216 protein-coding genes, 3 tRNA genes and 1 pseudogene (1 of these 220 cut by a window edge) are annotated in these 227,129 nt (G+C 63.8%); 108 read left to right on the forward strand and 112 right to left on the reverse strand.

Features of this window, described 5'->3' with window-relative positions; genetic code table 11:
- Positions 1–219 precede the first annotated feature (219 nt).
- The 8 genes from ACIP21_RS04900 to ACIP21_RS04935 form a co-directional block, all read right to left on the reverse strand.
- Positions 220–1,878: an ABC transporter ATP-binding protein/permease gene (locus ACIP21_RS04900; RefSeq protein WP_400684630.1), complete on the reverse strand. Its 1,659-nt coding sequence runs from the start codon at positions 1,876–1,878 to the stop codon at positions 220–222.
- Complete coding sequence (locus tag ACIP21_RS04905; protein WP_400684633.1) at positions 1,875–4,658, reverse strand: insulinase family protein; 2,784 nt, start codon at positions 4,656–4,658, stop codon at positions 1,875–1,877. The genes ACIP21_RS04900 and ACIP21_RS04905 overlap by 4 nt, the downstream gene beginning before the upstream one ends.
- Before the next feature lie 27 nt (positions 4,659–4,685).
- Complete coding sequence (locus tag ACIP21_RS04910; protein ID WP_400684636.1) at positions 4,686–7,466, reverse strand: secretin and TonB N-terminal domain-containing protein; 2,781 nt, start codon at positions 7,464–7,466, stop codon at positions 4,686–4,688.
- A 231-nt stretch (positions 7,467–7,697) separates the two neighbouring features.
- Positions 7,698–8,651: a FecR family protein gene (locus ACIP21_RS04915; RefSeq protein ID WP_400684638.1), complete on the reverse strand. Its 954-nt coding sequence runs from the start codon at positions 8,649–8,651 to the stop codon at positions 7,698–7,700.
- 97 nt (positions 8,652–8,748) lie between these two features.
- Positions 8,749–9,249: a sigma-70 family RNA polymerase sigma factor gene (locus ACIP21_RS04920; protein WP_400684641.1), complete on the reverse strand. Its 501-nt coding sequence runs from the start codon at positions 9,247–9,249 to the stop codon at positions 8,749–8,751.
- Between the two features lie 188 nt (positions 9,250–9,437).
- Positions 9,438–10,544 (reverse strand): GlxA family transcriptional regulator, encoded by a 1,107-nt coding sequence (locus tag ACIP21_RS04925; RefSeq protein WP_167067489.1) that lies wholly within the window; start codon positions 10,542–10,544, stop codon positions 9,438–9,440.
- Positions 10,545–11,058: 514 nt separating this feature from the next.
- A complete protein-coding gene (locus tag ACIP21_RS04930; protein ID WP_400684644.1) occupies positions 11,059–12,435 on the reverse strand; it encodes an L-serine ammonia-lyase in 1,377 nt (458 codons plus the stop codon).
- A gap of 36 nt (positions 12,436–12,471) precedes the next feature.
- A complete protein-coding gene (locus ACIP21_RS04935) occupies positions 12,472–12,786 on the reverse strand; it encodes a hypothetical protein (protein ID WP_400684646.1) in 315 nt (104 codons plus the stop codon).
- 91 nt (positions 12,787–12,877) lie between these two features.
- Here ACIP21_RS04935 and ACIP21_RS04940 point away from each other — a divergent pair, with 91 nt between their 5' ends.
- The 3 genes from ACIP21_RS04940 to choV all read left to right on the forward strand — a co-directional run bounded on the left by ACIP21_RS04940 (position 12,878) and on the right by choV (position 15,930).
- The gene (locus tag ACIP21_RS04940) at positions 12,878–13,825 is read left to right on the forward strand and encodes a choline ABC transporter substrate-binding protein (protein ID WP_400684649.1); all 948 of its coding nucleotides are present in this window, start codon (positions 12,878–12,880) and stop codon (positions 13,823–13,825) included.
- An 81-nt stretch (positions 13,826–13,906) separates the two neighbouring features.
- Positions 13,907–14,755 carry a choline ABC transporter permease subunit gene (gene choW, locus ACIP21_RS04945; RefSeq protein WP_400685859.1) on the forward strand — a complete coding sequence of 283 codons (849 nt, stop codon included), beginning with the start codon at positions 13,907–13,909 and terminating at the stop codon, positions 14,753–14,755.
- Complete coding sequence (gene choV, locus ACIP21_RS04950; RefSeq protein WP_400684652.1) at positions 14,752–15,930, forward strand: choline ABC transporter ATP-binding protein; 1,179 nt, start codon at positions 14,752–14,754, stop codon at positions 15,928–15,930. Before choW ends, choV begins: the two co-directional genes overlap by 4 nt.
- 118 nt (positions 15,931–16,048) lie before the next feature.
- On the opposite strand, the gene hisF is transcribed toward choV, so the two are convergent.
- The 6 genes from hisF to ACIP21_RS04980 form a co-directional block, all read right to left on the reverse strand.
- Positions 16,049–16,819, reverse strand: a complete 771-nt coding sequence (gene hisF / locus ACIP21_RS04955; protein ID WP_176509087.1) for an imidazole glycerol phosphate synthase subunit HisF — start codon at positions 16,817–16,819, stop codon at positions 16,049–16,051.
- A 10-nt stretch (positions 16,820–16,829) separates the two neighbouring features.
- Positions 16,830–17,567: a 1-(5-phosphoribosyl)-5-[(5-phosphoribosylamino)methylideneamino]imidazole-4-carboxamide isomerase gene (hisA, locus tag ACIP21_RS04960; RefSeq protein WP_060494680.1), complete on the reverse strand. Its 738-nt coding sequence runs from the start codon at positions 17,565–17,567 to the stop codon at positions 16,830–16,832.
- Positions 17,568–17,594: 27 nt separating this feature from the next.
- On the reverse strand, positions 17,595–17,855 hold the full coding sequence (locus ACIP21_RS04965) for a DUF2164 domain-containing protein (protein WP_400684654.1): 261 nt from the start codon (positions 17,853–17,855) through the stop codon (positions 17,595–17,597).
- The gene (hisH, locus tag ACIP21_RS04970) at positions 17,856–18,494 is read right to left on the reverse strand and encodes an imidazole glycerol phosphate synthase subunit HisH (protein ID WP_400684656.1); all 639 of its coding nucleotides are present in this window, start codon (positions 18,492–18,494) and stop codon (positions 17,856–17,858) included.
- Positions 18,495–19,088, reverse strand: coding sequence for an imidazoleglycerol-phosphate dehydratase HisB (hisB, locus tag ACIP21_RS04975; protein WP_023532883.1), 594 nt, complete (start codon positions 19,086–19,088; stop codon positions 18,495–18,497). It abuts the gene before it with no gap.
- 198 nt (positions 19,089–19,286) lie between these two features.
- Positions 19,287–20,948: an OFA family MFS transporter gene (locus ACIP21_RS04980; protein WP_400684659.1), complete on the reverse strand. Its 1,662-nt coding sequence runs from the start codon at positions 20,946–20,948 to the stop codon at positions 19,287–19,289.
- A gap of 465 nt (positions 20,949–21,413) precedes the next feature.
- Between ACIP21_RS04980 and ACIP21_RS04985 the strand changes: the two genes are divergently transcribed.
- The 4 genes from ACIP21_RS04985 to ACIP21_RS05000 all read left to right on the forward strand — a co-directional run bounded on the left by ACIP21_RS04985 (position 21,414) and on the right by ACIP21_RS05000 (position 25,162).
- Positions 21,414–23,663 (forward strand): AsmA family protein, encoded by a 2,250-nt coding sequence (locus ACIP21_RS04985; RefSeq protein ID WP_400684662.1) that lies wholly within the window; start codon positions 21,414–21,416, stop codon positions 23,661–23,663.
- A complete protein-coding gene (mutY, locus tag ACIP21_RS04990) occupies positions 23,660–24,727 on the forward strand; it encodes an A/G-specific adenine glycosylase (RefSeq protein ID WP_400684665.1) in 1,068 nt (355 codons plus the stop codon). The genes ACIP21_RS04985 and mutY overlap by 4 nt, the downstream gene beginning before the upstream one ends.
- A complete protein-coding gene (locus tag ACIP21_RS04995; RefSeq protein WP_400684668.1) occupies positions 24,724–24,996 on the forward strand; it encodes an oxidative damage protection protein in 273 nt (90 codons plus the stop codon). Before mutY ends, ACIP21_RS04995 begins: the two co-directional genes overlap by 4 nt.
- Before the next feature lie 90 nt (positions 24,997–25,086).
- Positions 25,087–25,162, forward strand: a tRNA-Phe gene (locus ACIP21_RS05000).
- 130 nt (positions 25,163–25,292) lie between these two features.
- Here the strand turns inward: ACIP21_RS05000 and ACIP21_RS05005 are convergent.
- On the reverse strand, positions 25,293–25,598 hold the full coding sequence (locus ACIP21_RS05005) for an addiction module antidote protein (RefSeq protein ID WP_400684670.1): 306 nt from the start codon (positions 25,596–25,598) through the stop codon (positions 25,293–25,295).
- 9 nt (positions 25,599–25,607) lie between these two features.
- Positions 25,608–25,898, reverse strand: coding sequence for a type II toxin-antitoxin system RelE/ParE family toxin (locus ACIP21_RS05010; protein ID WP_400684673.1), 291 nt, complete (start codon positions 25,896–25,898; stop codon positions 25,608–25,610).
- Positions 25,899–26,072: 174 nt separating this feature from the next.
- On the opposite strand from ACIP21_RS05010, the gene ACIP21_RS05015 reads away from it, so the two are divergent.
- Positions 26,073–26,516 (forward strand): hypothetical protein, encoded by a 444-nt coding sequence (locus tag ACIP21_RS05015; protein WP_110639159.1) that lies wholly within the window; start codon positions 26,073–26,075, stop codon positions 26,514–26,516.
- Between the two features lie 197 nt (positions 26,517–26,713).
- On the opposite strand, the gene gabP is transcribed toward ACIP21_RS05015, so the two are convergent.
- Positions 26,714–28,099, reverse strand: coding sequence for a GABA permease (gene gabP / locus ACIP21_RS05020; RefSeq protein WP_400654371.1), 1,386 nt, complete (start codon positions 28,097–28,099; stop codon positions 26,714–26,716).
- Between the two features lie 631 nt (positions 28,100–28,730).
- On the opposite strand from gabP, the gene ACIP21_RS05025 reads away from it, so the two are divergent.
- From ACIP21_RS05025 to ACIP21_RS05045, 5 genes are all read left to right on the forward strand, one after another.
- Positions 28,731–29,504: an ABC transporter ATP-binding protein gene (locus ACIP21_RS05025; protein ID WP_400684676.1), complete on the forward strand. Its 774-nt coding sequence runs from the start codon at positions 28,731–28,733 to the stop codon at positions 29,502–29,504.
- 11 nt (positions 29,505–29,515) lie between these two features.
- Positions 29,516–30,277, forward strand: a complete 762-nt coding sequence (locus tag ACIP21_RS05030) for an ABC transporter substrate-binding protein (RefSeq protein ID WP_400684679.1) — start codon at positions 29,516–29,518, stop codon at positions 30,275–30,277.
- Between the two features lie 57 nt (positions 30,278–30,334).
- Positions 30,335–31,027 carry an ABC transporter permease gene (locus tag ACIP21_RS05035; RefSeq protein WP_400684682.1) on the forward strand — a complete coding sequence of 231 codons (693 nt, stop codon included), beginning with the start codon at positions 30,335–30,337 and terminating at the stop codon, positions 31,025–31,027.
- Positions 31,028–31,717, forward strand: a complete 690-nt coding sequence (locus ACIP21_RS05040) for an ABC transporter permease (protein ID WP_400684685.1) — start codon at positions 31,028–31,030, stop codon at positions 31,715–31,717.
- A 133-nt stretch (positions 31,718–31,850) separates the two neighbouring features.
- Positions 31,851–33,056 (forward strand): methyltransferase, encoded by a 1,206-nt coding sequence (locus ACIP21_RS05045; protein ID WP_400684688.1) that lies wholly within the window; start codon positions 31,851–31,853, stop codon positions 33,054–33,056.
- A 291-nt stretch (positions 33,057–33,347) separates the two neighbouring features.
- On the opposite strand, the gene ACIP21_RS05050 is transcribed toward ACIP21_RS05045, so the two are convergent.
- Positions 33,348–33,626, reverse strand: coding sequence for a DUF3077 domain-containing protein (locus ACIP21_RS05050; RefSeq protein WP_400684691.1), 279 nt, complete (start codon positions 33,624–33,626; stop codon positions 33,348–33,350).
- A 457-nt stretch (positions 33,627–34,083) separates the two neighbouring features.
- Here ACIP21_RS05050 and ACIP21_RS05055 point away from each other — a divergent pair, with 457 nt between their 5' ends.
- From ACIP21_RS05055 to ACIP21_RS05085, 7 genes are all read left to right on the forward strand, one after another.
- Positions 34,084–34,332 carry a hypothetical protein gene (locus ACIP21_RS05055; RefSeq protein WP_400684694.1) on the forward strand — a complete coding sequence of 83 codons (249 nt, stop codon included), beginning with the start codon at positions 34,084–34,086 and terminating at the stop codon, positions 34,330–34,332.
- A gap of 98 nt (positions 34,333–34,430) precedes the next feature.
- Positions 34,431–34,506 (forward strand) — tRNA-Thr (locus ACIP21_RS05060).
- A gap of 163 nt (positions 34,507–34,669) precedes the next feature.
- The gene (locus ACIP21_RS05065; RefSeq protein WP_400684697.1) at positions 34,670–35,989 is read left to right on the forward strand and encodes a tyrosine-type recombinase/integrase; all 1,320 of its coding nucleotides are present in this window, start codon (positions 34,670–34,672) and stop codon (positions 35,987–35,989) included.
- Between the two features lie 929 nt (positions 35,990–36,918).
- Positions 36,919–37,899: an integrase domain-containing protein gene (locus ACIP21_RS05070; protein ID WP_400685862.1), complete on the forward strand. Its 981-nt coding sequence runs from the start codon at positions 36,919–36,921 to the stop codon at positions 37,897–37,899.
- Positions 37,896–38,171, forward strand: coding sequence for a hypothetical protein (locus tag ACIP21_RS05075; RefSeq protein ID WP_223717803.1), 276 nt, complete (start codon positions 37,896–37,898; stop codon positions 38,169–38,171). Before ACIP21_RS05070 ends, ACIP21_RS05075 begins: the two co-directional genes overlap by 4 nt.
- Before the next feature lie 124 nt (positions 38,172–38,295).
- A complete protein-coding gene (locus ACIP21_RS05080; protein WP_223717804.1) occupies positions 38,296–39,231 on the forward strand; it encodes a hypothetical protein in 936 nt (311 codons plus the stop codon).
- Between the two features lie 193 nt (positions 39,232–39,424).
- Positions 39,425–41,947 (forward strand): hypothetical protein, encoded by a 2,523-nt coding sequence (locus ACIP21_RS05085; protein ID WP_400684699.1) that lies wholly within the window; start codon positions 39,425–39,427, stop codon positions 41,945–41,947.
- Positions 41,948–42,148: 201 nt separating this feature from the next.
- Here the strand turns inward: ACIP21_RS05085 and ACIP21_RS05090 are convergent, their stop codons facing one another.
- Positions 42,149–42,835 carry an FRG domain-containing protein gene (locus ACIP21_RS05090; protein ID WP_400684701.1) on the reverse strand — a complete coding sequence of 229 codons (687 nt, stop codon included), beginning with the start codon at positions 42,833–42,835 and terminating at the stop codon, positions 42,149–42,151.
- A 710-nt stretch (positions 42,836–43,545) separates the two neighbouring features.
- Here ACIP21_RS05090 and ACIP21_RS05095 point away from each other — a divergent pair.
- Positions 43,546–44,681 (forward strand): IS3 family transposase gene (locus tag ACIP21_RS05095; protein ID WP_400684703.1). Its coding sequence is split into 2 segments (ribosomal slippage): positions 43,546–43,795 and positions 43,795–44,681, totalling 1,137 coding nucleotides; the frame shifts between segments, so codons are not numbered across the junction.
- 235 nt (positions 44,682–44,916) lie between these two features.
- Positions 44,917–45,240 carry a helix-turn-helix domain-containing protein gene (locus ACIP21_RS05100; RefSeq protein ID WP_400684706.1) on the forward strand — a complete coding sequence of 108 codons (324 nt, stop codon included), beginning with the start codon at positions 44,917–44,919 and terminating at the stop codon, positions 45,238–45,240.
- On the opposite strand, the gene ACIP21_RS05105 is transcribed toward ACIP21_RS05100, so the two are convergent.
- The 4 genes from ACIP21_RS05105 to narJ form a co-directional block, all read right to left on the reverse strand.
- Entirely contained in the window at positions 45,237–45,587 is a 351-nt protein-coding gene (locus ACIP21_RS05105) for a type II toxin-antitoxin system RelE/ParE family toxin (protein WP_400685865.1), read from the reverse strand. The two genes, ACIP21_RS05100 and ACIP21_RS05105, sit on opposite strands and share 4 nt — an antisense overlap.
- Before the next feature lie 312 nt (positions 45,588–45,899).
- A complete protein-coding gene (locus ACIP21_RS05110) occupies positions 45,900–46,373 on the reverse strand; it encodes a type II toxin-antitoxin system HigA family antitoxin (RefSeq protein ID WP_400684708.1) in 474 nt (157 codons plus the stop codon).
- Positions 46,374–46,425: 52 nt separating this feature from the next.
- Positions 46,426–46,779, reverse strand: coding sequence for a type II toxin-antitoxin system HigB family toxin (locus ACIP21_RS05115; RefSeq protein ID WP_400684711.1), 354 nt, complete (start codon positions 46,777–46,779; stop codon positions 46,426–46,428).
- A 309-nt stretch (positions 46,780–47,088) separates the two neighbouring features.
- Positions 47,089–47,679: a nitrate reductase molybdenum cofactor assembly chaperone gene (narJ, locus tag ACIP21_RS05120; RefSeq protein WP_400684714.1), complete on the reverse strand. Its 591-nt coding sequence runs from the start codon at positions 47,677–47,679 to the stop codon at positions 47,089–47,091.
- Positions 47,680–48,066: 387 nt separating this feature from the next.
- Between narJ and narL the strand changes: the two genes are divergently transcribed.
- The 3 genes from narL (at position 48,067) to ACIP21_RS05135 (ending at position 49,394) form a co-directional block, all read left to right on the forward strand.
- The gene (gene narL, locus ACIP21_RS05125) at positions 48,067–48,705 is read left to right on the forward strand and encodes a two-component system response regulator NarL (protein ID WP_400684716.1); all 639 of its coding nucleotides are present in this window, start codon (positions 48,067–48,069) and stop codon (positions 48,703–48,705) included.
- A gap of 82 nt (positions 48,706–48,787) precedes the next feature.
- A complete protein-coding gene (locus ACIP21_RS05130) occupies positions 48,788–49,036 on the forward strand; it encodes a type II toxin-antitoxin system Phd/YefM family antitoxin (protein ID WP_400684719.1) in 249 nt (82 codons plus the stop codon).
- A 10-nt stretch (positions 49,037–49,046) separates the two neighbouring features.
- Positions 49,047–49,394, forward strand: a complete 348-nt coding sequence (locus ACIP21_RS05135; protein ID WP_400684722.1) for a type II toxin-antitoxin system RelE/ParE family toxin — start codon at positions 49,047–49,049, stop codon at positions 49,392–49,394.
- A 63-nt stretch (positions 49,395–49,457) separates the two neighbouring features.
- Here the strand turns inward: ACIP21_RS05135 and ACIP21_RS05140 are convergent, their stop codons facing one another.
- On the reverse strand, positions 49,458–51,755 hold the full coding sequence (locus tag ACIP21_RS05140; protein ID WP_400684725.1) for a TonB-dependent siderophore receptor: 2,298 nt from the start codon (positions 51,753–51,755) through the stop codon (positions 49,458–49,460).
- A gap of 139 nt (positions 51,756–51,894) precedes the next feature.
- Between ACIP21_RS05140 and ACIP21_RS05145 the strand changes: the two genes are divergently transcribed.
- The 3 genes from ACIP21_RS05145 to ACIP21_RS05155 all read left to right on the forward strand — a co-directional run bounded on the left by ACIP21_RS05145 (position 51,895) and on the right by ACIP21_RS05155 (position 55,761).
- Positions 51,895–52,611, forward strand: a complete 717-nt coding sequence (locus tag ACIP21_RS05145; protein WP_400684728.1) for a response regulator — start codon at positions 51,895–51,897, stop codon at positions 52,609–52,611.
- Between the two features lies 1 nt (position 52,612).
- Positions 52,613–54,001, forward strand: coding sequence for an ATP-binding protein (locus ACIP21_RS05150; RefSeq protein ID WP_400684731.1), 1,389 nt, complete (start codon positions 52,613–52,615; stop codon positions 53,999–54,001).
- Positions 54,002–54,090: 89 nt separating this feature from the next.
- Complete coding sequence (locus tag ACIP21_RS05155; RefSeq protein WP_400684734.1) at positions 54,091–55,761, forward strand: FMN-binding glutamate synthase family protein; 1,671 nt, start codon at positions 54,091–54,093, stop codon at positions 55,759–55,761.
- Positions 55,762–55,791: 30 nt separating this feature from the next.
- On the opposite strand, the gene ACIP21_RS05160 is transcribed toward ACIP21_RS05155, so the two are convergent.
- On the reverse strand, positions 55,792–57,081 hold the full coding sequence (locus ACIP21_RS05160; protein WP_400684736.1) for an OprD family porin: 1,290 nt from the start codon (positions 57,079–57,081) through the stop codon (positions 55,792–55,794).
- 468 nt (positions 57,082–57,549) lie between these two features.
- Between ACIP21_RS05160 and ACIP21_RS05165 the strand changes: the two genes are divergently transcribed.
- On the forward strand, positions 57,550–59,652 hold the full coding sequence (locus ACIP21_RS05165; RefSeq protein WP_400684739.1) for a TonB-dependent receptor: 2,103 nt from the start codon (positions 57,550–57,552) through the stop codon (positions 59,650–59,652).
- Between the two features lie 169 nt (positions 59,653–59,821).
- Here the strand turns inward: ACIP21_RS05165 and ACIP21_RS05170 are convergent, their stop codons facing one another.
- Positions 59,822–60,019, reverse strand: a complete 198-nt coding sequence (locus ACIP21_RS05170; protein ID WP_400684742.1) for a hypothetical protein — start codon at positions 60,017–60,019, stop codon at positions 59,822–59,824.
- A 184-nt stretch (positions 60,020–60,203) separates the two neighbouring features.
- On the reverse strand, positions 60,204–61,310 hold the full coding sequence (aguA, locus tag ACIP21_RS05175; RefSeq protein WP_400684745.1) for an agmatine deiminase: 1,107 nt from the start codon (positions 61,308–61,310) through the stop codon (positions 60,204–60,206).
- A 452-nt stretch (positions 61,311–61,762) separates the two neighbouring features.
- Here aguA and rfbC point away from each other — a divergent pair, with 452 nt between their 5' ends.
- The 5 genes from rfbC to ACIP21_RS05200 are packed head-to-tail and all read left to right on the forward strand — an operon-like array spanning position 61,763 to position 66,872.
- Positions 61,763–62,305 (forward strand): dTDP-4-dehydrorhamnose 3,5-epimerase, encoded by a 543-nt coding sequence (gene rfbC, locus ACIP21_RS05180; RefSeq protein ID WP_400684748.1) that lies wholly within the window; start codon positions 61,763–61,765, stop codon positions 62,303–62,305.
- Complete coding sequence (gene rfbD / locus ACIP21_RS05185) at positions 62,302–63,162, forward strand: dTDP-4-dehydrorhamnose reductase (protein WP_400684751.1); 861 nt, start codon at positions 62,302–62,304, stop codon at positions 63,160–63,162. The genes rfbC and rfbD overlap by 4 nt, the downstream gene beginning before the upstream one ends.
- A 37-nt stretch (positions 63,163–63,199) precedes the next feature.
- Positions 63,200–65,014: an ATP-binding protein gene (locus tag ACIP21_RS05190; RefSeq protein WP_400684754.1), complete on the forward strand. Its 1,815-nt coding sequence runs from the start codon at positions 63,200–63,202 to the stop codon at positions 65,012–65,014.
- Positions 65,011–66,420: a sigma-54-dependent transcriptional regulator gene (locus ACIP21_RS05195; RefSeq protein ID WP_400684757.1), complete on the forward strand. Its 1,410-nt coding sequence runs from the start codon at positions 65,011–65,013 to the stop codon at positions 66,418–66,420. Before ACIP21_RS05190 ends, ACIP21_RS05195 begins: the two co-directional genes overlap by 4 nt.
- A complete protein-coding gene (locus ACIP21_RS05200) occupies positions 66,417–66,872 on the forward strand; it encodes a YiiD C-terminal domain-containing protein (protein ID WP_400684760.1) in 456 nt (151 codons plus the stop codon). Before ACIP21_RS05195 ends, ACIP21_RS05200 begins: the two co-directional genes overlap by 4 nt.
- A 126-nt stretch (positions 66,873–66,998) precedes the next feature.
- Here the strand turns inward: ACIP21_RS05200 and cysQ are convergent, their stop codons facing one another.
- Positions 66,999–67,817: a 3'(2'),5'-bisphosphate nucleotidase CysQ gene (gene cysQ, locus ACIP21_RS05205; RefSeq protein ID WP_400684763.1), complete on the reverse strand. Its 819-nt coding sequence runs from the start codon at positions 67,815–67,817 to the stop codon at positions 66,999–67,001.
- A complete protein-coding gene (nudE, locus tag ACIP21_RS05210; RefSeq protein ID WP_060478273.1) occupies positions 67,814–68,380 on the reverse strand; it encodes an ADP compounds hydrolase NudE in 567 nt (188 codons plus the stop codon). Before nudE ends, cysQ begins: the two co-directional genes overlap by 4 nt.
- Before the next feature lie 64 nt (positions 68,381–68,444).
- Here nudE and yrfG point away from each other — a divergent pair, with 64 nt between their 5' ends.
- A complete protein-coding gene (gene yrfG / locus ACIP21_RS05215; RefSeq protein ID WP_400684767.1) occupies positions 68,445–69,107 on the forward strand; it encodes a GMP/IMP nucleotidase in 663 nt (220 codons plus the stop codon).
- A gap of 95 nt (positions 69,108–69,202) precedes the next feature.
- Here the strand turns inward: yrfG and lysM are convergent, their stop codons facing one another.
- The gene (lysM, locus tag ACIP21_RS05220; RefSeq protein ID WP_217840815.1) at positions 69,203–69,643 is read right to left on the reverse strand and encodes a peptidoglycan-binding protein LysM; all 441 of its coding nucleotides are present in this window, start codon (positions 69,641–69,643) and stop codon (positions 69,203–69,205) included.
- Positions 69,644–69,818: 175 nt separating this feature from the next.
- Between lysM and fdhD the strand changes: the two genes are divergently transcribed.
- The 3 genes from fdhD (at position 69,819) to ACIP21_RS05235 (ending at position 73,691) form a co-directional block, all read left to right on the forward strand.
- Positions 69,819–70,649, forward strand: coding sequence for a formate dehydrogenase accessory sulfurtransferase FdhD (fdhD, locus tag ACIP21_RS05225; RefSeq protein WP_400684771.1), 831 nt, complete (start codon positions 69,819–69,821; stop codon positions 70,647–70,649).
- A 5-nt stretch (positions 70,650–70,654) separates the two neighbouring features.
- Positions 70,655–73,000 carry an FdhF/YdeP family oxidoreductase gene (locus tag ACIP21_RS05230; RefSeq protein ID WP_400684774.1) on the forward strand — a complete coding sequence of 782 codons (2,346 nt, stop codon included), beginning with the start codon at positions 70,655–70,657 and terminating at the stop codon, positions 72,998–73,000.
- A 214-nt stretch (positions 73,001–73,214) separates the two neighbouring features.
- The gene (locus ACIP21_RS05235; RefSeq protein WP_400684777.1) at positions 73,215–73,691 is read left to right on the forward strand and encodes a glycine zipper domain-containing protein; all 477 of its coding nucleotides are present in this window, start codon (positions 73,215–73,217) and stop codon (positions 73,689–73,691) included.
- A 55-nt stretch (positions 73,692–73,746) separates the two neighbouring features.
- Here the strand turns inward: ACIP21_RS05235 and ACIP21_RS05240 are convergent, their stop codons facing one another.
- The 3 genes from ACIP21_RS05240 to hslO all read right to left on the reverse strand — a co-directional run bounded on the left by ACIP21_RS05240 (position 73,747) and on the right by hslO (position 77,069).
- Complete coding sequence (locus ACIP21_RS05240) at positions 73,747–74,187, reverse strand: acyl-CoA thioesterase (protein ID WP_400684780.1); 441 nt, start codon at positions 74,185–74,187, stop codon at positions 73,747–73,749.
- A gap of 261 nt (positions 74,188–74,448) precedes the next feature.
- Positions 74,449–75,990 carry a phosphoenolpyruvate carboxykinase gene (locus tag ACIP21_RS05245; protein ID WP_400684783.1) on the reverse strand — a complete coding sequence of 514 codons (1,542 nt, stop codon included), beginning with the start codon at positions 75,988–75,990 and terminating at the stop codon, positions 74,449–74,451.
- Between the two features lie 179 nt (positions 75,991–76,169).
- Positions 76,170–77,069, reverse strand: coding sequence for an Hsp33 family molecular chaperone HslO (gene hslO, locus ACIP21_RS05250; protein WP_400684786.1), 900 nt, complete (start codon positions 77,067–77,069; stop codon positions 76,170–76,172).
- Between the two features lie 117 nt (positions 77,070–77,186).
- Here hslO and ACIP21_RS05255 point away from each other — a divergent pair, with 117 nt between their 5' ends.
- A complete protein-coding gene (locus tag ACIP21_RS05255; RefSeq protein WP_400684789.1) occupies positions 77,187–77,981 on the forward strand; it encodes a phosphatase PAP2 family protein in 795 nt (264 codons plus the stop codon).
- A 133-nt stretch (positions 77,982–78,114) separates the two neighbouring features.
- On the opposite strand, the gene ACIP21_RS05260 is transcribed toward ACIP21_RS05255, so the two are convergent.
- A complete protein-coding gene (locus ACIP21_RS05260; protein WP_400684792.1) occupies positions 78,115–78,516 on the reverse strand; it encodes an RNA-binding S4 domain-containing protein in 402 nt (133 codons plus the stop codon).
- A 109-nt stretch (positions 78,517–78,625) separates the two neighbouring features.
- Here ACIP21_RS05260 and ACIP21_RS05265 point away from each other — a divergent pair, with 109 nt between their 5' ends.
- The gene (locus tag ACIP21_RS05265; RefSeq protein WP_400684795.1) at positions 78,626–79,108 is read left to right on the forward strand and encodes an ATP-dependent zinc protease; all 483 of its coding nucleotides are present in this window, start codon (positions 78,626–78,628) and stop codon (positions 79,106–79,108) included.
- Positions 79,105–80,010 carry a 30S ribosomal protein S6--L-glutamate ligase gene (gene rimK / locus ACIP21_RS05270; RefSeq protein ID WP_400684798.1) on the forward strand — a complete coding sequence of 302 codons (906 nt, stop codon included), beginning with the start codon at positions 79,105–79,107 and terminating at the stop codon, positions 80,008–80,010. Before ACIP21_RS05265 ends, rimK begins: the two co-directional genes overlap by 4 nt.
- A 99-nt stretch (positions 80,011–80,109) precedes the next feature.
- Here the strand turns inward: rimK and ACIP21_RS05275 are convergent, their stop codons facing one another.
- Together ACIP21_RS05275 and ompR are read right to left on the reverse strand one after the other, a co-directional pair.
- A complete protein-coding gene (locus ACIP21_RS05275) occupies positions 80,110–81,423 on the reverse strand; it encodes an ATP-binding protein (RefSeq protein ID WP_400684801.1) in 1,314 nt (437 codons plus the stop codon).
- A gap of 13 nt (positions 81,424–81,436) precedes the next feature.
- On the reverse strand, positions 81,437–82,177 hold the full coding sequence (gene ompR, locus ACIP21_RS05280) for a two-component system response regulator OmpR (protein WP_400684804.1): 741 nt from the start codon (positions 82,175–82,177) through the stop codon (positions 81,437–81,439).
- A gap of 216 nt (positions 82,178–82,393) precedes the next feature.
- Between ompR and ACIP21_RS05285 the strand changes: the two genes are divergently transcribed.
- From ACIP21_RS05285 to ACIP21_RS05300, 4 genes are all read left to right on the forward strand, one after another.
- Positions 82,394–84,718, forward strand: coding sequence for a Tex family protein (locus ACIP21_RS05285; RefSeq protein ID WP_400684807.1), 2,325 nt, complete (start codon positions 82,394–82,396; stop codon positions 84,716–84,718).
- A complete protein-coding gene (locus tag ACIP21_RS05290; RefSeq protein WP_400684810.1) occupies positions 84,718–85,101 on the forward strand; it encodes a PaaI family thioesterase in 384 nt (127 codons plus the stop codon). Before ACIP21_RS05285 ends, ACIP21_RS05290 begins: the two co-directional genes overlap by 1 nt.
- 154 nt (positions 85,102–85,255) lie before the next feature.
- Complete coding sequence (gene gshA / locus ACIP21_RS05295) at positions 85,256–86,833, forward strand: glutamate--cysteine ligase (RefSeq protein WP_400684813.1); 1,578 nt, start codon at positions 85,256–85,258, stop codon at positions 86,831–86,833.
- The gene (locus tag ACIP21_RS05300) at positions 86,833–87,462 is read left to right on the forward strand and encodes a TetR/AcrR family transcriptional regulator (protein ID WP_400684815.1); all 630 of its coding nucleotides are present in this window, start codon (positions 86,833–86,835) and stop codon (positions 87,460–87,462) included. Before gshA ends, ACIP21_RS05300 begins: the two co-directional genes overlap by 1 nt.
- Positions 87,463–87,589: 127 nt before the next feature.
- Here ACIP21_RS05300 and ACIP21_RS05305 read toward each other — a convergent pair whose 3' ends face one another.
- The 7 genes from ACIP21_RS05305 to ACIP21_RS05335 form a co-directional block, all read right to left on the reverse strand.
- Positions 87,590–87,805, reverse strand: a complete 216-nt coding sequence (locus tag ACIP21_RS05305; protein ID WP_008095172.1) for a molybdopterin-binding protein — start codon at positions 87,803–87,805, stop codon at positions 87,590–87,592.
- Positions 87,806–87,828: 23 nt separating this feature from the next.
- Positions 87,829–88,641, reverse strand: coding sequence for an aliphatic sulfonates ABC transporter ATP-binding protein (ssuB, locus tag ACIP21_RS05310; protein ID WP_400684818.1), 813 nt, complete (start codon positions 88,639–88,641; stop codon positions 87,829–87,831).
- A complete protein-coding gene (gene ssuC / locus ACIP21_RS05315; protein WP_400684821.1) occupies positions 88,641–89,438 on the reverse strand; it encodes an aliphatic sulfonate ABC transporter permease SsuC in 798 nt (265 codons plus the stop codon). Before ssuC ends, ssuB begins: the two co-directional genes overlap by 1 nt.
- A 10-nt stretch (positions 89,439–89,448) precedes the next feature.
- Positions 89,449–90,597: an FMNH2-dependent alkanesulfonate monooxygenase gene (ssuD, locus tag ACIP21_RS05320; RefSeq protein ID WP_400684824.1), complete on the reverse strand. Its 1,149-nt coding sequence runs from the start codon at positions 90,595–90,597 to the stop codon at positions 89,449–89,451.
- Positions 90,598–90,657: 60 nt separating this feature from the next.
- Positions 90,658–91,623: a sulfonate ABC transporter substrate-binding protein gene (locus tag ACIP21_RS05325; protein ID WP_400684826.1), complete on the reverse strand. Its 966-nt coding sequence runs from the start codon at positions 91,621–91,623 to the stop codon at positions 90,658–90,660.
- A gap of 381 nt (positions 91,624–92,004) precedes the next feature.
- Positions 92,005–92,643, reverse strand: coding sequence for a peroxiredoxin (locus tag ACIP21_RS05330; RefSeq protein ID WP_400684829.1), 639 nt, complete (start codon positions 92,641–92,643; stop codon positions 92,005–92,007).
- Between the two features lie 164 nt (positions 92,644–92,807).
- The gene (locus tag ACIP21_RS05335; protein ID WP_400684832.1) at positions 92,808–94,136 is read right to left on the reverse strand and encodes an OprD family porin; all 1,329 of its coding nucleotides are present in this window, start codon (positions 94,134–94,136) and stop codon (positions 92,808–92,810) included.
- Positions 94,137–94,641: 505 nt separating this feature from the next.
- On the opposite strand from ACIP21_RS05335, the gene tauA reads away from it, so the two are divergent.
- From tauA to tauD, 4 genes are read left to right on the forward strand one after another with little or no spacing between them, the layout of a single operon-like run.
- On the forward strand, positions 94,642–95,613 hold the full coding sequence (gene tauA, locus ACIP21_RS05340; RefSeq protein ID WP_400684835.1) for a taurine ABC transporter substrate-binding protein: 972 nt from the start codon (positions 94,642–94,644) through the stop codon (positions 95,611–95,613).
- Positions 95,614–95,630: 17 nt separating this feature from the next.
- Complete coding sequence (gene tauB, locus ACIP21_RS05345; protein ID WP_400684837.1) at positions 95,631–96,419, forward strand: taurine ABC transporter ATP-binding subunit; 789 nt, start codon at positions 95,631–95,633, stop codon at positions 96,417–96,419.
- Positions 96,419–97,258 (forward strand): taurine ABC transporter permease TauC, encoded by an 840-nt coding sequence (gene tauC, locus ACIP21_RS05350; protein WP_400684840.1) that lies wholly within the window; start codon positions 96,419–96,421, stop codon positions 97,256–97,258. Before tauB ends, tauC begins: the two co-directional genes overlap by 1 nt.
- 47 nt (positions 97,259–97,305) lie before the next feature.
- The gene (gene tauD / locus ACIP21_RS05355; RefSeq protein WP_400684843.1) at positions 97,306–98,139 is read left to right on the forward strand and encodes a taurine dioxygenase; all 834 of its coding nucleotides are present in this window, start codon (positions 97,306–97,308) and stop codon (positions 98,137–98,139) included.
- Positions 98,140–98,272: 133 nt separating this feature from the next.
- Here the strand turns inward: tauD and betT are convergent, their stop codons facing one another.
- The 3 genes from betT to epsC all read right to left on the reverse strand — a co-directional run bounded on the left by betT (position 98,273) and on the right by epsC (position 101,493).
- The gene (gene betT, locus ACIP21_RS05360) at positions 98,273–100,234 is read right to left on the reverse strand and encodes a choline transporter BetT (RefSeq protein WP_400685868.1); all 1,962 of its coding nucleotides are present in this window, start codon (positions 100,232–100,234) and stop codon (positions 98,273–98,275) included.
- A gap of 38 nt (positions 100,235–100,272) precedes the next feature.
- Positions 100,273–100,434 (reverse strand): hypothetical protein, encoded by a 162-nt coding sequence (locus tag ACIP21_RS05365; RefSeq protein ID WP_400684846.1) that lies wholly within the window; start codon positions 100,432–100,434, stop codon positions 100,273–100,275.
- 126 nt (positions 100,435–100,560) lie between these two features.
- Positions 100,561–101,493: a serine O-acetyltransferase EpsC gene (epsC, locus tag ACIP21_RS05370; protein ID WP_400684849.1), complete on the reverse strand. Its 933-nt coding sequence runs from the start codon at positions 101,491–101,493 to the stop codon at positions 100,561–100,563.
- 388 nt (positions 101,494–101,881) lie between these two features.
- On the opposite strand from epsC, the gene tcyJ reads away from it, so the two are divergent.
- The 9 genes from tcyJ to ACIP21_RS05415 all read left to right on the forward strand — a co-directional run bounded on the left by tcyJ (position 101,882) and on the right by ACIP21_RS05415 (position 110,834).
- Positions 101,882–102,676, forward strand: coding sequence for a cystine ABC transporter substrate-binding protein (tcyJ, locus tag ACIP21_RS05375; RefSeq protein ID WP_400684852.1), 795 nt, complete (start codon positions 101,882–101,884; stop codon positions 102,674–102,676).
- Positions 102,673–103,341 carry a cystine ABC transporter permease gene (tcyL, locus tag ACIP21_RS05380; RefSeq protein WP_400684855.1) on the forward strand — a complete coding sequence of 223 codons (669 nt, stop codon included), beginning with the start codon at positions 102,673–102,675 and terminating at the stop codon, positions 103,339–103,341. The genes tcyJ and tcyL overlap by 4 nt, the downstream gene beginning before the upstream one ends.
- Before the next feature lies 1 nt (position 103,342).
- Positions 103,343–104,101, forward strand: coding sequence for an L-cystine ABC transporter ATP-binding protein TcyN (gene tcyN, locus ACIP21_RS05385; protein WP_400684858.1), 759 nt, complete (start codon positions 103,343–103,345; stop codon positions 104,099–104,101).
- Between the two features lie 251 nt (positions 104,102–104,352).
- Complete coding sequence (locus ACIP21_RS05390; protein WP_400684861.1) at positions 104,353–105,594, forward strand: SfnB family sulfur acquisition oxidoreductase; 1,242 nt, start codon at positions 104,353–104,355, stop codon at positions 105,592–105,594.
- Positions 105,595–105,729: 135 nt separating this feature from the next.
- On the forward strand, positions 105,730–106,911 hold the full coding sequence (locus ACIP21_RS05395; protein ID WP_400684864.1) for an SfnB family sulfur acquisition oxidoreductase: 1,182 nt from the start codon (positions 105,730–105,732) through the stop codon (positions 106,909–106,911).
- Entirely contained in the window at positions 106,911–108,296 is a 1,386-nt protein-coding gene (locus ACIP21_RS05400; RefSeq protein WP_400684867.1) for an LLM class flavin-dependent oxidoreductase, read from the forward strand. The genes ACIP21_RS05395 and ACIP21_RS05400 overlap by 1 nt, the downstream gene beginning before the upstream one ends.
- The gene (locus ACIP21_RS05405; RefSeq protein ID WP_400684870.1) at positions 108,289–109,089 is read left to right on the forward strand and encodes a MetQ/NlpA family ABC transporter substrate-binding protein; all 801 of its coding nucleotides are present in this window, start codon (positions 108,289–108,291) and stop codon (positions 109,087–109,089) included. Before ACIP21_RS05400 ends, ACIP21_RS05405 begins: the two co-directional genes overlap by 8 nt.
- A gap of 1 nt (position 109,090) precedes the next feature.
- Positions 109,091–110,200, forward strand: coding sequence for a methionine ABC transporter ATP-binding protein (locus ACIP21_RS05410; RefSeq protein WP_400684873.1), 1,110 nt, complete (start codon positions 109,091–109,093; stop codon positions 110,198–110,200).
- A complete protein-coding gene (locus ACIP21_RS05415; RefSeq protein WP_400684876.1) occupies positions 110,190–110,834 on the forward strand; it encodes a methionine ABC transporter permease in 645 nt (214 codons plus the stop codon). The genes ACIP21_RS05410 and ACIP21_RS05415 overlap by 11 nt, the downstream gene beginning before the upstream one ends.
- A gap of 117 nt (positions 110,835–110,951) precedes the next feature.
- Here the strand turns inward: ACIP21_RS05415 and dibA are convergent, their stop codons facing one another.
- Positions 110,952–112,847: a phosphodiesterase DibA gene (gene dibA, locus ACIP21_RS05420; RefSeq protein ID WP_400684879.1), complete on the reverse strand. Its 1,896-nt coding sequence runs from the start codon at positions 112,845–112,847 to the stop codon at positions 110,952–110,954.
- A gap of 148 nt (positions 112,848–112,995) precedes the next feature.
- Here dibA and desA point away from each other — a divergent pair, with 148 nt between their 5' ends.
- Together desA and ACIP21_RS05430 are read left to right on the forward strand one after the other, a co-directional pair.
- Positions 112,996–114,180, forward strand: a complete 1,185-nt coding sequence (gene desA, locus ACIP21_RS05425) for a delta-9 fatty acid desaturase DesA (protein ID WP_400684882.1) — start codon at positions 112,996–112,998, stop codon at positions 114,178–114,180.
- A gap of 142 nt (positions 114,181–114,322) precedes the next feature.
- Positions 114,323–115,309, forward strand: coding sequence for a GGDEF domain-containing protein (locus tag ACIP21_RS05430; protein WP_400685871.1), 987 nt, complete (start codon positions 114,323–114,325; stop codon positions 115,307–115,309).
- 146 nt (positions 115,310–115,455) lie between these two features.
- Here the strand turns inward: ACIP21_RS05430 and ACIP21_RS05435 are convergent, their stop codons facing one another.
- The 5 genes from ACIP21_RS05435 to ACIP21_RS05455 all read right to left on the reverse strand — a co-directional run bounded on the left by ACIP21_RS05435 (position 115,456) and on the right by ACIP21_RS05455 (position 124,033).
- Positions 115,456–116,718 (reverse strand): HDOD domain-containing protein, encoded by a 1,263-nt coding sequence (locus ACIP21_RS05435; RefSeq protein ID WP_400684885.1) that lies wholly within the window; start codon positions 116,716–116,718, stop codon positions 115,456–115,458.
- Positions 116,719–116,855: 137 nt separating this feature from the next.
- Positions 116,856–118,133: a 4-aminobutyrate--2-oxoglutarate transaminase gene (gabT, locus tag ACIP21_RS05440; RefSeq protein WP_400684888.1), complete on the reverse strand. Its 1,278-nt coding sequence runs from the start codon at positions 118,131–118,133 to the stop codon at positions 116,856–116,858.
- A 179-nt stretch (positions 118,134–118,312) separates the two neighbouring features.
- Positions 118,313–119,755 carry an NADP-dependent succinate-semialdehyde dehydrogenase gene (gabD, locus tag ACIP21_RS05445; RefSeq protein WP_400684891.1) on the reverse strand — a complete coding sequence of 481 codons (1,443 nt, stop codon included), beginning with the start codon at positions 119,753–119,755 and terminating at the stop codon, positions 118,313–118,315.
- Positions 119,756–120,001: 246 nt separating this feature from the next.
- Positions 120,002–121,678, reverse strand: a complete 1,677-nt coding sequence (locus tag ACIP21_RS05450) for an aryl-sulfate sulfotransferase (RefSeq protein WP_400684894.1) — start codon at positions 121,676–121,678, stop codon at positions 120,002–120,004.
- A gap of 18 nt (positions 121,679–121,696) precedes the next feature.
- Positions 121,697–124,033: a TonB-dependent receptor gene (locus ACIP21_RS05455; RefSeq protein ID WP_400684897.1), complete on the reverse strand. Its 2,337-nt coding sequence runs from the start codon at positions 124,031–124,033 to the stop codon at positions 121,697–121,699.
- Between the two features lie 193 nt (positions 124,034–124,226).
- Between ACIP21_RS05455 and ACIP21_RS05460 the strand changes: the two genes are divergently transcribed.
- The gene (locus tag ACIP21_RS05460) at positions 124,227–125,141 is read left to right on the forward strand and encodes a LysR family transcriptional regulator (RefSeq protein ID WP_400684899.1); all 915 of its coding nucleotides are present in this window, start codon (positions 124,227–124,229) and stop codon (positions 125,139–125,141) included.
- 118 nt (positions 125,142–125,259) lie between these two features.
- Here ACIP21_RS05460 and ACIP21_RS05465 read toward each other — a convergent pair whose 3' ends face one another.
- Together ACIP21_RS05465 and ACIP21_RS05470 are read right to left on the reverse strand one after the other, a co-directional pair.
- Positions 125,260–126,165: a TauD/TfdA dioxygenase family protein gene (locus ACIP21_RS05465; protein WP_400684902.1), complete on the reverse strand. Its 906-nt coding sequence runs from the start codon at positions 126,163–126,165 to the stop codon at positions 125,260–125,262.
- Positions 126,166–126,202: 37 nt separating this feature from the next.
- Complete coding sequence (locus ACIP21_RS05470; protein ID WP_400684905.1) at positions 126,203–127,240, reverse strand: ABC transporter substrate-binding protein; 1,038 nt, start codon at positions 127,238–127,240, stop codon at positions 126,203–126,205.
- A 296-nt stretch (positions 127,241–127,536) separates the two neighbouring features.
- Between ACIP21_RS05470 and ACIP21_RS05475 the strand changes: the two genes are divergently transcribed.
- Entirely contained in the window at positions 127,537–129,132 is a 1,596-nt protein-coding gene (locus ACIP21_RS05475) for an ABC transporter permease (protein ID WP_400684908.1), read from the forward strand.
- Positions 129,129–129,992, forward strand: a complete 864-nt coding sequence (locus tag ACIP21_RS05480; RefSeq protein WP_400684911.1) for an ABC transporter ATP-binding protein — start codon at positions 129,129–129,131, stop codon at positions 129,990–129,992. Before ACIP21_RS05475 ends, ACIP21_RS05480 begins: the two co-directional genes overlap by 4 nt.
- A 296-nt stretch (positions 129,993–130,288) precedes the next feature.
- Here the strand turns inward: ACIP21_RS05480 and ACIP21_RS05485 are convergent, their stop codons facing one another.
- The 5 genes from ACIP21_RS05485 to ACIP21_RS05505 all read right to left on the reverse strand — a co-directional run bounded on the left by ACIP21_RS05485 (position 130,289) and on the right by ACIP21_RS05505 (position 134,346).
- Positions 130,289–130,564 (reverse strand): DUF971 domain-containing protein, encoded by a 276-nt coding sequence (locus ACIP21_RS05485; RefSeq protein ID WP_400684914.1) that lies wholly within the window; start codon positions 130,562–130,564, stop codon positions 130,289–130,291.
- Positions 130,564–131,529: a HEAT repeat domain-containing protein gene (locus ACIP21_RS05490; protein WP_400684917.1), complete on the reverse strand. Its 966-nt coding sequence runs from the start codon at positions 131,527–131,529 to the stop codon at positions 130,564–130,566. The genes ACIP21_RS05485 and ACIP21_RS05490 overlap by 1 nt, the downstream gene beginning before the upstream one ends.
- 27 nt (positions 131,530–131,556) lie before the next feature.
- Complete coding sequence (locus ACIP21_RS05495) at positions 131,557–131,802, reverse strand: ferredoxin family protein (RefSeq protein WP_008096634.1); 246 nt, start codon at positions 131,800–131,802, stop codon at positions 131,557–131,559.
- Between the two features lie 73 nt (positions 131,803–131,875).
- On the reverse strand, positions 131,876–133,600 hold the full coding sequence (locus tag ACIP21_RS05500) for a fumarate reductase/succinate dehydrogenase flavoprotein subunit (protein ID WP_400684920.1): 1,725 nt from the start codon (positions 133,598–133,600) through the stop codon (positions 131,876–131,878).
- Positions 133,597–134,346 (reverse strand): GntR family transcriptional regulator, encoded by a 750-nt coding sequence (locus tag ACIP21_RS05505; RefSeq protein ID WP_400684923.1) that lies wholly within the window; start codon positions 134,344–134,346, stop codon positions 133,597–133,599. The genes ACIP21_RS05500 and ACIP21_RS05505 overlap by 4 nt, the downstream gene beginning before the upstream one ends.
- Positions 134,347–134,587: 241 nt before the next feature.
- Between ACIP21_RS05505 and ACIP21_RS05510 the strand changes: the two genes are divergently transcribed.
- The 8 genes from ACIP21_RS05510 (at position 134,588) to ACIP21_RS05545 (ending at position 139,835) form a co-directional block, all read left to right on the forward strand.
- A tRNA-Arg gene (locus ACIP21_RS05510) sits at positions 134,588–134,664 on the forward strand.
- A gap of 211 nt (positions 134,665–134,875) precedes the next feature.
- Positions 134,876–135,379, forward strand: coding sequence for a hypothetical protein (locus ACIP21_RS05515; protein ID WP_400684926.1), 504 nt, complete (start codon positions 134,876–134,878; stop codon positions 135,377–135,379).
- Between the two features lie 11 nt (positions 135,380–135,390).
- A complete protein-coding gene (locus ACIP21_RS05520) occupies positions 135,391–135,921 on the forward strand; it encodes a DUF5384 family protein (RefSeq protein ID WP_400684929.1) in 531 nt (176 codons plus the stop codon).
- 57 nt (positions 135,922–135,978) lie between these two features.
- The gene (locus tag ACIP21_RS05525; protein WP_400684932.1) at positions 135,979–136,302 is read left to right on the forward strand and encodes a hypothetical protein; all 324 of its coding nucleotides are present in this window, start codon (positions 135,979–135,981) and stop codon (positions 136,300–136,302) included.
- 150 nt (positions 136,303–136,452) lie between these two features.
- The gene (locus tag ACIP21_RS05530; protein WP_400684935.1) at positions 136,453–138,183 is read left to right on the forward strand and encodes a dipeptidase; all 1,731 of its coding nucleotides are present in this window, start codon (positions 136,453–136,455) and stop codon (positions 138,181–138,183) included.
- 187 nt (positions 138,184–138,370) lie between these two features.
- Positions 138,371–138,727, forward strand: a complete 357-nt coding sequence (locus tag ACIP21_RS05535) for a DUF4190 domain-containing protein (protein ID WP_400685873.1) — start codon at positions 138,371–138,373, stop codon at positions 138,725–138,727.
- Between the two features lie 21 nt (positions 138,728–138,748).
- A complete protein-coding gene (locus tag ACIP21_RS05540) occupies positions 138,749–139,219 on the forward strand; it encodes a DUF805 domain-containing protein (RefSeq protein WP_400684938.1) in 471 nt (156 codons plus the stop codon).
- Between the two features lie 178 nt (positions 139,220–139,397).
- Complete coding sequence (locus tag ACIP21_RS05545) at positions 139,398–139,835, forward strand: CBS domain-containing protein (RefSeq protein ID WP_400684941.1); 438 nt, start codon at positions 139,398–139,400, stop codon at positions 139,833–139,835.
- A 7-nt stretch (positions 139,836–139,842) separates the two neighbouring features.
- Here ACIP21_RS05545 and ACIP21_RS05550 read toward each other — a convergent pair whose 3' ends face one another.
- The 5 genes from ACIP21_RS05550 to ACIP21_RS05570 form a co-directional block, all read right to left on the reverse strand.
- Positions 139,843–140,481 carry an NADH:ubiquinone oxidoreductase subunit N gene (locus ACIP21_RS05550; protein ID WP_400684943.1) on the reverse strand — a complete coding sequence of 213 codons (639 nt, stop codon included), beginning with the start codon at positions 140,479–140,481 and terminating at the stop codon, positions 139,843–139,845.
- A 70-nt stretch (positions 140,482–140,551) separates the two neighbouring features.
- Positions 140,552–140,794 carry a DUF2789 domain-containing protein gene (locus ACIP21_RS05555; protein WP_400684945.1) on the reverse strand — a complete coding sequence of 81 codons (243 nt, stop codon included), beginning with the start codon at positions 140,792–140,794 and terminating at the stop codon, positions 140,552–140,554.
- A 61-nt stretch (positions 140,795–140,855) separates the two neighbouring features.
- Positions 140,856–141,314 carry an aminoacyl-tRNA deacylase gene (locus tag ACIP21_RS05560; RefSeq protein WP_400684947.1) on the reverse strand — a complete coding sequence of 153 codons (459 nt, stop codon included), beginning with the start codon at positions 141,312–141,314 and terminating at the stop codon, positions 140,856–140,858.
- A gap of 110 nt (positions 141,315–141,424) precedes the next feature.
- Positions 141,425–142,057, reverse strand: coding sequence for a LysE family transporter (locus tag ACIP21_RS05565; protein WP_400684950.1), 633 nt, complete (start codon positions 142,055–142,057; stop codon positions 141,425–141,427).
- Between the two features lie 211 nt (positions 142,058–142,268).
- Positions 142,269–144,179, reverse strand: a complete 1,911-nt coding sequence (locus ACIP21_RS05570) for an ATP-binding cassette domain-containing protein (RefSeq protein ID WP_400684952.1) — start codon at positions 144,177–144,179, stop codon at positions 142,269–142,271.
- A gap of 50 nt (positions 144,180–144,229) precedes the next feature.
- Here ACIP21_RS05570 and ACIP21_RS05575 point away from each other — a divergent pair, with 50 nt between their 5' ends.
- Positions 144,230–144,712 carry a TIGR02444 family protein gene (locus ACIP21_RS05575; RefSeq protein ID WP_400684954.1) on the forward strand — a complete coding sequence of 161 codons (483 nt, stop codon included), beginning with the start codon at positions 144,230–144,232 and terminating at the stop codon, positions 144,710–144,712.
- Here the strand turns inward: ACIP21_RS05575 and ACIP21_RS05580 are convergent.
- Positions 144,688–145,698 carry an AlgP family protein gene (locus tag ACIP21_RS05580; protein ID WP_400684956.1) on the reverse strand — a complete coding sequence of 337 codons (1,011 nt, stop codon included), beginning with the start codon at positions 145,696–145,698 and terminating at the stop codon, positions 144,688–144,690. The two genes, ACIP21_RS05575 and ACIP21_RS05580, sit on opposite strands and share 25 nt — an antisense overlap.
- A 224-nt stretch (positions 145,699–145,922) precedes the next feature.
- Between ACIP21_RS05580 and ACIP21_RS05585 the strand changes: the two genes are divergently transcribed.
- Entirely contained in the window at positions 145,923–146,588 is a 666-nt protein-coding gene (locus tag ACIP21_RS05585) for an FKBP-type peptidyl-prolyl cis-trans isomerase (protein ID WP_400684959.1), read from the forward strand.
- Between the two features lie 9 nt (positions 146,589–146,597).
- On the opposite strand, the gene rsd is transcribed toward ACIP21_RS05585, so the two are convergent.
- The 7 genes from rsd to ACIP21_RS05620 form a co-directional block, all read right to left on the reverse strand.
- Positions 146,598–147,068 (reverse strand): sigma D regulator, encoded by a 471-nt coding sequence (rsd, locus tag ACIP21_RS05590; protein ID WP_400684961.1) that lies wholly within the window; start codon positions 147,066–147,068, stop codon positions 146,598–146,600.
- Between the two features lie 231 nt (positions 147,069–147,299).
- Positions 147,300–147,806: a disulfide bond formation protein B gene (locus ACIP21_RS05595; RefSeq protein WP_400684963.1), complete on the reverse strand. Its 507-nt coding sequence runs from the start codon at positions 147,804–147,806 to the stop codon at positions 147,300–147,302.
- Positions 147,807–148,023: 217 nt separating this feature from the next.
- Entirely contained in the window at positions 148,024–149,262 is a 1,239-nt protein-coding gene (locus tag ACIP21_RS05600; protein ID WP_400684965.1) for a heme biosynthesis protein HemY, read from the reverse strand.
- Positions 149,259–150,359, reverse strand: coding sequence for a uroporphyrinogen-III C-methyltransferase (locus ACIP21_RS05605; RefSeq protein WP_400684967.1), 1,101 nt, complete (start codon positions 150,357–150,359; stop codon positions 149,259–149,261). The genes ACIP21_RS05600 and ACIP21_RS05605 overlap by 4 nt, the downstream gene beginning before the upstream one ends.
- A 45-nt stretch (positions 150,360–150,404) precedes the next feature.
- Positions 150,405–151,172 (reverse strand): uroporphyrinogen-III synthase, encoded by a 768-nt coding sequence (locus tag ACIP21_RS05610; RefSeq protein WP_400684969.1) that lies wholly within the window; start codon positions 151,170–151,172, stop codon positions 150,405–150,407.
- Positions 151,169–152,110, reverse strand: a complete 942-nt coding sequence (gene hemC / locus ACIP21_RS05615) for a hydroxymethylbilane synthase (protein ID WP_400684972.1) — start codon at positions 152,108–152,110, stop codon at positions 151,169–151,171. Before hemC ends, ACIP21_RS05610 begins: the two co-directional genes overlap by 4 nt.
- A gap of 188 nt (positions 152,111–152,298) precedes the next feature.
- Positions 152,299–153,042: a LytR/AlgR family response regulator transcription factor gene (locus ACIP21_RS05620; protein WP_400684974.1), complete on the reverse strand. Its 744-nt coding sequence runs from the start codon at positions 153,040–153,042 to the stop codon at positions 152,299–152,301.
- 309 nt (positions 153,043–153,351) lie between these two features.
- On the opposite strand from ACIP21_RS05620, the gene argH reads away from it, so the two are divergent.
- Positions 153,352–154,746: an argininosuccinate lyase gene (gene argH, locus ACIP21_RS05625; protein WP_400684976.1), complete on the forward strand. Its 1,395-nt coding sequence runs from the start codon at positions 153,352–153,354 to the stop codon at positions 154,744–154,746.
- A 124-nt stretch (positions 154,747–154,870) separates the two neighbouring features.
- Here argH and ACIP21_RS05630 read toward each other — a convergent pair whose 3' ends face one another.
- Positions 154,871–155,533 (reverse strand): glutathione S-transferase, encoded by a 663-nt coding sequence (locus ACIP21_RS05630; protein WP_400684979.1) that lies wholly within the window; start codon positions 155,531–155,533, stop codon positions 154,871–154,873.
- 147 nt (positions 155,534–155,680) lie between these two features.
- Here ACIP21_RS05630 and ACIP21_RS05635 point away from each other — a divergent pair, with 147 nt between their 5' ends.
- The 3 genes from ACIP21_RS05635 to ACIP21_RS05645 all read left to right on the forward strand — a co-directional run bounded on the left by ACIP21_RS05635 (position 155,681) and on the right by ACIP21_RS05645 (position 159,352).
- Complete coding sequence (locus ACIP21_RS05635; protein ID WP_400684982.1) at positions 155,681–155,980, forward strand: hypothetical protein; 300 nt, start codon at positions 155,681–155,683, stop codon at positions 155,978–155,980.
- Between the two features lie 69 nt (positions 155,981–156,049).
- Positions 156,050–156,295, forward strand: a complete 246-nt coding sequence (locus tag ACIP21_RS05640; RefSeq protein WP_400684984.1) for a TIGR02647 family protein — start codon at positions 156,050–156,052, stop codon at positions 156,293–156,295.
- Between the two features lie 192 nt (positions 156,296–156,487).
- Entirely contained in the window at positions 156,488–159,352 is a 2,865-nt protein-coding gene (locus tag ACIP21_RS05645) for a class I adenylate cyclase (protein WP_400684986.1), read from the forward strand.
- Between the two features lie 117 nt (positions 159,353–159,469).
- On the opposite strand, the gene rnk is transcribed toward ACIP21_RS05645, so the two are convergent.
- The 3 genes from rnk to cyaY all read right to left on the reverse strand — a co-directional run bounded on the left by rnk (position 159,470) and on the right by cyaY (position 160,561).
- Complete coding sequence (gene rnk, locus ACIP21_RS05650; protein WP_400684988.1) at positions 159,470–159,880, reverse strand: nucleoside diphosphate kinase regulator; 411 nt, start codon at positions 159,878–159,880, stop codon at positions 159,470–159,472.
- 134 nt (positions 159,881–160,014) lie between these two features.
- On the reverse strand, positions 160,015–160,227 hold the full coding sequence (locus ACIP21_RS05655) for a DUF1289 domain-containing protein (protein WP_400684990.1): 213 nt from the start codon (positions 160,225–160,227) through the stop codon (positions 160,015–160,017).
- Between the two features lies 1 nt (position 160,228).
- Positions 160,229–160,561 (reverse strand): iron donor protein CyaY, encoded by a 333-nt coding sequence (gene cyaY / locus ACIP21_RS05660; RefSeq protein ID WP_054886458.1) that lies wholly within the window; start codon positions 160,559–160,561, stop codon positions 160,229–160,231.
- A gap of 247 nt (positions 160,562–160,808) precedes the next feature.
- Here cyaY and ACIP21_RS05665 point away from each other — a divergent pair, with 247 nt between their 5' ends.
- The 6 genes from ACIP21_RS05665 to ACIP21_RS05690 are packed head-to-tail and all read left to right on the forward strand — an operon-like array spanning position 160,809 to position 165,419.
- Positions 160,809–161,018, forward strand: coding sequence for a lipoprotein (locus ACIP21_RS05665; RefSeq protein WP_400684992.1), 210 nt, complete (start codon positions 160,809–160,811; stop codon positions 161,016–161,018).
- 9 nt (positions 161,019–161,027) lie between these two features.
- Positions 161,028–162,275 carry a diaminopimelate decarboxylase gene (lysA, locus tag ACIP21_RS05670; RefSeq protein WP_400684994.1) on the forward strand — a complete coding sequence of 416 codons (1,248 nt, stop codon included), beginning with the start codon at positions 161,028–161,030 and terminating at the stop codon, positions 162,273–162,275.
- A gap of 4 nt (positions 162,276–162,279) precedes the next feature.
- On the forward strand, positions 162,280–163,110 hold the full coding sequence (gene dapF / locus ACIP21_RS05675; protein WP_400684996.1) for a diaminopimelate epimerase: 831 nt from the start codon (positions 162,280–162,282) through the stop codon (positions 163,108–163,110).
- Between the two features lie 13 nt (positions 163,111–163,123).
- The gene (locus ACIP21_RS05680) at positions 163,124–163,828 is read left to right on the forward strand and encodes a DUF484 family protein (RefSeq protein ID WP_400684998.1); all 705 of its coding nucleotides are present in this window, start codon (positions 163,124–163,126) and stop codon (positions 163,826–163,828) included.
- On the forward strand, positions 163,828–164,727 hold the full coding sequence (gene xerC / locus ACIP21_RS05685) for a tyrosine recombinase XerC (protein ID WP_400685000.1): 900 nt from the start codon (positions 163,828–163,830) through the stop codon (positions 164,725–164,727). The genes ACIP21_RS05680 and xerC overlap by 1 nt, the downstream gene beginning before the upstream one ends.
- A complete protein-coding gene (locus tag ACIP21_RS05690; protein WP_400685002.1) occupies positions 164,724–165,419 on the forward strand; it encodes an HAD family hydrolase in 696 nt (231 codons plus the stop codon). Before xerC ends, ACIP21_RS05690 begins: the two co-directional genes overlap by 4 nt.
- Positions 165,420–165,585: 166 nt before the next feature.
- On the opposite strand, the gene sutA is transcribed toward ACIP21_RS05690, so the two are convergent.
- The 3 genes from sutA to glnK all read right to left on the reverse strand — a co-directional run bounded on the left by sutA (position 165,586) and on the right by glnK (position 168,065).
- Positions 165,586–165,915 carry a transcriptional regulator SutA gene (gene sutA, locus ACIP21_RS05695; RefSeq protein ID WP_110743369.1) on the reverse strand — a complete coding sequence of 110 codons (330 nt, stop codon included), beginning with the start codon at positions 165,913–165,915 and terminating at the stop codon, positions 165,586–165,588.
- A 429-nt stretch (positions 165,916–166,344) separates the two neighbouring features.
- Positions 166,345–167,679 (reverse strand): ammonium transporter, encoded by a 1,335-nt coding sequence (locus ACIP21_RS05700; protein WP_400685005.1) that lies wholly within the window; start codon positions 167,677–167,679, stop codon positions 166,345–166,347.
- A gap of 47 nt (positions 167,680–167,726) precedes the next feature.
- On the reverse strand, positions 167,727–168,065 hold the full coding sequence (gene glnK / locus ACIP21_RS05705) for a P-II family nitrogen regulator (protein WP_002555808.1): 339 nt from the start codon (positions 168,063–168,065) through the stop codon (positions 167,727–167,729).
- Positions 168,066–168,442: 377 nt separating this feature from the next.
- Here glnK and ACIP21_RS05710 point away from each other — a divergent pair, with 377 nt between their 5' ends.
- Complete coding sequence (locus ACIP21_RS05710) at positions 168,443–168,706, forward strand: accessory factor UbiK family protein (RefSeq protein WP_400685007.1); 264 nt, start codon at positions 168,443–168,445, stop codon at positions 168,704–168,706.
- A gap of 23 nt (positions 168,707–168,729) precedes the next feature.
- Positions 168,730–169,158, forward strand: a complete 429-nt coding sequence (locus ACIP21_RS05715) for a molybdopterin-binding protein (protein WP_400685010.1) — start codon at positions 168,730–168,732, stop codon at positions 169,156–169,158.
- Positions 169,159–169,191: 33 nt separating this feature from the next.
- Here the strand turns inward: ACIP21_RS05715 and ACIP21_RS05720 are convergent, their stop codons facing one another.
- The 4 genes from ACIP21_RS05720 to flgA form a co-directional block, all read right to left on the reverse strand.
- Positions 169,192–171,210, reverse strand: a complete 2,019-nt coding sequence (locus tag ACIP21_RS05720) for a DUF4034 domain-containing protein (RefSeq protein WP_400685012.1) — start codon at positions 171,208–171,210, stop codon at positions 169,192–169,194.
- A 207-nt stretch (positions 171,211–171,417) separates the two neighbouring features.
- Positions 171,418–171,846, reverse strand: coding sequence for a flagellar export chaperone FlgN (gene flgN, locus ACIP21_RS05725; protein WP_400685014.1), 429 nt, complete (start codon positions 171,844–171,846; stop codon positions 171,418–171,420).
- Positions 171,847–171,885: 39 nt separating this feature from the next.
- Positions 171,886–172,182 carry a flagellar biosynthesis anti-sigma factor FlgM gene (locus ACIP21_RS05730; protein ID WP_400685016.1) on the reverse strand — a complete coding sequence of 99 codons (297 nt, stop codon included), beginning with the start codon at positions 172,180–172,182 and terminating at the stop codon, positions 171,886–171,888.
- An 88-nt stretch (positions 172,183–172,270) separates the two neighbouring features.
- Positions 172,271–172,960, reverse strand: a complete 690-nt coding sequence (flgA, locus tag ACIP21_RS05735; RefSeq protein WP_400685018.1) for a flagellar basal body P-ring formation chaperone FlgA — start codon at positions 172,958–172,960, stop codon at positions 172,271–172,273.
- Between the two features lie 161 nt (positions 172,961–173,121).
- Between flgA and flgB the strand changes: the two genes are divergently transcribed.
- The 11 genes from flgB to flgL all read left to right on the forward strand — a co-directional run bounded on the left by flgB (position 173,122) and on the right by flgL (position 183,119).
- Entirely contained in the window at positions 173,122–173,535 is a 414-nt protein-coding gene (gene flgB / locus ACIP21_RS05740) for a flagellar basal body rod protein FlgB (protein WP_400685020.1), read from the forward strand.
- 15 nt (positions 173,536–173,550) lie between these two features.
- Positions 173,551–173,958: a flagellar basal body rod protein FlgC gene (gene flgC / locus ACIP21_RS05745; protein WP_400685022.1), complete on the forward strand. Its 408-nt coding sequence runs from the start codon at positions 173,551–173,553 to the stop codon at positions 173,956–173,958.
- 2 nt (positions 173,959–173,960) lie between these two features.
- Positions 173,961–174,632, forward strand: coding sequence for a flagellar hook assembly protein FlgD (locus ACIP21_RS05750; protein ID WP_400685023.1), 672 nt, complete (start codon positions 173,961–173,963; stop codon positions 174,630–174,632).
- 22 nt (positions 174,633–174,654) lie between these two features.
- A complete protein-coding gene (gene flgE, locus ACIP21_RS05755; RefSeq protein WP_400685025.1) occupies positions 174,655–175,803 on the forward strand; it encodes a flagellar hook protein FlgE in 1,149 nt (382 codons plus the stop codon).
- A 4-nt stretch (positions 175,804–175,807) separates the two neighbouring features.
- A complete protein-coding gene (locus ACIP21_RS05760; protein WP_400685027.1) occupies positions 175,808–176,563 on the forward strand; it encodes a flagellar basal body rod protein FlgF in 756 nt (251 codons plus the stop codon).
- Positions 176,564–176,593: 30 nt separating this feature from the next.
- Positions 176,594–177,376: a flagellar basal-body rod protein FlgG gene (flgG, locus tag ACIP21_RS05765; RefSeq protein ID WP_400685029.1), complete on the forward strand. Its 783-nt coding sequence runs from the start codon at positions 176,594–176,596 to the stop codon at positions 177,374–177,376.
- Positions 177,376–178,059, forward strand: a complete 684-nt coding sequence (locus ACIP21_RS05770) for a flagellar basal body L-ring protein FlgH (RefSeq protein WP_400685032.1) — start codon at positions 177,376–177,378, stop codon at positions 178,057–178,059. The genes flgG and ACIP21_RS05770 overlap by 1 nt, the downstream gene beginning before the upstream one ends.
- A gap of 10 nt (positions 178,060–178,069) precedes the next feature.
- Complete coding sequence (locus ACIP21_RS05775; protein WP_400685035.1) at positions 178,070–179,191, forward strand: flagellar basal body P-ring protein FlgI; 1,122 nt, start codon at positions 178,070–178,072, stop codon at positions 179,189–179,191.
- Positions 179,191–180,105 carry a flagellar assembly peptidoglycan hydrolase FlgJ gene (gene flgJ, locus ACIP21_RS05780; RefSeq protein ID WP_400685038.1) on the forward strand — a complete coding sequence of 305 codons (915 nt, stop codon included), beginning with the start codon at positions 179,191–179,193 and terminating at the stop codon, positions 180,103–180,105. The genes ACIP21_RS05775 and flgJ overlap by 1 nt, the downstream gene beginning before the upstream one ends.
- A gap of 183 nt (positions 180,106–180,288) precedes the next feature.
- Positions 180,289–181,899 carry a flagellar hook-associated protein FlgK gene (gene flgK / locus ACIP21_RS05785; protein WP_400685040.1) on the forward strand — a complete coding sequence of 537 codons (1,611 nt, stop codon included), beginning with the start codon at positions 180,289–180,291 and terminating at the stop codon, positions 181,897–181,899.
- Positions 181,900–181,922: 23 nt separating this feature from the next.
- Entirely contained in the window at positions 181,923–183,119 is a 1,197-nt protein-coding gene (flgL, locus tag ACIP21_RS05790) for a flagellar hook-associated protein FlgL (protein WP_400685042.1), read from the forward strand.
- Between the two features lie 172 nt (positions 183,120–183,291).
- On the opposite strand, the gene fliR is transcribed toward flgL, so the two are convergent.
- The 27 genes and pseudogenes from fliR to fliF form a co-directional block, all read right to left on the reverse strand.
- Positions 183,292–184,080: a flagellar biosynthetic protein FliR gene (gene fliR / locus ACIP21_RS05795; RefSeq protein WP_400685044.1), complete on the reverse strand. Its 789-nt coding sequence runs from the start codon at positions 184,078–184,080 to the stop codon at positions 183,292–183,294.
- Positions 184,081–184,085: 5 nt separating this feature from the next.
- Positions 184,086–184,355 carry a flagellar biosynthesis protein FliQ gene (gene fliQ / locus ACIP21_RS05800; RefSeq protein WP_400685046.1) on the reverse strand — a complete coding sequence of 90 codons (270 nt, stop codon included), beginning with the start codon at positions 184,353–184,355 and terminating at the stop codon, positions 184,086–184,088.
- A gap of 19 nt (positions 184,356–184,374) precedes the next feature.
- Positions 184,375–185,124, reverse strand: a complete 750-nt coding sequence (fliP, locus tag ACIP21_RS05805) for a flagellar type III secretion system pore protein FliP (protein WP_400685049.1) — start codon at positions 185,122–185,124, stop codon at positions 184,375–184,377.
- The gene (gene fliO, locus ACIP21_RS05810; RefSeq protein WP_400685051.1) at positions 185,121–185,528 is read right to left on the reverse strand and encodes a flagellar biosynthetic protein FliO; all 408 of its coding nucleotides are present in this window, start codon (positions 185,526–185,528) and stop codon (positions 185,121–185,123) included. The genes fliP and fliO overlap by 4 nt, the downstream gene beginning before the upstream one ends.
- A complete protein-coding gene (gene fliN / locus ACIP21_RS05815; protein ID WP_400685054.1) occupies positions 185,525–185,989 on the reverse strand; it encodes a flagellar motor switch protein FliN in 465 nt (154 codons plus the stop codon). Before fliN ends, fliO begins: the two co-directional genes overlap by 4 nt.
- Positions 185,982–187,058 carry a flagellar motor switch protein FliM gene (gene fliM / locus ACIP21_RS05820; RefSeq protein ID WP_400685057.1) on the reverse strand — a complete coding sequence of 359 codons (1,077 nt, stop codon included), beginning with the start codon at positions 187,056–187,058 and terminating at the stop codon, positions 185,982–185,984. Before fliM ends, fliN begins: the two co-directional genes overlap by 8 nt.
- A 4-nt stretch (positions 187,059–187,062) precedes the next feature.
- A complete protein-coding gene (locus tag ACIP21_RS05825; protein WP_400685060.1) occupies positions 187,063–187,524 on the reverse strand; it encodes a flagellar basal body-associated FliL family protein in 462 nt (153 codons plus the stop codon).
- Positions 187,525–187,880: 356 nt separating this feature from the next.
- Positions 187,881–188,201, reverse strand: a complete 321-nt coding sequence (locus ACIP21_RS05830; RefSeq protein ID WP_400685062.1) for a hypothetical protein — start codon at positions 188,199–188,201, stop codon at positions 187,881–187,883.
- A 27-nt stretch (positions 188,202–188,228) separates the two neighbouring features.
- Positions 188,229–188,843 (reverse strand): hypothetical protein, encoded by a 615-nt coding sequence (locus tag ACIP21_RS05835; protein ID WP_400685065.1) that lies wholly within the window; start codon positions 188,841–188,843, stop codon positions 188,229–188,231.
- Between the two features lie 54 nt (positions 188,844–188,897).
- Positions 188,898–189,488, reverse strand: coding sequence for a hypothetical protein (locus ACIP21_RS05840; protein WP_400685068.1), 591 nt, complete (start codon positions 189,486–189,488; stop codon positions 188,898–188,900).
- A 119-nt stretch (positions 189,489–189,607) separates the two neighbouring features.
- Entirely contained in the window at positions 189,608–190,021 is a 414-nt protein-coding gene (locus ACIP21_RS05845) for a DUF4265 domain-containing protein (RefSeq protein ID WP_400685071.1), read from the reverse strand.
- 454 nt (positions 190,022–190,475) lie between these two features.
- Complete coding sequence (locus tag ACIP21_RS05850; protein ID WP_400685074.1) at positions 190,476–190,964, reverse strand: hypothetical protein; 489 nt, start codon at positions 190,962–190,964, stop codon at positions 190,476–190,478.
- Between the two features lie 241 nt (positions 190,965–191,205).
- Positions 191,206–191,793: a hypothetical protein gene (locus ACIP21_RS05855; protein WP_400685076.1), complete on the reverse strand. Its 588-nt coding sequence runs from the start codon at positions 191,791–191,793 to the stop codon at positions 191,206–191,208.
- 384 nt (positions 191,794–192,177) lie between these two features.
- Positions 192,178–192,507 (reverse strand): hypothetical protein, encoded by a 330-nt coding sequence (locus tag ACIP21_RS05860; protein ID WP_400685079.1) that lies wholly within the window; start codon positions 192,505–192,507, stop codon positions 192,178–192,180.
- Between the two features lie 382 nt (positions 192,508–192,889).
- Positions 192,890–194,341, reverse strand: a pseudogene (locus tag ACIP21_RS05865) (RHS repeat-associated core domain-containing protein); the annotation flags it as partial.
- Positions 194,342–194,533: 192 nt separating this feature from the next.
- The gene (locus ACIP21_RS05870) at positions 194,534–194,956 is read right to left on the reverse strand and encodes a hypothetical protein (protein ID WP_400685081.1); all 423 of its coding nucleotides are present in this window, start codon (positions 194,954–194,956) and stop codon (positions 194,534–194,536) included.
- A 220-nt stretch (positions 194,957–195,176) separates the two neighbouring features.
- On the reverse strand, positions 195,177–195,803 hold the full coding sequence (locus ACIP21_RS05875) for a hypothetical protein (protein ID WP_400685083.1): 627 nt from the start codon (positions 195,801–195,803) through the stop codon (positions 195,177–195,179).
- 103 nt (positions 195,804–195,906) lie between these two features.
- The gene (locus tag ACIP21_RS05880) at positions 195,907–196,308 is read right to left on the reverse strand and encodes an Imm50 family immunity protein (protein WP_400685086.1); all 402 of its coding nucleotides are present in this window, start codon (positions 196,306–196,308) and stop codon (positions 195,907–195,909) included.
- Between the two features lie 9 nt (positions 196,309–196,317).
- Positions 196,318–200,997 carry an RHS repeat-associated core domain-containing protein gene (locus ACIP21_RS05885; protein ID WP_400685089.1) on the reverse strand — a complete coding sequence of 1,560 codons (4,680 nt, stop codon included), beginning with the start codon at positions 200,995–200,997 and terminating at the stop codon, positions 196,318–196,320.
- A complete protein-coding gene (locus ACIP21_RS05890) occupies positions 200,994–203,927 on the reverse strand; it encodes a type VI secretion system tip protein VgrG (protein ID WP_400685092.1) in 2,934 nt (977 codons plus the stop codon). The genes ACIP21_RS05885 and ACIP21_RS05890 overlap by 4 nt, the downstream gene beginning before the upstream one ends.
- A gap of 73 nt (positions 203,928–204,000) precedes the next feature.
- The gene (locus tag ACIP21_RS05895) at positions 204,001–204,519 is read right to left on the reverse strand and encodes an Hcp family type VI secretion system effector (RefSeq protein WP_400685093.1); all 519 of its coding nucleotides are present in this window, start codon (positions 204,517–204,519) and stop codon (positions 204,001–204,003) included.
- A 702-nt stretch (positions 204,520–205,221) separates the two neighbouring features.
- Positions 205,222–206,430, reverse strand: coding sequence for a flagellar hook-length control protein FliK (locus ACIP21_RS05900; protein ID WP_400685095.1), 1,209 nt, complete (start codon positions 206,428–206,430; stop codon positions 205,222–205,224).
- Positions 206,431–206,438: 8 nt separating this feature from the next.
- On the reverse strand, positions 206,439–206,888 hold the full coding sequence (fliJ, locus tag ACIP21_RS05905; protein ID WP_400685097.1) for a flagellar export protein FliJ: 450 nt from the start codon (positions 206,886–206,888) through the stop codon (positions 206,439–206,441).
- A 12-nt stretch (positions 206,889–206,900) separates the two neighbouring features.
- The gene (gene fliI / locus ACIP21_RS05910; RefSeq protein WP_400685099.1) at positions 206,901–208,283 is read right to left on the reverse strand and encodes a flagellar protein export ATPase FliI; all 1,383 of its coding nucleotides are present in this window, start codon (positions 208,281–208,283) and stop codon (positions 206,901–206,903) included.
- A complete protein-coding gene (locus ACIP21_RS05915; protein WP_400685102.1) occupies positions 208,283–208,993 on the reverse strand; it encodes a flagellar assembly protein FliH in 711 nt (236 codons plus the stop codon). The genes fliI and ACIP21_RS05915 overlap by 1 nt, the downstream gene beginning before the upstream one ends.
- Positions 208,986–209,984 (reverse strand): flagellar motor switch protein FliG, encoded by a 999-nt coding sequence (gene fliG, locus ACIP21_RS05920; RefSeq protein WP_400685105.1) that lies wholly within the window; start codon positions 209,982–209,984, stop codon positions 208,986–208,988. The genes ACIP21_RS05915 and fliG overlap by 8 nt, the downstream gene beginning before the upstream one ends.
- Positions 209,977–211,692, reverse strand: coding sequence for a flagellar basal-body MS-ring/collar protein FliF (gene fliF, locus ACIP21_RS05925; protein WP_400685108.1), 1,716 nt, complete (start codon positions 211,690–211,692; stop codon positions 209,977–209,979). The genes fliG and fliF overlap by 8 nt, the downstream gene beginning before the upstream one ends.
- A 248-nt stretch (positions 211,693–211,940) precedes the next feature.
- Between fliF and fliE the strand changes: the two genes are divergently transcribed.
- The 12 genes from fliE (at position 211,941) to ACIP21_RS05985 (ending at position 223,078) form a co-directional block, all read left to right on the forward strand.
- Positions 211,941–212,258, forward strand: a complete 318-nt coding sequence (gene fliE / locus ACIP21_RS05930; RefSeq protein WP_400685110.1) for a flagellar hook-basal body complex protein FliE — start codon at positions 211,941–211,943, stop codon at positions 212,256–212,258.
- Positions 212,259–212,390: 132 nt separating this feature from the next.
- Entirely contained in the window at positions 212,391–213,788 is a 1,398-nt protein-coding gene (gene fliD, locus ACIP21_RS05935) for a flagellar filament capping protein FliD (RefSeq protein ID WP_400685112.1), read from the forward strand.
- Between the two features lie 24 nt (positions 213,789–213,812).
- A complete protein-coding gene (fliS, locus tag ACIP21_RS05940) occupies positions 213,813–214,214 on the forward strand; it encodes a flagellar export chaperone FliS (RefSeq protein WP_400685114.1) in 402 nt (133 codons plus the stop codon).
- Between the two features lie 2 nt (positions 214,215–214,216).
- Positions 214,217–214,582 (forward strand): flagellar protein FliT, encoded by a 366-nt coding sequence (locus tag ACIP21_RS05945; protein ID WP_400685117.1) that lies wholly within the window; start codon positions 214,217–214,219, stop codon positions 214,580–214,582.
- A 226-nt stretch (positions 214,583–214,808) separates the two neighbouring features.
- The gene (flhD, locus tag ACIP21_RS05950; RefSeq protein WP_400685119.1) at positions 214,809–215,144 is read left to right on the forward strand and encodes a flagellar transcriptional regulator FlhD; all 336 of its coding nucleotides are present in this window, start codon (positions 214,809–214,811) and stop codon (positions 215,142–215,144) included.
- A 3-nt stretch (positions 215,145–215,147) separates the two neighbouring features.
- Positions 215,148–215,714, forward strand: coding sequence for a flagellar transcriptional regulator FlhC (gene flhC / locus ACIP21_RS05955; RefSeq protein WP_400685121.1), 567 nt, complete (start codon positions 215,148–215,150; stop codon positions 215,712–215,714).
- Between the two features lie 87 nt (positions 215,715–215,801).
- Positions 215,802–216,680 (forward strand): flagellar motor stator protein MotA, encoded by an 879-nt coding sequence (gene motA / locus ACIP21_RS05960; protein ID WP_400685123.1) that lies wholly within the window; start codon positions 215,802–215,804, stop codon positions 216,678–216,680.
- Positions 216,677–217,513, forward strand: a complete 837-nt coding sequence (gene motB, locus ACIP21_RS05965; RefSeq protein WP_400685125.1) for a flagellar motor protein MotB — start codon at positions 216,677–216,679, stop codon at positions 217,511–217,513. Before motA ends, motB begins: the two co-directional genes overlap by 4 nt.
- Before the next feature lie 156 nt (positions 217,514–217,669).
- Positions 217,670–218,839, forward strand: coding sequence for a flagellar biosynthesis protein FlhB (flhB, locus tag ACIP21_RS05970; RefSeq protein WP_400685128.1), 1,170 nt, complete (start codon positions 217,670–217,672; stop codon positions 218,837–218,839).
- Positions 218,836–220,929, forward strand: a complete 2,094-nt coding sequence (flhA, locus tag ACIP21_RS05975) for a flagellar biosynthesis protein FlhA (RefSeq protein WP_400685131.1) — start codon at positions 218,836–218,838, stop codon at positions 220,927–220,929. Before flhB ends, flhA begins: the two co-directional genes overlap by 4 nt.
- Positions 220,930–221,043: 114 nt before the next feature.
- Positions 221,044–221,736 carry an RNA polymerase sigma factor FliA gene (locus tag ACIP21_RS05980; RefSeq protein WP_400685134.1) on the forward strand — a complete coding sequence of 231 codons (693 nt, stop codon included), beginning with the start codon at positions 221,044–221,046 and terminating at the stop codon, positions 221,734–221,736.
- Positions 221,737–221,749: 13 nt separating this feature from the next.
- Positions 221,750–223,078 (forward strand): UDP-glucose dehydrogenase family protein, encoded by a 1,329-nt coding sequence (locus ACIP21_RS05985; protein ID WP_400685137.1) that lies wholly within the window; start codon positions 221,750–221,752, stop codon positions 223,076–223,078.
- Between the two features lie 171 nt (positions 223,079–223,249).
- On the opposite strand, the gene ACIP21_RS05990 is transcribed toward ACIP21_RS05985, so the two are convergent.
- Together ACIP21_RS05990 and ACIP21_RS05995 are read right to left on the reverse strand one after the other, a co-directional pair.
- Positions 223,250–225,967: a tetratricopeptide repeat protein gene (locus ACIP21_RS05990; protein ID WP_400685140.1), complete on the reverse strand. Its 2,718-nt coding sequence runs from the start codon at positions 225,965–225,967 to the stop codon at positions 223,250–223,252.
- Between the two features lie 227 nt (positions 225,968–226,194).
- Positions 226,195–227,129, reverse strand: the 3' portion of a protein-coding gene (locus ACIP21_RS05995; RefSeq protein ID WP_400685143.1) for a FliC/FljB family flagellin. 118 nt of this gene lie beyond the right edge of the window; only the last 935 of its 1,053 coding nucleotides appear in the window; the start codon falls outside the window, past its right edge; the stop codon is at positions 226,195–226,197.

Genomic DNA, 227,129 nt, shown 5'->3' on the forward strand with positions numbered 1-227,129 from the left:
GGAGCCACAGGAAAATCACCAGCCCCAAGGTGATGAGTAGCTTGTGGGAGCCACAGGAAAATCACCAGCCTCAGGGCGATGAGTAACTTGTGGGAGCCACAGGAAAATCACCAGCCCCAAGGTGATGAGTAGCTTGTGGGAGCCACAGGAAAATCACCAGCCTCAGGGCGATGAGTAACTTGTGGGAGCGGGTTTACCCGCGAAGAGGCCGGCACTGGCTTATGCAGGCTCTGCCAGTTTTTCCAGTTCCAGGGTCCGGTCAAACAGAACAGCCAGCCCCTCCTGGTGAGTTACCCCCACCACCGTGCACCCCGGCAATTCTTGCCTGAGCATCTCCAGCAACCCCCGCGCACTTTCCATGTCCAGCTGGCTGGTCGCCTCGTCCAGGTACAAGGTATCCGGCCGGTACACCAGCGCCCGTGCCAGGCTCAGCCGCTGCTGCTCACCCCCTGAATACACCCGGTCCCACTCCTGCTCGTCATCCAGCTGCCCGGCCAGCCCGACTTTCGCCAGTGCCTCCAGCAACAGCCGATCATCCACCACCTCGACCTGTGGATAAGCCAGCAGGCCACGCAAGCTCATGCGTGGCAGATAAGGCTTCTGCGGCAACAGCAAGCTGCGCCCGGGCGGCAACTGCCACTCGCCCCGGCAGTAGGGCCACAGCCCCTGCAAGGTGCGCAGCAAGGTCGACTTGCCAAGCCCGCTGCGTCCGCCCAGGCGCACCCATTCACCCTGGGCCACGCGCAGGTCGAGCGCCTCCAGCAGCACGCCACCATCGGGCTTGCACAGGGTCAGCCCCTGGGCACACAGGCAGTGCCCCTGCGGCGCCGCGAGCACCTGCTGGCGGCTCGCGGCGATCGCCTGCTCGAACTGCTCCAGTCGCTGCAATGCCGCGCTCCAGCGCACCAGCTTGTGATAGAGCTTGATGAACCAGCTGAGCGAGCCGTGCACCGCATTGAACGCACTGCGAATCTGCATCAGCCCGCCCAAGGTGATGGTCTTGGCCATGAACGCCGGCAAGGCGGCGAACACCGGGATGATCAAGCTCAAGCGCTCGTAGGAAACGGTGAACAAGCTCAGGTTGCGCTCGCGCCCCATCAGTTGCCGCCAGTTGTCGGCGATGGCGCGAAAGCGCTGCGCCAGGTGCTCGCGCTCCACCGCCTCACCGCGGTACAGGGCGATCTGCTCGGCGTGGTCGCGCTTGCGCAGCAGGCTGGCGCGAAAATCCGCCTCGCGGTGTTCGCGTTCATAGTTGAGCGCATGCAGCGGCTTGCCGATCAGGTGCGTCAGCAGGCTGCCGAGCAGGGTGTAGACCAGCACGATCCACACCAGGTAGCCATGCACCGTGAAGGTTTCGCCGAACAGGCTGAAGGTCTGCACCCCCGACAGGTTCCACAGGATCATCACGAACGCACCGACCTGCGCCAGGTTGATCACCAGCGAGGCCACCAGCTCGATGCTCAGGCCGACCATCAGGTCGATGTCCTGGGCGATGCGCTGGTCGGGGTTGTCCGGTTCGCCGTTCAGGCCCAGGCGGTAGAACGCCTGGTCGCCCAGCCAGGCGTCGGTCAGGCGCCCGGTCATCGCCTGGCGCCAGCGCAGTTCCAGGGCTTTGCGCAGGTAGTCCATGACCACGACGATCAGCACATAGCCGCCCAGGTACAGCGCGTACTCGCCGACCAGGCCGTACAGCCCCGTGGTGTCGAACGCCGCCAGGGTGTCGTAGAAGGTCTTGCTCCAACTGTTGATCAGCACATTGATCTGCACCACCAGCAGGCCCAGGCCGATCACCGCCGCCAGCATCAGCCAGGCCGGCCCCTGCTGGCGGCTGGCCCAGAACGGGCGGCTGAGCCGGTAGAAGGTTCGCAGCGTGTTCACAGGCCCTGCTCCAGTGCCAGCGGCGACGGCAGCAGGCGCAGCTGCACCTGGTTGGCGCGTGGGAACAACTGCCTGGCCTGGCGTTGCAGTTCAGGCAAGGTCAAGGCTTCAGGCAGCTGCGCCTGGGTGCTCAGGTAGCGCGGGTCGTGCCAGTGGCGATCGCTGAGGATCAGCCGCTTGAACTGGGTTTGCGGGTCGTCGCGGCGCTTGTTCTCCTGGCGCTGGAACTCGGCACGCTCGCTTGCCAACCATTGCGCATCCGGTTGCAGGCTGGCCAGGGTCTTTTGCGCCATGGCCCAGAGTTCATCGACCCGCGCCGGGTCGCAAGTGAAGCTCAGGCTACTCTCCACACGTTGGGTGTCGGCATTGAGCTCGCTGTCGAAACGCAGGCGGTAGACACCGGAGGCCTCGCCGCGCAGCTGCGCCTTCAGGCGCTGGTTGGCCAGGTCGCGCAGCAGTGCGACACGCGCCGCGGCTTCCGGGCTCCAGGCCTGCGGCTGGAAGCTGCTGGCTTGCAGCACGGCACGCGGCTCAAGGGCGATGGCCAGGTCCTCACGGCGTTGCCCAGGTTGCTGCAAGGCCGGCTGGCCAGGTACCACCTGCCGGCGAGGAATGGTCGCCAGCACCTCGCGCACCAGCGGTTCGAGCTGTTTCTGGTCGATGTCGGCCATCAGGTAGTAGGTCACCGGAGCGCTGGCCAGACGCAACCAGTCGGCGCTCAGCTGCTTTACCGTCAGCCCTTCGAGGCTGGCGACATCCGGGGATTGCCAGTGATCGACACCATACTTCAGCGTGCGCTGGGCGCTTTCCTGGCGCCCACGCACATCGTCGGGGCGGCTGCGCAGGCGCGCCAGCAGTTCATCGCGGGCCTCGTCGAAGATGGCCGGATCGACGCTGACCATCTGGCTCATGCGGTAGCTTTGCAACAGGAACAGGAACTGCTCGGGCGCGGCACCAAGGTTGATCTGCAGGCGTTGCGGCAGATGCTCGAGGCTGAGCGTGGCACGCTGCTGCTGGCGCCAGTCGGCCAGCGCCTGCGGGTCCATGCCCGGTAAAGGGCTGCGCAGCGCCAACTGTGCAGCCATCTGCAGGCGCCAGACCGGCACGCCGGCCTGCTGGTAGCCGGCGGACGATTCAGCCTGCAGCACCCATTTGCCCTCGGGACCGTTGCGTTTGAGCCAGACCAGGCGATCACCATTGCTCAACTGCCAGTGCTCGACCTGCTGCGCCGGGAAAGCCTTGCGCGCGACGATGTCGGCCGCAGGCGCCAGGGCCGGCATCACCACCTTGGGCCGCGTGGCGGCCACGGGTGCCTGCTGTACCGGCGCGCCGAGCACACGGCCAGCCAGTTCGGCCTGCTGTGCCTCAACCTGGGCAACACTGGGCAGCGCCACCTGGGAAGCGCCCGCCGCGCTGACCTGCAACACCCGGTCCGGGCTGGCCAGCCAGCGCCGCAGGCGGGCGTCCAGATCCTTGCGGTCGATGCTGTCCAGCACGTCCAGATAACGTTCGGCGGTGGCCTGGCGCTCGGTGACTGCATTGCCCTGCACGGCAGCGTTGTTGAGCTGCTCGACCCACTGCTCGAAGGTGCGCGGTGCCTGATTGGCCACGGTCTTGGCGCCCAACTTGCGAATATGTTCCCGTTGCCGTTGCAGGTCCGCCTCACTGAACCCGTGCTGACGCAGCCGCTCGATCTCGGTCAGCAACTGCGCCAGCGCCTGGTCGTGGGCCTGGCCTTCGACACCGGCAGCAATGCCCAGCACGGTGGAGTGCTCGCCGATCAGGGTTTTCTGCACGATCAGGCTGCGTACCCCCGGTTGCAACGGCTGGCGGCGCAGGCTGTCGAGCATGGCGGCCAGGGTCATGCGGTCGATCAGCCGCTCGCGCAGAGCGGCGTGGGTGGTGCCGCGGCTGTCCGGTTCGTGGGCACGGAACAGCATCGCCACCTGGTTGCTGCCCGATTGCGGGTCTTGCAGGCGGAACACCTTGAGCTTGTCGTCGAGCGGCAGCTCACGCTGCTCGCGGCTGGCGAGCTGGCCGGGCTTGGCCTGGCCGAAAGCCTGCTCGATCTGCGCCTGCATCACCTTCGGGTCGAAGTCACCCACCGCCGACAGCACCATGTTGTTCGGCAGGTACCAGCGGTTCTGGAAGGCCTTGAGGCTGGCCAGGCTGGCCGAGCGGATCGCCGCCTCGTTGCCGATGGTGCGGTGTTCGGGGTAGCGCGAGCCGGTGCGCTGGGAGGCGGTGCGCTGTTCGTTCATGCGCTGGGCCACGCCCAGGCCGCCGCGCCACTCTTCGATCACGATCGGCCGCTCGCGCTCCAGGTCCTGGGCGTTGTAGTCGCGGGCGAAGGCCAGGTCGGCCAGCGCCTGCAGGGCTTGTGGCGCCTGGCGCACGCCAGCGGGTGGGCCGATCAGGTACTGGGTGCGCTCGTAGTTGGTCACCGCATTGAAGTGACGGCCCTGGACCCAGCCGAAGTCGCTCATGCGCTGGCGCAGGTTCTGCTCGCCACCGGCGCGGCTGTGGAAGGCCAGGTGTTCGACCATGTGGGCCACGCCGACCTGGTCGTCGGTTTCGTCCACAGAGCCGGCCTTGACGGTCAGGCGCAGGTCCAGTCGCCCGGGTTGCGAGGTTTCCCGCACCAGCCGGTAGGCCAGGCCGTTGGCCAGTTGGCCTTGCACCACCTGGCCATCCCAGGGCAGCGGCGCGTCGGGTTCGGGCAGCGCCGAGCAGGCGCCGAGCAGCAGCGGGCCGAGCAGGCCCGCGATGAGCTTGTTCATCAGGTTATCCACGGTTTTTTTATGGGGTCAGAAGCGGTAGCCGACTTCCAGCCAGTACTGGCGGCCGACTTCATAGGTGGTGCGGGCGCTGCTGCTGTTGCTGACAATGGGGTTGACCTTGTCGGTGACGTTGGTCACGTCCACTGCCACGAACAGCGCCTGCTCGCGGGCCGTGGGGATCTCCCACTTAACGCGCATGTCCCAGGTCGGCGCGGCGGCCACCGAGGCGGTGTCATAGACCTGCAAGGTTTCGCCATCCACCTCTTGGGTGCGGCCGGTGTCGATGATCTGCTCGTAGGGGCCGCGGTAGCGGAAGAAGTTGCTGATGCTCAGGTGCCAGCTGGGGATCTCGGTGATGGTGGTCAGGCGTGCAGTCCACGGGCGGTTGAAGTCGCTGGCCGGCAATTCGCTGTAGGCCAGGCGCTTGCCGTCGTAGAGCACGTCGCCATCGGCGTATTCGGTTTCGTTGAAACCCGCTTCGTAGGTGCTGTAGGCGTTCTTGCTGCGCGACCAGTCCAGCGCCATCTGCAGGCTGGTGACGCTGCCCAGCACGCGGAACGACTGGTTGGGGGTGATCGTCAGGGTGACGTTGTCGCTCTCGCTGGAGCCGGCATTGACGTAGTTGTAGTAGATGGCCTGGTAGCCCTCTGCCGGGTCGAGGCCGAGCACCCGCGACGAGGCGCGCACCACCTGGTCGTTACCTTTGCGGTGCACGTACTTGAGGCGGAAGTCGGTGTCCAGCCAGCGCTGTTCCAGGCCCAGCATCAGTTCGTCGTCGTAGGGGATGTTCATGTCCGCGAGACGGTTGGTGTCGAGCTGCCGGCGCCCCACCCATGCGCTGGTCTGGGTGGCACGGGTATAGGTGGTGTTCAGGGCCTGGCGGCCATCGGCGAGGCGGTACTTGAACAGGTTGCGCCCGTAGTAGCGGTTGGCGCCGAACACCAGCACGGTGCTGCGGTCGCCGAAGAAATCGTAGTCACCGGCAAAGCGCGGCGACACGGTCTTCTGCTTCATGTAGTCGTCGCCCTCGAAGCGCAGGCCCGGGCGCAGGCTGAGCTTGCCGATCTGCATCTGGTCGTCGATGAAGAAGGCGTAGGCGTTTTCGGTGAGGTCGATCTTGCCGGCGTTGTACTGGGTGCGGGTTTTGCCCCACTGGCGAGTGTTGCCATCGAGCAACGGGCTGACCGAACACCAGGGGTCGCTGCCCGAGCAGCTGGTACCCTTGTCGCGGGTGAAGGTGGTGACGCCCTGCCCGGTTTCTTCGCGCTCCCACACGGCGCGTTGCTGGGACAGTTCCAGACCCGTGGTGAACGCGTGGCTGATGCCTGCGAAGTCGAAGGTCTGCCACTCGCCCTTGAGGGTGTAGTCGATACCACGCTGGGTCTGGTCGAGGTTGCCGAATGCGCCTTCGCCGCTTTTGGCGGTGTTGCTGCTGGGGTTGCCCCAGTTCTTCTCGTCGGAGTAGAACCAGATCACGGTGTCGGTCTCGTCGGACTTGCGCGAGCTGTACAGGTTGGTCAACGCCAGCGTGTGGGTCCAGCGTGCCTGGTCACCTTCCCAGATCGCCTTCAGCGAGCCCTGCCAGCCGCCGTTGGTGTTGGTGAACCCGGAGTTGATGTAGTTCTCGCGAAAGAACACGTTCTCCTGCGGCGCCTGGATGAACGAACCTTCCAGGGTCAGGCGGTCGCTGACGTCCCAGTAGGTCTTGAGCATGTAGTTGTCGAGCTGGCGGGTCTGGTCTTCGCTGCTGTCGGCGTTGGGGCTGCTGTAGCCGTTTGCGTAACGGTTGAGCGGGATCACCGAGCGGCGCTGGGAAAAGCTCAGGATTGCGCCGAAGTTGTCGGTCAGGTGGCCTTCGAGCATGCCGCGCAGGGTGGTTTTCTCGAACTCGGGCTGGTACTGCTCGTTGGACGAGTTGTCGAAGCTTTCCTGGTCGTGCTGGGTGATGTGGTAGCGCGTCCACTCCGAACGGCTGATGCCGTAGGAGAACTTGCCGTGCAAGCCCTGGCTCGGGCGCCGGGTGATGGCATCGATCACGCCGCCGTTGAAGCCGCCGTACTCGACCGGCACGTTGCTGTCGTAGACCTTCACTTCCTGCAGCAGGTCGGCGTCCAGGGCGATGCCGTGGGGGTTGCTGGGCGCGGAATCGAACTGGCGGTTCTCGCTGTAGCCGTGGGCGCCGGGGTCGAGGTCGTTGTTGATCGAGATGCCATCGATCATGAAGTTGTTCTGGTAGAACTTGGCGCCGTTGATGCTGATGTCGGCAGGGTCGATCTCGCCCGGGGTGTTGGAGCTTTTCTGCGAGCCGGAGAACTGCACGCTGGGGTGCATCTGCAGCAATGTGGTGATGTCGCCGTTGGCGCCGGGGAAGGCGCGGATGGCCTTGCCGCTGATGACCGTCGCGCCCAGGTAGCCATTGCCTGCGGTATCGCCCAGCACCAGGGTGTCGTGCAGCTCCAGCGCGCCGGCGTCGGCCTGGCTGTGCAGCAGGCGCAGGCTGATCACGTCGCCCTCCGCGTCCCAGGTCAGGCCGCTGCCGGAAAGCAGGCGCGACAGTGCCGCCTCGCTGCTGAAGTGACCCTGCACCGGGTTGCTCTGGGCGCCTTCGAGCAATTGCGCATCGGCGCTGACTTGCAAGCCACTCTGCTGGCCGAAGGCGATCAGTGCGGCGGCCAGGCCCTGCGCCGGAATGGCGAAGGCGTGCACCTGGGCCAGTTGCGCGGGGGCCTCGGCGGCCCACAGCAGCGGCGCCGGCGACAGGCAGCCCAGGCCCAGCAGGCCACTGCCCAGCACGCGTTTCAGGCGCAACGACCAACCCCGCACACTGTGCGGCTTCCGGCTTGTTGTTTGAGTCATGCCACATCCCCGCCCCGGGCAGTCGCCGGGAAGCAAAATTGAATACGAATCGATATCAGTTGTTGCGCGCGGGGGAGAAGACGAGGCAGTCCGGGGAATTTTCAGAAAATTGTGAAATTATTTTTTCAGCGGGGTTTTGGGGCTGCTGCGCAGCCCTTCGCGGGCAAGGCGGCCCCAGCAATGTCAGGGCTTGCCAAGCACCAGCAACCAAGGCCCATAACTGCGCACCTCGCCACCATGTGGCCGGATCACCGCGCGCAAGGCCGCCTCCGGCTTGCGCAGGTCATAAACGCCAGTTACACGCTTGTCACCCAGCGCCTCATCACGCAGCACCACCTTGCCCGGCAGATACCGCGCCAACTGCTGCACCAGCTCGGCGACACGCTGGTCATCGGCAATCAACTGCCCCTGACGCCAGGCGGCGGTCTGCGAAGGCACGAAGGTCTTCACCTGGACGATGCCATCGATATAGCGCAGCCGCTCCCCGGCCGTGAGGGCATCCGAGAGCATGTGCCCATCGGCGCTGTCCTCGACCCGCACCGAACCATGCTGCACGTCCACCCCTACCCTGCCGGGCCGCAGCTCGACGTTGAAGGCCGTGCCGGTGACGGTCACCTTGAGCGCCTCGGCGCGCACGTGAAATGGCTTGGTCTTGTCGGGCTTGACCTCGAAGAACGCCTGCCCGGCGAGCAGCTTCACGTCCCGGTGGTTGCCGGAGTAGTCGACGGCGATGGCGCTGTCGCTGTCCATCTGCACCACGCTGCCGTCGGCCAGCGTGACGTCGCGGGTCTCGCCCTGGGCCGTGCGGTAGTCGGCCTGCAGGCGCAGGCTCAGGGAAGGCGCCACGGCCACCAGCAGGCAGGCCGCTACAGCCGCCCCCAACCACCAGCGTCGGCGGCGCACAGGCAATTGCACCACCGCTGCCTTGGGCCAATGTTCGGTGGTGGTCGGCCTCAACTGGCCGCTGAGCTGCCAGAGCTTCTCGGCCTTGCGATAGGCCTCGGCATTGGCCGCGTCGCTCGCGCACCACTGTTCGAACTCGCCGCGCAGTTGCGCGTCGTGCGTGGCCTGCTGCAGGCGCAGGAGCCAGTCCAGGGCCTGCTCGCGGCGACTGGCGGTGAGGTCTGCTGACGTCATGTCGGGCATGGCTCCTGGTGCTCTGGGGGGCGGATGGCCGCGAAGGGTCGCACAGAGTCGACCCGTTGGGCAAAAGACGCGGCAGCATGCGTTTTTTTCACAGGTCATCCTCCAGGCAGGCCATGCAGTGGCTGAGGGCTTCGCGCACCAGCTGGTGCACCAGGCTCACCGAGACGTTCAGGTGCGTCGCTACTTCCTGCAGGGTATGCCCGCCCAGGCGATGCATCTCGAACGCCACGCGGGTGCGCAGGGGCAATTGCTCGAGGGCGCGGCTGATGGCGCCGAGTTCGCTCTGCTGGGTGACGGCCTGTTCCGGCGAGGCGCTGCTGGAGGGCAGCTCGGCAAGAATCTCGTCGCCACCGGGCTGGGCCTTTTCGGTGGCGCTGCGGCGGGTCTGGTCGAGGGCCAGGTTGCGCACGATGCGGTACAGGTAGCTGGCCGGGTGGCGGATTTCGGCATCGTCCTGCTGGCGGCTGAAGCGCAGCCAGGCTTCCTGCACCACATCCTCGGCGCGCGCGCGGCAGCCGACGATCGGCGCGGCATAGTCGAGCAACGCCGCCCGGTGGGCCAGGTAGAGCTGGAGTTTTTCGTCCGCCACGGGGGTATGCCAGAGGGTTTCGGGGGCGGCGATGTTACCCGTAGTCGAGAATCATTATCAACCGTTGGATTTGTGTTGCAGGGCTGGCCTCTTCGCGGCTAAAGCCGCTCCCACAGGGATCGCGCAGATGCTGAATACTGTGCAGTACCTGTGGGAGCGGGTTCACCCGCGAAGCAGGCGGCGCCGAATCAGAGCCTTACGCTGGCGAAGGTAGATTCGTTGCGCGCCTGGCTCAGGGCCGCCATCGGCCCGCTGTGCGGCGACAGGGTCATGGCCTGCGGGATCGGCATCATCGCCACCTGCTGGGTGGTATTGGAACCGACGCGCTCGTCACGCGGTGGAATGCCGAAGTATTCGCGGTAGCACTTGGAGAAGTGCGGCGTCGACACGAAGCCGCACACCGAAGCCACCTCGATGATCGACATCGGCGTCTGCTTGAGCAGCTGCCGCGCGCGGATCAGCCGCAGCTTGAGGTAGTAGCGCGAAGGCGAACAATGCAGGTACTTCTGGAACAAGCGCTCGAGCTGGCGACGCGACACCGACACGTACACCGCCAGTTCGTCGAGGTCGATCGGCTCTTCGAGGTTGGCCTCCATCAGCGCGACGATCTCCTGCAGCTTCGGCTGGTTGGTGCCGAGCATGTGCTTGAGCGGCACGCGCTGGTGATCCTGCTCGTTGCGGATGCGCTCGTAGACGAACATCTCCGAGATCGCCGCCGACAGCTCGCGGCCGTGATCGCGGCTGATCAGGTGCAGCATCATGTCCAGCGGCGCGGTGCCGCCGGAGCTGGTGAAGCGGTTGCGGTCGAGGGTGAACAGGCGAGTGCTCATGTTGACCCGCGGGAAGGCTTCCTGCATCGCTGCCAGGCATTCCCAGTGCACGCTGCAGTCGAAGCCGTCGAGCAGGCCGGCGCAGGCCAGTGCCCAGCTGCCGGTGCACACCGCGCCAAGCCTGCGCGACTGGCGGGCCTGGGCCTGCAGCCAGGTGACGTGCTCGCGGGTGACGGTACGCTGGATGCCGACACCACCGCAGACGATCACGGTGTCGATCGGCGGCGCGCTGTGCATGGCGGCATCGGGGGTGATCTGCAGGCCGTCGCTGGCCCACACCTGGCCGCCGTCGACGGTCAGCGTGTGCCAGCGGTACAGCTCGCGGCCGGACAGCTGGTTGGCCATGCGCAGCGGCTCGACGGCCGATGCCAGGGAGATCAGGGTGAAGTTGTCCAAAAGAAGAAACCCGATGGACTGGGGGGCTGTGCGGTTCTGGGTTGGATTCCCGGAGGTGTACGACGTCATCGCGATTTCTCCTCACACAAATGCAGGGTGTGCCTCAGGCAGGCACTGATTTCTTGTTATGGCCCCGGTTTGGTGTGCTGGGGCTTGTTGCCAATCTCAACGCAAACGCCGTGCCTGAAATTGAACGGCTATCCAAAAAAACCTGAAAACGACGCGTTCATTCGGCAAATCAGGAACTTCGGTCGAGTTGGCCAGGCTACGCAAACCAGCGTGCTAGCGCCTTTCGTGTAACCGCTGAGCAATTTGGTGACACGCGCAGTGTAGGTTGCCCAGAAACGACTCTCTTGAGTGTCACCGACAACGCCCATACTGATTGCGACAGCCGACGACTGGCATGCACCAAACAAGCGCAGGAGAAGTGCAACGCGATCCGTGTAGGAGCGGCCTTGTGTCGCGAAAGGGCCGCAACGCGGCCCCAGGATTTATGCCGTGATGCACAAATCGCCGGGGCCGCGTTGCGGCCCTTTCGCGACACAAGGCCGCTCCTACAAAAATTTGCGTGAGGCAAAAACCGTCAGCATTCGATGGCGCTGACCGCCAGGCCACCGCGCGAGGTTTCCTTGTACTTGTCGTGCATGTCGGCACCGGTGTCGCGCATGGTGCGGATCACCTGGTCGAGGGAGATGAAATGCTCGCCGTCGCCACGCAGGGCCATCTGCACCGCGTTGATGGCCTTCACCGCGGCAATCGCGTTGCGCTCGATGCACGGCACCTGCACCAGCCCGCCGACCGGGTCGCAGGTCAGGCCGAGGTTGTGCTCCAGGGCGATTTCGGCGGCGTTCTCCACCTGCGCCGGGGTCGCCCCCAGCACTTCGGCGAGGCCCGCCGCGGCCATGGCGCAGGCCGAACCGACCTCCCCCTGGCAACCGACCTCGGCACCGGAAATCGACGCGTTCTTCTTGCACAGGATGCCCACGGCCGCCGCGGCCAGGAAGTAGTCGACCACGTTGGACTCGTCCACCGCATCACTGAAGCGCATGTAGTAGTGCAACACCGCCGGGATGATGCCGGCTGCGCCATTGGTCGGCGCGGTGACCATGCGCCCGCCGGCGGCGTTCTCTTCGTTGACCGCCAGGGCGAACAGGTTGACCCACTCCATGGCGCTCATGGTCGAGCCGATCACGTTGGGCTTGCCGATCTCCTGCAGGCTGCGGTGCAGCTTGGCGGCGCGGCGGCGCACGTTGAGCCCGCCGGGCAGCGTGCCTTCGTACTTGAGGCCGTTGTTGACGCACTCCTGCATGGCTTCCCAGAGCTTGTACAGGCCAGCGCGGATCTCGTCCTCGCTGCGCCAGACCTTCTCGTTGGCCATCATCAATTGCGACACGCTGAGGTCGTTTTGCTTGCACAGGCGCAGCAGCTCGGCGGCGCTGTCGAAATCGTACGGCAGCACCGTCTGGTCGGCATCCAGCACCCCGCTGGCGGCCTGGGCGGCGTCGACCACGAAGCCACCACCCACCGAGTAATAGGTGTCGCGGTGCAGCTCGTCCTCGGCGCCTTCGGCGATCAGGGTCATGGCGTTGGGGTGGTACGGCAGGTTCTCGTCCAGCAGCAGCATGTCGCGGGCCCAGACGAATTCGATGGGCAGGCGGTTGTCCAGCTGCAGGGTGTTGGTTTCGCGCAGGTCGGCGATACGCGGGACGATCTGGGTCGGGTCGATGGCGTCCGGCCATTCGCCCATCAGGCCCATGATGGTGGCGTTGTCGGTGCCGTGGCCGACGCCGGTGGCCGACAACGAGCCGTACAGGCGCACTTCGACCCTTTGCACGTGCTCCAGCTCGCCGCGTTCACGCAGTCCCTGGACGAACAGGGCGCCAGCGCGCATGGGGCCGACGGTGTGGGAGCTGGAGGGCCCGACACCGATCTTGAACAGGTCGAACACACTGATGGCCATCGTCGAATCACCTCTTGCTGGGCTTGTCTCTGCGCGTCATGCGCAGGGCGGGGCAACTGCTAGGCTGAAGCTGCGAGCCGCCAGGAATGCACGCATCATCGGGCTTTTGCCTACCCCCTCGCCGTCTGCAACCGACGTACTTTTGTCCGCCAGCGCCGCTGCCATTTCGGCCAGCCGCGCGCCGCTTTCGAGCGCTCTGGTGACGCAAAAACGCGGCGCCAGGGTGGGAAAAATCCATAAACGACATCGCCCGTACTGGAAGCGACCCGTTCCGTACTGGTTACGACCCCACCAGTAGGCGATTGCCCAGCGCTGGAGGATTATCGAAAGCGACTCGTAAAGCACGGCCACGCAACCTGCCCTCTGCAGGCCTGGTCGACCGGACCCTGAGAACACCCGGCGACCCATGCGAACCCGAAGACAAAATCACAGGAGTCCATCCATGAAAGGTTCACCCTCGCTGTTGCTGGTCGCGATGCTGTCCGCACCGTTGCTGGCCCAGGCCGCCGAACCCGAGCAGTGCCAGACGGTACGCTTCTCCGATGTCGGCTGGACCGACATCACCGTCACCACGGCGACCACCAGCGTTGTGCTCGAGGCACTGGGTTACAAGACCCACACCACCATGATCTCGGTACCGGTGACCTACAAGTCGCTGGCCGCCGGCAAGGACCTGGACGTGTTTCTCGGCAACTGGATGCCGACCATGGAGAACGACATCAAGCAGTACCGCGATGCCGGCACGGTGGAGACAGTACGCGCCAACCTGGAGAACGCCAAGTACACCCTGGCCGTGCCCCAGGCCCTGTATGACAAGGGCCTGAAGGATTTCAGCGACATTCCCAAGTTCAAGAAGGAACTGGAGGGCAAGATCTACGGCATCGAACCGGGCAACGATGGCAACCGCACCATCCAGAGCATGATCGACAAGAACGCCTTCGGCCTGAAGGACGCCGGTTTCAAGATCGTCCAGTCGAGCGAGGCCGGCATGCTGTCGCAGGTCGACCGCGCGCAGAAGCGTGGCGAGGCGGTGGTGTTCCTGGGCTGGGAACCGCACCCGATGAACACCCGCTTCAAGATGCAGTACCTCACCGGCGGGGATGACTACTTTGGCCCCGAGTTCGGCAAGGCCACCGTGCTGACCAACACCCGCAAGGGCTATGCGCAGGAATGCAGCAACGTCGGCCAGCTGCTGAAGAACCTGCAGTTCGAGCTCAAGGACGAGAGCACCATGATGGGCTATGTCCTGGACGACAAGATGAAGCCCGAAGCGGCCGCCAAGAAGTGGCTCAAGGACAACCCCGGCAAGCTGGACACCTGGCTGGCGGGCGTCACCACAGTCGATGGCAAACCCGGCCTTGAGGCGGCCAAGGCCAAGCTCGCTCAATAACGCAGTACGTCGTAGCGCTACCTCGGGGCGGGACCGTGCCCGCCCCGGACTGATTTCAATCTTTGCAGGTGGAAGCTCGCTATCATGCTTATCGATCAGAAAATACCCCTGGGCCAGTACATCGCGTCGTTCGTGGAATGGCTGACCCAGAACGGCGCGAACTACTTCGACGCCATCGCCCGAGGCCTGGAGTTCATGATCCATGGCGTCACCAGTACCCTGACCTTCTTCAACCCGTTCGTCCTGATTGCCCTGTTCGCCGGGCTGGCGCACCTGATCCAGCGCAAGTGGGCGCTGACCGCGTTTGTCGCCCTGTCCTTCCTGCTGATCCTCAACCTGGGGTACTGGCAGGAAACCATGGAGACCCTGGCGCAGGTGACCTTCGCCACCGTGGTCTGCGTGGCCATCGGCGTGCCGCTGGGCATCCTCGCCGCGCACAAGCCGATGTTCTACACCGCCATGCGCCCGGTGCTCGACCTGATGCAGACGGTGCCGACCTTCGTCTACCTGATCCCCACCCTGACCCTGTTCGGCCTGGGCGTGGTGCCGGGGCTGATCTCGACGGTGGTGTTCGCCATCGCCGCGCCGATCCGCCTCACCTACCTGGGCATCTGCGACGTCCCGCAAGAACTGCTGGACGCCGGCAAGGCGTTTGGCTGCTCACGCCGCCAGCTGCTCACCCGCATCGAACTGCCGCATGCGATGCCGAGCATCGCCGCCGGCGTCACCCAGTGCATCATGCTGTCGCTGTCGATGGTGGTGATCGCCGCCCTGGTGGGCGCCGACGGCCTGGGCAAACCCGTGGTCAACGCACTGAACACCGCCGATATCTCCCTGGGCTTCGAAGCGGGCCTGGCGATCGTGCTGCTGGCGATCATGCTCGACCGTATCTGCAAGCAACCGGAACTGCCGGTAAGGGGTGAGGCATGAGCATCATTCGTTTCGAAGACGTCGACGTGATCTTCTCCAACAAGCCGCGCGAGGCGCTGGCGCTGCTGGACAAGGGCCAGACCCGCGAGCAGATCCTCAAGCAGACCGGCCTGGTGGTCGGCGTGGAAAAGGCCAACCTGGACATCAACAAGGGCGAGATCTGCGTGCTGATGGGCCTGTCCGGCTCGGGCAAGTCGAGCCTGCTGCGCTGCATCAACGGCCTCAATACGGTGAGCCGCGGCAAGCTGTTCGTCGAGCACGAAGGCAAGCACATCGACATCGCCCACTGCACCCCGGCGGAGCTGAAGATGATGCGCACCAAGCGCATCGCCATGGTGTTCCAGAAGTTTGCCCTGATGCCCTGGCTGACGGTGCGCGAGAACATCAGCTTCGGCCTGGAAATGCAGGGCCGCCCGGAGAAGGAACGGCGCAAGCTGGTCGACGAGAAGCTCGAGCTGGTGGGCCTGACCCAGTGGCGCAACAAGAAGCCGGACGAACTCTCCGGCGGCATGCAGCAGCGCGTGGGCCTGGCCCGGGCGCTGGCGATGGATGCCGACATCCTGCTGATGGACGAACCGTTCTCGGCCCTCGACCCGTTGATCCGCCAGGGGCTGCAGGACGAACTGCTGGGCCTGCAGGCCAAGCTGAGCAAGACCATCGTGTTCGTCAGCCATGACCTCGACGAGGCGCTGAAGCTGGGCAGCCGCATCGCCATCATGAAGGACGGGCGGATCATCCAGTACAGCAAGCCGGAAGAGATCGTGCTGAACCCGGCCGACGAGTACGTGCGTACCTTCGTCGCCCACACCAACCCGTTGAACGTGCTGTGCGGGCGCAGCCTGATGCGCAGCCTGGACAACTGCAAGCGGGTCAATGGCTCGATCTGCCTGGATCCGGGTGGCGATTCGTGGATCGACCTGGGCGAAGGCAATTCGATCAAGCGCGCGCGCCAGGGGCAGAATGGGCTGGACATGCAGAACTGGGCGCCGGGGCAGGCCGTGGAAGGGCTTGGGCGCAAACCGACGCTGGTGCATGCCGACATTGGCATGCGTGAGGCGCTGCAGATTCGTTACCAGACGGGGAACAAGCTGGTGCTGCAGGAGAATGACAAGGTGGTGGGGATTCTTGGGGATACCGAGCTCTATCACGCGTTGCTTGGCAAGAATCACGGGTGACGCCATGGGGCCGCTGTGCGGCCCATTCGCGGCTAAAGCCGCTCCCACAGGGGACCGCGTATCCCTGTGGGAGCGGCTTTAGCCGCGAATGGGCTGCAAAGCAGCCCCAATCAATTCATCAGCGAACGACAATCCCGCGCGAAGCCATGTAGGCCTTGGCCTCCGGCACCGTGTACTCGCCAAAGTGGAAGATACTGGCCGCCAGCACCGCGCTGGCATGCCCTTCCAGAATCCCGTCAGCCAGGTGCTGCAGGTTACCCACGCCACCAGACGCGATCACCGGAATCCCCAACGCATCGCTGATGGCCCGGGTCACACCCAGGTCGAAGCCGTTCTTCATGCCGTCCTGGTCCATGCTGGTCAGCAGGATCTCCCCCGCCCCCAGGCCTTCCATCTTCTTCGCCCACTCCACGGCATCCAGCCCGGTCGGCTTGCGCCCGCCATGGGTGAAGATCTCCCAGCGCGGTGCTTCACCCGGCGCGGAGACCTTCTTGGCGTCGATCGCGACGACGATGCACTGCGAACCGAAACGGTCCGCGGCCTCGCCGACGAATTCCGGGTTGAACACCGCGGCCGTGTTGATCGAAACCTTGTCGGCACCGGCGTTGAGCAGGTTGCGGATGTCCTGCACGGTACGCACGCCACCGCCCACGGTCAGCGGGATGAACACCTGGCTGGCCATGCGCTCGACGGTATGCAGGGTGGTGTCGCGGCCATCGACGCTGGCGGTGATGTCGAGGAAGGTGATTTCGTCGGCACCCTGCTCGTTGTAGCGACGGGCGATTTCCACCGGGTCGCCGGCATCACGGATGTTCTCGAACTTGACGCCCTTGACCACCCGGCCGTTGTCCACGTCCAGGCAAGGGATGATGCGCTTGGCCAGTGCCATGGTTCAGTCCTCAGCCTTGGTAGTTGTCGCAGAAGGCCTGGGCCTCGGCGACATCGAGGGTGCCTTCGTAGATGGCACGGCCGGTGATGGCGCCGACGATGCCCGGGGCCTTGGCATCCAGCAGGGCCTTGATGTCGCCCAGGTTGTGGATGCCACCCGAGGCGATCACCGGGATGCGCGTGGCTTCGGCCAGGGCTTTGGTGAAGGGCACGTTGCAGCCCTGCATCATGCCGTCCTTGGCGATGTCGGTGTAGACGATCGCCGAGACGCCATCTGCCTCGAAACGCTTGGCCAGGTCGATGACCTGCACCGAGCTCACCTCGGCCCAGCCGTCGGTGGCGACGAAGCCGTCCTTGGCGTCCAGGCCGACGATGACCTTGCCCGGGAAGGCCTTGCACGCTTCGGCGACGAACTCAGGCTGCTTGACCGCCTTGGTGCCGATGATCACGTAGCTGACGCCGGCCTTGACGTAGTGCTCGATGGTTTCCAGCGAGCGGATGCCGCCGCCGATCTGGATCGGCAGGGTCGGGTAGCGCTTGGCGATGGCGGTGACCACCTCACCATTGACCGGCTGGCCCTCGAAGGCGCCGTTGAGGTCGACCAGGTGCAGGCGGCGGCAGCCACCCTCGACCCACTTGGCGGCCATGCTCACCGGGTCGTCGGAAAATACCGTGGAGTCTTCCATGCGGCCCTGGCGCAGGCGCACGCAGGCACCGTCCTTCAGATCGATAGCGGGGATAATCAGCATCTTGGGAACCTGTCTGTTCTTGGGGGTTCAGGGCTTTTCGAGCGCCCACAGATCGCTTTCGATGCTCTCGAACCGCTCCTTGAGGTGCAGCTGAACATCGGCGATCGCCCTGTTGTAGTAAAGGGGTGCAATTTCTTTGCTGAACAGCTCGAGGACCTCGGCCACCTCGAACGAGCCAAGCTCCAGCTCGAAGCGGTCTTCAAGGAAGCGCTGCAAGGTATCGAGCGCGGCGCGCTCCTGCTCGGGGGCCAGGGTCATCACCGGGGCCTTGGTCTTCGAACGGCTCATTTACCAGCGCCCGTCCCAGGCGACGAAGTTCTGCAGCAGCTGCAGGCCATGGGTATGGCTCTTCTCCGGGTGGAACTGCACGGCAAAGCGCGAGCCGTCGGCCAGTGCGGCGGCGAAGTCGACACCGTAGTGGCCGCGGCCGACCACCTGGCCCGGCTTGCCGGCATTGATGTAGTAGCTGTGCACGAAGTAGAAACGCGCCAAGTCCGGGATGTCGTGCCACAGCGGGTGGTCGACGGCCTGGCTGACTTCGTTCCAGCCCATGTGCGGCACCTTCAGGTGCTCGCCGTCTTCTTTCAGGTCTTTGCCGAAGAAGCGCACCTGGCCGGGGAACAGGCCGATGCAATCGACGCCGTCGTTTTCTTCGCTGTGCTCGAGCAGGGCCTGCATGCCGACGCAGATGCCGAGGAACGGGCGGTCCTGGCTCACTTCACGGACCAGGCTGTCGAAGCCCAGGCGGCGGATTTCAGCCATGCAGTCGCGGATCGCGCCTACACCCGGGAACACCACGCGGTCCGCCTCGCGGATCACTGCGGCGTCGCTGGTGACCAGCACCTTGCCGGCGCCGACGTGCTCGAGCGCCTTGGCCACCGAGTGCAGGTTGCCCATGCCATAGTCGATTACGGCTACCGTCTGCATTTACAGGCACCCTTTGGTCGACGGCATCTGCCCGGCCATGCGCTCGTCGAGGGTCACGGCCATGCGCAGGGCGCGGCCGAAAGCCTTGAACACGGTTTCGATCTGGTGGTGGGTGTTGTGGCCACGCAGGTTGTCGATGTGCAGGGTCACCAGGGCGTGGTTGACGAAGCCCTGGAAGAACTCCTGGAACAGGTCGACATCGAAGCCGCCCACCGAGGCGCGGGTGTAGGGCACGTGCATCTGCAGGCCTGGGCGGCCGGAGAAGTCGATGACCACCCGTGACAGCGCTTCGTCCAGCGGCACGTAGGCGTGGCCGTAGCGGAAGATGCCTTTCTTGTCGCCGATGGCCTGGGCGAATGCCATGCCCAGGGTGATACCGACGTCCTCGACGGTATGGTGATCGTCGATATGCAGGTCACCCTTGCACTCGATATCCAGATCGATCAGCCCGTGACGGGCGATCTGGTCCAGCATGTGTTCAAGGAAAGGCACACCGATATCGAATCGGGCCTTGCCACTGCCATCGAGGTTGATCGAGCACTTGACCTGGGTTTCCAGGGTATTGCGCTCGACGGAAGCCTTACGTTCGACCATCACCAGCTCCGCAAAATCATTGGGCGAAAAGGGCTCCATTATAGGCCCAGAACGCGCCGGCTTGAAACGCGGATGACATATGGCACAAAGCATTCGCGGGCAAGCCCGCTCCCACAGGGGCTTGTGCAGTCCTTGTGGGAGCGGGCTTGCCCGCGAAAGGGCCCTCTCAGGCCCAGCAATTGCTGGCTATTTCAGCAATCAGTGAAACAGCACTGCGGTCTTCTGCAGGGTAATCCACACCCCCCAGGCCAGCGGAATCACCACCACCGCCCAGGCAATCAGCACCAGCGGCAGGCTACCCGGCGCGGCATGCCACTCCAGCGAACGCGCGCCATCGGCGCCCTTGTCATGGCTCAGCGCCCGCTCGGCGGCAAGCTCGGCATCGCTCATGAAGTACTTGTCGGCCACCGGGCGGATCAGCAGGTTGCAGATAAAGCCCAGCACCAACAGGCCGGCGAGGATGTACAGGGTCATGTCGTACGCTGCCGCACGCTCGACGCCCGCCGCCAGCTGGTACTCGCGCAGGTAGGTGATCAGCACCGGGCCAAGCACGCCGGCTGCGGCCCAGGCGGTCAACAGGCGACCGTGGATGGCGCCGACCATCTGCGTGCCGAACAGGTCGGCCAGGTACGCCGGTACGGTGGAGAAGCCACCGCCGTACATCGACAGGATGATGCAGAACGCCGCCACGAACAGCGCCACGTTGCCCAGGTGGCCCATGTTCGGCACCAGGCTGTAGAGGCCCACGCCCAGGGCGAAGAAGGCGAAGTAGGTGTTCTTGCGGCCGATGTAGTCGGAGAACGACGCCCAGAAGAAGCGACCACCGATGTTGAACAGGCTCAGCAGGCCGGTGAAGCCGGCGGCGATGGCGGCGATCTGTGCCAGTTGCGCGGCGTTCAGCTCGCTGAAGCTCAGACCGTTGCCCAGCAGCTTGCCGGCGAATACCTCCTGCAGCAGCGGCGAAGCCATGCCGAGAATGCCGATGCCGGCCGAAACGTTCAGGCACAGCACCAGCCACACCAGGGCGAACTGCGGGGTTTTCCAGGCGACGCTGACGTGCACGTGGCGGTCGGTGACCATGCCGTTGCCGGCTTTCTTCGCCGGGGCGGTCCAGCCTTCAGGCTTCCAGCCGGTCGGCGGAATGCGGTAGGCCAGGGCGCCAGCGACCATGAACACGAAGTAGATCGCGGCCATGGCGACAAAGCTCTGCCACACGCCCACTTCATGTTCGTTGCCGAAATGCCCCATCAACGCGGTGGCCAGCGGTGCGCCGACCATGGCGCCGCCGCCGAAGCCCATGATGGCCATGCCGGTGGCCATGCCGCGCTTGTCCGGGAACCACTTGATCAGGGTCGACACCGGCGAGATGTAGCCCAGGCCCAGGCCGATACCGCCGATCACGCCCGAACCGAGCCACATCAGCCACAGCTGGTGGGTCTTCACGCCGATCGCCGAGATCACCATGCCACCGCACCAGCACAGCGCGGAAACCAGGCCGGCCTTGCGCGGGCCGGCGTGTTCCAGCCAGCCGCCAAGCACCGCGGCCGAGCAGCCGAGGAAGACGAAGAACAGGGTGTAGATCCAGCTCAGCATCGAAATCGGCCAGTCACACTCGGCGCTGAACAGGCGGGCAATGAAGCCCATGTCCGCCGAACAGGCGACCGGCGCGGTGATGCCGATGGCCTGCGACAGTGGCAGCCAGAACACCGAGAAGCCGTAGGCCATGCCGATGCACAGGTGGATGGCGAGGGCTGCCGGTGGAACCAGCCAGCGGTTGAAGCCCGGGCGGGCGATGATGCGCTCCTTCGACAGGAACCCTGGCGCGCTGGCCTGGCCCCCTGCCGTGATGGTACTGCTCATGGATTCGATCCTTTTGTAGGTAGACGGTGCTGGCGGAAGGAGTCCCGGGCTCTTGTGCTCGCACGCAGGGCGAACTGGCCTTTTCCCTGGGCAACGGCCGCGACAATGGGTCGCGGGCGCTCCGCAAAGCGGCACAAGGGTACCAGCTCGAAGATGACATGAAAGCAATTTGATATCGTTATTTTTTGCGTGGCTGAATCGGTATTTCGGTGCTTTCTGTGCCGGCCTCTTCGCGGGTGAACCCGCTCCCACAGGACCTTCACAGCCCTTCAGGGTGGTGGTGTCCCTGTGGGAGCGGGTTCACCCGCGAAGAATCCAACACCGAAGGAACTGCCGAAACCACAACTGTCGAATCCCACAAATGTAGGAAATGCCCCGTATCTCTTGTCGTATACGCAGGGCCCACCCCCGCGGCGCTATACTCTGCCGTTCGAAATTCACTCTACGAACTACAAGGACTCGCCCATGAAAGCGTTCGGCAAAATCCTGGGACTAGGGCTTCTCGGGTTGCTGCTGATCATCGTGGCGCTGGGCTTCGCCCTGACCCACCTCTTCGATCCCAACGACTACAAAGACGAGATCCGCCAGCTGGCGCGCGACAAGGCCCACGTCGAGCTGACCCTCAACGGCGACATCGGCTGGAGCCTGTTCCCGTGGCTGGGCCTCGAGCTGCACGAGGCCAGCATCGCCACCCTGGCCAAACCCAAGGAGCCGTTCGCCGACTTGCAGATGCTCGGCCTCTCCGTGCGCGTGCTGCCCTTGCTGCGCCGCGAAGTGCAGATGAGCGACGTGCGCGTCGAAGGGCTGAACCTGACCCTGGCCCGCGACGAAAACGGCCACGGCAACTGGGAAGACATCGGCAAGCCGCTGCCGGCCGCCACGGACGGCACGGCCAGCGCACCGGCCCAGGCGCCTGCCGGGCAGCCGGACAAACCCGCCGAAAGCAGCAGCGAACGCGCGGTCAAGCTGGACATCGACAGCCTGACCGTGAACAACGCCAGCGTGCAGTTCAGCGACGCCAAGAGTGGCCAGAGCTACAGCGCCGAAAGCATCCAGCTGAGCACCGGCCCGGTCCACGAAGGCGCCAACATCGCCCTCAAGGCCAGTGCCTTCCTCAGCGCCAGCCAGCCAGCCATCAAGGCCCGCACCGAGCTTGCCGGCGAGCTGCGCTTCGACCGCAAGCTCAAGCGCTACAACTTCGAGGACATGCGCCTGAGCGGCGAAACCTCGGGCGAGCCCACCGGCGGCAAGACCGTCGCCTTCGGCGCCCAGGGCCAGTTGCTGGTCGACATGGCGGCCAACGTGGCGTCGTGGAGCGGCCTGAAAGTCTCGGCCAACCAACTGCGCGCCCTCGGCGAGCTGAACGTGCGCGACCTGGACAAGACCCCGCAGGTCAGCGGCGGCCTGTCCATCGCCCAGTTCAACCCACGGGTGTTCCTCGACGGCATCGGCCACCCGCTGCCGGCCAGCAACGACCCGGCCGTGTTCGGCAAGCTGGAGCTGGTGACCCGCCTGCAAGGCACGCCGACCAGCCTGACCCTGGACGACCTCGCCGTGAAGCTGGACGACAGCACCTTCACTGGCCGGGTGGCCATCGAGGACTTCGCCAGACAGGCCTTGCGCCTGCAACTCAAGGGCGACAGGTTCGACGCCGACCGCTACCTGCCGGCCAAGAGCGAGGAGGCCAAGGGCGCCACTGCGGCGCGCCAGGCCGAGGTCCAGCAACAGGAAGCCAGCGCCGTGGCCGGTGCCGGCAGCACGCCGCTGCCTAACGCCCCGACCCAGGTGGCCTGGAGCGACGACAAGTTGCTGCCGGTCGACCGCCTGCGCGCACTCGACCTGCAGGCCGACCTGAGCTTCGGCGCCCTGACCCTGGACAAGCTGCCGATCAGCGATGCCCAACTGCAAGCCACCGGCCAAGGCGGCCTGCTGACCCTGAAGACCCTGCGTGGCGGCCTCTACAACGGCACTTTCGAGGCAAAGGGCAGCGTCGACGTGCGCCCTGCCGTGCCGCAGCTCGGTATCGACACCAGGATCAACCGCGTGCCGGTGGAGCACTTCATCAAGGCCGAAGGCAAGGAACAGACCCCGCCGGTCAAGGGCCTGCTGACCCTGACCAGTGATCTGACCGCCAGCGGAAACAGCCAGAAGGCACTGGTCGACACCCTCAATGGCAGCGCAAACTTCACCATCAACGACGGCGTGCTGGTCAACGCCAACCTCGAGCAGCAACTCTGCCAGGCCATCGCCACCCTCAACCGCAAGGCCCTGAGCGGCGAACCACGCAGCAAGGACACCCCGTTCCAGGAACTGCGCGGCAGCCTGGTGATCCGCAACGGCGTGGCCAGCAACCCCGACCTCAAGGCACGCATCCCGGGCCTGACCGTCAACGGCCATGGCGACCTCGACCTGCGCGTGCTGGGCATGGACTACAACGTCGGCGTGATCGTCGAGGGCGACCAGCGCGCCATGCCCGACCCGGCCTGCCAGGTGGGCGAACGCTTCGTCGGCATCGAAGTGCCGCTGCGCTGCCGCGGCCCGCTGGAACTCGGCGCCAAGGCCTGCCGCCTGGACCAGGACGGCCTGGGCAAGGTCGCCGCCAAACTGGCCGGCAACCGTTTGAAAGACAAGATCGACGAAAAGCTCGATGAAAAACTCGGAGACAAAGTGAGCCCAGAATTGAAAGACGCGCTCAAGGGGCTGTTCAAGCGATGACCCCCACGCAGTTCTCCAGCGCCGTGCTGGATTGGTACGACCAGCACGGTCGCCACGACCTGCCCTGGCAACAGGGCATCAACCCATACCGCGTGTGGGTGTCGGAAATCATGTTGCAGCAGACCCAGGTCAGCACCGTGCTCAACTACTTCGACCGCTTCATGCAGGCCCTGCCGACCGTTCAGGCCCTGGCCGAGGCGCCGGAGGACGAAGTGCTGCACCTGTGGACGGGCCTGGGCTACTACACCCGCGCACGCAACCTGCAGAAGGCAGCGAAGATCGTCGTCGCGCAGCATGGCGGCGAATTCCCGCGCAGCGTCGAGCAGCTTACCGAGCTGCCCGGCATCGGCCGCTCCACTGCCGGCGCCATCGCCAGCATCAGCATGGGCATCCGCGCGCCGATCCTCGATGGCAACGTCAAGCGCGTGCTGGCCCGCTACACCGCCCAGGCCGGCTACCCCGGCGAGCCGAAGGTGGCCAACCAGCTGTGGGCCACGGCCGAGCGCTTCACCCCGCAGCAGCGCGCCAACCACTACACCCAGGCGATGATGGACATGGGCGCCACGCTGTGCACGCGCAGCAAGCCCAGTTGCCTGATCTGCCCGCTGCAGCGCGGCTGCGAGGCGCACCTGCACGGTGAAGAAACCCGCTACCCCGAGCCCAAGCCACGCAAGGCGCTGCCCCAGCGGCGCACGCTGATGCCGCTGCTGGCCAACCACGAAGGCGCCATCCTGCTTTACCGCCGGCCGTCCTCTGGCCTGTGGGGCGGGCTGTGGAGCCTGCCGGAGCTGGAAGACATCGCCCAGCTCGACGACCTCGCCTACCAGCACGGCCTGCGCCTGGCCGACAGCCGCGCGCTGGACGGCCTGACCCACACCTTCAGCCACTTCCAGCTGGCGATCGAGCCCTGGCTGGTGCGCGTCGACCCGGTCGGCCAGCACGTGGCCGAGGCCGACTGGCTCTGGTATAACCTCGCCACCCCGCCGCGCCTGGGCCTCGCCGCCCCGGTCAAGAAGCTGCTCAAACGCGCGGCCGACGAACTGATTGCAGGAGAAGCCCGATGACCCGCACCGTGATGTGCCGCAAGTACAAAGAAGAACTCCCAGGCCTGGAGCGCCCGCCCTACCCAGGCGCCAAGGGCCAGGACATCTTCGACCACATCTCGGAGAAAGCCTGGGAAGACTGGAAGAAACACCAGACCATGCTGATCAACGAAAAGCGCCTGAACATGATGAACGGCGAGGACCGCAAATTCCTCCAGGCCGAGATGGACAAGTTTTTCGCCGGTGAGGAATACGCCCAGGCGGAAGGCTACGTTCCACCCTCGGAATGACCCCACGAATCGTAAGCGACGGAATTAATTTAAAATTTTTTCAAAAAGTCGTTGACGGGCCGTCAGAAAATCTATTTAATTCACCTCGTCGCCCAGATAGCTCAGTCGGTAGAGCAGAGGATTGAAAATCCTCGTGTCGGCGGTTCGACTCCGTCTCTGGGCACCACCTTCAAGCTTCTGGTGGTTGCAAAGTTACCCGAAGCGACAACAAGAAACCCGCCCAGTGCGGGTTTTTTGTTGTCTGTGTTTTTTGCTTTCCGGATGGCAGCACCTATGGCTGCCCCCATCTCAACGCCCTACCCCGCAGTTCGCGGAGCCACCACCTCGGCATGCAGCCTCAGCCCGAGCGCCGCCATTACTTTCATGATGGTTGCCAGGCTAGGGTTACCCTCTGCCGACAAAGCCTTATAAAGACCTTCGCGCGTCAGGCCCGTATCACGCGCCAGCTGTGCCATGCCCCGGGCGCGAGCGATATCGCCCAAGGCAGCGGCAAGCAGCACCGGGTCGTTTTCTTCAAGGCAGGCCTCGAGGTACAGGGCCATGTCTTCCTCGGTCTTGAGGTGGTCTGCGGCATCCCACTTGGTCAGTTTGGTATCAGTCATGGCGGCCTCCTAGAGCTCGCGTGCCAGCCTGAGGGCTGATCTGATGTCCTTGGCCTGGCTGGACTTGTCGCCACCCGCCAGAAGGATGATCACCTCATAGCCTCGCTGAACGAAATACACCCGATAGCCCGGACCATAGTCGATCCGCAGTTCGGACACTCCTTCACCTACCGGCCTACAGTCGCCCATCGCGCCAAGCTCGACTCGCCGCAAGCGCACATTGATTCGAGCCTGTGCACGAGCATCCCGCAACGCAGCGAACCACCTTTTGTAGCTGTCGGTTTGTAATAGTGTGTGCATGGGAAAAATGTAAACCGTAGTTCACACTACATCAATTCGGGCGTGTTTCAAACTGTTTGTAGCCCGGAGGCAGCCTGCATCAAAGCGATGGGTATCCCAGCGCCAGCACTTGGGTTTCTCGGGCAACTACGCTTCAATACGCCCACTTTTCAGCCACACCCTCCAAGGATTCCCATGGCCACCCCTACCAAGCAACAGAAACGCGCCAAGCGCGCCGCCAGCAAGGCCAAGCAGAACCGCATGGTGCGCAGCGGCCAGGCGGTCAAGGCCAGCGCCGGTGACAGCGCCAGCATCGAGCAGGTGTTCAACAAGGCCATGGAGACCGACAGCTACAAAGAGCTGTTCGACAAGATGAAGGCCGCCCAGGAAACCGGCCTGGTGGCGATGATCTCGGTGTTCCTGGTCGACCCGCTACTGGCACTGGTGCTCAAAGGCCACAAGGAAGAGCACGCCACCGACTACATCGTGCTGGTGTTCAACGCCTACCGCACCTGGCTCGACGGCGCCGACGAAGACACCACCATGGCCTGGCTGGAGAGCGATGAGTTCCAGGAAGCCTACATCGCGGCATCCGAGCTGGTGGCCAAGCAGCAACAGCAGCAGAAGCAGTTTGGCTGATCGGGCCATGTAACCTGCTCCGGCCTCTTCGCGGCGGTTCGACGCCTCGATAAACCCGCTCCCACAGGGCTAGCCACAGGCCTGAGGCCAGCGTAAACCCTGTGGGAGCGGGTTCACTCGCGAAAGGGCCCGCACCGGCAACAAAAAAGGCCGCGTCCTGCAGAGGACGCGGCCTTCTTCATTTCAGCCAGCGCGGATCAGTTATCCAGCGCCACCCGCGCGTTAGCCTCGCGCTTGCGATGCACCAGCAAGCCCGCCGCCACCACACCGATGCTAAGCAGCGCCGTCGCGATGATCTCGGCCCGGTGGTCCTCACGCAGCGCCATCACCACCAGCACGGCGACGATGAAGGCAATGGTGGCCCAGGTCAGCCCCGGGAACAGCCACATCTTGAAGGCGATCTTCTCGCCACGGGCCTCACGCTGGCTGCGCATGCGCAGCTGCGACACGGCGATCACCAGGTACACCAGCAAGGCGATGGCGCCGGAGCTGGCCAGCAGGAACTCGAACACCTGGGCCGGGGCCACGTAGTTGGCGAACACGCAGAGGAACGCGGCAGCGGTCGACAGCAGCACGGCCACATGCGGGGTCGCCGCCTTGGTGGTGCGCTGGGCGATGGCCGGGGCGTCGCCACGCTTGCTCAGCGAGAACAGCATGCGCGACGAGGTGTACAGCGCCGAGTTCAGGCAGCTGGTCACTGCCACCAGCACGACGATGTCGACGATCAGCTTGGCGTTCGGTACGCCGATGCGGCTGAGCACGGTCTGGTAGGAGCCGACTTCGGCCAGCGCCGGGTCGTTCCACGGCACCAGGGCCACGACCAGGAAGATCGACACCAGGTAGAACAGGCAGATACGCCAGATCACCGAGTTGGTGGCGCGGCTGATCTGCTTGCCCGGGTCTTTCGATTCGGCAGCGGCGATGGTGACGATTTCGGTACCCATGAACGAGAACATGGTGGTCAGCATGGCTGCCAGCACCGCGCCCAGGCCATTGGGCATGAAGCCCTGGGTGTCGAACAGGTGCGACGCGCCGCTCACCTGGCTGCTAGGCACGAAGCCGAACATGGCGATGCAGCCGACGACGATGAAGCCGATGATCGCCAGCACCTTGAGCAAGGCGAACCAGAACTCGAACTCACCGTAGTTCTTGACGCTGCACAGGTTGGTCAGGGTCAGCGCCAGGGTAATAAGGAGGGAGAAGGCCCACAGGTCCACGGACGGGAACCAGGCGTGCAGGATCGCTGCAGCGGCGTTGGCTTCCAGCGGGATCACCAGCACCCAGAACCACCAGTACAACCAGCCGATGGTGAAACCGGCCCAGCGCCCGATGGCGCGGTCGGCGTAGGTGGAGAACGAACCGGTGTCGGGCGAGGCGATCGCCATTTCACCGAGCATGCGCATCACCAGCACCACCAGGGTACCGGCGGCCGCATAGGCCAGCAGCACGGCCGGGCCGGCAGCCGCGATGGCATGGCCGGAACCGACGAACAGGCCGGCGCCGATCACGCCAGCAATGGACAGCATGGTCACATGCCGTTGTTTGAGCCCCTGAGCGAGGTCATTGGAATTGTTACCGCTCATAAAACTACCTTTGTAAGGAGTGGACTACTCGATTGCGAAAGCCGAGCGTGCCGAGGGTCGATTCGGGCGACGCTGCAATCGGTGACTTCCAGATGGCAATAAGTGGGCCATGTGCTGAATGCATTCGTCAGAAAGGTCCGACTGCCCATAAACGGCGCGGCTTGCCGGGCATTAGGCCATGGTCTGACCGAATGATCGCCAAATCCCCATGCCAAATCCGGATTACGGAAATACCCACTTACAAACGCACCAAAGGTGCTCCTCGGTAACACCTATGCACCAGCGCAAGGCAAAAAGTGCAACCCAAAGGTACAACCCGAATATCGCCAAAACCGGGGCTGAAGTATCACCCCGTGGCAGCGGGCTTGCCCCGCGAATGGTCCGAAAGCGCTTCCATGAACTGCCCAAAACTGGCACCATCGCGCCTTTTTTCATCGAGGCGATGGAGCAGGGGCCAACCCTTTGCGGACATCTGCGCGACGTTGCACTGCAGCGATGCGACAAACTGCCCCGGCACAGCCTCGAGCCCCCTGCGACCCTGTTGGCCGCCCTGATGACGCTATGCTAGCTTGGCGCTCGCCAGGAAGGCCGCCAACAGCTGGGAACGCACCCGAACACATGAGGACCGCACATGGCCCAGGCCACGCCCGCGCTGGAAATCCGCAATCTGCACAAACGCTACGGCGACCAGGAAATTCTCAAGGGCATTTCGCTGACCGCGCGCGACGGTGACGTGATCTCCATCCTGGGGTCGTCCGGCTCCGGCAAGTCCACCCTGCTGCGCTGCATCAACCTGCTGGAAAACCCCCACCAGGGCGAAATCCTCGTCGCCGGCGAGACCCTCAAGCTCAAGGCCGCCAAGAACGGCGACCTGGTCGCCGCCGACAACCGCCAGATCAACCGCCTGCGCAGCGAAATCGGCTTCGTCTTCCAGAATTTCAACCTGTGGCCGCACATGTCGATCCTCGACAACATCATCGAGGCGCCACGCCGCGTGCTCGGCCAGAGCAAGGCCGAGGCCATCGAAGCCGCCGAAGCCTTGCTGAACAAGGTCGGCATCTATGCCAAGCGCCACAGCTACCCCGCCCAGCTTTCCGGTGGCCAGCAGCAGCGTGCCGCCATCGCCCGTACCTTGGCCATGAAGCCCAAGGTCATCCTGTTCGACGAGCCGACCTCGGCGCTCGATCCGGAAATGGTCCAGGAAGTGCTTAACGTCATCCGCGCACTGGCCGAAGAAGGCCGTACCATGCTGCTGGTGACGCACGAGATGAACTTTGCCCGCCAGGTGTCCAGTGAAGTGGTCTTCCTGCACCAGGGCCTGGTTGAAGAGCAGGGATCGCCGCAGCAGGTCTTCGAGAACCCGACCTCGGCGCGTTGCAAGCAATTCATGTCCAGCCACCGCTAACGGAGCAATACATGCACACTTACAAGAAGTTTCTCCTGGCAGCCGCTGCCACCCTGGTGATGTCGGCCAATGCCATGGCCGCGGAAAAACTGCGCATGGGTATCGAAGCCGCCTACCCACCGTTCAACAACAAGGATGCCAGCGGCCAGGTCGTCGGCTTCGACAAGGACATCGGCGACGCCCTGTGCGCCAAGATGAAGGTCGAGTGCGAAGTGGTCACCTCCGACTGGGACGGCATCATCCCGGCCCTGAACGCCAAGAAGTTCGACTTCATCGTCTCCTCGCTGTCGATCACCGACGAGCGCAAGCAGGCGGTGGACTTCACCGACCCGTACTACTCCAACAAGCAGCAGTTCATCGCGCCGAAGAACGTCGACTTCAAGACCGACCGCGCCTCGCTCAAGGGCAAGACCCTCGGCACCCAACGCGCCACCCAGGCCGCGACCTGGCTGGACGACAACGGCGGCATGGACGGCGACTTCAAGGTCAACCTGTACGACACCCAGGAAAACGCCTACCTGGACCTGACCTCCGGCCGTGTCGACGCCCTGCTGGCGGACAAGTACGCCAACTACGACTGGCTGAAGTCCGAGGCTGGCAAGAACTACGAGTTCAAGGGCGAGCCGGTCAACGACAGCGACAAGGTCGGCATTGCCATTCGCAAGGGCGACACCGAGCTGCGTAACAAGCTCAATGCCGCGCTGAAGGAAATTGTCGCCGACGGCACCTACAAGAAGATCAACGACAAGTACTTCCCGTTCAGCATCTATTGATTCGCCCCGACAGGCATCGCCGCTGGCGCGGTGCCTGTCCCTTGAACACAGTTGCCCATGAATATCGACCTGCACGGATTCGGTCCGGCCATGATGGCCGGCACCCTGATGACCGTAAAACTGGCGCTCTGCGCCTTGCTGCTGGGCCTGGTCCTGGGCCTGCTCGGCGCCTTGGCCAAGACTTCCTCGGTCAAGCCACTGCAATGGCTTGGCGGTTTCTACTCGACCCTGGTGCGCGGCGTGCCCGAGCTGCTCTGGGTGTTGCTCATCTACTTCGGCACCGTCGGGCTGATGAACAGCCTCGGCAACGCCCTGAACATGCCGGGCCTGGAGCTCAGCGCGTTCGCCGCCGGCGTCATTGCCCTGGGCCTGTGCTTCGGCGCCTACGCAACCGAAGTGTTCCGCGGCGCGATCCTGGCGATCCCCAAGGGCCACCGTGAGGCCGGCCTGGCGCTGGGCATGTCCAAGGGCCGCATCCTGTCGCGGATCATCCTGCCGCAGATGTGGCGCATCGCCCTGCCCGGCCTCGGCAACCTGTTCATGATCCTGATGAAGGACACTGCACTGGTGTCGGTGATCGGCCTGGAAGAGATCATGCGCCACGCGCAGATCGGCGTGACCGTGACCAAACAGCCGTTCACCTTCTACATGGTCGCCGCCTGCATCTACCTGAGCCTGACCGTGGTCGCCATGACCGGCATGCACTTCATGGAAAAACGCGCCGCTCGCGGCTTTGCGAGGGCCGAATAAATGAATTGGGAAGTCATCCTCAAATGGCTGCCGCGCCTGGCCCAGGGCGCGACCCTGACCCTGGAGCTGCTGGCCATCGCGGTGATCGCCGGGTTGATCCTGGCCATCCCGCTGGGCATCGCCCGCTCCTCGCGCCACTGGTACGTGCGCGCGGTGCCGTTCAGCTACATCTTCTTCTTCCGCGGCACGCCGCTGCTGGTACAGCTGTTCCTGGTCTACTACGGGCTGGCGCAGTTCGACGCGGTGCGCTCCAGTTCGCTGTGGCCGTACCTGCGCGACCCGTTCTGGTGCACGGTGCTGACCATGACCCTGCACACCGCCGCCTACATCGCCGAGATCCTGCGCGGCGCGCTGCAGTCGATCCCCAAGGGTGAGATCGAGGCGGCGCGGGCGTTGGGCATGTCGCGCGGCAAGACGCTGTGGTACATCATGCTGCCGCGCGCCGCGCGCATCGGCCTGCCGGCCTACAGCAACGAAGTGATCCTGATGCTCAAGGCCAGCGCCCTGGCCAGCACCGTGACCCTGCTGGACCTGACCGGCATGGCCCGCACGATCATCGCCCGGACCTACCTGCCGGTGGAGATCTTCTTCGCCGCCGGGGTGTTCTACCTGGTGATCTCGTTCGTGCTGGTGCAAGGCTTCAAGCTGCTCGAGCGCTGGTTGCGCGTCGACGCCTCCCAGGGCCGCTGATCCCCACTGGCCTCTTCGCGGGTAAACCCGCTCCCACAAGTACCGCGCCATTCTTGAAGTTGGCGCTATACCTGTGGGAGCGGGTTTACCCGCGAAGAGGCCCCGAAAACCAACACCCCCCTCAAACCTACCCATGCCCTCCTACCTCCACAGCCCTCAGCTGCATGACCGCTTCCAGGCCCTCGACCAGTTCCTGACCGAGCACCAACCGCTGTGGAAACCCAGGCCCTTCACCACCCTGCGCCTGGACTGGGAAAGCACCTACCCCGAACTCGCCGCCCACCTGCGCCAATGCCCCCTGGCCGACGCCGAAGCCGACATCGCCCCACAGCACCTGCCTGCCCCGTTCCCACAACTCGCCTCACAGGCCGAGCACCTGTCCGCCGTGGGCGAATTGCCGGACGCCGGCCTGCCCCCCGCCGGCCATCGCCTCGACGTCGCCGTCCCCGGCCGCAAATGGCAGCAGATCGAAGCCTTCAGCCGCCACCTGGGTTTCCGCGAGCAGACCCGCCACTGGCTCGACTGGTGTTCCGGCAAAGGCCACCTTGGCCGCCGCCTGCTGCAACCCGGCCAGCAGCTGACCTGCCTGGAATACGACCCGGAACTGGTGGCCGACGGCCAGGCCCTGAGCAATCACCACCACCTGCCCGCCAGCCATATCCGCCAGGACGTGATGGCCGCCGGCAGCGCCCAGCACCTGGGCCCCGACAAAAGCGTGGTGGCCCTGCACGCCTGCGGCGAACTGCACGTGCACCTGCTGCGCCAGGCCAGCGCCCAGGGCTGCCGCCACCTGGCCGTGGCGCCCTGCTGCTACAACCGCATCCCCGGCGAGCACTACCAGCCGTTATCCACAGCCGCGCAGCAGTCGCCCCTGCGTCTGGACATCATCGACCTCGGCCTGCCGCTGAGCGAAGCCGTCACCGCCAGCGCCCGCGTGCGCCAGCAACGCGACAGCTCCATGGCCCGGCGCCTGGCCTTCGACTTGCTGCAGCGCGAGCAGCGCCAATGCGACCAATACCTGCCCACCCCCTCCCTGCCGACCGCCTGGCTGCACAAGCCCTTCGAGCAGTACTGCCGGGAGCTGGCGCAGTTGCGCAACGTCGAACTGCACGGCAAACCGGACTGGGCTGCGCTGGAGGCCGCCGGCTGGCAACGCCTGGCCGAAGTGCGCAACCTCGAGCGCCTGCGCAAGCTGTTCCGCCGCCCGCTGGAGCTATGGCTGGTGCTCGATCGCGCCCTGTTCCTCGAAGAACAGGGTTACCAAGTCCGCCTGGGCACCTTCTGCGACTATCCACTCACCCCGCGCAACCTGCTGCTGCTGGCTGAACGCGGCGTTTAAGCGCTTCAAAACCTGTGGATAAGTCTGTGAACAAGCTTGTGATGAATGGTTGGATCCAAGCGCTATTTCAAACGCTTGGCTTATTCCGACCCTCGCCTGAAGGCCAGTAAAAACAGGCGTTTGCGCAAAGACCGGCGGCTGTGCGAAACGGCATGCCTTTCGCGCAAGGCGATAATGCCTCTTGTGCATAAACAAAAATTCGATTAGGCGGGCGTCCTCGATACCAGCAGAAATACGAGCTGGATTACCGTGGCCTGTGGGAACGGGCTTGCCCGCGAAAGCGGCCTTGAATCAGTGCGCCTTGTTCCTGGCAATCTCGATGTCGTTCATCAGCGCCTTGGCCAGTGCGAGCAGATAGTCGGAAGCGCCCAACAACTTGTGGTCGTCCTCCATATCTCCCTCGCGCACAAGATGCTTGATGTAGCCCAGCAGCACAGATACGTGCTCGTAGGCATCGTCGATGGGAATGCCGGGCTGTACGCGCAAGAGATCTGCGGGCGGATTGCCTGCTTCGAGAAAGGTTTCGACCCCTGCCGTGGTGATAGGGGCGTCGGGAACACGCTTGTTCATTGGCCAATCCTCATTCCATAAAGATGAAAACCATCCGAATCTTTCTCAGGGATTGGGGTGGCTGCCGTACGAGGGGTGAGAAACCGAGGGAATAAGGAAGCTCGGCCAGACCGAAATCTGCCCGCGTACGGCCGCCATGAAACGCTACCGCTTATTCACCTCGGGTTCTCACACCCGGTCGCCGAAACGACACGAGAACGTTATCCCCAGAGCACTTGCCCGCCAATGGCGACAGTGCGGCAGCGGTCGTAGGGTAATTCCCAAATACCTTGAACCTGAAGCACGATGTTTCAAGTTCAGGAACTTCCTACAGATACACTGGGCACCCACGAAGACTTCGGACGGTGTATCATCCGCCGCCCAAATCATTAAAAAGCTACGTCGCGCGCTGCCCGCCAGCCCCGCGACCGTCTGGCGTTGCGCCAGAATCGACAATGGACTAACGGACTACACCATCGTGACCTACGCCAAATCCCTTGCCCTGCTGGCCATGACCCTGACCCTCGGCGCCTGCGCCAACCACCCGACCCCGCAGCCTGCCAGCAGCTTGGACTGGAACACCCCCGGCATGCAGCTGGGCGGCGACAACGGCCTGCCCCTGCGCACAGAAAGCCCTTGCCGCAAGCGTGGTTGCGACAACGACAAGCTGTTCTTCAACCCAGGCAAGACCGAGCCGAGCGTCAATACCATCCACCGCGGCTGGTAGGAAAAATCTCCTTCTGGGCCGGTGACTTAGGGTATTTGAGCGCTTTCGCAAGGAAGTGGTTTACAGACGCCAACCGATCGCTATAATGACGCCCCATTGCCGGTATAGCTCAGATGGTAGAGCAACTGACTTGTAATCAGTAGGTCCCGGGTTCGATTCCTGGTGCCGGCACCATTCAAGGTTCCATAGAAAGCTTTCAAAATCTCTGGAACCCCCGAAAAACCCGCCTTCTGGCGGGTTTTTTCGTTTTGGCGTTCCGTCGGATTCCGAGGGTAGCCAGCGCTAATAAGGGTAGTTTTAAGGATAGAGGTCCGTTTCGATATCGGAGACTACCCTTATGGCCCGCACCACTGCCCCGCTTACAGACACCGCCTGTCGCACGGCGAAGCCCAGAGAGCGCGAGTACAAGCTCTTCGACGGCGACGGTCTTTACCTGCTTGTGCAACCCAACGGCCGCAAAGGCTGGCGGCTCAGGTACGTGAAACCGGATGGCCGCGAAGGCCTGACCGCCCTCGGCAGCTATCCGGTGGTCGGGCTAGGCGACGCACGCCGCAAGCGCTTCGAGATCAAGCAGCAGCTCGCCAACGGCATAGATCCCATCCAGTACAAGCAGCAAACAAAGACCCAAGCCGTGATCAATGGCCGCACCTTCGAAAGCGTTGCGCTCGACTGGCATGCGAGCATGGTGCCGAAGTGGGCGCCCAGCCACGCCAAGACAGTGCTCAGCCGATTGAAGACCCACGTGTTCCCTTTAATCGGTGCCAGAGCAATCGTTGAGCTGGACACCCACGACCTCATGCAACCACTGGAAGCCGTGACGAAGCGCGGCACCATCGACGTGGCGCTCAGGATCAAGAACTACCTGCAAAGCATCATGCGCGAAGCCAAACGGCTGCGGCTGATCACGGCGAACCCGGCTCACGACCTCGATGGATCGATCAAGACACCGCGAGTAACTCACCGGCCCGCACTACCCCTATCGCGGCTTCCAGAGCTATTGGCATGCATTGAGGACTACAGAGGTCGCCCGCTCACGCGCCTCACGGTGATGCTGTCGTTGCATGTATTCGTACGCTCCAGTGAACTGCGCTTCGCCCGCTGGAACGAATTCGACCTCAATCGCGGCATCTGGGAGATCCCCGACACCCGCCCGGCGCTGGACGGCGTGCCGTTTTCCACAAGGGGTACGAAGATGGCCGGGGACATTCACGTTGTACCGTTATCGCAGCAGGCAGTGACCTTGCTTGAGCAGATCCACGCGATCACCGGCAAGTTCGACTTGGTGTTCGCGGGAGATGCCAAACCGTGGAAGCCGATGTCCGAGAACACGGTGAATGCCGCGCTCAGGACGATGGGCTACGACACCAAGGTGGATATTTGCGGCCACGGGTTCCGAGCCATGGCGTGCAGTGCGCTGGTCGAGTCCGGGCTGTGGTCAGAGATAGCGATCGAGCGCCAGATGAGCCACAAGGAGCGCAACAACGTCCGGGCCGCTTATACCCACAAGGCCGAGTTCCTCGAAGAACGCCGGATGATCATGACCTGGTGGAGCCGGTTTCTGGAGGCGAACCGCGAGGACCATGTGACGCCGCATGAGTTTGCCAAGCAGACGGGCGAGAACGTCACGCGGCTTCGCAGTGCCAAGAGGACCGAGTAACCCGCCGCACCACCACCTCAACTCGCTGTGAAGTTACCCACAGCACCGCATGAAGCTCCTCCGCGCAGGTCCTTTCAAACGGGGCTGCAAAGCCGCCCCGTTTGAAAGGACCATACCTAAGAAAAAAACTGCTGGCACAGCTTACGTCTGTGGAAAACCACTGATGTCCACCGGGGGATAGTTTTATCCACAGGCGCTAAATCCCTGATATCCCGCTGCTTGACGAATATTGTCCACAAGCGTAGACCGGGAGTCGCAAGAGCTGTCGATGACAGCACCCCAGGTGACCCGAACCTTAAAGGTCACGCCGCTCCCGCGGTGGTTCACCCGCAAGTACGATTCGCGTCCGGCAGCTCGTACGGTCACTACCCGTGTGATGGATGCCAACTCAATATCGTTGCCCCTGCGGCAACCACCCTACCCATCTGCTCAGCAGCAACCTATCCGCTTGGCCATTTCGCGTGCGCCAACCTGCCCCCGTCTCTTTCACCGGAAAGAGACGGGCGCTCCTGACACTGCTGCAGCCCTCATCGCACTTGGCTTTGCGGCGACTTCACTCGTGACAATCGGCGTGACAAACGCCGATGTCATCAGCAACAGCGCTGCAGATGATGGTGCCGCAGACCAGGGAATGGACTGCACCTGACTGACAGTCAGGCATGCCCCGGTCATCGCACCGCTGTGTTCACCCGGCTCAGGATCTTCAGGCACTGGTCTCGTCAGCCAATGCAGCCTCTACCCGCCCACCGGTAACGGTGCTCAGGAGGCCAGATCATGAGATGTCCTTGCTCTTGGACGTAAAGAGCCGCCAGTCCCGCGTTAGAGGGCATCCCCACAGGTCGCAGGGGCCTTGATCCCTGATAACACTCAGCATTCTTGGCGGGATGACGTGGGGCGAGGACTGGAGAGCAAGAGATGAGGTGACCGACATGGCATTGGTGGGTAGACGCGATGGTCGTAATTTCGGTTACGGCAGGCAATTGAGTTACGCGGGGCCGCAGGCGCTGAAAGACATGTTCGGCGGAGGCCACTATGGCACGGTCAAAGCGCACTGTGATCGGTGGCAGGCATTCGTAAAGTGGTGCCGCTCCGAACAGGGGCCCGGCCTTAATGATGCGCGGCAGATTGATCGAAAGGTGTTGGCCGACTATGCGGCGCATCTGCGTGACCTGGTTGGGCGCGGTAACCTCGCCGTCAGCACCGCACAAAACCGCTTATCCAGTGTTAACAGGGCCATGGCAGCGCTTCGCGGTGATCAGTGCGTGAAATTGCCCAGCCCAAGCAAGGCGTTGGGTATGCAGCGTACCGGGGTCCGTCACTCAGTGCCGCAGGGCCAACACCGCGAACAGGTTCAGCAGATCGTCGATGCGCTTTGCCGCCACCATCAGCTACGCGCCGCCGCTGTCGTCCTAGTGGCGCGAGCCACCGGCATGCGCTTACGTGAGGCCATCTTGGCTGACCTGCCACGGTTGAGCCATGAGGCTAATGTCCTAGGCAGGATCAACATTCAGGATGGCACCAAAGGTGGTCGCGCCGGCGCCTCGGCACCACGTTGGATTGCGGTAGACGACCATGTCCAAAATGCTCTTGAGTTTGCACGTCGAGTGTCGCCTGCGGGTAGCCGCAACCTTATTGCGCCACACAAAAGCTACCTGAGTTTTCTGCAAGAGATCATCCGCCCTGCGCGGGACATACTGCATGCACAGAACCTAAAAGGCTTTCATGAGCTACGGGCGGCGTTTGCGTGTGAACGCTATGAACAAATCACCCAGCACCGCGCACCTATTAACTGCGGTGAATGTTGCCAGGGAGATCTGTGCCTTGATCGTGAAGCCCGCAGGATCATCAGCTATGAGCTGGGGCACGGTCGGCTCGATGTGGTCGCTGCCTACATTGGAGGGCGGACATGAGTAAGCCATTCGACATGGAACTCTTCCTCAGCGGGATACTCACGGGGTCACGCGTGACCCAGCAGCGTCATATGCGGCAGGCCAAGGTCATCCAGGCTGAAATCGCGCAGCGGTGGCAACGAGATACACCTTGGGCTTGGCAAAGAAAACATGTTGCTTGGTTTCTCGAACATCGCATAAGCCAGCACGGTCAGGCGACTCGCTATTACTACATATTGACAATCCGGTTGCTCGCTCGACGCCTAGAAAAATCATGGATTTTCAATCTCTGAGTGAGATCTGATCCTGACAATAACGACCGACAGCAATCGGCCCAAAGCGCACTGTCGACATCCCAGTGGCATTATGGTATTGCAGGAGGTAGCAATTCTTACTTTTTTACGCTAGGAGCGTTCAGTGGAACAAAGTAGATCAGAGCATATTTTAGCCTTAGCCAAAGAGCTACTGGACGACATCGAACTCAGCAGACTGCCTGCTGAGTCCTTGCTTTTGAAAGCTTCAAGATTGGCCCGATGGGTGGGATCCGACGAAATCAAATACTGGATCAACTTGGAGATGCAAGGATACAACAGTACAAACGAAATATCGCTTAAATATATGGGGCTTACAGGTAGATGGACAAATATAGATGAAATGAAAGGCTACTGGGGACCTCTTGCACAACAGGAGGCCGCACTGGCAGCTCAAAATATAAAGTTAAAATCTCTAACTACTCCCGACACTAGCGGAGACTGGGCGCTCCGCGTGATGGACATGTATCAGAAACAGCTAGGGAATACGACAAGCTATATATCCACCCTAAGCGGAATTAAAAGTCGCGTTCTTTCTATTCTCCATAATTTTGTTTCTGCAATTTATTACGAAAAAGAATTTGACAATCTGTCCGAATCCATTTTCGAAAAATATAAAAGTGACGTTGACAGTTTAATATCCGCCAATTGTGGCGACGTTTTAGAACAGATACCATCAGTAATGTCTAGATTGGCAGAGGGCAATGCGGAATCTATCAGCCAAGCATTGACCACAGTTCGCAGAATAATTGATTCTTTTGCAGACTCTATTTACCCTGCAAGAGAAACGACGATTAATATTGGCGGAAATGAAATTACACTGGGCGCCAATAAGCATCAGAACAGGATCAATGCATTCGTTCATGAGAGAATCGAAAGCAAGTCACGAAAAGTTAAAATTCGTCAAAATCTCGCAAACCTTTATGACCGAGTATCGACAGGCGTTCATAACGATGTATCTGCCGAAGAAGCTAGATCGCTATTTCTCAATTGTTATCTATTGCTAGGCGAAATTCTGCATATCGCCGACTGGAAAAAATAAGTAGCACCCTTGCCTAGCCTATGTGCTGGAGTCAAAAGTTGTTAAACGTTTTCGTCATGTCGATTGCATTCTATCTCGATGGACTACAATCGACCAAAAACGCGGTCCTACCGAGGACTGTTTAGGACAAGATATCCCAACGGTAAGTCTCTCGAAAAATCTGAAACTTCAACTATCAAACGAGACATGCGAAATGGACCTCTCAGGACTTACAAATTATATATTTCAATTTAGCACCGAGACTTATCAAGCGTTCAACAGTTTTAAAGGGCCGATACTATCTGCCGCACAAGCAGCAATCTCGGACGAAAAGAGTGCGATCTGGGCAACATTAGTAACCGATATAATCACTATTGCCGCAGCCCTTGGCGCACTTGCACTTCCTATATCCTTGAACGTCATCGAGACAACCAGAACGCGTTACAGAAGCCCCTCTCTATTAAAAATAACATCCTCGCTTTCAGGAGTAGACGCCAAAAGATTAAACCAGCGTCTGTTTATAATTTTAGGAGCTTCTCTCGCAGCCAAGCTTCTTATTTCAATTCGAGTATTTGACTTGATTTCCTTGGTGCCATATTTGTGTGGCTTAACGGTCGGATTCAGCATTGTGGTACGCCAGGTATACCGACACCTAAAATTTACTTACACATTCATGTCTAACATAGAATCAATTCATGAGAGAATTTATCGAGACATAAAAAAATACGCCAATCACAGTTTTTTGCTATATGACGATGGGCGTGGGATCGTTGCTAGGAGCCTGCTAAGAGTATGTAGCCTGTTCTCTAGCCGAATAAAAATACAGGACAATATCGCTGCACTTATGGAGCTGGAGTCATATCTACTCTGCACAGACCCTATCAGAACTAATTTAGATAGCCGAATCAGAGCTATTTCTTATAAAGCATTCAACAACCTAGAGAACCACGATGCAAATGAATTCGCACGTCATTTGCTAGCTTCCCTTCCGTCTGTCTTAGCGACAGTTGAAGTCTCTAGAGAGGTAGACGTTTATCAGTCCATCGCCGGCTTTTATTTGAATTTAGCCATGGGGGCAATTCTCGCCAAAGAAGAATACAGATCACAGCTTGGGGTGATTGAAAGAATCGCTAGATTCAGAGAGGAGAGGCTTCCTTCATACGGGCGCTTCTGCCGAAACGGCCGGTTATTTCTTAGCTTTGCTAATAAAAGTAAGTCTGGCAGTGAGGCCTACACATACCTTCAAGCACACTTTAACTTACTTATCGAAACATCCGCTCGCGAGCAGCCGGAAAACATCCCGGAACTACTGAGAAATATTCGTCAAGTAATACAATTCAAGGACAACTACAACAAAGGTGCTTGGGACCTTCCTGAGAGAGTTGTTGAGCTGTGGGAATATTCATCCATGGCAGAGCTCGATAAAGATGTTGGCGACGCATATACTGGAAGATTAGCAGTAGACGAACTTGATGATAAAATAGAGACAAAATACAAGCCCGAGATGCGGGCATATATCACAGAAAAGGTTGCAGACAAGGTAGTCGTTAGAGAGAAATTTAAAGAAATAGATGCCGCCTTAGAAGAGTGCTGGCATGGCATAGCTCTTAATAGATTTTCTAACGAAATAGAAACAGAAACCCTTCGAATTCTAGCTACTTTATTATCCACGCACCCAGAGATATTCGTAGAATGTAGAGAGTTACGCAATCCTGCAGGATCGCATTCATTCAATGTGGGGCATTCACCAGTTCCAACCTCTTTGAGTGAGTGCGTCGCAGCATTTCTATCTGCGAAAAATTTCTCTGACTTCCATACAGCTCGCAATGAACTCCAAGAATATAAAATAGTAGATGCAATAGGAGCACTTATAGCCTATGAACTTTGGAACACTTTTATATTGCGTGCAAGCGGTGCGACAATTAAACCTGAGATATCTATACCAACGATACCAAACTGCCAACTTAGCGAATTAAAAGCTGCAACACAACGGGTCTCTTTACTTAAGACGTCCCTGTTAAAATCACTCGCCAATACTAGATTTACAGACCGATTGGGAATTTTGTCGGAGCAGGCGTTAACATTACGCGAATATGCTTGCGAATTTTGCGACCGACTGAGTATGGTGCTCACAGAAAATACAAAATCAAAGATTGCAAATCAAAAGCTGGACACTGCGTCTCTAGAACGATTTAAGCGTGAAGTTACTGAGGCGCTTGGGTCGTCCATAAAGAGATTTGACTTATTCAAAAGACTCACGCTGGGTGAAGTATCTCCAATAGTTTCAAATATTAGTCTCCCGCGCGAAGCATTTCTTTCGGGGAACGACACCTATTATGTGTTCGACACATATGGCTTCAATCTGGCTCAAGAAGTTCACAACTGGTTGAATGCTCAAATACTATTCCACAATCAACAGACTGAAAACTCAGAAATCACGCTACCTACTCGCAAGGCTGAATGGATGATTTGCTCCTCTAACGCGCTGAAAAGATTTCAAGCTGCCGGATTTACAACTTCTGGTAAAAACATTACTTGGCCTGACGGGAGAGGGAATATGAAATACATTGAAATCAACTGCGATGGATGTGGGTATTACTTGGTTTTTCCTGGTGAGAGCCTGATTAAAGTTAACTATGCCCATCAAGAAAACAAACTTCCAATAAGCATTAGCTTTACCGATAATGGTGAGTGCGTCGACTTTAAAATTGAATATTATGTTAGTACTCGGCAGTGAGGCGTAGTGAATCGTACCATTTATTTAATTCCCCATTGACTACTTCTGGACGTTTGTCTGCCTTCAACAAAAGGCAAATAATGATTGATTGCAGCCCTTTACGAAGGGCAGCAATCCACCCTTTGCGGACAGACATAACGCCTAGTTAATAGTATGCCCTCGCCAGCCCCAGTATCCCAAGCGAACGATTCGATAGCATAGTTATAATTTCTCAGGAGCAAGGTTGTATATATTATTCTCAACAATCCAGTTCATATGAGCTGAGAGCCCGTCTAGATCTGGGTATATTGATGATATATTAATCCCATAGAAATTTAGATCTTGAAGTAGCGCTTTTCTATATTCTTTTGATATGGTAATCACCTCAAGATCTTCATTTTCCCGCATAAGCTCATCGATCCCTTTTTTTGGATCTGAACTCACTGTAAAAACCCCACCCTGCCTAATTATTCTCGGCACAACGCCGGTTGGCTTAAATTTTCCTGCACCTCTTAGATCGAATGGACTTTTGGTTTTTTTGCTATCAAACTCCCATAGGCATTTATAGCAAAAAATTTTTGCGTCTCGGTCCGAAAACTCTTCTGACACCGCGAAAAATGCAGCAACCAGGGGATTATAACTCCAGTCCAACAATCTAGTTGCTAGGCCATGATGTTGAGCAATTGCAAGCCACTCCCACTCACTATCAGGCCTTTCCTTTATGAATTCATTGGCACGACGCACCCACGCTTTGAAAATCGTTTGTTCATTTGATTTTGAGTACGGTAAGCGCCCAGATTTTGGCTTTAATTCCCACGAAGGATCGGCGTGCCCCCTGAATATCCAAGCACTGTTATTCTTATATTTTTCAAAAGCCTTATGAAGCTCAATAAAGTTGGTAATTATCATAATAACTCAGCATAAAAATTATTAGGTGTTATGCCACGTCGTTTTACTTGTTGTGATGACGCGTCGAAAATCCCCCTACTGCCCTGCAAACCATTATCTACTCTTGGAATAGTCGCAGCTATCGCAACATCGTCCAGAGAAACACGATAACGGTGATGTAGGCCCTGCCGCCTTCTAGATTAGAACGCAGCACCGGTGACGCTACCTAATTGTCCCCTCGGTGTCCACGGTCCACTCCTAGCCGATTTCGGCCCGCTCCCAACAGCAGCTATGGATACAGTCTGTGTAAAAACGTTTGGCGCGACCCGACTGGTTAGAGAACGATCAGAATTTTGCGCTCCTGCGCTAAATCTGGGTTAGCTGAGTAGCAAAACTATTACAGATTTCACTTACGTTCGCGCTTCTCAGAGATCCGCTTGGGTTTTCGACCCTTATATGGCTTTCGTGCCTGTAAGAGGTCAAAGGATAGATTTAGAGATAGCAGACCGTTTCCCTAAAAATAAAAGCTAAACAAATTATATAGTTAAGGACATCTTCGACTCCTGGTGCCACCATACGCAGTACCAACAAAGGCTCACCGAAAGGTGGGCCTTTTTTGTTTCCCCCACCTCAACAACGCCCCCCCCGTAGGAGCGAGCATGAACTGGCCTAATGATTCTGGACACCTCAATCGGGCGCTATGATGGCGCCCAAATCTGAGGTGTTTGGACATGCGTAAATCTTACTCGAACGAGTTCAAGCTGAAGGCCGCTGGCATGGTGCTGGACGAAGGCCTGCCGGTTCCCGAGGTGTGTGCCAGCCTAGACATCGGCCCTACAGCACTGCGTCGCTGGGTCGACCAATTGCGCCAGGAACGCCAGGGTGTAACCCCGGCGGGGACCAAGGCAATTACTGCTGACCAGCAAGAGATCCAGCGGCTCAGAGCCCTGCTCAAACAGAAAGACCGGGATATCGAAATCCTAAAAAAGGCCAGTGCTCTCCTGCTGTTGGACGCCAAAGATCACTCGCGTTGATCGATGAGCTGGGTGAGCAGTACGGCGTCAATGAGTGCTGTCGCGTACTTGGGATCAGCCGTAGTAGTTTCTATTGCTGGCGTCAGCGCCAGGGCCAGAGCGACCCTGAGCGAGAAAGGCTCAAGACTCAGCTAGTCAGGCACCATCGGGCGTCTAGAGAGTCGGCAGGTGCTCGCACCTTGGCGAAGTTGCTGCAAGCCGACGGGCATCGAGTAGGCCGATTCAAGGCGCGCAGCCTGATGAGGGAGGCTGGAGTTGCAAGCCGTCAGCGCAGGCGCCACAAGTACAAGTCTTCGGGTGTCGAGGCCCTGACAGCGCCGCATGAGCTCAAGCGGCAATTTGATGTGAAGGCGATTAACGAGGTCTGGTGCGGGGATGTCACGTACATCAAAGTGGGTAAACGGTGGCTGTACTTTGCCGCTGTGCTGGATTTGTACGCACGCCGAATTGTGGGCTGGTCATTCTCACTGATCTCGGATGCCACATTGACCTGTGAAGCCTTGCGCATGGCGACCGAGCTACGGGGGCGTCCCAAAGGCGTGCTGTTTCACTCTGATCAGGGCTGCCAGTACACCAGCCACAAGTTCAGGAACGAGCTACGTGAACATGGGCATCGCCAGAGCATGAGTCGTAAAGGTGAATGCTCGGATAACGCACCGATGGAGCGATTTTTTGGCAGTTTGAAATCGGAATGGGTGCCCAAGGATGGATATGCCTCGGAGCATGAGGCCCGGGCGGATGTGCAGCGTTACGTTACGCGCTACAACATCACCCGGCCTCACAGCTACAACGATTACCGATCACCCGTCGAAGCGGAGAAGCTGGCGGCGTAAACCTTAATCGGTGTCCAGGATTGCTTGACCAGTTCAGCATTGCTCGCGATGCGCCACAAGCGGCCCCCTATCCAGCAATCACCGAATCCGCCCCCCCCCCCCAACCACCTCACATGCCCGTTCCCTAATTCCCCACCCCAAAACGCAGGCACCCCAAGAAAATCGCTTTGACTTACCAGCTACCGACCGCTAGGTTTTTATCTTAAATTTTAGATATTCCTGAAGAGGCCGGACAATGGCACTCCAATTCCACGAAAGCCCTTTCCACGCCACACACGACGCTGACACAGCCAGCAAGATGGCCTTGAAAATGGACCTGTCCATCTTCATCACGGACTGCATCAAGAAAATGGGTCTCAAGCAGCACGACGCTGCCGTCAGGTTGAACGTAACCCAATCCCGCATCTCCGAACTGGCAAATGGCAAGATCGAGAAGTTCACGCTGGACGCCATGATGGACATGCTCGACAAGCTCGGCTTCCGCACGAGCTTGACCCTGCCCTCCAACGACGCCGGCACACCTCCTCAGATCGTCATCACCCAAGCCCCAGGCCGCTAAACGCTGTAGCCCATCTTCCGAAGCTCGCGCTTGAGCTCTTTCATCCGTTCCTCGGCGACCTGCATCGCATGCCGATCTGTCCTGTTAGTCGTTTTTACGAATGAATGCAGTACAACGACCATGTCCGCAAAATTGGCCACGTACACGCAGCGGAACGCAGGGCTGCCGTTGATGATGAGCTCAATGGCACCCGCCCCCACCGATTCCGTCAATGACTTGATCGGCTGCTCTGGATCCTGGCCATACTGGATGCGTCGCAGGTCTTTGCCGAAGTCGTCCTGAACGTCCTGTGGGAGGTCTTTGTATTCACGCTCAGCGGCCGCACTCACAAAAGCAAACTTTCTCAGCAGGCTACTCGCAACAAAAAATAGAAGGACTGCGGGTGACAGGAATGCCGGGGAGTGGGGAATCTAGCGTAGTTGCTTGCAGTTGATGCGGTCAGAAATGTTTCGTGGTTGATGCCTGGACCCGGCATCAATGATGCGCGGCAGATTACCTTGCTCACGCTGTAAATCAAACTTTACTTAACCATTAAAAAGCCCCAAACCGCATTTAGTGCGGAGGGGCTTTGGGTACACTGTTTTAAGTATTTCAAATTAAGCTATTTTGGGGCTACCAGAGAATATCGTTTCTTATGTACAGAAAAATCAAACCTTTCTTTAGACTGCACCGTGCATAAAAAACTCAACCGGAACCTTAAAGAAATCAGCAAAGCCTTTTATTTGAGCAACAGTCATTTTTCTTTTGTTGTTTAGTATTTCAGAAACAGCACTTTGGGTTGCAATACCAGACAAATCTTTTTGTTTAACCCCCCTGTCCGAAATCAGAAACGCGAGCGCTTCCGACTGGGAGGATTGAGGTATCAACACCGTTGCAGCTTCGTACTCATACACTCGATCAGCAACCAGCTCCGCAAAACGTGCTGCTACGTGATCTTCACTATCCGCATGAGAGTAGAGTTCATCAATTAACGCCATCCGTCCCTGCAAGTCACCATCATCTTCAATAGGATCATGACATGCAGATAGCAACTTGGACATTGTGGCTATCTGATCACTCAGACCATCAAGCATTGGTGAAATATTAGCTATGAAGGAATCTAGTCCAGTGGCTTCGATCTTATCACGCTTCATCTTGTCACCTATAATTGCATTATACATAAATAGAGCCGATCTTCCTGATCAGCTACTTAACATCACTTCTGCACCACTTGTCATATCCGGCGTGGGGCAGAATGTCCTTCATGTAAATGGTGCCGGTTCGCGTATTGATCCACGCGATGATTCGACACTCATTTTTCTTGATATCAAAGACATAGATATCAAGGGGTCCTTTTTTGCTCGTGTGCCTCAGCTTTGAGTGAGGGATGCGATCAACGTTCCATCCTGAGACGGTGACCCAAACGTCACGAATCTGCTCAAAGGACTCAAACCGAAGGGGCGGCCTGTCAAAGGTAGTCAGCCACAGGTTGAGCGGCTCTTTCCACTGACTGAACGTTTCAATGGCTTGTGCAACCGCCGTCTTTGTTACCACTCGCATATTTTTGGTCTCCGGCGTCCTTACATACAGCGAACGTTATCGCAAATCCAGATATCTGTCAAACAGATATCTGTGCGGCAGATAAACTGTTCTAGCGAGCTTCGGCGGGGTCAACAGCAGCACCGTGCCTAGGCCATATGGGCGATCACCGGGATGTTTTCTTGCGGAACTCGACCGGTTAGCAGGCGTACGAGGACCTTGAGGTATTTTAGAGGTAGAGCCGCATGGGTCTTTACGTAAGCTAATTCAATAGCTTATGAAATCGTTCGACTCCTGGTGCCGCTCACCAATCAGTGAGCCCTCCTCACGTCATACCCCCAACGCCACCCCCACCACTTCATCCTGCCGTGCCTCCCCCACCACCCTCTCCCGCGCCACCTCCATTACCTCTCCCAAATCCACCCCAGCAATCTGCAACAACGCCCTCAAACACCCCGCATACCGACTACCCCATACCTCCAACCGCGCCGCCAGCAGCGCCAGCAGATGCGCCACATCAGCCAGCCCATCCCGAGCCTCCCGCTCTTCACACGTGGCCAGAAACTCCAGGTACAACGGTATGTAGTCAGGCTCCCTGTAAAGGGCAAAGGCAAACCCCGCCGCCTCATACCGCCCCAGCAATCCAAACATCGCCCACACCTGATCACACGGCGCTCCCTGCATCTGTTCGAACAAACGTAGCGACAGTGCCCCGCCCTGATCGAACAACGCCTGGTGGCGCGACTGCACCTCCCCTATCCCGTCCCGGGTCAGCTCTTCAAGCAACTCGCGCAGGTCGGCGCGCTGCGCCGGGTCGAACTCGTGGGTCGTGTCGATGGCCCGCTCGAGTGCATCCTGGCCAAGGATCAACGCCTGGCCGGGATAATCGAGCAGCAGGGCAAGCACTTTGAGAATCTGCATGGGTATCGCCTTTGGCTCCGTTCAGGTCTGGCGCGGCCCTCCGCACCCGTCAGCAAACGCGCCAGCGTGTCTGGGTGCCGCGTCTTATAAATTGATCTGGATCAAGGTTCCAGCGGCACCCTGGTCTGCCTCTTCAACGCCACTACCTCCAACGCAGTACCTCCAACGAACGGGCAACAGCCCGTCTCTGCCGGTCGATCAGGCAATGGCCAGGAAGCCTTTTACAGCCACTGGTCACGCAAAAATTCTTTGGAGGTATGACTGCCCGCAAACCCTGATCCGGCGCAGCGAAAATTCGGAAACCCTGCTGGTGGTGCGTACCGCGACCTCTATACGGCTGAATAATGGCCTTCCCCCGCAAGCCTGCACGCTGGCCGAGAACTTCACATGAACATTGCCCCGCCCTACACCCTGCTGCTGGCCGACGACCACCCGATGATGCGGCGCGCGCTGCGTCTGCTGATCGAGCTGGAGCGCGACCTGGTGGTGGTCGGTGAAGCCAGCAATGGCCAGCAGGCTCGGGATCTGGTGGAGCAGCTGCAGCCAGACCTGCTGCTGCTCGACAATCAAATGCCCGAGCTCAATGGCATCGAGGCGCTGAGGTTGCTGCGCGCCCAGGGCTATCTGGGGCGGGTGCTGCTGTTCACCGCGTCGGATGCTGAACAGGATGTGCGCGACGCCTTGCGGTTCGGGGCCGATGGCTACCTGCTCAAAGACAGTGACCCAGAGCGGCTGATCGACCACCTGCGCGAGGTGTTGGCGGGCAAGCTGGTGTTGAGCCCATCGCTGGCCAGCGTGCTGGCCAAGGTATTGCGGGCGCCCTACGCCGCCAGCTCAGCAGGCCTGACCACGCGCGAGCGGGAGGTGCTGAAGCGGATTGCCGAGGGTTTGAGCAACAAGATGATCGGCAACAAGCTGGGGATCAGCGAGGGGACGGTGAAAGTGCATGTGAAGAACCTGCTGCACAAGCTGGGGCTGCGCTCGCGCGTGGAGGCGGCGGTCTGGGCGCTGGAACATCTGCGCTAGCGATGTAACTACCGGACTGTCGGTCTTGATTCAGTCTGAATTCGGACTACCATGTCGCTACTGGATAAATGAGGACACTCAGATGAGAGTTGAAACCATCAGCTACCTGAAGCGTCATGCAGCCGACCTCGACCTTGCGGAACCCATGATCGTCACTCAGAACGGCACGCCTGCCTACGTTGTCGAGTCGTACGCGGATCGCAAGCAACGTGACGAAGCCATTGCGCTGGTAAAACTGCTTGCCATGGGCTCTCGCGAATATGCGCAGGGTAAGCACTGCTCGGCCGACGACCTGAAAGCACGCCTGTTCAAGAAATTTGCCGAGGAATAATCAGTAGCGCATGACAAAGCCAACCATCCGCTTTACTGATTCTGCCTCGCAAAGCATCGAAGACCAGGTTCATCATCTCGCGGTTTACCACGGCAGTCAGACCGCACTGGAAAAGATCACTTCGTTGGTCGACAGCATCGAACAAAGGTTGTCAGCCGCTCCAGTTGGCTATCCCGTCAGCCCACAGGCCAGTGGCCTGGGAGTGATGCAATATCGGGAACTGAATGTGGATGGATACCGTGTCTTCTATGAACTATTCGAAGATGACCACACCATCGCCGTTGAATTGGTTGTCCGGCAGAAGCAAAGCATCGAGCAAGCACTGATTCGCTATTGCCTCATTTACCCACTGCCTTAGCAAAAAGGGCCGCATTGCGGCCCTTCGCGGGGCAAGCCCGCTGCATCAACTGCAGCGTATGCCTCAGAACGCGGTGCTGACGCTCATCGTCACGCTGCGCGGGTCGCCATAGATGGCCCCGGCATAGAACCCGTACTGGGTGTAGTAGTGCTTGTCGAACAGGTTGTCGACATTGACGCTCACTGCCGTGTCGTCGGTCAGCTGGTACTTGGCCATGGCATTCCAGATCGCATACCCCGACCAGTTCACGTCCGAAGCCCCTGCACTGACGCCATTCACCGGCTGCCCCGCCGGGCTGGAGATCGCGCGGATGTTGCTCTGCGCCTTGACGCCGGCACCCAGGGTCAGGCGCTCCAGCGGGCCGGACAGGCGATAGGTGGTCGAGGCCTTGAACAGGTGCGACGGGTCGCTGCGGCCGTCGCTGTCGACGCGGCGGAAGTGCAGGTAGGTGTAGCCGGCGTAGAGGTTCCAGTTCGGCGTCAGGGCACCGGCGATTTCCAGGTCGATACCGTCGGTTTCCTGGCCGGTGCCGGCTTTGTAGGCGTCACCGCCGGTTGGCGTGGTCAGGCCATCGTCCAGCACCGCCTTGTTTTCCTGCTTGGTGCGGAAGTACGCCGCCGAGGCGTTCAGGCGGCCGTCCAGCCAGGCGCCCTTGATCCCGGTCTCGTAGCTCTGGCCGCGGATCGGCTCGACCTTGGTGCCGCTCTCGGTCTCGGCGGTCTGCGGGTTGAAGATGTCGGTGTAGCTGGCGTACAGCGAATAGGTGTCGTCGAGGTCGTACACCGCGCCCAGGTAGGGGGTGACGATGCCGTTGTTCTGCTGGTTGCTGCGCACGCCGGCGACGCTGTTGGTGGTGGCCGAGTAGTCGGTGGTACGCACGCCGAGGATCACCGACAGCGGGTCGCTGATGCTCAGGCGGGTGGCCGCGTACATGCCCTGCAGGCGGGTGGTGGTCTTGCTGTGGCGGCCGGTGCGCGAGGCGAGCATGTCGTAGTCGCTGTCCACGCCATTGCGCCAGTCAGTGATCGGCAAGCCGTTGTTGGCGCGGAACTGGCAGCCTACCGAAGGGGCGCTGGCGCGGCCTTCGCCAACCATGGTGCAGCTGTATTCCGGCGACCAGGCCACGGTGCGGCTGTCGTTGTAGCCGACCATCGCCTGATGGGTGCGGCCGAACAGCTGGAATGGGCCGGACAGGTCGATCTGCGCCGATTGCTGGGTAGTGTCGCTGGAGCTGTGCAGGCCGTTGAGCACCGCGCCGCTGCCATCCTGGTTCCAATAGCCGCCATAGCTGCCGCGGCCGGCCGAGTTGACCTTCGCCAGGCCCCGGTGGTTGAGCACTTCGGCGGTGCTCTGGGCGACCTTCAGGTCCAGCGCCCAGTCGTTGTCGAAGCGGTGCTCCAGCGAGCCGAAGGCGGTGCGCGTGGTGTACTCGCCGAAGCTCCAGCTCGGTACCACGTTGGTGCTGCGCGGCAGGTCGGTCTTGCTGCCGTCCTTGTACCAGATCGGGATGTTGGCGCCCCAGCCGCCGCCGACCACCTTGTTGTATTCGTACTGGTAGCCGGCGCCGAGGGTGGTGGCGTCGTCGAGGTCGAACTCGAAGTTGGCCAGGGCCGCGCGGGAGCGCTCGGACTGGTTGTCGCGGAACGAGTTGGCGTCGCCCTGGGTCATCACCAAGCGCGAGCGCAGGCGGCCATCGGCGGACAGCGGCAGGTTGAGGTCGGCGCCCAGGCGGCGCTTGTCCCAGCTGCCGTAGGTGGCATAGGCGCTGCCGCCGAAGGTTTTGCCCGGCGCCTTGCGGATCAGGTTGACGGTGGCCGACGGGTCGCCGGTGCCGCCCAGCAGGCCGTTGGCGCCGCGGACGATGTCGATGCGCTCGTACAGGTCCATGTTCAGCGCATTGCCGCCGCCGCTGAAGTCGGAGCCGCCCTGGAACTGCAAGCCATCGACCTTCCAGTTGCTGATCGAGTAGCCACGGGCACGGAAGTCGGTGCGCCCGCCCACTTCGGACTTGGTGGCGCTGACGCCGGGCGTGGTGTCCAGCGCCTGCTCGATGGAGTGGACATCACGGTCGTCCATCTGCTGGCGGGTGATGGTGGTGACCGACTGCGGCGTCTGCCGCGGGGTCAGGTCGAGGCCGGTGGAGCTGCGGGTGCTCTGCACCGTGTAGCCGAGCTGCCCGGTTTCATCTGCCGAAACCAGCGAACTGTCGTCGATCTGCGTGGCATCCAGCTCCAGCGGCTGGCTGTCGGCGGCCACGGCCGTACCACTGATGGCGACGGCAACACAGAAAGCAAGCGGGTGCAGGCGGCTGCCGCCGCGGGTGATCCGGGAGAAGTCGTTCATGATGCCCTTGAGATTCATTTGGGAAGGTTTCGTATTTGCAGATGATTTTTTGTTAGGATTCTAGGCATCCGCCCGCTGGGCTCCATGGCCGGCTTGTACGGGCATGTAATTGAACGTAACGAGCGCCAGCGGCCCTCCCGAACAGGTGTTTCTACCGATGAGCACGACCTTGCTTGTCGTCGACGATGACGACGAGATCCGCGAACTTCTTTGCGATTACCTGGCCGATGCCGGCTATACGGTATTGGCGGCGGCCGATGGCGAAGGCATGCGCGAGCAGCTGGCCCGGCACAAGGTCGAGCTGGTGGTGCTGGACCTGATGCTGCCTGGCGAAGATGGCCTGAGCCTGTGCCGTTACCTGCAGGCGACCCCGGGCCTGGCAGTGATCATGCTGTCGGCCAAGGGCAGCACCCTGGACCGCATCATCGGCCTGGAGGTGGGCGCCGACGACTACCTGGCCAAGCCGTTCGAACCCCGTGAACTGATCGCCCGCATCAAGGCCGTGCTGCGCCGGCCCCAGCGCCTCGAAGCTGCCACCGACGAGCCCGCCCAAGCCCTGCACTTCGCAGGCTTCAGCCTCGATCAGGTCAAGCGCCTGCTGACCCGCCCGGACGGCGAAACCCTGACCCTGCCCCGCTCCGACTACCGGGTGCTGCGCGAGCTGCTGGAAGCCAACAGCCGGGTGGTCTCGCGTGACCAGCTGACGCGCAGTGCGTTCGGCCGCGACCACCACCCCGACGACCGCTCGGTGGACATGTGCATCAGCCGCCTGCGCCAGCAGCTGCGTCGCGCGCCCAACGGCGCCGCGCAGATCCTCACCATCCGCAACGAAGGCTACCTGCTGAGCATCGCCCGCGCCGAGGCGCACGGCTGAAGTGCGCTGGCTCCGCCGCCTGTGGCCGCGCACGCTGTTCGGCCAGCTGCTGCTGATCATGGTCAGTGGCACCCTGGTGATCCAGCTGATGTCGAGCAGCATCTGGTTCGATGTGCGCTTTGCCCAGGTGCTGGAAGCGCCGATCAGGCTGATGGCCGCGCGCAGCGCGCCGCTGCTGGCCCAGGCCGACTGCCACGCTGGGGCGAGGCAACTGTCGATACCCGCCCACTATCAGCTGCGCTGCGCCGAAAGCGAACCGCAAGGCGAGGATGACCCCCGTCGCGGCCGCCGCCGGGTCGAACTGCTGCTGCAGCAGGCACTGCGCTACGAGACCGGCAAGCCCCAGGACGTGCGCCTGCTGAAGGTGCAACTGACCGATGAACTGGGCCGCCCGATCGTCTGGCGCAGCCTGTTCGGCCTGCGCACCGCCCAGGCGCATATCCAGTTCGCCGTGCCCCTGGCCGACGGCCACTGGTTGACCATCGACGGCGAGGAACTGCAAGGCTGGAGCGGCGAGTCGGCCTGGGTGCTGATCAGCGACTACCTGCTGCGGGTCTACGCGCTGCGCATCGTTGCCGTGCTGCTGGTCTGCCTGTTCGCCGTGCGCTTGTGCCTGCGCCCGCTGCGGCGCCTGGCCGATGCCGCGCGTGGCCTGGGCAGCAACCTCGAACAGCCGCCGCTGCTGCTCGATGGCCCCGAGGAAGTGCGCCAGGCCGCCCTCGCCTTCAACGCCATGCAGCAGCGGCTGATCGCCATGGTCAACGACAAGGCCTACTTCCTCGCCGCCGTGTCCCACGACCTGCGCACCCCGTTGACGCGCATGCGCCTGCGCCTGGAACGGCTGCCCGACGATGAGCACCGCGAACGCCTGCGGCAGAACATCACGCAGATGGACGGCATGATCGGCCAGGTGCTCGACTACCTGCGCGCCGGCGAGCAGCAGAACCTTCAGCAGGTCGACCTCGACCGCCTGGTGGCGCGCCTGTGCAGCGACCTGGCCACGGCCCAGGAGCCACTGCCGGTGACCGGCAAGGTCGGCAGCCTGTGGGTCGATGCCCTGCTGCTGCAGCGCTGCCTGCAGAACCTGCTGGTCAATGCCCTGCGTTACGCGCGGGAGGTTTCGGTGACGCTGGAGACGGCGGTCACTGGCGTATGCATCCATGTCGACGACCGCGGCCCAGGGATCGCGCCGGCCCTGCTGGCCACCATCAGCGACCCGTTCGTGCGCGGCGAGGGCTCGCGCAACCAGGCCTCGGGTGGCTACGGCCTGGGCCTGAGTATCGCCCGACGCATCGCCAGCAGCCATGGCGGCGAGCTGTTGCTGGGCAACCGCGAAGGCGGTGGCCTGCGCGTGAGTGTATGGCTGCCCCGATCATCCAGCCCCCCTTGATCAGGTAATAGTCTTTTACCAAAACCCCAGGTTTTCCCAACCCGGGGTTTGCCTATCCTAGGCCCGGTCATCCCGCCTGCGATGGTCCCATGAAAGATTCGCTCCCCAGCCGTTATGCCTGCCTGGCCCTGTGCCTGTCGTTCACCTTCGTAAGCCTGCCCTTTCTTGCCCAGCACAGCGGGCTCTGGCCGCTGACCGTGGTCACCGCCCTGCTCAGCCTGGTCGGCCTCAACGACATGCGCCAGCGCCAACACGCCGTGCGGCGCAACTACCCGATCCTGGGCAACATCCGCTACCTGATCGAGACCATCCGCCCGGAAATCCGCCAATACCTGATCGAGGGCGATGACGACAAGCTGCCGTTCTCCCGCTCCCAGCGCTCGCTGGTCTACGCCCGGGCCAAGAACGAAAGCGCCGAGAAGGCCTTCGGCACGCTCAACGATGCCTACAAGCCCGGTTTCGAATTCATCAGCCATTCGATGCTGCCGGTGGCGACGCCGGACCCGGCCTCGTTCCGCATCGCCATCGGCGGGCCGCAGTGCCGCCTGCCCTACTCGGCGTCGATCTTCAACATCTCGGCCATGAGCTTCGGCGCGCTCAGCGCCAACGCCATCGCCGCGCTCAACCAGGGCGCGCGCCTGGGCCGCTTCGCCCATGACACCGGCGAAGGCAGCATCAGCCCCTACCACCGCGAGCACGGTGGCGACCTGATCTGGGAAATCGGCAGCGGCTACTTCGGCTGCCGCACCGAAGACGGCCGCTTCGACCCGCAGCGCTTCGCCGAACAGGCGCGCAGCCCGCAGGTGAAGATGATCGAGGTCAAGCTCAGCCAGGGAGCCAAGCCCGGCCATGGCGGCATCCTCCCGGGGCACAAGGTCAGCGCGGAAATCGCCACCACCCGTGGCGTGAAGGCAGGCGAGGATTGCATCTCGCCCGCCGCCCACAGCGCCTTCCGCACCCCGGCCGAGTTGCTGCACTTCATCGCCAGCCTGCGCGAGCTGTCCAGCGGCAAGCCGGTGGGCTTCAAGTTCTGCCTGGGCCACCCGTGGGAGTTCATGGGCATCGCCAAGGCCATGCTGGCCACCGGCATCACCCCGGACTTCATCGTCGTCGACGGCAAGGAAGGCGGCACCGGTGCGGCGCCGCGCGAGTTCAGCGACAACATGGGCGTGCCCATGCGCGAAGGCCTGATGTTCGTGCACAACACCCTGGTCGGCCTGAACCTGCGTTCGAGCATCCGCATCGGTGCGGCGGGCAAGCTCGTCAGCGCCTTCGACATCGCCAGCGTGCTGGCCATCGGCGCCGACTGGGTCAACTCGGCCCGCGGCTTCATGTTCGCCATCGGCTGCATCCAGTCGCAGAGCTGTCATACCAACAAGTGCCCGACCGGCGTGGCCACCCAAGACCCGCTGCGCCAGCGTGCGCTGGTGGTGCCGGACAAGGCCGAGCGGGTGGCCAGCTTCCATCGCAACACCTTGCATGCCCTGGCCGAGATGCTCGCGGCGGCGGGCCTGGAGCACCCGTCGGAGCTCAAGCCCAAGCACCTGGCGCGGCGCATCAGCACCAGCGAGATCAGCCTGTTTTCCGACCTGCACCAGTTCCTCAAGCCTGGCGAACTGCTCAGTGGCTCGATCGAAAGCGAGTTCTATGCGCGGATGTGGCGGATGGCGCGCAGTGACAGCTTTGCGCCGGAAACGGGCGATGTGTCGGTGGTGGCGGCCAAGGCCAGCGTACGCCGGAAAGAAACAGCCCCGGCATAGGCCGGGGCTGTTCGAGACGCGAGCGCGGGATCAGAAGAAGTTGATCGGGTACTCGACGAAGACGCGGACTTCGTTGCCGTCGTCGAAGTAGCCGTTCTGACGAACGCTCTCCGAAGTACGTAGCCAGGAGCTACGCAGCTTGACCGACAGGTCCTTGGCCGGGCCGTCCTGAACTACGTAACGCAGCTGGTTGAAGATTTCGCGCTCGGTACCTTCACCGAAGCCGTGGGTGTTGATGTTGTCACCACGCACGTAGGCGATCTTGTAGGTCAGGCCCGGTACGCCGTAAGCGCCGAAGTCCAGACCGTAGGCGATCTGCCAGGAACGCTCGTCCTCGGCGTTGAAGTCGGACCAGTACGAGTTGGCCAGGTAGATGGTCGAACCACCGTCACCCGCGCCATTGCGGTCCTGGTACCAGCCGTAGTTGTAGCCGGTGCTGCCAGTGCTGCGCTGGTGCGCCAGGGTCACCGAGTGCGGGCCGAAGGCGTAAGTGGCCGCCAGGCTCCAGATGGTGTTGTCATCACCGGTCAGCTCGGCTTTCTTGACGAACTTGCTGTTGATGTCCGACTTGTAGCCGTTGAAGTCCAGGGTCAAGGACTGGTCTGCCGCGATCGGGAAGACGTAGTTCAGGCCCAGGTAGTGCTTCTTCATCACGTCTTCGATGTTCGACGTGTAGGCGGAGGCAGTGAAGTTGTCGGTGAACTTGTAGCTGCCACCGAACACATCGATCGACTTCAGGTGGCCGCTGTCACGGCCTTCGGCGCTCTTGCGCGCTTCCTGGGTGAAGTGACCGGCATTCAGCTCCAGGCCCTTGATCTCCTTGGAGGTGATGAAGGTACCGGTGTAGCTCTCGGGCAGCAGGCGGCTATCGTCATACTGCAGCACCGGCAGCTCCGGCATCATGTCACCGTACTTGAGCACGGTGTTAGAGACGCGGAACTTGATGGCAGCGCCACCACGGGCCAGGTTGTGCGGCGAGTTCTTCGGCGCGGTGTCGCTGGCCTTGAAGAAGTCGATGCCGGCGGCGCCGTTGCGGCCTTTGCCGCCATCCAGGCGCAGTGCATACAGGCCGAAGGCGTCAACGCCCACGCCCACGGTGCCCTGGGTGAAGCCGGAGGAGAATTTGCCGATGAACGCCTGGCCCCATTCGCTCTGGTCGTGGGTGCCGTGCTTCTTGTCACGGTTCATGTAAGCGTTGCGCAGCAGCACGCTGGCGTGGCTGTCCTCGACGAAGCCCTTGCTGTCGGCCTGATCGTTGGCCTGGGCCTGGGTCGCGGCGATCATCGCCAGGGCGACCAGGCTGATCCTGGTTTTCAACATGTTGTTTTCCTTATTTCTAAATCAAAAACGCTGTGCACAATTGCGCCAGGAACCAACGCCCCTTCGTAGGTTCGACGCTGTGCGGATCCAAACTGAAAAGCCCGCCGAGGGTTCAGTGGCGGGCCTTTTCCGGCAGCATGGCCATGGGTGGCCAGCAAGCGTTGGCCGAATCCTAGCCGTGTGCGATTACAAATGTCAAAAAGTCGTGAATTGCAGGTTGATATAACCAAAATCACGCGCGGGACTGGTGCATTTCCATGGCCGTTCGCCCTTGGCGTGGGCAATTTCTCTTTTGTCAGATTTATCGCCTTGACCGATCAGGCAAATTCTTCACTTGGCACTGAAAAAGCACCTCGTTACAAACGGACACATATGTAAAGACAACCCTTTACAAATACCCATGCAACAGCAAATAGCAAGCATTACCATTCGCACCCTCTTTACCTCTGCCATGGTCTGGATGCCTCGATGCTTGCCCCTTGCCGCCTTTCACCCCTGACACTTGGCCTGTCGCTGCTACTCGGCGCCAACCTGGCCAGTGCCGCCACCACCACCCTGCCGGAGCTGTCGGTAACCGCCGAAAGCGAACGCGAAGACGATGACCCCAGGGCCCGGGAAGTCAGCACCGCGACCCGCACCTCCACCCCGGTGCGCTACGTGCCCCAGGCCATCGACACGGTCAAGACCCGCAACGTGCTCGACTACGGCAGCGACTCGCTGGGCAAGGCCCTGGAAGGCATCCCCAACGTCAGCAGCGGCGCCGACACGCGTTTCGACAGCGTGCGCATTCGCGGCTTCGAGGCCAGCAACGACTTCTACCTGGACGGCATCCGCGACGACAGCCAGTACATCCGCGACCTGCACAACATCGAACGGGTCGAGGTGCTCAAGGGCCCGGCGGCGGTGCTGTATGGCCGCGGCAGCCAGGGCGGCATCGTCAACCGGGTGAGCAAGGCACCGGAGCGCGGCCGCCGCTCGACGATCGAAGCCCAGGGCGGCAGCCAGGACCTGCGCAGCCTGTATGCCGACCTCAGCGCCGACCCCAGCGACACCGTCAGCCTGCGCCTGAACCTGGGCAACCAGGACAACAACAGCTTCCGCGACGGCATCGACGGCAGCCGCCAGCTGTTCGCCCCGTCGCTGAGCTGGCAGCTGACCCCCGAGCTGAACTGGCTGGTGCAGTACGAATACAGCCGCTACAACCGTACCCCGGATCGCGGCATCCCCGGGGTCGACGGCCGCCCGGCGGATGTCGGCCGCAGCACCACCTACGGCGATACCCAGCGCGATTTCATCGACGACCGCGCGCAGTCGCTGCGCTCGCGGCTGAACTACCAGCTCAACGAGACCTGGCAGCTGCGCCACACCCTGGGCCTGTTCAAGCTCGACAGTGAGTTCGACAACACCTACCTCACCGGCTACAACCCCGGCAACCAGACCGTCACTCGCCAGCGCTGGCAGCAGGACCTGAACACCCGCAACCTGTTCAACAACCTCGAGGCCGAGGGCGACTTCACCACCCTGGGCCTGGAGCACAAGCTGCTGCTGGGCCTGGAGTTCGGCAACCAGCGCCGCGACCCGACGCTCTATACCGCGGCCGCCGTCTCGGCCGGCGGCCGCCCGGTGCCCAGCCTGGACCTCTACAACCCCGACCGGAGCCTGCAGCACACCGGGCGCATGGTGGTGTCGAGCAACAACCACACGGTGGTCGACAGCCGAGGCCTGTACCTGCAAGACCAGATCCGCCTGAACGACCAGTGGCAGGTGCTGGCCGGTGTGCGCTTCGACCAGTTCGAAGTGGAGACCACCAACAAGGTCCGCAACCTCTCCGAGAAACAAGACAGCAACACCACCAGCCCGCGCCTGGGCGTGGTCTACACGCCGTGGCGCGACCACTCGTTCTACGCGTCCTGGAGCAAGACCTTCGCCCCGGTGGGCGGTGGCCTGATCGGCATCACCCCGGGCGCGGCCGGCAATACCAACGATACCGGGCCGGAGCTGACGAGGCAGAAGGAAATCGGGGTGAAAAGCGACTGGCTCGACGAGCGCCTGACCACCACCTTCGCGGTCTACGAGCTGGAACTGTACAACCGCCGCACCCGCGACCCGAACAACCCGGAAATCACCCTGCTCAGCGGCCTGCAACGCTCACGCGGCATCGAGCTGACCGCCACCGGCAACCTCGTCGGCAACTGGTACGTGCGCGGTGGCATCGGCGTGCAGGATGCGACGGTGGTGAAAGACAACAACGGCCTGGAAGGCAAGCGCATCAACGACGTCGCCAAGCGCAACGCCAGCCTGTTCGTGACCTGGAAGCCGGAACTGGGCTGGTACGCCGAGACCGGGCTGACGCTGGTCGGCGAGCGTTATGCCGACAACCAGAACACCACGCTGCTGCCGGGGTACGGGCGCTGGGATGCGCTGGCGGGGTTCCGCACGCGGGAGTGGGATGTGCGCGCGGCGTTGAGCAACATTGCCGACAAGACCTACTACAGCTCGGCGACCAGCGCGGCGCAGATCCAGGTGGGCGACCCGCGTAGCCTGGTGGTGACCGGGACCTACAGCTTCTGATTTGCAGTGTCTGAAGCGGCCTCTTCGCGGGTAAACCCGCTCCCACAGAAATGCACCCTGCCCTGTGGGAGCGGGTTTACCCGCGAAGAGGCCGGTGCAGGTAATCCACAAACGAAAACGCCACCGCATTCGCGGTGGCGTCTTTCAACCCAAAGGGCACCTGCCCAAATCAGTGCCACACACCCAGCAGTGCATCCAGCTCCGCGTCGCTGATCAAGCCCTGGGGATAGCGGCCGTCCAGCAGACGTCGTGGGTCGGTCGTCCTGACCCGTTTGCCTCCATGGTGCTTCAACCATTGCGCTACAACGCTGAGCGATGGGTGATTCACTGCCGATGGGCGCAAAGCCGTCTCACTTGCTGCGTTCATGTCCACACGTACTCCCAGGCCCGTGAGCGGCTAATCTACGTCTCGATTGTTACAGTCCGAAGCGTCCACCTCGTTGGTGGTAACTCCCTGATAAACAATACAAAACGTATGCCATCCGGGGATGGGAAAAACACCGGGCAGAAAAAAACCCGTCACTGGACGGGCCTTTTCGTGCAGCGATGCATCAGCGCTTGAACGGCGCCGGCTGCTGCTGGGTCAGGCAATGGATGTTGCCTCCGCCGAGCAGCAGCTCGCGGCCCGGGATCATCACTACCTCGTGCCCCGGGAAGACCTTGGCCAGAATAGCTCTGGCCTGGGCATCGGCCGGGTCGTCGAAGCTCGGCGCGATGATGCCGCCGTTGACGATCAGGAAGTTCACGTAGGAACCGGCCAGGCGCACCGACGGATCACGCTCCTGGCTGCCGGCCACCTGGTCGACACCGGCACACTCTTCTTCAGTGGCGAACAGCGGGCCCGGGATCGGCATCTTGTGCACCACGAACTCGCGGCCTTTGGCGTCACGGGTGTTCTTCAGCACCTCGTAGGCCGCGTGGCAGCGGGCGTAGTTGGGGTCGTTGGAATCATCGGTCCAGGCCAGTAACACTTCGCCGGGGCTGACGTAACAGCAGAAGTTGTCCACATGGCCGTCGGTTTCGTCGTTGTACAGGCCGTCCGGCAGCCAGACGATGGTTTCCACGGCCAGGTGCTCGCGCAGGATGTCCTCGATCTGTTCGCGGTTCAGGTGCGGGTTGCGGTTGCGGTTGAGCAGGCACTCTTCGGTGGTGATCAGGGTGCCTTCGCCGTCGACGTGGATCGAACCGCCCTCGAGCACGAAACCTTCGGTGTGGTAACGCTGGCAGCGCTCCATTTCCAGCACCTTGGCCGCCAGTTCCTCGTCACGGTTCCACGGCGCGTACAGGCCGCCGTCGAAGCCGCCCCAGGCGTTGAAGCCCCAGTCCACGCCACGCACTTCACCGCTGTGGTTGATCACGAAGGTCGGGCCGGTGTCGCGCACCCAGGCGTCGTCGTTGCTGATTTCCACCACGCGGATGTTCGGCAGGTCGAGCTGGCGACGGGCGTTTTCGTACTGGCCGGCGGAAACCGCCACGGTCACGGGCTCGAAACGGGCGATGGCCTTGGCCAGGGTCACGTGCGCGGCCTGCGCCGGCTTGCCACCCAGGCGCCAGTTGTCCGAGCGCTCCGGCCAGACCATCCAGACCTGGCTTTGCGGCGCCCATTCGGCGGGCATGTGGAAACCGTCGGCGCGGGGGGTGGAGTTGAGGGTTTTCATGGTTAACCTCTGCAAAGGGCCTAGACCTAGGGCCGATGGGATGGCAAGTGAATGTGACAGGTTCGCAGGCAAGGCTGCCCGCGCTGAATTGGCCAATTTATAACCGATATATATCGACATTAAAAGCCTGAAATATTTGACCAGGCTTATAAATTGAGCATTATGCCGATATCAATCGATACAGAGACATCCATGGACCGCCAGATACCGACCTTGGATATAATCGCTTGGTACAGGCTGCATCGGCGTGCCAAAAAGCCTCAAGATGAAAGCTGTTTCATTTTCCTGCTGAAAAAGCCCCGCGTGTGGCAGATAACCCGAGGCGAAGATGAAATCAACCTGTGGCCGCGTGCTGGCCCGCAACCAGCCGATCTAGGCTCAGTTTGCCAAGGCGGCGGATCACAGCGGACCTTTCAAGGTCGGACCCTCAGCATACTGACCGTAGAATTGCCATGAACATCATAGCGACCGAGATACCCGACGTAGTCATCATCGAACCAAAGGTCTTCGGCGACAGCCGTGGCTTCTTCTTCGAAAGCTTCAATGCGCGCGAATTCAAGAAACAGACCGGATTCGACGGCCATTTCGTCCAGGACAACCATTCGCGCTCGCAACGCGGCGTGCTGCGCGGCCTGCATTACCAGATCGACAATCCCCAGGGCAAACTGGTGCGCGTGGTCCACGGCGAAGTGCTGGACGTGGCCGTGGACATCCGCCGCAGCTCACCGACCTTTGGCCGCTGGGTGGCCCGGCGCCTGTGCGCCAACGACCACCATCAGTTCTGGATACCACCGGGGTTCGCCCATGGGTTCCTGGTGCTGAGCGAGTCCGCCGACTTCCTCTACAAGACCACCGACTACTACAACCCCGCGGCCGAACGCTCGATCCGCTGGGATGACCCGCAGCTGGCCATCGACTGGGGTATCGAGCAGCCGACCCTGTCGGCCAAGGACCAGGCAGCCGCATGGCTCAAAGACGCGGACCTGTTCCCATGAAAATCCTCGTCTGTGGGCACAACGGCCAGGTTGCCCAGGCCCTGCAGGCGCAATTGGCCGGCCTCGGCGAACTGCATGCCCTGGGCCGCGACCAGTTCGACCTGGCCCGCCCCGAAGCACTGCGCGAACCGCTGCGCCGGCTGGCCCCGCAATTGATCATCAACGCGGCGGCGCACACCGCGGTGGACCAGGCCGAAAGCGAGCCAGACCTGGCCTTCGCGATCAACGCCGACAGCCCCCGCGTGCTGGCCGAGGAGGCCGTGCGCCTGGGGGCGCCGCTGATCCACTACTCCACCGACTACGTCTTCGACGGCGAAAAGGCCACGCCCTACACCGAGGCCGACCGCCCCAACCCGCTGGGCGTCTACGGCCGCAGCAAGCTGGCCGGCGAGCAGGCGATTGCCGCAGTGGGCGGCCAGCACCTGATCCTGCGCACCAGCTGGGTGTACTCGATGCACGGGCGCAACTTCCTGCTGACCATGCAACGCCTGCTGCAGGAAAAGCCCCAGCTGCGCGTGGTCGACGACCAGATCGGCGCGCCGACCTGGGCCGGCACCATCGCCGCCAGCACCCGCGCCCTGATCGAGCGCTGGCAGGCCGGCCAGGCCGGGGCCTGGGGCACCTATCACCTGGCCGCCCAGGGCGAGACCTCGTGGTTCGGCTTCGCCTGGGCCATCGCCGAGCAGCTCCAGGCGCGTGGCCTGCCCTGCGCCGAGCTGCTGCCGATCCCGTCCAGCGAGTACCCGACCCCGGCTCACCGCCCGCTCAATTCACGGCTCGACTGCTCGCGCCTGGCCCAGGAATGGGATGTGCACCAGCCGCACTGGCGCCAGGCACTGATCGACTGCCTGAAGTAGCGCATAATTGCGCCAGACCCTTCTGGCGCATGTTGCGATGATTGCAAAACCCACACCTCCACGCCGCCCCCGCTGGCGCAGCCTGGCCCTGCTGGCGCTGTGCCTGGCGCCGCTGCTGTGGCCCCTGCATCACCTTGCCGAACGCTATTACCAGGACGAACTGGCCTCGCAGAACCGCCAGACCCTCGACCTGTACGTGGCCAACCTGCTCGGCACCCTGCACCGCTACGAGACCCTGCCGCAGATCCTCGGCGACCTGCCGGCGCTGCGCGGGGTGCTGGCCGACCCGCTGCGCCTGGAGGCGGTGACCAACGCCAACCGCCTGCTCAAGGGCATCGTCCAGCAGACCGGGGCCGAAGTGATGTACCTGATGGACGTCAGCGGCAACACCCTGGCCGCCTCCAACTGGGACAAGCAGGACAGCTTCGTCGGCCGCAACTTCTCGTTCCGCCCGTACTTCAACGAAGCCATGGCCGGCCACCTGGGGCGCTTCTTCGGCCAGGGCACCACCTCGGCCAAGCGTGGCTACTTCTTCGCCGCCGCCGTGCACGACCGCGAGCGCATCGTCGGCGTGCTGGTGGTCAAGGTCGACCTCGACCACACCGAGACCCTATGGGGCCGCACGCCCGAGCAACTGCTGCTGACCGACCACAACGGCGTGGTGATCCTCACCTCGCGGCCGGACTGGCGCTTTCGCGCCACCCGCGCCCTGAGCGATGAAGAACGCCAGGCGATCATCGCCATCCAGCCCTACCCGACCCAGGCGCCACAACCGCTGGTGCTCAACCAGGACGCCTGGATCAGCCAGACCCGCGACATCAAGGAAACCGGCTGGCAAGTGAGCATCCTCGCCCCGCGCATCCTGGTCGATCGCTCGGTGCAGACGGTGATGGCCATCGGCGCCGGCGCGCTGCTGGTGACCATGCTGCTGGCGGGCCTGGTGATGCAGCGGCGCCGGCACTACATCGACCGCATCGGCTTCGAGGCCCGCGGCCGCCAGGAGCTGGAACAGCGCGTGGTCGCGCGCACCGCCGACCTCGAAGGCCTCAATACCCGCCTGAAAAACGCCGTGCTGGAGCGGGAAAATGCCCAGCAGGAACTGGTGCGCGCCCAGGACGAACTGGTCCAGGCCGGCAAGCTGTCGGTGCTTGGCACCATGTCCGCCAGCATCAGCCATGAACTCAACCAGCCGTTGGCGGCCATCCGCAGCTACGCGGAAAACGCCGAGATCCTGCTCGACCACCAGCGCACCGACGATGCCCGCGGCAACCTCAAGCTGATCGGCGAACTGACCGGGCGCATGGCCTCGATCATCGCCCACCTGCGCGCCTTCGCCCGCCGCGACCGCCATGCCCCGGAAAGCGTGGCCCTGCAACCGGCGCTGGACGACGCCCTGGCGCTGCTGGCCAAGCGCCGCCGGGCCATGGCTGTGGAGCTGATCCGCGACCTGCCCGAAGCCACCCTGTGGGTGCAGGCCGGCGAAACGCGCCTGCGCCAGGTGCTCGGCAACCTGCTGGCCAACGCCCTCGACGCCCTGACCGAAAAGGCCAACCCGCGGCGCCTGTGGCTGAGTGCCGAACGGCGCGATGACTGCGTCTACCTGTACATCCGCGACAACGGCCCAGGCTTCAGTCGCCAGGCGCTGGAGCATGCCAAGGAGCCGTTCTTCACCACCAAGACCCGCACCCAGGGCCTGGGCCTCGGCCTGGCCATCTGCGAGAGCCTGATGCGCGCCCTGGGCGGCGAACTGCTGCTGGCCAACCACGCGGAAGGCGGTGCCCTGCTCACCCTGCAACTGCGCGTGGCCGCGCCCGGCGCGACCTTGCCCAATTCGGAGGACCTCTCGGCATGACGACCGAGCCTTACATCGACAGCCAGGCCCAGGTGATCCTGGTCGACGACGACCCGCACCTGCGCCAGGCCCTGAGCCAGACCCTCGACCTGGCCGGGCTCAAGGTGGTGGCAATGGCCGACGCCCAGGGCCTGGCCGAGCGCATCGAGGCGGACTGGCCCGGCGTGGTGGTCAGCGATATCCGCATGCCGGGCATCGACGGCCTGCAACTGCTCGAACAACTGCACGGCGGCGACAGCGAGCTGCCGGTGCTGCTGATCACCGGCCACGGCGACGTGCCGCTGGCGGTGCAGGCCATGCGGGCCGGGGCCTACGACTTCCTGGAAAAACCCTTCGCCAGCGACGCCCTGCTCGACAGCGTGCGCCGCGCCCTGGCCCTGCGCCGCCTGGTGCTGGACAACCGCAGCCTGCGCCTGGCCCTGAGCGATCGCCAACAGCTGGCCACCCGCCTGGTCGGCCATTCGCCCTCGATGCAACGCCTGCGCGAGCAGATCGGCGCCCTTGCAGGTACCCGTGCCGACGTACTGATCCTCGGCGAGACCGGCGCCGGCAAGGAAGTGGTGGCGCGCGCCCTGCACGACCTGTCCAGTCGCCGCGACGGCCCGTTCGTGGCGATCAACGCCGGTGCCCTGGCCGAATCGGTGGTCGAAAGCGAACTGTTCGGCCATGAACCGGGGGCGTTCACCGGTGCGCAGAAGCGGCGCATCGGCAAGTTCGAATTCGCCAACGGCGGCACGCTGTTCCTCGATGAAATCGAAAGCATGAGCCTGGATGTGCAGGTGAAGCTGCTGCGCCTGCTGCAGGAACGGGTGGTCGAGCGCCTGGGCGGCAACCAGCTGATCCCGCTGGATATCCGCGTGATTGCAGCGACCAAGGAAGACCTGCGCACCTCGGCCGACCAGGGTCGCTTCCGCGCCGACCTGTATTACCGCCTGAACGTCGCGCCGTTGCGCATCCCGCCCCTGCGCGAACGCGGCGACGATATCCTGGTGTTGTTCCAGCACTTCGCCGATGCCGCCAGCCAGCGCCACGGCCTGCCGCCACACAGCCTGCAACCGGCCCAGCGGGCCATGCTGCTGCGCCACGACTGGCCGGGCAACGTGCGCGAGTTGCAGAACGCCGCCGAACGCTTCGCCCTTGGCCTGGAGCTGGCCCTCGACGGTCAGCTGCAGGCCGCGCCACCGGCGTCGGCGCCGATCCTGCTGGGCAACCTCAGCGAGCAGGTCGAGCAGTTCGAGCGCTCGCTGATCGCCGCCGAACTGGCCCAGCCCCATGGCTCCATGCGCAGCCTCGCCGAAGCCCTCGGCATCCCGCGCAAGACCCTGCACGACAAGCTGCGCAAGCACGGCCTGCACTTCGAAGGCGGTAGCAGCGGCAACGACGAACACGAGGAAAACCGCCCATGAGTGCCGATAGCCACTACCTGCAGTCCGTGTTGCACGGCGATATCCCGCTGACGCGGGAAATGGGCCTGGAAGTGCTCGACTGGCAAGGCCAGGTCTTGCGCCTGCAGCTGCCGCTGGCGGCCAACGTCAACCACAAGAGCACCATGTTCGGCGGCAGCCTGTACTGCGCCGCGGTGCTGGTGGGTTGGGGCTGGCTGCACATGCGCCTGCGTGAATTGGGGGTCGATGACGGGCATATCGTCATCCAGGAAGGCCAGATCAGCTACCCGCTGCCGGTGACCGGTGCGGCGGTGGCGCGTTGCGCGGCACCGGACGACAAGGCCTGGGAACGCTTCCTGACGATGTACCAACGCCGTGGCCGGGCACGCCTGACGCTGGCGACCACGGTCTGCAATGTCGGCAGCGAAGACCCTGCCGTCACCTTCAGCGGCCAGTACGTCCTGCACCGCTGAAACGGCTCACGCAATCCCCTGTAGGAGCGGGTTTACCCGCGAAACAGGCGACTCGGTGGATGGCACCGGCTTCGCCGGTGTTCGCGGGTAAACCCGCTCCCACAGGGACGGTGGCTGGGCCGGAAGTCAGATGAGGGCGAGAAACGCCTGGCGCCAGGCGGCCTTGGCCGGCAAGGCCAGGAAGAACGGATTGAGCAAGGATTCACGCGCCGGGTAGCGGAACGGCTGGCCATCCACCTCGATCACCTCGCCCCCGGCACCTTCCAGCACGCCTTGCGCCGCCGCTGTGTCCCACTGCGAAGTCGGCGCCAGGCGCGGATAACAATCGGCACTGCCTTCAGCCAGCAGGCAGAACTTCAGTGAACTGCCGATGTTGGCCAATTCCAGCTCACCCACCGCAGCCCCCAGCCCAGCCAGCAAGGCCTCCTGCTCGGGGCTGGAGTGGCGACGGCTGGCGACCACGGTGAAGCGGCCGTCGGCCGGTGGAGCATTGCGCACCTGGATCGGCAAAGCCTCGCCATCAGCATCGGCGCGCCAGGCACCCAGGCCGCGACCGCCGAAATAACAGCGCCCGTTGGTCGGCATCGACACCACGCCGAACACCACCTCGCCGTTCTCGACCAGGGCGATGTTGACGGTGAATTCCTCACTGCCGGCGATGAACTCCTTGGTGCCGTCCAGCGGATCGACCAGCCACCAGCGGTTCCAGCCCTGGCGCTCACTCAACGGGATGTTGCAATCCTCTTCGGACAACACCGGAATCTGCGGCGCCAGCGCCAGCAGGCCATCGGCGATCACCCGGTGCGCGGCCAGGTCGGCGGCGGTCACCGGCGAATCGTCGGCCTTGCAGGTCACCGCCACGTCGGCGCGCCAGAATGGCAGGATCGCCTCGCCGGCCAGCCGGGCCAGCTTGACCACTTCGTGCATCAGTTGCAGGTCGTTCATGCTTCGAGCAGCCCTCGTTGAATCAGCAGGTCACGGGCCAGGTACAGTGCCGCCAGCGCCCGCCCTTCGGTGAATTGTGGATGCATGGCCAGGGCCGACAGCTCGCGCAGGTTGACCTTGTCGACGCGCATCGGCTCCGGCTCGTCGCCTTCCAGGCGCTCCTCGTAAAGGTCGGTGGCCAGCACCACCTGGATCTTCTGGCTCATGTAGCCCGGCGACAGCGACAGCTCGGTCAGGTGCTCGAGCTGGCGGGCGCCGAAGCCAGCTTCTTCCTTGAGCTCACGGTCCGCCGCCGCCAGCACGTCCTCGCCCGGCTCGATCAGGCCCTTGGGCAGCGACAGCTCGTACTCGTCGGTGCCGCCGCAGTATTCCTCCACCAACACGGCATGTTCGGCGTCGAGCATGGCCACAATCATCACCGCACCGTAGCCATTGCCGCGCCCGACCAGGCGTTCGTAGGTACGCTCGGTGCCATTGCTGAAGCGCAACTGCACGGCCTCGACGCGGAACAGGCGGCTGCTGGCGACGATCTCGCGGCTGAGGACGGTGGGTTTCTGGCGCATGGGGCGGCTCCTTGGCGTGAACGGGTTACTATACCGTGGCTAGCCGACTGATCGAGAGTTTCCCATGCCTGTTCTTCCCTGGTCCGCCATCGACACCGTCCTGCTGGACATGGACGGCACCCTGCTCGACCTGCATTTCGACAACCGTTTCTGGCTCGACCACCTGCCCCAGCGCTATGCCGAGCTGCACGGGGTGAGCCGGGCCATGGCGGAGCTCGAGCTGCAGCCGCTGTTCGAGCGCCATGCCGGCACGCTGAACTGGTACTGCCTGGACTTCTGGAGCCGCGAGCTGAACCTGCCGATCCGCGAGCTGAAACGCGAGATTGCCGACCTGATCACCCTGCGGCCGGATGCCGATACCTTCCTGGCAGCCATTCACCAGGCCGGCAAGCGGGTGGTGATGATCACCAATGCCCACCGCGATTCGCTGTCGCTGAAGCTGGAGCGGGTGGAACTGGCGCGGTACTTCGAGCGGCTGATCAGCTCGCACGATTACGGTTATCCCAAGGAGAACCCGCAGTTCTGGGATGCCCTGCAGGCGGATATCGGCTTCGACCCCAAGCGCAGCCTGTTCATCGACGACACCCTGGCCATCCTGCGCAGTGCGCGGCGTTTTGGCGTCGGCCACCTGCTGGCGGTGCGCCAGCCGGACAGCCGGGCCCAGCCGCGCGACACCGAAGAGTTCGCGGCGGTCGAGGATTACCGGGAATTGTTGGTCGGCCTGTGAGGGCCCTTTCGCGGGTAAACCCGCTCCCACAGGCATCGATGAAGCCCCTGTGGGAGCGGGTTTACCCGCGAAGAGGCCGGATCAGGCGATAAAGATCAGTCAGGAATACGCAACACCTGCCCTGGATAGATCTTGTCCGGGTGCTTGAGCATCGGCTTGTTGGCCTCGAAGATCTTGTTGTACTGCCCGGCATTGCCATACACGACCACAGCGATCGCCGACAGCGTGTCACCCTTCTTCACGGTGACGAACCTCGCCGCCGCCACCACCGGCCCGGTCACGGTGATCTGGTCCTCGACGCTGGCCACCCCGGCGATGTTGCCGGCCGCGAGGATGATCTTCTCTTTCTCCTCCTGGCTGGCCACCTCGCCCTTGAGAATGACCTTGTCACCCTCTACAGTGGCGCTGATGTTCGGGTTGCCCAGGCCAACACTCTCCACGTGTTTCTTGAGCTGCTCCTCGGCATTGGCATTGCCGGGAGTCAGCAGGTCGATCAACTTCTCACCGGCCTCCTTGACGAAACTGAACAGGCTCATGATGTGCTCCTTGTTGAGATAAACCTCGGAGCCAAGAGTCTAGGCCAGGATCCCTGCCACCGCCCCACTGCGACCAATCGACGCGGTCTATCAAGGCATAGACCCTAGCGATTAGACGCGCGTGCCCCGTCGGCCTAGGCTGGTGCTATCAAATAGCCGCCGGTTATCTCGCCCGATGCAAAGCAAACCTCCGGTCTGCGCGGCCTCCACGCCTCTGGCCCTGCCTGCCGCCAGCAACACCTACGATTACGTCCAGCTCAGCGACGATGAACGCGCCTGCACGCCGCTGGCCGAGGAAGTGGCCCTGGCCATTGCCTACAACGGCCTCAACCAGGCGGTGATGCTGGTCAGCCCCACCGACCTGGAAGATTTCGCGGTCGGTTTCAGCGTCGGCAGCGGCATCGTCGAAAGCACGGCGGAAATCTACGACCTCAAGCTGTCCGGCAGCGGCTCGGCGATGTACGCCGACCTGGAGATTTCCAGCCGTGCGTTCTGGAACCTGAAGAACCAGCGCCGCCAGCTGGCCGGCACCAGCGGCTGCGGCCTGTGCGGCGTCGAAGCCCTGGAGCAGGCGCTGCCGGAACTGGAAAAGCTGCCGGGTGCGCCCTTGCCGCCCGCCCAGTGGCTGGCCGGTCTGCGGGCACGCATCGATGCCTTCACGCCGCTCGGCCAGCACTGCGGCGCGGTGCACGCGGCGCTGTTCATGGACGCCCGGGGCGAACTGCTGATGGGCCGTGAAGACATCGGCCGGCACAACGCCCTCGACAAACTGATCGGCGCCCTGCTGCGCCAGGGCATCGCCACCGAAGGCGGCCTGGCCATCGTCACCAGCCGTTGCAGCCTGGAGCTGATCCAGAAGGTGCTACGCGCCGGCATCCAGACCCTGGTCAGCCTGTCGGCGCCCACCGGCCTTGCCCTGCAATGGGCGCGCAAGCACAACCTCAACCTCATTCATCTGCCCAAACACAGTGCACCGCGGGTCTACAGCCCAGCGGCGGAGTCGTAACAGCCGTGACCTCGTACCAGCAACTTCCGGACAACGCCCCAGCCTCCACCCCTCGCTACCAGCCCTACCACGGCCCCGCCGGTGGTTGGGGCGCGCTGCGCAGCGTGGCCAAGGCCTGGGTCGGCAGCGACAACGCGCTGAAGAACATCCGCGCCCTGCTCAAGACCAACCAGAACGGCGGCTTCGACTGCCCCGGCTGTGCCTGGGGCGATTCGCCCGAGAGCGGCATGGTCAAGTTCTGCGAGAACGGCGCCAAGGCGGTCAACTGGGAAGCCACCAAGCGCCGCGTCGACGCCGCCTTCTTCGCCCGCTACAGCGTCAGCGCGCTGCGCCAGCAGAGCGACTACTGGCTGGAATACCAGGGCCGCCTCACCGAGCCGATGGTCTACGACCCGCAAAGCGACCGCTACCAGCCGATCGCCTGGGACGCCGCCTACGCCCTGATCGCCGGCGAGCTGAACAAGCTGGCCAGCCCCGACCAGGCCGAGTTCTACACCTCGGGCCGCGCCAGCAATGAAGCGGCCTACCTGTACCAGCTGTTCGTGCGCGCCTACGGCACCAACAACTTCCCCGATTGCTCGAACATGTGCCACGAGGCCAGCGGCGTGGCCCTCGGCCAGAGCGTCGGGGTCGGCAAGGGCACCGTCACCTATGACGACTTCGAGCACGCCGACGCGATCTTCGTCTGGGGCCAGAACCCCGGCACCAACCACCCGCGCATGCTCGACCCACTGCGCGACGCAGTGAAACGCGGCGCCCAGGTGGTCTGCGTCAACCCGCTCAAGGAACGTGGCCTGGAGCGCTTCCAGCACCCGCAGAACCCCTTGGAGATGCTCACCAACAGCGACCGCCCGACCAACACCGCGTTCTTCCGCCCGGCTCTGGGCGGCGACATGGCGATGCTGCGCGGCATGGCCAAGTTCGTCCTGCAGTGGGAGCGCGAAGCCCAGGCCAAGGGCGAGCCTGCGGTGTTCGACCATGTGTTCATCGCCGAGCACGGTCATGGCGTGGACGAGTACCTGGCGGCGGTGGATGCCACGTCCTGGGAACACATCCATGCGCAATCCGGCCTGAGCCTGGCCGACATCGAACTGGCCGCGCGCATGTACTGCCGTGGCAAGCGGGTGATCATGTGCTGGGCCATGGGCATCACCCAGCACCGCCACTCGGTGCCGACCATCCAGGAAATCGTCAACCTGCAGATGCTGCGCGGCAACCTCGGCGCACCCGGCGCCGGCCTGTGCCCGGTGCGTGGCCACAGCAACGTGCAGGGCGACCGCACCATGGGCATCAACGAGCGCCCGCCGGTGGCCTTGCTCGATGCCATCGAGAAGCGCTTCAACTTCCCGGTGCCGCGCCACAACGGCCACAACACGGTCGAGGCGATCCACGCCATGCTCGACGGCCGCGCCAAGGTCTTCATCGGCCTGGGCGGCAACTTCGCCCAGGCCACCCCGGACACCGAACGCACCGCCCAGGCCCTGCGCAACTGCGAGCTGACCGTGCACATAAGCACCAAGCTCAACCGTAGCCACCTGATCCATGGCAAGCAGGCGCTGATCCTGCCGTGCCTGGGCCGCACCGACATCGACCTGCAGGCCGATGGCCCGCAAGCGGTGACCGTGGAAGACTCGTTCAGCATGGTCCACGCCTCCAACGGCCAGCTCAAGCCACTGTCGACCCAGATGCGCTCGGAACCCGCCGTGGTCGCCGGCATCGCCGCCGCCACCCTGGGCAAGCAGCCGGTGGACTGGCACTGGCTGGTGGCCGACTACGCCCGCATCCGTGACCTGATCGCCGACACCATTGCCGGCTTTGCCGACTTCAACCAGCGCCTGGCCCACCCGGGCGGTTTCTACCTGGGCAACAGCGCTGCCAGCCGCCAGTGGAAGACCACTACCGGCCGCGCCAACTTCAAGGCCAACCTGCTGCCCGACACCCTGCTCGACGAGCGCGTGCGCGCCAGCGGCCAGTTGCCGGACCTGATCATGCAGTCGATGCGCTCGCACGATCAGTACAACACCACCATCTACGGCCTGGACGACCGCTACCGCGGCGTGCGCGGCCAACGCGACGTGCTGTTCGCCAACGAAGCCGACATCATCCGCCTGGGCTTCCAGCCGGGGCAGAAGGTCGACATCGTCTCGCTGTGGGGCGATGAACATGTGCGCCGTGTGCACGGCTTCACATTGCTGGCCTTCGACATCCCCGCAGGCCAGGCAGCCGCGTACTATCCGGAAGTGAACCCGCTGATTCCGCTGGAGAGCATCGGCCAGGGCAGCCATACCCCCACCTCGAAGTTCGTCGCCATCAAGCTCGAGCGGGCACGGGACGACGGCCGGATCCTCTGACCGATCCCCTGCGGCAAAAACGCAAAAAGCCCTGTTCCGCGAGGTCCAGGGCTTTTGTCATAAAGAGCTCAGACAGGCGAAAATCGATTAAGTTTCACAGTAAATACAGTAACTTAGAGAATTGTGTACAACTCGTGTTACTCGTCGGATTTTCGTTGCCAGCCACTCGCCTTAGCCTCAAATTCGCCCTCGTCATCCCTATGAGGCTCTCTTGATGAAGAAGTACTCCTCGATTCTGTTGTTGTCTTTCAGCTTGCTCAGCGGCGTTGCCATGGCAGGCGGCACCACCGAGGCCGGCATTGGCGGCGCATTGGGTGGGGTACTCGGCTCCGTGGTGGGCAACTCCATCGGCGGTAGCACCGGCGGCGCCATTGGCGCGGGCCTGGGCGGCGCGGCCGGCGGTGCCCTGGGTGCCGACAAGCGCCAGCGTGGCGAGGCCGCCATCGGTGGCGCGCTGGGCGCAGCGGGCGGCAACGTGGTCGGCCGCTCCATGGGCGGCACCACCGGTAGCTACATCGGTGCGGCCGCAGGCGGCGGCGCCGGTGGTGCACTGGGTAACTACATGGGCAACAAGGCCGACGAAGACGAGCGCCATGACGACCGTCGCTACCGTCGCGACTACGACGACCGTCGCCACTATGACCGCGGCCGTCACTACGGCCACCGCAAGCACCGTCACTGGCGCCACTGATACCCAAGTCCAAGCCAGGGTAATCAAGAGCCCCGCCCTCACCGGCGGGGCTTTTTCATGCCTGCGGATCGAGCTGCAGGCCGGCCAGGATCACCTGCAAGGTCTCCGGCAACGGCACCGGTCGGCCGCTGCTGCGCTCGATGAACACCTGCACCACCGTGCCCGCGGCGCAGGCGTCGGTTTCCCCGGGGCGGTACAGCGCCAGGCGATACTCCACCGTGCTGCCCGCCAGGCGCGTGACCCCCAACCCCACTTCCAGCACGTCCGGGAAACCCGGCAAGGCGAAGAAGTCCGCCGCCGAACTCACCACGAAGGCCGCCAGCTCACCGTCGCGCAAGTCCAGGTCGGCCTGTTCGACGAGAAAGGCCTGGATCGCGGTTTCGAAGAAGCCGTGCACGGTGGCACCGGCGATGTGGCCGTTGACGTCGTTGTCCTGGGGGCGGGTGAGGATCGGGTGGAAGTGGGAGAAGGCCGTGCGGTTGGGGGATTGGTTCATCTGGAGGGCCCGTGTCTTGGCAGTAGATGCAGACAGTGAAACAGAAAATCCAGATCTCGGGGGGGCTTGCGGTCCCGTAGGAGCGGCCTTGTGTCGCGAAAGGGCCGCAAAGCGGCCCCGGGGTCTTGGCGACACGGCTGACATTGCTGGGGGCTGCGTTGCAGCCCTTTCGCGACACAAGGCCGCTCCTACATTGACCGTGTCAGCCTCCTGAGAACAAAAAAGCCGCCCTTGGGGCGGCTTTCTCGTAGCAGGCTCAGCTTACAGCTGAGGACCCGCGGCCTTGATGGCATCGGAAACTTCGAACTTCTTGAAGTTTTCGATGAACAGCTTGGCCAGGCCTTCGGCAGCAGCGTCGTAGGCGGCTTTGTCAGCCCAGGTGGCGCGTGGGTTGAGCAGCTCGGTGTCAACGCCCGGAACGGCCTTCGGCACGTCCAGGTTGATGATGTCCAGGTGCTCGGTTTCGGCGCCGACCAGAGCACCGCTCTGGATGGCGGCGATCACGCCACGGGTGGTCGGGATGCTGAAGCGCTTGCCAACGCCGTAGCCACCGCCGGTCCAGCCGGTGTTGACCAGGTAGACCTTGGAGCCGAAGGCGTTGATACGCTTGATCAACAGCTCGGCGTACTCGCCGGCCGGACGCGGGAAGAACGGTGCGCCGAAGCAGGTGGAGAAGGTCGACTTGATGCCGCCGCCCGAACCCATTTCGGTGGAACCGACCAGCGCGGTGTAGCCGGACAGGAAGTGGTAGGCCGCCTGCTCGTTGTTCAGGATCGAAACCGGAGGCAGAACACCGGTCAGGTCGCAGGTCAGGAAGATGACCGCGTTGGGCTCGCCACCCAGGTTGGCCTCGGCGCGCTTGGCGACGTGCTCCAGCGGGTAGGCGGCGCGGCTGTTCTGGGTCAGGCTGACATCGGCGTAGTCGGCGTGCTTGTTGGCGTCGAGGACGACGTTTTCCAGCACGGCGCCATGCTTGATGGCTTTCCAGATGACCGGCTCGTTCTTCTCGGACAGGTCGATGCACTTGGCGTAGCAGCCGCCTTCCATGTTGAAGACAACGCCTTCGCCCCAGCCGTGCTCGTCGTCACCGATCAGGTAACGGCTTTCGTCGGCCGACAGGGTGGTCTTGCCGGTGCCGGACAGGCCGAAGAACAGGGTCACGTCGCCTTCTTCGCCGATGTTGGCGGCGCAGTGCATCGGCAGCACGTCGGCGGCCGGCAGCAGGAAGTTCTGCACCGAGAACATGGCTTTCTTCATTTCGCCGGCGTAACGCATGCCAGCGATCAGCACTTTCTTGGCGGCGAAGTTGATGATCACGCAACCGTCGGAGTTGGTGCCGTCACGCTCAGGCTCGCAGACGAAGTTGGCGACGTTGAGGATCTGCCACTGGTCGCGGCCAGCCGGGTTGAACTGCTCCGGGTTGATGAACAGGCAACGGCCGAACAGGTTCTGCCAGGCGGTCTGGGTGGTCATCTTGACCGGCAGGTAGTGCTCGGCCGCAGCCCCTACGTGAACGTAGGAAACGAAGTGATCCTGGGCGTTGTTGAACGCCTCGACGCGGTCCCACAGGGCATCGAACTTGTCGGCCGGGAACTTGCGGTTGATCGGGCCCCAGGCGATGGCAGCCTGGGTGGAAGGTTCTTCGACGATGAAACGGTCAGCCGGCGAGCGGCCAGTACGGTGGCCAGTTTCGACTACCAGTGCGCCAGTATCGGCCAGCACGCCTTCACCGCGTTGCAGCGCTTCTTCAACCAGCTTATCGACGCTCAGGTCGGTGTACACGGTGTTGTTGGCTTGCGTCATGAGATACCCCATCCGGCCCGAGGCCGAGTGCTCCAAACGTTTTGTAGTTGTCTCGAAAAAACTACTACAGCGAAAAAAGTGGCCGGATTATGCCAGAAACGCCCAAAAAAAGTAGGCCCCTCCTGTCAGAACTGCGCTTTTGCGCAATTCGACAGGAGATTCCCCTGAACTAAAACGTTTCAGTGGCGAGTTTCTGACGCCGCTTCAGTACCACCACCGGCAAACAGTTGCGCCACATCGCTTGCATCGAAGAAATAGCGCTCGTTGCAGAACTGGCAATCGATCTCGACGGTGCCACCGCATTCCTCGACCAGCGCCTTGGCATCGTGCTCGCCCAGACTGACCAGCGCATTGCCGGAACGTTCACGCGAGCAGCTGCAGTTGAAGCGCAGCGGCTGGATGTCGAACAGGCGCACGGCGTCTTCGTGGTACAGGCGGTGCAGCAGGGTTTCGTTGCCTTCGGCCCACTCTTCGGGCTTGAGCGTCTTGGCCAGGGCGATCACGTGCTGCCAGCTGTCCTCGCGCTCTTCATCGTCCGGCTGGCGATTGCGTGGCAGCTGCTGCAGCAGCAGGCCACGGGCCTTGCCGTCTTCGGCATTGAGCCAGAAGCGGGTGTTGAGCTGCTGCGACTGCACGAAGTAGTTGGTGAAGCATTCCGACAGGTTGGCGCCGTCCAGGTCGACGGTGCCCTGGTAGCGCTGGCCCTTGATCGGGTCGATGGTCAGGGTCAGGTGGCCACCGGGCATCAACTGCTCCAGGGTGGCGTCGGCCGGGATCTGCTCCGCTTCGTAGCGGGCCATGCCGCGGATGTCGCGCTCGCCCGAGCACTCGACCATCAGCAGCGGGATCGGCCCTGCCGAACGCGCCTGCAGAATCAGCAGGCCATCGAACTTCAGCGCGCCCACCAGCAAGGCGGTCGCGGCCATCAGTTCGCCGAGCAGGGTCTGCACCGGCTTGGGGTATTGGTGACGCGCCAGCACCGCGGCGTAGCTGTCATCGAGAGACACCCACTCACCGCGCACGTCGCGCTCGTCGAAGATGAAACGTTGGGTGAAATCGGTATCCGGCAATTCGCTCATAGGTTTTGGCTATCTGAAAATGATGACAAAATGGTTACACGGCATGTCGAAAACATCGAAACCCGTGGCAGAGCGCTAACAAGGCGCTCCGATTCCTGTTGGCAATAGAGGTATTTTATGGACAATCGACCACTGTTCCAAGCAAGGTGGTCCTGGGGGCCATTGGCAGCCTGTACGCTGCTTCCCATCGCTCTACTGTGTTTCTGGTTATGGCCTATTGGCCAGATCCTGTGCCTGACTTTCGACGAATGGCTGTTCCACAGCCTCAATGCACCACTGGCCGACCACACGGCCTGGCGCTACATCTGGACCGTCGGCAGCCTGCGTCCCTTCGATATCGTCGTTGGCCTGATCCTGCTGACCGTGCTGATCCGCGGCAATTGGGTGTTCAAGGCCAGCCAGGTACGCGAAGCCTTCTTTGGCTTTCTGGTCACGCTGATCCTATTAGTGGTGATTCGCGCGCTGTTTTCCAAGTGGGTGGATGCAATGGGCTGGCAACACGACAGCCCGTCGATGGTGCTGGACAACGTCGTGCACCTGAGCAGCTACTACCCGAACCTGGAAAAGGCCTGGGAACTCAAGGACCGCTCCAGCAGCAGCTTCCCGGGTGACCACGCCTCGGTACTGCTGATCTGGGCGCTGTTCATGAGCCTGTTCAGCCGTCGCCTGGTGCAGCACCTGGTGACCTGGGCGCTGGCCTTGCTGTTCATGATGCCGCGGCTGGTGGCCGGCGCGCACTGGGGGCAGGACGACTACATCGGCGGCTTGCTGATGGCGGTACTGGCGCTGGGCTGGAGCTGTCATACGCCGTTGGCGGCCAAGGGCAGTGCGCTGCTGCTGCGCTGGACGGCGCCTTTGTTCAGGATCGCGAAGAAGGTGCCGATGGTCGGGCGCTTGGCTGTTATCCGCTAACATTCTGAGCAATTCCTGTGGGAGCGGGTTTACCCGCGAACACCGGCGAAGCCGGTGCCAAGCTCCGCGTCGCCTTCTTCGCGGGTAAACCCGCTCCCACAGGTTATGCGGCGCGCTTGCTGCACCAGCGCGGCTATTCAAAACTCCCATGCAGCTGGTGAATCTGCCGCCGCTGCTTCTTGTTCGGCCGGCCATCGGTACTCACCCCCATCGCCCCCGCCTTGCGCAGCTCGGCCGCCTGTTCCCGGCGTCGCACGCTTTCCTCGGTCTCCTCATACAGCGTCTGCGCCTCGGGCGCCCCACGCCGCACGATCGACAGTGCCTTGACCACCACGGTACGCTCGTCGAAACCGGTGCGCAGCACGAACTCATCGCCCACCCGCGGCTCCTTGCCCGGCTTGCAGCGCTCGCCCCGGCAATGCACCTTGCCGCTCTCGATCGCCGCCTTGGCCAGGGCGCGGGTCTTGTAGAAGCGCGCCGCCCACAGCCATTTGTCCAGGCGGACCTTGTCGTCGTCCTCGGCTTTTTGTGCCATCGCGTTTCCTCGAATTCTGTCTTTCATCGAACTGTACTACCTTCACTAACGGATGCAAAAAGTCCCAGGCGTGCTTACAGTTCACCACCTTATCCGCAGGGTGTGCTTCGTGAAGAAATTTGACCATCTGACAGTGATCGGCCTGCGCGAGTGGATAGCCCTGCCCGACCTCGGCGTGGCGGGCCTGCGCGCCAAGATCGATACCGGCGCCAGCACCTCCAGCCTGCATGCCACCGAAGTGGAGCCGTTCGAGCGCGACGGCCAGCCCTGGGTGCGCTTCACCGCGCACCTGGGCTCGGTGGTGCAGCTGCGCCACCGCCGCTGCGAAGCGCCGTTGGTGACGATGAAGACCATCAAGAGCTCCAACGGCCAGGCGCAGACCCGCTACGTGATCCGCACTTCGCTGGCCCTGGGCGATGCGGTGTGGGAAGTCGAGTTCACCCTGGCCTGCCGCAAGAACATGCGCTATCGCCTGCTGCTGGGCTCCAAGGCGCTTATCCAGGGCCAGCTGGTGGTCAACCCTGGCCTCAAGTACGTACAAGACAAACCGGCCTACCCGGCCACTCTCTCTCCTGTCACAGGTGCTGCATGAAGATCGCTGTGCTGTCGCGCAATCCGCGTCTGTATTCCACCCGCCGCCTGGTCGAAGCCGGCATCCAGCGGGGCCATGAAATGGTGGTGATCGACACCCTGCGGGCCTACATGAACATCGCCAGCCACAAGCCGCAGATCCACTACCGCGGCAAGCCGCTGGAAGGTTTCGACGCGGTGATCCCGCGCATTGGCGCATCGGTGACCTTCTATGGCTGCGCCGTCCTGCGCCAGTTCGAGATGATGGGCGTATACCCGCTCAACGAGTCGGTGGCGATTGCCCGCTCACGCGACAAGCTGCGCTCGCTGCAACTGCTCTCGCGCCGTGGCATCGGCCTGCCGATCACCGGTTTCGCGCATTCACCGGACGACATCCCGGACCTGATCCAGATGGTCAATGGCGCGCCACTGGTGATCAAGGTGCTCGAAGGGACTCAAGGCATCGGCGTGGTCCTGTGCGAAACCACCCAGGCCGCAGAGTCGGTGATCGAGGCGTTCATGGGGCTGAAGCAGAACATCATGGTCCAGGAATACATCAAGGAAGCCGGTGGCGCCGACATCCGCTGCTTCGTGGTGGGTGACAAGGTGATCGCCTCGATGAAGCGCCAGGCCAAGCCGGGCGAGTTCCGCTCCAACCTGCACCGGGGCGGTGTCGCCAGCCTGATCAAGATCACCCCCGAGGAACGGATCACGGCCATTCGCGCAGCCAAGGTGATGGGCTTGAGCGTCGCGGGTGTGGATATCCTGCGTTCCAACCATGGGCCGCTGGTGATGGAGGTGAACTCGTCGCCAGGACTGGAGGGTATCGAGGTGACCACCGGCAAGGACGTGGCCGGGATGATCATCGAGCACCTGGAAAAGAATGGCGGGCCGAATCAGACCCGGACCAAGGGCAAGGGTTGATTCAAGCCTGTACCGGCCTCTTCGCGGCTGAAGCCGCTCCCACAGGGGCCACACCATCCCCTGTGGGAGCGGCTTCAGCCGCGAAGAGGCCGGCAAGGCTCACACGGCATTGCGCGGCAGCAACAACCCCAGCGGCAACCGCACCCGTGCCTCGATCCCGCCGCCCGACCGGTTGCGCAACTCGACATTGCCGCCATGCTGCGCCGCGATCCGCTTGACGATCGCCAACCCCAGCCCGGTGCCCTTGCCACCCCGTGCCCGGTCCCCGCGAATGAACGGGTTGAAGATGGTCTCCAGCTCCGACTCGTCGATCCCGGCACCTCGGTCCAGCACGCTCATGACCACGTAGGGTGCACTCTCTTCACCGGACACATAGGCCGCCACCTCGACGCCTCTGCCAGCATGGTGCAGGGCATTGCCGATCAGGTTGCCCAGCATGCGCTTGAGCGACACCCGGCGCAGCGGGAACGGCGGGATCGGCTCCAGGCACAGGCGCACGCGTTGTTCCGGCTGGTTGTAAGGCGCCACCACCTCGCGCACCAGTTCGGCCAGGTCGACCTCCTCCACCGGCTCGTCGCGGCCGTCGCGGATGAATGCCAGGAACTGGTCGAGAATCGCGTCCATGTCCTCGATGTCGCGGACCATGTCATCGCTCAACTCGTTGTCGCTGTCCAGCAACGACAAGGACAAGCGCAACCGCGTCAACGGCGTGCGCAGGTCGTGGGAAACCCCCGCCAGCATCAGTTCACGCTCGCGCCCGGCCTGCTCGACATCCTCGGCCATCTGGTTGAAGGCGCGGTACACCTCGGTCATTTCGCTGGGCGTATCGCTGATCGGCAGGCGCACGCTACGCCCCTGGCCGACCTGGCGGGCGGCGAACACCAGGCGCTTGAGCGGTTGGTTGAGCTGACGCACGAAGATCCACGCCGAGGCGGTCGACAGCAGGCCGATGGCCAGGAACCAGCCCAGCACGTTCCAGATCTTCTGCCCGCGCAGCGGGTGGGGATAGAGCGGTACCTTCAGCCAGCCCGGGCCGAGGCTCGGCGCGTTGACCCACAGCGCCGGTGGCGCATGGATGCGCAAGCGTACTTCGGTGTCTTCACCCAGCTCAGCCTGCATCTGCCGCTGGTAGATTTCGCTGTACGGCCAGTGCTGCTCACCCTCCGGCACACCGGAACCGGTGACGCGGATCAGCCCGGCGGCCTCGGCGATCTTGTCGCGGTTCTCTTCATCCGCGGCCCAATAGGCGCGCAGGGTCAGCGCCACGCCGTGGCTGTACTGCCGATCGACCAGCACGTCCTCGTTCATCAGCAGGTAGACCAGGGTCAACGCCTTGGAGAACAGGACGACGATCAGCACCAGCCACAAGGTGCGGGCAAAGAAGCTTTGCGGGAACCAGAGCGGTGTTTTCATCGACGGCGCGGCATCATTTGCCGGCGTTTCCGTCCGGGACGAACACGTAGCCCACGCCCCAGACCGTCTGGATGTAGCGAGGCTTGGACGGGTCCGGCTCGATCATGCGGCGCAGGCGCGACACCTGGACGTCGATGGAGCGCTCCAGGGCATCCCACTCGCGGCCACGGGCCAGGTTCATCAGCTTGTCGCGGGTCAGCGGCTCGCGGGCATGCATCACCAGTGCCTTGAGCACGGCGAATTCGCCGGTGGTCAGCATGTGCACTTCGTTGCCACGCTTGAGCTCGCGGGTGGCCAGCGACAGCTCGTAATCGCCGAAGGTGACGATTTCATCCTCGCTGCCCGGCGCGCCCGGCACGCTCGGCGACTGGCGACGCAGCACGGCCTTGACCCGTGCCATCAGCTCGTCCGGGTTGAACGGCTTGCCCAGGTAGTCGTCGGCACCCAGTTCCAGCCCCTTGATGCGGCTGAGCTCGTCGCCCTTGGCGGTGAGCATGATGATCGGGATCTGGTTGTTCGACTGGCGCAGCCGCTTGCACGCGGACAGGCCGTCCTCGCCAGGCAGCATCAGGTCGAGCACCACCAGGTTGAACACCTCGCGCTGCAGCAGGCGGTCCATCTGTTCGGTGTTCGGCACCGCGCGGGCGCGGTAGCCCTTGCTGGTGAAGAAACGCTCCAGCAGGCTGCTGAGCCCCGGGTCGTCGTCGACGATGAGAATCTTTTCACCTTCTGCGGTGTTTGCGGTGCCGGTCATGAATAACTCCTCTGAGATCGCCGCGCATTATGGCGTAGCCAACGCTGCACGTGCCGTGAGCATTGTTAGCAGATTTTTCCCCCGGCGCCACTTCCCACTGGCCGGGCGCCATCACCGCAAGCGGTTGCCGATGGGTATAATGCGCCGCTTTCATCCAGCGCCAGCGGGCGAACGGCCGGCGGCGACCCCCGTATTCAGACATGTCAGGTGGTACTCATGGACAGCATCAACAGCCGAATCGCCGAGGAACTGGGCGTACGCCCGCAGCAGGTCGAGGCGGCCGTGGGCCTGCTGGACGAAGGCTCGACCGTGCCCTTCATCGCCCGTTACCGCAAGGAAGTCACCGGTAGCCTCGACGACACCCAGCTGCGTCACCTGGAAGAACGCCTGCGCTACCTGCGCGAACTCGACGAGCGACGCGCCAGCATCCTCTCGAGCATCGAGGAACAGGGCAAACTGACCCCGGAACTGGCCCGCGAGATCAAGCTGGCCGACACCAAGACCCGCCTCGAAGACCTCTACCTGCCGTACAAGCAGAAGCGTCGCACCAAGGGCCAGATCGCCCTGGAAGCCGGCCTCGGCGCGCTGGCCGACGGCCTGTTCGACGACCCGAACCTGGCCCCGGAAAGCGAAGCGGCACGCTTCGTCGACGCGGAAAAAGGCGTGGCCGACGTCAAGGCCGCCCTGGAAGGCGCCAAGTACATCCTCATGGAGCGCTTCGCCGAAGACGCCGCCCTGCTCGACAAGCTGCGCAACTTCCTCAAGCAGGAAGCAGTGCTCAGCGCCCGCGTGGTGGCCGGCAAGGAAGAAGAAGGCGCCAAGTTCCGCGACTACTTCGCCCATGACGAACTGCTGCGCAACGCCCCGTCGCACCGTGCCCTGGCGATTTTCCGCGGGCGCAACGAAGGCGTGCTGAGCGCCTCGCTGAAGGTCGGCGAAGAGCTGCCGGGCACCCTGCACCCGTGCGAAGTGATGATCGGCAACCATGTCGGCGTGGAAAACCGCAGCCGCCCGGCCGACAAGTGGCTGGGTGAAGTGGTTCGCTGGACCTGGAAGGTCAAGCTCTACACCCACCTGGAAACCGACCTGTTCGGCGAGCTGCGCGACAACGCCGAAGGCGAGGCGATCAACGTCTTCGCCCACAACCTGCACGACCTGCTGCTGGCCGCCCCGGCCGGCCCGCGCGCCACCCTGGGCTTCGACCCGGGCCTGCGCACCGGCTGCAAGATCGCCGTGGTCGACGCCACCGGCAAGCTGCTCGACCACACCACGGTCTACCCGCACGCCCCGAAGAACGACTGGGACCGCACCATTGCCATCATGGCCGCGCTGTGCGCCAAGCACTCGGTGGAGCTGATCGCCATCGGCAACGGCACCGCCAGCCGCGAGAGCGACAAGCTGGTGGCCGAGCTGGTCAAAAAATATCCAGCCCTGAAGATCACCAAGATCATGGTCTCCGAGGCCGGCGCCTCGGTGTACTCGGCCTCCGAGCTGGCAGCCCGCGAATTCCCGGACCTCGACGTGTCGATCCGCGGCGCCGTGTCGATCGCCCGCCGCCTGCAGGACCCGCTGGCCGAGCTGGTCAAGATCGACCCGAAATCCATCGGTGTCGGCCAGTACCAGCACGACGTCTCCCAGCTCAAGCTGGCCCGCGGCCTGGACGCCGTGGTCGAAGACTGCGTGAACGCCGTGGGCGTCGACGTCAACACCGCCTCGGTGGCGCTGCTGACGCGCATCTCCGGCCTCAATGCCACCCTGGCCCAGAACATCGTCGCCCACCGCGACGCCAACGGCCCGTTCGCCACCCGCGCGGCGCTGAAAAAGGTCAGCCGCCTGGGTGAAAAAACCTTCGAACAGGCTGCCGGCTTCCTCCGCGTGATGAACGGCGACAACCCGCTCGACGCCTCCGCCGTGCACCCCGAGGCCTACCCGCTGGTGCAACGCATCGCCGCCGGCACCGAGCGCGACATCCGCTCGCTGATCGGCGACAGCGGCTTCCTCAAGCGCCTGGACCCGAAGAAGTTCACCGACGAGACCTTCGGCCTGCCGACCGTCACCGACATCCTCCAGGAACTGGACAAACCCGGCCGCGATCCGCGCCCCGAGTTCAAGACCGCCACCTTCCAGGACGGCGTCGAGGACCTCAAGGACCTGGAGCCGGGCATGATCCTCGAAGGCGTGGTGACCAACGTCACCAACTTCGGTGCCTTCGTCGACATCGGCGTGCACCAGGACGGCCTGGTGCACATCTCGGCGCTGTCGGAGAAGTTCATCAAGGACCCGCGCGAAGCGGTCAAGGCCGGCGACGTGGTCAAGGTCAAGGTCATGGAAGTGGACATCCCGCGCAAGCGCGTCGGCCTGTCCATGCGCATGAGCGACACCCCGGGCGAGAAGGTCGAGGGCAACCGCGGCGGCAACCGTGGCAACGCCGGCAACCGCCAGCAGCAAGCGCCGCGCCAGCGTGAAAGCGCCACTGCCGCCCCGGCCAACAACGCCATGGCCTCGCTGTTCGCCAACGCCAAACAGCTGAAGAAGAAGTGATGGACATCCCCAAGGAGGTGGTCCAGAGCGCCTACAGCCAGCTTCTCGGCTGCCGCGTGCAACGCCTGGACACGGGCGTTGCCGAAGTGGCCCTGGCGCTCGAACCACAGCTGCGCAACCGCGGCCAGAAGCTGCACGGCGGGGCGATCTTCAGCCTGGTCGACATCGCCATGGGCCTGGCCTGCTCGGCCAGCCACGGTTTCGATCAGCAGAGCGTGACCATCGAGTGCAAGATCAACTACCTGCGCGCCGTCAGCGACGGTGAAGTGCTGTGCACCGCCCGCGTGCTGCATGCCGGGCGCCGCACCCTGGTGGTCGAAGCCGACGTAGCTCAGGGCGACAAACTGGTGGCGAAAGCGCAAGGAACCTTCGCGGTTCTCTAGCTCACCAAGGGGTATCTGCGGTATTTTTCGGCAGTGCGCTGGCACTGCCGGAACCGCGTAAACCAGGCGACAACGCCAGTTCCTTTTTTCCTACCCTTGTAGACCGTCATCTCTACCCCCATATTGGGGCGACTGACGCGTGAAGGAATACATCTTGAGCGACCTCCTCAACCGCCGCCTGAGCCTGCTCGGCGCCAATCTCCCCCTGCTCGAGCAGTGCCTGCACGGTATTGAGCGCGAATGCCTGCGCGTGACCGACGAAGGCCGCCTGGCCCAGACGCCGCACCCCGAAGCCCTGGGTTCGGCGCTGACCAACGAGCAGATCACCACCGATTATTCCGAGTCGCTGCTGGAGTTCATCACCCCGGCCCTGGCGGACCCGGCCAAGGTGCTCGAGAGCCTCGAACAGACCCACCGCTTCGTCTACAGCAAGCTGGGTAGCGAATACCTGTGGAGCCCGTCGATGCCCTGCGTGCTGCCGGCCGAGGAGGACATCCCGATCGCCGAGTACGGCAGCTCCAACATCGGCAAGCTCAAGCATGTCTACCGCAAGGGCCTGGCCCTGCGCTACGGCCGCACCATGCAGTGCATCGCCGGCATCCACTACAACTTCTCCCTGCCCGAAGCCCTGTGGCCGCTGCTGCGCGATGCCGAAGGCGGCGAGCAAAGCGACCGCGACTACCAGTCCTCGGCGTACATCGCGCTGATCCGCAACTTCCGCCGCTACAGCTGGCTGCTGATGTACCTGTTCGGCGCCTCGCCGACCCTGGACAAGGGCTTCCTGCGCGGCCGCCCGCACCAGCTAGAAGAGCTGGACGCCGAAACCCTGTACCTGCCCTACGCCACCAGCCTGCGCATGAGCGACCTGGGCTACCAGAGCAACGCCCAGGCCGGCCTCACGCCCTGCTACAACAACCTCGCCAGCTACACCGACAGCCTGCGCAAGGCGGTGGGCACGCCCTACCCGCCCTATGTCGAGGTCGGCACGCATGTGGATGGCGAGTGGGTGCAGCTGAACACCAACATCCTGCAGATCGAGAACGAGTACTACTCGAACATCCGCCCCAAGCGCGTCACCTACACCGGCGAGCGGCCGATCCAGGCCCTGACCTCGCGCGGCGTGCAGTACGTCGAGGTGCGCTGCCTGGACATCAACCCGTTCCTGCCGGTGGGCATCGACCTCACCGAAGCACGCTTCCTCGACGCCTTCCTGCTGTTCTGCGCCCTCGAAGAAAGCCCGCAGCTGGACAACGGCGAATGCGGCCAGTGCACCGACAACTTCCTCACCGTGGTCAAGGAAGGTCGCCGCCCAGGCCTGGAGCTGCATCGTGCCGGCCAGCCAATCACGCTGAAGGCGTGGGCCACCGAGTTGATCGAACGCATTGGCCAGTTGGCCGGGCTGCTCGACCAGGCCCACGGCGGTGACGCCCACGCCAAGGCCCTGGAAGCACAGCAGGCCAAGGTCGACGACCCTGAACTGACGCCGTCGGCCCAGGTCCTGGCGCGCATGACCGAGCACGACGAGAGCTTCATCCAGTTCTCCCTGCGCCAGAGCCGCCTGCACGCAGAGGCCTTCCGCGAGCAGCCGCTGTCGGGCGAGCAGCAACAGCACTTCGAGACCCTCGCCCGGGAATCGCTGGCCAAGCAGTCCGAACTGGAGCAGGAAGAGGTCGGCGACTTCGACCTGTTCGTCGGCGCCTACCAGGCCAGCATCCTGGCGATCAGCAACTGATGAGCCGCACCCCCTCCGCACGCAAGCCACGCGCCAGCAGCCAGGCCAGGATCGACACGATCCTGGCGGCCGCACGCGAGTTGCTGGCCGGGCAAGGGGTGGCGGCGTTGTCGATCTACAGCGTGGCCGAACGGGCGCAGATCCCGCCGTCGTCGGTGTATCACTTCTTCGCCAGCGTGCCTGCCCTGCTGGAGGCTTTGACCGCCGACGTGCACCGGGCCTTCCGCGAGGCCTTGAGCGCGCCCATCGACAGCAGCGCGTTTGCCACCTGGCACGCGCTGTCGCGGCTGATCGAGCAACGCATGCTCGACATCTACAACGGCGATGCCGCGGCGCGGCAGTTGATCCTGGCCCAGCATGGGCTCAGCGAAGTGGTGCAGGCCGACCGCCAGCACGACATGGAGCTGGGTGAACTGATGGGCAAGCTGTTCGACCAGCACTTCCAGTTGCCGGTGATGCCGGCCGATGTGGATGTGTTTGCCCTGGCGATGGAGTTGAGCGACCGGGTGTATGCGCGCTCGGTGCAGCTGCACGAGACGATCACCCCGCGCATGGCCGAGGAAGGCAAGCGGGTGTTCGAGGCGTATCTGGGGCTTTATCTGCCGCCTTTCCTGGCCAAGCGTTCCTGATACCTTGGGGCCGCTCTGCGGCCCTTTCGCGACACAAGGCCGCTCCTACAGGCATCACGCGGTTTCTGTAGGAGCGGCCTTGTGTCGCGAAAGGGCTGCAACGCAGCCCCGATATCGAGCAGCGCCTTCACAGCTTGGCGATGGACACTTCAGTCGACTTCACGAAGGCAATCACTTCACTGCCCACCTGCAGCTCCAGCTCTTTCACAGAGCGGGTGGTAATCACCGAAGTGACGATGCCAGAGGCGGTCTGCACGTCGATTTCCGACAATACCGGGCCTTCGAGGATTTCTTTGACGGTGCCTTTGAACTGGTTGCGGACGTTGATCGCTTTGATGGTCATGGCTTGCTTCCTTCTCTTAGGGTTCAGTGCGCCCAACGCAGCTGCGTGGGCAAAGGGGCTACAGGGTCCGGCTCGGGCGTGGTGCCCGGGGCCGACAGAACACGGTCGAGTACTTCGCTTTCCAACGCGGCGAGGCGGTGCGAGCCCCGCGCCCTGGGCCTTGCCAGATCGACGTCGAGGTCCAGGCCGACTTCACCCTCCTCGATCAGGATCACCCGGTCAGCGATGGCGACCGCCTCGTTGACGTCATGGGTGACCAACAGCACGGTGAAGCCGTGCTGACGCCACAGGCGTTCGATCAGTTGCTGCATCTCGATGCGGGTCAGCGCATCCAGTGCGCCCAGCGGCTCGTCCAGCAGCAGCAGGCGCGGCTGGTGGATCAAGGCGCGGGCCAGGGCCACACGCTGCTTCTGGCCGCCGGACAGGGCGGCGGGCCACTCGTTGGCGCGATCCGCCAGGCCGACCGCCTCCAGCGCATCCAATGCACGCTGGCGCCAATCACCGCTCAACCCCAGGCCGACGTTGTCGATCACCTTCTTCCAGGGCAGCAGGCGCGCGTCCTGGAACATCAGGCGGGTTTCCTCGCGGGCCTCGCTCAGCGGCGCGGCACCGGCCAGCAACTCGCCGGAGGTGGGCTGGTCGAGCCCGGCCAGCAGGCGCAGCAAGGTGCTCTTGCCGCAACCACTGCGCCCGACGATGGCGACGAACTGGCCGGCCGGGACGTGCAGGTCGATCCCTTTCAAGACTTCCCGTTGGCCAAAGGCCTTGCGCAGGCCGTTCGAGGCCAGCGGGATGCCACGCAGCAGGCGCGGCGGTTGTGCTTTGAGCACGGTCATCACGCGCCCTCCTTCTTGGCAACCTGGTAGGCCGGATGCCAGCGCAGCCACACCCGTTCCAGGCCGCGGGCGGCCAGGTCGGCGAGCTTGCCGAGCACGGCGTACAGGACGATGGCCAGCACCACCACGTCGGTTTGCAGGAATTCACGGGCATTCATCGCCAGGTAACCGATGCCGGCATTAGCCGAAATGGTCTCGGCGACGATCAGGGTCAGCCACATGAAGCCCAGGGCGAAACGCACACCGACCAGGATCGATGGCAGCGCACCGGGCAGGATCACCTGGCGGAACAGGCCGAAGCCGGACAGCCCATAGCTGCGGGCCATTTCCACCAGCGCCGGGTCGACGTTGCGGATGCCGTGGTAGGTGTTCAGGTAGATCGGGAACAGCGTGCCCAGGGCGACCAGGAAGATCTTCGCCGACTCGTCGATGCCGAACCACAGGATCACCAGCGGGATCAGCGCCAGGTGCGGCACGTTGCGGATCATCTGCACCGAACTGTCGAGCAGGCGTTCGCCCCAGTTCGACAGGCCGGTGATGAAGCCCAGCACCAGGCCGATGCTGCCGCCGATGACGAAGCCCAGGCCGGCACGCCAGCCGCTGATGGCCAGGTGGTTCCAGATCTCGCCGCTGCGCACCAGCTCGACACCAGCGCTGACCACCGCGCTCGGCGCCGGCAGGATGCGCGTCGACAGCCAGCCGGCGCTGACCGCCAGCTGCCAGGCCGCCAGCAGCAGCACGGGCAGGGCCCACGGCGCCAGGCGCTGGCTCAGGGTGATGGAAGTTGCACGACTCATGGCCCGGCCCTCAGCTCTGCGCGACGGACTTGGGCAGGATGTCGTTGGCGACCATTTCGCCGAACGGGCTCACGTAGCCACCGGCCTTGGCCTGCTCCGGGCGTTGCACGTCCAGGTGCGGGAACAGCAGCTCGGCCACGCGGTACGACTCTTCCAGGTGCGGATAGCCAGAGAAGATGAAGGTGTCGATGCCCAGGGCCGCGTATTCCTTGACCCGCGCCGCCACGGTCGGGCCATCGCCGACCAGCGCGGTACCGGCACCGCCACGCACCAGGCCGACGCCGGCCCACAGGTTGGGGCTGACTTCCAGCTTGTCGCGGTTGCCGTTGTGCAGGGCGGCCATGCGCTGCTGGCCAACCGAGTCGAAGCGCGCCAGCGAGGCCTGGGCGCGGGCGATGGTGTCGTCGTCCAGGTGCGAAATCAGCTTGTCGGCGGCGGCCCAGGCCTCTGCGTTGGTTTCCCGCACGATCACGTGCAGGCGGATGCCGAAGCGCACTTCGCGGCCTTGGGCGGCGGCTTTCTCACGCACCTGGGCGATCTTCTCGGCCACCGCGCTTGGCGGCTCGCCCCAGGTCAGGTACAGCTCGACCTGCTCGGCGGCAAGGTCTTGCGCAGCCTCCGAGGAGCCGCCGAAGTACAGCGGCGGACGTGGCTGCTGGATTGGCGGGTAGAGCAGCTTGGCGCCCTTCACCTGGATGTGCTTGCCGTCGTAATCGACCGTTTCACCTTCCAGCACCTTGCGCCAGATGCGGGTGAATTCGACCGAGGCTTCGTAGCGTTCCTGATGGTTCAGGTGCAGGCCGTCGCCGGCCAGTTCGTCCGGGTCGCCGCCGGTGACCAGGTTGAACAGCGCGCGGCCGTTGGACAGGCGGTCGAGGGTGGCGGCCTGGCGCGCGGCCACGGTCGGCGAAATGATGCCCGGGCGCAGGGCGACCAGGAACTTCAGGCGCTGGGTCACCGGGATCAGCGACGCCGCCACCAGCCAGGAGTCCTCGCAGGAGCGCCCGGTGGGGATCAGCACGCCACCGAAGCCGAGGCGGTCGGCAGCCTGGGCGATCTGTTGCAGGTAGCCATGGTCGACCGCGCGGGCGCCGTCGGAGGTGCCCAGGTACTTGCCGTCACCGTGGGTCGGTAGGAACCAGAAGATGTTCAGGCTCATTGGAGTTGTCTCCTCAAGGGTGGCTCAAGCCGGAGCGGCGCTCCGGCGGGGGCGAATCGATCAAGGCGCGCTGGCGACCTTGGCGGGCGGTGTCCAGATCACGTCCTTGATGCTCAGCGGCTTGGGAATCAGCTTGAGCGCCTGGAAGGTGTCGGCGATCTTCTGTTGCGCGGCTACCACTTGCGGGGTGAGCGGCGCGGCGCCGTAGCCCTGGCGCTTCACCGAGGTCAGGGTGATGTCGGCGGGCAGGCCGAGCAGCGGCGCCACCTGGTCGGTGACCTCCTGCGGGTTGGCCTGGGACCACTCGCCGACGGCGCGCACTTCGTCGATCAGGGTGCTGATCACCGCCGGGTGCTGGGTCGCGTAATTACGGGTGGCGAGGTAGAACTGGTGGTTGTCGACCAGGCCCTTGCCGTCACGCAGGGTGCGGGCCTGCAACTGCTGCTCGGCGGCGGCCTGGTACGGGTCCCAGATCACCCAGGCGTCGACGCTGCCGCGCTCGAAGGCGGCGCGGGCATCGGCAGGCGGCAGGTAGACAGGCTGGATGTCGCTGTACTTGAGGCCGGCATCGTCAAGGGCGCGGACCAGCAGGTAGTGGACATTGGAGCCTTTGTTGAAGGCGACTTTCTTGCCCTTGAGGTCTTTCACCGACTGGATCGGCGAGCCTTTCGGCACGAGGATGGCTTCGCTGTGCGGTGCCGGTGGCTCATAGGCCACGTAGAGCAGGTCGGCGCCGGCGGCCTGGGCGAACACTGGCGGGGTTTCGCCGGTGACACCGAAATCGATGGAGCCGACGTTGAGCCCTTCGAGCAGCTGCGGGCCGCCGGGGAATTCGGTCCATTGCACCTGCACGCCTTGCTCGGCCAGGCGCTTCTCCAGCGTGCCCTTGGCCTTGAGCAGCACCAGCGTGCCGTATTTCTGGTAACCGATGCGCAGGCTCTCGGCCTGGGCTTGGGTGATGGCGCCGAAGGACACAGCCGCCGCAAACAGGGCGACCAGACCACGACGCAAGAAGATTGTGCGCATGGCGCTCTCCTGATGCGATGGGGTTCGGGTTGCACCTGCTTGCCTCGTTGTCGGGCGAGTAAGGTGGTGGAGCGATGGCTTGGCCGGTCAGTGGTTTCGGCGTTGCCTGGTGTTCTGTTGGAGTGACATTACCAGTCTGTTCATATATCTAGAAATCATATTTTTTCATTTGGTTATTCCATTTTATTTTTTTGTTTTAATGGCCTTTTCGCGGGCAAGCCCGCTCCCACAGGAGACGCGCAAAGCCTTGATCCACTGCATTACCTGTGGGAGCGGGCTTGCCCGCGAAGAAGCCAGCCTTTTTCCACAGGCATAAAAAAGGGCCGTCGAAACGGCCCGAAAATCCCTGCTATGGCTAAGAGCAATGCAACGAGGAATTCATCAACGATTGGGTTGCGGGGTCAGCCGCAGGTAGGGCTTCACTGCCCGGTAACCTTTCGGGAAGCGCTGCTTGATCTCCTCTTCGTCCTTCAGCGAAGGCACGATCACCACCTCGTCGCCGTCCTGCCAGTTACCCGGCGTGGCGACCTTGTGGTTGTCGGTCAGCTGCAGCGAATCGATCACCCGCAGGATCTCGTTGAAGTTGCGCCCGGTACTGGCCGGATAGGTGATGGTCAGGCGCACCTTCTTGTTCGGGTCGATGACGAACAGCGAGCGCACGGTGAGGGTGTCGCTGGCGTTGGGGTGGATCAGGTCGTACAGGTCGGAGACCTTGCGGTCGGCGTCGGCGATGATCGGGAAGTTGACCACGGTGTTCTGGGTCTCGTTGATGTCCTCGATCCACTTGTGGTGCGAGTCGACCGGGTCCACCGACAGGGCGATGGCCTTGACCCCGCGCTTGGCGAAGTCGTCCTTGAGCTTGGCGGTCAGCCCCAGCTCGGTGGTGCACACCGGGGTGAAGTCGGCCGGGTGGGAGAACAGCACACCCCAGCTGTTGCCGAGCCATTCGTGGAAGCGGATCTTGCCTTCGCTGGATTCCTGTTCGAAGTCGGGGGCGATGTCGCCGAGTTTGAGGCTCATGGGGTGCGGCTCCTGTGCTGTGTGCTGACCGTGTGGGTTCAATGTGCCTGTATCTGATTAAAAACAAAAAGAATAAATAATGATTTATTTATAACTTTATTGAATACGGAATCGCAGGCACAAAAAAGCCTCGCGCTAGGCGAGGCTTCTTATGGGGCTACGACTTACATGAAGGCGTAAGTGTAGTTCACGATGAAGCGAGTTTGATCCTTGTCGTTCGCGGAGCTGGTGCCGGTACCGCGATAAACACCCTGACGCAGGCTGAAGCCCAGGCCTTTCAGGACGCCGTCTTGCAGTACATAGTCGACGCGCGCATCACGCTCCCACTCACTGAAGGTGCCATGGCCATTCTGGTTACGGCCATCTTCACCACGCAGGTAGGCTACCGATGCCTTCAGACCAGGTACGCCCAGGCGAGCGAAATCGTACGAGTACTGACCGAAGGTGGTGTTCTCACCCGCTTTGGCGAACTGGTTGATCATGCTGTCGGTGAACAGGTAGAAGCTTGCACCGCCGGCGCCTTCGTCAACCAGGCTGCCTTGGTTCAGCCACACAAAGCCACCGTCATCGTTGACCTGCTGGTGGCCCAGCATCAACGCGTGACCACCCAGGGTGTAGGTGAACATCGCAGACCAGGTCTTGTTGTTGACCTCGTTCTTGTCCTTCGCGTAACCGCCGTTGTTGTTGAAGAAGTAGCCAGTCTGGCCATTCTTCCCGTCCTTGCTGCTATCGAAGTAGCGCAAGTCGGTCTTGAACGACTGGTCCTGATCGATCTGGAACAGGTGGGTCAGGCCCAGGAAGTGCTGCTTGTAGTAGTCTTCCAGGTTCGAGTAGTAGTACTGCAGGGTCAGGTCTTTGGTGAGCTTGTAGTCCAGACCACCGTAGCGGAACTTGTTGCTTTCCTGAACGCCGCCAGCAACAGCCAGCCCAGTACGGTTGCTCGAAGCACGGCCCATCGCGTGGGTCAGCTGACCGGCGTTGATGGTCAGGTTGTCGATTTCCTTCGACTGGATGGTGCCACCCTCGAAGGTTTGTGGCAGCAGACGACCATCGTTGGCAACAAGGATCGGCAGGTTAGGCGCCAGGGCGCTGCCGTAGTGAACTTCGGTCTTGGAGAAGCGAGCCTTGGCGTTCGCACCCAGACGTGCCCACTGCTTCTCTGCGGAACCATCGGAGTCGCTAGGGAAGAAGCTGCTGCCGTTGGCGTGGTAGCCCTTGCCACCATCCAGGTGGATACCCCACAGAGCCTGGGCATCGACACCAAAACCAACGGTACCCTGGGTGAAGCCGGAAATGTAGTCGAGTTTGAAGCCTTGACCCGACTCACGCGTGTCAGGACGCGGCTTGGCGTCTGGCGCTTCACGGTTGTCGTCGTTGAAATACATGGTGCGCGAGCTGAGCGACAGCTTGCTGTCCTCGATGAAACCGGCAGCGCCTGCGGATTGGGCGATAACCCCCAGTGCCACGGCCAGAGCCAGGCTGGACTTGTACATGTTTTGCTCCTCTACGTTCTAATTCTTGTGTATCTCTAAGCGGCAAGGTCTTATGCCCCGCTCACCGTGGATGGGCGATTAGCCCCAAAGCGTGACCCTCTAGTCAATCATTTCCAGACATTTCACGACTTTGGTCTAAGACACCCCCTGCGCTACAGGATAATGACAATCCTATAAATCCAAAATGACCGTTTTGTGAAATTCTAAGATTTTTACGGAATATCATCGGAACCTTTACTGCGAAATGCTGTATCGGCAGCGCGCAATCATACCTTTAGGTTATTTGCAAACGTTTGCCGACCAGTCACCCACCGAACCCCCTCGGTGGGGAGGGGAAAGAGACTAGCAGTGCTCCCTTGTTCCGCCAGTACCCTTCCCTGCCTCCACCGGCGTTAGCGCCTTTGCATCCTAAGCTAATGCAAAAAAGTTATTTATTTCTATATTCTTAGATCATTTAGTCTTCTCGTCATCCCGCACATCCCCTTGCCTGACGAGAGGTTCAATCATGATCCCGCATGCTCCGCTGCGCCTGTTCGCCGCCCTGACCCTCGCCAGCGCCAGCTGGCTGGCCCAGGCCGCCGACCTGACGGTGGCCTACCAGACCACCGTCGACCCGGCCAAGGTCGCCCAGGTCGATGGCGACTACGAAAAAGCCAGCAAGGCCAGCATCGACTGGCGCAAGTTCGACAATGGCGCCGACGTGATCACCGCCGTGGCCAGTGGCGACGTGCAGATCGGCTACCTCGGTTCCAGCCCGCTGGCCGCCGCCGCCACCCGCAAGCTGCCGGTCGAGACCTTTCTCATCGCCACGCAGATCGGTGCCGGCGAAGCACTGGTCGCCCGCGACACCATCAAGACGCCCCAGGACCTGATCGGCAAGAAGGTCGCCGTGCCGTTCGTTTCCACCGGCCACTACAGCCTCCTCGCCGCCCTGAAACAGTGGAACATCGACCCGGCCAAGGTGCAGATCCTCAACCTCGCCCCGCCAGCGATCATCGCCGCCTGGAAGCGCGGCGACATCGACGCCACCTACGTCTGGGACCCGGCCCTGGGCGTGGCCAAGGAAAACGGCAAGGTGCTGATCACCTCCGGTGACCTGGCGAAAAAAGGCGCGCCGACCTTCGACGCCTGGATCGTGCGCAAGGACTTCGCCGCCAAGCACCCGGACGTGGTCAAGGCCTTCGCCAAGGTCACCCTCGACGCCTACGCCGACTACCGCAAGGACCCGCAAGCCTGGCTCGCCGACCAGGGCAACGTGGCCAAGCTGGCCAAGCTCTCCGGTGCCAAGCCGGGCGACATCCCGCTGCTGCTGCAAGGCAACGTCTACCCGCTGGCCGCCGACCAGGCCAAGGCCCTGGGCGCGCCGACCACCCAGGCGCTGACCGACACCGCCACCTTCCTCAAGCAACAGGGCAAGGTCGACGCGGTGCTGCCGGACTACGCGCCGTACGTCAGCGCCCAGTACATCCCCAACTAAGCACGACGGAGCCTGCCATGGCCTTGCTCGAACTGGAGCGCATCAGCGCACAGTACCCCGGCGCCGCCACCCCGGTGCTGGCCGACATCAACCTGAGCCTGGGCCCGCGCCAGCTGCTGGTGGCCCTCGGGCCATCGGGCAGCGGCAAGACCTCGCTGCTCAACCTCATCGCAGGCTTCGTCGCCCCCAGCGGCGGGCGCATCAGCCTCGACGGTGTGCCGGTGCAAGGCCCCGGTGCCGAGCGTGGCGTGGTGTTCCAGGACGATGCCTTGCTGCCCTGGCAGAACGTGCTCGGCAACGTCGCTTTCGGCCTGCAACTGGCCGGTGTTCCCCGCGCCCAGCGCGAAGCCAAGGCCCGCGAGATGCTCGCCCTGGTCGATCTCGACGGCTTCGGCGAACGGCGTATCTGGCAACTCTCCGGCGGCCAGAAGCAGCGCGTGGGCCTGGCCCGGGCGCTGGCGGCCGACCCACGGGTGCTGTTGATGGACGAACCGTTCGGCGCCCTCGATGCCTTTACCCGCGAGCAGATGCAGGAGCTGTTGCTGCAGGTCTGGCAGCGTACCGCCAAGCCGGTGTTCCTGATCACCCACGACATCGAGGAAGCGGTATTCCTGGCCAGCGAGCTGGTATTGCTGGCGCCCAACCCCGGCCGCGTGGTCGAGCGCCTGCAGCTGGACTTCGGCCAACGCTACGCCGCTGGCGAGTCGGCCCGGGCGATCAAGTCCGACCCCCGCTTCATCGAAACCCGCGAGCACGTCCTGGCCCGCGTGTTCTCGCAACGCCAAAGCCTGCAGGAGCGCGCATGATGAGCAGCCTGAACCTGCCGGTCAGCGGCAAGCAAGACACCCCAACCCGGCCGGCCGCCAAGGTGCGCCGCCCGCTTTCCACCCGCTGGATCAGCACCCTGACCCTCGCCAGCCTGCTGCTGGCCTGGTGGCTGGTGACCGCCGTCGGCTGGATCGAGCCGCTGTTCCTGCCCTCGCCCGGCGACATCCTGGCCAAAGGCTGGTCCCTGCTCACCCAGGGCTACATGGACGCCAGCCTGTGGCAACACCTGGGCGCGAGCCTGGGGCGCATCGGCCTGGCCCTGGGCGCTGCGACCCTGACCGCGATCCCGGTCGGCATCGCCATCGGCTACAACCGCGTGGCCCGCGGCATCCTCGACCCGCTGATCGAGTTCTACCGGCCGATCCCACCGCTGGCCTACCTGCCGCTGATCGTCATCTGGTGCGGCATCGGCGAGTTGTCCAAGGTGCTGCTGATCTACCTGGCGATCTTCGCCCCGATCGCCATCGCCACCGCCACCGGCGTGCGCACCGTCGACCCGGCCAAGCTGCGTGCCGCACAGTCGCTGGGGGCGAGCAAGGCGCAACTGATCCGCCACGTGATCCTGCCCAGCGCCCTGCCCGACATCCTCACCGGCATCCGCATCGGCCTGGGCGTCGGCTGGTCGACCCTGGTCGCCGCCGAGCTGATCGCCGCCACCAGCGGCCTGGGCTTCATGGTGCAGTCGGCGGCGCAGTTCCTGGTCACCGACGTGGTGGTGCTGGGCATCCTGCTGATCGCCCTGATCGCCTTCGCCCTGGAGATGGGCCTGCGCGCCCTGCAACGCAAGCTGGTGCCCTGGCATGGCCAGAGCCACTGATTCGACTGACCACGCCAGCAGCCTGGCGCCTGATTGAAGAGACCGACATGAGCCTGACCATCACCCCCCTCAGCCCGGCGCTCGGCGCGCAGATCAGCGGCGTCGACATCAGCCGCGACATCAGCGAGACAGAGCGCGATGCCATCGAGCAGGCGCTGCTCCGGCACCAGGTGCTGTTCTTCCGCGACCAACCGATCGAGCCCGAGCAGCAGGCGCGCTTCGCTGCCCGTTTCGGCGACCTGCACATCCACCCGATCTATCCCAACGTGCCGGAAACACCCCAGGTGCTGATCCTCGACACGGCGGTCACCGACGTGCGTGACAACGCCGTGTGGCACACCGACGTGACCTTCCTGCCGACCCCGGCGCTGGGCGCGGTGCTCAGCGCCAAGCAGTTGCCGGCCTATGGCGGCGACACCCTGTGGGCCAGTGGCATTGCGGCGTTCGAAGCCTTGTCGGCGCCACTGCGCGGGTTGCTCGACGGCTTGACCGCCACCCATGACTTCACCAAGTCGTTCCCGCTGGAGCGCTTCGGCACCACGGCCGAAGACCTGGCGCGCTGGGAAGCGACCCGGCGCAACAACCCGCCGCTGTCGCACCCGGTGGTACGCACGCATCCGGTGAGCGGGCGCAAGGCGTTGTTCGTCAACGAAGGGTTCACCACACGCATCAATGAACTGAGCGAGCTGGAAAGCGAGGCGTTGCTGAAGCTGCTGTTCGCCCATGCGACGCGGCCGGAGTTCAGCATTCGCTGGAGGTGGCAGGAGAATGACGTGGCGTTCTGGGACAACCGCGTGACCCAGCATTTTGCGGTGGATGATTACCGGCCCAACCGGCGGGTGATGCACCGGGCGACCATCCTGGGGGATGCCCCCTTCTGAGACATCCTGCTCCGGCCTCTTCGCGGCGGTTCGACGCCTCGATAAACCCGCTCCCACAAGGACCGCGCAGTTTCTGAATACTGTGCAGTACCTGTGGGAGCGGGTTCACCCGCGAAGAGGCCGGTACAGGCTATTACCTGACCAGATGCAGGAACTGCATGTGCCGCTCGTACTGGTCGAGGATGTCGTTGATGATCTGCTCCTTGCTGTAGCCCACCAGGTCGTAGTTCTGGCTGCCTTCGCTCAGGTGCACTTCCGCCCGGTAGTAGCGGCGGTTCTTCAACTCCTGGGTACCCAGCCCACCCAGTGCGAACGACGGGGTGAAGTAGCCGCGCATCTGCACCTGGTAGATGAACGGCTGTTCCTCGCCATGGCCGACCTTGAGGCTGACGTTGTCATGGCTCGGGTCGTCCTGGGTCACCAGCACCAGCCCCTTCTGCTCGAACACCTCGCGCACATCGGCGATCGCCGGGCGCACCACGTCGTCCATGAAGCGGTACACCTCGTCGCGTGACGGGAAGTGCACCGCCTGGCTCAGGCGCTGGCGCCAGCCGCCCCGGCCACGGCGCGATTGCGCGAAGGGTGCCAGCGAGTGCATCTGCGCGATCTGCCGCTGGCTCTCCAGATAGAAGGCCTTGTGCAGCCCCCACATCATGCACAGCAGGATCAGCGAGAACGGCAGCGAAGTCAGCACCACCGCCGACTTCAGCGAGTCGATGCTGCCGGCGAACAGCAGGCCGCTGGTGATCAGCGCGGTCATCGCGCCCCAGAAGATGCGCAGCCAGTTCGGCCCGTCCTCGTCGGCACCGCCGCCCTTGGCGGACAGGGTCGACAGCACCACGGTGCCGGAGTCGGCCGAGGTGACGAAGAACACGAAGCTGATGAACACCGTCACGGCGATCACCACCTTGCTCCACGGGTAGGTTTCCAGCAGCAGGTACAAGCTCATGGACGGGTTGTCCAACGCCGACTGGCCAAGCGCGGTCATGCCGTGGTTGATCACCTGGTCCAGGGCACTGTTGCCGAAGATCGACATCCACGCCAGGGTGAAGCCCAGCGGGATCAGCAGCACGCCGAAGACGAACTCGCGGATGGTGCGCCCGCGCGAGATCCGCGCGATGAACAGCCCCACGAACGGCGCCCAGGCAATCCACCAGGCCCAGTAGAACACCGTCCAGCCACCCAGCCAGTCGCGCTGCTCGCCATAGGCGTACACGTCGAAGCTCTTGCGCGGCAGGGCGCCGAGGTAGTCGCCGAGGTTCTGGATGAGGGTGTTGAACAGGTGCTGGGTGGGCCCGGCGAACAGCACGAACAACAGCAGCGCACAGGCCAGGAACAGGTTGATGTCGCTCATCACCCGCACGCCCTTCTCGACCCCGGCGACCGCCACGGCCACCGCCGCGCCCATCATCAGCGCGATCAGGATCACCTGCACCCACTGGCTGTGGCTGATGCCGAACAGGTAGTCGAGGCCGGCGTTCAGGTGCAGCACGCCAAAGCCCATGTCGGCGCCCAGGCCGAACACCGTGGCGATGATGCCGAAGCCGTCCACCGCGTAGCCGATCGGCCCGTTGATCCGCTTGCCGATCAGCGGGTACAGCGCCGAGCGCAGGGCCAGCGGCAGGTTGTGGCGGTAGGCGAAGTAGGCCAGCGCCATGCCGACGAAGGCGAACACCCCCCAGCCATGCAGGCCCCAGTGCAGGAACAGGATCTGCATGGCCTGGCGCCCGGCCTCGGCCGTGCCACCTTCGCCTTGCGGCGGTTGCAGCATGTGGGTCAGGGGTTCGGAGACGCAGAAGAAGAACAGCGTGATGCTGATGCCGGCGGCGAACAGCATGCCGGCCCAAGACAGGTAGCTGAACTCGGGTTCGTCATGGTCGGCGCCCAGCTTGATCTTGCCGTAGCCGGACAACGCGGTGACCACCACGAACACCAGGTACAGGGTCATGGCCAGCATGTAGTACCAGCCGACCGTATTGGCCGCCCAGTTCTGCGCCGCCATCAGCCACTCGCCGGAGGCTTGCGGGAAGGCGATCACCACCAGGCCGAAGAGCAGGATGAAACTCGCCGCGAAATAGAACACCGGGGGGTTCATGCGGATCTTGCCATTGGCAAGGGAGGGGGACGGTGCACTCATGAAACAGGCACCTCGTCGTCGATCGACGTGAGGCTCGGATTGAACGGGTTCAGCAAAGGAATCCTCCTGATGAACACCGGCAGCGGACCAGCGTTTTTCGTTGAACAAGCGTTCAAGTTAAACATGGATCGGATTTCAAAGCGAACCGGGGCGCCCATCGGTGCCCTCCTGTTCCGGCCCTTTCGCGGGCAAGCCCGCTCCCACAAGTACGCCACATCATTCAGGATCTGTGGGGTTCCTGTGGGAGCGGGTTTACCCGCGAAGAGGCCGGTACAGATTTCGTATCAGTTCTTGTCCTGGCAATCCAGCTGCAGGTTGGCCTGGGTGATGTTGCTCGCTGCCGGCACGCTGCGGGTCAGCCACACATTGCCGCCAATGGTCGAGCCCTGGCCGATGGTAATCCTGCCCAGGATGGTCGCCCCGGCGTAGATCACCACATCGTCCTCGACGATCGGGTGACGCGGCAGGCCTTTGTGCAGGGTGCCCGACTCGTCGCTGGGGAAACGCTTGGCGCCCAGGGTCACCGCCTGGTAGATACGCACCCGCTCGCCGATGATCGCCGTCTCGCCGATCACCACACCGGTGCCGTGGTCGATGAAGAAGCTCTGGCCGATCTGCGCCCCCGGGTGGATGTCGATGCCGGTCGCCGAATGCGCCAGCTCCGAACTGATCCGCGCCAGCAACGGCAGCCCGGCCTGGTACAGGTGGTGGGCCAGGCGGTGGTGGATGATCGCCAGGATCCCCGGGTAGCACAGCAGCACCTCGTCGACGCTGCGCGCCGCCGGGTCGCCGTGGTAGGCCGCCAGCACGTCGGTGTCGAGCAGCACCCGCAGGCCCGGCAGGGCCGCGGCAAAATCCTGGATCAGGCGCAGGGCATGGGCGTCGATACCTTCCAGCTCTGCGCGGCTCTGCCGTGCGGCGTAGCGCAGCTCCAGCCGCGCCTGGGCCAGCAGTGCGGTAAGGGCGGCATCGAGGGTGTGGCCGACGTAGAAGTCTTCGCTTTCCTCACGCAGGTCGACCGGCCCCAGGCGCATCGGGAACAGCGCCCCGCACAGCTGCTCGAGGATCTGCCGCATCGCTTCGCGCGACGGCAACTCGCGCCCGCCCTGCTCGCCGCTGCTGCGGCCATTGCGGCTGCGCCACTGCTCACGGGCGCCGCGCAGGCCGCTGACGATGCTGTGCAACTGCCAGTGCCCGGATGAAGGTTGTTCGCTCACGGTGTTCTCCTGCCAAAGGGGCCAACTTTTTTATCAGCAGGGCCGGCCTCTTCGCGGGTAAACCCGCTCCCACAGGTACTCCACATTACTCAGAATTTGTGGGGGCTCTGTGGGAGCGGGTTTACCCGCGAAGAGGCCGGGCCTGCCATGTGCAATCCACTCTACGGCAAATCCGCCCCTTGGAAAAAACAACGCTTTATTCCACTCTGCGCTAAGTCGGGCATAAGCGGCGATGACGGGGGCAGCAACCTGGCCTACCCTCAAAGCAGCCATGACCTGGCATCGCGATTAAAGGGAATAACAAAATAATTTTTTATTATTTCCAGGCCTATGCAGCCAACTTCTATAGTCGCCACCCACTACTTAAACAACAAGCGCGGGGTCTGACATGTCGAAATTCGCCAAACCGCTTCTCAACGCCAGCCTGGCCATCCTCCTGGGTGCCGGCCTGCTCGGCCAGGCCTTCGCCGGCGAGCAACTGAAGACCATCGAGAAGAACGGTGTGATCAACGTCGGCCTCGAAGGCACCTACCCACCGTTCAGCTTCCAGGACGAGAACGGCAAGCTGACCGGCTTCGAAGTGGAGCTGTCGGAATTGCTGGCCAAGGAACTGGGGGTCAAGGCCAAGATCCAGCCGACCAAATGGGACGGCATCCTCGCCGCCCTGGAGTCCAAGCGCCTGGACGTGGTGATCAACCAGGTAACCATCTCCGAGGAGCGCAAGAAGAAGTACGACTTCTCCGAGCCCTACACCGTTTCCGGGATCCAGGCGCTGATCCTGAAGAAGAAGGCCGAGCAGCTGAACATCAATGCCGCCCAGGACCTGGCCGGCAAGAAGGTCGGCGTGGGCCTGGGCACCAACTACGAGCAGTGGGTGAAGCAGGACGTGCCGAAGGCAGACGTGCGCACCTATGAAGACGACCCAAGCAAGTTCGCCGACCTGCGCAACGGCCGCATCGACGCCATCCTGATCGACCGCCTGGCGGCGCTGGAGTACGCCAAGAAGGCCACCGACACACAACTGGCCGGCGCTGCCTTCTCGCGCCTGGAAAGCGGCGTGGCCCTGCGCAAGGGCGAGCCTGAGCTGCTGGCGGCAATCAACAAGGCCATCGACAAGCTCAAGGCCGACGGCACGCTGGCCAAGCTGTCGGACAAATACTTCGGTGCCGATGTCACCAAATGATCGCTGAAAGCCTGCAACTCGTTGCCGATTCCGCGCCCTTCCTGCTCAAGGGCGCGGGTTACACCGTGCTGCTCAGCGTCGGCGGCATGTTCTTCGGCCTGGTGCTGGGGTTTGCCCTGGCACTGATGCGGCTGTCGAAGATCCTGCCGCTGGACTGGCTGGCGCGCATCTACGTGTCGTTCTTCCGTGGCACGCCGCTGCTGGTGCAGCTGTTCGTGATCTACTTCGGCATGCCGCAGATCGGCATCGAGCTCGACCCGATCCCGGCGTCGCTGATCGGCCTGTCGCTGAACATGGCCGCGTACATCTGCGAAATCCTCCGTGCCGCGATCTCCTCGATCGACCGTGGCCAGTGGGAAGCCGCCGCCAGCATCGGCATGACCCGCACCCAGGCGATGCGCCGGGCGATCCTGCCCCAGGCGCTGCGCACCGCGCTGCCGCCGCTGGGCAACAGTTTCATCTCGCTGGTCAAGGACACCGCCCTGGCGGCCACCATCCAGGTGCCCGAACTGTTCCGCCAGGCGCAACTGATCACCGCGCGCACCTTCGAGGTGTTCACCATGTACCTGGCGGTGGCGGTGATCTACTGGATCCTCTGCAGCATCCTCGCGCACTTCCAGAACCGCATGGAAGCGCGGGTCAACCAGCACGACCAGGAGCATTGAGATGATCGTAGTAGAAGGCCTGACCAAGCGGTTCAAGGGCCAGACCGTGCTCGACGGCATCGACCTGACCGTGCGGCCGGGCGAAGTGGTGGCGATCATCGGCCCCAGCGGCTCGGGCAAGACCACCTTCCTGCGCTGCCTCAACCTGCTGGAAACCCCGGATGCCGGGCGTATCCAGATCGGCAGCATCAGCATCGACGCCAATCGCCCGCTGGGGGGCCAGCAAGGTGCGATCCGCCGCTTGCGCCAGCAGGCCGGGTTCGTCTTCCAGAACTTCAACCTGTTCCCCCACCGCACCGCCCTGGACAACGTCATCGAGGGGCCGGTGATCGTCAAGAAGACACCCCGCGAGCAGGCTGTCGAGCTGGGCCGGCGCCTGCTGGCCAAGGTCGGCCTGGCCGGCAAGGAAGACGCCTACCCGCGGCGCCTGTCCGGCGGCCAGCAACAACGTGTGGCGATTGCCCGCGCGCTGGCCATGGAGCCGGAGGTGATCCTGTTCGACGAGCCCACCTCGGCGCTCGACCCTGAACTGGTCGGCGAAGTACTGGAGACCATCCGCGGCCTGGCCGAGGAAAAGCGCACGATGATCATCGTCACCCACGAGATGAGCTTTGCCCGGGATGTGGCCAACCGGGTGATCTTCTTCGACAAGGGCGTGATCGTCGAACAGGGCGAGGCCAAGGCATTGTTTGCCAGCCCGAAGGAAGAGCGCACCCGGCAGTTCCTGCGCAAGTTCCTCGGGACTGCCGCTTCCGAATAACCCTGTACTGGCCTCTTCGCGGGTAAACCCGCTCCCACAGTTTTGAATGCTGTGCCGTCCCTGTGGAAGCGGGCTCACCCGCGAAGAGGCCGGCACATCCAGCACAACTCCCCTCTTCTATACATATTCCAAATATTTAGTTCATAAACTTTTGATAAGCCATTAGGGTATATGAACCGGACCACCGGACCAGCAAATGTCTGTCGCCATCAGCTGAAGCGACGCATCCACTTTTGTGAGGTTCGGTTCTGATGACCACCCAGCCAAATACCCCTTTCCACAGCGACCTCGACAGTTCGCCCCTGCTGCTGCCGGCCAAGGTGTTGCGCAACGACGCCGAAGCCCTGCAAGCGGCCCGCGAACTGGCCGACGCCGCCCGCGAACAGGCTGCCCGCCGCGACCGCCAGCGCAAGCTGCCGTGGGCCGAAATCGAACAGTTCACCCGCAGCGGCCTGGGCAGCATCAGCGTGCCCAAGGCCCATGGCGGCCCCGATGTCTCCTTTGCCACCATCGCCGAGGTGTTCCGCCTCATCAGCGCCGCCGACCCGGCCCTGGGGCAGATCCCGCAGAACCAGTTCGGCGTGCTGCAACTGCTGCGCCTGACCGCCAGCGAGGCCCAGCAGGCGCTGATCTTCCGCAGCGTGCTGGACGGCTGGCGCATCGGCAACGCCGGGCCCGAGCGCGGTACCAAGGACACCCTGACCCTCAAGGCACGCATCAGCCGCAGCGCTGACGGTTATCGCCTCAGCGGCGAGAAGTTCTATTCCACCGGTGCCCTGTTCGCCCACTGGGTGGCCGTCAAGGCCCTGGACGACGAAGGCCGCCAGCGCCTGGCCTTCGTCCGCCGTGGCAGCCCGGGGCTGCGCATCGTCGATGACTGGTCCGGCTTCGGCCAGCGCACCACCGCCAGCGGCACCGTGCTGCTCGACCAGGTGCCGGTGGATGCGGAGCTGGTGATCGACAACTGGCGCCAGCGCGACCTGCCCAGTATCCAGGGCGCGGGGTCGCAGTTGATCCAGGCCGCGATCGATGCCGGCATCGCCGAAGCGGCCATTGCTGACGCCATCGCCTTCGTGCGCGACAAGTCGCGGCCGTGGATCGATGCCAATGTCGAGCGCGCCAGCGATGACCCTTATGTGATTGCCGACATCGGCCGCCTGAAGCTCGAACTGCATGCCGCCGAGGCGCTGCTGCGCAAGGCGGCGCGGGTGCTCGACGAGGTCAACGCCGGGCCGATCGATGCCGCTGCTGCGGCGCGGGCCTCGATTGCCGTGGCCGAGGCCAAGGTGCTGACCACCGAGGTTTCGTTGCAGGCCAGCGAGAAGCTGTTCGAGCTGGCCGGCAGCCGCGCGACCCTGGCCGAGTTCAACCTCGACCGGCACTGGCGCAATGCCCGGGTGCACACCCTGCATGACCCGGTGCGCTGGAAGTACCACGCGGTTGGCGCCTATCACCTGAACGGCACCTTGCCTGCCCGGCATTCCTGGATCTGATTTGAGGGCCTTGGGGCTGCTTTGCAGCCCTTTCGCGACGCAAGGCCGCTCCTACAGGAGGTAAGCGATCCCTTGTAGGAGCGGCCTTGCGTCGCGAAAGGGCCGCAGCGCGGCCCCATTGCCCCGGAGAACACCATGACAACATCCGTTATCACCAGCGACACCCAAGCCCTGGATGTCGCCACACACCTTGCCCAACAACTCCACCGCGACAGTGCCCTGCGCGACCGCGAGCGCCGCCTGCCCCACGCCGAGCTGGAGCTGTTCAGCCGCTCCGGCCTGTGGGCCATCAGCGTACCCAAGGCCTTCGGCGGCGCCGGCGTGTCCAGCGTCACCCTGGCCCAGGTCATCGCCCGCATCGCCCAGGCCGACGCCTCCCTCGGGCAGATCCCACAAAACCACTTCTACGCCCTCGAAGTGCTGCGCGTGAACGGCAGCCCCGAGCAGCAGCGCCGCCTCTACGCCGAAGTGCTGGCCGGTGCACGCTTGGGCAACGCCCTGGCCGAACTGGGCAGCAAGACCGCCCACGACCGCACCACCCGCCTGACCCGCGACGGTGCCGGCTACCGCATCAACGGCCGCAAGTTCTACGCCACCGGCGCGCTCTACGCCCAGCGCATCCCCACCTCGGTGATCGACGAGCAAGGCCGCCAGCAACTGGCCTTCGTCCCGGCCGACAGCCAGGGCCTGCAGGTGATCGACGACTGGAGCGGCTTCGGCCAGCGCACCACCGGCAGCGGCTCGGTGCAGTTCGACGACGTGTACGTCGACGAAGCCGACGTGGTGCCGTTCCAGAGTGCCTTCGAGCGCCCGACCCCGGTCGGCCCGCTGGCGCAGATCCTCCACGCCGCCATCGACACCGGCATCGCCCGCGCCGCTTACGAGGATGCCCTGCACTTCGTGCGCACGCGCAGCCGGCCCTGGATCGATTCCGGTCAGGACAAGGCCAGCGACGACCCGCTGACCCTGAAGAGCTTCGGCCACCTGGCGATCCGCCTGCACGCCGCCGAAGCGTTGCTCGAGCGCGCCGGCGAATACCTCGACCGCGCCCAGGCCGACAGCACCGCAGACAGCGTCGCCAGCGCCTCCATCGCGGTCGCCGAAGCCCGCGCCATCAGCACCGAGATCGCCCTCGCCGCCGGCACCACGCTGTTCGAGCTGGCCGGCAGCCAGGCCACCCTGGCCGAGCACAACCTCGACCGCCACTGGCGCAACGCCCGCGTGCACACCCTGCACGACCCGGTGCGCTGGAAGTACCACGCCATCGGCAACTACTACCTCAACGACCACAACCCACCACGCCGAGGGACGATCTGATGGCCAAGCAGCTGCTGCTCAATGCCTTCAACATGAACTGCATCGGGCATATCAACCACGGCCTGTGGACCCACCCACGGGACACCTCGACCCAGTACAAGAGCCTGGCCTACTGGACCGACCTGGCGCGCCTGCTGGAGCGCGGGCTGTTCGACGGCCTGTTCATCGCCGACATCGTCGGCACCTACGACATCTACGGCCAGTCGCTGGACGTGACCCTCAAGGAGTCGATCCAGCTGCCGGTCAACGACCCGTTGCTGCTGGTTTCGGCCATGGCCGCAGTGACCCGCCACCTGGGCTTCGGCCTCACCGCCAACCTCACCTACGAGGCGCCCTACCTGTTCGCCCGCCGTCTCTCGACCCTGGACCACCTGAGCGACGGCCGGGTCGGCTGGAACATCGTCACCGGCTACCTCGACAGCGCCGCCCGGGCCATGGGCCTGGAGCAGCAGCCGGAGCACGACCGCCGCTACGACCAGGCCGACGAATACCTGCAGGTGCTGTACCAGCTGCTCGAAGGCAGCTGGGCCGACGACGCCGTGGTCAATGACCGCGCCCGACGGGTGTACGCCGAGCCGGGCAAGGTGCGCAAGGTGCGCCACCAGGGCGAGTTCTACAAGGTCGAGGGCTACCACCTGTGCGAACCCTCGCCGCAGCGCACCCCGGTGCTGTTCCAGGCCGGCAGTTCGCCGCGCGGCCTGGCCTTCGCCGGCAACCATGCCGAATGCGTGTTCATCAGTGGCCAGGACAAGGCCGCCACCCGCGCCCAGGTCGACAAGGTGCGCGCCGCTGCCCAGGCCGCTGGCCGCGATCCACAGGCGGTGAAGGTGTTCATGGGCATCACGGTGATCGTCGCGCCCACCGAGCAACAGGCCCAGGCCAAGCATGCCGAGTACCTGCGCCATGCCAGCGCGGAAGCCGGCGTCGCGCACTTCGCCGCCTCCACCGGCATCGACTTCGCCGCCTTCGAGCTGGACGAGCCCATCGCCAGCGGCAAGGGCAATGCCATCCAGTCGGCCACCCGCCAGCTGCAGGAAAACGCCTGGACCCGCCGCCGCCTGCTGGAGCAGCACGCCCTCGGCGGGCGCTACGTGACCCTGGTCGGCGCGCCGGAACAAGTCGCCGAACAATTGATCGCCTGGATCGATGACACCGGCCTGGACGGCTTCAACCTGACCCGCACCGTCACCCCGGAAAGCTTCGAGGACTTCATCGACCTGGTGGTGCCGCAACTGCAGCAGCGCGGCCGCTACAAGACCGCCTACGCCGAAGGCACCCTGCGCGAAAAGCTGTTCGCCAGTGACCACCCGCACCTGCCCGCCGACCACCCCGGCTCGACCTACCGTCAAACCTCTGCCCCGACTGGAGCCCCGTCCCATGCTTGAGAAACTGTTCCGGCCCGTCGCGGCCATCGCCCTCACCCTCGGCCTGTCCGCCAGCGCGCTGGCCGCCGAACCGCTGAAGATCGGCACCACCTCGGCCTTCGCCATCCCGCTGGAAGCGGCGGTGGAAGAAGCCCACAAGCAAGGCCTGGAAGTGAAGCTGATCGAGTTCAGCGACTGGATCGCGCCCAATGTCAGCCTCAACAGTGGCGACATCGACGTGAACTACTTCCAGCACATCCCCTTCCTGGAGAACGCCAAGGCCGCCGCCGGCTTCAACCTGATCCCCTACGCCCCGGGCATCATCAACAACGTCGGCCTGTACTCGAAAAAGTACAAGGCCTTCGCCGATCTGCCCGAAGGCGCCAGCGTGGCCATCGCCAACGACCCGATCAACAGCGGCCGCGGCCTGCAACTGCTGGCCAAGGCCGGGCTGATCACGCTCAAGCCCGGCGTCGGCTACAAGGCCACCGAGGACGACATCACCGCCAACCCGAAGAAGCTGAAGATCCTCCAGGTCGAAGCCGTGCAGCTGGTGCGCGCCTATGACGACGCCGACCTGGTGCAGGGCTACCCGGCCTACATCCGCCTGGCCAACACCTTCGACGCCACCTCGGCACTGCTGTTCGACGGCCTGGAAAACAAGGAATACGTGATCCAGTTCGTCATCCGCCCGCAGAGCAAGGACGACCCGCGCCTGGCCAAGTTCGTCGACATCTACCAGCATTCGCCCGCCGTGCGCGCCGCGCTGAACAAGGCCCACGGCAGCCTGTACCAGGCCGGTTGGGAAGGCTGACATGAGCCAGGCCAACGCGCTCAGGGCGCCCAGCGCACAACCATCGCCGCCAACGGCCCGCGAGCAGGCGCTGCGCCCGGAGGTCAACCAGGCGCACATCCGCTTCATCGGCCTGGGCAAGACCTACCCCGGCCAGCAGCAGCCCGCACTGCACGGCATCGAGCTGAACATCCGCCGCGGCGAGATCTTCGGCATCATCGGCCGCAGTGGCGCCGGCAAGTCGTCGCTGCTGCGCACCATCAACCGCCTGGAGCAACCAAGCCAGGGCCGGGTGCTGATCGACCAGGTGGACATCGCGCCATTCGACGAAGACCAGCTGGTGGCGCTGCGCCGGCGCATCGGCATGATCTTCCAGCACTTCAACCTGATGTCGGCCAAGACCGTGTGGCAGAACGTCGAGCTGCCGCTGAAGGTGGCCGGCGTGGCCAAGGCCGAGCGCCAGCGCAAGGTGCGCGAGCTGCTGGCGCTGGTCGGCCTGCAGGAGAAGCACCACGTCTACCCGGCGCAGCTATCCGGCGGGCAGAAGCAGCGCGTCGGCATCGCCCGGGCGCTGGTGCATGACCCCGAGATCCTGCTGTGCGACGAGGCCACTTCGGCACTGGACCCGGAAACTACCGCCTCGATCCTCGAATTGCTGCGCGACATCAACCGGCGCCTGGGCCTGACCGTGGTGCTGATCACCCACGAGATGGCGGTGATCCGCGACATCTGCCAGCGCGTGGTGGTGCTTGAGCGTGGCGAAATCGTCGAGCAGGGCGACGTCTGGCGGGTATTCGGCAGCCCGCGCCACGAGGTGACCCGGACCCTGCTGACGCCTTTGCAGACCAAACTGCCCGAAGCCTTGCAGGCCAAGCTTCGGGCCAGCCCCATCAGCCGCGACAGCGCCGTGGTGCTCAAGCTCAGCGTGCTGGGTGAACCGGCCCTGTCCGACCTGTTCGCCGACCTCGGCGGGCGCGTGCGCCTGCTCCAGGGCGGCGTCGAAACCATTGGCGAGCACGCCCTGGGCCAGTTGATCCTGGCCGTGCAGGGGTCGCCGCACGACACCCATCAATTGCTCGAACATGCCCGTCACTGGGCCGAAGACGTGGAGGTACTGGGCCATGTGGTTTGATCGCTTGCTCGAAGGCTTGCTCGATACCCTGCTGATGGTCGGTGTGTCATCGTTGATCGCGCTGCTGGTGGGAGTACCGATGGCGGTGCTGCTGGTCACCAGCGACAAGGGCGGGATTTTCCAGGCGCCGCTGCTGAACCGGGTGCTGGGTGCCTTCGTCAACCTGTTCCGCTCGATCCCGTTCCTGATCCTGATGGTCGCGCTGATCCCCTTCACCCGCCTGCTGGTCGGCACCACCTATGGCGTCTGGGCCGCCGTGGTGCCGCTGACCATCGCCGCCACGCCGTTCTTTGCGCGGATAGCCGAGGTGAGCCTGCGCGAGGTCGACCATGGCTTGGTGGAGGCGGCGCAGGCCATGGGCTGCCGGCGCTGGCACATCGTCTGGCATGTACTGTTGCCCGAGGCACTGCCGGGGATCGTCGGCGGGTTCACCATCACCCTGGTGACGCTGATCAACTCATCGGCCATGGCCGGGGCGATTGGTGCTGGGGGGCTGGGGGATATTGCCTATCGCTATGGGTACCAGCGGTTCGACAGCCAGATCATGCTGACGGTAATTGCCATGCTGGTGGCGTTGGTGGCGTTGATCCAGGTGGGGGGGGACCGGCTGGCAAAAGGCTTGAACAAGCGCTGATGGCCTGGGGCTGCCTTGCAGCCCTTTCGCGACACAAGGCCGCTCCTACAGGAATACGCGACCCCTTGTAGGAGCGGCCTTGTGTCGCGAAAGGGCCGCAAAGCGGCCCCGGCAATCTCAGCCCCAGCGCAAATCCCCAGCCGCCACCGGCCGCCCGAACCAGTACCCCTGCCCCAGCTGGCACTGCTGCTCCAGCAGAAAACGCGCCTGCTCGGCCTGCTCGATCCCCTCGGCATGCACCTGCATGCCCATGCTCCGCGCCAGGGCGATGATCACCCGCACGATGGCGATGTCATCGTCATCCAGCGGCAACCCGGCAACGAAGCCCTGGTCGATCTTCAGCTTCTGCACCGGCATGCGCTTGAGCCGCAGCAACGACGAATAACCGGTACCGAAATCATCGATGGCCAGGTTCAAGCCCAGCTCGCGCAGGCGATGCAACTGCTCCAACGCCACCTCAGGGTCCTCCATCACCGCGCTCTCGGTCACTTCCAATTCCAGCAGCGCCGGGTCCAGGCCTGTCTCGTGCAGCACCTCGGCCACCTGCCGGTACAACTCGCGGTGGCCGAACAAGCGGCTGGAGATGTTCACCGCAACGAACTGCAGCGCGCGCCCTTCGGCCTGCCAGCACACCATCTGCCGACACGCCTGGCGCAGCACCCAGGCGTCGATCTCGGCGATCAACCCGGTGCGCTCGGCGATCGGGATGAATTCGCCCGGCGGCACCAGCCCGCGCTGGGGGTGCTGCCAGCGCACCAGTGCCTCGACGCCGACCATCTTCGCCGTGAACAGGTCGTGCACCGGCTGGAAGAACACCCGCAGTTCGTCCTGGGCCAGCGCCCGGCGCAGTTCGCCGGCGGTTTCCACCCGGTGCTGGGCATGGGCGGTCAGTTCCTCGGTGTACAACGCGTAGCAGGCGCGGCCGTTGCCCTTGGCCTTGAACAGCGCCGAGTCGGCATTGCGCAGCAACTGCGCGGCGCTCAAGGCATCGCTGGGGAACAGGCTGATGCCGACGCTGGCACTGACGAACAGCCGGTGGCCGTCGCAATCGAACGGCTCGCGCAGGCGCTCGATGATCTGCTGCGCCAGCTTGCCGGCCTGGCCGACCTGCTGGCAGTTCTCGGCCAGCACGCCGAATTCGTCGCCGCCCAGGCGCGCCAGGGTCACGCCGTTGCCCAGTTCATCGCGCAGGCGCTCGCCGACCAGCTTGAGCAACTGGTCGCCGATGGTATGGCCCAGGCCATCGTTGATGCTCTGGAAGTGATCGAGGTCGAGCAGCAGCAAGGCGCAGCCGCGCTTGTTGGCCTGCGCGGCGGCCAACGCATGTTCGACGCGGTCATTGAACAACAGCCGGTTGGGCAGGCCGGTGAGCGGGTCGTGGTGGGCCAGGTAGGCCAGTTCCTGCTCGGAGTGCTTGATCGCGCTGATGTCGCTGAACACCGCCACGTAATGGCTGAGCTCGCCACTGTCGTCGCGAATGGCGCAGATCGTCTGCCATTGCGGATAGATTTCACCACTTTTGCGGCGGTTCCAGATTTCCCCGCTCCACTCGCCCTTGGCGGCCAGGGTGGCGTAGATCTGCTGGTAGAACGGCACGCCGTGGCGCCCGGACTTGAACTTGCTCGGGCGCTGGCCGAGCACTTCGTCCTGCTGGTAGCCGGTGATGCGCATGAAGGCCCGGTTGACGTGCACGATCAGGCCCTGGCGGTCGGTGACCAGCACGCCTTCGAGGGTGCTGTCGAACACCGCCGCGGCCATGCGCAGGCGTTCACGGTCCTCGCTGCGCAGGCGGGCACCGATGCCGATGAAATTGAGCAGGCGGGCGCGCGACACGAAGATCAGCACGGCACTGAACAGCACCCAGAGCACCACGTTGATCTGCCGCCCCACGGTCAGCGCCAGGGGGTTGTCGGACATCGTGTGCAGCACCACCTCCGAGAGCACCAGCCAGAGGATCGAGAGCACCACATACAGCGCGGCCATGCGCAAGGCGTCGCGAACGGAAACAGACATGTCGGGGGGAATTGCCCATTGAAAAGGAAGGGGGATTATAAAGGCTGAAACATGCCGTGACTTCCTATCTGAAAGGGTGACTGGTTTTATTTGCCCGCCAAGGGATAATCACACCCTTCTCCCTGCATTACCGAGGGTTTCCTTACCTATGTGGTACAACGGTCTGCTCGACTTGTCGGCCTGGCAACTGGTTGGCGTCACCCTGCTGATGACCCACGTGACCATCGTCAGCGTCACGGTCTACCTGCATCGCTACTCCGCCCATCGCTCCCTGGAGCTCAATGGCGCGCTCAAGCACTTCTTCCGCTTCTGGCTGTGGCTGACCACGGCACAGAACACCCGCGAGTGGACCGCCGTCCACCGCAAGCACCACGCCAAGTGCGAAACCCCCGACGACCCGCACAGCCCGCTGTACAAGGGGCTGAGCACGGTGCTGCGCAAGGGCGCCGAGCTCTACCGCGAAGAGGCGCGCAACCCCGAAACCCTGCGCATCTACGGCAAGAACTGCCCGGACGACTGGATCGAGCGCAACCTCTATTCGCGCTACAAGCTCGGCGGCATCGCCGTCATGGCAGTGCTCGACCTGCTGCTGTTCGGCAGCATCGGCATCACCATCTGGGCCGTGCAGATGATGTGGATCCCGTTCTGGGCCGCCGGCGTGGTCAACGGCCTGGGCCACGCGCTCGGCTATCGCAATTTCGAATGCCGCGACGCCGCCACCAACCTGGTGCCGTGGGGCATCGTCATTGGCGGCGAAGAGCTGCACAACAACCACCACACCTACCCCAACTCGGCCAAGCTCTCGGTCAAGCGCTGGGAGTTCGACATGGGCTGGGCGTGGATCCGCCTGTTCTGCCTGCTGCGCCTGGCCAAGGTGCAACGTGTGGCACCCATCGCCCACCGGGTCGAGGGCAAGGCCAGCCTGGACATGGACACCGCCATGGCGATCCTCAACAACCGCTTCCAGATCATGGCCCAGTACCGCAAGCTGGTGATCGGCCCGCTGGTCAAGCAGGAGCTGGCCAAGGTCGACGCCTCGGTGCGCCACCGCTTCCGCCGTGCCAAGCGCCTGCTGTCGCGGGAAACCAGCCTGCTCGAAGACCGCCACCATGTGCGCATCGAGTCGATGCTCGCCCACAGCCAGGCGCTCAAGACCATCTACGAAAAACGCCTGGCCCTGCAGCAGATCTGGGCCCGCACCAGCGCCAACGGCCACGACATGCTGGCGGCCATGAAGGACTGGGTGCACGAGGCCGAAGCCAGCGGCATCCACGCCCTGCACGAATTCGCCACGCAGCTGAAAACCTACTCCCTGCGCCCTACCGGGGCCTGACCGCCGTTGATCGGCATGCCCCGCACCGGGGCATGCCCGGTTGGAACTTCCCCCCTGAAAATCCACTCAAACCCTGCACATCGCCCGCGCGGCGGGCTGGTTCGTGGCCGCGCGCTTCCCCGTCGAGAACCGCTCCGTGCACATGGCCAAGAACATCGATTCATCCCTGCCCGGCAATTCCCCTCCCGCAGCCGCCCAGACCCTGCTGGCCCTGCTCCACGCCCAAGGTGAAGTCGCCCGCCTGAGCGAGCGCGAGCAGCTCTACAGCTCGCTGCTCGACAGCGTCAACGCCGTGCTCTGGGCGTTCGACTGGGAAACCCGCCAGGTGCTCTACGTCAGCCCCGCCTACGAACGCATCTTCGGCCGCCCGGCCAGCCTGGTGCTGGCCGACTACAACGAATGGCGCGACAGCATCTACCCCGACGACCTGGAGTTCGCCGAGCGCAGCCTGGCCCAGGTGCTGCTCAAGGGCGCGGTGGAAGACCGCGAATACCGCATCATCAACGCCAGCGGCCAGGTGCGCTGGCTCAGCGACAAGTGCTACGTCAACCAGCAGCGCGACGGCGACCGGGTGATCATCGTCGGCATCGCCGAGGACATCACCGACAAGAAGCAGCTCGAAGGTGAACTGCAGCGCCTGGCCACCACCGACGTGCTGACCCAGAGCAGCAACCGCCGGCACTTCTTCGAGTGCGCCGAGCAGGCCTTCGTCAGCGCCCGGGAAGACGGCACGCCGCTGGCGTTCCTGCTGCTGGACATCGATGACTTCAAGCGTATCAACGACAGTTATGGCCACCAGGAAGGCGACCAGGTGCTGCAACGCATCGCCGACAGCGGCAAGGCCGTGCTACGCCGGGGCGATCTGTTCGGGCGGATAGGTGGCGAAGAGTTTGCCGCGGTGTTCCCGGGCTGCAATGCGCAGGTGGCGGAGCAGATCGCCGAGCGTTTGCAGCGGGAGATCCAGCGGCTGGGGTTCAGCCATGGTGATGAGCGCTACAGCGTGACGGTGAGCCAGGGGCTGACCGGATTGACCGATGAGGACGAGTCGCTGGACAGCCTGTTCGGCCGGGCAGACGCGGCGATGTACCAGGCCAAGCGCCAGGGCAAGAACCAGATTGTCAGGGGGTGACGCCCTGGAACAGCCGCCGGGCAATGGTTGAGGTTTGCACCGTATTTGTGGGAGCGGGTTCACCCGCGAACACCGGCAAAGCCGGTGCCATCCGCTGCGTGGGATCGAGCGCCGCTCGCGCGGCGCATCGCGAGCAAGGCTAGCTCCTACGGCAGATCGCTGTCTGGTGCGGGCTCAGGCTCAGCTGGCTTGCCTTCGGGGTTCTCCACCTTGCGCAACCGGCTCAGTTCCGGCAGCGACACCTTCAGCAAACGCGCCGTCTTGCTGTCGGCCACCTTCTCCAGCCCCTGGTCCGCCGGCAGGCGCGCCAGCTGACCGGCCAGGTTCATGGCGAGGATTTCCCGCGAATACACCCCGCCACCAAGCTGGTAGATCGCCGCGATCAGCTCGCGCAGGCTCAGCGGCAAGCGCCAGCGGGTGCGCAGGGCCGAGCCGAATGCCGCGCCGAATTCGCCCAGCGACTGCTGCACCTGCCCCTCGTCCAGCTCGCCCCCGGCCAGCCGCCACTCCTGCAGGGAGCGCAACACCGCCAGGTCACCCAGCGAATGCAGCAGGCCAGCGCAGTAGCAGCGCTCCTGCTCCAGGTCGAGCATGCGCGCCAACGAGCGAGCGTATTCGGCGGTGTGCAGCGACAGGTTCCAGTAGCGGGTGGCGTGCTGGGTCAGCAGCGGATCGCTCAGGCGGGCGCTGCGTTTGAGGGTCATGCCCAGGATCAGGTTCATGCTCTGGGTGCTGCCAAGCTTGTTCAACGCCTGCAGCAAGGTCTGCACCGGGGCATCCCGGTGCAGGGCGGCACTGTTGGCGGCCGCGATCAGCACGGCGGTGATCTGCGGGTCGTCGCGCACCTCCTCTTCCAGCACCTTGAGGTTCAGGCCCTGGGGGTTGAGTGCACGCTTGATCGCCTGCTGCACGTCGGTGAACAGCGGCCCGCCATCGGCAGTGGCGCGACGCTGCTCCAGGTAATCCTTGAGCTTCACCCCAGGCAGCAAGGCCGGGATCGGGCACGACACTTCCTCGCCCGCATGCAGCAGCAGGACTTCCAGGCGCTTGCGCAGCTTGTCGAAGTTCAGCGGCTTGCTCAGGTACTCGGTGGGGTGGAAACGCAGGGTTTCCTTCACGCTGGCGGGGTCACTGCGTTCGCTCAGGAGAATGAACGGCAACGCCGACTTCTCGCCCTGGGCGCGGACCTTGCGCAGCAGGTCGAGGCCATCGCCGCTGGGCAACTCGCGCGCCGCGATGATCAGGTCCGGCTTGCTCGACAGGGCATTGATCGCCTGGGAGCCGTCGGCGCACACCTGCAACCGGGCGTCGCAGCGCACGCTGAGCAACATTTCCCGGAGCATGTCGCGCACCCAGGGGTCGCCCTCGACGATCAATACGCTAGGTGGGGTGGGGTCTGCAGCACTCATGGCCAACTCCTGAATATCCCTGACACACGGTCCCTCGCAGCTTCCAACGCAAGTCCTTCCACAACCATAGCGCCACCAGGCTTTTCTGGGCACAAAAAAAACCCGCCGAGGCGGGTTTTTTTTAGAAGCACGTCACATCAGGCGAGTTCAGCGAAGCACTCTTCGATGATGGCCAGGCCTTTTTCCAGCAGCGCGTCTTCGGCGGTCAGCGGAACCAGGATACGCAGGACGTTGCCGTAGGTGCCGCAGGACAGCAGGATCAGACCCTTGTCGCGCGCCTTGGCCACAACCTGGGCAACGGCAGCGGCGTTCGGGGTGTGGGTGCCTTTTTCGAAGACTTCCACAGCAATCATCGAACCCAGGCCACGGACGTCGCCGATGATCGGGTGCTTTTCCTGGATCTTGCGCAGGCCAGCGGTCAGCAGCTCGCCAACGGCCTTGCTGCGGTCCAGCAGCTTCTCTTCCTCGAACACCTCGATCACGGCCAGGGCCGCGGCGCAGGCGATTGGCGAACCGGCATAGGTGCCGCCCAGGCCGCCCGGGGCGATGGCGTCCATGTACTCGGCCTTGCCGCATACACCGGCCAGCGGGAAGCCGCCAGCGATGGACTTGGCGAAGGTGGTCAGGTCAGGCGCGACGCCCATCTGCTCCATGGCGAAGAAGGTGCCGGTACGGCCTGCGCCGGTCTGCACTTCGTCGGCGATCAGCAGGATGCCGTGCTTGTCGCACAGCTCGCGCAGGCGCTTCATCAGCTCTTTCGGCGCTGGCAGGAAGCCGCCTTCGCCTTGTACCGGCTCGAGGATGATCGCAGCGATGTCGCGTGGTTCGGCGTCGTTCTTGAAGATGCGCTCGACCGAGGCGATGGCGTCGTCAACGCTCACGCCGTGCAGCTCGCTCGGGAACAGGGCGCGGAACACGCCGCCTGGCATCAGGCCCATGCCAGCGGAGTACGGCACGACCTTGCCGGTCAGGCCCAGGGTCATCATGGTGCGGCCGTGGTAGCCGCCGGTGAAGGCGATCACGCCAGCGCGGCCAGTGGCGGCACGGGCGATCTTCACGGCGTTTTCAACGGCTTCGGAGCCGGAGGTGACCAGCAGGGTCTTCTTGTCGAAGTCGCCCGGCACCAGCTTGTTGATCTTTTCGCACAGCTCGACGTAAGGCTCGTAGGCCAGCACCTGGAAGCAGGTGTGGCTGACCTTGGTCAGCTGCTCTTGCACGGCTGCAACCACTTTCGGGTGCAGGTGGCCGGTGTTCAGTACTGCGATGCCGCCGGCGAAGTCGATCAGTTCGCGGCCTTCAACGTCGATCACGGTCGCGTTCTTCGCCGATTCGACGAAGATCGGGTGGATCTGGCCAACGCCACGTGGGACGGCGGCGACACGACGTTGCATCAAGGATTCGTTGGTCTTGCTCATAGTGCCCTCATTGCGCCGAGTGGCGGCGCTTTTATTCGGGGGTGGCTGGCTGCATTGGCGAACAGTATTCGTTGATCGACTGCCGAAAATGCCCTGGCCACCAGGTGCTGCATGTCAAAAAGGCCAGCGAGACGTCGCTCTCGCGCCCCGCTGGCAGAGGTAAAGCCTTTACCGTGCGATCAGACGCTGATGCACAGGTACTTGATTTCGAGGTAGTCCTCGATACCGTACTTGGAGCCTTCGCGGCCCAGGCCCGAGGCCTTGATGCCGCCGAACGGCGCGACTTCGTTGGAGATCAGGCCGGTGTTGATGCCGACCATGCCGTATTCCAGGGCCTCGGCGACACGGAACACACGGCTCATGTCACGGGCATAGAAGTACGAGGCCAGGCCGAACTCGGTGTCGTTGGACATGGCGATGACTTCGGCCTCGTCCTTGAAGCGGAACAGCGGCGCCAGTGGGCCGAAGGTCTCTTCCTTGGCGACGGCAGCAGTCTTCGGTACGTCGACCAGGATGGTCGGTTCGAAGAAGTTGCCTTCGATCAGCTTGCCACCGGACAGCACTTTGGCGCCTTTGGACACGGCGTCTTCAATGTGTTCCTGAACCTTGGCGACAGCCTTGCCGTCGATCAGCGGGCCAGTGGTGGTGCCGTCTTCCAGGCCGTTACCGATCTTCAGCTTGGCGACAGCGGCGGCCAGCTTCTCGGCGAACGCGTCGTAGACGCCGTCCTGCACGTAGATACGGTTGGCGCAGACGCAAGTCTGGCCGTTGTTGCGGTACTTGGAGATGATCGCGCCCTCGACCGCCTTGTCCAGGTCGGCGTCGTCGAACACGATGAACGGAGCGTTGCCGCCCAGCTCCAGGGAAACCTTCTTGATGTCCTTGGCGCATTCTTCCATCAGCTGGCGACCGATTTCGGTCGAGCCGGTGAAGGACAGCTTGCGTACCAGGGAGTTGCCGGTCAGCTCGCCGCCGACTTCGCCAGCGCTGCCGGTAACCACGCTCAGCACGCCAGCCGGGATGCCGGCACGGGTGGCCAGCTCGACCAGGGCCAGGGCGGAGTACGGGGTCTGCGAGGCAGGCTTGAGCACCATGGTGCAGCCAGCGGCCAGGGCCGGGCCGGCTTTACGGGTGATCATGGCGGCCGGGAAGTTCCACGGGGTGATGGCCGCGGTGACGCCGATCGGCTGCTTGATGACGATCAGGCGCTTGTCTGGCTGGTGGCCCGGGATGGTGTCGCCGTAGACGCGCTTGGCTTCTTCGGCGAACCACTCGATGAACGAGGCGGCGTAGGCGATTTCGCCCTTGGCTTCGGCCAGTGGCTTGCCTTGCTCGGTGGTCATCAGGCGAGCCAGGTCGTCCTGGTTCTCGATCATCAGTTCGAACCAGCGACGCAGCTTGTTCGAGCGCTCTTTGGCGGTCAGTGCGCGCCAGGCCGGCAGGGCCTTGTCGGCAGCTTCGATGGCGCGGCGGGTTTCCGCGGTGCCCATCTTCGGCACGGTACCGATGACTTCACCCGTGGCCGGGTTGGTCACGTTGATGGTCTGACCGTTATCCGCATCCAGCCACTCACCGTTGATGAAGGCTTGCTGGCGGAACAACTGAGCGTCTTTGAGCTGCATGTCGGCTTCCCGAAATTGTTGATTGTTTGAAAAGCGCCCAAGGCAGGGCATCGAGCGTTTGAAATCTCAAACGAATGCTAAGCGGCTGCTGGGGTGTTGGACAATAGCCTGTTCGAAAAAAAGAACGAATGGTTGAACACCCCATCGAAAATTTCATGATTTGCATGAAATGCGACCGGCCCCTTCGCGGGTAAACCCGCGAAGGGGCCGGTACAGGTTAGACGAACGAGCTGAAAAAAATGTGAATCAGAAGGCTTTGGCCAAATCGATCACCAACGCCCGGTAACCCACGGACCCTGGCTGACGGCTATGCACCTTGAGCTCCACCAGCACCTCCTGGGTCCCCCGCCGCACTTCGTTCAGCACCGTGGTGGTCAGCTTCTCCGGCGTCAGGAAATTCACCGAAGCCGAATAGATGAACTGGGTATCGGTCTCCGGCCGGTAAGCCACCACCGAAGTCACCGGGCTGTACCACTCGTCGCCGCGTTCCTTGCCATACTCCCAAACCTGCTCGACCGTGCCCTTGGCCTCGTCGATCCTGTACTCCACCGCCCGGCTGTAGTTGCCGCTGAGCTTGGTCGGGGCAAAGTCGCGCCCCCAGCCATTGTCGAACACGGTCAGCGTGCCTTTGCCAGTGAGCCAGGCAGTGTGCTGGGTCCAGGACCAGTCGAAGCCTTCGCTGGCGATCGGCTTGAGCACCTTGCCCTGCAAGTGCTGCGGCCAGCCCTGGGGCGAGGCCAGAATCCACTTGACCTGTTTGTCACGGCCAATCTTGACCACACCCTGGTGGCGCGCTGAAACGATAATGCTGTCGTCATCGGCGTCGTAGTCGATGGCATTGACGTGGGCCCAGTTGCGCCCGGTACCCACGCCCGGGGTATCGCCGAACGGCAGGTCACCTTCGGCCAGTTCGTTGGCCAGCCGGTCATCCTGCTTCTGTACCCCAGCCGGGAGCTGGATCGCCGCCTTGCCCAGGGTTTCCAGCAGGTCGCCGCGATAGGGGTCGAGGATCTGGTTGAGGTCCCAGAAGTCCAGAACGTCCCCTGCCTCGCTGACCTCGATGATATGGTCACGGATCGAGCGCACGCGCTTGCCGTCCGGGCGGCGGTAGTCGCTGGTGCCGACGCGCAGCAGGTAGGTGCCGTTGGCGGTTTCGCGGATTTCGTGGGAGAAGTCGGCGAACTTGTCCGGCAGGCTGCGCTGCCAGATGCGCCGGCCGAGCAGGTCGTACTTGGAATAGGTCTGGCCCTGGCCCCAGATCAGCTTGCCGTCGCGGGTCTGCTGGAAGCCCATGGTCCCGCCCAGGGCGTCGCGGCGGTTGGAGTCGTGGATCTGCTCGATGTCCAGGTACCAGCGCACATCGCCGTTGCTGTCGGCGATCCAGTTGTTGCCGACCTGGTCCCACTCGGCGGCGCCGCCCAGGGCATTCCACTTGAAGGCACGGCCACCGGGGATGTCGCCTTGCAGGTGGTTGAACAGGTACAGGCGCTGCTCGAAGCCCGGCGCCACCTTGATCGGCTGCACTTCCGGCAGCGCTGCGGTCTGTCTGGCCACCACCGGCAGGCGCACGGCCGGGGCGTAGATCTGGTACTGCTCGCGCACCCGCTCGCCGTCGAGCTTGTAGGTCACTTCCACCAGGTTGACGTGGTCGGGGTACAGCCCGAATACCGGGATGCCGCCATAGGTCCACAGCGAGCGGTCGGACACGTCATAGACGATGTCCACCCCGCGCTCGCCCTTGCCACGCACCCGCACATGGGCCGCGCTCAGGCTGCGCCCGCCGTCGCGGATGATCGCGGTCAGCGGCGCCAGGCGGTACGGGTTGACCACCACGTCGCCGAGCAGCGCGGCATCGCGCTCCGGCACCTTGGCAGTGAGGCAGGCGCCTTCGGGCAGCGCGGGGGTTTCGGTCTTGGCATTCATGGCAAAGCTCCTTTTTACTCAGAAGTCGTAACGGGCGGTGGCGCCGAAGGTGCGCGGGTTGCCCAGCACCCCGGCATAACCACCGTTGGCGGAGTTCCACAGGCTGGTGAAATAGGTCTTGTCGCCGGCGTTCTTCACCCACAGCGACAGGTCGACCACGCCGTCGCCCTGGTCCAGGCGCACACCGGCGGAGAGGTTGATCAGCGCGTAGCTGGGGATCTGGCCGTAATCGGAATCGTCGATGGTGCCCACCGCCCGCGAACGGAACGCGTAGCTGGCGGTGAGGTAGGGCTCGACGTGCTGGGTGGCCTGCCACTTGTACTCGCCGTTGAGGTTGGCGATGTACTTGGAGGCGCCGACCACCTGGTGGCCGGACAGGTCGCAGGTGGCGGTGGCATTGGCCAGGCTCACTTCCGGCGGGCACGGCGCGTCGTCGTACTTCAGGTAGCGCACGTCGTTCCACGAGCCGTTGAAGTTCACCGTCAGGCCCGCGATCGGCAGCGCCGTGGCCTCGAACTCCAGGCCGCGCGAGCGCACGCTGCCGGCGTTGGCCAGGTACTGCACGCGGTTGACCTGGTCGTAGACGTTGGCCTGGTAGCCATGCACTTCGGTCCAGAACAGGTTGCTGTTGAGCTGCAGGCGGTTGTCGAACAGCGTGCTCTTGAGGCCCAGTTCGGCGTTGTTGGCCCGCTCGGTACCGACCAGCAGCGAGTCGGTGCCCAGGCGTGGCGCGGCGCCAACGGTGAGGTTCACCCCGCCGGACTTCTCGCCGTGGGTCAGGGTGGCGTAGCCGAGCAGCTGGTCGCTGAAGCGGTAGCTCAGGCCCAGCAGGCCGGAGGGGCTGAAGCTGTACTGGTTGAGGTCGCCCGAATCGTACGCCCCCACCCTGGCCTGGCGCGCGGTGGCCGCCGCACCGGTGACCGCCGCGCCGCCGCTGGGGGCATCGCGGGTGACCCAGGCGCTCTTCTCTTCATAGGTGCCGCGGATGCCGGCGGTGAAGTCCAGGCGGTCGGTGGCGTGCCAGGTGCCCTGGGCGAACAGCGCGTAGCTGTCGGTATCGATATGGCCGTTGCCGATCGTGTCGACGTTGGCCAGGGCGCCGGCCGGGGTGATGTTCCAGATGTCCGCCTGGGGGCCGTAGTAAGTGAACGACTTGTTGTCCAGGTCCTGCTTGAAGTAGTACGCGCCCAGCACGTAGTCGAAGGCGCCGCCGGTGGGCGAGGCCAGACGGATCTCCTGGGAGTACTGCTTGTCGCGCACCGACACGCCGGCGCTGTAGAACACCGGCACGTCGAGGCCGTCGTCGTTGCGCGGGGTGAAGTCCCACCAGCGGTAGGCCGTGATCGAGGTCAGGGTGAAATCGTTGGGCAGGGTCCAGTTGGCCTCCACCGAAGTGCCGCCCTGGAACACCGTCACCTGCTGGTCGGCGTCGAAGTTGACCTTGCGGTCCTTGCCCGACACCAGCGTGGCGCCGGCCTGGGCGGCCAGGCTTTCGTAGCGGTTGACGCCGTTGATGGTCGGCCCGGTGCTGTACAGGCTGAGAATGCCGTTGTTGGAGTCTTCCTCGTTGTACTCGCCGATCCAGCGCAGGTTGAAGGTGTCGCTGGGCTGGAACAGCAGCTGGGCACGAAAGCCCTGGCGCTTGCCGCCGTTGAGGTCGTCGCCGTTGTGGACGTTCTTCACATAGCCATCGTCCTCGCTGCGATAGGCACTGATGCGCCCGGCCAGGGTGTCGCTGATCGGCCCGGAGAAACTGCCCTGGGTCTGCAGGTAGCCGTCTTCGCCGATCGACTGCTGGATGCTGCCCTCGCGGTGGAAGGTCGGTTTGCGCGTGGTGATGTTCAGCACGCCGGCCGTGGTGTTCTTGCCGAACAGCGTGCCCTGCGGGCCGCGCAGCACTTCCAGCTGCTCGACGTCGAGCAGGTCGAACACGGCCATGCCGGGGCGGCCGAGGTAGACGTTGTCCAGGTAGATGCCGACGCTGCCTTCCAGGCCGTCGCTGGCCGGGTTGTTGCCCAGGCCGCGGATCGAGATGCTCGACTGGCGCGCATGCACATAGGCCACGTTGGTGCTCGGCACCAGCTGTTGCAGATCCTGCACACGGTAGATGCGCTGGGTTTCCAGGGTTTCGCTGCTGAGCACGCTGATCGGCGTGGGCACGCTCTGCGCGGTTTCTTCACGGCGGCGGGCGTTGACCGTGACGGTGCCGAGCTTGGCTGCCTGCTCCACGGCCGGCGCGGTGCTGACGGGCTCTTCGGCAAAGCTGCTGTTGGCGGCGGCCAGCAACACGCCGGCGGCCAAGGGTTGCAAGGTGAAACGCGACGCGCGCGCAGGCCAACGGGAAAGTCCGGACATGCAGATGCTCCTTGAGGCATGGGCCCTGGGCGAGCATTTCCGTTGACGGAACCGAATCGCGGTCAGTTGGGCTTATATTCTTTTAAGAGATATAAATATTTATAAATCATATTTTGTGGAATAAGTGACTCCCTTTATAAGGGGGCTCACCCTCTTCATCAATTGCATTCGACCGAAAGTTTCCATGTAGAAAATGCATATCGACCTCCGCCAGCTTCGCCACTTCATCGCCCTTGTCGAGCACCGCAGTTTCGTCGCTGCGGCGGCGGCGGTGAACCTGTCGCAATCGGCCTTCAGCCGCAGCATCCAGACCCTGGAGCACAACATTGGCTGCCGCCTGGTCGACCGTGCCAGCAAGGAGCTTTCACCCACCCGCCAGGGCCTGCTGGTGCTCGAGCATTCGCGGCGGCTGGTGCACGGGGCGCACAACCTGGTCAACGAGATCCACCAGTTCAACGGTGCCACCACCGGCGTGGTGCGCTTCGGCTCCGGCCCGGCACCGGCCGGCGGCCTGGTACCGCGGGCGGTGGCGCGCTTCGTGGCCGAATTCCCGGCGGCGCGCACCTGCTTCCAGGTGGACAACTGGCAGGCGCTGAACCGCAAGCTGATTGCCGAAGAGATCGAGTTCTTCGTCGCCGACACCCGCCAGTTCGAGTCCGACCCGGATTACCGCGTGCACAAGCTGGCGCCGCAGCGCTGGCACTTCTGCTGCCGCGCCGGGCACCCGCTGACCGAGCAGGCCGAGGTGCGCGCGCGGGATGTGTTCGACTACCCACTGGCGACCACCTTCCGCCCGCCGAACATCCGCAAGATCCTCAGCGACCTCAGCGGCCGCCAGGACTTCCTGCCGACGGTGGAGTGCGAGCATGGCTATGCGCTGCTGAACGTGGTGATGCATTCGGACACCATCGGCATCGCCTGCAATGCCAACTTGCGGCCGTACCAGACGGAGGGGGGATTGGTGGCGCTGAAACTGGTGGACCTGGCGCCGGAGCAGGAGGAGGCGTTCTACACCCGCTATGGGGTGGTGAGCCGGGTGGGGTATGGCTTGTCGCCGTTGGCGCAGGGGTTGGTCAGGCAGTTGATTGCCTGTGATACCGAAGTCTAGAAGCTGAGGGTATTCCCTGTGGGAGCGGGTTTACCCGCGAATGCGATGCTGGCACCACTGCCGCATTCGCGGGTAAACCCGCTCCCACAGGATTCAATCGTAGGTCTTTCTGCTGGTGTCAGCCTTTACGGGTAGTGCGGCTCAACTGCCCATCAACCCCCACCGGCACCTCCCCGGCCAAGGTCACCCGCCGCACGATGCGCGGCTGGGTCCCGTAGTCATCCACCGCATAATGCTGGGTCGCGCGGTTGTCCCAGATCGCCACATCCCCCGCCTCCCAGCGCCAGCGCACAGTGTTCTCCAGGCGCGTGACATGCCCCTGCAACACCGCGAACAAGTGCTGCGAATCAGCCAGCGAATAGCCCTTGATGCGCTTCACGAAATGCCCCAGCTGCAACGCCCGTTCACCACTGATGGGGTGCACGCGCACCACCGGGTGCTCGGTCTCGTAGACGGTCGAGGTGAACACCTTGCGATAACGCTCGAGCTTGGCCGGGTCGACGTCCGGCTTGATGCTCGCGTAGTCGTATTCGTTGCTGTGCACCGCCCACAGCTGGTCGGCCAGCACCCGCAGTGGCTCGGGCAGCTCCTGGTAGGCCGCCGCCGTGTTGGCCCACACGGTGTCGCCACCGGACGCCGGCGCCACCACACTGCGCAGGATCGAGGCCTTGGGGTAGGCGTCGACGAAGGTCACGTCGGTGTGCCAGGAGTTGGCCCGCTGGCCTTCGGCGCCGTCCAGCTGCAGCAGGTAGTGGGTGCCATCGACCACCGGCACGGTCGGGTGGGCGACCGGCTCGCCGAGCAGCTTGGCAAAACCTTCCTGGCTCTGGTCGTCGAGGTGGGCCTGGCCGCGGAAGAAGATCACCTTGTGCTTCACCAGGGCGGCCTGGATGGCGTCGATGGTGGCGGCATCGAGGTCGGCGGACAGTTTCACCCCGCGGATCTCGGCGCCGATGCGGCCGGCAACCGGGTGGATGTCGAGTTCGAGGGCGTGTGGCGCGGTGGCCAGTGCGGCATTGCTCATGGTCGTGATCCTTGCGGTCATGGTCGGGGGTGTGGGTTCAGCGGGCGGCTTGCACAGCCTGTTCCTGTTTCAGCGCGGCATCGAGGAACCGCGGCTCGATCCAGTCGGCAACCTGGAAGCCGCGACGGATCAGGCGTTCGCGGGCGGCCAGGTCGACGCCTTGCTGCAACTGGGCGACGAAGTCGGCGTCCAGGCGCGGGTCGAAGTAGTGGGCCAGGTCTTCCTTGGCCAGGTCGTCACTGAGGATGCTGCGCGGCCAGCTGGCGTTGCTCGCCACCAGGTCGACGAAGGCATCGCGATTGTGTTCGTCACGCAGCCAGGTGGTGGCGCGTTCCTGGACATTGACCAGGCGCTGCACCAGCTCGGGGTACTTGCGGATGAAGTCGCCGGTGCCCAGCAGCACCGCCTGGGTACTGCCGGCGCCTTGCAGGTCGCGGGAGTTGACCGGCAGCTCGACCAGCCCGCGCTCGCGCAGCGACAGCAGGTTGGACAAGCCCCAGGTGGCGTCGATCTGCTTGGCGGCCAGGGCGGCGTTGGCGGCGTTGAAGTCCAGGTTGATCACCTTCAGGTCGCGCTCGGACAGGCCCTGGCTGGCCAGCGCACTGGCGAACGACAGCTGGTTGGCGGTGCCGCGAAACACCGCCACGCGCTTGCCCTTGAGGTCGTGCAGGGTCTTGATGCCGGAACCCGGCACCACCCCCAGGTAGCTTTTCACCCCGCGCACCCCGGCCGACAGCACCCGGGTGTCGAGGCCGTTGGCCTTGCCGACGATCGCCGCCAGGTCGCCCAGGTAGGCGAAGTCGGCCTGGCCATTGGCCAGGGCTTCGTTGACCACCGGGCCGGCGCCCTTGAAGAAGTGCCAGTCGATGCGGATGCCATCTTTGGCAAACTCTTTTTCCAGCAGTTGCTGGTCGCGCAGCACGTCGACCACGCCTCCGGCGCTGTGCTTGCTGCCGGCGCTCAGGTCGGGGACGGCGATGCGGATGCTTTCCGGCCTGGCCGGTTCGGCGGCGTGGGCGCCGAGGGTGAAGGCCAGCCCGAGGGCGGTGATCAGGTGGCGCAGTGGGGTTTTCATGGCAAGGCTCCTTGGCAGGCTGCCACCGGCGAGGGCCGGCGCTTTGGCGAAAGCTAGGCAGGTCTGGTTAGAACCTACAAAGATCAAAACTTCATTTTTTAATAACTGGAAGGCATGAATCAGGGTTCATGCGGGCCGCCGGGCGGGTTGCGGGAAACGCATGGAAAATATGAGGAAAACGCAATGGATGGGGGCTTCCGTATGCAGGGAGCGCATGCTCTTATCTCTTGAAAGTTACTTGTTGAATTTTTTAATTCCATAAGTGAATAAGATTGGAACAGATCGAGAGATGGGCGATGAATGGAGTTCTGAGCAGGAATCGGGGAGGACCGCTGCGCGGTCCATTCGCGGCTGAAGGCCGCTCCTGGAACGATCGTGTCATTGCCTGGCTGCCGTGGGTGGTGCCGGTGCTGGTTGCGCTGCTGTGGGTGCTGGCGAGCCGGCCGCACTGGATGAACGAACAGATCCTGCCGGCACCTTCGCTGGTGTGGCAGAGCGCGCTGGAGTTCGGCTCCGGCGAGCTCTGGGGGCACTTGTGGATAAGTCTGCAGCGGCTGCTCTGGGGGCTGCTGGCGGGCATCGGCAGCGGCTTGCTGCTCGGCACCTGGCTGGGCACGTCACGCCATGCGCAAACCCTGGTGCTGCCGACCTTCGTGGCCCTGGCGCAGATCCCGACCCTGGCCTGGATCCCGCTGTTCATGCTGTTCTTCGGCATCGGCGAACTGCTCAAGCTGGTGGTGCTGGTCAAAGCGGTGGTGGTGCCGGTGACCCTGCACACCCTGGTCGGCGTGCGCGATGCCCAGCCCAAGCTGCGCGAGGCCGCCGCCGCCCTGCGCCTGCCGCGCCACCTGCTGTTCCTGCGCCTGTTGCTGCCGGCCGCCCTGCCCGCCTTCCTCACCGGCGTGCGCCTGGCCCTGGCCACCGGCTGGACATCGCTGCTGGCGGTCGAGTTGCTGGCCTCGAGCGAAGGCATCGGTTACCTGATGGTCTGGGGCCGGCAGTTGTTCATGCTCGACCTGGTGCTGCTGTGCATCCTGGTGATCGGCCTGGTCGGCGCCCTGCTGGAGCGCAGCTTCTCGGCCTTGGAAAAGCGCCTGCTGTTCTGGCCGCAACCGGCCACCGGCGAACAGCAGCGCGGGCCCGTGCCCCGTGGCTGGCAGAGCCTGTTGCTGCCAGCGGTGCTGCTGGCGCTGTGGCAGGCCAGCAACAGCTTTGGCTGGATCGACCCGAACATCCTCACCTCGCCGCTGGATGTGCTGCGCACCCTGTTTGCCGGGCTGGCCGATGGCTCACTGCCACAGGCCATGCTGCTGAGCCTGCAACGCACCCTGACCGGCCTGGCCCTGGGCGGCGGCGCCGGCCTGCTGGCCGGGTTGCTGCTGGGGCTGTCCCAGCCGGCCGAACGCCTGTTCGGGCCCAGCCTGTCGGCCCTGCGCCAGGTAGCGCTGTTCGCCTGGGTGCCGTTGCTGACCGCCTGGTTCGGCCTGGGCGAAGGGGCCAAGAACGTGTTCGTCGCCCTGGCCGCATTCTTCCCGCTGCTGATCGCCACCCAACGCGGCATCGCCGGCCTCTCGCCGCAACTGGGCGAAGCCGCGCGCACCCTGCGCCTGAACCTGTGGCAGCGCCTGCGCCTGCTGCTGCTGCCCGGCGCCGCCCCGGCCATTTTCGCCGGCCTGCGCCTGTCGCTGATCTATGCCTGGCTGGGCACCATCGGCGCCGAATACTTCATGCCCTCGGACGGCGGCATCGCCAGCCTGATGATCGGCGCCCAGCAACTGTTCCGCATGGACCAGGCGATGGCCGCCATGCTGCTGATCGGCCTGGTCGGCGCCCTGCTCGGCAACCTCGGACACCGCCTCGAATCGCGCGCCACGCGCTGGAGAACCGCATGAACGCCTTCAACACCTCGCACCTGCTCGCGGCCAACCAGGCCGACACCACCCCGCCACTGGTCAGCTTCGAAGGGGTCGGCAAGGTCTTCAGCGTCGATGGCCAGCCGCTGGAAGCCATCCGCAACTTCAACCTGGCGATCAACCAAGGCGAGTTCATCGCCATCGTCGGCGCTTCGGGCTGTGGCAAGTCGACCTTGCTGCGCCTGCTGGTGGGCCTGGATACCGACTACAGCGGCAGCATCCGCGTCGACGGCCAGGCGGTCAGCGGCATCGGTGGCGAGCGCGGCATCGTGTTCCAGGAGCATCGCCTGTTCCCTTGGCTGACGGTGGAACAGAACATCGGCCTGGGGCTGGTCAACGAGCAACTGACCCAAGGCGAACGTGCCCGCCGCGTGCATGAGTTCGTGCAACTGGTGGGCCTGGTCGGTTTCGAATCGGCCTACCCGCACCAGCTGTCCGGGGGCATGGCGCAGCGCGTGGCGATCGCCCGCGGCCTGGTGGCCAGCCCGCGCATCCTGTTGCTGGATGAGCCATTCGGCGCGCTCGATGCGCTGACCCGCCAGCAATTGCAGGACGAGTTGCTGGCCATTCGCGAACGGGCCGGCATCACCACCTTGCTGGTGACCCACGATGCCGAGGAGGCCACCTACCTGGCGGACCGGGTAGTGGTGCTGGAGCCGCGCCCGGGGAGGATCAAGTCGGTGGTGGAAATCGACCTGCCGCATCCGCGCCTGCGCACGGGGGTGGCCCTGCATGGGTTGCGCGAACAGGTGCTGCACCAGATCACCGGTGATGGTGGATACCTGCCGCCGCCGGCGCGCCGGGTCGAGGGCCTGAGGCCTGAGCTGATCGCACTTTGACGACCCCGTTGGATTGCCCAGTTACCGAAGACTGCAGCGATCCCCTGTGGGAGATGACCCAGCCCGATGGGCTGGGATGTCGCGCAGAGAACAGAATTCGCAAGCGCGTCGCCTACCCTGTGGGAGCGGGTTCACCCGCGAAGAAGGCGACGCGGTGCATGGCACCGGCTTCGCCGGTGTTCGCGGGTAAACCCGCTCCCACAGGGCCCTGCTAAATCAATGAGTTGTGTGTTGTTCTATGAGAGCGGGTAAACCCGCTCCCACAGAGATGGCGTTGTTCACACAGGGGCTGCGCTTTAGCCTAGATCACGCAGATACTGCCAGGGATAGATCCCCCGCTCATGCCCATCGCTGAACACCAGCTGCACGCCATACCCCTGCGCCACCACCCGCTCGATGCGGACATCGTCCGAGACCAGCGACACCCGCCCCTGCAACCTCGCTGCCCGGCACTGCGAGCAGGGGCAGGCGCCGCGCAGGCGGGCATGGCTGATGACTGCCTCGGCATCGCCCCATTGCAAGGCCAGCACCCCAGGCCCCCGTTGGTTGCGAATCGCGGCAGGGGCGTCCATCAGGCCACCCCACGCAATTGCGCCAGGGCAATACGCACCGCCTTGCGCACTTCCGGGTCGCTATCTCCCTCGGCCGCTTGCAGCGCAGCCAATGCACGGGCCTGGCCCAGTTCGCCCAGTGCCAGCGCCGCTTCCTTGCGCAGGTTGGCAATGCCATGGCCAAGCAGCTCGGTCAACGCCTCCAGCGCCTGGGCATGACGCAGCCGGCCCAATGAGCGGGCGGCGCGCAGGCGCACTTGCCAGAAACCGTCCGCAAGCGCTTCGATCAAGGCCGGGCCGGCGTGTGCATGGCCGACCTTGCCCAACGTCGTGGCGGCTTCCTCACGCACCTGCCAGGCCGGATCGGTCAAGGCGCCAACGAGCGCGGGCAACACCTGGCTGTCGCGGGCCAGGCCCAATGCACCGATGGCAGCACGGCGAACATCGGTGTCGGGCTCATGCTCGGCCAACCGTGCCAAGGCAGGCATTGCCGGCTCATGCTTGAGCCACCCCAGAATGCCCACGGCTTCACGCCTCACTGCGGCATCCTGGTCCTCAAGCGCCAACAGTGCTGGCTGCGCGGCGTCCTCCAGGCGCAGCTCACGCAGGGCACGCAGGGCACTGGCACGGACGAAGGGTTCGGCATGGCCGACCCACGGCAGGATCAGTTGCCCGGCCTCGGGGCTCTTGAGCTCGCTCAGGCTCTGCGCCGCCGCCAGGCGCACCGCTTCGGCCGAATCGGCCAGCGCGGCGCACAGCGCCTGCACCACCTCCGGCTCCTCCCAGGCCTCCAGCAAGCGTGCCGCTTCGGCGCGCACTTCGTCGGTGCCGTCGACCAGCAAGGCATCGGTCAACCAAGGCAAGGCATCCGGGTCTTCCAGGTCGGCCAGCGCAATCAGGGCGATGCGCCGCACACCGGCGTCGGCAGCCTCGAGGCGCGGCAGCAGTTCGAGAATGTCGGGGTTGTCAGTGGATCGTTGGGTCATGGCGCAATCCGTAATGGCAGGTATGGGTCAGCGCAACAGGTAGGGGATATCGACCTTCACCGCGCCGGTGGGGCAGTCCTTCTCGCAGGGCATGCAGTACCAGCATTCGTCGAAGGCCATGTAGGCCTTCTGCGTGGCCGGGTTGATCGCCAGCAGGTCCATCGGGCAGACCTCGACGCACACGGTGCAGCCTTTTTCGGCGATGCACTTGTCTTCGTCGATGGTGACCGGGGCGCTGCTGCGGAAGAAGATTTCTTGGGGCTGATAGGCCATCTCACGGTTCCTCGGGGGCCTTCATGGGCACCCTTTATCTGAGGGCTGACAAGGAATCCCTGTGGGGTGTTGCCTAGGCGGCGTCGGCTTTCACGCGCAGCCGGTCATAGGCGGTCTGCTCTTCGGCATCCAGGGGGATCAAGTACGGCTCGACCGCTTTCTTGAAGCTGGTCATTTCACCGTCTTCGCCTTTCTTCAGGTGGCAATGGCAGAACCACTCGCCATCGTTGCGTTCGGGGAAGTCCACCCGGTGGTGGTACAGGCCCCAGCGGCTTTCCTCACGGAACAGCGAGGCCCGCGCCGCCATTTCGGCGCAGTCGCGAATCACCGCCACCTCCATCGCGCGCATCAGCTCGTGAGGGTTGCTGGCCTTCATCTGCTCAAGGTCACGCTCGATCTCGGCAAAGCGCGCCAGGCCGATCTCCATCTTTTTGGTCACCTTGGGCGGTTGCAGGTAGTCGTTGACCATGCGCCGCAGCTTGTACTCGACCTGCGCCGGCGGCAGGCCATGCTCGCGCTGCAACGGCGCGAACACCCGCGCCCGCTCACGCTCGACCTGCACGGCATCGACCTCGGCCAGCTCGCGCCCGGCCACGTAGCGCGCGGCGTTGACACCGGCAAACCAGCCATAGGTGAAGGCGCCGAGCATGTAGTTGTGCGGCACCGCCGCCATGTCACCGGCGGCATACAGCCCCTGGACGCTGGTCTCGGCCTTCTCGTTGACCCACACCCCCGAGGCCGAATGCCCCGAGCAGAAACCGATCTCGGAAATGTGCATCTCGACCATGTGCTGGCGGTAGTCGGTGCCGCGCCCGGCGTGGAACTGGCCGCGGCTGGGGCGCTCGTTGCTGTGCAGGATCTCTTCGATGTTCTGGATGGTTTCCTCGGCGAGGTGGTCGAGCTTGAGGAACACCGGGCCGTTGCCGCCTTCGAGTTCCTGGTGGAACTCCCACATCATCTGCCCGCTCCAGTAGTCGCACTCGATGAAGCGCTCGCCCTTGCCGTTGGCGGTGTAGCCGCCCAGGGGGCCGGTGACGTAGGCGCAGGCCGGGCCGTTGTAGTCCTTGATCAGCGGGTTGATCTGGAAGCACTCGAGGTTGGCCAGCTCGGCACCGGCGTGGTAGGCCATGGCGTAGCCGTCGCCGGCATTGGTCGGGTTCTCGTAGGTGCCCATCAGGTAGCCCGAGGAGGGTAGGCCCAGGCGCCCGGCGGCGCCGCAGGCGAGGATCACCGCCTTGGCGCGGACCACGCGGAACTCGCCGCTGCGGCAGTCGAAACCGAGCACCCCGGCAGCGGCGCCTTCGCCATCGAGCAGCACGCGGGTGCAGACCATGCGGTTGCTGATCTCGACCCGGGCGCGCTTGAGCTGGCGGTACAGCACCTTCTTGATGTCATGGCCCTCGGGCATGGGCAGCACGTAGGCGCCCATGTGGTGGACCTTCTTCACCGCGTAGTCGCCGGTTTCGTCCTTCTCGAACTTCACGCCCCAGCGGTCGAGCTGCTCGAGGGTCTCGAAACTGTGCGTGGCGTAGGCATGCACGGCGGCCTGGTTGACGAGGCCGTCGTTGGCCACAGTGATTTCCCTGGTGTACTGCTCGGGCGTTGCATGCCCGGGGATGATCGCGTTGTTCAGGCCGTCCATGCCCATGCTGATGGCGCCGCTGCGCTTGACGTTGGCCTTGTCCAGCAACAGTACGCGCAGGCGCTTGTCGTGCTCCTTGGCCTTGATCGCCGCCATCGGCCCGGCGGTGCCACCGCCGATGACGATGATGTCGTAGTCCTGGGTCTCGATGCTCATGCCTTGCTCCCCTTCTGACGGTCGATGCGCAGGCGGTACTGGAAGGCATCGCCGCGGTAGTACAGGTGCTCGAAGTCCAGTGGCGTGCCGTCGGCGGCGTGGGTCAGGCGTTCGATGCGCATGATCGGCGCGCCCTCCTCTACCTCCAGTGCCTGGGTCAGGTCGCTGTCGGCGAGCACCGCATCGATGGCCAGGTCGGCATGGCCAAGGGCGATGCCGCAGTCGTTTTCCAGCAGCACGAAGATGTCGCGGGTGACCAGGTCGGCCTTTTCGAGCTTTTCACCGACGGCCTTGGGCAACCAGGTCAGCTCCAGCGACACCGGCTCGCGATTGATCAGCCGCACCCGGCGGATCTCGGTGACCAGGCTGCCCTCTTCCACCTGCAAGCGCGCCGCCACCAGGGCATTGGCCGGCACATGGCGAAAGCTGCGCAGGCGGTTGATCACTTCGTAGCCCATCTGCGTCATCGACTCGCCCAGGCCTTGCAGGGTGCTGACGTTCTGGAACGCCTTGGGCTTGGCGACGAAGGTACCTTTGCCGTGGATCTTGAAGATCAGCCCTTCCTTCTGCAGGTCGCCCAGCGCCTGGCGCACGGTGATGCGGCTGACGTCGAAGGCCTTGCCCAGCTCGCTTTCCGAGGGCATGCGGCTGTGCGGGGGGTAGCTGCCGTCGAGGATGCGCTCGCGCAGCAGTTCCTTGAGCTGGGTATAGAGCGGTACCGGGGACAGGGGGAGCAATTCGGCCATGGGATCTCTTCGCTGATCGGATGACTTGTTATAACAAGTTGTGACCAGATAATAGAGGGCATAAGAATCTGTAAGGAAATACCGATATCGCATATGGATAGATGGCTTTGTGGCGGCCTGTACCGGCCCCTGTGGGAGCGGGCTTGCCCGCGAAGAGGCCAGCACAGATCACAGGGGGAAAACACCCATAGATCAAGGCAATGGACGCCACCGGATCAGATCGGTATGATGCCTGCGCGTTGCACTCGTAGCTCAGCTGGATAGAGTACTGCCCTCCGAAGGCAGGGGTCGTGGGTTCGAATCCCGCCGAGTGCGCCACATCCCCCAAAGCCCGCCATGCGCGGGCTTTGTCGTTTCTGCGGCACTCATCCGCAGGCATTTTCTTATCGCGATTCGCGACAACCAGAACAGCGCTTAGTTCCTTTGGCTTTACCTGATTGGATCCATCTGCTTAAAATGATGGCACTATGCCGTATCCCAACGGATCGTCATTCGGTTACCCACACCCTCCAGGGATTTAGGAATGAAAATGCTGAAGCACTGTCTGGCCTTGACCATCGTCGCAACACTCGCGGGCTGCCAGGCAACCGGTGAGCAATACCAATCCGACGTGTTCGATGCCAGCCAGGTGAACACCCAGCAGGAAGCCAAGACCGTGAAGATCATCACGGTCTCGCCGACCAAGATCAAAGTCAGCAACGAGAAGAACCAGAAGGCCGCGATGATGGTCGGCGGCGTACTCGGCGCACTGGGCGGTGCCGCACTGGGGGCACAGCACAACAAGGACACCGGGATCATCGGCGGTGTGGCCGGTGCCGGCGCCGGCGCCATGGCCGGCTCGCTGGTCAGCGACACTTCGCTGGTGCCTGGCGTGCTGATCGGCTACTCGGAAAACGGCAAGATCTACACCTCCGCCCAGGTCGGCCGCCCATGCGACTTCGAAGTCGGTGGCATCTCGCTGATGGTCATGACCATCTCCAACGAGACCCGCATCCAGCCGAACGCAACTTGCCCAGAACCGAAAAAGAGCTGAGGCCTGAGCACATGAAGCACATTGTTCTGGGCTCCGCCCTCGCGCTTGCCGCCGCCACTGCCACAGCGGGCCAGTTCGATCAGCTTTACCAGATCGAACAGCAGACCAAGCAATCCCAGGCCGCACTGGAAACCGAACGCCTGCGCCAGGCCGCTGCCGCCGAGCAACGTGCCGAGGCTCGCGAAGCCGCTGCCCGCCAGCAGCGCGCCGCAGCCCAGCGCGCCGCGTCGCAACGCGCCGCCGAGCAACAGCAGGCGCAAGCCACCGAGCGCAAGCGTGTGCAGACCCGCGAAGAAGCCTACGAGGACGACCTGCGTGCCCTGGAACTGGAAGAGCGACGCCTGAACCTGCAAGCGAAAAAGGCCAAGGTCGCACGCTCCAACGACTACATCGATGCCGAGCTGCGTGACAGCGCCGCGCGCACCGACGTGATCCAGTCCAACGCCGACTCCGCACGCAACGTCACTTCCGGTGCCAAGTCGCTGCTGGAAGACGCCGGCAAGGCGGAAGTCAAACGCGCCGGCGGCCTGTTCGGCGAGTAACCATCCCGGGTGCTGCCCCGTGCATTGGCCGGGGCAGCCCATTGCAGAGGCAACACCATGCTACGTCTGATCATGCTGGCTGCGGCCGGCCTGCTGCTGAGCGGCTGCCTGCAGGAAGAAGCCAAGTTCCCCAGCGTCGACCTGCACGGTCGCCTGGTCGTCGACCAGGAAATGACCACCTCGCGCCAGGCGCAAGGGATCCAGGGCGAATACTTCAAGCGCGTGCTGAGCGTGAACGGCCAGGACATGGCCTTCAACGACTTCGTCCAGCAATACTGCCCGGACAGCAACACCCGCAATGAAACCTGCATCAAGGCCTTCCGGATCAAGAAGATCGACGATGTCAGTGGCGCCACGAGGTTCCTGCCCAACGGGCTGTGATCCGGTCGCGGCACCGTTGCCAAAGGCCCAGGCCCGCTGCCTGGGCCTTTTCATTTGTGCGACATGGCGCACGCGTGCCACTCCCGCACCGAGGCCAATGGTGTTAGCGTGAATTCCCTCACAACTGCTTGCGAAGGAACGCGCGACACCATGCCTTTGAACAAACTCAGCGCCACCGCCCTGCTCCTGGCCAGCCTCGGCCTGTTCACCCAGCCGGCCCAGGCCAACCTCTCCCAGCAACAGTCCGCCGCCATCGTCAAAGCCTTCGACGGCAGCGACCCGGCCGACTTCAAGCAGTTTCTCGGCAAGCTCAAGGGCAGCGACCTGGCCAAGGCCGATGGCCTTGCTGCCACCCTCGACACCTTCCTGGCCGGCAAGCCACTCGCCGCCGAGCAGCAGAACGAGATCAACCGCCTGCTGGGCCTGTACACCCGCATCAAGTACGCCAAGGCCGCCACCGCCAACCTGAGTGAACTGGTGGCCATCCCCACCGTTGCCGTCGACGGCGTGCCGCAGCACGAGAACCCCGAATTCCTGAAGATCGCCGACCGGATCAAGGCCCTGGCCGATAGTTTCGGCCTGGCCTTCCGCAACATCGACAACCGCGTCTACGAAATCTCCCTCGGCGAAGGCAAGGAAGTGGTCGGCCTCCACGCCCACGCGGACGTGGTACCGGTCAACCCGGCCAACTGGAAACTGGCCGACGGCACCCGCCTCGACCCGTTCAAGCTCACCCTGGTCGGCGACCGCATGTATGGCCGCGGCACCGAGGACGACAAGAACGGCATCATCGTGGCGCTGTACGCCCTGAAGGTGGCCAAGGATGAAAACCTGCCGCTGGCCCGGCAGATCAAGCTGCTGATCGACACCACCGAAGAAACCAGCGGCGATGCCATCCCCTACTACTTCGAGCGCAACCCGACCCCCGACTACAACCTGGCCCTGGACGGCGGCTACCCAGTGGTGATCGCCGAAAAAGGCTACGGCACGGTCATGGCCAGTTTCAGCAAGCGTGCCGCCAGCGGCAAGGGCGCGGAAATCGTCAACCTCACCGGCGGCCTGGCCACCAACCAGATCCCCACCACCTCGGTGGCGACCCTGGTGGCCGACAACCCGGCGGACCTCGCCAAGCGCCTGGAAAAGGCCGGCGCCGATTACGTCAAGCGCAATGGCAACGACTTCGGCATCGCGGCCAAGGTCGAGGGCAAGCAGGTCGTGCTCACGGTAACCGGCGTCTCGGCCCACTCCTCGGAGCCTGAGTCCGGGATCAACCCGGTGGCGCGCATGCTCGGCTTCCTCAACGGCCTGGGTCAGCAGGTGCCGCTCAAGCACAACCATTTCACCGATGCCGCCCGCTACGCCGCCGACAACTGGGGCCTGGACTACTTGGGCAACACGCTCGGCATCGGCTTCCAGGACAGCTTCATGGGGCCGCTGACCACCTCGCTGACCTTCGTCGGTGTGGACGAAAAAGGCCTCAAGCTCGCGGTCAACCTGCGCATCCCCAAAGGCAAGCCACTGGCCACGCTCAAGGGCCAGCTCGCCGACAAGCTGGGCCAGTGGACCCGCCGCAGCCACACTTCGGTGGCCTTCGACTACAGCCTGGACGAACCGATGTACCGCAACCCCGAAGGCGAATGGGTCAAGGCCTTGCTTGATGTGGCCAGCGAGAACCTGGGCATGAAGCATGAATTCGGCACCTCGGCCGGCGCCACTTCGGTGCATGACCTGCCCAATGGCGTGCAGTTCGGCCTGGCCATGCCGGACGTCAAGTACACCGGGCACAATGACAACGAGTTCAAGACCGTGGAGCAGTTCCTGCTCGATTTGCAGGTGGTGAGCGAGATGGTGGCGCGGATCGGGCAGATGCCCAAGCTCTGATCAGCTTGCCAATGACCAAGGCGCCTCACGGCGCCTTTTCTACATTGGCAAACCTTAATCTGTAATTTCTTGACGCCATTGTTTCGCCATCAGCGAAATATTTGGTAACCTCCGCGCCGGCCGCTCTCGCCAGCGGCAACGAACATCGATCAGGGACGCGTTCGTGGAACGCTCGAAAGGACTCGCAATGGCAATGGTTTTTTGCCGCGGCTGCGCTCGTCAGCTGCACGATTCGGCACACACCTGCCCACAATGTGGCGCCCCTCAATTCGCAAAGTCCGCAAACACCCAAGCCAGCGGTGGCCAATCGCCGTGGCTGGGGATCACGTCCCTGATCCTGGGCATCATCTGCCTCCTTTCGCTGTTCGATGACAGTGAATGGGACCGCGAGACCGTGCTCGGCCTGGGTATGTTCGCCAGCATCAGCCTGATCATGGGCATCGTCAGCATCAGCCAGAAGAAACCCGGCAACGGCCTGGCGATCGCCGGCGTGGTCATGGCCGGCGTCTCGCTGATCTGCTTCATCGGACTATCTGCAAGTTAATCAAACTGTGAGGGAAAACATATGAGCATGGTGTTCTGCCGTGGCTGCGCCAAACAGATCCACGAATCGGCAGTGAGCTGCCCTGGCTGCGGTGCAACCCAGGTTGCCAGCGGTGCCGGGTTGGCATCGTCCGCCGTGGCCAACGACACGCCGATCACGTTCGGCAATGTATTCTTCGAAGTGATGAAGAAATACGCGACCTTCAAGGGCCGCGCCCGTCGCAAGGAATACTGGCTGTTCGTCCTGATCAGCACGCTGATCCTGTTCGCCCTCGCCTATGTCGAAGCCATGGTGGGTTCGCCACAAGTGATCAGCGGCCTGTACAACCTGGCGGTGTTCATTCCGACCATCGCGGTCGGCGTACGCCGCTTGCATGACAATGACCACAGTGGCTGGTGGATGCTGGTACCGATCGTCAACCTGATCTTCATGATCCAGGACGGTACCCGCGGCGACAACCGCTTCGGTCCAGACCCGAAGACCGGCGCATAAGCGCATCGTCGGCGAAACAGCGAAGGCAGCCTGCGGGCTGCCTTTTTTTGTGCCAGGCGCCCTGAGCCATGACGTTTTTCAATCGACTCGATGCCGTTTCCTGCATTGCCGTGCAGGTCGGCCTGCCGGATGCTTTATTTACTCCAAGCGTTCGTCTTTTCCACCCGCAGAGGCCCGTATGAAGACCGTCGAACAAATCCTCAAGACCAAGTCCCAGCACCAGACCGTGTACACCATCGGCCCGGATGACTCGGTGCTCGACGCCCTGAAACTGCTGGCGGAAAAAAACGTCGGTGCCCTGCCGGTGGTCGAGAACCAGCAGGTGGTGGGAATCGTCAGTGAGCGCGACTATGCCCGCAAGCTGGTGCTCAAGGGCCGCTCCTCGGCCGCGACGCCAGTGCGCGAGATCATGAGTGCGCCGGTGATCACGGTGGACCCGAAAAAGAACCTGGATTACTGCATGCAGCAGATGACCGACCGCCATCTGCGCCACCTGCCCGTGGTCGAGCACGGCAAGCTGCTGGGCCTGCTGTCGATCGGCGACCTGGTCAAGGAAACCATCGCCGAGCAGGCCAACCTGATCGAGCAACTGCAACAGTACATCCGCGGCGAATAGCCGTGCCTCAGTGGTAGGCGCGCTCCAGTTCGTCCAGTTGATGGTCGAAACTGCGCAGGCGCGCCGACCAGGTGTAGACCAGCACTTCCAGGTCACGGTTGAGCACGGCGGTGTTGCCATGGCCGCTGCTCGACGGCTCGCACAAGTCCAGTTGATAACGCTCGCGGGCCATGGCCGTGGCCACGCTGGACAGGTCGCGGGCGTTGGCCAGCCAGTGGTGTTGATGGTCGTGGATTTCCCGGTCGAGGGCCCGGCACTGGCGCTTCAGCGCCTCCAGGCTCTGCTCCAGCGGCGTGCCCTTGAGCTCGCCCATCACCTCCTCGAAGGTGCGCCCGGAGTGCCAGTAGCTGCCCCAGAAATAACGGTCGAACACCGTTTCGACCCGGCGCAGCGCGACCTTGGTGTTCCAGATGGTCAGCAACGTTCGGCCCTGGATCACTTCGCGCTTGTTCAGCTGCAAGTGCTGCCAGGCAATCCAGGTCAAGGCCAGCAGCGCCACCGCCGCAGTGACGGCAGCGGCGGCATAGAGGAACTGCACCGCCTGGTTCATCTGCTGGGTCTGGCGGATGCCGTAGAAGTAACTGGCCGTCAAGGTGCCCAGGATCGTCACGGAGCACCAGAAACCTGGTGCGTAGGGATCTTTCATCACGCTATCCCCGTCTTGTTTTTCCTGAGCATAGCAACGGCCAATCACTCGTCAGGTGCCGCTCGGCACTTTATTTTCGAGGGCGGCGCAACGCCTCGTTGAGTTGATCGAAGGGCACTGCCCAATCGGCATCCTCGATGATGCTGTCCTTGAGAAAAGCGCGTTGGGAATCGGTCCAGAACGGCGCTTCCACCAGCTTGATTTCGTTTCTCAGCGGCGAGTGGCTGGCGATGAACTGGTCGATGCTCTGCGCATCGTCCGGCAGGCCCAGTTGCTTGAACAGTTCGGCAAATGGATGGATCGGCGCTTCCATGGTTCCTCCTGGGTGCCGGGCAGGCCGTCCACGACGCCGGCCCGGCGTTGGTTGGAGCCCATCAGCAGAGCTCGCGGACTTCGGCTTGCGGTACCAGCTTGAGGTACTGCTCCATGCTCATGTGGATCAGGTGATCGTGGTCACCCGCCTCCAGGTAGACATCGCCCTGGCGGGTAAGACTCGAATCGAGCAGCATTTTTATCTGATAGGCGTCGCCCATCGCCGGGATCGCACCGCGCTCGCAATCACCGAACAGCATCGGCAAGGCGCTTTCGCGGGTCATCTGCCAGGCGCCGGTCATGCGCACCTTGCTCATGTCCATGTGCCGGTTGGCCGGTAGCACGGCCATGATGTAGTTGCCGTGGCGGTCGTCGAGCATGACCGACTTGGCCACCCGTTCGGCGGGCACCCCGGCCGTGCGCGCCGACTCCAGGCTGGTGGCCGAGTGGGGATGGGGAATGATGTCGTAATCGCAGTTGGCCTGGTCCAGGCGCTGCTGCAGGGTCTTGGCCATTCGCATGATGCACCTCCGGTTTCGCCCCCAACACCCATTTTAGGCTTTGCCAGCATGGGCAGGGCTAAACTTTCGGCTACGCACGCAAAAACAGCGAATGGCCGACCTGTGGTCTGTCAGATCGGCGCCCGGCGCAGGGTCGCGAGGAAGGTGGCGGCACCAATGAACAGCCCGGCAAAGGTACGGTTCAGGCGCTTCTGCTGCTTGGGTGTACGCAGCAGGCGCAACACCCGCGAAGCCAGCCCGGTGTAACCCGCCATCACCAGCATGTCGACGCTGATCATGGTCACGGTGATCGCGATGTACTGCGCCAGCAGCGGCTTGTGCGGGTCGAGGAACTGCGGCAGCACCGCGAGCATGAAAACCAGCGCCTTGGGGTTGCTGACGTTGACCAGGAAGCCCCGGAACACCAGGCTCAGCGGTTTGCCGATCGGGCGCACGGCAGATTCGTCGGCCATGTCCATCGGCAGGGCGCGCCACTGCTTGTAGGCAAGGTAGACAAGGTAGGCGACGCCGAACCACTTGATGACCTGGAAGGCCGTGGCGGACGCTGCCAGGATGGCGCCGACGCCGGCGGCGATGATGGCGATCTGCACGATCAGGCCCAGTTGCAGGCCCAGGGCATTCCAGTAACCCCGCCAGAAACCGTACTGCAGCCCGCTGGACATCGAGGCGATCGCCCCGGCACCCGGCGACAGGCTGATCACCCAGCACGCGGCAAAGAAGCCCAACCACACTTCCATCGACATCACACACCTCGCTCAACAATTATTGCAAAACGTTAAGCTAAGGGGTTGGTGAAAAAATAACCAGTAAATTCTGCGGGCTTTTCCAATGCCTGTACCGGCCTCTTCGCGGGTGAACCCGCTCCCACAGGTTCACCACAGGTCTTGAGACTTGCGACATCCCTGTGGGAGCGGGTTTACCCGCGAAAGGGCCGGTGCAGGAGACCTCAATGGATCAGGACAACGCCTCGAGCTCAGCCTGCATGCTTTCGAGGGTTTCCAGGGCCTCCATCCAGGCCTCCTCCAGCTCCCCTTCGCGCTGCTTGAGCTTGGTCTGCCGCGCCAGCAGGTCGCGCAATTCATCCTTGCGCGCCGCTTCATACACGCCAGCATCAGCCAACGCCGCCTCGACCTCGGCCAGCTGCGCATGCACCTGGTTGAGCTCGGCTTCCAGCTTGTCGGCCGCCTTCTTGTGCGGCGCCAGCTGCTGACGCAAGGCCGCAGCTGCCTGGCGCTGGGCCTTCTTGTCGGTCTTGTCCGGGTTGACCGGGGCACTGCTGGACGGGGCACTGCGCTGGCGGTAGTCGACCAGCCAGCGGCTGTAGTCGTCGAGGTCGCCGTCGAAGGTTTCCACCTTGCCGTCCGCCACCAGCAGGAAATCGTCGGTGGTGCTCTTGAGCAGGTGACGGTCGTGGGATACCACCACCACAGCGCCGGCGAACTCCTGCAGGGCCATGGTCAGCGCCAGGCGCATTTCCAGATCCAGGTGGTTGGTCGGTTCGTCGAGCAGCAGCAGGTTCGGCCGTTCCCAGGCGATCAACGCCAGGGCCAGGCGGGCTTTTTCACCACCCGAAAAATTCAGCACCGGCTCATCGACACGGTCGCCGTGGAAGTCGAAGCCGCCGAGGAAGTCGCGCAGGGTCTGCTCGCGCTCGGTCGGGGCAATGCGCTGCAGGTGCAGCAGCGGGCTGGCCTTGTCGTCCAGCGAGTCGAGCTGGTGCTGGGCGAAGTAGCCCACGGCCAGGTTCTCGCCGCGCACCAGGCGGCCCGACAGGGGTTGCAGTTCACCGGCCAGGTTCTTGATCAAGGTCGACTTGCCGGCGCCGTTGGGGCCCAGCAAACCGATGCGCGCACCCGGCACCAGCTGCAGCTTGACCTTGTCGAGAATGGCCTTGTCGGCATAGCCCAGGCGGCCTTCGGACAGGCTCAGCAGCGGGCTGGAAATCTTCTGCGACTCGCGGAAGACGAAGTCGAACGGCGAGTCCACATGCGCCGCCGACAGCTCCTCCATGCGTTCCAGGGCCTTGATCCGGCTCTGCGCCTGGCGGGCCTTGGTGGCCTGGGCCTTGAAGCGGGCGATGTACTTTTCCATGTGCGCACGCTGCGCCTGCTGCTTCTCGTAGGCCTGCTGCTGCTGGGCCAGGCGTTCGGCGCGGGTGCGTTCGAAGGCGCTGTAGCCGCCCTTGTACAGGTTGAGCTTGCGCTGCTCGACGTGCAGCACATGGTCGACCACGGCATCGAGGAAGTCGCGGTCGTGGGAGATCAGCAACAGCGTGCCCGGGTAGCCCTTGAGCCACTCCTCCAACCACAGGATCGCATCCAGGTCCAGGTGGTTGGTGGGCTCGTCGAGCAGCAGCAGGTCGGACGGGCACATCAGTGCCTGGGCCAGGTTCAGGCGCATCCGCCAGCCACCGGAGAAGTCGCCGACGCGGCGGTCCATCTGCTCGTTGCTGAAGCCCAGGCCGGCCAGCAGCTTGCGCGCGCGGGCATCGGCGGTATAGCCGTCGGCGCTGTCCAGCTCACTGTGCAGGCGTGCCAGGGCAGTGCCGTCATGGGCCTGCTCGGCGGCGGCCAGCTCGGCCTGGACCTTGCGCAGGCGGGCGTCGCCGTCGAGCACATAGTCCACCGCCAGGCGGTCGAGGGTGTCGACCTCCTGGCGCATGTGGGCGATGCGCCAGTCGCCGGGCATCAGGCAGTCGCCGCCGTCGGGCGACAGCTCACCGCGCAGCAAGGCGAACAGGCTGGATTTTCCGGCGCCGTTGGCGCCGATCAGGCCGGCCTTGTGACCGGCGTGCAGGGTCATCTCGGCGCCTTCTAGCAAGCGCTGCGGACCACGCTGTAAAGTGAGGTTGGATAGTCTGATCATAGTGGTCGCGGAGTCTACCAGCTTCCTCGGCCCTCAGCGTGAGTGGAATCATGCACACCGACCTGTGGAATCACGCCCTGGCGCTTTATGCCCGCCCGGGTGTCGAAACGGCCTGCCTGGACCTTCAGGCACTGGGCGGCGATGTCTGCCTGCTGCTGTGTGCGGCCTGGCTGCAGGCGCGCGCGGTGGCCTTCACTGCCGAGCGGGCCGAGGCCTTGCGGGACATTGCCAACCCCTGGCAACGCGACGTCGTCACGCCACTGCGCGCCTTGCGCCAGCAGTGGCGAACGGCCGCACAGCACGACCCGCACCTGGCGGCCTTGCGTGAGCAGGTGAAGGGGATGGAGTTGCAGGCGGAGAAACAGCTGCTGCAGCGGCTCGAAGCCTGTGCGCAAGCGTGGCCAACGGGCTCAGGGCAGCCCGAGGACGATTGGCTGGCCCGGCTGGCACCGGACCAGACCCTCGGCCACGACGCGCTGGAGCAGTTGCGCGTCGCAGCCGCTGGGCATCAGGAAGCCGAAGACGGCGCCTGAGCGGGGGTGCTGGCGGAAGCCGGAGCCGAGGCAGCGCCCGAGTTGCTCGCTGGCGCGCTGGCGCTTGGGGTGGCTGGCTTGGTTTCGGCAGGCTTGGCGGCCGGTTTGGCGGCAGCTGGCTTGGCGGCGGGTTTCGCTGCTGGCTTGGCCGCGGCCGGTTTTGCCGGCGCCTTGGCGGCGGCGGGCTTGGCTGCGGGTTTGGCGGCAGCCGGTTTGGCCGGTGTCTTGGCAGCAGCTGGTTTGGCGGCAGCGGTTTTGGCCGGCGCCTTGGCCGCTACCGGCTTGGCAGCAGGCTTGGCCGTTGCTGGTTTGGCGGCAGGCTTGGCAGCAGCCGTCTTGGCGGCGGCAGCGCGGGCGGGTGCCTTGGCAGCGACGGGCTTGGCGGCTGGTTTGGCCGCGGCCTTGGCAACTGCGGTTTTGCCAGCGGCTGGCTTGGCTGCGGCGCGGGCTGGAGCCTTGGCTGCAGGTTTGGCCGCGGCTGCAGGTTTGGCAGCGGCCTTGGCCGCAGTGGTCCGCGCAGCCGGTTTGCCGGCAGCCTTGGCCGGGGCTCTGGCAGTAGCCGGTTTCGTCGCCTTGGCAGCCACGGCGCGCAGGTCCAGCGCCTTGCCAGCAGCCTCGCGTACCTTGCCGACACCCTGGGCCAACTTCAGGCTTTCCTGGGCATCACGTTTGAGTTGCTGGATATAGGTGCGCGTTTGCGTCTGACGCTCTTTCAGCGAATCGAGCAGACCCTCGAGTTCGCCAATCGCTTTCTGTGCCTTGCCTTGAGCCTTGGCTTTACCGGCCTTGGCCGCGTCCTGCAACTTCAGGCGACCGTTGTGCAGTTTTTCCTGGGCCTTGACCCGTTGCTTTTCCAACTTGGCCAGCAGTTTCTCCGCATCAGCCAGCGCTTGCGAGCAGGCATCTTCCAAGTGTTCGAGCAAACTGCCCGAAAGTTGCTGGAGCAGGTGTAACGGCGTACTTACTGGCTTCTTTTTGGCCGACATGGTTTACCTCCTGGCTGACGAGATTGCGGCTCATACTATGCTTCTGCTGCTACCGCCGCTAGGGCATGTGGACAGTAATGAATGCGCCGCGTTGCATGCCTGGGCAAAGTTGTTATCTTGCAGCTCCGTGCAAGTGTAGTTGCTTGAAAAATCGTTGCTGATATTTACACATACCCGGCCAACAACGCTGGCATAATTCCCGGCTCCCGTGCCCGGAGTTGAGCATGTCTCGTCATCTTGTTTTCGGCTTGTGCCTGGTGGCGCCGTTCACCTTGGCCGCCACCGATCCCGCCCCTGCCAACGACCACGACCTGGCCTACAGCCTGGGCGCCAGCCTGGGTGAACGCCTGCGCCAGGAAATGCCCGGGTTGCAACTGGATGCACTGGTCGAGGGCTTGCGCCAGTCTTACCAGGGCCAGCCGCTGCGGCTCGACAAGGCACGCATGGAGACGATCCTGCAGCAGCACGAAGAGCAGGCCAAAGACACTGCACAGCAGGACGAGACGGCCAGGCTGCAAGCTGTGGAAACCCGCTTCCTGGCCAATGAGCGGGCACGCGCAGGCGTGCACGAACTGCCCGAAGGGGTGCTGTACAGCGAACTGAAAGGGGGTGACGGTGCGCAGCCCAAAGCCGGTGGCAAGGTGCAGGTTCGCTACGTGGGCAAACTGCCCGATGGCTCGGTGTTCGACCAGAACCAGCAGCCCCAGTGGTTCAGCCTGGACTCGGTGATCGAGGGATGGCAGGTGGCATTGCCGCACATGAAGGCGGGCTCGACCTGGCGCCTGGTGATCCCTTCGGCGCAGGCCTACGGTGCCGAGGGCGCAGGTGACCTGATCGCGCCCTACACGCCACTGGTATTCGAGATCGAATTGCTCGCGGTCGGTGATTGACGCCAGGCGTCACGCTTCGACCGCGTCCTCTTCCTTGTGGGCGTTATGCAGCACCTCGATCAGGCAGTCTTCGAGTTCGAAGCGCTCGTGCAGCAAGCTGCCCAGCTTGCCGAGTTTTTCGGCGAAGCGTTCGGTGTCCTTGCACTCGCCCTTTTCGCAATGGTCATTGAACGCCAGCGCGATCTGGGTGATGTCGTTGATCCGCGGGTTGATTTCCTCGGCCAGCTTCAGCGCCTTCTGATCGCCGAATGCCTTGGCTTCGGTGACCAGTTGCTCGCTGACCTCGAAGTGCCACGCAGAAACATAGTCGACCAGGACCGCGCAGAAATCGCGGTTCTTGTCCTTGTCGGCAAAGGCCGGCCTGGCGTCGCGCAAGGTACGGAAAGCCTGGACCAGCTCCTCGCGCTCCTCGAGCCAACGGTCGATCAGCTTGTGAACCCCACCCCAGCGTTCCTGGGCGTTCTGACAACTATCGAGCATGGCGATCTCTTCCCTTCTGGGTAGATGCCGCTGCACCTCGCACCACGACCGCGCAGCACAAAGGTGACATCAGCAGGACGGCATCGAGCAGTTGTGTTTTCGGTATGCGTGCTGGGAGATTATTCCCGCGCGTGCTGGCCTTCAAGGTACGCAGGCGACAAAGTTCATACAAGTGTTTAATGCCCGGGCATGGCACCACTGGTCGCGCCATGGCCGCTCGCTTGCCGTGGGTCAACGGCTGCCCAGGCTGCGGAAACGATACGCCAGCAGGTAGCTCAAGGGCAGCGCCGCCAGCAGCAGGAACGCCAGCAGGCTCCACTCCGGCAAGGTCAGGTCGAGAAAGCTCCAGGTCAGCGCGCTGCAGTCCGGCCCGCCGAGCAGCAACTGCCGGGCCGCTTCACGCCAGGGTTGTTCAAGCACATGGGTGAGTGGCAGGGAACATACCGGGTTGTCACCACTGCTGCCCTGCAACCACACATGCCGCCCGGCCAGCAGCACGCCGGCTGCCGCAGGGGCCAGTGCCGCCCGCGCGTAGCGGAGCATGCCAGGCGTGCCAGGCGCATGCAGCACCGCGCCGAGGCAGACCGCGGCATACACCACCAGCAACGCGCGCTGACTGAAGCACAACGGGCAAGGCACCAGGCCGAGCAGGAATTGCAGATGGAAAGACGTTCCCAGCACCGCCAGTGCAGCCAGGCAGGCAGGAACGAAAAATGTGCGCAGACGGGCCGGCAGCATGGGCGTCGATGTCCGGAGATGAAGTGGTTTGAAACGGTAGAGGAAACGACTGCTTTGTTTCAAGGCACTACGGCAGCGACAAGTCGCTGAAGGGCAAGGAAAGATTCCATCCTAGCTGTGGGAAACTTCTCAAAAGAACAGGCGACGAAAAACCCTGTATCACATGATCCGTTACCCAGCCAAAGGGCCCGTGCATCAGCACGGGCCCTGGGGTGGTTCAGGCGCGCACGCCTTCGGGCAAAGGCAGGGCCAGCAGTCGCTCGTCGAGCAAGCCAAGGCCTTCCTGGAACAGCTGGTTGCTGCGCTCGGTCTCGCCCAGGCCGGCGAGCAGGCGCGCCAGTTCGGCACAGGCCTCTGGATTGCGCTCCATGCTCAGGCTGCTTTCCAGATAGTCGCGGGCCTTGCCCCACAGGCGATTCTGCAGGCTCAGGCGGCCCAGGGTGAGCAACAGGCTCGGGTCCTGAGGGTGGGCCTTGAGCCAGCCTTCGGCAGTTTGCAGCTGACGCGCCGGGTCATCGCCACGCACCAGGCCATACAGGCGCGCCAGATGGCTTTCGTATTCACGCTTGAGCGCAGTACGCAGCACCTGCTCGGCCTCGCCCTGGGCACCCACCTGACGCAACTGCTCGGCGTAGGCCAATACCAGTTGCGGCGCCTGGCGTTGCGCCGAGGTCAACTGCTGCCAGGCCCGCTCCAGCGCCTGGCGGGCACTGTGCATATCCTCGCCACGGGTGCTCGCCAGGCTCAGGTTCTGGCCCCATGCACGCTGCTCCAGGGCCGCCAGTTCGGCTGCCGGCAGCACCTTGTTCTTGCGCAGGTCCGGCAGCAGGCGAATCAACGCCGACCAGTCTCCCTGCTCCAGGTAGAGACGCTGCAGCAAGCGCAGCACCTGGTTGTTCTGCGGGTGACGCTCGTGCATCGCCAGCAGGGTTTCCAGCGCGCCAGCGGTCTCGCCACGGTCCATCTGCAACTGGGCGTGGGTCAGGGCAATGGCCAGTTCGGCCTGGGGCTGACGTTCGAGGGCACGTTCCAGCAAGCTGTCGCTCTCGTCCTTGCGCCCCTGCTCGTTGGCCGCCCGTGCGGCACCGAGGTAGTACAGCAACGGCTGGCGCTCGGCTTCGGCGGCGCGATGCAGGTGGCGCTCCGCGCTGGCCCAGCGCCCTTCGGCCAGGTCCAGCTGGCCCTGTTCGATAGCGATGCGCACGCGCCGGCTGCGGTTGCGCCGCGACCACGGGTTGACCACGCCGCTGGAGGTCAGCACCAGGCCGACCAGGTAGCGGATCAGCAGCAGCACCAGCACCACGGCCACCAACGCACCCAGCGCGGCCCACAGCCCGGACTGGTAACGGAAGCCGCCGTAGGCGATCAGCACGTAGCCACTGTGCTTGGCCACCGCGATGCCCAGGGCTGCCGCGATCACGATCGCCAGCACCGCCAGCAGGTAGACGCGCTTCATGGCTTGCCCCCTTGTGCCTCGGCCGGCAGGTGGCGGCGCTGGATGTAGGCCTGCACCGCGGCCAGGCTTTCGCTCAGGTCCGGCGTGACCACCGACACCGGCTGCTCGGCCAGCGCATTGAGGCTGTCGAGCATGGCCTTGCTTTGCGGGTTGTCGGCATTGAAGTTGGCCAGCAGCACGCTACGGGCGTCATCCAGGGCCTGGTTGTAGACCTTGGCTTCGCCGTTGAGCGCCGCCCACTGGGCCTGCTCGATGGTCAGGCTCAGGGCCAGGCGCAGCTGGTTCAGCTGCTGACCGGCCAGCAGCGGGCGCACGTTGTCGTCGGCGTTGAAGTCGACCTGGAAGTACTTGGAAATCTCTGCCCACCACTGCGACAGGCGACTGGCGCCATCACCGTCAGCGGTCAGCGCACCCAGGGCATCGGCGTTGCTGTCGAACTCCGGCGACTGGGCGCTCAGTTGCTGCACCTGTTCACGCTGGGCCGCCAGCTTGAGGAACAGCCCGGTACGGTCCGGTTGCTGGGTGCTGCCCAGCGTCGCCAGGCTGCGCGCAAGCTGCTCGCGGGCGGCGAAGGCACCCGGGTCACTCTGCTCACGGAGAATTTCATCGGCGCCTTCGACCAGGGCCTTGGCGCTGGTGATGTCCTGCAACGCCGACAGGCGCAGGGTGGCCAGGCGCAGCAGGTGCTCGGCCTCGGCCAGGCGCCACTCCTTGCGGCTCTCGCCGAGCACGGTTTCCAGGCGCTGGCCGAGGCGCTGCTGGTCACTCTGCAACTGCGCCACCAGGCGGCGGCGGTCTTCCAGTTCGCTGGCCGCCGGCAGGCTGGCCAGCTGAGCGCTGATCTGCTGTTCGCGTTGCTGCAAGGCGCTGGCACGCTGGTTCAAGGCCTCCAGGTGCTCGCCCTGGCTCAGCTCGTTGCCCTGCAGGTGGCGAACCTGCCAGACACCCCAACCACCGACCGCGACCCCGGCCGCGCCGACCAGCAGCGCCAGCAGGGCCAGGCCACTGCCGGAGCGCTTGACGGGCTTTTCGGTGACGGGCGCCGCCGGCTTTTGCACCGACGGCTGATCATTGTTGGACAAGACAGTTTCGCTCACGTATCCATCCTTTGCATGGGGGCGCATCGCTCTGAGCTTAGCGCCTTAAGAGGCAGGTGCAGCGCTGCGCTGCACGGCTGCCAGCAAGGCCGCGGCACTGGCGCCACGGCAATCCACAACCTGTTGGGCCCCAGCGCCCCTGGCCAGTTCGGCGACCCTCGGGCCCGGCACGAACAACGGCAGGCGCGCCACCTGCGGCCAATCGGCCGCGGCCATCTGCTGCAGGTGTTCAAGACCCTGCCCACTGCTGACCACCACGCCGTTGAGGCGTTCCGCTGCGATGCGCCGCACCAGGGTGCCCGCCGGGTACGCCGGCAGGCAGCGACGATACAGTTCCAGATATTCGACACTAGCACCTTGCTCTGCAAGACGCTCTGCCAGCAGTTCGCGACCTCCAACGCCGCGGACAATCACTACGCGGGGCGTAGGAACCGCGACAGCCTGGCGCAGGACTGGGAGCGCAAGCAAGGCCTCGCTGTCGTCACCCACTGTAGGGAAATTCACCTCCAGACCGGCGGATTGCAGCACCGCCGCCGTCGCCTCCCCCACCGTGAACCAGCCTTTCGCAGGGGCTTGCACGCCCGCCTCGGCGAAGCGCTCGAGCAGCAGCCGGGCAGCCGGCTTGCTGACCACGATGAGCGCCTGGCACTGCGCCAGCCCTGCCAGCACCTGGCGTTGCCCAGGCGCCAGCTCGACCGGCTCTATCGCCAGCAAGGGCAGGCAGCTGCTGGCAACGCCAGCCTCTGCCAGCGTCAGCGCCAGCGCTGCACAGTCATCGGCAGGCCGGGTCAGCAGCAGGCGCCAGGGGCTCACGGGTGGCCGGCCTCGCCATAGACGTCCTTGAGGATGGCCTCGGCGCCCTGCCCCAGCAGGTCTTCGGCCACCTGCACGCCCAAGGCTTCGGCAGCCCCACGCGGTGCACGCGCATCGGCCACCAGCAAGGTGCCTCCGCTGGGCTGACCGACCAGGCCGCGCAGCCACAGCTGCTCGCCTTCGAGCACTGCGTAGCAGGCGATCGGAACCTGGCAGCCGCCGTTGAGGCGTTTGTTCAGGGCGCGCTCGGCCACCACCCGGTCGGCGGTGTCGGCGTGGTGGAGCGGCTTGAGCAAGGCGTGGATCTCGTCGTCGGCGCTGCGGCACTCGATGCCCACGGCACCTTGGCCACCGGCCGGCAGGCTGTCGTCGACGCTGATGCTGTCGCTGATGCGGTCTTCGAAGCCGAGGCGGATCAGGCCTGCCGCGGCGAGGATGATGGCGTCGTACTCGCCGGCATCGAGCTTGGCCAGGCGGGTGTTGACGTTGCCGCGCAGGAACTGGATCTTCAGGTCGGGCCGGCGCGCCAGCAGCTGGGCCTGGCGGCGCAGGCTGGAGGTGCCGACGATGCTGCCGGCCGGCAGTGCGTCGAGGCTGGCGTAGGTATTGGAGACGAAGGCATCACGCGGGTCTTCGCGCTCGCAGATGCAGTACAGGCCCAGGCCTTGCGGGAAGTCCATGGGCACGTCCTTCATCGAATGCACGGCGATGTCGGCTTCGTTGTCCAGCAGGGCGGTTTCCAGCTCCTTGACGAACAGGCCCTTGCCGCCGATCTTCGCCAGTGGCGCGTCGAGCAGCTTGTCGCCGCGGCTGACCATGGGCACCAGGGTCACCTGCAGGCCGGGATGCGCCTGCTCCAGGCGGGCTTTGACGTATTCGGCCTGCCACAGGGCCAAGGCACTTTTACGGGTGGCAATGCGGATTTCGCGAGTGGACATGAAACGCCCCGATCCAGAGAAATGCCGCCGATGATAACAGCATCGCCGGGGCCTGTAGGAGCGGCCTTGCGTCGCGAAAAGGCCGCAAAGCGGCCTCGGGGTTTGGTGGGTTGGAGGATCAGTCCTGGGGCTGCTGCGCAGCCCTTTCGCGACGCAAGGCCGCTCCTACACGGGACTCGCGATCCTGATCAGAGGGTCTGCATCATCTTGCGCACACCCGCCACATGCCGGCGGCTGACGGTCAGGGCGTCGCCATCGAGGCCCTTGAGGAACAGCTGGAAATGCCCAAGCGGCGTGCGCTGCAGGCGCTCGATGCGTTCCCGGGCGACCAGCGCGTTGCGGTGGATGCGCACGAAGCGGTCGCCGAATTCGTCTTCCAGAGCCTTCAACGGCTCGTCCAGCAGCACTTCCCCGGCTTCGTGGCGCAGGGTCACGTACTTGTGGTCAGCGATGAAATAAATGACCTGGGGCAGCGGGATCAGCTCGATCCCTTTGCGCGTGCGCGCACTGATATGGCTGCGCGGTACGCCACCCTCGCTGCCCGGCCGGGTCAGCGCGGCCAACTGCGCGCGGTTGGGTTTCTCGGCCTTGCGCAGGGCATCGCGCAGGCCCTGGGGCTGGATCGGCTTGGTCACGTGGCTGAGGGTACTGTCCTTGAAGGCCTCGGTACCGTATTCATCGTCGCCGGTGCAAAACACCACCGACGGCGGCGCCTCGCGCTCGCACAGGCGCGCGGCGACCTGCAGGCCATCGAGGCCGGGCATGCCGATGTCCAGCAGGACCACGTCTGGCTTGAGGCTTTCGATCAGGGCCAGGGCCTCTTCGCCGTTGGTGGCGCTGGGCTCCAGCACGGCATAGCCCTCCAGTTCAGCGAACAGCCGCGTCAGGCGTTCGCGGGCTTGGGGTTCGTCATCAACGATCAGGACATTCATAATTGCTCTGGATTCCTGAGTGAGTCTCGCACAGGTATAGCGTAGACAAGAGCAGGTCGAGCGACACTGCGGTCACGCTCTAGACCGATGCGAAGGCCAAAGATTCACTGAGTCGGCAGAATCGCTGCCAGTCCTCTGTCCAACTGTAGACGGTCCGTGGAACATCGCCGTTCAATCGTTGAATATCGTCAGCGCCCGCCTTTGCCGCCGTTTTCCACGGGTTTCTGTCGACCGACGTCCTGCGGCGGCCGGCCCAACCCTGCTATCATCGGCGCCACTTTTTCGTTCACGCCTGCAATGAGTGAATCCATGAGCACCGACAAGACCAATCAGTCCTGGGGCGGCCGCTTCAGTGAGCCCGTCGACGCCTTCGTCGCCCGTTTCACCGCTTCGGTCGATTTCGACAAGCGCCTGTACCGCCACGACATCATGGGTTCGATCGCCCACGCCACCATGCTGGCGCAGGTCGGCGTACTCAGCGACGCCGAGCGCGACACCATCATCGATGGCCTGAAGACCATCCAGGGTGAAATCGAGGCCGGCAACTTCGACTGGCGCGTCGACCTCGAAGACGTGCACATGAACATCGAGGCACGCCTGACCGACCGCATCGGCATCACCGGCAAGAAGCTGCACACCGGCCGCAGCCGCAACGACCAGGTGGCCACCGACATCCGCCTGTGGCTGCGCGACGAGATCGACCTGATCCTCGGCGAGATCACCCGCCTGCAGAAGGGCCTGCTGGAGCAGGCCGAGCGTGAAGCCGAAACCATCATGCCCGGCTTCACCCACCTGCAGACCGCCCAGCCGGTCACCTTCGGCCACCACCTGCTGGCCTGGTTCGAAATGCTCAGCCGCGATTACGAGCGCCTGGTCGACTGCCGCAAGCGTGCCAACCGCATGCCCCTGGGCAGCGCCGCGCTGGCCGGCACCACCTACCCGATCGACCGTGAGCTGACCTGCAAGCTGCTGGGCTTCGAGGCCGTGGCCGGCAACTCGCTGGACGGCGTCTCGGACCGTGACTTCGCCATCGAATTCTGCGCTGCCGCGAGCATCGCGATGATGCACCTGTCGCGCTTCTCCGAAGAGCTGGTGCTGTGGACCAGCGCGCAGTTCCAGTTCATCGACCTGCCTGATCGCTTCTGCACCGGCAGCTCGATCATGCCGCAGAAGAAGAACCCGGACGTGCCGGAGCTGGTGCGTGGCAAGACCGGCCGCGTGTTCGGCGCCCTGACCGGCCTGCTGACCCTGATGAAAGGCCAGCCGCTGGCCTACAACAAGGACAACCAGGAAGACAAGGAGCCGCTGTTCGACGCCGCCGATACCCTGCGCGACTCGCTGCGTGCCTTCGCCGACATGATCCCGGCGATCAAGCCCAAGCACGCCATCATGCGCGAAGCGGCGCTGCGCGGTTTCTCCACCGCCACCGACCTTGCCGACTACCTGGTACGCCGTGGCCTGCCGTTCCGTGACTGCCACGAGATCGTCGGCCACGCCGTGAAATACGGCGTCGACACCGGCAAGGACCTGGCCGAGATGAGCCTGGACGAACTGCGCCAGTTCAGCGACCAGATCGAACAGGACGTGTTCGCCGTGCTGACCCTGGAAGGCTCGGTGAATGCCCGTGACCACATCGGTGGTACGGCACCGGCCCAGGTGCGCGCCGCCGTCGCCCGCGGCAACGCCCTGCTGGCTTCGCGCTAAGGCCCATGGCGAGGGCTTCGCCCTCGTTCGCGGGCAAGCCCGCTCCCACAGGTACTACACAGCTTTTGAATCCTGTGCAGTACCTGTGGGAGCGGGTTTACCCGCGAAGGCCCCAGCTCCGACCTCAGCGTTTACCGCTGCGCACCATCTCCAGGAAGGCCGGCATCGCCGCTTCCTTGTCTGCCGCCACGCGCGCCATGTGCGGGTTCTGGCCCATCAATTCGAGCAACGCCTTCGCCTGCGGGAAGTCCGCCAGGAAGTCGATGCCCAGTACCTTCTTGCCCACTGCGCAGGCCAGGTCCACCGAGAAGCAGAACATCAGGTCGGCCACGGTCATCTGTTCACCTGCCACATAAGGCGCGAACCGCCCGTTGCGCTTGAGCGTGGCGAAGCCCGCCAGCAGCTCGGTACGCGCACGCTCCTTGATCAGCGGCTCGACCTGCATGCCGAAAAATGACTCGGCGTAACAGCTACGCGCCGGCAACTCGATGTACAGCTCGATTTCCTTGAGCAGCTCACGCACCTTGGCCTGGGCGAACGGGTCAGCCGGCAGCAGCGCCTTGCCGCCCTGGGTCTGCTCGATATAGTCGAGGATCACGCTGGTTTCGCTGAGAAACCCGTGTTCCGTCTCCAGCACCGGCACCTTGCCCCGTGGGCTGACTGCCAGCGCCTGCGGCGCCTGGCCGCCATAGAAGGCGACTTCCTCGAAAGGCAGGCCTTTCTCCAGCAGGGCCAGCTTGACCATGTTGTAGTAGTTGCTGACCGAGAATCCGTGAAGCTTGAGCATGGGGTTACAGCCTCCAGGCCGTATGGGGATGGCCCGGCTGTTATAGACCCTGCGCAGGCGCCTGGCCAGCATCATGCGCCCGCTCGATGGCCGGGCATTGCCGGCGCGGGCATGGCAAACTGTGCGTCCCACCACAGGAGTACCGCCATGAGCGAGCACGACGACATCGACAACGACGAAGAAGCCTTCGCCGAGGCGACACTGACCGAAGCCATCGAAAACCAGATCGAAAGCGGCGAACCGGCGGCGGCCAAGGCCACCTTCAACAAGCTGAGCCTGGTCGGCTACGCCCGTGAAGACATCCTCAACCTCATGGCCCACGTGCTGGCCATCGAGATCGACAACATGCTTTCGCAAGACCGCCCGTTCAACGGCGAGTGGTACGAAGCCGCCCTGCGCGCCCTGCCGGAGCTGCCGCCTGAGGCAGATCAAGGTGACGACGAATAACCCGACTACACTCCAGGATCAGGCACCGCTGGCGGTGCCGCCATCCTTGTCTGGAAGTCAGGAGTCGCCATGTCCTTCACCCCCGAACTGATCGCCGAACTGGAAGTGCTCGCCCTGTTCAACCTGGACAGCAGCCAGGAAGGGATCAAGATTCACGCCAACGCCTCCCCCACCCTGATCGCTGCGGCCAAGCGCCTGCACGACAAGCAACTGACTGACCAGCCCGACGGTGGTTACCTGACCAGCCTGGGGCATGATGCGGTGGAGAGCGTGCAGTTGCTGCTCAATGTCCTGAAAGCCCCGCAGCCCGCATGACCCTGTGCCGGCCTCTTCGCGGGTGAACCCGCTCCCACAGAGACATGCGATCCCCTGTGGGAGCGGGTTTACCCGCGAAGAGGCCTGACCAGGCGCTAGAAAAATGACGTCAAGAATCCATTTGATGCTTATCCGACCGCCCCACTCAGGCTAAACTCGCCACAGCTCCCCCGGCCCGCCCCTGAGTGTGCAATGACCCACCCCCACGAAATCCGCCCCGACCTCGACCAAGGCATCGACCGCAAGGTGCTGTCGACGTTGCGCGCGCGTTTCCTGCACATCAACCAGGGCCGCCTGGAACGTGCCATGGAAGGCCTGTCGACACGCCAGCAACTGGTGCTGACCCTGTTGCCGCTGCTGTTCCACGTCAACCACCCGCTGCTGCCCGGCTACGTGTCCGGCGCCACTCCGGCCGGCGTCGCCGGCTTCGAGCCGGACGCCGAGCGGGTCGCCGACGCCCAGCGCCTGGCCCGCTCGTTCGCCTACAAGGCCCGCCACGGCAACCCGCCCCGGCCGATCCACGGCCTGTTCCTGATGGGCAGCATGGGCTCGCTGGCCCAGGCCGAGCAGAGCGACATGGACCTGTGGGTGTGTCACGCCCCGGGCCTGGACGAGACCCAGCGCGACGAGCTGCGGCGCAAGTGCCAGTTGCTGGAAACCTGGGCCGCCAGCCAGGGCGCCGAGGCGCACTTCTTTCTGATCGACCCGCAGCACTTCGCCCAGGGCCAGCGCGACAGCCAGCTCAGCTCCGACGACTGTGGCACAACCCAGCATTACCTGCTGCTCGACGAGTTCTACCGTACCGCCATCTGGCTGGCCGGGCGCACGCCGCTGTGGTGGCTGGTGCCGGTGTATGAAGAGCACAACTACCACGGCTACACCAATACCCTGCTGTCCAAACGCTTCATCCGCAACCAGGATGCCCTCGACCTCGGCCATCTGGCGCAGATCCCACCGGGCGAGTACGTCGGTGCCGGCCTGTGGCAGCTGTTCAAGGGCATCGACTCGCCGTACAAGTCTCTGCTCAAGCTGTTGCTGACCGAGGCCTACGCCAGCGAGCACCCCCACGTGCGCTGCCTGAGCCTGGACTACAAGCAGGCCGTGTTCGCCAACCAGCTCAACCTCGACGAGCTCGACCCCTACGTGATGGTCTATCGGCGCATCGAGCGTTACCTGCTGGGCCGCGGCGAAACCGCGCGCCTGGAACTGGTGCGGCGCAGCCTGTACCTGAAGGTCAACAAGCGGCTCAGCGGCCTGGAACGCCAGCGCAGCAACGGCTGGCAGCGCCAGCTGCTGCAGCGCCTGGCCGACGAGTGGGGTTGGGACGAACGCCAGCTGGCCCTGCTCGACAGCCGCAGCCAGTGGAAGGTGCGCCAGGTGGCGGTGGAGCGCCGCGAGCTGGTGGCCGAGCTCAACCACAGCTACCGCTTCCTCGGCCAGTTCGCGCAAGCCCAGAACGCCAGCACCCGCGCCGACCAGCGCGACCTCAACGTGCTCGGTCGGCGCCTGTACGCGGCCTTCGAGCGCCGCGCCGGCAAGATCGAGGTGATCAACCCGGGTATCGCCCCGGACATTGCCGAAGACACCCTGACCCTGGTCCAGTCGCCCAACCGCAAGGAGCCCGGCAGCCACCACTGGGGCCTGTACAACGGCAATCTGGGGGTGCATGAGTGGGAGCACTTCAGCCCGATCAAGCGCTGCCGCGAACTGCTCGAACTGCTCACCTGGGCCCACCGCAACGGGGTGATCGACAGCAGCACGCGCCTGGCGCTGCACCCCGGCGACAGCGACCTGACCGAGTTCGAACTGTTCAACCTGATCAACAGCCTGCAACAGGGCATCCCGCTGCCGCTGGAAACGGTCAGCGAAGTGCGCCTGCTGCAGCCCAGCGTGGCCGACGAGATCCTGCTGCTGGTCAACGTCGGCGTCGACCCGCTGCGCCACCACCGCGACCTGAACATCCTGATGACCACCGAGCGCACCGACTCGCTCAGCTACGCCGGGGTCCGCGAGAACCTGGTGCTGACCCTCGACCAGGTCACCCTCAACAGCTGGAACGAAGTGCTGGTGCAGCGCTACGACGGGGAGCACGCCCTGCTGCGCTGCCTGCGCGACTTCCTCAACAGCCTCGGCCAGCGCAGCCACCGCCCGCGGGTACGGGTGCGCTGCTTCTGCCACAACCGCGCCCAGGCCATCACCCAGCGGGTCGAGGAAATCTTCGACACCGTGCAGCTGCTGCTCGACCAGGGCCGCAACCACCGCTACCTGCTGCAGGTGGCGCAACACACCCATGTGCTGGAGCTGCTGCCCGGCCAGGTCAGCCTGGCGACCCTGGCCGGGCACGATGCGCTGCTCGATTACCTGGGCGAGGAGCGCAACGCCTACAGCCCGCTGCACCTGGACAGCAATGCCTTGCAGGACCACGACCTGCCGTTGGTGCTGGAACAGGAGCAGCCCGGCTGCATCCAGGTGTTCTACCGCCTGCTCGATGGCTGGGCCGACCTGTACGTGCTGGACGAGTACAACGCCCTGTGGCAGCAGCGCCTGCCGCTGCACGACGAAAACCACCTGCTGCTGCCGCTGCAGCGCTTCCTGCGCTCGGTGGTGATGCGCCACGACGCCCGCCTGCCACTCGACAGCCTGCAGCAGGCGTCACTGGAAATCCGCTACGCGCAGTTGCTGCCGAACGGGCCGGGCAAGGCGCGCAGCATCGAGCCGCGGCCGCTGCCGAGCGCCGGCGTCGACCAGCCGTATTACGAGGTTCAGGCCATTCTCCAGGCCGGTGCGGGGGACGGGGTGCATGTGACGCTGTACTGCGGCCAGCAGGAGTTTTCCGAGCTGGACCATGGCGAGCAGCTGTATGAAGTGGTCGCCCGGCAGATTCTTGGCCAGCGGCGCGGCGCGGGGCATTACCGCTGCTATATCACTGACCTGGATCTGTCGGAGCTGCTGGAGGATGAGCAGGGGTCGACCAGCCTGTACCTGCGCTACAAGGGGAAGTTGGAGCAGGCACTGAATGATGGATTGGCGAAGTTGCAGGCTACGTTGGAGGTTTGAGATTGCCGGGGCTGCTGCGCAGCCCTTTCGCGACCCAAGGCCGCTCCTACAAGGGAACGCGAACGCCTGTAGGAGCGGCCTTGTGTCGCGAAAGGGCCGCAAAGCGGCCCCAAAATCTCACAGGTCGAAATCGCCCGCCGCCTCTGGCTGGTATTCCACATCCAGCAACTCCAGCTTCAAGGTCTTGCCCCCCGGCGCCGGCCAGTCGATCTGCTCACCCACCGACAACCCCAGCAACGCGCAACCGATCGGTGCCAGCACCGAGACCTTGCCCTCACCGCCGGCGTCCTTCGGGTACACCAGGGTCAGGTGGTAATCCTTGCCGCTGGCCGCCTCGCGGCAGTGCACCCGCGAATTCATGGTCACCACGCCTGCCGGCACCTCTTCATGCCCGACCACCCGCTCGGCACGGTCCAGTTCCTGCTGCAGGGCGAGCACACCCGGCGTACTGTCGTCGAGGCTGTCGAGCAGACGCTCCAGACGCTGTACGTCCAATCGGGTGAGGGTAAGGGCAGGCGTGGTGCTCATGATCCAGTCAGACTCCATTCAACAGGCAAATTTTTGCACCGGCAGATAAAGCAAAACCCCGCCCAAGGGCGGGGTTTGCGAATGCTTTTGCGTCGGTGGCGCACAACCCGACACTACCACAGCCGGGCAAATACTCAAGCCCGTGCGCGCAGGGCCTCGGCTTCGCGGCAAATCTGCCGGCGCCGTTCGTCATCGGCCGAGCGCCACTCGCGGATGTGCTCGACATGCCGCTGGCAACCGGTGCACACCCGCTGCTCGTCGAGGCGGCAGACGCTGATGCAGGGCGACGGTACCGCCGGGCTGACGTTGCTGTAGAGCGGCTTGGGCGGTCGCGCTGGCGTGCTCATGTCAGATCTCGTCGAAATCCAGCTTCTCGCCGGCCCGCTCCCAGACGATGCGCTCGAGCATTTCGTTGAGCAGCTCTTCGCTCTTCTCGCACACCCACTTGCCGCTTTCTTCGTCGTAGTCGAAGTGGAAACCGCCGGAACGGTCGGCCAGCCACAGCTGGCGCAGCGGCTCCTGGCGGCTGAAGATCAGCTGGGCGCCGCCTTCGAACTTGACGGTGAGCACGCCACCGGAATTCTCCATGTCCAGGTCCAGGCCGCTCTCGTCGAACAGGTCTTCCAGGGCCTGTTGGGTCGCGTCGACCAGATCATGGAAACGCGCTTCGCTCAAACTCATTGCAGGAACCTCGAAATTGGCTGCATTACAGGCAAGCCGGGCAAGATACGGGCGCCAGCCGCCGAATGCAAAGACTAGCGACCGCCTGCACCGGCCTCTTCGCGGGTAAACCCGCTCCCACAGGGTCTGGCAGCGGTTTGCCAACGCTCAAGCATAGCCCGCCCGACGGACCGGCTCTTGCATAGGCAAGCCGCCGGTCGCTCGGTATACTCGGGCGCAATACTGCATATTTCAAAGGATTTCACCCATGAAGCGCCTGATTTCCTCGCTCGCGGCGCTGGTCGCGGTTGCCTGCCTCGTTTCGGCCTGCGGTCAGAAGGGCCCGCTGTACCTGCCGGAAGACGGCAAGGACGGCAAAGGCCCGAGCAAGTCGCACCAGCACCAGCATCAGCACGCCCCGGCGGTCCAACCGCAGGAAGAGCAGCCGATCCAGCCCGAGCAGTCGCCAGAGCAGTAAGGAAATCAGATGAACGCTTTCAACTACCGCGACGGTGAACTGTTCGCGGAAGGCGTGGCCCTGTCGGCCATCGCCGAACGTTTCGGCACCCCGACCTACGTGTACTCGCGCGCCCACATCGAGGCCCAGTACCGCAGCTACACCGATGCCCTGCAAGGCACCGAGCACCTGGTCTGCTTCGCGGTCAAGGCCAACTCCAACCTCGGCGTGCTGAACGTCCTGGCACGCCTGGGCGCGGGCTTCGACATCGTTTCCGGCGGCGAGCTGGAGCGTGTGCTGGCCGCCGGCGGGCGTGCCGATCGCGTGGTGTTCTCCGGCGTCGGCAAGACCCGCGAAGACATGCGCCGCGCCCTGGAAGTCGGCGTGCACTGCTTCAACGTCGAGTCCACCGACGAGCTCGAGCGCCTGCAGGTCGTGGCCGCCGAGATGGGCAAGGTGGCACCGGTCTCGCTGCGGGTGAACCCGGATGTCGATGCCGGCACCCACCCGTACATCTCCACCGGCCTCAAAGAGAACAAGTTCGGCATCGCCATCGCCGACGCCGAAGCCATCTACGTGCGCGCCGCGCAGCTGCCGAACCTGGACGTGGTCGGTGTCGACTGCCACATCGGTTCGCAGCTGACCACCGTCGACCCGTTCCTCGACGCCCTCGACCGCCTGCTGGACCTGGTCGACCGCCTCGCCGAGTGCGGCATCCACCTGCGTCACCTGGACCTGGGCGGCGGCGTCGGTGTGCGCTATCGCGACGAACAGCCACCGCTGCTGGCCGACTACATCAAGGCCATCCGCGAGCGCGTCGGCAGCCGCGAGCTGGCCCTGGTGTTCGAGCCGGGCCGCTACATCGTGGCCAACGCCGGCGCCCTGCTGACCCGCGTGGAATACCTCAAGCACACCGAACACAAGGACTTCGCCATCGTCGATGCGGCGATGAACGACCTGATCCGCCCGGCCCTTTACCAGGCCTGGATGGGCGTCAGCGCGGTCAAGCCACGCGAAGGCCAGGGCCGTGCCTACGACCTGGTCGGGCCGATCTGCGAAACCGGCGACTTCCTCGCCAAGGACCGCGAACTGAACCTGGCCGAGGGTGACCTGCTGGCCGTGCAGTCGGCGGGCGCCTATGGTTTCGTCATGAGCTCCAACTACAACACCCGCGGCCGTTGCGCAGAAATCCTCGTCGACGGTGACCAGGCCTTCGAAGTCCGCCGCCGCGAGACCATCGCCGAACTGTATGCTGGCGAAAGCCTGCTGCCGGAGTAAGCCCATGCTGCTGCGCTTTACCAAGATGCATGGGCTGGGCAACGACTTCATGGTCCTCGACCTGGTCAGCCAGCACGCGCACATCCAGCCCAAGCATGCCAAGCAATGGGGTGACCGCCACACCGGCATCGGTTTCGACCAGCTGCTGATCGTCGAGGCGCCGAGCAACCCGGAAGTGGACTTCCGCTACCGGATCTTCAACGCCGACGGTTCCGAGGTCGAGCAGTGCGGCAACGGCGCGCGCTGCTTCGCCCGTTTCGTGCTGGACAAGCGCCTGACCGCGAAGAAGCGCATCCGCGTGGAAACCAAGGGCGGCATCATCGAACTGGACGTGCAGAACGACGGCCAGGTCTGTGTCGACATGGGCCCGCCGCGTTTCGTCCCGGCCGAGATCCCCTTCGTTGCCGAGCAGCAGGCGCTGAACTACCCGCTGGACGTCGACGGCCAGGTGCATTCGATCGCTGCCGTGTCCATGGGCAACCCGCATGCCGTGCTGCGCGTCGATGACGTGCACACCGCGCCGGTCCATGAGCTGGGCCCGAAAGTCGAGCACCACCCACGCTTCCCGCAGCGGGTGAACGCCGGCTTCCTCCAGGTCATCGACCGCCACCGCGCCAACCTGCGCGTGTGGGAACGCGGTGCCGGCGAAACCCAGGCCTGCGGCACCGGCGCCTGCGCCGCGGCCGTGGCGGCGATCAGCCAGGGCTGGATGGATTCCCCGGTGACCCTCGACCTGCCCGGTGGCCGCCTGCACATCGAGTGGGCCGGCCCGGGCAAGTCGGTGTTGATGACCGGCCCGGCCGTACGCGTCTACGAAGGACAGGTTCGTCTCTAAGCGAGTAACCGCCATGACCGATCAGCCAGTACCGCAGCAGCCCGAAACGCTCGACGCCGAAGCGGTGGTCGCCTACCTGCGCGCCCACCCGACCTTCTTCGCCGAGCACGACGACCTGCTGGTCGAGCAACGCATCCCCCACCAGCGCGGCGACAGCGTGTCGCTGGTGGAGCGCCAGCTCAAGCTGCTGCGCGACCGCAACATCGAGATGCGCCATCGCCTGTCGCAACTGATGGACGTGGCCCGCGACAACGACCGGCTGTTCGACAAGACCCGCCGGCTGATCCTCGACCTGCTCGATGCCGGCAGCCTGGAGGAAGTGGTGATGGCCGTCGAAGACAGCCTGCGCCAGGAATTCCAGGTGCCCTTCGTCAGCCTGATCCTGTTCGGCGACAACGCCGCCCCCGTAGGCCGCTGGGTCAGCAACGCCGAGGCCCAGCAGGCCATCGGCGGCCTGCTCGGTGGCGGCAAGACGGTCAGCGGCAACCTGCGCGAGCATGAGCTGACCTTCCTGTTCGGCAAGGAGCAGCACCAGGAAGTCGGCTCCAGCGCCGTCGCCGCCCTCGAATACCAGGGGTTGCACGGCGTGCTGGCTATCGGCAGCCGCGACCCGCAGCACTACAAGAGCTCGGTCGGCACCCTGTTCCTCGGCTACATCGCCGAAGTGCTCGGCCGCGTAGTGCCGCGCGTGACCCAGACCCTGCGTCCGGTGCGCTGATGGAACGCCAGCTGGAGGCTTATTGCGCACACCTGCGCAACGAGCGCCAGGTGTCGGAGCACACCCTGCTGGCCTACCGCCGCGACCTCGACAAGGTCATCGAATACTGCAACAGCCAGGGCATCGCCGGCTGGGGCGCGCTGCAGATCCAGCAGCTGCGCCAGCTGGTCGCCCGCCAGCATCACCAGGGCCAGTCCTCGCGCAGCCTGGCACGGCTGCTGTCGGCGGTGCGCGGCCTGTACCGCTACCTCAACCGCGAAGGCCACTGCCAGCACGACCCGGCCAGCGGCCTGAGCGCGCCCAAGGGCGAGCGCCGGCTGCCCAAGGTGCTGGACACCGACCGCGCCCTGCAACTGCTCGACGGCGGCGTCGACGACGATTTCATCGCCCGCCGCGACCAGGCCATCCTCGAACTGTTCTACTCCTCCGGCCTGCGCCTGTCCGAACTGAACAACCTCGACCTGGAGCAGCTCGACCTCGCCGCCGGCCTGGTGCAGGTGCTCGGCAAGGGCAGCAAGACCCGCGTGCTGCCGGTCGGGCGCAAGGCCCGCGAGGCCCTGCAGGCCTGGTTCAAGCTACGCGGCATCGGCGGCCCGCGCGACAGCGCGGTGTTCATCACCCGCCAGGGCAAGCGCATGAGCCCGCGCGCCATCCAGCTGCGGGTCAAGGCCGCCGGCGAACGCGAGCTGGGCCAGCACCTGCACCCGCACATGCTTCGCCATTCCTTCGCCAGCCACGTGCTGGAATCGTCCCAGGACCTGCGCGCGGTGCAGGAAATGCTCGGCCACGCCGACATCAGCACCACGCAGATCTACACCCACCTGGACTTCCAGCACCTGGCCGCGGTGTACGACAGCGCCCACCCCCGGGCCAAACGCAGCAAAGGCACAGACTCATGAGCATCCAGCTGATCACCTTCGACCTCGACGACACCCTGTGGGACACCGCGCCCGTGATTGCCAGCGCCGAGGTCGTGCTGCGCGACTGGCTGCAGGCCAACGCACCGACCCTCGGCGGCGTGCCGGTGGAGCACCTGTTCGCCATCCGCGAACGCCTGGTGCAGGCCGAGCCGGGGCTCAAGCACCGCATCAGCGCCCTGCGCCGGCGCGTGCTGTTCCACGCCCTGGAAGAAGCCGGCTACGGCGAGAAACAGGCCCAGGAACTGGCCAACGAAGGCTTCGAGGTATTCCTGCATGCCCGCCACCAGATCGAAGTGTTCCCCGAGGTGCAGCCGGTGCTGGAGATCCTGCGCCATCACTACACCCTGGGCGTGGTGACCAATGGCAACGCCGACGTGCGCCGCCTGGGGCTGGCGGATTACTTCCGCTTTGCCCTGTGCGCCGAGGACCTGGGCATCGGCAAGCCGGACCCGGCGCCGTTCCTGGAGGCGTTGAAGCGAGGAGAGGTCGAGGCCAGTGCGGCGGTGCATGTGGGTGATCACCCGGGCGACGACATTGCCGGGGCCCAGCGCGCCGGGTTGCGGGCGGTGTGGTTCAACCCGCAGGGCAAGGCCTGGGTGGGCGAGCGGGCGCCGGATGCCGAGATTCAGCGCCTCTCCCAGTTGCCCGACGTGCTCGCGCGCTGGCGCTGATGCCCATTCGCGGGTAAACCCGCTCCCACAGGGACCGCGCAAAGTTTGAACCATGTGCCGTACCTGTGGGAGCGGGTTTACCCGCGAAGAGGCCAGCACAGGCAACACAAATCCCCCAGGCACAAAAAAGCCCGCAGCGACGGCGGGCTTTTTTGCACTCAGCCACTCAGATAGGGCGGCTGCCGTACTTGTTGTCAGGCTTCTTGGGCGGGTCGGCGACCACGTTGGCCTCGACTTCCTGCACCTTGCCACCGCGCGAAAGGAATTCCTCCATCGCCTTGGCCAGTGCATCACGCTCTTTCTGCTTGGCTTCCATGCTCGGCATCTCGTCTACCGAGACCGCTGCCTTGGACTTGCCCTTGGCAGTGGGTGCCGGGCTGCTGTCGTCATCGCCAGCATCTTCGGCGCCATCGTCAGCCGCCGCTTCGAGGCCTTCATCAGCCTCGTCGTCATCGCCTACTTCGAGGTCGTCGTTTTCCAGATCATCGTCGCTCATGTTCTACCTCATGACTTGCGAAAAGCAGGTTAGTTATAGACCAGTGCAGCCGTAGACCGGCAGTCACCAGTGAAAATTCAACTGGCCGTGGGTTGGCCACTGCCCTTGGGTTGGCGCTCCTGATGGGAGGCGGCACCCGGCAGGCCCTGCTCCTGGCAGGACCTGACAAACATCCTGGAACCCTGCTGGCCACACGCTACTGGCAAGCCTAGCAAAGGCTGGCGAAGTGTGCGGACCGCACGACAAACACCCTTCGGCGCGCATTCTAGCGCGCCCGTGGAAAAAGCAAAGCTCCATAAACGCCTTACAACTTGTAAGTTTTTGGCCCACGTCGCGAACTGGCTTGATAAACCGTTTGCTCTGCGGGAAAAGGCAAAAAACAGGCAAAAAAATGCCCGGCGAACCGGGCAAGTTTTTCCAGCGTCGCGGTTACAGGTTGTAGCCGCGTTCGTTGTGTTGAGCCAGGTCGAGGCCGACCGACTCTTCTTCTTCGTTGACCCGCAGGCCCATCACCACGTCCAGCACCTTGAGGATCACGTAGGTGGCGATGGCGGTGTAGACCACGGTGAAGATCACGCCCTTGGCCTGGATCCAGACCTGGGCACCGATGTCGGTGACCGCGCCGAAGCCGCCCAGGGCCGGGGCTGCGAACACACCGGTGAGGATGGCGCCGATGATGCCGCCGATGCCGTGCACGCCGAAGGCGTCGAGGGAATCGTCATAGCCCAGCTTGCGCTTGAGGGTGGTGGCGCAGAAGTAGCAGATCACGCCCGAAGCCAGGCCGATCACCAGCGCGCCCATCGGGCCCACGGTGCCAGCGGCCGGGGTGATGGCGACCAGGCCGGCGACCACGCCCGAGGCGATGCCCAGGGCGCTTGGCTTGCCGTGGAAGACCCACTCGGCGAACATCCAGCCCAGCGCGGCGGCGGCGGTGGCGATCTGGGTCACCAGCATGGCCATGCCGGCGGTGCCGTTGGCGGCGGCGGCGGAACCGGCGTTGAAGCCGAACCAGCCGATCCACAGCATGGCCGCGCCCATCAGGGTGTAGCCCAGGTTGTGCGGGGCCATCGGGGTGGTCGGGTAGCCTTTGCGCTTGCCCAGCACGAGGCAGCAGACCAGGCCGGCGATACCGGCGTTGATGTGCACCACGGTGCCGCCGGCGAAGTCGAGCACGCCCCAGTCCCACATCAGCGCGCCGTCACCGCTCCAGACCATGTGCGCGATCGGTGCGTAGACCAGGGTGAACCAGATGCCCATGAACACCAGCATCGCGGAGAACTTCATGCGCTCGGCGAAGGCACCGACGATCAGCGCCGGGGTGATGATGGCGAAGGTCATCTGGAAGGTGATGAACACCGCTTCGGGGAACAGCGCGGTGGCCGAGGTCAGGTTGGCCGGGGTGACGCCGCTGAGGAACGCCTTGGAGAACCCGCCGACGAAGGAACTGAAGTTGAGCACGCCCTTTTCCATACCCGTGGTATCGAAGGCCATGCTGTAGCCGTAGATGACCCAGAGAATGCTGATCAGGCCGGTAATGGCGAAACACTGCATCATCACCGACAGCACGTTCTTGGAACGCACCATGCCGCCATAGAACAGGGCAAGACCCGGAATGGTCATGAACAGCACCAGCGCTGTCGAGGTGAGCATCCAGGCGGTGTCGCCGGAGTTCAGCGCTGGGGCAGCTGTTTCCTCTGCCAGGGCGAGCCCGGGCATTACGAGGGACAATAGGGCTCCTAGCCCTGCGATCTTGCGCAGAGTCATGTTGTTTTCTCCTGGGGCTTTGGGTTTGGTGAGGCTTTGTTCGGCGCTTAGATCGCGTCGGTATCGGTTTCGCCGGTACGGATGCGGATCGCCTGCTCCAGATTCACCACGAAGATCTTGCCGTCACCGATCTTGCCGGTGTTGGCTGCCTTGGTGATGGCTTCGATCACTCGATCGAGGTCCTTGTCGTCGATGGCGACGTCGATCTTCACCTTGGGCAGGAAGTCGACCACGTATTCCGCACCGCGATACAGCTCGGTGTGGCCCTTCTGCCGACCGAAGCCTTTGACTTCGGTGACGGTGATGCCCTGCACGCCGATTTCCGACAGCGACTCGCGCACGTCGTCCAGCTTGAACGGCTTGATGATGGCTGTGACTAGCTTCATGAAACTCTCTCCCGATTTGGTGGACTTGCCCCAGGAAAACAAACCCGTCTCAAGTCTAAGCGCAGCGCCTGGCTTTGTAACGCGTCGTCGGCATCCGGCGGCGCGTGCGCACTGCCTGGTCACACAGGAACTGCATCAGTGCATGGCTCGTACAGGTCTTTGCAGAAACCTTGCCAGTTCCGCCAAAGCCACGAAAAACAGCGCGTTATGTGAAACAGTCGGGATTGGCCAGTCGCCAGCATCGAAAAGATGCACGGTTTCGGTGCACGGCCTGGCGAAGCACTGCTCGAAAAACGTGCAGACTGCGCGGCCCCCTGAGGCAGAAATGCCCCGTGCTACACTGCGGGCCATTTCCCAGAATCAATGGACAGCCGAACATGCTCGCGCCAAAAGCCCTTCTCGACGCCCTGAGCGACCAGGCCTCGCGCCTGTTCAGCGGCGACACCGCCCAGCCCCGCGCCGAACTGGAAAGCCAGTTCAAGGTGCTGATGCAAGGTGCCTTCAGCAAGCTCGACCTGGTCAGCCGCGAAGAATTCGACAGCCAGATGGTCGTCCTGGCGCGCACCCGCGCGCGCCTGGAGGCCCTGGAGAAGCAGGTCGCCGAGCTGGAAGCGCGGATGGCGCCAGCGCCGCAGGAATAACAACCATCAAGGAGTGCGTCACCATGAAAGTCAGTGCCCGCAACGTTTTCGAAGGTACCGTCAGCGCAGTGCATCCCGGCGCGGTCAACGCCGAGGTCGAGCTGACCTTGAGTGGCGGCGAGAAGCTGGTGGCCGTGGTTACCATGACCAGCCTGCACAACCTCAACATCAATGTCGGCAAGCAGGCCGTGGCGCTGGTCAAGGCCCCTTGGGTGGTGCTGATGACCGACGCAGACGGCTACCAGCTGTCGGCACGCAACGCCCTGGAAGGCGAAGTGCTGCGCGTGGGCGACGGTGCGGTGAATGCCGAGGTGGTGCTGAAGCTGGCAGGCGGTACTGAAGTGTTCTCCATCGTCACCCGCGAGGCGGTACAGGAGCTGGGCCTGGCACCTGGCGTGAAGGCCACCGCCCTGATCAAGGCGTCGCACATCATCCTCGGCGCCAGGCCTTGAGATAATGGGGCCGCTCTGCGGCCCCAGTTTTGCTCAGGCTGAAGCACGGTGCTGGTCCTGGGCCGGGCCGGCCGGTTTGGGCGGCAACTCGCTGGCCTGCAGATCGCCGCGGAACAATGCGGCCCCGCACAGGGTGATCAAGGTCTTCACCCGGCTGCGCGAATTGCACACTTGCGCCTGGATCCTCTCGATGGCCGCATCCCCAGGCTGCAGCGCAACCGCCCGGTCAACCCACTCGATCGCCGCAAAGCGGCTGTGCCGGCGAGTGCCCTGCCCATGCATCCAGGCCAGCCCCAGCTCGGCACAAGCCCGCGCGGCAACCCCGCTATCCGGGTGTTCGACCAGCTCGAGCAGGTAGTCGACCCCTTCGACCTGCTCGCCGCGGTCGCCGAACTGCCGCAAGAGCATGCCCAGCTGCAATCGCGCGCCGGCATCCGTGCCAGCGTGCCCCAGGGCGTCGAGCAGCAGGCGCCTGACTGAGCGCAGGGCATCGGGCTGGCCAAGGTCTTCCCCGTCCTGCATGCGCTGGCAGGCCAGTGTGTACCTGGCCATCGGGCTGCCGTCCTCGACGGCGCGCAACAGCCAGTGCTGCGCGGCCTGGCTGTCCAGGTACTGCTCAGGGGTGTTGGCCAGAGCGCCTCGGTACAGGTCATGCAACGCCATGGCCGCATCCGGCAGCTTCAGCCCGGCGCTGCCCTGGTACAGGTAAAGCGCAGCGTCATGCCGGTTGGCCGTCCACAACAGCCGCGACACCTCCAGCACATCGAAGCCCTGCCCCTCGCGCCCGCACTGGCGCATGACGGCGATGCGCAACCACACCTGCGCCTGCTCGGCGCATCGCGCGAAGCCCCACAGCCCGAACTGCTGCCCCACCGCGCGCAGTGCGCAGGCAGCAGCCTGTCGGGGGTTTTCGCACAGCCGTTCGATGGCGCTACGAAATGCCTGCGACGGGTCCGCCATGCCGTGGATCAGTACCAGGCAGGCAAAGCTGTAGAAGGGTTCGCCGATGGTCGGCACGAAGCCCTGGTCCGGGTAGAGCTCGACACTGGCGACAAAGTCACCCATCGCGCCGCTGCAATCGTGCAGCGAATGGCGGCGAAAGGCGCCGCGCCGGGCCAGCAAGGTGGCGCGCTCCCTGGGCCGCAGCGGACGTTGATGCCACTGCTCGAAGGTTTTCTTCCAGACCGCGATCTGTTGCAGCTGGTCGGCACGGGGCAGCCAGAACTGGTCCTCGAGGGCGAGCCAGCGGATCGCATTGCGCTGCATCTCGGTCCAGCCCTCGCACAACGGGCCGCTGGCCAGGGTATCGATGGCGTCATAGCGACCGCCCCAGCGCGGCGTCAGGTAGCGTGCATAGGCTTCGATCGCCTCGAAGCAGCCCGGGAACCCGGCCAGCGCCTGGTACAGCCAGTAGGCCTGGGGGCTTTCGGCGTCGCGCGCCGGCAGGTTGCCCGGCAGGGCCTGGGGCAAGTCGACCAGCGGCGCCAGCCCGTGCCTGACCAGCAGCGGCGCGGCCCCTTCCTGCACTTCCACGTCGGCATGGGCACTGGGGCGAAAGCGCGCCGCCTGGCCATGGAACAACTCCACCAGCCAGCCCGGCTCGCGAAAGTGCGCACTGATCTGCAACATGCCGATCAGCGCTGCCACTGGCTGTGCCGAGCGTTCGATGGCACGCAGGAAGTGCGCAGCAGCCATCTCGCAGGCTTGCTCGGCGGCCAGCCAGTGCTCGTCGGAGACTTCATTGGCGGCGGCGTTGCCACGGATATGGCAGGCGCGGTTGAAACAGTGAAAGCCCATGACCACCTGCGGGTGGTAAGCCTTGGGGCAGGCGTCGATCCAGGCCTTGAGGGTTCGCGTCAGGGCCTTTGCGCCCTGGTTGTCCCAACCCAGCAGCATGTAGCCCTGCAGCGCGGCCAGATAGGCCGGGCATTCTCCGCGGGGCGCTTGCCGCCATTGGGCCTGCAGACTGTCGAAATAACGATTGAGTTCGGCGAAATCATTCGCCTGCACCCGTTCACGTATGTGCTGGCGGGTGCGACTAGGCGTTTGCACAGGCTGTACCTTGAAGTCCATTTTCGGGATCGCTTGCCAATCCTTGGCAAACGGCAGTAGCACTTGAACACTAAGCCATGACCTGAGCCTGCGCAAAGAAATTGGATCCATTTGCGGCCAGATATATCAAAGCGCCAAAAAAGCTACTGCCTCTGATATCAGCGGCGCACATCCCCTGTGCAACCTGCACATAAATCAACGGGCTACTCAGAGGCCTGGCAAAGGACGACCATTGGGCCCGTACAACCGGTCGGCGGTAATACGGTCGACGAAGTCGAGGATTTGCTGGTTGCCCTTGAGGCGCACATCCAGCGCCTCGCCGTTGGCCCGGTTCAAGGCGCGGGCGCGCAATGCCAGTTGCCGCAAGCGTCGCCAGGCGCCCAGGCAGTCGGCATCGCGGGCCGCTCGCAGGGCTCCCTCGCGCCCCGGGCCATAGCCCAGCTTCAGCTGCGCACCCGCGCGCATGGCTTCCAGCTGCTCCAGGCGCAGCAGGGCGGCCTGCTTGCCGGCCACCAGCTCGCGCAGGCGTTCAGCGTCCACCCGGCCCTGGGCCAGGGCCAGGCGTTCCTGCTCGAGCAGCTGCAGCAGCAGTTCGACAGCGCGCTGCTGGACGTCGAGATGCCTGTCCAGGCTCATAAGTACTCCAGTGTCAGGGCCAACCCGCCGGGCTGGCGTTCATGTCGGCTCGCTGCCGGCCATCTCGCGGATGTCGGCGACCAGGCTGGTGTAGATGGCTTCGGCGTCGGTGTGCAGGCTGCCATCGGCAATCGACTGGCGCAGCGCGGCGACCTTTTCCAGGTCGACGTCCGCCGTGGCGTCGCTGCCTTCGAGGTCGCCAAGGCGCGAGATCTGCACGGTTTCTTCGGCCAGGCCGTCGAGGTCCTGCGGCGCGACCCGCGACGGGGTGGTGCCGGCCAGGCTGCTATCGGTCGGGGGCAGAAGGCTGCTGAGCGGGGAGCTGGTGATATTCACGATAGAGGCTTCGTTGGCTGTGATTGCAACACTATCGGCATCGGTGGGGGGCCACTTTTGCCCGGTGATAGGCTTTCGATGAAAAAAATCAGTAGCGCAGCAACAACTCGTCGCTGCCCACCACCTGGGCGTTGTACTGCTTGCCATCGCCCCCCTGCACCCGCACGGTGCTGCCCAGGCCGCCGTTGTCCAGCGCCTTGCCCGCACGGCTGAGGCTGAAGCCAGCCCCCTGGGCACGCAGGCGCACCGCATGGTTGCGCTCCACCAGCCAGGGTTCGCGCACGCTCTTGAGGGCGATCACCGCACCGGCTTGCACGCCTCGCGCGGCCTGCCGGCCCAGCAGTTGCTCGGCGCGCAGCGCACTGCCCTTGGGCAGGTCCTGCAGTTGGCCGCGACGGCTGATCAACATCGATGCCTGGAAGACCTCCCCCGCCTCGACCCGACGGGCGCTGACCACGTAGCTGCCCAGCACGCCGACCGACACCTGCAGGTAGCCCAGCAACGCCTCCTGCCCAGCGCAGCGCACGCCGAACGCCACGCGCCCGACCGGCAGCTGCCGCGGGTGCACGAGGTAGGGCAGCGGCTCGGCGCAGGCACGGATACGCGCCACCGGCTGGCCGATGTCCAGCGCGGTCAGGCGGCTGCCGGCGGGCAGGCGCGGCTCCACCAGCTGCCGCACCCTCAGCGCCAGCACATCGTCCTGGGCACACGCCAGCCCGGCCTGGAGCAGGCAGCACAGCAGGCCCAGGGTACGCACGATTCGGGCAGGTCCAGGCATCGCAAGCGCCTCTCGAAGGGGTTCAGGCGCAGCATTCTAGGCACCCCACGCGCAAGGCAAAGCTCGAATTGCTCGCCAAATAGCGGTCTGTTCCGGCCTTTGCCAAGCGCCCTCGCCCACTACTCTGCAGGCCGTTCAACAAAAGGCACGGGCCCGCAGGCATGATCGACAAACTCGACAACGAGCTGCGTTTTCAGCAGGACGCAATGAGCTTGCGCGCTGAACGCCAGCAAGTGCTGGCGAACAATATCGCCAACGCCGACACGCCCAACTACCGCGCCCGCGACTTCGATTTCGCCGCCGAGCTGGCCAGTTCGCTGGGCGAAGGCCGTGCCGCCAACCGCAGCATGAGCCTGGCCACCACCTCCGACCGCCACTTGCAGGCCAGCAGCCACGCCAGCCGCGTCAGCGAGCTGCTGTACCGCGTGCCCGACCAGCCGAGCCTGGACGGCAACACCGTGGACATGGACCGCGAGCGCGCCCAGTTCGCCGACAACAGCGTGCGCTACCAGGCCAGCCTGACCTTCCTCAACAGCCGCCTGCAGTCGCTCAAGACTGCCATGCAATCCGAATAACCCGGGGACCCGTGCATGCCGATGTTCAGCATTTTCGATATCGCCGGCTCCGCGCTCAGCGCCCAGTCCGAGCGCATGAACGTGACCGCCAGCAACCTGGCCAACGCCGACACCACCAGCGGCCCTGACGCCGAGGCCTATCGTGCCCGCCAGGTGGTGTTCGAGACCCAGTACCAGGACGGCAGCGACATCGGTGGCGTGCGCGTCAGCCAGGTGGTCGAAGACGCCAGGCCCATGCGCCAGGAGTACCGCCCCGGCGACCCGCAGGCCGACGAGTCGGGTTACGTGACCCTGCCCAACGTCGAGCCGGTGGGCGAGATGGTCAACATGATTTCCGCCTCGCGCGCCTACCAGGCCAGCGTCGAAGTCATGGCCACCAGCAAAGAATTGATGCTCAAGACCCTGACCCTCGGCGAAGCCTGACCATGACCAGCACCATTGCAAGTTCGGTCCTCTCGACCATGAACAGCTCCAGCAGCGACAACACCGCCTCCAGCGCCGACGAGCTGCAGGACCAGTTCCTCACCCTGCTGACCACGCAACTGCAGAACCAGGACCCGACCGACCCGCTGGACAACAGCGAGATGGTCACGCAGCTGGCGCAGATCAGCACCATCAGCAGCATCGAGGAAGTCACCAGCACCCTGGAAGGCATCTCCAGCCAGATCAGCGCCTCCGAGACCCTGCAGGCCTCGGCGCTGGTGGGCAACGGCGTGCTCATCGAGGGCGACACCATCCAGGTCGCCAGCGGCGTCGCCACCACCTTCGGCGTGACCCTGGGCAGCGATGCCGACGACGTCACCGTCAGCATCAAGGACAGCGCCGGCAACGTGGTCGCCACCCTGGATGTCGGCGACATGAGCGCCGGCACCCAGACCCTGACCTGGGACGGCACCCAGGACGACGGCAGCACCGCCGCCGATGGCAGCTACACCTTCAGCGTCAGCGCCAGCAGTGGCGACGACGCCGTCACCGCCACGGCCCTGAAGTACGCGCTGGTCACCGGCGTCACCACCGACAGCGACAACGAAGTGGCCCTGGACCTCGGCGGGGTCAACGACAACGTCGGCCTGGGCGACATCAAGCTGGTCCTCTGAACCCTGATCAAGGAGAACAACCATGGGCTTTTCCCAAGCGCTCAGTGGCCTGAGCGCCGCATCCACTGACCTGGAAGTGGTCAGCAACAACATCTCCAACTCCCAGACCGTGGGGTTCAAGAGCTCGACGGTGCAGTTCGCCGACGTCTACTCGGGCGCCGACGTGGGCCTGGGCACCACGGTGTCCGGGGTGGTGCAGAACTTCGAGTCCGGCAGCCTGACCACCACCGACAACAGCCTGGACCTGGCGATCAACGGCGAGGGCTTCTTCACCTTCACCGACGGCACCCAGACCGTGTACTCGCGCAATGGCCAGCTGACCCTGACCTCCGACGGCTACCTGACCAATGCCGCCGGCGACAAGCTGCTGGGGGTCAACGGCGTGATCCAGATCCCCACCAGCGGCATGCAGGCCAGCGCCAGCACCGAGCTGGACGCGGAGCTGAACCTGGACGCCAGCGAAGACGTGATCACCGACACCTTCGATGCCACCGACGCGTCGACCTATTCCTACTCGACCACGGCCACGGTCTACGACTCGCTGGGCAACAGCCACACCTCGACGCTGTATTTCAGCAAGAGCGACGAGAACACCTGGACCGTGCACAGCGCCATCGACGGCAACCTGCTGAGCGAAAGCCAGACCGTCACCTTCAGCTCCAGCGGCCTGATCACCAGCGGCGCCACCGGCACCTACACGTACGACCCGGCCAATGGCGCCGCGGCGATGTCGATCACCCTGGACCTGACCGGCACCACCCAGTTCGGCAACGACTCGGAAGTGTCGAGCATCGCCCAGAACGGCTACACCTCCGGCAGCCTGGTCAGCTTCACCATCGACGACACCGGCACGGTGATCGCCACCTACTCCAACGACCAGACCCAGGAAATCGACCAGATCCAGCTGGCCACCTTCTCCAACGAGAACGGCCTCAAATCCAATGGCGACAACACCTGGCTGGCCACCACCGCCTCCGGCCAGGCGCTGCTGGGCGTGGCCGGCAGCGGCTCGCTGGGGTCGATCCTCAGCGGCACCACCGAGGACTCCAACGTCGACCTGACCGCGGAACTGGTGAACCTGATCATCGCCCAGCGCACCTTCCAGGCCAACGCCAAGTCGGTGACCGCGCAGAGCGAAGTGCTGCAGCAAGCCGTGAACATCGGTTCCTGACGCCATGGACCGGATGCTCTACACCGCCATGAGCGGGGCCAACCAGGCGCTCGAGCAGCAGGCGGTGGTGGCCAACAACCTGGCCAACATCGTCACCCCGGGCTTTCGCGCGCAACTGGTGCAGATGGAATCGGCACCGGTGGCGGGCGAAGGCCTGCCGACGCGGGTCTCGGTGAATGCCACCGGAGTCGGCGTGGACTGGAGCGCAGGCCCCATCACCCACACCGACCGCAACCTCGACGTGGCCCTGGGCCAGGACACCCTGCTGGCGGTGCAGGCCGCCGACGGCAGCGAGGCCTACACCCGCCGCGGCGACCTGCAGGTGGACGGCAGCGGCGCCATGAGCCTGGCCGGCCGCCCGGTGATCGGCGATGGCGGGCCGATCAGCGTACCGCTGGGCAGCGAAGTGACCCTGGGCAGCGACGGCACCATCAGCGTGCGCGAACAGGGCATGGAGCCGCGCGGCCTCAGCCCGGTGGGCAAGCTCAAGCTGGTCTCGGCGGCGCCGGGCAGCCTGCAACTGGGCGACGACGGCCTGTTCCGCCAGAGCGCCGACGCCAACGGCGTCAGCCAGCCGCTGGCGGCCGACGACAGCCTGCGGGTGACCCCGGGGGCGCTGGAGGGCAGCAACGTCAGCCCCACCGGCGCCATGGTGGCGATGATCGACAACGCCCGCCGCTACGAAATGCAGATGAAGGCCATCAGCGCCGCCGACGAAAACGCCAAGGCCGCCAACCAACTGCTCGCCCTGCAGGGCTGAGCCGGCACCCGATGAAGAGGTAAACGATCGATGATCAGATCACTGTGGACGGCCAAGACCGGCCTTGAGGCCCAGCAAGGGCAGCTCGACGTCATCGCCAACAACCTGGCCAACGTCAGCACCAACGGCTTCAAGCGCTCGCGGGCGGTGTTCGAGGACCTGGTCTACCAGAACGTGCGCCAGCCCGGCGCCCAGAGCAGCACCGACACCCGCCTGCCTTCGGGCCTGCAGGTCGGTACAGGGGTGCGCCAGGTGGCCACCGAGCGCCTGCACACCCAGGGCAACCTGGAACAGACCAGCAGCTCCAAGGACCTGGCCATCAACGGCCTGGGCTTCTTCGAAGTGGACATGCCCGACGGCACCACCGCCTACACCCGCGACGGCAGCTTCCAGCTCGACGCCAACGGCGAGATGGTCAATTCCAACGGCTACAAGCTCACCGCCGGCATCACCATCCCGGCCAACGCCACCTCGATCAGCATCAGCAGCGACGGTATCGTTTCGGTGACCCAGCCCAGCAGCAGCGCCTCGACCCAGGTCGGCCAGCTGAACCTGGCACTGTTCGTCAACAACGCCGGCCTGCAGAGCATCGGCGAGAACCTGTACCAGGAAACCGACGCCTCCGGCTCGCCCACCGAAACCACTCCCGGCCTCAACGGCGGTGGCACGGTAAGCCAGGGCTACGTGGAAACCTCCAACGTCAACGTGGTGGAGGAAATGGTCGGCATGATCCAGACCCAGCGTGCCTACGAAATCAACAGCAAGGCCGTCGAGACCTCCGACGAAATGCTCCAGCGCCTGGCCCAGCTCTGATGCCCGGCCCCACGACATCGCGCACGCTGTTGCCGGCCGCGCTGCTGGCCGCCGCCCTGTCGGCGGCCGGCTGCACCGAACTGATCCGCAAGCCGGTGGTGCCCGACGAGGCCATGGACCTGCCGACCCTGCCCACGCGCCTGGCCAACGGCTCCATCTACCAGGGCCGCAACCTCGCGCAACCGCTGTTCGAGGACCGCCGCCCGCGCCGGGTCGGCGACACCCTGACCGTGGAGCTCAACGAGCAGGTCAGCGCCAGCAAGAACTCGTCGTCCAGTGCCGACCGCAGCGGCAGCCTGGGCCTGTCGTTCGCCACCACGTCCGCGCGCGACTCCCAGGTCGGCAGCTACGGCCTGTCGGCCTCGACCGACCATTCGTTCGCCGGCAGCGGCGGCTCGCGGGCCAACAACTCGTTCACCGGCACCCTCTCGGTGACGGTGATGGAAGTGCTGCCCAACGGCAACCTGCGGGTGCGCGGCGACAAGCAGATCGCGATCAACCAGGGCACCGAGTTCATCCGCTTCTCCGGGGTGGTCAACCCGCGCTCGATCACCGGCGACAACACCGTGTCGTCGAGCCAGGTGTCGCTGGCGCGCATCGAGTACGTCGGCGAGGGCTACATCAACGAAGCGCAACGCATGGGCTGGGCGCAACGCATCCTCCTCAACCTGTCACCTTTCTAGCGAGTGAACCATGGCTGAGCCCCTTTCCCGCCGCCTGCGGCGCCTGCTGCTCGGCGGCTGCGCCCTGCTGCTGGCCACCAGCGGCCAGGCCGAGCAGATCCGCGACATCGCCGACTTCGCCGGCATCCGCAGCAACAACCTGGTCGGCTACGGCCTGGTGGTGGGCCTGGACGGCAGCGGCGACCAGACCACCCAGAGCCCGTTCACCGAGCAGGGCCTGACCAACATGCTGTCGCAGCTGGGCCTGACCCTGCCGGCCAACGCCAACATGCAGATGCGCAACATCGCCGCGGTGATCGTCACCGCCGACCTGCCACCGCTGACCCGCCCCGGCCAGCAGATCGACGTGGTCGTCTCGTCCATCGGCAACGCCCGCAGCCTGCGCGGCGGCACCCTGCTGATGACCCCGCTCAAGGGCGCCGATGGCGACGTCTATGCCGTGGCCCAGGGCAACCTGCTGGTCGGTGGCGCCGGCGCCTCGGCAAACGGCAGCAGCGTGCAGATCAACCAGCTGGCCGGCGGGCGCATCAGCCGCGGCGCAGTGGTGGAACAGACAGTGCCGCTTAACCTCGGCAGCCAGCACGGCCTGCTCGAACTGCAACTGCGCGAACCCGACCCGGCCACCGCCCAGCGCGTGGTGTTCGCCATCAACAGCGCCATGCGCGGCACCGTGGCCTCGGCGGTGGACGGCGGCCTGGTGCAGATCCAGGGGCCGCTGTCGGCCAACGAACGGGTCAACTTCATGGCCCGCATCGATAGCCTCGACGTCTTGCCGATCGAGGCACGGCCCAAGGTCATCCTCGATTCGCGCACGGGCTCGGTGGTGCTCAACGGCTCGGTGAAGCTGCGCCGCGCCGCCGTCACCCACGGCGACCTGTCGGTGACCATCGACACCACCAACAGTGTCAGCCAGCCCGGTGCCCTGAGCGGCGGGCAGACCGCCGCCAGCGCCAACAGCAACATTTCCATCGAGACCCAGAGCCGCGCCCTGCATGTGCTGGAGGACAGCGCCGAGCTGATGGACGTGGTCAAGGGCCTCAACGCCCTGGGCGCCACCCCGCAGGACCTGATGGTGATCCTCCAGGCCCTGAAGGCCGCCGGCTCCCTGCGCGCCGAACTGGAGATCATCTGATGAGCCTGGGCAACGGCGGCGCCGCCGGCTTCGCCATGGACGTGCAGGGCTTGCAGCGCCTGCGCAGCCAGGCCGGGCGCGATGGCGAGGCGGGGCTGAAGGAAGCGGCGAAACAGTTCGAGGCGCTGTTCCTGCAGACCATGCTCAAGAGCATGCGCGAGGCGATCCCCAAGTCGCAGCTGTCCAGCGACTCGCAGACCGAGCTGTACACCGAAATGCTCGACCAGCAGTGGGCACAGAACCTGGCCGGGCGCGGCATGGGCCTGGCCGAGCAACTGACCCGCAGCCTGACCGGCCATGTGCCCGGCGCCGGCAACGGCAACCTGCTCGACCAGGCGGTCGCCGCCAGCGATTCGCCGTTCGCCGGCCTTACCCGCCAGGCGCCGGCCTTCGAGGCCTGGAAGCGCTATGAAGTGCGCTCGGGCAACAGCGAGCGGGCCGAGCATGTGGAAGACTTCGTCGCCCGCCTGGCAGGCCCGGCGCAGCTCGCCGAGCGCCGCAGCGGCGTGCCCGCCGAGCTGATCCTGGCCCAGGCTGCGCTGGAGACCGACTGGGGCCGGCGGCGCATCACCACCGCCAGCGGCGCCGACAGCCACAACCTGTTCGGCATCAAGGCCGGCGCCAACTGGCAGGGCGAGACCGCCCAGGTGCAGACCACCGAGTATGTCGACGGTCAGGCGCAAAAGCAGGTGGAGAGTTTCCGCGTTTACCCCAGCGCCCAGGCGGCGTTCGACGACTATGCGCGGTTGATCCGCTCGCGGCCTGGGTACGCGGCGGCGCGCAGTGCCGAAGACAGCGCGCAAGCGGCGCAGGCCCTGCAGCAGGGCGGCTACGCCACCGACCCGCATTACGCCGACAAGTTGATCGGTGTCATGGCCACCATCGCCCGCACGCGCAACGCGCCCCCCCTGTAGGAGCGGCTTTAGCCGCGAAGCAGGCGACGCGGTGGATGGCACCGGCTCTGCCGGTGTTCGCGGGTAAACCCGCTCCCACAGGGTACGCGCCTTGCTCAGGCCGGATGAAAAAACTGTTTCGCTCAAACTCAAGACCCCCGCCCCGGGGCCGATGTGCGCACCATGTAGCCCAGGAGTTTTTCGATGAGCCTCATCTCCATTGGCGTCAGCGGCCTCACGGCGGCGCAGATCGCCCTCACCACCAGCAGCAACAACACCACCAACGCCTACACCGACGGCTATACCCGCCAGGTCGCCAACTTCAGCGAGTCGACCGCGGGCAACGGCGTGCAGGTGTCCAGCGTCAGCCGTGAGTACAACCAGTTCGTCACCACCCAGCTCAACGGCTCGATCAGCGCCGAAAGCGCGCTGTCCACCCAGCAGACCGAGGTCGACCAGATCGACAGCCTGCTGGCCGACAGCGACGCCAGCCTCGACGCACTGCTGCAGAACTTCTTCTCGGCGATCCAGACGCTGACATCCGACGCCAGCGATACCGCGGCCCGCGAGGAAGTGGTGGGCTCCGCCGAAACCCTGGCCAGCCAGTTCAACCAGCTGGGCAGCTACCTTTCGGCCATGGCCGACGACGTCAACAACCAGATCGACGATCAGGTCGACCAGGTCAACGACCTCAGCGAGCAGATTGCCACGCTCAACAACCAGATCAGCCTGACCCAGACCCTGGGCAGCAGCGCCAACGACCTGCTCGACCAGCGCGACCTGCTGGTGAGCCAGCTCAGCGAGCTGGTGGCGGTGGATGTCACCGTGCAGGACAACGGCAGCTACACGGTATCGCTGAGCAACGGCATGGCCCTGGTCTCCGGCAGCGACAGCTTCTCGCTGACCACCCAGCCCTCGGCCAGCGACGCCAGCCAGTCTTCGATCAGCTACGTCGATGCCGCTGGCAACAGCGTCACCCTGGACGACAGCGTGCTCGACAGTGGCTCGCTCGGCGGCCTGATCGAATTCCGCGACACCACCCTGGCCGAAACCCAGAACGAGCTGGGGCTGATGGCCGTGTCGCTGACCCAGGCGTTCAACAGCCTGCAAGCCCAGGGCATCGACCTCAATGGCGACACCGGCACGGCGATGTTCTCGGTGGCCGACCCGGTGGTGACCGGCAACACCGGCAATACCGGCACGGCCACCGCCACCGCCACCTTCAGCGATGACGTCAGCGCCCTGACCAGCAGCGACTACACCGTGACCTGGTCCGACAGCGACGGCTACACGGTCACCCGCAACGACACCGGCGCCAGCGTCGATGCCAGCTACGACAGCGACAGCGGCACCCTCAGCTTCGCCGGCGTCGAGCTGACCCTCAGCGGCACCCCGGCAAACGGCGACAGCTTCCTCGTGCAGCCCACCCGCAACGCCGCCAGCAGCTTCACCTCGCTGCTCACCGAAGGCGAACAGATCGCCGCCGGCACCTCCAGCGGCAGCAGCGACAACACCAACGCCCTGGCCATGCTCGCCCTGCAGACCAGCGACATCGTCGGCGGCAGCGCCACCCTCAGCGAAACCTACTCGTCGCTGGTGAGCAACGTCGGCAGCACTGCCACCCGCGTCGCCGCGCAGCTCGAAACCCAGTCGGCGCTGACCGACCAGCTGACCACCCTGCAACAGTCGGAATCGGGGGTGAACCTCGACGAGGAAGCCGCCAACCTGATCGTCTACCAGCAGTACTACCAGGCCTGCGCGAAGATCGTCGAAGTGGGCACCACGGTGCTCGACACCATCCTCGACATCAACTGATCGCCACCCCAGGAGACCCCGCCATGCGCCTGAGCAGTGCGACCATCTACAACCAGAACCTCAATTCCATGCTGTCCCAGCAGGCCGCCTACCAGGAAGCCGCGCTGGAGGTGTCCAGCGGCACCCGCGTGGTCAACCCGTCGGACGACTCCCTGGCCGCCGCCCAGGCGGTGACCGTGCGCCAGTCGATCGCCGCCAACGAGCAGTACGCCGATTCGCGCGCCGCCATCACCACCTCGCTGTCCCAGGAAGAAAGCACCCTGGACAGCATCAACGACGCCATCACCAGCGCCATGAGCCTGGTGGTGCAGGCCGGCAACGGCACCCTCAGCGACGCCGACCGCGAATCCCTCGCCACTTCGCTGCAAGGCGTCTACGACACCCTGGTGACCCTGGCCAACAGCACCGACAGCAACGGCAATTACCTGTTCTCCGGCTACCAGAGCCAGACCCCGGCGTTTGCCGCAGACGCCGACGGCGCCATGATCTACCAGGGCGACAGCAACGTAGTCAGCCAGCAGGTCAGCGCCACCCAGAGCATGGCCAGCGGCGACAACGGCGCCACGGTGTTCCTGTCGGTGAGCAGCAGCGCCGGCTTCATCGCCGAGGCCGGCGACAACAGCGGCAGCCTGACCTTCAACGGCCCGGATATCGCCGACAGCAGCGCCGCCAACTACGGCGAGGCCTTCACCCTGACCTTCGGCGTCGATGCCGACGGCGCCACCACCTACAGCGTCGACGGCCAGGACCCGGTGGCCTACACCGACGGCGAAACCCTGGAGATCAACGGCCTGAGCCTGACCCTGAGCGGCACCCCGGCCGATGGCGACAGCCTGAGCGTCAGCGCCGCCGCCGATGCCGACCCGGACGTGTTCGCCACCTTGCAGAACCTGATCACGGCGTTGCAGACGCCGATCGAGGACGATGCCGACCAGGCAGCGCTGAGCAACACCCTGTCGACCTCCAGCCGCGAGCTGAGCAATGCCCAGGACAATGTGCTGACGGTGCTGACCTCGGTGGGTACGCGGTTGAGCCAGGTGGATGTGCTCGACACCATCGGCGACGACCTAGCGCTGAGCTACACCGAGCGCCTGTCGGGGCTGGTGGATGCCGACTACACCGAGTCGATCTCGCGCTACGTGACCTTGCAGGTGTCGATGCAGGCGGCCCAGCAGACCTTTGCCAGCGTGCAGCAGCTGTCGCTGTTCGAATACATCTGATGGAGCATGGCACGGGCTGCGCCCGTGTTCGCGGGTAAACCCGCTCCCACAAGGACCGCACAATGCCAAGGGCAGTGAGGTACCTGTGGGAGCCACAGGGACTGCACAATGCTCAAGGGCAGCGAGGTACCTGTGGGAGCGGGTTTACCCGCGAAGAGGCCAGCACAGGTGATCAGGGAGGCCCGAGCCCTGCGATCAGGGCTTCCATGAAGTGCAGCGCCTGATACAGCAACCCCGCCAGAAACTGCCCCAAGTCCCCCACCAACACCGTCAACAGCAACATCCCCACGAACAGCGTCGCCGGAAACCCCACGGAAAACACCGTCAGCTGCGGCGCCACGCGGTTGAGGATGCCCATCGCCAGGTTGATGATCAGCAACGCCCCCACCATCGGCAGCGCCAGCAGCAAACCGCTCAGGAAGATAGTGCCGCCATGGCGCGCCAGCTGGTCGAACGCCTGCGGGTCAAAGCCGAACTGCCCCACCGGCAGGCGGCTGAAGGTCGAGGCCAGCAGCTCCAGCACCATCAGGTGCCCGCCCAACGCCAGAAACATCAGGATCGTCACCAGGCTGAGAAAACGCGACAACACCTGGCTGTTGGTGCCGGTGTCGGCGGAAAAGAACGAAGCGAACGCCAGGCCCATCTGCATGCCGCAGATTTCCCCGGCCATCTCCACCACCGCCAGGGTGATGCGCATGACCATGCCCAGCGACATGCCGATCAGCAACTGCTCCACCACCACCCCCAACCCCGCCCAGGAAATCAGCGGGATCTGCGGCATCGGCGGCAGGTTGGGCGCGAGCAGGAAGGCCAGCAACAGCGAAAGCCCCACCTTCACCTGGCTGGAAATATTCTTGTGCCCCAGGATCGGGTCGCTCATGAAAAACGCCAGCAGCCGGCAGAACGGCCAGAACAGCGCGCTCACCCACAGTTGCAGCTGGTCCCAGCCAAAGGTGATCAACGCCCTCAACCCACCAGTTGCGGCAGGCTGCCGAACAGCGCCCGGGTGTAGTCCACCAGCATCTCCATGAGCGCCGGCCCGGCCAGGATCAGCACCAGGCACACCCCGGCGACCTTGGGGATGAACGACAGGGTCGATTCGTTGATCTGCGTGGCCGCCTGGAACAAGCTCACCAGCAGGCCGATGCACAGGGTCACCAGCAGGATCGGCGCAGCCAGGGCCATGCTCATGCGCATGCCCTTGTAGGCCAGGTCCATCACCATTTCCGGGGTCATCGCAGCCGTCCTCGCAGGGTCATACCGGGTAGAAACTCTGGGCCAGCGAGCCCAGCAGCAGCTGCCAGCCATCCACCAGCACGAACAGCATCAGCTTGAACGGCAGGGAAATGGTCGACGGCGGCACCATCATCATGCCCAGCGCCATCAGCACACTGGCCACCAGCAGGTCGATGATCAGAAACGGGATGAAGATGGTGAAACCGGCCTGGAAGGCGGTTTTCAGTTCGCTGGTGACGAAGGCCGGCAGCAACACGCGCATGGGCAAGTCCTCGGGGCCTTCGAGCTTGTTCAGGCGTGCCAGGCGGGCGTACAGGGCCAGGTCGGTCTGGCGGGTCTGGGCCAGCATGAAGGTGCGAAACGGCTGGCTGCCCTGGTCGAGAAACTGCTCGACGCCGATCTCGTCCTGGGAGAACGGCACCCAGGCGGTCTTGTAGGCCTGCTCCAGGGTCGGCGACATGACGAAGAAGGTCAGGAACAGCGCCAGCCCCAGCAGCACTTGATTGGGTGGCGCGCTGGTGGTGCCGATGGCGGTGCGCAGCAGGCCGAGCACGATGATGATGCGGGTGAAGCCGGTCATCATCAGCAACACCGCCGGCAGAAAAGCCATGGCACTGAGCAGCAGCAAGGTCTGCAGGCTCAGCGACCACTGCTCGCCGCCGGCCTGGCCGGTGAAGCCAGCCAGGCCTTGCAGGGCCGGGGCCGCCTGGGCGGATGGCAGCACGCTCAGCAATAGCAGTGGCATGCAGATCAAGCGCTTGGCAATCATGCGCGCGACTCCGGGCCGCCCTGCTTGAGCGCCTCGACCAGGCGCTGGGCAAAGCCGCGCCCGGCGGTTTCGACCACGGCCTGCGGGTCTGCCGCTGGTGCTTCGAGGTCCGACAGGCAGGTCACCTGCTGGGCCGTGACGCCCAGCACCAGGCGACGCCCCTGCACGTCCACCACCACCACTTTTTCGCGCTGCCCTACCCGCGTGCTGGCCACCACCTGCACCAGCCTGGCGGCGGACGACGGGCGTGCGCCGATGCGAGAAGCCAGCCAGCCGAACAACAGCACGCAGGCCATCACCACGCCCAGGGCCAGGGCGGTCTTGCCGAGCACGCCCAGGCCGACCAGGTTGTCGGCGGGCACGCCGAGGCTGGCGGGCACGGTCAGCGGATTGGCGGTGCTCATCGGTTGAGCTTCTGCACGCGTTCGGACGGCGTGATGATCTCGGTGATGCGGATGCCATAGCGGTCATCCACCACCACCACTTCGCCCTGGGCGACCAGGTAGCTGTTGATCAGGATGTCCATGGGCTCGCCGGCCAGGCCATCGAGGGCCAGCACCGAGCCCTGGGCCAGTTCCAGCAGCTGCTTGATGGTGATGCGCGTGCGCCCCAGCTCGACGCTGAGCTTCACCGGGATGTCCATGATCATTTCCAGCTCGCGCGGCGAGGCCTGCGCCTGCACGGCGCCCAGCGGCTTGAACACGGCGCCAGGCGCGGGGCTGGCGGCAGGCGCCGGTTCGGCGTCCTGCTGCTCGGCCAGGGCCGCGGCCCAGGGGTCTTCGGCGGCGTCGGCGGCACCCTGTTCGGCCAGGGCGCTGGCCCACTCGTCGTCTTCGCGCGGTTCTGGGGTGTTCGGGTCACTCATGATCGGATTCCTTGGCTTTGGGCAGGTGGCCCTTGACGAATCGGCTGGAAGAAGAAGGCTTGCCGATGGAGTGATCGATCAACTCCTTCACCAGCAAGGCGCGGGCGCCGTTGTAGCTGCCGTACTCGCAGGTCATCACCGGTACCCCGTCGACCCGCACCTTGACGCTGTCGGGCAGCTCGATGGGCAGCACGTCGCCGACCTTCAGCGCCATCACCTGGCCCAGGCGCGACTCGACCTCGACGAAGTCGGCGATCAGGTCGACCTGCGACTGGGTGATCTCGTCGGCCATGCGCCGGTTCCACTGGCGCTCCTCCTCGGGGTTGGCGTCGGTCAGCGGGCCGCTGAGCAGCTGGCGCATCGGCTCGATCATCAGGTAGGGAATGACGATGTTGAAATCGCTGGAGAGGTTGCCGACCTCCAGGTGGAAGGTGGCATTGACCACGATTTCGTTGGGCGAGCCGGTGATGTTGGCGAACTTGGCCTGCATCTCCGAACGCAGGTACTCGATCTCCAGCGGGTAGACCGACTTCCAGGCATCGCTGAAGGCATCCACCGCCAGGCCCATCAGGCGGCGGATGATGCGCTGCTCGGTGCTGGTGAACTCGCGCCCCTCGGACTTGGTGACGAAGCGCCCGTCGCCGCCGAACAGGTTGTCGACCACCATGAACACCACGCTCGGCGGGAACACCACCAGGGCGGTGCCGCGCAACGGCTTCATGGCCAGCAGGTTGATGTTCGACGGCATCGGCAGGTGCAGCGAGAACTCGCTGAAGCTCTGGTAGCCGATGTTCTTGAAGGTGATGTCCACGTTACGCCGGATCAGGTTGAACAGGCTCATGCGGAAGTAGCGGGCGAAGCGGCCGTTGATGATGTCGAGGGTGTGCAGCCGCTCGTGGATCACCCGGTGCTGGGTGGCCGGGTCGTAGGGCCGCACCCGCTCCGGGTCGGCGCCCAGGTCGTCGGCGAAGTCGAAGCTGTCGTCGTCGATGCCGCTGGTGTCCAGGTCATCGCCGCCGCGCAGCAGCATGTCGATCTCTTCTTGAGAGAGCATGTCGTTGGTGGACATGGGCTTACTGCACGATGAAGTCGGTGTAGAGCACGCCGAGCAACGCCAGGTCGGGCTGCTCGCTGCTCATGGCCTGGCGCAGCAGGGCGAGGATGCTCGCCGCCAGCGCGTCCTTGCCCGCGGGTGTGGTCAGCGCGCTGCTGTCCTGGCCGCTGAGGGCGGTCAGCAGCTGGCTGCGGATCTTCGGCATGTACAGCTCCAGCAGCTTGCGCGTGGCCTCGTCGCCGACTTCGAGGTTGAAGCCGACATACAGCATGTTCGCCTCGCCATCGGGGCTGCGCAGGTTGACGGTCATCGGCGCAACGCTGACCAGCAGCGGCGCCTGCGGCACCTTGCGGGCCGCGCCGAGGTGCTGGGCATGGGCCCGCTCGCGCATCACGTAGGCGTACACACCGGCGGAACTGGCCGCAGCGGCGACCAGGGCAATGGGGATGAACCAGAGCCAGACTTTCTTGGTGGTGGGCATGGGCTGCAGCCTTGGGGGAGCGATTCGAAAGGGCGCAAGTATGAACAGCGGGCGGGAGGGGTTAAGGCGGGATTAGCGGGGGTTATGCGGCTTAGCTTGTGGCTTTGGTCACGGACTGAAGGCTGGCATGGTCTCCTGTGGCAGCAAGCTCTTGCTCGCTCCTGCAGGGACCGCGCGAACGCGAAGGCAGTGCAGCCCTGCGAGAGCAACTGTCTTGCTCAATTTCTAGAATCTAGCGCGTCCCCTGTGGGAGCGGGCTTGCCCGCGAACACCGGCAAAGCCGGTGCCAGCCAGCGCTATGGAACATCGGCGGACTCAACCTAAACGACCGAACAGCCAGTCACAGCACCGTCATATCAGATAGTGGAGTCGAACCGGATAAATGCATCCTGTTCGACGTAGTACACAAACGCCTCCAGCAACTGCTGGAGCGTTGAATTCGGTATCTGCGCTCTGGCATTTGCAACGATATCTTCGATCGTGTCGCTGTCGAGCACTTCCTGCCAATGGTTCTGCCGTGCCACCTGAGGCGTAGGGTCGTCGGCCGGGTCTGCGTCTTTGTCGTCCAATGCAAACACCCCCTGTGTTGCGAGCCCCCAGGGTTGTGCGGGAAGGTAAAGCCAACCCGCGTGATGACCGGGGGCTTGAAGGATTTGCTCCAGTGTCACGAGGTCCATGTGATTGTCTCCATGGCGAGTCAACGGCTAATAGAATGGAAGCGCTTGCGTTACAGCGACCTGCCTGATTGCACCATGAGGTGCTGCCCATTCGGAAATGATGCCCAACACACGGTCCATATCGGCAGAAATCAGGTCATAGGCACCCCAGCCGTGTTCGCCGGAACGGACGTTCACGCCGAAAAAACAGCAGCGTGACAAAAGATACTCATAGAGTTCCGCCCCCATCACGCGGCAATCACTCTCCAAAAAGGAAGAAAGCAGAGACGGCGCTGGAGGGGCTACAGCACGGTACCTGGACAGCACCTTGTGCTTTTTGCACTGCAGCACATAACGGTCATGTTCTTCCAGTAGTGGCTCCAATGCGCCACGCTCAGCCATGAAGATAAACGACGGGCATCCCATTTGGTCGAACGTGCCAGGCCTGCACATACACTGCTTGAAGTAATCCCAGAAATAGCAGGCATCGAGCAAGCGGTGCATAAACGCGTGCGATGCCTGCGTTGCCCGGAATCCGACCTCGCCCGTGTCGCTCACTGCCGCCAGCGTCAGAAATTCATCATCTTCGTTAGCCGGCAAGCCTCTGATGAAGTCACATGACGAAAATCGGAATACGCGAAACTTATCCCTGTAAACAACCAAGTCATACCTTGACATCGACCAGACTTAACCTCTTCAAACTAGCGCCAATCTTAATTATCCAAGTTGCAGGAAGAAGCCAGCTGCCTCATCAGCCTCACCCGCAATGAAACCATCACTGAGCAGGAGATAGCCCATTCCATCGGACAGCACACCTTTGTTGCCGGGCAAAGCGTTGTCCAGCTCTGCACCATAGATCGACACACGACGCCTGGCGTTTGCCAGGCGCAGAGGTGCCTGCAGCCAGGCATCGACCCCCTCCAGCTTGGAAGCGAGGTTTTCGTCATCATCCTCATCGTCGGCCAACAAGATCGCCACGCGACCGCAGCCGATTATTTTCCCAGGCGCTTCATCACGCAGGTCAGGCTGGCGCAGGTAGCTCAGCACAACGGCCTGCGAGCCGCCATCCTTGAGCCGTAATGACCGATAGTGGCCCACGTCGCCCGGCGTGTACGGGATGAAAACCGAAATCCAGCGTGCCGCTTCATGGGCACCGAGCCATCGGGCTGGAAGGGCCAGCAGGTGAACCAGTGGCGTGCCATCGGCGGAGCTAGGCCAAGGCATGTGCGCTGGCAGATACGCGCCGCCGCCGGCGTATCCATCTTCGGCGGTAGGTGATGCTGTGGTGAACACCAACTCCTTGTACATCTGCATTCTTCCTGACTATCTGACTGAGGCGCTCACTGGCGAGCGCCGATTGTTTCCAGGACCATCAACTCCGCCATCCGCTGGGCATCGATACCCGGATGCTGCAAGCAGCCGTCTTCCTAGGCAAAGGTATCGCCATCAGCGAGTGCATTCAGGTAACTGTCGACTGCTTGGAAATCCACCTCGGGAGGCAGATCCACGGAGAACAGCGAAAAAGCCGAACTGACCGAGCAGCGACCGCCGCGGGCGGTGATGTCCTTCACCACTTGAGCCTTTAGGTCTTGATCCTCGACGAAGACCCTCAACGTATAATGGCCACTCCGATACAACAGATCAGTGACGACGGACTCCCCATCTACCTGCTCAATCTTCACTACGTCCCCTTTGCTCACGCCATAGACGTATACAGGCACGTTATCCACCTTGTACTGGTTCGGCCCGACCTGGACTCCCCAGACGGACTCGAACGACACTCCAGGATATCCGTCCTCATCCTGGGTCAGTTTGAACACGATTTTCTCATAGTGATCCATTGACTGCCTCGCTCATCTTGGACGCTGGTTACTCCACTATGGGCCCTAAAGCGCGGCAACAGGACAAGCGTCCCCTCGTCCAGCCTGCGCCACTATTAGAGTCAGTTAATCGAACCAGACATCTTCGTAACCGTTCCTGTCAATGATGAAGTTAGAGCCCTCAGGAAGGTACAAATACTTCACCACTTCTGGAAAGTCCTCTACCAGGTGATCAGTATGAAGCGGCTGAAAAAAATCATCGGCTTCTGAAAAATTTCCACAGTAAAAAAACCAACTAATTTCGCCATTTTTCGCATCTCGAATGCGAGTACCATAAATCGGAGAATCGCTTAGCGTATGGAGCGCTACAGCTACTCGGTCTTCGGGCGCCCTAGGTGTGACACCGTAACATTTACAGACATCTGCCTGGCCACTATTCACTCACGTTCTCTCGCCATCATCATCCCTCTCCAATTCAACCGCTACTCAAAATTCTTGCAATTACGCCCTTGAAATCCGGATCTTTCTTTTGCATGCGAATCACATCGAGCCCCAACGCCACCCCTTCCCTCCCCTCGGGTGTCGAAAGAGGAAATAAGTCCTCAAAAAACCTTACGGCATCATTAATGTCATAGCATCGAGCGATTAAGTCCCCCACGTGCCAGCAAGTCTCTATTACTGCGTAGTTCTGGTAATTTGATCTCAAAACTTTCAGTGCTTTATTTTTCTGCTCGCGCGTAACAGCATACATACAAACCTGTAGATTCAGATAAAATATATGCATGCCCGGCTTGTTATAAAGATCCGCAGTTGAAAAAATATCTAGCCACAGACTGAAGCACGAATCAGGGATTTCAGAATAGCTCGAAATGATATCATCATATCTTTTGGCCTCAGCCAATATCTTCTTTTTTGCACCTTTCCCTGAAATCGCTGATAGATTTGACTTGATTTCTTCCATCATAAGATAGCCTCACCTTATCTTCGTCGGAGTCTGTTTCCTAGGGTAGCAAGGCTCGCTCCTCCCAGTGGCCACTGCGAATCAATGCACTTATACTATTAACAAAGATCATTATAGGAACTGGCGTCGTCTCCCACGAAGACGTCCAGATATTTTTAGACCAGCTAAAAAGTGCCTAATTACTTATTACGACTCCACCCTGGACGCTATAAGCAACCAAGCCTTAAAATTAGCCATCAATTTTTTAACCATAAAAGTAGTCGATATACCTTTCAAAATTTTCCTTGCCTAAAATCGGCATCACACGCTCTTGCATACGAGCTAAGAAATCCTCAGAGACTCCATCGTCGTCGGACACATCAAATATATGAAACTCGCCATAAATGATATCAATGGTTTTTGCAAGTGCCATTAAAAAATCAGCAAGTGATGACGCAATCTTGAATGGCGCAACTGCATCATAGCTGGCAAAGATCGGGGTGTTTTCCTCGTTGCAGACAGCAATGATTGGTTTTCCTCCGCCATTATCATCCATAATAACAACGTAGCTTTTCGACCATGCTTCGTTTTCCAACTTTATCCCATACTGGTTTACCCAACGATATCCAACTTGTGCATTGCGCAAGATACTGATTGAAAATAGTTTCAACGGCGTAAGACCCGTTTCGAATTTTACATCTGACGGTTCGCTTAGGGTGTAAAGAGAATCAAGCTCAGTGGATGAAGGGAGCTCATGTGGCCAAGCATCACACTTCGCATTAAACTTTCCTGCGACGCCATATTTTGCATGAATGGTTTTTAGCTCTTCAATCGAGTCATTTAATCCAATCATCCTCCTGACCTCCTGTTCATTTGGGAAACGTGAGCTCAAAAATCATCGAGCATTTTCACCAGCAGGTTCCTCCTGGATATTAGACTTGAAGGCGAGCTGACCCTCAGTGACAATACTGCTCTCAAGATCAAGAAGAAACTTATCCAAATTATTTGCTTTCGTCCTGAGCCGCCACCAGGTCGCCCTAGTCGTCGTAGTGGTACGCGCACAACTGGCGTAGAGGCTTGCCTTCAACCGGTCACCAAGGGCTGATCAGAATCGCCTTCGAGGAAGCTAGAGCATGAAATTTATTTATACTTAACCCTTCATTTAAATCTGGACGAGTGCAACACTCGTCCAATAACACGTCAAAATGACTTTACAACTCAAGCACGCACCAACATTTCACACCTTAAATGGATGCATATAGACCTCAGAGTGCTCTAGCTGCTCAATTTGTTCAATCTCACCACTACCTTCGTGCTTAAATTCTTCATTTAGCTTTTTTAGCATACGCCTTTCGGCGCTCGGATTTTTTCTATTGTAAAAAACATCCTCACCTTTGATATCACTGCTCGCAATAAGCTTATCAAATGCGGAGTTAATTAATGGACTCCCACAAAATATGAGAGACCCTACCTCCTCGCATTCAAACTTCAAATAAGCGATAGCCTTTTTTAGAGCAATAATTTCTCCCTGACTTAGCATTACTTGCCTTTCTGAAGTCTTATTCACAGCCTTTACCTCTTCGGGTCGCAATTTGAGAATTTGTCATTTCAAGACGCTGCTCATACGGAATCTCGCTCATAGTACCATAAGGATTTTTCCCTGCATGGACAACTTCCCCCAACTTCAAAGGCCCCTTGTGAACATACTCATAATGGCTATCCTTTTCAATATTAGCCATTTGAACCGAGTTCGCCTTGAAAACGACGGCATACTCTTCACGACCGACGTGCCTAACATCATTAATGAAAATATTACTTGCCACATCCTCGGGAGCCATCAGAGTGTCCGTCACATACACTTTCCCTTGGCTATTAGGTTTAATAACACCTGAACCCATAATGCTTTTTAAGCTTTTTTCATCAGTGTAGTGAATAAATATATTGCTCGCACTAAGACCAAACGCGTCGGTCCAACTGATTGGATTCACTGCATACTGGTAAATATTTGAGCCGCCAGCGAACCCTATAGGATCCCGGCTAATGAACCGTCCTACTCCTGGCTCGTAGTAACGATATCGATTGTAGTGCAAACCTGTTTCATGATCATAGAATTGGCCAAGGAAGCGGAGCGGGTTACTCAGCCCCTGCTGACGCGCCCATTCCGAACGTTCTTCACGCACCTCGCCCCACGCCTTGTACTGGCCTGCCCAAGCGATATTGCCCTGCTCGTCAGTCAGCTCCATCGGCGTGCCCAGGTGATCGCACTGGTACCAGGCAATCGCGTCGAAGTCCTGCGCGTTCATCTGCGTCTGCCACAGCGGATCCTGATCGAAATCGTATTCCCGCTGACTCCAATCCGGCTGCTTGTGCAGCACGATCGGGCGCTTGCGCAAAGCCTGCGCCACCGGCACGAAGCGGCCTGGTTCGTACAGGTAGTGCACGGTACGCCCGGTATCGCCGTCATCCCGCGGCGGTGAGCTTTCCCACGCCAGGTTATCGCCGTCCCAGCCAAACAGCGTGAAGCCACATTCCAGCTCACGCTGGCGCTTCGCACGCTGCATCTGGTTCCAGCCAGTACCCGCTTCCGGTCGATCCCAATAGTGCGCGACCGAGTTCTTGTACAGACGCCGCCCCAAGGCGTCGTAGCCGAAATCGACCTTGAGCTTGTCGTCGTTGTAACTAGCCAACCGGTCAAACAAATCCCAGGTGAAGTGAGCGTGCGAGCCGTTGTGCAGGCGGTGCACTAGGTTGCCACGCTCGTCGTACTTGTAATGGGTGCCGGCGTACTCGCGCAGCAGGTTGTCCATCAGCTTGTTGCGACGTGGGTTGGCCTCCAGTGGGCGGTTCAGCTCTTGGGTTTTCTGGTCCAGCAGGTTACCGGCCGGGTCGAAGGCGAACGTCTCGACACCCAAACGGCTGGTGGCCTGGAGCAAGCGGCCCACTGGGTCGTACTGATACTCCAGCTGGCCGCGACGAGTGTCGTGGATATTGGTCAACTCGCCCGCAGCGTCGTACCGGTATTGACGCTTGAGCAACGTGGACTGACCGTCATGGCTACCCAACCACTGCTCCTGCAAACGCCCGGCTGGATCCCAGGCCTGGGTCTGCATGAGCTTGTTGCCTTGGTGCCGCACAACCTCACGGTGCAGGTCATCACGCTCGTAGGCGAGCATCTCGTGGTGATCGAGTGTCATGCCCAGCAAGTGGCCGCTGCCATAGTTCAACCAACTGACCTTGTGCCCATCCGGGCGTATGGTCGAGACACGCTGACTGAGCGTGTCGTACTCATGCTGCCACACTGCGGCCATCGGCGTGTCGGTGGCCAAATAGTGCTGATGTTTTCGGGTCGGGTTGCCCACCTCATCATGGAACCACTGCAACTTGCTGGCGACGTGGATGGCTAGTTGATTGGCCTGCTTACTCAACACTTCTTTACCCGGCTTACGCCGTAAACATCACGCTCAAACTAATCTTCCTAACTTGCAACAGCAGGCAACACTCTAAACACAAAACCACCACGAAACATTATTCATACACCCATCAACTCAACAACGTGTAATCACCAAGATCTTTTAAAAACACCCATATACAAATTAGTTAACAAATGCATCTTCTGTGAATTCGATGACATACCAATTCACTGCCACTAGAAAAACCCCCTCTTCATCGGAAAAAAAATATTCCATCCCATAGCACTCTTCCATTATTCTCGAAAGCTCCCGAGCATCACTGATCACCACCACCGTATTTTTATTTCTACTATCCTGTTCAAAGAACAAATAACCCGGCTTACCCCTAAATGAACGAGAGAAACCAAATTCATTTTCATCAGTTGGCATCGTACGGGAACTCTCACCTATACTCAAATGCCCCGCTGCCTTCCAAGGTTTATACCTCGCTAGTACAGCAGCTATATACTGTGCCGCAATATACTCTTGAAGAAGATAGGCTTCTACACCTACAGCCTTTGCTGCCCTCAATACTTCATGAGCATGACTAAGCGGATGAATCGACATAATCACCACCTGACAGCTGAAATTTCATCAAGGAAAATTTGTCATCTTGTTCTTGGCTTTCCTGATGCCTGATAGACATAACAGGGAGCCCAGCCAGCGAGTGACGACTGCCATAGGTCAGCCAAATGATTTTATGTCCATCCGTGCGAATGGTCGAAATATGCTGACTGAGGGAACATTGTCAAGATAGCCTTCAAACAGGTATTCCCTCCGAGACATCTCACCAGCGAGGCATCTCATCCATAGATCGAAGTCTTACCGGCCTCTTTCCACCTGACAACTCTTGAAGTTTAGCAATTAGAATCTCAGAATCTTTGGCGAAAGCAGTAAATGCAGCCCATCCAAATTCCCCAGCAATGTTGCGAATACAGACATAATCACAACCCTCAATAAGGTCAACATATAAATCATCGTCAATTCTTCTTTGTGGACCATCAAGAAACGCCGAAAGCCTGCTAGGCTTTGGCATTTCCATTTCTCTGTACTTAGACACCACCTTGAATTTCTTCATTTTCAAGACATACTCATCATGCTCATCTACAAGGCGAGAAAACCCTCCTTTATTATCTTTGAACAAAAACATGGGAATGGATTTTCCGCGGCACTCTCCTGACCTAAACACCACCCCCGATTGGCCAGATGAGTAACAAGCACTCGCGAATTCGCGTATAGTTCTCTCCGTAACCGCGCTGATATCGAACCCGATTTCCGGACCCGACCCTCTCGCAGTGACAAGTAAAAAAACATCATCATCGCGCGCAGGAATTTTACTTATGCTTTCACTAGTACCTTTCTTAAACTCTCTGAAAGCTGCTTGGCAATAGATAATTCCTGACAATTCACTCATAAAGCATCCCTTATACCAAACGGCGCAACCTTCGTCTCAGATAGAAACGAGGTCGCACCTAACAGGTCATCCCCAGATCCAACCTCCATAATAAATCATCGAATCAGGCGAGCCCACTACCCCATCGCAAATCTATGTATGGCGTAAAGCCTTCAATATTTATAAATGCTGACTCACAAACAATCGAAAACTTATCTCCTCGAATTAAAATAACTGCCTTCTCAGAGGACGCATCAATTTTTGGACTGCATTGAAAACCTAAGCCGGAGACATCAACTTTTAAACTTTCAATTTCACAGAATTCCAGCGAGATACTCATTGCGTTGTATCCCTTATTTTTCCATTTTTCGGGATATTTCTCAGGCAACCCTTTAATCACAAAGGTAAAACTCACCGACGTGGTACTGTTGAAGCCAAATCTTTCCAGCTCAACTTCATCCAAATCTAGAGCGCCGCCAAACATATGATCTACTTTGCCCTTATTAAAAGCATAATCTAGCCACATGCAAACACCTCAAGGGAAATTATAATGACCATGAGTTCCGGGAACGCTACCATTTTCTATAACATTTCCCTTTTCATCTACCGGCCTGACATTGAAGTGAGGTTCAGCGCCATGTTTTGGCATTGCTTTAGCATGCCCTAAGCTATGTTCCTGGAGTACCACAACGCTGCCATCCGTATTCGTAAAGTGATACTGCCGGGTCTCTATTGGAACTCCATTACTGTCCCTTACTTTCCCGCTTATACCCGAGCGTAAAACTGTTCTGCTTAATTCAAAAGGTTGTTGATTTCCAGGAACGCCTGCATCCCGTTTTGCCTGTCTGAATGCATCCCTACGACTCACACCCTCGTAGGTTGTGTCACTATCAGGTGGACACCTGGTTAACCCAAGCGGGTCAACCCACTCAATTGGGTTGTTCGCATACGCATAAAGGTTTAGCCCGCCAGAATAGCTGATCGGGTCCAAACCTATAAAACGCCCAGCCCTCGGATCATAGTACCTATAGCGGTTGTAATGCAGCCCCGTCTCATAGTCTTCATACTGCCCCTGAAACCGGATTGAGTTTTTTATGCCCTTCTGACGCCCTTCTGAACACTCCTCTCGTACATCACCCCACGCCTTGTACTGAGCTGCCCACGCAATGTTTCCATGCTCATCGGTGAGCGCTGTCGGCGTTCCGAGATGATCGCAGTGATACCAGGCAATCGCATCGAAGGCCTGCGCGGTCATCTGCGTCTGCCACAGCGGATCCTGATCGAAATCGTACTCCCGCTGGCTCCAATCCGGCTGTTTGTGCAGCACTATCGGGCGCTTGCGCAGCGCTTGTGCCACCGGCACGAAGCTGCCCGGTTCGTACAGGTAGTGCACGGTTCGGCCAGTATCGCCGTCATCCCGCGGCGGTGAGCTTTCCCACGCCAAGGTGTCTCCGTCCCAACCAAACAGGGTGAAGCCACATTCCAGCTCACGCTGGCGCTTCGCACGCTGCATCTGGTTCCAGCCAGTACCCGCTTCAGGTCTATCCCAGTAATGCGCGACCGAGTTCTTGTACAAACGCCGACCCAAGGCGTCGTAGCCGAAATCGACCTTGAGCTTGTCGTCGTTGTAACTGGCCAGCCGGTCGAACAGATCCCAAGTGAAGTGTGCGTGCGAGCCGTTTTGCAGGCGATGTACCAGGTTGCCACGTTCGTCGTACTTGTAATGGGTACCGGCATACTCGCGCAGCAGGTTGTCCATCAACTTGTTGCGACGTGGGTCCGCTTCCAGCGGGCGGTTGAGTTCCTGGGTCTTCTGGTCCAGCAGGTTACCAGCGGGGTCGAAGGCAAAGGTCTCGACACCCAGGCGGCTGGTCGCTTGCAGCAGTCGACCCACCGGATCGTACTGGTACTCCAACTGGCCGCGACGAGTGTCGTGGATGTTGGCCAGCTGGCCCGCAGCGTCGTAACGGTATTGTCGCTTGAGCACGGTGGATTGGCCGTCGTGGCTGCCCAGCCACTGCTCCTGCAGGCGCCCGACAGGGTCCCAGGCCTGTGTCTGCATCAGCTTGTTACCCTGATGCCGCACAACCTCTCGGTGCAGGTCATCACGCTCGTAGGCCAGCATCTCGTGATGGTCGAGCGTCATGCCGAGCAGGTGACCGCTGCCATAGGTCAACCAACTGACCTTGTGCCCATCCGGGCGAAGGGTCGAGACGCGCTGGTTGAGGACGTCGTATTCATGCTTCCACACCGCAACCATCGGCGTACCGGTCGCGAGGTAGTGCTGATGCTCACGGGTCAGGTTGCCCGCCTCATCATGGAACCACTGCAACTTGCTGGCGGCGTTGATGGCCTGGATCAGCTTGCCGTTACCATCGTAGGAGAAGGTTTCGGTCTGGCTCTGATCGCCTTGGCGGGCGGTACGCTCAACCAGGCGGCTCATGCGGTCGAAGCGCACGTCGATACGGCGCTGGCCAACCTGGGTAGACGCGAGGCGCCCAGTGTATTGATCGTACTGGTAACGGGTCACCAACCCGTCGAAGCCGGTTTCCTGCAACAGACGGCCAACCGGATCGTAGAGGAACGTCGCCTTGCTCTCGTTCTCGTTCTCCAGCCCAATCAGACGGCCGAGTTTGTCCCAGCGATAGCGCAGGGCGTGTTCGTTGGCATCAACGCGTTCGGCCAGCAGGCCGGCAGCGCTATAGGACCAGGTGGTGCAACGATCAAGACCATCGGAATGGGCGAGCAAGCGGCCTTCGGCGTCATAGTCGAATCGCTCTTCGGTCTTGTCCGCAAGCGTGACTTTGCACAGCTGACCGGCCTTGTATTCGTAGGCGGTCTTGTTGCCCATGGCATCGGCGAACTGAGTCAGCTGGCCAAAGGCGTTGTATTCCCAAACGCTGGTCTTGCCCGAGCAATCGGTGTACTCCAGCAACTGCCCGGCATCGTTGTACGCCAGTTTTTTCTCGCCACCGTTGGCATCTTTGATCGCCTTGACCAGCCCTGTGGCGGTGTAGGCAAACTCGGTCTTGTTTCCAAGCGGATCCGTAGTCTCGATAAGATTCCCGCGATCATCGTAGTCGCGCAGCCACAGCCCGGCCTCTGCATCGCGAATCTTGATCAGCTGGTCCTGATCGTCGTAGGCAAAATGCACCACGCTGTGGTCGGCACGGATGTGCTGCAACAGGTTGCTGCGCTCATCGTAGGTGTAGCGATCCTGGCTACCGTCGGCGTGCACATGGCGAATCACGTTCTTGCGATGATCGCGGAACAGCCACTCGGAGTTCCCGTCTGGGTGCTTGATGCGGTAGGTGTAGCCGAGGATGTCGTAGTAGTGCTTGGTCTGCTGACCGTGGGCATCGGTCACGGTGGTCAGCCGCAGGTGCTTGTCCCAGACCAGGCGTGTATCGAAGCTGCCGTCGTCGCCCCACTCGCGAATGGCCTTCGCTTTCGGGCTCGAACCGTCCCACTGCAGGTTCATCCCGCGACCTGTACGGTCGGTGTAACGGGTGATCAGGTGGTTCTGGTACTGGTAATGCCAGGCGGCGCCGTTTTCGTCCTGAGCTGCCACCAGGTCGCCCTGGTCGTCGTAGTGGTACGCGCACAACTGACGCAGCGGCTTGCCGTCGACGACCTGCCATAGACCCTGGATATGCCCATGCTCGTCGAGCCGGGTACCCAGTTGCAGGTGGACTTTGCTCTGGTCGTTGTCCTGATAGGTGTTGATATCGGACAGCACCGGGCGGCCGTTGTAGTTGTGCTCGTAATGCAGCATTGCACCCGCGCCGCTGCGCAGCACGATATGCACGAGATAGAAACGATCACCGACCCTCTCGTAAGTCTCGCGACGCGAGACTCCGCGCAGGAGGATGAGCTGGGTCTCGGTCATGCGTACCAGCGAGCTGTACTCGATGGGATCGTAGTGCGACTTGCCAACCTTGGGTAGCGGGTACGCGTGACTGCGGCCATCCATGTCGTGGAACAGCAGGCCGTCTTCCACCACATCGATGCACGTAGTGAACTCGGTGAGCCAGCGAGCACCGAGGCTGCTATCGTCCAGCTCGCCCAGGCGCGAGTTGTAGACTCGGGTCCATTGCACAGGGAACGGGCCTGGCAGGCTGAAATCGGTATGTGCCAATGTTTCATTGCCCAAGGCGAAACCGATTTGCCGCTTCGTGCCAGCGGGTACTTTGTTCTTCAAGCAATCGGCACAACCTTTCGCCGGCGCCTGCTCTTTGGACGTCTCGACCTTGCCAGCGGGCAACGTGTGCTCCGCCTTGCTGGTCGTCCCCGGCTTGATATTGAAGTTGACCAACTGCGGATTACGCGCCCGCCACAACATCACACTCCCGGCCAACACCAGGCGCAGTGCTTCGATGGAATGCGGATTGCCGCCATCACCGAGCTTGTTGATCTCGCTGTTGACCTGCGGTGCCAGCAGCCGCAGCTTGGCCACCTGGCGGTGGGCGTACTCTTTGGCTTCGTCGCTGATAACCGCGTTGGCAGCCATGTTGGCCATGCCCTTGCCCGCGGCCTTGTAAGCGCTCCAGACCGCGCCAAAGATGTTGTCGATACTCTTGCCTGGGTTGTGCAGCAACTCCTCGGCGGCCGCGCTGGCCTTCTTGCCCACATCATCCAGGTCATCCTGACTGCCGAGCTTGCCATCGACCAGTGCATCCAGGCCCTTGCAGATCTCAGTGAGGATCTCTTCAGCCTTGCTCCCCGCTGCCGCCAGGGTTTCCTTGAGCTTGCCTTCGGCCTGTTCGACGAAGTCGTCCAGGCTGGCGACGATGTCGGCGTTGAGGTGGCCGGCGATGATCTCGATCAGCGCGTCGCCGAGGATCTGTTTGCCTTCCTGGCGGATCATGAACAGCATCGGCCGCAGGCTCATGCGTGCCGCTGCCATGGTCGGCGGGATCGGGACCACGCCGATCATGTTGATGCCCAGGCTCACCCAGTCCCAGGGCTCAGGCTTTTCGCTTTCGGCCAGGGTAACGATGTCGCCCAGGGCGTCGATCAGGGCGATGATGTTGCCCACCACCGGCAGGGCGCCGGCGACGCTCTTGATGCGTTCAAGGGTGACGTAGCCGTCGCTGATGTCGCGCAGCCAGGCATCGAACACGGCGGCGCCACGGCCGACGTCTTCGATGTGGATGTCGGTCAGTGGGACGATCGCGACTTCGCGGCCGCCTTCTGGAGTGGTTTGTTCGGTCATGACAGCAGTCCGCTTGGCATCAGGCTGGCAAGGCTTGGTGCCTTGAATTCAGGGAGTTTCGGGATTTCCGCCAGCGTGGGCAGGCTGGGCAGGCCCAGCGCGGCGGACGCGGCAGGCATGGCCGGGCCGACAGCGCTGGCCAGTTGCGGCAGGCCGGCGACACCGCCTTTCAGCGCGCCTTGCACCTCTTGCGCGCTTTGCAGGGCGTTCTGGCCGGTCTTGAGCAGGCTCATGCCCTCTTTGGCCATGTCCATGCCGCTGCTGGCGAGCTGCTTGGCCTGTTGCATGAAGTTGCCGCTGGCATCGGGGGTCAGCTTGTCCTTGATTGCGTCAAGCATCGACGGCTCGCTTTCATTGACCCCTGCGGTCGAGGGCCAGGGCAGGCCGGCCACGAAGGTCGCGGGCATGCTCCAGGAGTCGGCGGTGTCGAGGCCGAACTTGGCGGTACCCGGGCCAACCGCCGCACCGCTGACGGCATTGAAGCCCTGGCCGTCGAGTGCGCCCTTGAGCACCTTGCCCAAGGCATCGGTGGCTGCGTAATCGCCGGCATTGATGCCCTTGGCGTTGTTGTAGCGGTTGAACAGGTCCAGCGCCCCGTTACCCGGCTTGGGCGGCTCGGGGAACACCCCTGCCTTGCTCGCCGCGCCGATGTGCGAAAACTGCGCCGCATGGGCGGTGTAGTTGGCGCTGGTGACGTGGGTGATGCCGCTGGCGTTGTACGTCGTCGCGCTACCGCCGCCCTGCACCACCAGCTCGGTCTTGGCCTTGAGGATGATGCGGTCGGCGTTGGCGGTGATGTCGAGCTTGGCCAGCAGGTTGATGTTGTCTTTCAGGGCGCGGAAGTCGATATCGCCCGCTGCGGCCACCAGGCGGAAACCGAGGCTCTGGACGAACAGGCGCATGCCCTGGCTGGCACTGGCCAGCAGGCGTTTGCCGATCGACAGGCTGGTATGACCGGTGCTGCTCAGGGCCAGGTGGCTGCCGGTGGTGATGTGGTTCGGGCCGGGGGTGGTCAGGGCGATGCCTGCGGGGCTCGAAACCACGAGATGCGGCTGGGTGAACTCGGCGAACTCGTTCTTGGTGAGGTCGCTGGGACCGCTGCCGAGGATGCCTTGGTGCTGGGCGTGCAGGTCCTTGGCGACCTGGTCCTGGTCGCCGGGTTCCTGGGCCTGCATCTGCTTGGCCAGTTCCGCCAGGCTGTCCTGCTGATCGCTGGCGGTGGCCAGGCGTTCGGCGGTTTCCGGCAGGTCCTTGTGGTGCTTGGCTTCGTTCGGGCGTGGCTCGGTGGTCAGCAGCAGGCCGCCGGCGGCGCGGATGGCGCCATGGCGGTCGGTGCGCAGCTCGAAGCCTTCGCCGCGAGGGGCGCCGCCAGAGGGGCGCGGATGCGTGAGGTAGCCGAGGTTCAGGGCGCTGGCGCCGTGATCACTGCGCAGACCGATGCTGATCTCGCTGGTGGTGTCATCGATGCGCAGTTCGTTGCCGCGGCTGCCCTTGTATTCCTTGCTCTTGATCGTGGCGAGGGTTTTCAGGTCAGGCAGCTTGTAGTGCGGCATGTTCACACCGTGGTACAGGCAGCCGGTCACCAACGGTTGATCGGGGTCGCCTTCGAGGAAGCTGACCAATACTTCCATGCCCACGCGAGGCAGTTGCAGGCCGGCGATGCCCTGGCCGGCCCAACTGCTGGCGACGCGCATCCACACGCTGGACTTATCGTCGGATTGACCCTCGCGGTCCCAGAAGAACTGGACCTTGATGCGGCCGTATTCGTCGCAGTAGATCTCTTCGCCGGCCGGCCCGCTGACGATGGCGCGCTGGTCGCCCAGCACCTTTGGCTTCGGGTGGTTCAGGGGCGGTCGATAGGGGAACGACCAGGGTGTGACGACGAAGAAGTTGCGGTAGCCCTGCTGGAAGCCATCGTATTTGGCATCCACGTCGCTGGTGATGGCTTCTTCGAGCACCTGCGGTTGGCGGCCCTGGTGGCGGACCTCGACCAAAAGCCAGAGGTCGTTCCAGCTGGCGTTCGGGTGGCTGGCCAGGGTCAGGAAGTGGCCGCTGGCAAGCAGTGGCTGGTCACTGTCGCCCTGGGCTTGGCGGTAGTCGCTGCGATGGCGCTCAAGCGCTCGGTTGGCGAGGTGTTTGCCGCGCGTGCGGTCGAGAAAACGGCCGGGGTAGTCGTAGTCTTCCAGCGCCGGTTCGTCGTGGCTATCGACCTCACCTTCGAGGGTAATCAGCGGCTTCTTGAAGTCATAGTCACGGCGCGCGACGCTGCTGGTCCGGGTCTCCAGACGCAGCGCAAAGCGCTTGATCATCGGCGTATCGGCGACTAGGCCGGAATCGTGCTGGAACTGCACCGGCGCCAGCTTCGGGAACACCGTCTGGTCATCCCCGAACACCAGCAAGTGGCCGTCCGCACTGTGCCGGAAGTGGTAATGAATCCCCTCCTCCTCACACAGCCGTTGAATGAACTGCAAATTGGACTCGTCGTACTGCACGCAATATTCACGCTGCGGATACGTCGCACCCAACTGGAATTGGTAGGCGTTGGCGAGGATGCCATGCTCCTCGAGCACCTGGGCGATGATCTCCTGCACGGTCTTGTGCTGGAACATGCGCTGGTTGATGCGGTGTTTCAGGTAGGCCAGCTGCGGACGCAGGGTGACCTGGTAGCGGGTCAGGCGCTTGCCCGACTCGCCTTGTGCGGCGCGGTAGATCAGGCCATGCAGGCCACGCCCGTCATCGCCGAGTTGAAGGAACGCGGGCTTGTGCAGCAGGCTTTCCAGGTCCAGCGAGGGGTTTTCGCTGACCAGCTCGAGGTCGATGGCATAGGCTTGGCTGATGGCTTCCGTGCCGTCGAAGGCGAGGACCTGGAAATCATGTTCCAGGCCGTCGATGTGCAAGCTGAAATGGGTCTGGTTTGCTGCGGCAAACATCCCTGTCCTCCTTTTTTCAAGTCACAACGAGGCCCGCCGCGCAGGGCGCGGCAGGCGACGGAGGGGTCCAGGCTTAGCCTGCGACCGGCGCGCGCCAGTCGTCGGAACCGGAAGTACCGGACACTTCGTGGGTCCAGGTGATCTTGCGGTAGGTGAAGTGCACGTCTTCCAGGTGGGTGAAGTGCGAGTTCGCCGGGTCTTGGCAGTTGTGCATGTAGTCCTTGATGTCGACGATGATCGCGTCTTCCAGGACGGTGGTGTAGTAGTGCTCTTGAGTACCGGCCGCCGAGGTGCGGTACCACTTGATCTCGACCTTGGTCATGCGCTCGCCGGAGGTCAGGGCCGCCAGCAGCAGGGGCGAGGCCTTGTCGAAGACCTTGGTGATTTTCACCGGCTTGTGCACGCGCTGGCCGGTTGGCTGGCCGGACTGTGGGTCACGCGGGATGATCACTTCGTGTTCGAAGCCCTGGACCATGACCTGGTCTTCGTGGCCTTCCTGGTAGGTGTTGCCCACGGAGTCGGCGGTGAAGGCGCCGGCGGTGATCAGGCCTTGTTTTTCGCCGGTGACGGCCATGTACGCTGGTGTTGCCATGGAGGGCTCTCCTTGCTGGTTTTGGGTGCCGAAAATCGGCTGAAAAGTGCCATTTGGCGGGCAAGGAGGGTTACAAAAGGCGTGCCATAAATAATTTATTGTTTATTTTCAATAGGTTAGAAAAATCACCTATTCAAACGGGTGTGCCAACTTTTCAAATCCATTCAAAAGTTGCGCAACTTCTTGCGCAGTGGTGGCAAAAAGTTGCGCAGTTGGCTGTACATGGCGGGTTTATTGGTTTGTGGCGATGTATGCACAGAGTTATCCACATTTGAGTGCGCAACTTCTTGCGCAGTTGACTCAGAGGTCAGTGGGTAAAAATGGGCGGAAAAGAGGTGATTTCGGGAGGCGCTGAGAAGCGGGCTTTTGCGGAGACAGTTTTTCCGACGAACGGTCATTTGAGGATGGCACCGGCTCTGCCGGTGTTCGCGGGTGAACCCGCTCCCACAGAAGATTCAAGTCGCCTGTTTCGCGGGCAAGCCCGCTCCCACAGGGGTAAGCGGGATGCTTTGGGATTTGTGCAGGGCTTCGGGATGGGTGCCGGAATACCGCATTCGTGAAGGCAACCAAGTTCAACTGTGGGAGCGGGCTTGCCCGCGAAGCAGGCGACTCGGTGGATGGCACCGGCTGCGCCGGTGTTCGCGGGTGAACCCGCTCCCACAGAGGATTCAAGTCGCCTGTTAGTGGGTAATGAAGGGCACGTCAAAGATAAAGGTCGACCAAGACGTCGGCACTGACGACCTGCTGCACCTGAACCGCCTGCTCCACCTGCACCACCCGCTGCCCCCGCGCCTCGCCGCCCTGCGACTCTCGCCGTGGCGCCTGCTCGCCCATGGCCTGGCGCGAGGCGCCGTCATTGACCGAGGCCTCGCCCAGGGTCAGCCCCTGGGTCGCCAGTGCACTCTGCAACTGCGGCAAGGCCTGCTCCACCGCCGCCCGCACCGAGGCATGGGCCGACTGGAACTGCGCCTGCACCCCGCTTTCGCTGACGTTCAGGCTGATCGACAACGGCCCCAGGTCGGCCGGGTGCAACTGCACATCCACCTGGCGACCGCCGCGGCGGACCATGCCGAGCACCTGCTGGCCCAGGTCGGACTGCCACTCATCGCTGCCCACGGCGGATGCGACCAGGGCCGGTGCAACGTCGCTGCCGCCGTCAGCCAAGGTCAGCGTCGGCGCGGGTGGCAACGCGCTCAAGTCCCAGTCCGCTGTCAGGGTGAACTGCCCGTCGGCCTTCTGATTGTCGCCCTGTTCGACCGCGACCTCGCTCACCACTGCCGTCTCGACCGGGTTATCCACAGCCAGGCTCAGATCCACCGCAGGCTCCAGCGCATCGCCGGCGCTGCGTTCAAGATCGGGCTCGGCATTCGCCACCGGTGTCTGCGCCCAGGTTACGGGCGGCGTGACCGCCACCGCCCCTGAGGCCATCAGGCCGGCGGTATCGATCAGCTCCAGGCGTTGCCGGATGGCCTCCAGCGAGTCGCTGGCCGGCTCCGGGTCGTCGTCCGTCGCCACCTCGTCGCTCTCCCCTTCGACGACCTGCTCCGCCACCGCGACAACGGGCAGTGGCTCGTCGTCTTCGGCAGGCGCTACGTCCGCCATCTCCACGGGCGGTAACGGCGCTGGCAGCGGCTCCGGGTCGGCTTGCCCGGGCACGCTGGTGACCTCGGGGAGGTCCGCTGCCGGCAGCGTGGGCTGCGGCTCCACGACCGGCGCTGATGGAGTCAGCGTCACCAGGTTCGGCGTCGTCACGACCGGCGCCACTGGTACGCTGTCGGCCACCGGCTCGGCGCTTTGCACCTGTTGCAAAACGGCATCGAACGGCGTCGCCTCGCCCGCCACGGCGCTGTCGTCGGTCGCCACCTGGGGCAATGCCGGGGTCGCTGGGGAAACGGCTGTGATGATGTCCACGTAAAACCTCAGAATCCGCTATCGATGGTGGAACGAGCACGCCCGGCCAGTTCGTCGGTGCGCCGCTGTTCGGCGCGGCCGGCCTGCAGCCTGGCCTGCTCGCGGCGCCGCGCCAGCAGGGTTTCCAGGGCGTTGACCTTGCGCCACTGCTGGCGCCAGTGCTCCTGGTGCTGGGCCAGCTGGGTGCGGTGGCGCGCCAGGCTGTTCTCGGCGCGCTCGATCGCCACCTCCAGCGACTTCAGGAAGCCCCGGTAGTTGGCCAGGGTCGACGGGCTCATGCCGCTGCCTGCCAGTTCGCCCTGCAGGTTCTGCCGGTACTCGCGCTGGTACTGGTCGAGCAGGCGCAGTTGCCCGGTCATCTGCTGTTCGGTGCGCCGGCTCTGGGCCAGTGCGCTGGCAGCGGCCTCGCGGGCGCGGTCGGTGAGTTCGATCAGCAGTTGCAGCGATTCATGGGCCATGGCGGGCTACCTTCACTTGCCGGGGAACAGCAGGTTGAGCCCGGCGAGGGTGTCCTGCAGCGTGCTGCGCTCGTGGGTCTGCTGTTGCAGGAAGCGTTCGATGTGCGGGTACAGGGCCACCGCCCGATCGAGCTGGGCATCGTGCCCCGGCGCATAGGCGCCGACGCTGATCAGGTCGCGGTTGCGCTGGTAGCGCGACAGTGCCTGCTTGAGTTTCTGCGCCTTGCGCTGCTGGGGCTCGCTGACGATCGCGCTCATCGCCCGGCTGATCGAGGCCTCGATGTCGATCGCCGGGTAGTGGCCGCTCTCCGCCAGCTGGCGCGACAGCACGAAGTGGCCGTCGAGGATCGCCCGCGCCGAGTCGGCGATCGGGTCCTGCTGGTCATCACCTTCGCTGAGCACGGTGTAGAACGCGGTGATCGAGCCGCCGCCACGGGGGCCGTTGCCGGCGCGCTCGACCAGTTTCGGCAGCTTGGCGAACACCGACGGCGGGTAGCCCTTGGTCGCCGGCGGCTCGCCGAGAGCCAGGGCGATTTCGCGCTGGGCCATGGCATAACGGGTCAGCGAGTCCATGATCAGCAGCACGTCCTTGCCCTGGTCGCGGAAATCCTCGGCCAGGCGCGTGGCGTACAGTGCGCCCTGCAAACGCTGCAACGGCGAGGCGTCGGCCGGCGCGGCCACCACTACCGAGCGGCGCAGGCCTTCCTCGCCGAGGATGTTGTCGATGAAGTCCTGCACTTCGCGCCCACGCTCGCCGATCAGCCCGACCACCACCACATCGGCCTGGGTGTAGCGGGCCATCATGCCCAGCAGCACCGACTTGCCGACCCCGGAACCGGCGAACAGCCCCAGGCGCTGGCCCTTGCCGACGCTGAGCAAGGCGTTGATGGCGCGGATGCCGACATCGATCTGCTGGCTGATCGGCGCCCGTTGCAGCGGGTTGATCGGCTGACCATGCAGGCTCGAACGGTGTTCGGCCAGCACCGGCCCCTTGCCGTCGAACGGGTTGCCGCCGCTGTCCAGCACGCGGCCGAGCAGGCCCATGCCCAGCGGTACCGGGCGCACGCCATCGCTGGCGCCGGGCTCGTCAGCCAGGGCGAAGTAGCGGGCGCCGGCCTGCAAGCCGTGGATTTCTTCCAGCGGCATCAGGTACAGCAGCTCGCCGGCAAAGCCGATCACCTCGGCTTCGGCGTAGATCGCAGGCATGCCGGGCCCCGGCGCCACCAGTTCGATGCGGCAGCCCGCACCCAGCGGAAGGCGCAGACCTACCGCCTCCAGGACGATGCCGGTGGCGCGGGTGATGCGCCCGCTGCGGCGGTAGGCGGGGACACTCGGCGCGCCACCGGCCAGGGCCTCGAGCCCTCGGCCCCAGCGCTGCAGATGTGGGTTGCTCATCAGCCGTTGCCCGCTTCGGCGGCGGCGACTTCAAGCAGCCACTGGCCATTGCGTTCGAACAGGTCCTGGCGGGCCTGGCGCGTGGCATCCAGCTCGCCCGCCGCGCTCAGCAGGCGGCAGCCGCCCGGCAGAATCGACGAGTCTGCCTGCAGGCTCCAGCCTGCCGCCGTCAGTTCGTCACCCAGGCATCCCTGCACCCAGGGCAAGTCGCCGGGATTGAGGCTGAGCCCTGGCTTGCCGGTCAGTGCCGGTTCGCAGGCGAGCATCTGCCGCACCAGCACCTCGACCTGCGCAGGCTGCACCGCCAAGGCCTGGCCCGCGAGGCGCCCGGCCAGGTCGATGGCCACCCGGCCCAGTTGGCTGGCGACCAGGCCGTCTACTTCGCGCAAGGCGTCGTCGAAGCCCTGGCACAACTGCCGAAGGGGCTCCAGGGTCTGTGCCAGCTGCTGACGCAGTTCCTCGGCGGCAGCCTTGCGCCCTTCGGCCAGGCCCTGCGCATACCCCTGCTCGCGGCCTTCTGCATGGCCTGCCTCGCGGGCCTCGGCCTCGGTCTGCTCGCGCAACTGCTGCAATGCCAGGCGCTGTTCGAGCGCCCGCTTGCGCGCCAGTTCGCGACGGGCCGCGCCCGCCTCCACCGCCGGCGCCTCGTCGCCGCCCAGCGGCTCCATGTGCCAAGGGCGCCAGTGGCTCTGCGCGAACGGGTCAGACATACGCGTCGTCGCCCCGCGCGGTCACCATGTCGCCGGTCTCGGACAAGCGCCGCACCACCTGCAGGATCGACTTCTGCTCGTTCTCGATCTGCGACATGCGGATCGGCCCGCGGGCTTCCATGTCCTCGCGGAACAGGGTCGCGGCGCGCTGCGACATGTTGCGCATGAAGCGCTCGAGCAGCGGCGCCGAGGCGCCCTTGAGGGCGATCGACAGGGAGTTGCTGTCGATGTTCTGCAGCAGCGTCTGGATGCTGCGGTCGTCGACCTCGGCGAGGTTCTCGAACAGGAACATTTCGTCGAGGGTCTTCTGCGCCAGGTCCGCATTGTAGTTGCGCAGGTTCTCGATGGCCGAGGCCTCCTGGCTGGAGGCCATGAGGTTGAGGATCTCCGCCGCCGCCTTGACCCCGCCCATCTTGCTGCGCTTGAGGCTCTGGCCGTCGAGCATGCCGCCGAGCACCTCGGTGAGTTCGTGCAGCGCCACCGGTTGCACACCGCTGAAGGTGGCGATGCGCAGGATGATGTCGTTGCGCAGGCGCTCGGTCAGCAGTTGCAGGATCGCCGAGGCCTGGTTGCGCTCCAGGTGCACGAGGATGGTGGCGACGATCTGCGGGTGTTCGTCACGGATCATCTCCGCCACCATCTGCGCTTCCATCAGGTTGAGCTTGTCGATGCCCGACACGGTGTTGCTGGTTTCCAGGATGTCGTCGATCAGGCTGGCCGCGCGCTCGGTGCCCAGGGCCTTGGTCAGCACCGCGCGGATGTGGTCGCTGCTCTGGATGTTGATGGCCGCGTACTGCTCGGTCTCGTCCATGAAGTCGGCCAGCACCTGGCGCATCTCGTCATGGGACACCTGGCTCAGGCCGGCCATTTCCCGGCTGATGTCTTCCACTTCCTGCCCGGGCAGGAACTTGAACACTTCGGCGGCGCTGTCGGCGTCCAGCGACAACAGCAGGATGGCGCTGCGGCGGGCGCCGCTGAGCTTGCTAGTCATGTTTTTTCATCCAGCCGCGCACGATCATGGCGACCAGGCGCGGGTCATCGGTGGCCATCTGTTTGAGGCTTTCCATGTTCTGTTCATAAAGCGCCGACTTGCGCGGCAGGGCCGCGCGCGCCGGGCCGTCGAGCAGCGCGTCGCCGGCGCTGGCGGCCGTGGTCAGTTCGGCGTCGTGCTCGTCCAGCGCCATCAGCCCACGCTGGCTGGAAGCGGCGGCACGGCGCTGCATCGGCTTGATCACCCGCTGCCAGAGCACGAAGGCGACGATGGCCACCAGCAGATAGCGCAGCAGGCCCATGCCCAGGTTGTAGGCCTCCGGGGTGCGCCACCAGGGCTGCTCGCCGAGCTCGGTGTCTTCGTCGACGAAGGGGCTGTTGAGCACTTGCAGGGTGTCGCCACGGCTTTCGGTGTAGCCCATGGCCTGGCGCACCAGGTCGTTGATGCCGGCCAGCTCGTCCTTGCTCAGTGCTTCGCTGGTGGGCTTGCCGTCCTTGATCACCGTGCGGTAGTTGACCACCACCGCCACCGCCAGGCGCTGGAGGTTGCCCAGGCTCGACTTGACGTGCTCGACGTCGCGGTCGACCTCGTAGTTGACCATGCGCTCGGTCTGCATCGACTTGTCGGGCGCGGCCGTGGCGGTGGCCGGTGTGTTGTTGCCGTTGGCGCTGCCCGGCGCCGGGGTCGGCGCGGTGGCGCGGGTGGGCGGCGGCGTGTTGGGTGGCGAGTTGGTCAGCGCGCCCGGCACGCCGCGGCCGCTGTCGCTGCCCTGGAGCAGGCGTTCGGAAGTCTGCTGGCTGCGCACCGCGGCGCTTTTCTCTTCCTGGTTGGGGGCATAGCGCTCGGCGGTGCTTTCGCGGGTGGAAAAGTCCATCTGTGCGACCACCCGGGCATGCACGTTGCGGCTGCCCAGCAGCGGCGCGAGGATTTCCTCGATGCGCCGCTGGTAGGTGCCTTCCACTTCACTGACGTATTCCAGCTTGGTGTCGTCCAGGCCATCGGCGGCGTGGCTGCGCGACAGCAGGCGGCCGTTCTGGTCGACCACGGTCACGCCATCCACCGCCAGCTCCGGCACGCTGGAAGTGACCAGGTGGATGATCGCGCTGACCTGGCCCTGGCCCAGTTCGCGGCCCGGTTGCAGCTGCAAGGTGACGGAGGCGCGCGCGGCTTCGTGGTCGCGGGCGAACACCGAGTCCTTGGCCATCACCAGGTGTACCCGGGCATGGGCCACCGGCCCGAGCGATTCGATGGTGCGTGCCAGCTCGCCTTCCAGGCCGCGCTGGTAGTTGAGGTGCTCGGCGAACTGGCTGATGCCGAAGGCCTGCTTGTCGAGCAGCTCGAAGCCCACGCTGCCGCCCTTGGGCAGGCCCTGCTCGGCCAGTTGCAGGCGCAGCGCGTTCATCCGTTCGGCCGGCACCAGGATGGTGTGGCCGCCCTCGCCGAGCCGGTACGGCACATTGCGTTTGTCCAGCTCGCCGATGACCTGGCCGCCGTCGGCCTCGCTCAGGTTGGAGAACAGCACCCGGTAATCCGGCTCGCGCGCCCACAGCAGCAGCGCCACCAGCACTGCCACGGCGGCGGCGCCGGCCAGCAGCAAGGGCAGCATCGGCCGCCCGCGCAGCAGCGCCGTCAACGCCTCCAGCGGGCGCGCGGGGGCGGCGATCGGCAGGTTCTTTTTCGTGCCCTTGGCCTGGGCAGCAGTAGTCACGAACACCTCGAAGCTGGGGTTCTGGCCGGAAGAAGGGGCATTACAGAGTCCGCTGGCAATGGTAATCGGCCCGCGGCCCGCCGGCCGCAAGGCGCGCAGGCCCTGGCGGGATTGGCTCAGCCTCATTGTGGCGAAGCGGGCCCCTGGCAAAGGGCGGAAAAGCCCGCTGTTTTGCGGCCAATTGGGCGAATCCGCCTGAGACGGGCCTTGTTAAGCTGCGCGCCTCCACCCGCCACGAGCCTTGCGCCATGACCACCCAAGCCCTTGCCGATGCCTTGCAACAACTGAGCAGCCTCGCCGAGCAGGCCGAGGGCGTCAGCGTCAACCGCGCCAGCCAGGCCACCGGCAGCTTCGCCGGCGAACTGGAGGCTTCGCTGCAGCGCATCAACCGCCTGCAGCAGACCGCCAGCAGCCAGGCCAATGCCTTCCAGGCGGGCAGCGCCGAGGTGTCGCTGAGCGACGTGATGGCCGACTCGCAGAAGGCCAGCGTGGCCTTCCAGATGGGCGTGCAGGTACGCAACCGCCTGCTCACCGCCTACAAGGACGTGATGGCGATGCAGGTTTGATGCTGAAGGTTTGAGCACTTCGTCACAGAATTTTCGGGTCATCCACTAAAGACGCCACCAGAGCATGCCGATCTTGCGCCACTACGCACTCAGCCGGCCGCACATGCTGCGCACATCAGGACGGATACCCTCATGACGACCACCACCAGCTCCACCGCCACCATCACCAGCCTGGGCGTGGGCTCGGGGCTCGACCTGGACAGCATCCTGGACAGCCTGGAAGAATCGAAGACCGCCAGCCTGCTGGACCCGATCACCGCCCAGGAAGAATCGGTCGAAGCCGAGATCTCGGCCTACGGCACCCTGACCAGCGCCCTCGACACCCTGCAGTCGGCCGCCGAGGCCCTGGCCGACGCCAGCCTGTACGAAACGCTGAGCACCAGCATTTCCGGCAGCGGCGTCTCGGTGAGCACCACCAGCGAAGCGGTGGCCGGCACCTACAAGGTCGAAGTGACCCAGCTGGCCCAGGCCCAGAGCCTGGCCACCGATGGCGTCAGCGACACCAGCGCCGCCCTCGGCACCGGCACCCTGACCCTGCAGGCCGGCGACAGCGACGCGGTGTCGATCACCCTGGACAGCAGCAACAACACCCTCGAAGGCCTGCGCGACGCAATCAACGCCGCGGATGCCGGCATCACCGCGACCCTGGTCAACGACGGCAGCGACAGCCCCTACCGCCTGGTGCTGACCTCCAACAGCACCGGCACCGACGCCTCGATGACCGTCAGCTACAGCAGCGACGACAGCAGCGACCTGGCCACGTCGCTGTTCGGCTATGCCGACGGCACCGGCAACATGACCGAAACGGTCGCCGCCCAGGACGCCGAGCTGACCATCAACGGCATCGCCGTGACCAGCCAGAGCAACACCGTGGAAGGCGCACTGCAGGGCGTCACCCTGACCCTGAGCGACACCGGCAGCTCGCAGACGCTGACCATCAGCCGCGATACCGCCACTATCGAGAAAGCCATCAACGCCTTCGTCGATGCCTACAACGACTTCGTCAGCACCGTCGACGAGCTGACCGCTTATGACGCCGATGCCGGCACCAGCGGCGAGCTGCTGGGCGACTCCACCACCCGGCGCATCAGCACCAAGCTGGCCAGCGACGTCTACTCGCAGATCGGCAGCGGCACCTTCAGCTACCTGTCGCAACTGGGCATCGGCCTGGAGTCGGACGGCACCCTGTCGGTCGACGACGACACCCTGGAAAGCGCCCTGAGCGACAACATCGACGCGGTGTCCGAGTTCTTCATCGGCAGCGATGGCAGCTCCGGGTTCATCTCGCGCATGACCAGCGACCTGGACAGCTACCTGGATGACGACGACGGCCTGATCGTCGCCCGTACCGACAGCCTGGAAAGCAAGCTCGACCAGCTCGCCGACCGCTACGAAGAGAAGCAGGCGCTGATCGACTCGGAAATGGACCGCTGGCGTGAGCAGTTCACCGAACTGGACACGCTGATCTCCACCCTGAACTCGACCGCCGATTACCTCACCGAACAATTCGAGGCCCTCAACAGTGATTAAAGCCCCCGCGCCGGAGCATGCCGGATGACGTCATCGTTCGATGCCAGCGCCTATGCCAGGGTCGGCCTGGAAAGCGCCATCCTGGCCGCTTCGCCCCACCAGCGGATCACCCTGCTGTTCGACCAGTACCAGGCGTCGCTGCGCCTGGCCAAGCTGCACCTGCAGGCAGGCAACCTCCCCGAGAAGGGCAAGGCGATCACCCGCGCGATAAAGATCGTCAGCCAGGGCCTGCGGGCCTCGCTGGACCTGCAACAGGGCGGCGACATCGCCCGCCAACTGGATGATCTCTACGACTTCGTCGTGCGCCTGCTGTTGCGCGCCAACCTGGAAAACAATGAAGCATCGCTGAATGACGCGTCGCAACTCCTGGGCACTATCGCCTCGGCCTGGATCGCGATCGGCCCGCAAACCGAGGATCAAGGTTAGTTATGTTGCAAGCACAAGTGATCGCTGCCTACGAAGGGCTGCTTGAGCAATCGCGACGCATGCTGACGTGCGCGGAGAATGCCGACTGGGATGGTATTTTCGCGCTCAAGTCACAAGGCCTGATCGATGCCGCCAGCCTGCGCCGCGCGGAGAGCCAGGCCGAACTGGACGAGGCCGGGCAGCTGCGCAAGCTTGAACTTATCAGTGAAATAATTGCATTGGACAATCAAGTCAGCCACTTCCTGCAGGCGCGCCAGCACCACCTCGGTGAACTTTTGCAAGTAGGCCGACAAAAAAATGATCTCGATAATGCGTACCGCGTCACAAGTGGGCAGGTAATATCACTCAGTCATCGCTTGTACCAGTAAGTACATTGGGCCATTATCCGCCTGCCAACTCATACACCATCTGAATGTAAAGATCCATGTAAAGATGCGTGCAAAGTTAGCCTCAAAAAAAATAAACGAGAAAAGTCTGCCCCTATCTGTTATCGGTCAACGGCCTTGATAGTTTAGGAAAAAATTCTCGACGCTCCGCAGCGGAGCACACGACACACAACACATCGATAGGCCCGCAAAAAAGGAGGGGAGTACGTTGCCGCACACCAACAGCTACCTTGCAGACATTCAGGAACTCAACCTTTCCTATCTGCTGCTGGCGCAGAACATGTTGCGCAAAGACCGCGAGGTCGCGATCTTTCGCCTGAAACTCAGCGAGAACATGGCGGACTTGCTGACCGGCCTGAGCAGCAAGCAGATGAGCCAGCTGTCACGGGTCAACCAGTTGATCTGCCGGCCCATCTTCGAAGAGGCCGACCGCATTGCCAAAGCCCTGGACAACTCGCGCGAGCTGGGCATGGTCGAAATCCACACTTCACTGCTGATGGCGGCTGCCGACCGTTCGGATGGCATGCGCAGCAGTGGCGTCTGAGCCATGTCGGAGAAAAGCCTGGTCACCGAGATGCAGCAGGTTCAGCTGGCCATCGAGCTGATCCAGCTCGGTGCCCGCCTGCAGGTGGTGGAGACGGAAACCTCCCTCACCCGCGGCCGGCTCATCCGCTTGTACAAGGAAGTACGCGGCGCCCCACCGCCCAAAGGCATGCTGCCGTTTTCCACAGACTGGTTCGTGACCTGGCTGCCGAACATCCATGCCTCGCTGTTCTACAACATCTACCGCAGCCTGCTGGAGATCGGCGGCCACCGCATCGACGCCTTCATCAAGGCCTACCGGCTGTACATGGAGCACGCCAGCGACAGCGACGGCGAGCGGGTGCTGGGCCTGACCCGGGCCTGGACACTGGTGCGCTTCGTCGAGAACGGCATGCTCGAGCAGATTCGCTGCTCGTGCTGTTCGGGCGAGTTCATCACCCACTCGTACTCGCCGACGCAGAACTACGTGTGCGGCATCTGCCAGCCGCCGTCGCGCGCCGGCAAGACCCTCAAGCGCCGCGAGGTCGACGCCGACGCCCTCGACGCCCTGCGCCCCGCCAGCCAGGGCTGAGCACCCAGCAGCGCAAGTCGTTTCAAGTCGCCCCCTGCCGTTGCCGATCTTCAGCGGACTTTCACAAGGAAACTGAGGAGCGGCGACGTGCTCATTGTATTAGGACTGTTCGTGGCAATGGCCTCGGCGCTGGGGGGCTTCGTGCTGTCCGGCGGCAGCCTGGGGCCGCTTTACCAACCCACCGAGTTGCTGATGATCGTCGGCGCGGCGCTGGGCGCCTTCATCGCCGCCAACAACGGCAAGGCGATCCGCGCCACCCTCGGCGCCATCGCCACCTTCAGGCGCAGCACCGGCTACGACAAGGCGTTCTACCTGGAGCTGCTCGGCATGCTCTACAACCTGCTGAACAAGGCCCGCCGCGAAAGCCTGCTGGCCGTCGAGCGCGATGTCGACGATCCACAGCAGAGCCCGCTGTTCGCCCAGTACCCGCGGCTGCTCGACGACCCGCTGCTGATGAACTTCATGGTCGACTACCTGCGCCTGCTGATCAGCCTGTCGCTGCAGGCCCATGAACTCGACGAGCTGATGCAGCACGAGATCGAGGAGTTCGAGAACGAGGCGCACCTGCCCGCCGACGCCCTGCACAAGGTCAGCGACGGCCTGCCGGCCTTCGGCATCGTCGCGGCGGTGCTGGGGGTGGTCAAGGCGCTCAGCGCGGTCGACGTCGGCCCCGACCTGATGGGGCAGATGATCGCCCACGCCCTGGTCGGCACCTTTCTCGGCATCTACCTGGCCTACGGCGTGGTCGCGCCGCTGGCCAGCCGCATCGAACGGCAGTCCGGCGAATGCGTGAAGCTGCTGCACTGCCTGCGCGTGACCCTGCTGGCCCATGTCAAAGGCATCCCCCCGCAACTGGCCGTGGAGTTCGGTCGCAAGGCCCTGCACAGTGCGGAGCGGCCCAGCGCCGAAGAGCTGGAGAACCACGTGCGAGGAGGCAACGGGCAGCCGGGCCTGGCCACGGCATGAACGACCAGCCGATCATCATCAAGCGCCGCAAGAAGACCACCCGCGGGCACCATGGCGGCGCCTGGAAGATCGCCTTCGCCGACTTCATGACCGCACTGATGGCGCTGTTCCTGGTGCTGTGGGTGCTGTCCAACGCCGGCAAGGGCGACAAGGAAGCCATCGCCCAGTACTTCAGCACGCCCCTGCTGGTGGCCCTGAGCCATGGCGATCGCAATTCCGCCAGCACCAGCGCGATCCCTGGCGGCGGTACCGAGGCACGCCAGCCAGATGCCGAAACCGTGCGCAAGCCACGTCACCCGACGCGCCTGTCCAGCGAAGAACGCCGCCACCTGCAAGCGCTCAAGCAGCGCCTGGAGGATGCCGTGGAACGCGACCCGAAGCTGCGCGAACTGAAACAGCAGATCGCCATCGAACTGAGCCCGGAAGGGTTGCGCGTGAAGCTGCTGGATACCGACAAGCGGCCGATGTTCGAGCTCGGCAGCGCGCGTGTGGCGCCGTACATGAGCCAGCTGCTGCGCACGTTTGCGCCGGTGCTGAACGAGCTGCGCAACCAGATCCAGATCAGCGGCCATACCGACAGCCACCCCTATCCGGGCGGCGAAGCCACCTACAGCAACTGGGACTTGTCCGCCGACCGCGCCAAGGCTTCGCGCCAGGAGCTGGTGGCCGGCGGGCTCGACCCGGGCAAGCTGCTGCGGGTGTCGGGGATGTCCGACCGCATCCGCTTCCCCGGTGCCGGGCCTTATGACGCGGCCAACCGGCGCATCGAGATCATCGTGCTCGACAGCCAGGTGGCGGCGCGGATCCTCTCCCAGGAGGAATATGACAACTGACACACCGCTCCCACAGGGACCTCCTCCAGCTGCAATAACGGTGCAAGGTTTGGCATTGCAACAAGTAAGCAGGCATTTCACCGGTTGTTCACCGATTAACCCTACCCCACCCTTGCCCACAATAGCGCCCCCTGCATCACCCCGGGTGGCCGAACCATGGCCGAAACCAGCACAGAAGACCGGACGGAAGCGGCCACCCCGCGGCGCATCGAAAAGGCCCGCGAAGAGGGCCAGGTCGCCCGTTCCCGCGAATTGAGCACCTTCATCATGCTGCTGGCCGGCATCGGCGGGCTGTGGAGCCTGGGCGGGCACCTGTACGACCGCCTCGGCGCCATCGTCGAGCGCGGGCTGCTGTTCGACCGCGCCCAGCTGTTCGACACCGCGCTGATGCTCAGCACCCTCGCCTCCCTGGCCGCCTCGGCGCTGCTGGCGCTGGTGCCGTTCTTCGCCCTGATGCTGCTGGCCGCCATCGCCGCGCCGACCCTGCTCGGCGGCCTGGTGATCACCGCTGGCGCACTGAAGCCCAACTTTTCCCGGCTCAACCCGGTCAGCGGCCTGGGCCGGCTGTTTTCCGTGCAGGTGCCGGTGGAGCTGGCCAAGGCGATCGCCAAGGCGGCGCTGATCGGCAGCGTGCTGTACCTGTACCTGCACGCCCATGTCGGCCAGCTGCTCGGCCTGCCCAAGCTGCCACCGCAGCAGGCCCTGGCCACCTTGCTGGCGCTCACCGCCAAGGCCTGCGCCACCTGCGTGGCGGCGCTGATCGTGGTGGTCGGCATCGACACGCCCTACCAGCTGTGGACCTACGCCAAGAACCTGCGCATGTCCAAGGAAGAAATCCGCCAGGAGCACAAGAATTCCGACGGCGACCCCCACGTCAAGGCACGCATCCGCCGCCTGCAGCAGGCCCGCGCGCGGCGGCGAATGATGAGCAAGGTGCCCAAGGCCGACGTGGTAGTGACCAACCCCAGCCACTTCGCCGTGGCCCTGAGCTACCAACGGGACAAGGACGGCGCCCCGCGGGTGATCGCCAAGGGCGCCGATGCCGTGGCGCTGCGCATCCGCGAGATTGCCGCCGAGCACCAGCTGCCGATACTCGAAGCCCCGCCCCTGGCGCGGGCACTGTACTTCAACGTCGACCTCGACCGGCAGATCCCCGGCGAGCTCTACACCGTGGTGGCCGAGGTAGTGGCCTGGGCCATCCGCCTCAAGCGCGTCGCCGAACACGGCGGCCTGGTGCCACCCACCCCCGTCAACCTCAACGTCCCTGAAGGCATGGACCAGCCAGGGCGAAGCCGAACCCGAACCGAGGACCCAACGCCCCCATGAAAGGCCTGACCGCCCTGCTGCGCCGCGACAACTGGCCCGTTGGCGCCGACCTGAAGATCATGACCGGCCCGGTGCTGATCGTGCTCATCCTGTCGATGATGATCCTGCCGCTGCCCAGCTTCATCCTCGACCTGCTGTTCACCTTCAACATCGCCCTGGCGATCATGGTGCTGATCGTCAGCATGCTCACCGAGAAGCCGCTGGACTTCTCCGCCTTCCCGTCGGTGCTGCTGTTCACCACCTTGCTGCGCCTGTCGCTGAACGTGGCCTCGACGCGGGTCATCCTGATGCACGGGCACACCGGCACCGATGCCGCCGGCAAGGTCATCGAGGCCTTCGGCGAATTCCTCGTGGGCGGCAACTTCGCCGTGGGCCTGGCGCTGTTCCTGATCCTGGTGACCATCAACTTCATGGTGATCACCAAGGGTGCCGGGCGTATCGCCGAAGTGGGCGCGCGCTTCACCCTCGACTCGATGCCCGGCAAGCAGATGGCCATCGACGCCGACCTCAACGCCGGCCTGATCGGTGAGCCGGAGGCGCGCAAGCGCCGCCGCGAAGTGGCCCAGGAAGCCGACTTCTTCGGCTCCATGGACGGTGCCAGCAAGTTCGTCCGCGGCGACGCCGTGGCCGGCCTGGTGATCATGGGCGTGTGCGTGGTCGGCGGCCTGGCCATCGGCCTGCTGCAGCACGACATGAGCTTCGCCGACGCCGCCCACACCTACACCATGCTGACCATTGGCGACGGCCTGGTGGCGCAGATTCCCGGCCTGGTGATCTCCATCGCCGCCGGTGTGATGGTGTCGCGGGTCAACACCGAGGAAGACGTCAGCCGGCAGATGATCGGCCAGCTGTTCAGCCGGCCGAAGATGCTGATGATGACCGCCGGGGTGATGGGCCTGCTGGGCCTGGTACCGGGCATGCCGAACCTGGTGTTCCTGCTGCTCACCGCCCTGCTCGGCGGCCTTGGCTGGTGGATCTCGCGCCAGGAGCAACAGGCCGAGCAGGCGCCCGCGCTGGAGGTCCAGCCCAAGGCTGCGGTGCACAACAGCGAGGCCAGCTGGGATGACGTCAAGCTGGTCGAGACCCTGAGCCTGCGCGTGGGCCACCGCCTGATCCCGCTGGTGGATGTGCGCCAGCAGGGCGAGTTGAGCACGCGGATCAAGAGCCTGCGCAAGAAGTTCGCCCAGGACGTCGGCTTCCTGCCGCCGGTGGTGCACGTGCGCGACAACCTCGAACTGCCGCCCAACACCTACATCATCAGCCTCAAGGGCGTGGAGGTCGGCCGTGGCGAGATCTACCCCGGCAAGTGGCTGGCGATCAACCCGGGCAAGGTCACCGGCGAGCTAGAGGGCAAGCAGGCCGTGGACCCGGCCTTCGGCCTGCCGGCCATCTGGATCGACCAGAGCCTGCGCGAGCATGGGCAGATCTACGGCTACACCGTGGTCGACGCCAGCACCGTGGCCGCCACCCACCTCAACCACCTGCTGCACCAGCACGCCAAGGACCTGCTCGGGCGCAGCGAGGTGCAGAAGCTGCTGGACAAGCTGGGCAACGACGGCAAGAGCCTGGTCGAGGAGGTGCTGCCCAAGCTGCTGAGCCTGACCCAGTTGCAGCGCATCCTGCAGAGCCTGCTGGAGGAAAACGTGCCGATCCGCGACATGCGCACCCTGCTCGACACCCTCGCCGAGCACGCCGGCGCCCAGCAGCCGCCGGACATCGCCGAGCTGACCGCGCAGGTGCGCGTGGCCCTGGGCCGCTCCATCGTCAACCAGTACTACGCCAACAAGCCCGAGCTGAACGTCATTGGCCTGGACTTCAACCTGGAACAGGTGGTGATGCAGGCGGTGGGCAACGGCGGCGCGCTGGAGCCGAGCCTGGCCGACACGCTGATGAAGGAAACCACCCAGGCCCTCAAGCGCCAGGAGCTGGGCAACAACCCGCCGGTGCTGGTGGTGCCCAACCGCCTGCGCCCGGTGCTCTCGCGCTTCCTGCGCCGGCGCCTGCGCCAGCTGGCGGTGATCGCCCTCAGCGAAGTGCCCGACGACCGCACCCTGCGCATCACCAGCATCATCGGCGCGCCGGCCGGCTAAGGGGCGAATACCCCACCGTGAACAGGGTTGTTCTCGGCTTAGCCGGCGCCGTGCCGGGCCGATAATCGCGCCGTTACTCCCCATCGCCACCCTTGTTCTTCACAGGCACGCACGATGTATACGGCACAAGGCAAGATGCACCAGCAGGAGCTGCTTCAGCAGTACTTGCCCTTGGTCAAGAAGCATGCGCTGACCCTCAAGACCCGGCTGCCCCCGGGCATCGACATGGATGACCTGATCCAGGCCGGCAGCATCGGCCTGCTCGATGCCTTGACCCGCTACGACCAGGCCCTGGGCATCCCCTTCGGCACCTTCGCCGCGCACCGCATCCGCGGCGCCATGATCGACGAACTGCGCACCCGTGACTGGGCGCCCCGGCGCGTGCGCCGCCATGCCCGGCAGCTGGAGGACATCCTCCAGCGCCTGGAGCAGAGCCTCGGTCGCCCGCCGAGCGAGCGCGAGATCGCCGCCGCCATGGGCCTGTCCCTGGCCGAGTACCAGCAGCTGCTGTGGGACATCAACGGCAGCCACATGCTGGCCATCGACCAGGTTCACGAAGACACCCTGGAATACGACCAGCCCCACGGCCGCAACCCGCTCAACGCACTGCTCGACGAGCGCAACCGCACCGGCCTGATCCGCGCCATCGAGAACCTGCCCGAGCGCGAGCGGCTGCTGATGGTGCTGTACCACCAGGAAAAGCTGAACATGCGCGAGATCGGCCTGGTGCTGGAGATCAGCGAATCGCGGGTGTGCCAGCTGCACAGCCTGGCCATCTCCCGCCTGCGCGCCTCCCTCGCCGCCTGACCCGAGGAAAACCATGAGAATCAGTGTGTTCGGTTCTGGCTACGTGGGCCTGGTGGCCAGCGCCTGCCTGGCCGATGTCGGCCATGACGTGTTGTGCATGGACATCGACCCCCAGCGTATCGCCCTGCTCGACAAGGGCGAAGTACCGCTCCACGAACCCGGCCTGGACGCGCTGGTGCAAGCCAACCTGCGCGCCGGGCGCCTGCGCTTCAGCACCCAGGCTGCCGACACCGTGGCCTTTGCCCAAGTGCTGTTCATCGCGGTCGGCACGCCGCCCGACGAGGACGGCTCGGCCGACCTGCGCCACGTGCTGGCGGTGGCCCGCGAGATCGGCCGGCACATGAACGACTACAAGGTGGTGGTGGGCAAATCCACCGTCCCGGTCGGCACCGGCGAGAAAGTCCATGACACCATCGCCGCCGCGTTGGCCGCACGCGGCCTGACCCTGCCGTTCGATGTCTGCTCCAACCCCGAATTCCTCAAGGAAGGCGCCGCCATCGAAGACTTCACCCGCGGTGCGCGGATCGTCGTCGGCACCGATTCGGAACCGGTAAAACGGCTGATGCGCGAATGCTACGCGCCCTACAACCGCCACCACGACAAGCTGATGTTCATGAGCCTGCGCGCGGCCGAGCTGACCAAGTACGCCGCCAACGCCATGCTGGCGACCAAGATCAGCTTCATGAACGAGATGGCCAACCTGGCCGAGCACCTGCAAGTGGACATCGAGGAAGTGCGCCACGGCATCGGCAGCGACCCGCGCATCGGCTACGACTTCATCTACCCCGGCTGCGGCTACGGCGGTTCGTGCTTCCCCAAGGACATCCAGGCCCTCAGCCGCAGCGCCCACGAGGCCGGCTACGAGGCGCAATTGCTGGAGGCGGTGGAGGCGGTCAACCAGCGCCAGAAGGCCTCCCTGTTCAGGAAGCTGGCCCAGGCCCTGGGCGGCGAGCTCGAAGGCCGCACCATCGCCGTCTGGGGCCTGGCCTTCAAGCCCGGCACCGACGACATGCGCGCCGCGCCCAGCCGCGAACTCATGGAAGCACTATGGCAAGCCGGCGCGCGGGTGCAGGCCTACGACCCCGAGGCCATGGCCGAGTGCCGGCGTCTCTATGGTGAGCGTGACGACCTGCTGCTGGCCGGTGATCGCATCCAGGCCGTGAAGGGCGCCGATGCGCTGGTGATCTGCACCGAGTGGAAGGCCTTTCGCTCAGTCGATTTCCACTGGTTGCGCCAGCAGTTGCGCCGCGCCGTGGTGGTCGACGGGCGCAACCTCTACGACCCCCGGGCCGTGGCCGGTGCCGGGCTGACCTACCGGGCCGTGGGCCGGGGCTTGTCGTAGGCCTGTACTCAACACTTCAGAAGCCTGCTCGGTTCCACGGAGAGCCTGCTCAATGCCCTGTGGGAGCGGGTTTACCCGCGAACACGGGCGAAGCCCGTGCCATCCACTGCGGCGCCTGCTTCGCGGGTAAACCCGCTCCTACAGGGGTAGGGTGGGCTGTTGAAAAGAGTGTCAGGACCGGCAATGGCGCTGGTAGCGCTCGGCAACCTCCTCGCCCAGCCCGCGCAGCACCTGCAACGCCGCCTCCTTCGCGTCATAGACCGTATGCAGCAGGAACGCCAGCTTCAGCCTTTGGTTCTCGTCCAGCTCCGCCAGGCGCCCGGCATCGGGCAGGTAAAGCGCATCCGCGCTCATCAGCTGTGATGCCCCAAGCCCCGCGCTGGCAGCATCGCCCTGGGCGAAGCGGCGATAACGCAGGTCATGCAGCCCGCACAGGCTGAACCCCAACGGCGCCAGGCACTGGCTGATGCGGCTGACGTCCGCCTGCCCTTCGTGGGTCGGGGTGAAGTTGATGCGTGCCTGAATCAACAAGGTGCTGGCCAAGGTCTGGGTAGCGTGTTCGAGCACCGCCAGGCTGTCACTGAGGTTGTCGAGCACCAGCCAGTCCAGGCTACCCAGGCCTTCGATCGCGTCCAGCCGCAACGACGGCAGCGGCAGGCGCGCCAGCACCCGTGCCGGGTCCAGCTGACCTTGCACCGGCAAGGGTGCCAGAGTGGCGCTCAGCGCCGGGTCGAGGCAGGCATGCAGCATCAGCGGCAGACCGTCGCCCAGCGCGACCTTGGGGAAATGGTGCAGCTCACCCAATTGCGCCAGTTGTTCGGCATTGCCGATACGCGCAGCAGGGTCGAAGGCCAGGGTCGACAGCACGCCCAGGCGCTGCAGCGCGACATAGCGCGGCGATGCCAGCAAGCTGGCGCCGTGGTCGAGGGTGACGATGCGGCCCTGGAACTTGAAACTGAAGGCTTGCTCTTCGACCGGGTCTGCCGGGTGCTGCAGCGCGACAGGGCCGCTATCGCCTTCGAAACGTGCTTGCCCCTGCTTGTCCAAGGTCAACGCGGCGGGTTGCTGCCCTGCGCAGTGGCGCTGCCAGATGGCGCGCAAGGCGTTGCCCAGGTGCCCGGCAAAGCGCTGGCTGTCGCACACCGGCGAGTTCATCAGCACCCCGCGCAGCAGGCTGCGGATGGTCGCCAGGCTGCGCAGGTCGCGGGCAAGGCCGGCGGCGCGCTGACAGTACTCGTCCCAGCTGCCGACCACCAGTTCGGGCAGCCCGGCATTGACCAGGTGCGTGGCAGAGTGGCGGCCGGCGAAGGTCGGCCCCGGCAGGGTGACCACGGGCACGCCCATCAACAGCGCTTCGCAGGTGGTCAGGCCGCCGGAGTAGGGCCACGGATCGAGGGCGATATCGATGCGGTTGTAGCTTTCCAGCAGGCCCTTGTGGCCCACCGGGCCCTCGATCTGCACCCGCTGCGGGTCGATGCCATGCCCTTGCAGGACCGCCCGCACATGCTGCTGCAGACCCGGGTTGGCGAAGGCGCCGCCCTTGAGCAGCAAGCGCGAGTCGGGCACCTCCTGCAACAGCTCGGCCCAACGCGCCAGCAGCAGGTCGTTGACCTTGGTCGGGTTGTTGAAGCAGCCGAAGGTCACGTAGCCGTTGGCCTGCGCCGGCAGCGCCTGGACATCCGGGGCATAGGGCGGCGGGTCGTAGCAGATGTAGTCGTCGGGCAGGCGGATCAGCTTCTCGGTATAGAACGCATCCTCGCCCGGCGGCGACTCGATGGCATCGCTGATCAGGTAGTCGATGGCATCGAGGCCGCTGGTGTTGATCAGGCCGCCGACCCATTTCACCAGCAACGGCGCCGGTTGCAGGGCCATGCAGCCCATGCGGTTGCCGGCATTGTGGCCGCTCAGGTCGATGAGGATGTCGACCTGGTCATCGCGGATCTGCCGGGCCAGGTGCGCATCGTCCAGGTGCTTGATCGGGCGCCAGGCCTCGACGCGGGCGCGGATGCGCCGGGTCAGGTGGTCACTGACCTGGCTGCTGCTGTAGGCCAGCAACTGGAAGCGGTGGCTGGGCAGGCGCTCCAGCACACCGACGATCATGTTGCCCACCGGGTGCTGGCGCAGGCCGTCGGAGACCAGGCCGATGCGCAGGCGCTTGTCCGGGCTCAGGTCGGCCATCTGCGGCCTCGGCGGCACCGTGGCCGGGCCGAAGCGGGCCTGCCACTGCTTGCAGACCTCGAAGATGTACTCGCGGCTGCGGGTCGGGTCGTAGTGCAAGGTGGTCAGGCGGTTGGAGTACGGCAGCACGTCCTTGCGCCCGGCCAGCTCGACGGCGCGGCTGTAGTGCCGATCGGCCAGGGCCAGCTGGCCGATGTCCTTGTACAGGTTGGCCAGGTTGTTCCAGTGGCTGTAGTCGGTCGGCTCTTTTTTGAGCAGCGCCTCGAACAGGACGATGGCTTCGCCGTGGCGGTCGAGGCGGCCGAGGATCAGGGCCTTGCGCGACTGCATGCGGCCGTTGCCGGGCTCGGCTTGCAGGGCCTGGTCGATGTGTTCGAGGGCCTGGGCGAAACGGCCCTTCTCGAAATGCAGGGTGGCCAGGCGATGGTGCGCCGGGGCGAACTGCGGAGCCAGTTGCACGGCGCGGCTGGCGAGGGTTTCGGCGCGGTCGCTGTCGCCCAGCTTCTGGCTCGCCTTGGCAACCAGTTCCAGAGCCTCGGTGTCGTTCGGGCACAGCGCGAGGGCTTGCTCGAAACTGGCCAGGGCCTGCTCAGGCTCCAGGGCCAGTTGCAGGTTGCCGAGGGTTTGCCAGGCACTGGCGTCGCCGGGGCGGCGCTGGCAGAGGCGGCGGGCCTGGGCGAGGTCGACGGGGGAGCGGCTGGGTTTGGGCATGGGGGCGGCCTTGTGGCGGAGGGGGCTGGGGGAATGCTAGGCCTGCATGGGGCTGAGCAAAGCCGTGATAAACCGCATAAAAAGCATGGGGCCGCTTTGCGGCCCTTCGCGGGCAAGCCCGCTCCCACAGGTAATGTGCGATCCCTGTGGGAGCGGGCTTGCCCGCGAAGGGCTGCAAAGCAGCCCCGAAGAAACGGAGCACGGCACCGGCCGCGCCCCAGGCTGCATTACTGCAGCAGCGACAGCATCTGCTGCGGCATCGAGTTGGCTTGCGACAACACCGAAGTACCGGCCTGTTGCAGGATCTGCGCGCTGGTCATCGCCGACACTTCAGTGGCGTAGTCCACGTCCTGGATACCGGAGCGGGCCGAGGTCAGGTTGGTCACCGTGGTGGAGATGTTGGTGATCGCCGAGTCGAAGCGGTTCTGGATCGCACCCAGGTCCGAACGCATGGAGTCAACGGTGTTCAGCGCGCTGTCCAGTGCGGTCAGGGTGTTGGTCGACTTCTTGGTCACCGCGTTGTCGGTGTCGATGGTAATGGTCGCGGTGGTGGTGGAACCGCTGGTGGTGGTGTCCACGGTGGCCGCGTAGGTCTTGCCGCCAACGGTCAGGAAGTAGTCGCCATCGGCGTCCTGGGACAGGGTGCCGCCGCTGACGGTGGTGCCGGAGCTGTCGACGTAGCTGGTGTTGGTCGAGGTGATCGCGGTGCCCGAGCTGTCTTCCAGGGTGGCGGCGGTCAGGGTGGTGTCGTAGCCGTTGACGTTGAAATCGCCCAGGCCCAGGGTGGTGGCGTTGATCTGGCTCAGCGAGATATCGATGGTCTCGCCGTCGTTGGCACCCACCTGGATGCTGATGGTCTGGTCCTTGGCCAGCACGCTCACGCCGTTGAACGAGGTCTGGTCGGAGATACGGTTGATCTCGTCCAGGCGCTGGGTGATTTCGTCCTGGATCGACTGCAGGTCGGACTGCGAGTTGGTGCCGTTGGCAGCCTGTACCGCCAGCTCACGAATGCGCTGCAGGTTGTCGTTCACCTGGTCCAGCGCGCCTTCGGTGGTCTGCGCCAGGGAGATGCCGTCGCTGGCGTTGCTGCTGGCCTGGTTGAGGCCGGTGATCTGCGAGCTCATGCGGTTGGCGATGGCCTGGCCAGCGGCGTCGTCGGAGG

Source organism: Pseudomonas sp. NPDC089401 (genome assembly GCF_044749485.1).
Lineage (GTDB): Bacteria > Pseudomonadota > Gammaproteobacteria > Pseudomonadales > Pseudomonadaceae > Aquipseudomonas.

Coding starts and splice junctions, on each gene's coding strand:
- ACIP21_RS04925 (WP_167067489.1), bottom strand. CDS start 10,544: ATGACGTCGTACACCTCCGGGAATCCAACCCAGAACCGCACAGCCCCC.
- rfbD (WP_400684751.1), top strand. CDS start 62,302: ATGAAAATCCTCGTCTGTGGGCACAACGGCCAGGTTGCCCAGGCCCTG.
- ACIP21_RS05830 (WP_400685062.1), bottom strand. CDS start 188,201: ATGGACCTCGTGACACTGGAGCAAATCCTTCAAGCCCCCGGTCATCAC.
- hisA (WP_060494680.1), bottom strand. CDS start 17,567: ATGCTGATTATCCCCGCTATCGATCTGAAGGACGGTGCCTGCGTGCGC.
- ACIP21_RS05030 (WP_400684679.1), top strand. CDS start 29,516: ATGCACACTTACAAGAAGTTTCTCCTGGCAGCCGCTGCCACCCTGGTG.
- ACIP21_RS05710 (WP_400685007.1), top strand. CDS start 168,443: ATGCTCGCGCCAAAAGCCCTTCTCGACGCCCTGAGCGACCAGGCCTCG.
- ACIP21_RS05155 (WP_400684734.1), top strand. CDS start 54,091: ATGAAAGATTCGCTCCCCAGCCGTTATGCCTGCCTGGCCCTGTGCCTG.
- flhA (WP_400685131.1), top strand. CDS start 218,836: ATGAAAGGCCTGACCGCCCTGCTGCGCCGCGACAACTGGCCCGTTGGC.
- ACIP21_RS05475 (WP_400684908.1), top strand. CDS start 127,537: ATGAATGGAGTTCTGAGCAGGAATCGGGGAGGACCGCTGCGCGGTCCA.
- fdhD (WP_400684771.1), top strand. CDS start 69,819: ATGCAAAGCAAACCTCCGGTCTGCGCGGCCTCCACGCCTCTGGCCCTG.
- fliP (WP_400685049.1), bottom strand. CDS start 185,124: ATGATTGCCAAGCGCTTGATCTGCATGCCACTGCTATTGCTGAGCGTG.
- ACIP21_RS05545 (WP_400684941.1), top strand. CDS start 139,398: ATGAAGACCGTCGAACAAATCCTCAAGACCAAGTCCCAGCACCAGACC.
- ACIP21_RS05880 (WP_400685086.1), bottom strand. CDS start 196,308: ATGTGGCTAGATTATGCTTTTAATAAGGGCAAAGTAGATCATATGTTT.
- narJ (WP_400684714.1), bottom strand. CDS start 47,679: ATGCAGATTCTCAAAGTGCTTGCCCTGCTGCTCGATTATCCCGGCCAG.
- ACIP21_RS05945 (WP_400685117.1), top strand. CDS start 214,217: ATGTTGCAAGCACAAGTGATCGCTGCCTACGAAGGGCTGCTTGAGCAA.
- ACIP21_RS05580 (WP_400684956.1), bottom strand. CDS start 145,698: ATGTCGGCCAAAAAGAAGCCAGTAAGTACGCCGTTACACCTGCTCCAG.
- ACIP21_RS05470 (WP_400684905.1), bottom strand. CDS start 127,240: ATGAAAACCCCACTGCGCCACCTGATCACCGCCCTCGGGCTGGCCTTC.
- hemC (WP_400684972.1), bottom strand. CDS start 152,110: ATGTCCACTCGCGAAATCCGCATTGCCACCCGTAAAAGTGCCTTGGCC.
- ACIP21_RS05260 (WP_400684792.1), bottom strand. CDS start 78,516: ATGGCACAAAAAGCCGAGGACGACGACAAGGTCCGCCTGGACAAATGG.
- ACIP21_RS05130 (WP_400684719.1), top strand. CDS start 48,788: ATGAGAGTTGAAACCATCAGCTACCTGAAGCGTCATGCAGCCGACCTC.
- ACIP21_RS05040 (WP_400684685.1), top strand. CDS start 31,028: ATGAATTGGGAAGTCATCCTCAAATGGCTGCCGCGCCTGGCCCAGGGC.
- tauC (WP_400684840.1), top strand. CDS start 96,419: ATGAGCAGCCTGAACCTGCCGGTCAGCGGCAAGCAAGACACCCCAACC.
- ACIP21_RS05850 (WP_400685074.1), bottom strand. CDS start 190,964: ATGATGGAAGAAATCAAGTCAAATCTATCAGCGATTTCAGGGAAAGGT.
- ACIP21_RS05070 (WP_400685862.1), top strand. CDS start 36,919: ATGGCATTGGTGGGTAGACGCGATGGTCGTAATTTCGGTTACGGCAGG.
- ACIP21_RS05555 (WP_400684945.1), bottom strand. CDS start 140,794: ATGGAAGCGCCGATCCATCCATTTGCCGAACTGTTCAAGCAACTGGGC.
- ACIP21_RS05010 (WP_400684673.1), bottom strand. CDS start 25,898: ATGCACACACTATTACAAACCGACAGCTACAAAAGGTGGTTCGCTGCG.
- hslO (WP_400684786.1), bottom strand. CDS start 77,069: ATGAGCGAATTGCCGGATACCGATTTCACCCAACGTTTCATCTTCGAC.
- flgK (WP_400685040.1), top strand. CDS start 180,289: ATGAGCCTCATCTCCATTGGCGTCAGCGGCCTCACGGCGGCGCAGATC.
- ssuD (WP_400684824.1), bottom strand. CDS start 90,597: ATGAGCCTGAACATCTTCTGGTTCCTACCGACCCACGGTGACGGCAAG.
- ACIP21_RS05140 (WP_400684725.1), bottom strand. CDS start 51,755: ATGAATCTCAAGGGCATCATGAACGACTTCTCCCGGATCACCCGCGGC.
- nudE (WP_060478273.1), bottom strand. CDS start 68,380: ATGCGCCAGAAACCCACCGTCCTCAGCCGCGAGATCGTCGCCAGCAGC.
- flgB (WP_400685020.1), top strand. CDS start 173,122: ATGATCGACAAACTCGACAACGAGCTGCGTTTTCAGCAGGACGCAATG.
- ACIP21_RS05640 (WP_400684984.1), top strand. CDS start 156,050: ATGTCCTTCACCCCCGAACTGATCGCCGAACTGGAAGTGCTCGCCCTG.
- hisB (WP_023532883.1), bottom strand. CDS start 19,088: ATGGTCGAACGTAAGGCTTCCGTCGAGCGCAATACCCTGGAAACCCAG.
- flhB (WP_400685128.1), top strand. CDS start 217,670: ATGGCCGAAACCAGCACAGAAGACCGGACGGAAGCGGCCACCCCGCGG.
- ACIP21_RS05825 (WP_400685060.1), bottom strand. CDS start 187,524: ATGCCCACCACCAAGAAAGTCTGGCTCTGGTTCATCCCCATTGCCCTG.
- ACIP21_RS05775 (WP_400685035.1), top strand. CDS start 178,070: ATGGCTGAGCCCCTTTCCCGCCGCCTGCGGCGCCTGCTGCTCGGCGGC.
- ACIP21_RS04905 (WP_400684633.1), bottom strand. CDS start 4,658: ATGAACAAGCTCATCGCGGGCCTGCTCGGCCCGCTGCTGCTCGGCGCC.
- ACIP21_RS05245 (WP_400684783.1), bottom strand. CDS start 75,990: ATGACGCAAGCCAACAACACCGTGTACACCGACCTGAGCGTCGATAAG.
- fliQ (WP_400685046.1), bottom strand. CDS start 184,355: ATGACCCCGGAAATGGTGATGGACCTGGCCTACAAGGGCATGCGCATG.
- flgJ (WP_400685038.1), top strand. CDS start 179,191: ATGAGCCTGGGCAACGGCGGCGCCGCCGGCTTCGCCATGGACGTGCAG.
- ACIP21_RS05990 (WP_400685140.1), bottom strand. CDS start 225,967: ATGCCCAAACCCAGCCGCTCCCCCGTCGACCTCGCCCAGGCCCGCCGC.
- ACIP21_RS05100 (WP_400684706.1), top strand. CDS start 44,917: ATGGCACTCCAATTCCACGAAAGCCCTTTCCACGCCACACACGACGCT.
- fliM (WP_400685057.1), bottom strand. CDS start 187,058: ATGTCCACCAACGACATGCTCTCTCAAGAAGAGATCGACATGCTGCTG.
- fliS (WP_400685114.1), top strand. CDS start 213,813: ATGACGTCATCGTTCGATGCCAGCGCCTATGCCAGGGTCGGCCTGGAA.
- ACIP21_RS05915 (WP_400685102.1), bottom strand. CDS start 208,993: ATGTCTGACCCGTTCGCGCAGAGCCACTGGCGCCCTTGGCACATGGAG.
- ACIP21_RS05405 (WP_400684870.1), top strand. CDS start 108,289: ATGCTTGAGAAACTGTTCCGGCCCGTCGCGGCCATCGCCCTCACCCTC.
- ACIP21_RS05110 (WP_400684708.1), bottom strand. CDS start 46,373: ATGAAGCGTGATAAGATCGAAGCCACTGGACTAGATTCCTTCATAGCT.
- ACIP21_RS04930 (WP_400684644.1), bottom strand. CDS start 12,435: ATGGCCATCAGTGTGTTCGACCTGTTCAAGATCGGTGTCGGGCCCTCC.
- ACIP21_RS05665 (WP_400684992.1), top strand. CDS start 160,809: ATGAAGCGCCTGATTTCCTCGCTCGCGGCGCTGGTCGCGGTTGCCTGC.
- flgL (WP_400685042.1), top strand. CDS start 181,923: ATGCGCCTGAGCAGTGCGACCATCTACAACCAGAACCTCAATTCCATG.
- ACIP21_RS05160 (WP_400684736.1), bottom strand. CDS start 57,081: ATGTTGAAAACCAGGATCAGCCTGGTCGCCCTGGCGATGATCGCCGCG.
- ACIP21_RS05635 (WP_400684982.1), top strand. CDS start 155,681: ATGAGCGAGCACGACGACATCGACAACGACGAAGAAGCCTTCGCCGAG.
- ACIP21_RS05465 (WP_400684902.1), bottom strand. CDS start 126,165: ATGAGCAATGCCGCACTGGCCACCGCGCCACACGCCCTCGAACTCGAC.
- rfbC (WP_400684748.1), top strand. CDS start 61,763: ATGAACATCATAGCGACCGAGATACCCGACGTAGTCATCATCGAACCA.
- flhC (WP_400685121.1), top strand. CDS start 215,148: ATGTCGGAGAAAAGCCTGGTCACCGAGATGCAGCAGGTTCAGCTGGCC.
- motB (WP_400685125.1), top strand. CDS start 216,677: ATGAACGACCAGCCGATCATCATCAAGCGCCGCAAGAAGACCACCCGC.
- yrfG (WP_400684767.1), top strand. CDS start 68,445: ATGCCTGTTCTTCCCTGGTCCGCCATCGACACCGTCCTGCTGGACATG.
- tauA (WP_400684835.1), top strand. CDS start 94,642: ATGATCCCGCATGCTCCGCTGCGCCTGTTCGCCGCCCTGACCCTCGCC.
- ACIP21_RS05395 (WP_400684864.1), top strand. CDS start 105,730: ATGACAACATCCGTTATCACCAGCGACACCCAAGCCCTGGATGTCGCC.
- ACIP21_RS05540 (WP_400684938.1), top strand. CDS start 138,749: ATGAGCATGGTGTTCTGCCGTGGCTGCGCCAAACAGATCCACGAATCG.
- ACIP21_RS05895 (WP_400685093.1), bottom strand. CDS start 204,519: ATGGCAACACCAGCGTACATGGCCGTCACCGGCGAAAAACAAGGCCTG.
- betT (WP_400685868.1), bottom strand. CDS start 100,234: ATGAACCCCCCGGTGTTCTATTTCGCGGCGAGTTTCATCCTGCTCTTC.
- ACIP21_RS05700 (WP_400685005.1), bottom strand. CDS start 167,679: ATGACTCTGCGCAAGATCGCAGGGCTAGGAGCCCTATTGTCCCTCGTA.
- ACIP21_RS05390 (WP_400684861.1), top strand. CDS start 104,353: ATGACCACCCAGCCAAATACCCCTTTCCACAGCGACCTCGACAGTTCG.
- ssuC (WP_400684821.1), bottom strand. CDS start 89,438: ATGAGTCGTGCAACTTCCATCACCCTGAGCCAGCGCCTGGCGCCGTGG.
- mutY (WP_400684665.1), top strand. CDS start 23,660: ATGACCCCCACGCAGTTCTCCAGCGCCGTGCTGGATTGGTACGACCAG.
- rnk (WP_400684988.1), bottom strand. CDS start 159,880: ATGAGCACCACGCCTGCCCTTACCCTCACCCGATTGGACGTACAGCGT.
- ACIP21_RS05005 (WP_400684670.1), bottom strand. CDS start 25,598: ATGACTGATACCAAACTGACCAAGTGGGATGCCGCAGACCACCTCAAG.
- tauB (WP_400684837.1), top strand. CDS start 95,631: ATGGCCTTGCTCGAACTGGAGCGCATCAGCGCACAGTACCCCGGCGCC.
- ACIP21_RS05115 (WP_400684711.1), bottom strand. CDS start 46,779: ATGCGAGTGGTAACAAAGACGGCGGTTGCACAAGCCATTGAAACGTTC.
- ACIP21_RS05165 (WP_400684739.1), top strand. CDS start 57,550: ATGCTTGCCCCTTGCCGCCTTTCACCCCTGACACTTGGCCTGTCGCTG.
- ACIP21_RS05200 (WP_400684760.1), top strand. CDS start 66,417: ATGAGTGCCGATAGCCACTACCTGCAGTCCGTGTTGCACGGCGATATC.
- ACIP21_RS05290 (WP_400684810.1), top strand. CDS start 84,718: ATGGACATCCCCAAGGAGGTGGTCCAGAGCGCCTACAGCCAGCTTCTC.
- flgC (WP_400685022.1), top strand. CDS start 173,551: ATGCCGATGTTCAGCATTTTCGATATCGCCGGCTCCGCGCTCAGCGCC.
- ACIP21_RS05550 (WP_400684943.1), bottom strand. CDS start 140,481: ATGAAAGATCCCTACGCACCAGGTTTCTGGTGCTCCGTGACGATCCTG.
- ACIP21_RS05045 (WP_400684688.1), top strand. CDS start 31,851: ATGCCCTCCTACCTCCACAGCCCTCAGCTGCATGACCGCTTCCAGGCC.
- ACIP21_RS04995 (WP_400684668.1), top strand. CDS start 24,724: ATGACCCGCACCGTGATGTGCCGCAAGTACAAAGAAGAACTCCCAGGC.
- desA (WP_400684882.1), top strand. CDS start 112,996: ATGTGGTACAACGGTCTGCTCGACTTGTCGGCCTGGCAACTGGTTGGC.
- ACIP21_RS05235 (WP_400684777.1), top strand. CDS start 73,215: ATGAAGAAGTACTCCTCGATTCTGTTGTTGTCTTTCAGCTTGCTCAGC.
- ACIP21_RS05565 (WP_400684950.1), bottom strand. CDS start 142,057: ATGTCGATGGAAGTGTGGTTGGGCTTCTTTGCCGCGTGCTGGGTGATC.
- xerC (WP_400685000.1), top strand. CDS start 163,828: ATGGAACGCCAGCTGGAGGCTTATTGCGCACACCTGCGCAACGAGCGC.
- ACIP21_RS05630 (WP_400684979.1), bottom strand. CDS start 155,533: ATGCTCAAGCTTCACGGATTCTCGGTCAGCAACTACTACAACATGGTC.
- rimK (WP_400684798.1), top strand. CDS start 79,105: ATGAAGATCGCTGTGCTGTCGCGCAATCCGCGTCTGTATTCCACCCGC.
- aguA (WP_400684745.1), bottom strand. CDS start 61,310: ATGAAAACCCTCAACTCCACCCCCCGCGCCGACGGTTTCCACATGCCC.
- ACIP21_RS05145 (WP_400684728.1), top strand. CDS start 51,895: ATGAGCACGACCTTGCTTGTCGTCGACGATGACGACGAGATCCGCGAA.
- ompR (WP_400684804.1), bottom strand. CDS start 82,177: ATGACCGGCACCGCAAACACCGCAGAAGGTGAAAAGATTCTCATCGTC.
- ACIP21_RS05680 (WP_400684998.1), top strand. CDS start 163,124: ATGACCGATCAGCCAGTACCGCAGCAGCCCGAAACGCTCGACGCCGAA.
- ACIP21_RS05535 (WP_400685873.1), top strand. CDS start 138,371: ATGGCAATGGTTTTTTGCCGCGGCTGCGCTCGTCAGCTGCACGATTCG.
- ACIP21_RS05495 (WP_008096634.1), bottom strand. CDS start 131,802: ATGGCCTATCAGCCCCAAGAAATCTTCTTCCGCAGCAGCGCCCCGGTC.
- ACIP21_RS05505 (WP_400684923.1), bottom strand. CDS start 134,346: ATGGCCGAATTGCTCCCCCTGTCCCCGGTACCGCTCTATACCCAGCTC.
- ACIP21_RS05855 (WP_400685076.1), bottom strand. CDS start 191,793: ATGATTGGATTAAATGACTCGATTGAAGAGCTAAAAACCATTCATGCA.
- ACIP21_RS05285 (WP_400684807.1), top strand. CDS start 82,394: ATGGACAGCATCAACAGCCGAATCGCCGAGGAACTGGGCGTACGCCCG.
- ACIP21_RS05460 (WP_400684899.1), top strand. CDS start 124,227: ATGCATATCGACCTCCGCCAGCTTCGCCACTTCATCGCCCTTGTCGAG.
- narL (WP_400684716.1), top strand. CDS start 48,067: ATGAACATTGCCCCGCCCTACACCCTGCTGCTGGCCGACGACCACCCG.
- cyaY (WP_054886458.1), bottom strand. CDS start 160,561: ATGAGTTTGAGCGAAGCGCGTTTCCATGATCTGGTCGACGCGACCCAA.
- ACIP21_RS05890 (WP_400685092.1), bottom strand. CDS start 203,927: ATGTTTGCCGCAGCAAACCAGACCCATTTCAGCTTGCACATCGACGGC.
- ssuB (WP_400684818.1), bottom strand. CDS start 88,641: ATGACCGTGCTCAAAGCACAACCGCCGCGCCTGCTGCGTGGCATCCCG.
- flgG (WP_400685029.1), top strand. CDS start 176,594: ATGATCAGATCACTGTGGACGGCCAAGACCGGCCTTGAGGCCCAGCAA.
- ACIP21_RS05275 (WP_400684801.1), bottom strand. CDS start 81,423: ATGAAAACACCGCTCTGGTTCCCGCAAAGCTTCTTTGCCCGCACCTTG.
- tcyN (WP_400684858.1), top strand. CDS start 103,343: ATGATCGTAGTAGAAGGCCTGACCAAGCGGTTCAAGGGCCAGACCGTG.
- ACIP21_RS05035 (WP_400684682.1), top strand. CDS start 30,335: ATGAATATCGACCTGCACGGATTCGGTCCGGCCATGATGGCCGGCACC.
- ACIP21_RS05085 (WP_400684699.1), top strand. CDS start 39,425: ATGGACCTCTCAGGACTTACAAATTATATATTTCAATTTAGCACCGAG.
- ACIP21_RS04965 (WP_400684654.1), bottom strand. CDS start 17,855: ATGAGCCGTTCGAAGACCAAGGCCCCGGTGATGACCCTGGCCCCCGAG.
- ACIP21_RS05050 (WP_400684691.1), bottom strand. CDS start 33,626: ATGAACAAGCGTGTTCCCGACGCCCCTATCACCACGGCAGGGGTCGAA.
- flgE (WP_400685025.1), top strand. CDS start 174,655: ATGGGCTTTTCCCAAGCGCTCAGTGGCCTGAGCGCCGCATCCACTGAC.
- choV (WP_400684652.1), top strand. CDS start 14,752: ATGAGCATCATTCGTTTCGAAGACGTCGACGTGATCTTCTCCAACAAG.
- hisF (WP_176509087.1), bottom strand. CDS start 16,819: ATGGCACTGGCCAAGCGCATCATCCCTTGCCTGGACGTGGACAACGGC.
- dapF (WP_400684996.1), top strand. CDS start 162,280: ATGCTGCTGCGCTTTACCAAGATGCATGGGCTGGGCAACGACTTCATG.
- ACIP21_RS05530 (WP_400684935.1), top strand. CDS start 136,453: ATGCCTTTGAACAAACTCAGCGCCACCGCCCTGCTCCTGGCCAGCCTC.
- flgA (WP_400685018.1), bottom strand. CDS start 172,960: ATGCCTGGACCTGCCCGAATCGTGCGTACCCTGGGCCTGCTGTGCTGC.
- lysM (WP_217840815.1), bottom strand. CDS start 69,643: ATGAGCCTGTTCAGTTTCGTCAAGGAGGCCGGTGAGAAGTTGATCGAC.
- fliD (WP_400685112.1), top strand. CDS start 212,391: ATGACGACCACCACCAGCTCCACCGCCACCATCACCAGCCTGGGCGTG.
- dibA (WP_400684879.1), bottom strand. CDS start 112,847: ATGTCTGTTTCCGTTCGCGACGCCTTGCGCATGGCCGCGCTGTATGTG.
- ACIP21_RS05025 (WP_400684676.1), top strand. CDS start 28,731: ATGGCCCAGGCCACGCCCGCGCTGGAAATCCGCAATCTGCACAAACGC.
- gabT (WP_400684888.1), bottom strand. CDS start 118,133: ATGAGCAAGACCAACGAATCCTTGATGCAACGTCGTGTCGCCGCCGTC.
- hisH (WP_400684656.1), bottom strand. CDS start 18,494: ATGCAGACGGTAGCCGTAATCGACTATGGCATGGGCAACCTGCACTCG.
- fliI (WP_400685099.1), bottom strand. CDS start 208,283: ATGAGCAACCCACATCTGCAGCGCTGGGGCCGAGGGCTCGAGGCCCTG.
- ACIP21_RS05090 (WP_400684701.1), bottom strand. CDS start 42,835: ATGATAATTACCAACTTTATTGAGCTTCATAAGGCTTTTGAAAAATAT.
- ACIP21_RS05985 (WP_400685137.1), top strand. CDS start 221,750: ATGAGAATCAGTGTGTTCGGTTCTGGCTACGTGGGCCTGGTGGCCAGC.
- ACIP21_RS05300 (WP_400684815.1), top strand. CDS start 86,833: ATGAGCCGCACCCCCTCCGCACGCAAGCCACGCGCCAGCAGCCAGGCC.
- ACIP21_RS05335 (WP_400684832.1), bottom strand. CDS start 94,136: ATGTACAAGTCCAGCCTGGCTCTGGCCGTGGCACTGGGGGTTATCGCC.
- ACIP21_RS05015 (WP_110639159.1), top strand. CDS start 26,073: ATGGCCACCCCTACCAAGCAACAGAAACGCGCCAAGCGCGCCGCCAGC.
- ACIP21_RS05560 (WP_400684947.1), bottom strand. CDS start 141,314: ATGCGAATGGCCAAGACCCTGCAGCAGCGCCTGGACCAGGCCAACTGC.
- glnK (WP_002555808.1), bottom strand. CDS start 168,065: ATGAAGCTAGTCACAGCCATCATCAAGCCGTTCAAGCTGGACGACGTG.
- ACIP21_RS05410 (WP_400684873.1), top strand. CDS start 109,091: ATGAGCCAGGCCAACGCGCTCAGGGCGCCCAGCGCACAACCATCGCCG.
- tcyL (WP_400684855.1), top strand. CDS start 102,673: ATGATCGCTGAAAGCCTGCAACTCGTTGCCGATTCCGCGCCCTTCCTG.
- ACIP21_RS05840 (WP_400685068.1), bottom strand. CDS start 189,488: ATGTACAAGGAGTTGGTGTTCACCACAGCATCACCTACCGCCGAAGAT.
- fliO (WP_400685051.1), bottom strand. CDS start 185,528: ATGAGCACCGCCAATCCGCTGACCGTGCCCGCCAGCCTCGGCGTGCCC.
- fliE (WP_400685110.1), top strand. CDS start 211,941: ATGACCACCCAAGCCCTTGCCGATGCCTTGCAACAACTGAGCAGCCTC.
- ACIP21_RS05655 (WP_400684990.1), bottom strand. CDS start 160,227: ATGAGCACGCCAGCGCGACCGCCCAAGCCGCTCTACAGCAACGTCAGC.
- lysA (WP_400684994.1), top strand. CDS start 161,028: ATGAACGCTTTCAACTACCGCGACGGTGAACTGTTCGCGGAAGGCGTG.
- fliJ (WP_400685097.1), bottom strand. CDS start 206,888: ATGGCCCATGAATCGCTGCAACTGCTGATCGAACTCACCGACCGCGCC.
- ACIP21_RS05585 (WP_400684959.1), top strand. CDS start 145,923: ATGTCTCGTCATCTTGTTTTCGGCTTGTGCCTGGTGGCGCCGTTCACC.
- ACIP21_RS04940 (WP_400684649.1), top strand. CDS start 12,878: ATGAAAGGTTCACCCTCGCTGTTGCTGGTCGCGATGCTGTCCGCACCG.
- ACIP21_RS05170 (WP_400684742.1), bottom strand. CDS start 60,019: ATGAACGCAGCAAGTGAGACGGCTTTGCGCCCATCGGCAGTGAATCAC.
- ACIP21_RS05135 (WP_400684722.1), top strand. CDS start 49,047: ATGACAAAGCCAACCATCCGCTTTACTGATTCTGCCTCGCAAAGCATC.
- ACIP21_RS05400 (WP_400684867.1), top strand. CDS start 106,911: ATGGCCAAGCAGCTGCTGCTCAATGCCTTCAACATGAACTGCATCGGG.
- ACIP21_RS05365 (WP_400684846.1), bottom strand. CDS start 100,434: ATGGGCGCCCCGGTTCGCTTTGAAATCCGATCCATGTTTAACTTGAAC.
- cysQ (WP_400684763.1), bottom strand. CDS start 67,817: ATGAACGACCTGCAACTGATGCACGAAGTGGTCAAGCTGGCCCGGCTG.
- ACIP21_RS05065 (WP_400684697.1), top strand. CDS start 34,670: ATGGCCCGCACCACTGCCCCGCTTACAGACACCGCCTGTCGCACGGCG.
- gabD (WP_400684891.1), bottom strand. CDS start 119,755: ATGCAGCTCAAAGACGCTCAGTTGTTCCGCCAGCAAGCCTTCATCAAC.
- ACIP21_RS05325 (WP_400684826.1), bottom strand. CDS start 91,623: ATGCGCACAATCTTCTTGCGTCGTGGTCTGGTCGCCCTGTTTGCGGCG.
- flgN (WP_400685014.1), bottom strand. CDS start 171,846: ATGAGCCTGGACAGGCATCTCGACGTCCAGCAGCGCGCTGTCGAACTG.
- ACIP21_RS05480 (WP_400684911.1), top strand. CDS start 129,129: ATGAACGCCTTCAACACCTCGCACCTGCTCGCGGCCAACCAGGCCGAC.
- ACIP21_RS05255 (WP_400684789.1), top strand. CDS start 77,187: ATGGACAATCGACCACTGTTCCAAGCAAGGTGGTCCTGGGGGCCATTG.
- ACIP21_RS05430 (WP_400685871.1), top strand. CDS start 114,323: ATGGCCAAGAACATCGATTCATCCCTGCCCGGCAATTCCCCTCCCGCA.
- ACIP21_RS05620 (WP_400684974.1), bottom strand. CDS start 153,042: ATGAATGTCCTGATCGTTGATGACGAACCCCAAGCCCGCGAACGCCTG.
- fliN (WP_400685054.1), bottom strand. CDS start 185,989: ATGAGTGACCCGAACACCCCAGAACCGCGCGAAGACGACGAGTGGGCC.
- ACIP21_RS05645 (WP_400684986.1), top strand. CDS start 156,488: ATGACCCACCCCCACGAAATCCGCCCCGACCTCGACCAAGGCATCGAC.
- ACIP21_RS05760 (WP_400685027.1), top strand. CDS start 175,808: ATGGACCGGATGCTCTACACCGCCATGAGCGGGGCCAACCAGGCGCTC.
- ACIP21_RS05240 (WP_400684780.1), bottom strand. CDS start 74,187: ATGAACCAATCCCCCAACCGCACGGCCTTCTCCCACTTCCACCCGATC.
- ACIP21_RS05195 (WP_400684757.1), top strand. CDS start 65,011: ATGACGACCGAGCCTTACATCGACAGCCAGGCCCAGGTGATCCTGGTC.
- ACIP21_RS05595 (WP_400684963.1), bottom strand. CDS start 147,806: ATGCTGCCGGCCCGTCTGCGCACATTTTTCGTTCCTGCCTGCCTGGCT.
- ACIP21_RS05520 (WP_400684929.1), top strand. CDS start 135,391: ATGAAGCACATTGTTCTGGGCTCCGCCCTCGCGCTTGCCGCCGCCACT.
- ACIP21_RS05075 (WP_223717803.1), top strand. CDS start 37,896: ATGAGTAAGCCATTCGACATGGAACTCTTCCTCAGCGGGATACTCACG.
- tauD (WP_400684843.1), top strand. CDS start 97,306: ATGAGCCTGACCATCACCCCCCTCAGCCCGGCGCTCGGCGCGCAGATC.
- ACIP21_RS05500 (WP_400684920.1), bottom strand. CDS start 133,600: ATGAGCATCGAGACCCAGGACTACGACATCATCGTCATCGGCGGTGGC.
- ACIP21_RS05690 (WP_400685002.1), top strand. CDS start 164,724: ATGAGCATCCAGCTGATCACCTTCGACCTCGACGACACCCTGTGGGAC.
- ACIP21_RS05845 (WP_400685071.1), bottom strand. CDS start 190,021: ATGGATCACTATGAGAAAATCGTGTTCAAACTGACCCAGGATGAGGAC.
- ACIP21_RS05415 (WP_400684876.1), top strand. CDS start 110,190: ATGTGGTTTGATCGCTTGCTCGAAGGCTTGCTCGATACCCTGCTGATG.
- sutA (WP_110743369.1), bottom strand. CDS start 165,915: ATGAGCGACGATGATCTGGAAAACGACGACCTCGAAGTAGGCGATGAC.
- ACIP21_RS05770 (WP_400685032.1), top strand. CDS start 177,376: ATGCCCGGCCCCACGACATCGCGCACGCTGTTGCCGGCCGCGCTGCTG.
- ACIP21_RS05330 (WP_400684829.1), bottom strand. CDS start 92,643: ATGAGCCTCAAACTCGGCGACATCGCCCCCGACTTCGAACAGGAATCC.
- ACIP21_RS05600 (WP_400684965.1), bottom strand. CDS start 149,262: ATGAAGCGCGTCTACCTGCTGGCGGTGCTGGCGATCGTGATCGCGGCA.
- ACIP21_RS05750 (WP_400685023.1), top strand. CDS start 173,961: ATGACCAGCACCATTGCAAGTTCGGTCCTCTCGACCATGAACAGCTCC.
- ACIP21_RS05485 (WP_400684914.1), bottom strand. CDS start 130,564: ATGGACGCCCCTGCCGCGATTCGCAACCAACGGGGGCCTGGGGTGCTG.
- ACIP21_RS05870 (WP_400685081.1), bottom strand. CDS start 194,956: ATGTCGATTCATCCGCTTAGTCATGCTCATGAAGTATTGAGGGCAGCA.
- ACIP21_RS05455 (WP_400684897.1), bottom strand. CDS start 124,033: ATGTCCGGACTTTCCCGTTGGCCTGCGCGCGCGTCGCGTTTCACCTTG.
- ACIP21_RS04915 (WP_400684638.1), bottom strand. CDS start 8,651: ATGACGTCAGCAGACCTCACCGCCAGTCGCCGCGAGCAGGCCCTGGAC.
- ACIP21_RS04985 (WP_400684662.1), top strand. CDS start 21,414: ATGAAAGCGTTCGGCAAAATCCTGGGACTAGGGCTTCTCGGGTTGCTG.
- ACIP21_RS05715 (WP_400685010.1), top strand. CDS start 168,730: ATGAAAGTCAGTGCCCGCAACGTTTTCGAAGGTACCGTCAGCGCAGTG.
- ACIP21_RS05575 (WP_400684954.1), top strand. CDS start 144,230: ATGCACACCGACCTGTGGAATCACGCCCTGGCGCTTTATGCCCGCCCG.
- gabP (WP_400654371.1), bottom strand. CDS start 28,099: ATGAGCGGTAACAATTCCAATGACCTCGCTCAGGGGCTCAAACAACGG.
- ACIP21_RS05570 (WP_400684952.1), bottom strand. CDS start 144,179: ATGATCAGACTATCCAACCTCACTTTACAGCGTGGTCCGCAGCGCTTG.
- ACIP21_RS05885 (WP_400685089.1), bottom strand. CDS start 200,997: ATGACCGAACAAACCACTCCAGAAGGCGGCCGCGAAGTCGCGATCGTC.
- ACIP21_RS05980 (WP_400685134.1), top strand. CDS start 221,044: ATGTATACGGCACAAGGCAAGATGCACCAGCAGGAGCTGCTTCAGCAG.
- ACIP21_RS05435 (WP_400684885.1), bottom strand. CDS start 116,718: ATGAGTGCTGCAGACCCCACCCCACCTAGCGTATTGATCGTCGAGGGC.
- rsd (WP_400684961.1), bottom strand. CDS start 147,068: ATGCTCGATAGTTGTCAGAACGCCCAGGAACGCTGGGGTGGGGTTCAC.
- ACIP21_RS05515 (WP_400684926.1), top strand. CDS start 134,876: ATGCTGAAGCACTGTCTGGCCTTGACCATCGTCGCAACACTCGCGGGC.
- ACIP21_RS05875 (WP_400685083.1), bottom strand. CDS start 195,803: ATGAGTGAATTGTCAGGAATTATCTATTGCCAAGCAGCTTTCAGAGAG.
- ACIP21_RS05525 (WP_400684932.1), top strand. CDS start 135,979: ATGCTACGTCTGATCATGCTGGCTGCGGCCGGCCTGCTGCTGAGCGGC.
- argH (WP_400684976.1), top strand. CDS start 153,352: ATGAGCACCGACAAGACCAATCAGTCCTGGGGCGGCCGCTTCAGTGAG.
- ACIP21_RS05190 (WP_400684754.1), top strand. CDS start 63,200: ATGATTGCAAAACCCACACCTCCACGCCGCCCCCGCTGGCGCAGCCTG.
- ACIP21_RS05450 (WP_400684894.1), bottom strand. CDS start 121,678: ATGAATGCCAAGACCGAAACCCCCGCGCTGCCCGAAGGCGCCTGCCTC.
- ACIP21_RS04980 (WP_400684659.1), bottom strand. CDS start 20,948: ATGAGCAGTACCATCACGGCAGGGGGCCAGGCCAGCGCGCCAGGGTTC.
- tcyJ (WP_400684852.1), top strand. CDS start 101,882: ATGTCGAAATTCGCCAAACCGCTTCTCAACGCCAGCCTGGCCATCCTC.
- ACIP21_RS05305 (WP_008095172.1), bottom strand. CDS start 87,805: ATGACCATCAAAGCGATCAACGTCCGCAACCAGTTCAAAGGCACCGTC.
- ACIP21_RS05490 (WP_400684917.1), bottom strand. CDS start 131,529: ATGACCCAACGATCCACTGACAACCCCGACATTCTCGAACTGCTGCCG.
- fliG (WP_400685105.1), bottom strand. CDS start 209,984: ATGACTAGCAAGCTCAGCGGCGCCCGCCGCAGCGCCATCCTGCTGTTG.